Origin of the sequence: Nonomuraea sp. NPDC049129 (assembly GCF_040648495.1) — a bacterium.
Classification (GTDB): Bacteria; Actinomycetota; Actinomycetes; order Streptosporangiales; family Streptosporangiaceae; genus Nonomuraea.
Map to the genome: position 1 here is coordinate 225983 of NZ_JBEZDU010000007.1, position 227539 is coordinate 453521.

Below are 227539 nucleotides of genomic sequence, written 5' to 3' on the forward strand. Positions count from 1 at the left end.
CCTCGACGACGTGTCGTTCGAGATCCACAAGGGCGAGATCCTGGGCATCGCCGGGGTCGAGGGCAACGGCCAGTCCGAGCTGATCGAGGCCATCATGGGCATGCGGCCCGTGCACGGCGACATCTCGCTCGACGGCGCCGACATCAGCACGTGGTCCACCCTCAAACGCCGCGAGTCGGGCATCGGCTACATCCCCGAGGATCGCCACCGCCAGGGTCTGCTGCTGGAGGCCTCGCTCTGGGAGAACCGGGTGCTCGGCCACCAGACCAGGCCGCCCGCGCGCAAGGGCATCTGGGTCAACCGGCGCTCCTCCAGGGCCGACACAGAACGCATCGTCAAGGACTACGACGTCCGCACACCGAGCGTCGACACGCTGGCGCTGGCCCTGTCGGGCGGCAACCAGCAGAAGCTGATCGTCGGGCGGGAGATGAGCGGCGAGCCGAAGTTCCTCATCGCCGCCCACCCCACCCGCGGCGTCGACGTGGGCGCGCAGGCCGCGATCTGGGACCACCTGCGTAACGCCAGGGCGGCGGGCCTGGCCGTACTCCTGATCTCGGCCGACCTCGACGAGCTCATCGGCCTGTCCGACACGCTGCGGGTGATCTACGGCGGGCGGCTCGTCGCCCGCCTCGACCCGTCCGACGTCACACCCGAGCGGTTGGGCGGCTATATGACCGGCGCCATCACCAGCACTGAGGAGACGTGATGCCCGCCGGGCTCTACCGGGCGCTACTGACCGTCGCCGGCGCCGTCGCCGCCATCATCCTGGCGATCCTGATCTCCAGCGTCGCGATCATCGCGGCGGGGGCCAGCCCCGAGGCCGCGTTCGCCGCCTTCTTCGACTTCGGCGAGACCGAGCGGGCGGTGGTCAACGGCATCACGACCATGCTCAACCGGGCCGTGCCGCTGTACATCGCGGGCCTGGCCGTGGCCGTCGGCTTCCGCATGAACCTCTTCAACATCGGCGTCGAGGGCCAATATCGCATCGCGGCCATCTGCGCCGCGTACGTCGGCTCCACGTTCGTGGCGCCCGCCTGGATCCAGATCCCGGTGATCATCGTGGTGGCGATGGTCGTGGGCGGCTTCTACGCGCTGATCCCCGCCGTGATGAAGGTGACGAGGGGGGTGAACGAGGTCATCTCCACGATCATGCTCAACTACATCGCGATCAACCTGGCCGCCTTCCTCGTCCGCGGTCCCTTCACGGGGGAGCGCGCCAAGGGCGTGCTCACCACCACGACACCCGCGTTGCCCGAGTCGGCCTGGTTCCCCAACCTCAACGTCCTGTTCGAGATGTTCGGGCTGCCGGCGCCCCGTGGTGGCGGTCTGTGGGGCTTCCTCCTGGTGGCCGTCCTGCTGGGCATCGGGCTCTGGGTGCTGCTGGAGCGGACCCGGTTCGGCTTCGAGGTCAAGGCCAGCGGCCTCAACGCCTCGGCGGCGCTGGCCTCCGGCGTCAGCCCGAAGAAGATGGTCATCTCCGCGATGGTGCTCTCCGGCGCGATCGCCGGGCTGATCGGCATGCCGGAGATCCTCGGCGACAAGCACTCCTTCGGCTCCAACTTCACCCCGGGGCTGGGCTTCCTGGGCATCGCCGTGGCGCTGCTCGGCCGGAACCAACCCGGTGGCATCGCGATCGCGGCGCTGCTGTTCGGCTTCCTGGACCACGCGCAGGGCCCGCTGCAGTTCGCCAACGTGCCGCCGTCGGTCATCATGATCATGCAGGGCACGATCGTGCTGCTGGTGGTCATCGCCAACGAGATCACCAGCAGGATCGCGCTGCGGCGCGAGGAACGGCGGGCCGCTCAGCAGCTCGGCAGGAACACTCCCGTTGAGGTGACAGCATGACAAAGGTCAGCCGGTACCACTTGGCGCTCATCGGCGTGGCCGTGCTCATCCTGGTCATGTCGGTGGTCCGCGTCGTCTCCGGGCAGGACGACATCACCTCGTCCGGCACGTTCAACGCCGCCCTGATGCTGTCGGTGCCGATCGGCCTGGCCGGGCTCGGCGGCCTGTGGGCCGAGCGGGCGGGCGTGGTCAACATCGGCCTCGAAGGCATGATGGTGCTCGGCACCTGGTTCGCCGGCTGGGCCGGATACCAGTGGGGCTTCATGGCCGCGCTGGTCGCCGGGCTGATCGCGGGCGCGCTCGGCGGGCTGATCCACGCGGTCGCGACCGTGACGTTCGGCGTCGACCACATCATCAGCGGCGTCGCCATCAACCTGCTCGGCCCCGGCATCACCCGCTTCCTGTCCGAGGTCCTCTACGGCGAGGGCACCCGCGCGGCCGCGGCGGGCGCGGGCATCACCACCTCGCCGGCCATGTCGTCGGAGGCGCCCGAGCCCAGCCTGCCGCTGTTCTCGGCGGGCCCCGACTGGCTCGGCAGCCTGGAGCGCACCCACTGGTTCCTGATCTCCGACGTCGCGGGCATCCTGCGCGGGCTCACCCACGAGGTGAACGTACTGGTCATCCTGGCCGTGCTGCTGCTCCCGCTGACGTTCTTCGTGCTCTGGCGTACGGCGTTCGGCGTGCGGCTGCGCTCGGCGGGCGAGAACCCGTGGGCGGCCGAGTCGCTGGGCGTGAACGTCTATCTGATCAAGTACGTGGCCGTCGTCATCTCCGGCGCGTTCGCCGGGCTCGGCGGCGTGTTCCTGGTCTTCATCTCCACCAAGTACGTCGAGGGCCAGACAGCCGGCCGCGGGTTCATCGGCCTGGCCGCCATGATCTTCGGCAACTGGCGGCCCGGCGGGCTGGCCGCGGGCGCCTCGCTGTTCGGCTACGCCAGCGGCCTGCAACTGCGCAGCTCCGGGGCCGTCACGGCGTTCTTCCTGTTCGGTGCCATCCTGCTGCTCATCTACATCGGCACCAAGGTGCGCGCGCTGCTGTCGTCCGACCAGCCGGCGGAGATGGTCACCAGGGGCGCCAGGGAGTACAACCTGATCGCGGCGGCCGCCGCGGGCACGATCGTGCTGATCTGGCTGTGGCTGACCGTCGACAAGTTGCCGAACGAATTCGTCTTCATCACACCACACGTGCTCACGCTGCTCGTGCTCCTGGTGGCTTCGCAGCGACTGCGGATGCCCAAGGCCGACGGCGTGCGCTATCGCCGGGGGGAACAGCATTGAACGTCGACTGGGACGGCCTGCGCACGGAGGCCATCGAGGCCATGCACAACGCGTACGCGCCCTACTCCAAGTTTCCCGTCGGCGCGGCGGCGCTCGTTGACGACGGCCGCGTCATCACCGGCTGCAACGTCGAGAACGCCTCCTACGGCCTGGGCCTGTGCGCCGAGTGCGGCCTGGTCTCGGCGCTGCACTCCTCGGGCGGCGGCCGGCTGGTGGCCTTCACCTGCGTGGACGGCCACGGGGAGCTGCTGATGCCGTGCGGGCGCTGCCGGCAGCTGCTCTTCGAGTTCGGCGGCGAGGAGCTGCTGGTCGAGACCGTGGACGGGCCGAAGCGGATGGCCGAGATCCTGCCCTACGCCTTCGGCCCGGACGATCTGTCCAGGTCCGCCTGATGTCCATGGACGTCATCGAAGTCATCGTCGCCAAGCGGGACGGTGGCGAGCTGACGGCCGCCCAGATCGACTGGGTGATCGACGCCTACACGCGCGGCGAGGTGGCCGACGAGCAGATGTCCGCGCTGGCCATGGCCATCCTGCTGAACGGCATGAACCGGCGCGAGATCGCCGGCTGGACGCAGGCGATGATCCGCTCGGGCGAGCGGATGGACTGGTCCGCGCTGGACCGGCCCACCGCCGACAAGCACTCCACCGGCGGCGTCGGCGACAAGATCACGCTGCCGCTCGCCCCGCTGGTGGCCGCCTGCGGCGCCTATGTCCCGCAGCTCTCGGGCCGCGGCCTCGGCCACACGGGCGGCACGCTGGACAAACTGGAGTCGATCCCCGGCTGGCGGGCCTCGCTGTCCAACGACGAGATGCTCTCGGTGCTCCGTTCGGCGGGCGCGGTCGTCTGCGCCGCCGGCTCGGGCCTCGCCCCGGCCGACAAGAAGCTGTACGCCCTGCGCGACGTCACGGGCACCGTCGAGTCGATCCCGCTCATCGCGTCGTCGATCATGTCGAAGAAGATCGCCGAGGGCACCGGGTCGCTGGTGCTCGACGTCAAGGTGGGCTCGGGCGCGTTCATGAAGACGCCGGAGCGGGCCCGCGAGCTGGCCGAGACGATGGTCGCGCTGGGCACCGACGCGGGCGTGCGCACGGTCGCCCTGCTCACCGCCATGGACCGCCCCCTGGGCCGCGCCGTGGGCAACGCCCTGGAGGTCGAGGAGTCGGTCGAGGTCCTCGCGGGCGGGGGGCCGCCGGACGTCGTGGAGCTGACCGTACGGCTGGCGCGGGAGATGCTGGAGGCGGCCGGGATCTCCGGTCCTGACCCGGCGCGGGCGCTGGCGGACGGCTCGGCCATGGACGCCTGGCGCCGGATGATCACCGCCCAGGGCGGCGACCCGGACGCGATCCTGCCCAGGGCGGCGGAGACCATGGTGGTCGAGGCGCCTGCCTCGGGGGTCCTATCACGCCTGGACGCCTATGCCGTCGGGCTGGCGGCCTGGCGGTTGGGGGCGGGGCGGGCTCGTAAGGAGGATCCGGTGTCGTTCGGGGCGGGCATCGTGCTGCATGCCAAGCCGGGCGACCTCGTACGTGAGGGGCAGCCTCTGATGACGCTGCACGCGGACGAGACGGGTCGCTTCGAGCGGGCCTTGGCGGCACTGCAGGGCGGCTACGAGGTCGGGACGGGGAGCGCCGAGGTGCTGCCTCTGGTGCTGGACCGGATCACGGCCTAGTACACGGGCGCCGGCGGCTTCGGGCGTCGGTGCTTTGTGCCGCAGCTTCAGCGTACGAGGACGGGCGCGTCGGCGAAGATGTCGGCGAGGACGGCGCGCTGCGTCGGCAGGGCCTCCTTGTGGCGCGCTCTCCCCGCCTCGGTGATGCAGACGAAGACGCCACGGCGGTCCTGGTCGCATACCCCGCGCGAGACCAGCTGAGCCTTCTCCAGCCGCGCCACGACCCTGGACAGCGCGCTCTGGCTCAGGTGAACCTCGTCACAGAGCTCCTGGATCCGCAGCTTCTTGTCGTGATGGACGATCCGGTCCAGCACCTCGAACTCGCTCGGCCCCAGGCCGTGCTTGTCACCCAGCTCGCGTTCCAGCGAGCACATCGCCTTGGCGTGCTTCGCCAGGACGTAGTGCCAGGTCCCGACCACGAACTCCTCGTCCATGTCGCGGAGGTTACCACTTCGCTAAAACTGATGCAACGGAATTAAATGCGTTTGCATTAGATGCGGATGCATGTAGTGTACTGACCCATGTCCTCTCACTCATCCCGTTGGGGCGCGCTCGCCGTGCTCTGTGCAGTGATCTTCCTTGACGCCCTTGACGTGTCGATGGTCGGCGTGGCGCTGCCCGCCATCCAGCACGACCTGGGCCTTTCTACCTCTTCTCTGCAGTGGGTTGTCAGCGGCTACGTGCTCGGTTATGGCGGTCTTCTGTTGCTGGGCGGCAGGACCGCCGACTTGCTCGGGCGACGCAGGGTGTTCCTGGTCGCGCTGGGTGTCTTCGCCGTCGCGTCGTTGCTCGGTGGTCTGGTGGACGACGGCGCTCTGCTGATCGCGGCCAGGTTCATCAAGGGAGTGGGCGCCGCCTTCACCGCGCCGGCCGCCCTTTCGATCATCACCACCACGTTTCCCGAGGGGCCTGAGCGCAACAAGGCGCTCAGCATCTTCACCGCGTGTGGCGCCAGTGGTTACTCACTCGGGCTGGTGCTGTCCGGCCTGCTGACGGAGATCGGCTGGCGGTGGACGCTGCTGATGCCGGTGCCGGTCGCGATCATCGCGCTGATCGCCGCGCTCAGGGTGCTGCCGCGCGGCGAAGAGGAGCGGGCCGAAGGCGGCCACGACCTGATCGGCGCCGTGCTGATCACCGCCTCGATGCTGCTGCTCGTCTTCACCGTCGTCCAGGCGCCCGAGGCCGGCTGGACCTCGCTGCGCACGATCGGCTCGCTGGTCGCCGTCGCCGCGCTGCTCGGCCTGTTCGTCCTCGCCGAACTGCGGATGAGGCACCCGCTGGTCCGGCTGGGCATCCTGCGCTCCGGCTCGCTCGTCCGGGCGAACCTGGGGCTGCTCATCCTGATGGGCTCCTACGTGGCCTTCCAGTTCGTGGCCATGCAGTACTTCCAGAACCTGCTCGGCTGGTCGGCCCTCGGCACCGCGCTGGCGTTCCTGCCCGCCGGGGTGCTCGTCGCGATCACCTCGACCAAGATGGGCGACTTCGCCGACAGGTTCGGCACTACCAAGCTGACCATCATCGGCGCGGCGGCGCTGGCCGGTGGCTACGCGATGTTCCTGGGCATCGACGAGCACCCCAGCCTGGGCGGTCTGGTCATTCCCGGCATGCTGCTGCTGGGAATCGCGTTCGCGCTGTCCTTCGCGCCGCTGAACATCCAGGCCACGAACGGCGTGCACGACGACGAGCAGGGGCTGGCCTCCGGGCTGCTCAACACCTCCGGCCAGGTGGGCGGCGCGATCGTGCTCGCCGTGGTCTCGGCGGTGCTCACCTCCAACGGCACCACTCTGTCGATCGAGTCGCTCCGCTCGGCGATCGTGGTGTCGCTGGTGCTGGCGCTGGTCGGGGTGGCGATCTCGGCCACCGGGCTGCGCGTGCGCAAGCCGGTGGCGGCCCCGCAGGAAGAGGCGAAGGTGTACGAGACGGTCTGACTTAGGCGTCCGATTCGTTGAGAAGGCCCCGCGTACCGCGCGGGGCCTTCTCGCTCTTTGTGCTCCCCACGCGTCGGCTATGGGTGGCCCATGTTCGTGCCACTCGCGCGCCGCGCCGCTTGTGATCCTCTGAACTGGGGAATCAATCTGCTATGCGCCCGCCACCCGCGCTCGGGCATCCGTCGCGACGCCGCCCGGCCCACGCCGCCGCTCTGGCCTGTCTCCTCGTACTGACCGCGTGCGGTACGGCCTCGCCAGGCGGCACTGGGAGCGGCGCGACCACGAGCGCGTCAGCCGAGCCCACCGCCCCACCGAGGGTCGCTACCCCATCGACGTCACGCGGTCGGACGTCCACGTCCACGTCCACCTCCTCGTCCTCCATCTCTGTCGACACGGGCACGCGGAAGGCGGCGCCGACGAGCACGGTCGAGGTGGATGTACAGCACAACATCGGCGACCCGGCGGTCGTGCAGAACGTCCGCTACGCCGCCCACGACACCTACGACCGCGTGGTGATCGACATCAAGGGCTCCATGCCCGGCTACAACGTCAAATGGGTAGACAAACTGCTGCAGGACGGCTCGGGCGAGGAGTTCGACCTGCCCGGTGGCGCGTACCTCCAGCTGATCCTCGCGCCCGCCGACGCCCACGACGCCAAGGGCAGGCCCACCTGGAAGGGCGGGCCCATCTTCCCGGCCAACCTCGGCAACGTGACGCATGTGGTCAAGACCGGCGACTTCGAGGGCCGCGTCGGTGTCGGCCTCGTGCTCAACCATCAGGCGGCGTTCGAGCTGAAGGAGCAGTCCGATCCCGACCGGCTGGTCATCGACGTGGCACACTGACCTGGTGGTTAGAAAGATCGAAGCGGCTACCCGCATCCCGGTGCCCGGCGGCAAGCTCATCGACGAGCACGTAGGCCGCGTCAACAGCGGCGACGAGGCGATCTCCATCGCCCACATGGTCGCCCCGCCCGGCTGGGACGAGCCCGCACAAACGCCCTCGTTCACCGAATACACCGTCGTCCTGCGCGGCACGCTCCTGGTGGAACATGCCGACGGCACGACCGAGGTCACGGCGGGCCAGTCCATCGTCACGGACCCGGGCGAGAAGATCCGCTACAGCACCGGCCCGGACGGCGCCGAGTACATCGCCGTCTGCCTGCCCGCCTTCTCCCCGGACGGGGCCAACCGCGCCGAGGATTGACGGTTTCCGTATTCCCAGGCACTGGAAGTCGTCCTCCACGCCATATCTGACCGCCTCCCAGAGGAGCGCGTGGCAAGCGTTGATCAAGAGGGATGTAAGCCGATGCCTCTATTAATGGGCTGAAAGAACGCAATACGGGAGGCACCGGCCGCCGGGGCGCCCAAGTGATCTGGAGGCTCCGCCATGACACGTCCGACCGCCGCTCGCGCGTACGTGCTCGGCTTAGCCATCGCCGCTGTGCTGCTCGCCGGATGTAGACCCCAGGCGGAAACGGCCAGAAGCGGCGGAACCAAGACGGCGAGCGGCTGCTCGCTCACCGTGGAAGAGCTCTCCAAAGCCACGGGGCTGAGCTGGGAGCTGAAGGAGAAGAGGGACGACCACCCGCTGGAGACCCTCGAATCGGTCAAGGCGAGCGTGTGTCTCTACACGGCGGCGGACGCTCCGCAGGCGGGGTCGGATCCGCTGGTGCTGAGGACCGACACCGTCGGCGGGAAGGACGTCGCCGCCGTTCGCCAGGAATTCACCGAGTCGTGCACCGGGTACGACGGCAAGGTGCGCGAATCGTCGGCCGCTGACGGCGCGATCGTGTGCGACCGTGACGGCGCCGTGGCGGAGGGACTGGTGGAGAGCGTTGACCGGCTGGTGAGCGTCTATTTCGTGAACGCCGACAAGACCACCGCCATCAAGCTCACCAAGAAGTTCGACGCGATCCTCAAAGCCGTGGGGTGAGCGGCGACACGGGCCGATGTCGGCCCAGTTGGAGCCGGGAGTTCGTCGGCGGAAGACGCATATCATGGGCGGATGAGGCCCACGCTTGACGAGATCCAACGGGCGCCCAAGGTGCTGCTGCATGACCACCTCGACGGCGGCCTGCGGGCCGAGACCATCGTCGGGCTGGCTCGCGACTCCGGCTACGGCGAACTGCCCACGACCGACGCCGACAACCTTCGCGAGTGGTTCGAGGAGGCGGCCGATTCAGGCTCGCTCGAACGCTACCTGGAGACCTTCCAGCACACCGTCGGCGTCATGCAGACGCGCGAGGCACTGACCCGCGTCGCCGCCGAGTGCGCGGAGGATCTGGCGGCCGACGGGGTCGTCTACGCCGAGGTGCGCTTCGCGCCCGAGCAGCACACCACCACGGGGCTCAGCCTCGATCAGGTGGTCGAGGCGGTGCTGGACGGGTTCCGGCAGGGCTCCGAGGGGCGCGGGATCAAGGTCGGCACGCTGCTGACCGCGATGCGGCATCAGGCGCGGTCGATGGAGATCGCCGAGCTGGCCGTACGTTATCGGGACGGCGGGGTGGTGGGGTTCGACATCGCCGGGGCCGAGGCCGGCTACCCGCCCACCAGGCACCTCGACGCGTTCGAATACCTGCAGCGGGAGAACGCGCACTTCACCATCCACGCGGGCGAGGGCTTCGGGCTGCCGTCGATCTGGCAGGCCATCCAGTGGTGCGGCGCCGATCGGCTCGGCCACGGGGTGCGGATCATCGACGACATCTCGGTGTCGGAGGACGGCTCGGCCAAGCTGGGCCGACTGGCCGCCTACGTCCGCGACAAGCGCATCCCCCTGGAGATGTGCCCCACCTCCAACCTGCAGACCGGAGCCGCCGACTCCATCGCCGACCACCCGATCGGGCTGCTGCGCCGCCTGCATTTCAGGGTGACGGTCAACACCGACAACCGGCTGATGAGCCGCACCAACGTGTCGCTGGAGTTCGACAAGCTGGTGGAGGCGTTCGGCTACGGCTGGGATGATCTGCAGTGGTTCACGGTCAATGCGATGAAGTCGGCGTTCATCCCGTTCGATGAGCGGCTGGCCCTGATCAACGGTGTGATCAAGCCCGGATTCGCGCGGATGAAGTGGCAGCCGTGAAAGAGACCTACCGGTCCAAGACCGCCTTCGTGCTCGGCTGGGTGTGGCTGGCGTTCGTCGCCTTCAACATCTGGGATCTGACCGCCCGCTACAACGGCAAGCCCTCGCTGGTGGCGGGCGCCGTGCTGGGAGCGCTCACCGCCGTGGTCTACCTGGTCGCGCTCCGCCCCGCGACCGTGGTGACCGAGGAGGGGCTGGTGGGGCGCAACCCGCTCCGCTCGACGTTCGTGCCGTGGGCGTCGGTGAACGACGTGGTGGTCTCCCACACCATCAACGTCCGCTACGGCGCCGAGCAGGTGTTGCGGCTGTGGACGCCGATGAGCACGGCGCGCGAGCGGGCCAGGGCGCAGCGCCGGGCCACGCCGAGGCAGGAACGCGGTCGCTTCAAGACCGAGCCCACGCTGAGCAAGGCGGAGCAGGCGGCCGCGGAGGCGTTCGCCGGGAAGACGCACGCCGACTGGGTGGGGCAGCAGATCACCGAACGGGCGGAGTCGGCCAGGCGCCGCGATGCGGAGGCCCCGCCCGCGCGCGCCAGCTGGGCGATCGACTCGTTCGCGGTGCTGGCCGCGGCGATCGCGCTCGTGGTGATGGCGGTCGTGATCGGCTAACGGTGGTGATCGGCTGTCCCGCCGAGCCATGGTCGTGATGGGCTGACTGGCCGAGGTTGTTGACCCTGACACCGTGTCAGGCCCTACACCTGGAGGGGTCATGTTCAGTATCGGAGACTTCGCCAGGCTCGGGCTCGTGTCCGTGCGCATGCTGCGCCACTACGACGCGATCGGGCTGCTGCGCCCCGCGCACGTGGACCCGGCCACCGGCTATCGCTCATACCAGGCGGCGCAGCTGTCCAGGCTCAACCGCATCGTCGCGATCAAGGACCTCGGCTTCACGCTGGAGCAGGTCAGGGCGATCCTCGACGACAAGGTCAGCACGGAAGAGCTGCACGGCATGGTACGCCTGCGCCGCGCCCAGCTGGAGGCGCGGATCAGCGCCGACCTGGCCAGGCTGCGCGGCGTCGAGGCGAGGCTCCGGACCATCGAGACGGAGGGGCACATGCAGACGGACGAGGTCGTGCTCAAGGAGGTCGCCGCGACCAGGGTCGCCGAACTCAGCGCGCGGGCCGCCAGCTACGAGGGCGAGGACATCGGGCCGGTCATCAAGCCGCTGTTCGTCGAGCTCTGCGGGCGGCTGGAGTCGGCGCGGGTGACCATAGCGGGGCCCGGCATCGCGTACTACATCCCCGAAGACGACGGCGCCGTGATGGTGCACGTCGCGTTCCCCTTCACGGCGGAAGAGAAGGACGAGTACGACGTCCAGTTCGTCACTCTGCCGCGCATCGAGACGGCGGCGACGATCATCCATCATGGCCCGATGGAGGAGGTGGGCCCGACGTTCCAGGCGCTGGCGCACTGGATCGAGGCGAACGGCTACCGGTCCAGCGGCCTGGCCAGGGAGATCTCCCTGCACTGCCCGGACGACCTGGCCGAATGGGTGACGGAGCTCCAGATCGAGGTGACCCCGGTCTAGTGGAGGAGCTGGAGCGGCACCGTGCCGAGCTGACCGGTTACTGCTACCGGATGCTGGGCTCCGGGTTCGAGGCCGAGGACGCGGTGCAGGAGACGCTGGTCAAGGCATGGCGCGGCCTCGACCGCTACGACCCTGACCGGGCGCCGCTCCGCTCGTGGCTGTTCCACATCGCCACCAACGTCTGCCTCGACATGCTGCGGGGCGCTCAGCGGCGGGCGCGGGCCATGGACCTCGGCCCCGCCGGGTCACCGGGCCCCGACCTCGGCCCGCCGCTGCCCGGCCAGGCCTGGATCACGCCGATTCCCGACCGCCGGGTGCTCCCCTCCGATCCGGCCGAGCTCGCCGTCGAGAGGGAGACGGTACGCCTGGCGTTCGTGGCCGCGCTGCAGCACCTCCCACCACGGCAGCGGGCGGTGCTGATCCTGCGCGACGTGCTGCGCTGGAGCGCGGCCGAGGTGGCGGAGCTGCTGGAGGGCAGCGTCGCCTCGGTCAACAGCGCTCTGCAGCGGGCCAGGGCGACGCTTTCCGAGGTGCCCGCCCGCGATGGTCTTTCCGAGGTGCCCGCCCGCGATGGTCTTTCCGGGGTGCCCGGCCACGGTGGCGAGGTGGACCGGCGGTTGCTGGAGCGGTATGTGGACGCGTTCGAGTGGTATGACGTGTCGGGGCTGGTCGCGCTGTTGCACGAGGACGCGACGATGTCGATGCCGCCGTTCGCGTGGTGGCTGCGGGGCAGAGAGGATATCCGCAAGGCCATGCTCGCGGCGGACGCGCCCTGCGGCGGCTCCCGCCTGGTCCCGGCGGGCACGGCCAACGGCTCCCCGGCGTTCGGGCAGTACCTGGGGGGCGAGCCGTTCGCGCTGCTGGTCGTCGAGGTCTCGGGAGACCGGGTCAGCGGGACGACCACGTATCTGGACCCGCGGTTGTTCCCGCTCTTCGGCCTGCCGATGAGTTTCGCGGGCCCGCCTCGTATAGGTGAGTGAAGGAGGGCAAACAATGCCGAACATCATTGACCATCCCGACCGCCCCTACGTGGGGGTCCGCGGGACCATCAGCATGACCACCTTCGGCCTGGTGGCCGACCGCATCGGTGAGCTGATCGGCTGGCTGGCCGAGCGAGGGGTGGCACCCGCAGGGGCGCCGTTCCTCAGGTACCTCGCCATCGACATGCCGGCCGACCGGCTGGAAGTCGAGGCGGGCGTGCCGGTCGCGGCCCCGGTGACCGTCGAAAGGGACATCTTCGCCGCCCACCTGCCGGCCGGGCGCTACGCGACGGTACGCCACCACGGCCACCCCGACCAGCTCAGGGGGGTCATCGAGAACCTCCTGACCTGGGGCACCGAGCAGGGCCTCAAGTGGGACATGACGCGCGACGGCGACACCGAGCTGTGGGGCTGCCGCCTGGAGCTCTACCAGACGGATCCCCGCGTCGAGCCCGACCTCAACAACTGGGACACCGACCTGGAGTTCCGCCTGGCCTGACCCTTCGGCGCCCGCCCCCCTGCGGCGCCCGAGGGGGCGGGCGCCGGATAGGGCGGTGCCTGGAGGGGGCGGTGCCTAGAGGCCGAGTGCGGTGCCGACGTCCGCTTTCAGGGCGTCGAGCTCCCGTACGGCCAGCGCTCGGGCATCCGCCACCGGACCGGTCACCGGAACGACCACCTCCAGGTAGCACTTGAGCTTGGGCTCGGTCCCCGAAGGCCGGACCACCACCCGGGCGTCTCCGGACAGCGCGTACCGCAGCCCGTCGGTCGGCGGTAGCCCGCCGTCACCCAGGCTCAGGTCGTCAGCCCGTTCGACCGCCCGGCCGCCCAGCGCGGCCGGGGGGTCGGCGCGCAGCCGGGCCATCGCGCCGGCGATGAGCGACAGGTCCTCGACCCGGACGGACAGCTGCGCGGTGGCGTGCAGCCCGTAGCGCCGGGCCTGGTCGTCGAGCAGGTCGAGCAGCGTCCGGCCGGCACGCTTGGCCGCCGCGGCCATGCCGGCCACGGTCAGGGCGGCGCCGATGCCGTCCTTGTCGTGTACGGGCAGCCCGGCGTCGGAGCCGACGCTGTAGCCGATCGCCTCCTCGTAGCCGAAGACCAGCCCGGGACCCGCCTTGATGATCCACTTGAAGCCGGTCAGCGTCTCCCCGTAGCGGACGCTATGAGCGGCGGCGATCTTGCTCACCAGCGTCGAGGAGACGATCGTGGTGGCCACCAGGCGATCGCCGGACGTGTGCGTGATCACGTGCTCGGCCAGCAGGCCGCCCACCTCGTCGCCGGTCAGCATGCGCCAGGAGCCGTCGCCCAGCGGCACGGCCACGGCGCATCGGTCGGCGTCGGGGTCGTTCGCCAGGACGAGATCGGCGTTGATCTTCTTGGCCAGCGCCACAGCCAGGTCGATCGCGCCGGGTTCCTCCGGGTTGGGGAACGCCACCGTCGGGAAGGCGGGGTCGGGGTTGCGCTGCTCCTCGACCGCCATCGGGGTCTCGAACCCGGCGGCCAGGAACGCCCCGGTCAGCGTGCCCGACCCGACGCCGTGCAGCGGCGTGTAGGCGATCCGCAGCTCGCGGGCGTCGCCGAGCGGCAGCGCGGTCACCGCGTCGATGTAGTCGTCGATGATGCTCTCGCCCAGCTCGGTCAGCGTGCCGGGCGCGTCGATCGGCAACTGGTCGACGCGGCCCACCGCCTCGATGGCGGCGGAGATCTCGGCGTCGATCGGCGGCACGATCTGGGAGCCGTCGCCCCAGTAGACCTTGTAGCCGTTGTCGCGGGGCGGGTTGTGGCTGGCGGTGACCATCACACCGGCGTCGGCGCCGAGGTGGCGTACGGCGAAGGCGAGGATGGGAGTCGGCAGCGGGCAGGGCAGCAGTGAGGCGTGCAGTCCGGCGCCGGTCAGCACGGCCGCGGTGTCGCGGGCGAACACGTCGGACTTGTGGCGGGCGTCGTAGCCGATGACGACGTGCCTGCCGGGGCCGAGCACCTGGGCCAGACCGGCCGCGGCCCGCATGACGGTCACCCGGTTCATCCGGTTGGGGCCCGCGCCCAGCTCACCGCGCAGACCGGCCGTACCGAACTCGAGCCCGGCACCGAAGCGGTCGCGCAGCGCCTCGATATCGCCGGAGTCGAGCAGGGCGGACAGCTCGGCCCGGGTCTCAGGATCAGGATCCTGCGCCAGCCAGAGACGCGCCGCCGGGACCAGGTCGGCGGCTGCGCGAGCGTCGGCGGACACGGGGGCGTCTGCGGTCGGTTCGGCGGTCGCGGAGGCGTCGCCGGCAGGCTCGCCGGCCGCGGGGGACGAGGGTGCCGGGTCGTCGGTCACAGACGGTCCACGATCTTGGCCAGCAGGGTGCCCATGCGGGCGGCCGTCGCGCGGCCGACCTGGAGGACCTCCTCGTGGTTGAGCGGCTCGTCCGCCAGCCCCGCCCCCGGGTTGGTGACCAGGGAGACGCCCAGCACCTCGAGACCGGCCTCGCGGGCCGCGATGGCCTCCAGGACGGTGGACATGCCGATCATGTCGCCGCCCAGCGTGCGCAGCATGCGGATCTCGGCGGGCGTCTCGTAGGTGGGGCCGCGGAAGGCCACATAGACGCCCTCGGCGATGGTCGGGTCCACCTCCTGCACGAGCGCGCGCAGCCGCCGCGAGTAGACCTCGGTGAGGTCGATGAACGTGGTGCCGGTGATCGGGTTGGCCCCGGTCATGTTGATGTGGTCGCTGATCAGCACCGGGTCGCCGACCTGCTGCGTCTCGGGGCGCAGCCCGCCGGCCGCGTTGGTCAGCACGATCGTGCCGACCCCCGCGGCGGCCGCGGTGCGTACGCCGTGAACGACGGAGTCGACGCCCCGCCCCTCGTAGAGGTGGCTCCGACCGAGGAAGACGAGCGCGTGCCGCCCACCGGGGGTGCGCAGGACGCGGATCTTGCCGCCGTGCCCGGCCACGGCCGGAGCGGAGAAGCCGGGCAGGTCGGTGAAGGGGATCTCCGTGACCGTCTCGCCGATCGCGTCCGCGGCCGGCACCCAGCCGGACCCCATGACGAGGGCGACGTCGAAGGTGTCGAGGCCGCAGGCGCTCTTCAGCGCCTCGGCGGCGGCTCTGGCCAGGGAGTAGGGGTCGTTGCTCACGTCAGTAGTTTAGGAGGAGCCTGTCGAGCACCCGTACCCCGAACTGGAGCGCGTCCACCGGCACCCGCTCGTCCACGCCGTGGAACATCGACGCGAAGTCCATGTCCCCGGGCAGTCGCAGCGGCACGAACCCGAACCCGCGTACGCCCAGGTCGGCGAAGAAGGTCTTGTTGTCGGTGCCGCCGGACATGCAGTACGGCACGGCCCGCGCCGTGGGGTCCTCGGCCTTCAGCGCCGCGATCATCGACTCGACCAGGGCGCCGTCGAACGTGGTCTCCAGCGCGATGTCGTGGTGCACGAACTCGCGGCGGACGTTCGACCCGATCAGCGAGTCGATCGTCTTGAAGAACTCGTCCTCGTGGCCGGGCAGGAAGCGGCCGTCGATCACGGCGGTGGCCTGGCCGGGGATGACGTTCGACTTGTAGCCGGCGTTGAGCTGGGTCGGGTTGGCGGTGTGGCTCAGCGTCGCGCCGACGAAGCGGACCAGCGGCCCGATCTTGTCCAGGATGGGCGCCGGGTCGTCCTCGTCGAAGGGCAGGCCGAACGCGTCCGCGACCTCGGTGAGGAACTGGCGGACCGTCGGGGTGAGGGTGATCGGCCACTCGTGGGCGCCGACCCTGGCCACGGCCTTGGCCACCTCGGTGACCGCGTTGTCGGTGTTGAGCATCGAGCCGTGCCCGGCGGTGCCGTCGGCGATGAGCTTCATCCAGCCGAGACCCTTCTGCGCGGTCTCGATCAGGTAGAGCCGCAGGGACGGGTCCACCTCCAGGGAGTAGCCGCCGACCTCGCTGATCGCCTCGGTGACGCCCTCGAACAGCTCCGGGTGGTGCGCGGTGAGGTGCTTGGCGCCGTAGTTGCCGCCCGCCTCCTCGTCGGCGACCCAGGCGAAGACGAGGTCGCGGCGCGGCTTGCGGCCCTCGCGGGTGAGCTGGCGGAGTACGGCCAGCATCATCGCGTCCATGTCCTTCATGTCGACCGCGCCCCGGCCCCAGATGTAGCCGTCGCGTACCTCGCCGCCGAACGGGTCGACGGACCAGTCGGCCGCGTTGGCGGGCACCACGTCCAGGTGGCCGTGGACCAGGAGCGCGGGCAGCGACGGGTCGGTGCCTTCGACGCGGGTGATGACGTTGCCCCGGCCCGGCTCGCTCTCGATGTAGGTGGCCTCGATGCCGACCTCGTCCAGCCTGGCCATGACGGCCTCGGCGGCGGCCCGCTCGCCGGGGCCGGTGCCGTCCCCGTAGTTGCTGCTGTCGACGCGGATGAGTTCGGCGCAGAGTTCGGCGACTTCGTTCTCGGCGGGCGTCATGGTGTCCTCTCCAGGGTGAGCAGGCCGGACTTGTGGAGGTGACCGCGTTTGTAGGCGCGGGTGATGAGGGTGACGTCCATGTCGGTGACCTCGTCGAGCGGGCCGACGACACCCGTCAGGAAACGGTAGAGATCGGCCTCATGGGCCACCGCGACCTGGACGATCAGGGAATGGGTGCCCGAGGTGGCCGCGCAGTAACGCACGCTGGGGTGCGCGGCGAGCCGCTGGCCGACCAGGTCGAGCCCGTGCGGCCGTACCTTGAGCCAGAGCTTGCCCTCCACCTCCAGGCCGAGCAGCGCGGGCTCGACCTCGGCCCGCAGCAGCAGGAGCCGCCGTTCGAGCAGCGAGGACACCCGCCTGCGGGCGGTCGGCACCGAGATGTCGAGCCGCTCGGCGATCGCCGTGAACGCGATCCTGCCGTCACCGGCCAGCAGTTCGGCGATCTCCTGCTCCAGAGGCGAAAGACCGTCCTCGTCGGGAAGGACTTCGAGGACCGGGGGCGGACGCAGCTGGGCTGCCTCCTGCTCGCTGAGGTAGGGCGCGTGCCACTCGGCGACCGTCCTGAAGGTGTGCAGGACGACCTGCGTCTGCGTCTGCAGCACCCCGTCGATCTCACTGATCTCCGCGGTGAGGATGTCGTGCAGCTCCTCCCGTGACCGGGCGACCAGCTCGCAGGCGAGGTCGGCCGCCCCGGTCAGCGAGTAGACCGAGCGCGTGTCGGGCCGGTCGGCCAGCGCCTTGGCGACCTGCGCCGCCGTACCCGGACGGACCTGGACATGCAGGTGCACGGGCCGGCCGTGGCCCGAACGCAGGTCGTCATAGATCGCGGTGACGCGCACCATGCCGTCGGCGATCAGCCGCTGTAACCGGCGCGCGACCGTGCGTTCGTGCTCGCCGACGGCCCTGCCGATCTCGCCCCACGACGCGCGGGGGCCGATCTGGAGAGCGGCGACCAGGCGCCGGTCGAGAACATCCACGGGGAGCCGTCTCTATGTCGGGTTTGTAAATATGTTGCCAGGCATTTGACTGTTTCGGTCGCCCGAATGCACAGTAGGCCATCATCGCAGTTGTCAGCAAAGGAGCCCCCCGTGGCGACCTCCCCCGTGGCGCCATCGCCACTCGGCATCCCCAAAAGCCGTGTCCGACAGCTCATGGCGGCCAGCATCGGCAACGTCGTCGAGTGGTTCGACTGGTACACCTACAGCTTCCTGACCGTCTACTTCGCCGAGCAGATCTTCCCCAAGTCCGGCACGAACAGTCTGGTCCCGGTGCTGAGCGCCTTCGCGGTGTTCGCGGTCGGCTTCTTCATGCGCCCGCTGGGCGGCCTGCTGGTGGGCGCGTTCGCCGACCGGTTCGGCCGCAAGTCTGCGATGACCTTCACGATCATCCTGATGGGTGGCGGCTCGCTGCTGCTGGCGATCACGCCGACGTACGAGGCGGCGGGTGTGCTCGCGCCGATCATCCTGACGCTGGCGCGGCTGATCCAGGGCCTCTCGGTCGGCGGTGAGTTCGCCGCGGCGACCACGTTCCTGGTCGAGTCGGCCCCTCCCGGGCGTCGCGGGCTGTTCTCGAGCTTCCAGTACGTCAGCACCACCATCGGCCAGCTCTTCGCCTCCGGCCTGGCCGCCCTGCTGGCCGCCAACCTCGCCGAAGCCGACATGAGCTCGTACGGCTGGCGCATCCCGTTCGTGGTGGGCGCGGTGATCAGCCTCGTGGGCCTGTGGATCCGCAAGGGCGCCGAGGAGACCAGCGCGGTCGTCAGCGAGATCCAGGAGGGCAAGACCGAGCGTCCGGGCCTGTTCGAGTTCCTGGTCCGCTACCCGACCAAGGCCGCCTTGATCGTCGGCATCACCGTGGCGGGCACGGTCGCCTACTACACCTGGACGACCTTCCTGCCGACCTACGCCCAGCAGAACGTGGGCTTCGACAAGGGTCAGTCGCTCACGGTCAGCACGATCGCGCTGGTCTTCTTCATGGTCCTGCAGCCGCTGCTCGGCATGCTGTCGGACCGGGTCGGGCGCCGGCCCATGCTGATCACCTTCGGCCTGGCGTTCACGATCCTGCCGGTGCCGCTGCTCGGCATGCTGACGAACTCCTTCTCCAGCCTGCTGTTCATCCAGTGCCTCGGCATGATCTTCCTCGGCTGCTTCACCTCGGTCTCGGCCGCGGTCAACTCCGAGTTGTTCCCGACCCGGGTGCGGGCGGCGGGGGCGGGCTTCCCGTACTCGCTGACCGTCGCCATCTTCGGCGGCACCGCGCCACTCATCGGCACGGCGCTGAAGGACGCGGGCAACGCGGGACTCTTCCCGTGGTACATGTCGGCGCTCGCCCTGGTCTCCACACTGGTGTACGTCTTCGCGTTGAAGGAGACCAAGGACCAGCCGCTCAGCTAGTCGCCGATCGATTTGCAGGGGCGTCCCCGCAGCTCCTTGACGTAGTCGTCGGGGGCGCCCGCCCGCTCGGCGGCGTCGGCCAGGATGCCCAGGTAGCGGGCGGAGGGCAGGCCGCCCTCATAGCCGTCGAGCACGTAGAACCAGGCCACCTGCTCGCCGTCGAGCGTCTGCACCCGCAGCCGCACCTTGTGGTAGAGGCCGCGGACCGCGCCCTCCCACTGGTCGAGGGAGTTGGCGTCCAACTCGGGCACGTCGTAGAGGACCACGAAGACGTGCTCGTCGGGGTCTTCGACGATGGTGGAGAGCGCGCCCTCCCAGCCGAAGTATTCGCCGCCGAACGTCAGGCGCCAACCCTGCAGCCAGCCCACGCCCCGGATCGGGGAATGAGGGGCACGCATGGCCATCTGCTCGGGGTCCATGTTGCTGCCGTAGGCCGCGTATACAGGCACAGCTGATAAGAGTAGCGCGCGACCGGCCGCCCCGTTCGTCGTCAGCGCGCGCCATGCGGGACAATAGGCACGTGACGAGGATCGTGATCATCGGTGGCGGACCAGGCGGCTACGAGGCGGCTCTGGTGGCGGCGCAGCTAGGCGCGCAGGTCACCATGGTCGAACAGGACGGGCCTGGCGGCGCCTGCGTGCTGACCGACTGCGTGCCGTCCAAGACGCTCATCGCCACCTCCGTGCGTAAACAGGCCCTCCTCGACGCGCCCTCGCTGGGCGTCGGATTCACCGGCGGGCTCGATGGCGACGTCGGCGTGGCGAGCGTCGATCTGCCGCTGGTCAACAAGCGGGTCAAGGAGCTGGCGCAGGCCCAGTCGGCCGACATCGAGACCCGGGTCGCCGCAGAGGGCGTCGAGATCATCAAGGCCCGCGGGCGGCTGGTCGACCCGCAACTGGTCAAGGCGGGCGACCGCGCGATCAAGGCCGATGTGGTCATCGTGGCGACCGGCGCGACGCCGCGCATCCTGCCGGGGGCCGAGCCCGACGGCGAGCGCGTCCTTACCTGGCGTCAGCTCTATGACCTCGACGCGCTTCCCGAGCACCTGATCGTGGTGGGCTCCGGGGTGACGGGCGCCGAGTTCGCGGGCGCCTACCGCTCGCTGGGCGCCGAGGTCACGCTGGTCTCCAGCCGCGACCGGATGATGCCCAATGAGGACGCCGACGGCGCCGAGGTGCTCGAAGAGGTCTACCGGCGTCGCGGCATGAACGTCATGGGCCGCTCCCGCGCCGCCTCCGTCAAGCGGACCGCCGACGGCGTCGTGGTCACGCTCGAAGACGGCCGCACGGCCGAGGGCTCCCACGCGCTGATGACGGTCGGCATGGTGCCCAACACGAGCGGCATCGGCCTGGAGGAGGCCGGGGTCCAGCTCGACAGGAACGGCTTCATCAAGGTCGACAAGGTCTCGCGCACCTCCGCGCCGGGCGTCTACGCGGCGGGTGACTGCACCGGCGTGCTCATGCTCGCCTCGGTCGCCGCCATGCAGGGCCGCATCGGGGTCTGGCACGCGCTGGGCGAGGCCGTCCAGCCGCTCCGGTTGGCCACGGTGGCCTCCAACATCTTCACCGATCCGGAGATCGCCGCGGTCGGCGTGGCACAGCGCTCGATCGAGGCCGGCGAGATCGAGGCCAACGTGGTCAAGCTGCCGCTGGCCACCAACGCTCGCGCCAAGATGCAGGGGTTCAACGACGGCTTCGTCAAGCTGTTCTGCCGTCCGCACACCGGCATCGTGCTGGGCGGGGTCGTGGTGGCGCCGCGCGCCTCGGAGCTGATCCTGGCGCTCTCGGTGGCGGTGCAACAGCGGCTCACGGTGGATCAGCTGGCCCACACTTTCGCGGTATATCCGTCTTTGTCAGGATCCATCACCGAGGCAGCCCGGCGGTTGATGCAGCCTGAGGCGCAGATCGGGATCTGACCCGGCTTCCACGAAACCGGGCGCGCCCCGAAAGGGATCGCGCCCGGTGAGACAACGGGCGCCCCCAGAGGGACGCCGCCGGTAAAAAACGGGCGCGCCCCCCGAAGGGAACGCGCCCGGTCACTCGCTGGTCGCTTTACCAGTCGCCGCCGCCGAAGTCGCCACCACCGAAGTCGCCGCCGCCGCCGCCGAAGTCGCCCCAGCCGCCGCCACCTCCGCCGCCGAAGTCGCCGCCGCCGCCGAAGTCGCCGCCACCGCCACCGCCGTCGGAGAAGCCCTCGGCGTAACCGGCGCCGTAGCCGCCGAAACCGCCGCCGAGCATGCTGCCCATCATCGTGCCGATGAACATGCCGGTCATGATGTCGCCGAAGCCGCCGTAGTAGCCGTAGGCGTAGGGCTGGTAGGCCGGGCCCGCGTCGTAGTAGGGACGCCGCTGGCCGTCGACCATGACCTCCCGCATCTGCGGGTCGAAGCCGCGCTCCACGGCCTCGGCGTCGCTCGCGCAGGCGGGTACGTCGCGCACCGCGCCGCCGGGCGGAGCCCAGCGCACGTCACGTACGGACGGGCCGTGCTGCGGGTTGAAGAAGCAAGGCGCTCGCCGCTCGGGGACCGGCTGGTTGTTGACCTTGGCCTTCACCACGGCCAGCGCGTAGCGGCCGTCCTCCAGCGTCTGGGTCACCTCGCGGACCTGGTCGGCCCGCTGCACCGCCGCGAGCTGCGTCTTGGCCTTCTCGTAGGAGTCGAGCGCCTGCTGCCACTCGGTGATGTGCTGCCCGCTCTGGCCGGAGAGCGCCACGTCGGTGTCCAGCGCGGTGATCTCCTCGCCGAGCTTGGTGACGTCCTCCTCCACGGTCTGCTTGACCGCGGCCAGGTCCTTGGCGTCCTGGATGGCCTGCTTCTTCTTCTTGTTCTTGGAGTAGACGAAGTAGCCGCCGCCGCCGACCACGACGAGCGCGCCCAGGGCGATCAGCGCGCCGCTGCCGCCGCCGCTGCCGCCCACCGGGCCGGAGTCGAGCGCGGCCTTCTTGCCCGCGGCGGCGAGATTGACGCGTTCCACGAAGTCGTTCATGCCGGACACGACGTCGTCGTGGTTACGCACCGCGAGCTGGGACAGCCGGTTGGTGAGACCGGGCTTGCCGAAGTTGGACTCCGCGAACAGGGAGTTGCCGTCGAGCACCGCCACGGTGACCTGGCCCCCACCCTTGGCGGCCGCGGTGGCCTCACCAAGGGAGGTGACGTACTGCTTGGCGTTGGCCGTCGTCAACGTGCCGTCGGGCAGAGCCGCGACGTAGATGTCACTCTTGGAACCCTTCAACGTGTCGCGGATCTCGGACTGCTGGTCCGAGGTCAGCGGCGATCCCGACTGCACGAATAGCGGATCCTTCTTGTCCTTCCAATAGGACACAACGCTCGATGCGTCAGGGGGTGCGGCCGCCGCGTTGGCGGCAGGGGACAGCGCAAGGACGACGAAAAGACCGGCGATCAGAGCCGCGATCGCGGCCCCTGCTCGGCGCAGCGAATGGGTCATTGGCAGCAAGCCTCCTTCGCCCAGGATGACGAACGGGCACTCGACAAAGTTCCTCTACAGCGCACGTTACCCGTACGGAGTCGGTCGAGCGCGGGGCGTGGTCAAGTCTCTTCGAGACTCCGGCACGATCAAGCGAGAGGTCGAGCGACGTCAAGCGAGGTCGAGCGAGGTCAGGCGAGGTCGAGCGGCGTCGAGCGACGTAAAACGTCGTCAGGCGTCCTTGATCTCGCAGATCGTAGCGCCCGACGTGACGGTCTGCCCGACCGCTGCGGTCAGGCCCGTGACGGTGCCCGCCTTGTGCGCGGTCAGTGGCTGCTCCATCTTCATGGCCTCCAGCACCACGATCGCGTCGCCCTCGGCCACCGTGTCGCCGTCGGCCGCGACGATCTTGACGATGGTGCCCTGCATCGGGCTGACCAGCGCGTCGCCGCCCGCCGCGGGCTTGTTCGCGCCGCCGCGTCTGGGCTTCCTGGCCGCGGGCGGCGCGGAGCCTCTGGCGGTCGTAGCGAGGCCGGAGGGGAGGACCACTTCGAGGCGCTTGCCGCCGACCTCGACCGTCACCGACTCCCGGGCGGCGGGCTCGTCGGCGGAGCCGTCGCCCGAGTAAGGCGGGATCGTGTTGTCGAACTCGGTCTCGATCCACCGGGTGTGGACGGCGAACGGTTCGGCGGTGAAGGCCGGGTCCGACACGACCGCGCGGTGGAAGGGCAGCACGGTCGGCATGCCGCCGATCTCGAACTCGGCCAGTGCGCGGCGCGAGCGCTCCAGCGCCTCCGTACGCGTACGGCCGGTCACGATCAGCTTGGCCACCAGCGAGTCGAACGTCTGCGGCACGGTCATCCCGGCCTCGAACCCCGAGTCGAGCCGCACCCCGGGACCCGACGGCGGTCGCATGACGGTGAGGGTGCCCGGAGCGGGCAGGAAGTTTCGGCCGGCGTCCTCGGCGTTGACGCGGAACTCGATCGAGTGGCCGCGCGGCCGCGGGTCGGCGTAGCCGAGTGTCCCGCCGTCGGCGATGCGGAACATCTCACGGACCAGGTCGAGGCCCGACACCTCCTCGCTGACCGGATGCTCGACCTGCAGACGGGTGTTGACCTCCAGGAAGGAGATCGTGCCGTCCTGGCCGACGAGGAACTCGCAGGTGCCCGCGCCGACGTAACCGGCCTCGCGCAGGATCGCCTTGGAGCTGGTGTAGAGGATCTCGACCTGCGACTCGGACAGGAACGGCGCGGGCGCCTCCTCCACCAGCTTCTGGTGGCGGCGCTGGAGTGAGCAGTCTCGGGTGCCGACCACGACCACGTTGCCGTCGCGGTCGGCCAGGCACTGGGTCTCGACGTGCCGCGGGCGGTCGAGGTAGCGCTCCACGAAGCACTCGCCGCGGCCGAACGCGGCGGTCGCCTCGCGTACGGCCGATTCGTAGAGCTCGGCGACCTCCTCCAGCCGGCGGGCGACCTTGATGCCCCGGCCGCCGCCGCCATAGGCGGCCTTGATCGCGATGGGCAGCCCGTGCTCCTCGGCGAAGGCGACCACCTCCGCCGCCCCCGACACCGGGTCCTTGGTGCCGGCGACCAGCGGCGCGCCGACCTTCTGCGCGATGTGCCTGGCCTGGACCTTGTCGCCGAGCGCGGCGATGGCGGCGGGCGGCGGGCCGATCCAGATCAGGCCCGCGTCGATGACGGCCTGGGCGAAGCCGGCGTTCTCGGCCAGGAAACCGTAACCGGGGTGGACGGCGTCGGCGCCGGAGCGCCGGGCGATCTCCAGCAGCTTGCCGATGTCGAGGTAGGTCTCGGCGGGGGATTGGCCGCCCAGCGCGTACGCCTCATCGGCGATCTTCGCGTGCAGGGAGTCGAGGTCCTGGTCGGCGTAGACGGCCACGCTGCCGATCCCGGCGTCCTTGCATGCCCGCGCGATCCGGACGGCGATCTCACCCCGATTGGCGATCAGAACCTTCTGCACTGTGACCTAAGTCCTTCCGACGCCCTTCCTCGACAGGCACTGAACGGAGTGTAAGTGCTCGTTGTCGGCCGACCCTCAGCGACCCAAGTACGCCCCGCCGTTCACATGGAGCACCTGCCCCGTCAGGTGCCGCGCACCCGGAGTGGCGAGGAACAGAACAGTGTCGGCCACGTCAGATGGGGTGCCGGGGCGGCCGTTGCGGGTGTTCTCGACGCGAGCCCTGATGCCCTCCTCGGTCAGGCGGCCGCGGAAGAACTCGGTGTCGACCACCAGGCCGGGGGAGACCACGTTGGCGGTCACGCCCCGGGGGCCGAGCTGGGCGGCCAGGTCGGCGGTCCACGCCTCGACGGCCGCCTTGGCCGCGCCGTACGAGCCGGAGCCCGTACCGCGGGCGGCGATCGAGCCGATCGTGATGATCCGCCCGCCCTTGGCGAAGCGCGGCAGCAGCGCGGTCGTGACGAGCACGGCGGAGAGCAGGTTGGCGTTGAGGTTGGCCAGCCACCCCTCGGCCACGTCCAGCAGGTCGTCGGACTGCCGCCGGTCGAGGTTGGTGTTGCCGCCCGCGTTGTTGACCAGGACGTCGACCCGCTCGGGCAGACGGCCGGCCGCCTCCTTCACGGCGGCGGGGTTCGCGGCGTCGAAGGGCAGGAAGTCGGCGCCGAGCCGGGACGCGGCCTCCTTCAGCACATGCTCGCGCCGCCCGGTGATCGTGACCCGGTCGCCCGCGGAGACGAACGCCGCCGCGACCGCGTAGCCGATCCCGGTGCCACCGCCGGTGACCACAACCTCGCGCATGGCCGGATGCTCCTTAGATCCGAATATTCCTCTGGAAGACCATAGCCGCTCGGCATAACAGGAGCGAGGTGTGAGTGACGCGTCTATGTTGAGGGCGCTTTCAGTCGATCCAGGAGGTATGCATGAGCCAGAGCCTGCTCGGTGGCGACCCCGCGGAAATGCAGCAGATGGCCACCCAATTCACCCAGCAGTCCGAGGCGGTGCGCACCACGATGACCGCGCTGGACCGCGAGGCCGCCAAGGTCGGCACCGCTTGGACGGGCCCGGGAGCCGAGCGCTTCCAAGGGGCCTGGCAGAACTACCGGACGGCCTTCCAGCGCATGACGGAAGAGCTCCAGGAGGCCTCCCGGGTGATCAACACCTACCGGGGCAACATCGAGTCCGCGACCCGCTGAGTCTCGCGGAGGGGCCCCGGCCTGAGCGCCGGGGCTTCCTTTCGTTCACGACAACGTTCAGGTTGGCAGGCTACGCTCTTCCGCCATGATCGGACGGACTCTCGCGGCGGGCGTGCTCGCCCTGCAGCTCACCTCGGCCCCCGCCCTCGCCGCGGTGCCGGCGGAGAGGTCAGCGCCCGTCGAGTGCAAGCCGCGCAAGGGGACGACGCAGCTGCCCGGCACCGAGCCGTGGGCACAGCGAAGGCTCGACATCAAGAACGTGTGGCGCCTCACCCGGGGCGCGGGCGTGAAGGTCGCCGTCGTCGACAGCGGCGTCGACTACCAGCACCCGCAGATACAGATCTCCAAGTTCATCGACATCACCCACACCGGCTACCGCGACTGCGTGGGGCACGGCACCGCCGTCGCGGGCATCATCGCCGGCCGCTACCTCGCGGGGGTCCCCTTCCACGGCGTCGCCCCCGAAGCCCAGCTCATCTCGGTGAAGCAGAGCAACAGCGAGGAGGGCGAGGTCGCCGACCTGGTCAAGGGGATCAAGGAGGCGGTGGACCGCAAGGCGGACGTGATCAACGTCTCGGTTCGGGCCGCCGACCATCCCGACCTGAGGGCGGTCATCCAGTACGCGCTGTCCAGGGACATCGTGGTCGTGGCCGCCGCCGGCAACATCACCAAGGAGGACGGGCCGCCCGAGCCCGCCTACCCCGCGGCCTACGACGGCGTGCTCGCCGTCGGCTCCGCCAACAGCAACGGCCAACGGGCCGACTCCTCCAACACCGCCACGCCGGTCGGCGTGCTCGGGCCGGGTGTGGACATCACCGCCCCGTGGACGGGCAAGAGCTACATGCGCGGCCTGGAGGGCACCAGCTTCGCCGCGCCGTATGTGGCCGGGGTCGCCGCGCTCGTCCGCGCCCGCTTCCCCAAGCTCGACCAGGAGCAGGTACGCCAGCGCATCACCGCCACGGCCGACGGCTCGGTGGGCACGGGCACCGGAGCCGGGATGGTCAACCCGCTGCTGGCCGTCACCGCGACGCTGTCCTTCGACCCGGCCGGCGCCCCGGTGGTCGCCGCGCCACCGCCCTCGCCGCTGCCCGCCGACGTGGTGGCCAAGGTCCCGGCGCCCGACGAGCACGCGACGAACATCTCTCTCCTGGTGACGGTCGGCGCGCTGGCCATCGCCGCCGTCGGGGCGGCCTGCGCGCTGCTCGTCCCGCTGGGTCGACGGCGCGGATGGCGTCCCGGTCGTCCGGCGGCTTGATGTCCTGACGGTTAAATGTCAGGTTGCGTCCGAAACTACTGATGCAAAAGTGACAGGTTTGGTTGAATGTACTGTAGATCGCGTTTTGAGGTGAAGGGAAAGAGATGCACCCTCTGCAGCCGGGTGATCCAGAGCGTTTAGGAGCTCACACCCTCTTTGGACGGCTGGACGAGGGCCCGCGCGGAGTCGCGTACCTCGGCAAGGAGTCCGAGGACGGACCCACCCGAGTGATCAAGCTGCTCCCGGCCGTTCCGGACGCGGGGCCGCAGGACGCCGAGCGGTACAAGGGCGTCCAGCGCATTTCGAGTGTGTACGTCGCCAGGACCCTGGACGCCGGCATGCACGGCGAGCAGCCGTACATCGTGCGCGAGCACATCGAGGGCCGCAGCCTGGCCGAAACGGTGGCGGCCGAAGGGCCGCTCGACGGCGACACCCTGGAGCGGGTGGCCGTGGGCGTGCTGACCGCCCTGACCGCCGTCCACCTCGCCGGGGTCACGCACCGCGGGCTCACCCCGCACAACGTACTTCTCGCCGCGGACGGCCCGCGTGTGACGGACATCGACCTCGGCGAGGCCGTCGGCGAGCTGGGTTACCGCTCACCCGAGCAGCTCAGCGGACTGGGTTACGGCCCTTACGCCGACGTGTTCGCCTGGGCCGCGACGATCGTCTTCGCCGCGACCGGGCAGCCGCCCTTCGGGCACGACGCCCAGGCGGTGCTCAACGAGGAGCCCGAGGTCGGTGCGCTCGCCGAGCCGCTGCGCCGGGTGGTCCTCTCCGCGCTGTCCAAGGACGTCACCCAGCGGCCGACCACGTACACGGCGTTGCTGCAGCTCCTTGGGGACAAGAGCGGGGCCGCCGCGCCGCGCGTGGGCGTCGTGGCCACCGTGACGCCGCCGGAGCCGATCCCGGCGCCGCAGGACGAGCTCTTCCCGCCGCAGACCATCCAGCTCCCGCCGTTGCAGGTGCCGGTCGAGCACCAGCAGCCGCTCGAAGGGGTGCCGGTCCCGCAGCAGACGTGGGGTCCGCCGCCCGTACCGCAGCAGCAGGGAGCCACGTGGGAAGGGCCGCCCGGCGGGCAGCCGCCCGCGCAGGTGTGGCAGGTACCGGCCCAGGGCGGCGCCGCAGCCCCCCGGCGCAAGTCGTTCCCCATCGGGCTCGCCGCGGCCGTCACGGCCGTCATGCTGCTGTCCGGTGTGGGGCTGTGGGGCGCCGGTCACTACGCCAAGCTGGAGCCCGTCTCCAACTCCGCGTCGGAGGCCACGAAGAGCGGTGGCACCCTCGCGATCGGCGGTGGCGGCGGTGACTCCTCCACGCAGCAACAGCAGCAGCAGCCCGGCCAGCCCGATCCGCAGCAGTCGCAGCCGGACGTGACGGTGCCCTGGGCGTCGGCCAGCCCCGACCCGACGGACGTGGTCCCGCTGGTGTTGCCGACCGACTATCCCTCGCAGGCGCCCACGGCTCCGGAGTTCAGCACGGTCCCGACGCCGCAGCCGATCCTCACGCAGCCGGTGACCCAGCCGACGGTGACGCAGCCCGCCACCCAGCCGACGGCGACGCAGCCCGCCGCCACCGAGCGCAAGAGCAGGAAACGCCACACGCCGACGCCGACCCCGACCGAGTCGAAGCAGGAGCCGACGCCGACGCCGACGAAGACCAAGGAGCCGGAGCCGACGCCGGAGCCGAGCAAGACCAAGGAGCCGGAGCCGGAGCCGACGAGGACGACTGAGGCGCCGAAGCCGACGCCGACGAAGACCACTCAGAAGCCGACGCCGAAGCCGACCACTCAGTCGCCCAAGCCGACGCCGACGAAGACCACGGCCAAGCCGACACCCACCAAGACCACCGCCAAGCCGACGCCGACGAAGACCACGGCCAAGCCGACGCCGACGCCGCCCAAGACGAACCCCTACACGCCGACGCAGGTGTGCGGATCCGGGTTCAGCGTGCAGCGCAGCGGTTCGTTCGCGGGCGGGGTGACCTACCAGCTCTACAACAGCGGCAGCGGTGAGAACTGCGTGGTCACCATGAAGACCACGAACGTGGGTGTGAAGAGCCAGGTCAGCGCCACCCTCGACGTGCAGGGCGGGGGGAGCAAGACCGACTCCGGCATGTTCGACTACTACGCCGGTCCGGTCAAGCTTCCCGCCAAGGGCAAGTGCGTGAAGTACTCGGGCAGCACCGCCTCGGGCAGCACCAGCGCCCCGTACGGCAACTGCGGCTGAGACAGCGCGAAAAGCGGGGCCGGTGAGGATCACTCCTCACCGGCCCCGCTGCTGTCCGGGGGTCAGTCCTCCCAGGCGCGCTGGGTGCGGCGCATCCCTTCGAGCCGTTCGCCGGTCTCGCGGGCGTAGGCGTCCTGCAGCTCGTCCAGGTCGCGCTTGAAGGTGCCCAGCAAATCCTGCTCGCCGGGCACTGTCCCGAGCCCGAGCAGGTCGCGGGCCTGCCGCTCGTGGTCCTCCTGAGCCGCGCGTACGGCCTCGACCACGTCACGGCCGAGCTCCTCCGGATCCAGCCGCATGGCCCGGTGGGTGATCTGCACGTCGACCAGCCGGCTGTCGGCGTCCACGCGGGCGGATACCGTTCCGCCACGGCTCTCACCCGAGCCGCTCAGCTGACGTAGCTCCCGCGTGGCCTGTTCGAGCTCGCGCATCGTCCGTTCGCTGGCCTGTACGAGCCGGTCGAGCTCCACGAGGCGGGGGTCACTGGAATCCATGCGCCCCACGCCACCGGCAGCAGGTTAACGAACGCCAATCGGGAGCCGTCCAGTCGTCTAACTGATCATGAAGAGTGCCATGAGAGCGGGGAGACGAGACCCGACATCAGGAAGAATTCGTACATATGACGATGAAAGCGGCTGCGCCGGGACAGGAGATCTACGTCACCTCCACGGCCATCGGTCACCTGCGCGATCGGGTGGATGACGAGCTGAAGGTGGCCATGTCCTTCGTCAGGAGCCTGGTCGGTACGGTCGGGGTCGAGTCCCCGGGCTTCGGCGTACTCGGGGAGATGGTGCTGGGCGGCACCTACGACGGCATGTGCCGGTGGGCCGACAGCACGCTGGGCGAGGCGGAGAAGACGATCGACAGCTGGTCGGGGGCGCTCGCGCAGGGCGAGCGCAACTGGCGCGCCGCCGAGAAGGCCAGCGCCGTGAGGTACCGCAAATGAGCGAATACGGGAACCTGCGCAACTTCCCGCACCCCGCCTACAACCCGCCCTCCACCGCGAACTCCGGCTACTCGCCCTACAGGTACACCGGCTACAACCCGCCCAACGCCCCGGGCTACAACCCCTACAAGCCGCCCACCTTCGGCCCGCCTCCGCAGATGCCGGAGCCGATCGGGCCCAAGGTGCTGGAGTCGATCAAGCGGCTGGGCCGGATGTCGGCTTGGCTGGTCCCCGCCGTGATCGTCGCGGGTACGGCCATCGCCAACGAGCCGGGCATGGCACAGGCGGCCGCGAACTGGAAGAACGGCATCTCCAATCGGCTCGACGACGGGGTCAAGCAACTGCTGCCCCAGCTCGTCGCCACGTCGCGGAGCGGCTGGATCGCCCTCGACCAGCAGGAGTTCGAGCGGGTCGTGTGGATCTTCCACCGGGAGATCGGCGCGCTGCGCGGTGTGCTCGGCGACGTCGGCGGCATGGTCGACGAGGTGGCCGCGGGGTACCGGAGCTACTGGGTCAAGCTGGCCACGCTGGGCGTGACGACGGCCACTCTGCTGCTGTTCGCCAAGCAACTGCAGGCCTTCCCCCACACCAAGCTGTACGGCGGGCTGCTGGAGAAGTTCATCGCCTCCGGAACCAACGGCGCGGTGGCCGTGCTGACCTTGACGCTGGTGTCGGGCCTGCGCGGGGCGGGCGACGTCATGTCCACGGTGATCAAGAAGGAGCACCAGTTCGGCTACATCACGCCGGGCAACGGCGCCGAGATCGACTTCAAGCAGGCGACCATCAACGCCGCGAAGTTCCCGTCGTTCCAGGCGCCGGCGAAGCCCGGTCAGCTGCCTCCGGGCTCCGACAAGTTCGACTGGGTGGAGCCCGAGCAGACCACTCAGTAGGGCCGGTACGGGCCGCCCTGCTCCATCGACTCGATGCCCGGGTGGTTCGCGAGCGATCCGTACCGGTCGTAGGTGTACAGGACCCCGGCGATGATGTTGTCCACCGGCTCCAGGATCTGCTTGTATCCCGGCAGGCTGTTGTGGTCGAACGTGGGCGGGATGGTCTGCATCAGTCCCTGCGACGGCACGCCGTTCTTGGCGTTGATGTCCCAGTTGTTGATGGCGCTCGGGTTGCCCCCGGACTCGTGGTAGATGATGGTCCAGATCCGCTCGATGGCTTTGGGGTCGTTCGGGTCGAGGTCCTGGAGCTTGTCCAGCAGCCCCCTTTTCCGCAGCTCGTCGGCCATCTCCGGTGACTTGATGACCCGGAGGGCCTCCTTGATCCAGTCCACGACCTCGGCCTTGGGCGCGGGGGTGTTGCCGGCCGAGGAGACGCCGCCGCTGTAGGCGTAGCCGGCGCCGCCGCTCGCTCCGCCGCCGTCGCTGCCACCGGCGGCGGCCGCCGACTCCAGCGAGGTGCGCTTGTCCTCGAACGGCGTCCTGACCCACTCGACCTTGCGGTCGCCCGGCTCGAAGTCGGCCCCGTCCGGCTGGGGGACCTTGGTGAAGAAGCCGAACTCGCCGTCCGCGCCGAGCTGCTTGGCCAGCGCCTTCTTGGCGTCCTCCAGGTCGCCTTCGGCCTTCTCCACCAGCGCCTCGGCCTTCGTGACGTTGCCGCTGACGATCGTCGTCTTGGCCAGAGCGTCCTCGGCGTCCTGGGCGGTGGCCTTCGGGTTCAGCTTCGCGTACTGGGTCTTGTACTCCGCCGCGCGTTGGACCGCGTCCTGGCAGAGGGCGTTCACCTTGCCGTGGGCGTCCTCCAGCGAGGTGGCCGCCTTGTCGAGAGCGTCGGCGCAGGCCGACAGCGCGTCATTGAGACCGGTGCTCGCCCGCGGGTAGGCGGCCATGTGCTTGGTGAAGGCGTCGGCCGAGCCGCCCTGCCAGGCCTTGTCCACCTCGCCGACGGACTTGGTCAGGGAGTTGGTCGACCTGGCGACGTGACCGGCGGCCGTCCGCCACGCGTTCGCGGTGCTCCTGATCGCCTGCGGATTGCCGGTCACCTTGGCGAGCAGCGCGGCCAGCCGGTCACCACCAGGCAGGTCGCCGACGCCGCTCATCCGCCGGAGGCCTTCGATGCCTTGCGCAGATTGGTCTCCACCTGGTCGATGGCCTTCTCGACGTTGCTCAGGCGGCTCTTGCCCGCCTGCAGTTCGTCCTTGAGCGCCCGCCAGACCTTGTCGACGTCCGTGGCCAGGCCACCGGAGTCCTTGAGGTCGCCGAAGGTCTTCGACGAGGTCCCCCCGGTCGGCGCGGCGGACTTGGTGCCCTCGAACGCGTCGTCCAGGTCGAACATGTTCGCCACTTTGCGGGCCCGTCTCCCACATTCTTCGAGCGCCTGGTAGTGCACATCGACCCAGCCGCTCATCGGACCCCCAGACGTATTGCTGCGAAGTGCACGAAACATGAGCATAGTGGACAGTTATCGGGGATGTCCCTGAGGAAGGAGAAACTATTGGGGCAGCAAGACGGCTACTCCGCGCAGTGGACAAAAATCCGGCGCGGGGCCGAAATGGCACGGGAGGAGGCCGATCACGTGCGTGAGGTGCGTGAGGAGCTGCGCCAGGTGTTCGTCGCCGAGGGCCGGCCCATGGGTGACGACCAGTACGGCGCGGAGTTCGAGAAGACCTTCCCCAACCGGACTAAGGCCATCTTCAAGGGCTTCGACGACTACATCGACGAGTTGGAAGGTGTACGGGACGGGATGCACGTCAACGCCAACACGTACGAGGCTGCTGAGATCGACACTCAGGGCTGACGTTCGTGCTGCTCGATGGGATACCCGTGCCCGCTTGGGTCCGTCCGTGGGCGGGCTGGGTGCTGGGGACGGACTGGCCCAAAGGCGATGAGGGTGGTCTGTTCCGGCTCGCCGACGCGCTGGTGAAGGCGGCCAGGGGCGTGGCCCTCGGGGCCGACGGGGACGGCATCCGGCTGTACGCCGACGGGTGGGACGGGCCCGCGCTGCGGGCGTTCACCCGCAAGGTGTCCAAGGAGGTGGGCGGTCGCCAGGCGGCTCTGGTGCAGTCCCTGGTGGACCTGGCGTTCGCGTGCAACGAGCTGGGCGTGCAGCTCCAGTTCACCAAGCGGATGATGCGGCTGGCCGTACTGCTGCTGGTGGTGCAGCTGGCGTGGCTGACGTGGGCGCTGGTGTCGCCCGTGGGCGGCCTGGCGGTGCGGCTGATCGGCGTACGCGCGCAGGCGGCCCGCTGGACGGTACGCCAGTTCGCCCGCCGGCTGATGATCAACATCGCGCTGTTCGGCGGGTTGCTCGGCGGGATGGACCTCCTGGTCCAGCTGACGCAGTCGCGCCGCGAGGGGGTGGACTGGCGGCAGGTGGGCTCGTCGGCGGCCACCGGAGCGCTGACCGGCGGGTTGCTGACCGGGCTGGCGTGGGCGTTCCCGACGCGCTCGCTGTGGATGCTGATGGGCCAGTCAGGGGTGGCGAACGCGGGCGCCGTGCTGGGCACGGAGCTGTGGAGCGGTGACGGGTCGGTCGATTGGACGCTGGTGCTGAAGGGCCTGTCGTCAGGCGTGGTGGGCGGCGCCGACGCGCATTGGGCGAGCTGGAGCCCGGGCGGCGGCCACCCCGGGCCCAGGGGGCTGGACGAGCACGCGCGCTTCGACGATCCAGGCGACCACGGCCCACGGAACGGCACGGGGCCGGACGACGCGGACGCGAACGGGCGGACGAGGCTGGCTGACGCGGGCGATACCCGTGCCCTGGCCGACGGTGAGCAAGCCCGGCCGCACCCGTACGAGGAGCGGAACATCTTCCGCCGCAGCATCGACCACCTGATCAACTGGGCGCGCCCGGCCGAGACCGGACCCGTCCGGCTCAGGGACCACGCGACGTTCGCCGAGAGCGCCCGTCGCGGGGTGGTCGCGCGCGAACCGCTGGCCGGCGCCGGCGGCGAGACGGTGAAGGTGGAGAAGGTCAGGCTGGCCGACGGCAGCCACGCCGTCGACAAGGAGTTCTCCGGGACGGATCGGCGAGACCGCGACCATCTCAGCTCGCGGCTCGGCCGCGCGGTCGGCGCCGACGTCGCCGCGACCCACATCATCGGCGAGCGACGGCTGCTGATCGACTGGGTCGACGGCAAGCAGGTGCCGGTCCAGCGCGGTCCCGACGGCAAGTGGCATCTGTCGCGGCTGCACAACACCCGCGAGGGGATCCTCCTCGGCCTGCTCGACGCGCTGACCGGCAACCACGATCGTTTCTCCCCGAAGCGCGTCCAGCAGGACTTCCTGGAGGGCACCGACGGCAGGGTCAAGGGTTACGACGGGGACAAGACCTTCTCCGGGCGGTTACCCGACACGAACAACCCCTTCAGCCGCCACTTCTTCCGCGACAAGGGCGAGATGGCCGACTGGGCGCCCAACCCGCTCAGCAAGGCCGACATCGAGGCGCTCCGGCCACGCGTGGAGGCGCTGCGGCAGGAGTTCCGGGCGCTCGGGCACACGGACTGGTACAGCAGCGTCGAGTTCGCCTTCGAGAAGATCGCGAGGAACGCCAGCGGCACGGTCTCGGTGCTGGACGCGCCCCCCGGCTCCGTGATCGTGGAGCCACGGGCGGCGGCCCCGGCGTTCGGTGAGCGGCCTCGGACGTTCGAGGGAGCCGTCCCGCCGCGGGCCGTGGAGCCCTCGCCGCAGAACGCTTCCGGCGAGATGAAGGCGCACCCGGCACGCAGCCAGGAGCTCAACCCGGACTATCGGACGCCGCTCCTGCCCGTCCACGGCGACAGCGTCAACAGCGGTGTGATGGCCAACGTCATCGACCCGAGGCAGGCGGCCAGGGCGAGCGAGTGGGCCCACCTCAGGAGCAGAGCGACTGTCCACCGGATCGAGAACCGCGTGGGGTACCCGGATCTCGACGCCAGTGCCCGCGTGGAAGCGCGCCGCTTCGCGATCCTGGGTGACGGTGGCGAGGTCCGGCGGGTCACCGAGTTCACGATCAAGATTCGGTACGTCGCCAAGGAAGGCATGACGGCCGAGCAGGTGATGCGGCTCAAGTCCAACGCCCTCGACGGCATGGACCTGTACTACAACCACCAGCACCGGCTTTCCGACGGCAGCCAGTTGCACGTCCGGCTCGAATTCGAGGAGGTGCGCCACGCACGGCCCACCGACACCAACGTGGTGGGCTTCCGCGCCGCCGGCCATCCCGACATCGTTAACTGGTGCGCCAACACCGACCCGCACCTCCACGCCCACGAGATCGGACACCATCTCGGGCTTCCGGACGAGTATCGCGAATACCAGACTCACGGCCGCAGGACGCTCACCGACCGGGGCCTCGAACCAGGCGCCAACCTGATGGGTGACGCGTCCCGCGTGCGCACGGCCGGAAACATCCTGTTAGATCACGCGGGCCACGAGGTCCCGCCACGGGCGACGCTGCTTGACCACCACCTGGCGCACTTCTCCGACCTGCTGCCCCGCTCCGACCGCTTCGCCGAGGGCGACGCGGGGTTCCGGCAGCCGGCCGACGAATGGACCCGGCCGGTCCACACCTCAGAGACGCTGCAGCTTCCCCGCTACCTGCGCGAACTGCTCGTCGAGTTCCCCCATAGAGGCGGTGACCTGCTCGACCACGTGCAGGTGCTGGATCGCGCCCACTCCCTGTTCGGCGATCGGGTCACCCAGCGCCACGTCGACTACACCGCCAAACTCTTCGACGCCGCCCACTCGCTCTACGGTGCCGTCGTGGACACCCCGACCGTACGAGACCTGCGCCGCCTGCACGGCCTGGTCAAGTTCCTCGGCAGGGGCCCGGACTCAGGGTTGCCCGACGCGGCGTGGCTCAAGGCGGAGACCGAGGCGGTCCTGGGCCGCGGCCATTCCGACCCGAGGAGCGTCGAGGGCCTGTCGAGGCTCGCTGAATGGTTCGCCTACACCGGCGGACAGCCGCATCCCGGCGAGGCAGGAGCGCCGGCCCTGCGCAGGGCGGCCGGAGAGTTCCTCGGCGAGCCCCCGAGCGAGGCCGCCGTCCGCCGCGCCTCGGCCGTGTTCAGCTACGCGGCGGAGCACTCGCCCGTACTGGCCGAGGGAGCCGTGGACTTCGGCCGCGTCACCACCGAACTGCGGGCCAAGCAGGCGGGGGAATGGCACGGCCGGGCGTTCGATGGTGCGGACTTCGCCCAGCTCGTGGAACGGCTGTACGACGACCCGGGATCCGGGCAGCCCGCCGGGCCGCCCAAGGCTCTTGGAGAGTCCCCGCACACGGGCTCGCACAACACGGGGCCGGCATGGGACGCGCGAAGGGTGGGCGAGGCGGTCACCGACTGGGGGGCCAGGCCGCACGGGGGGAAACCGCACACCTTCCAACCGGCCGATCTGGTGGCCGCGCGCAAGCGGGCCCAGCCGGTGAACATAGGGGCACGTGACCCGGGGGTCGCGGCCATCGAGCGTCGCGACATGACCGTCAAGGCACGTGACGGAGTGATGCGGCCCGTCACGGAGTACACCGTCAGGTTCGCCTACCGTTCCGATACGTCGCCGCTGGGCCACCTTGGCACGCGCGTGCGGGCAGGTCTCGACCGGTTCGTCAACGGCAGATACGTGCTGCCGGACGGCTCGGCGCTGCTCGTCCGGGCGGAGTTCGTGCCTGCGGAACACCGCGGTGTGACGATCGGACACCGCGACGAGGCACCTGGCAGCAGGCCGTTCGACTTCCCCTACGAGGCGTCACACGTCGAGCTGGCGCTCAAGGTCCTCGATCAGCTGGGCGTGGACGACACGCTCGGCCCACCGCGGACGGCCGAGGCCGCCTCGGCCGAAGCGGCTCCCAAGCCGGACGCCGTAGCCGCCCGCAAGCAGGCGGCATGGGACGCGCGAAGGGTGGGCGAGGCGGTCACCGACTGGGGGGCCACGCCGCACGGGGAGAAACCGCACACCTTCCGTCCGGCCGAGCTGGTGGCCGCGCGCAGGGAGGTTCAGCCGGTGAACATGGGGGCACGCGACCCGGGGGTCGCGTCCATCGAGCGTCGCGACCTGACCCTCAAACCAAAAGACGGAGTGGTGCGACGCGTTACCGAGTACACCGTCAAGTTCGCCTACCGTTCCGATATGTCGCGGGCGGACATGGGCTACTTCGGCAGGCGCGTGCGGGCGGCTCTCAGCCGGTTCGTCGACGGCAGGTACGTGCTGCCGGACGGCTCGGCGCTGCTCGTCCGGGCGGAGTTCGTGCCTTTAGGACACCGCGGTGTGACGATCGGACACCTCGACGAGGCACCTGGCAGTAGGCCGTTCGACTTCCACTATGAGGCGTCATACGTCGAGCTGGCGCTCAAGGTCCTCGATCAGCTGGGCGTGGACGACGTTCTCGGCCCGCCGTAGACGTGGGGCGGTTCGGCCCGTTATGGGTCACTGCGATTCTGGGGGCGTTAGGCGGCTTAGCCCGTTATGGGTGACCGCGTACAGATCGCTGGACAGGGCGAGCGGGACGTCCCCCAGCCGGGTCTCGCCGACCCGCTCGCCGTCCGGCAGGCGCCACAGCCGTACGGTGCCGTCGTCGCAGCCCACGGCCAGCACATCGGGCTCGTGGAAGCGCAGGCACCGGACCGTGCCCGGGTTGCCGCCGAGCACGACGACGTCCTCGCCCGTCTCGGCGTCGCGGACCGGCACCTGCCCGTCATAGCTTCCGGCGGCGAGTACGACCCGGCCGCCGACCGTGCCGAACGCCAGCGCGTACACCGGCAGCGGATGCCCGTGCACCACGGACAGCGGCCGGCCCGTCGCCGCGTCCCAGGTTCTGACCGCCCGGTCGTACCCGCTGGACGCGATCACGACCCGGCCGCCGACCCGGCCCGTGGCCAGGCACGTGACGCCCGCCGTATGGCCGGTCAGGCGGCGCAGCGGCCGGCCCGAGACCGCGTCCCAGGTCCTGACCGTGCCGTCCATGCCACCCGAGACCAGCAGATCGCCGTCTAGGGCGAGGGCAAGCACCTGACCGGTGTGCGGGGTCGGCACCGCGACCACGCCGTCCACCGGATGATGCACGCGGACGGTGCCGCTGTCGGTGCCGCAGACCAGGTTGCCGCCGTCGAAGGCCAGGCTTGTGACACCGCCGTCCCCGGAGGCTGTGGGCGTTTCGGGCAGGAAACTGCCATCGGCCGGCCGCCAGAACCACGGCGTGCCGCCAGGGGACCCGGCGGCCACGAGCGCCCCGTCGCTGGCGACCGCGGTCGCGACGGCGCCGGTGAGCTCCCGCGACAGGGTGCCATCGACCGCCCAGACACGCACCCCATCACCCGCGGTAACCAGCCACTCCGACATGGCACCGGTCGCGGTGGCGGCCCGCCCTTCGGGTGTGGAGGCGGATGGGGTGGTGGGCCGCCCTTCCGGAGTGATGGCCGGTCCTCCCGATGCGACGTCGGCTCCGGTGGTGGCCCGCCCTTCGGGGGTGGTGGTGATGGCGGTGGCCCATTGGCCTGAGTGCCAGGTGGCCAGGAGTGTTCCGGTGTGCGGGTCGTGGACGGTGACCCGGCCGTCCAGCGCGCAGGACGCCAGCGCCGGGCGCGCCGCCACGCTGAGGAAGGCCAGCCCGGTCACGCTCGCCTCGTGTCCCTCCAGTACGCGCAGCTCCTGCCTGGTGCTCGCGTCCCAGAGCCGGATCAACCGGTCGGAGCCCGCCGACGCGACGAGTCCGTCAGCTGCGGCGACCGCGTTCACCCAGCCCGGGTGGCCGGGCAGCGAGTGCAGGGTGCGGCCGTCCGAGAGGTCGGTGAGCCGCACAGCCCCGTCGTCGGAGCCGGTGACCAGCAGCGTGCCATCGACGCACACCGCGTTGATCGAGCCCTCGTGCCGGTCCGCCAGCGCGCCCAGCGACCCTGCGGCGTCCCAGACGCGCAGCACGCCGTCGGCGCCGCCGGTGTAGATCAGCCCACCGGACGCGGCCAGCGCCAGGACCGGGCCGTCGTGGCCGGCCGTGGCGTGGAGCTGCTGCCCGGTGCCGGTGTCCCAGACCCTGATGACCAGGTCGTCGCCGCCGGTCGCGACGATCTCCCGGCCACCGGCCGTGCCGAGCGCGACCGCCCGGGTGGGCGCGTCGGTGACGGTGGCACTGCCCAGGTCCTCGCCGTACGGCAGGCCGTACAGGCTGAAAGTGCGCCCGGGACGGGACAGCGCGTACGCCGGCCGCCCGCCGACGGTCCCGAAGGCGGCGGCGGCCGGTGCGCCGGGATCCGGCGGCGGCAGCGCGCGGTCCGGAGTGGAGCGGTGGGCCAGCCTCGGCAACTCGTTCGCCGTCTCCCGGACGGCACCGTCGCCGACCTGGAACACCAGCGCGTCGAGTATCCGCAGGACCGGCTCCAGCCCCACCTCGCCACCATCACGCCACCCGAACAGCAACGACCCGCCCAGCGCCCCGTCCTCACCGTCCACGGTCAGTTCGCGCAGCGTGGAGCCCGGTAGCGGTGTGGGCGCCGCCACGTGCGGAAAGCCCGCCGAGCGCAGGCCGTCCACGAGCCACGGCCACACGGCCTGGTCCAGTTCGGCGGTCCAGGCCCGGACCCCGCCCGCTCGCGCGTGCTCCAGCCGGGCCCGCCCGTCAGCCCAGACCGTCAGCTCCACGGTGCCCGGGAAGGACGTGCCGGTCAGCCGGTAGCGCACATGTGACACGGGTGACAACCTACGGCGTGTCCAGGAAGGCCGTCTGGATCAGGCGCGCGCCCGACCTCCGGTCCACGTAGAAGCCGCGCCCCTGCGGAAGCGGCTGCGGCCGCACATTGCCGAACAGCGCGCCCTCGTCCTTGTTGCCCGACATGATCAGCGCCGGGCTGGCCATCTCCTTGAGCCGCTGGACGGCCGGGTCGAACATGGACCGGCTCGCGCCACCCATCTGGCGGGAGATGATCAGGTGCAGACCGATGTCGCGGGCCTGCGGCAGCAGCTCGGCCAGGGGCGCCAGCGGGTTGTTCGAGGTGGCGACGAGGTCGTAGTCGTCCACGATGATGTACAGGTCGGAGCCCTGCCACCAGCTGCGCTCCCTGAGCTGCTCCGGCGTGAGGTCCGCCGGGGGCAGCCGCTTGAGCAGCGCGCTGCGGGCGTCCTGGATCAGCTCGGCCGCCGCGGTGCTGGAGGCCGCGTACCCGATGCGGTGGTCGGTGACCGCGGTGTCGAGCAGGGCGCGCCGGTAGTCGAGCACGATCATCATGCATTCCTTGGGCGTCTTCCTGGCGACCAGGCCCTCCATGATGAGCTTGAGCACGTTCGACTTGCCGCACTCGGTGTCGCCGAACACGATGAAGTGCGGGTCCGCCTCGAAGTCGATCGCGACCGGCGCCAGGGCGGCCTCGTCGATGCCGATGGCGATCCGGTTCGGCCCGGTAAGGGCGGGTTCGGGGAGCGCCGTGGCGGGCAGCAGCGACGGCAGCAGCCGCACGGGGCGGGCGGTGGGACCCTGCCAGGAGGCCCGTACGACCTCCACCAGCGACCGCACGCCGGCGGACAGGTCGTCGGCGCCGCGCACCCCGTCGATGCGCGGCAGCGCGGACAGGAAGTGCATGCCCTCCTTGGTCAGCCCGCGTCCGGGCACGCCTTCCGGTACGGCCAGCGCCGCCTTGCGGCTGACCTCCGACTCGTAGGCGTCACCGAGCTTGAACTCCAGCCGGGTCCCGAACAGGTCCCTGATCCCCGCGCGGAACTCCGACCACTTGTTGGTGGAGGCGACGATGTGGATGCCGTAGCCGAGCCCTCGGGCCGCGAGGTCGGTGATGACCCCTTCCAGTGCCTCGAACTCCTGGCGGATGGTCAGCCAGCCGTCGATCAGCAGGAAGATGTCCCCCCAACCGTCGCCCTCGTACTCTCCGGCGGCCACGAGACGGCGGTAGGTGGCGATCGAGTCGATGCCGCTCGCGGCGAAGTCGCGCTCGCGCTGCTGCAGGACGGTGGCGATTTCGGCGACGGTCCGGCGTACCCGGTCGGCGTCCATGCGGGTGGCCACGCCGCCGACGTGCGGCAGGCCGTCCAGGGCGGCCAGCGCGCCACCGCCGAAGTCCAGGCAGTAGAACTGCACCTCGCGCGGCGTGTGCGTGAGCGCCATGCTGGTCACCAGCGTACGCAGCACGTTGCTCTTGCCGCTCTGGGTGCCGCCCGCGACGCCGACGTGGCCGGCCGCGCCCGACAGGTCCAGCCAGTACGGGTCGCGACGCTGCTCGAACGGCTTGTCGATGATGCCCACGACTCCGGCGAGGCGGCCCCTGCCGTCCCAGCCGGGCGTGGACAGGCCGAGCTCCGGGGTCACCGACAGCGGAGGCAGCAGGTGCGCGAGGGTCGGCGGCTCGCCGAGCGGCGGCAGCCAGATCCGGTGCGCGGCGGGGCCCTGACCGGCCAGACGCTGTACGACGATGTCCAGCAGGCTGCTCCGCGGCCCCCGCTCGTCGTCCGGCTTGGCGACCTCCTTGGCCGGCTCCTCCACGATCGGGAGCGGCGCGTAGGCCGGGCCGTACTCGACGACCTGGCGGATCGTCTTGTCGTCGCCTTCGGCGGTCGCGCTGCGGGGGTCGCTCTGGTAGGGACCGGAGACGTACGCGGCCTTGAACCGGGTCATCCCGGTGGTGTCGAACTTGAGGAAGCCGTTGCCCGGCGCGGACGGCAGCTCGTAGGCGTCGGCCACACCGAGCACGACGCGGCTCTCCATGGCGGAGAACGTACGCAGGCCGATCCGGTAGGACAGGTGCGTGTCCAGGCCGCGCAGCCGGCCCTCCTCCAGCCGCTGGGAGGCCAGCAGCAGGTGCACGCCGAGCGAGCGGCCGAGCCGGCCGATCATCACGAACAGCTCGATGAACTCCGGCTTGGCCGACAGCAGCTCGCTGAACTCGTCCAGCACCACGAAGAGCGTCGGCATCGGCGCCAGCGCGGCGCCCTGCTCGCGGGCCCGCTCGTAGTCCCGCAGCGAGGCGTAGTTGCCGGCCGAGCGCAGCAGTTCCTGGCGGCGCACCATCTCGCCGTGCAGCGCGTCGTACATGCGGTCGACCAGCGGGAGCTCGTCCTCCAGGTTGGTGATGACCGCCGAGACGTGGGTGAGCGTGTCGAGCCCGAGGAAGGTGGCGCCGCCCTTGAAGTCGACCAGGACGAAGTTCAGAATCTCCGACGAATGGGTGACGGCCAGGCCGAGCACCAGCGTACGCAGCAGCTCGCTCTTGCCGGAGCCGGTCGCGCCGATGACCAGGCCGTGCGGGCCCATGCCGCCCTGCGCCGACTCCTTGATGTCCAGTTCGACCATCCGGCCGTCGGCGCCCAGGCCGATCGGCACCCGCAGCCGGTTGCGGCCCGCCCGTGGCCGCCAGGTCAGCGCCGGGTCCAGCCGCATCGGGTCGCCGATACCGAGCAGGTCGGTCAGCGTGGTGTTGACCGCCAGCACGTCCTCGACCTCGCCGCCGCTGGTGGCCGAGGCGCGCAGCGGCGCGAGCTGCCTGGCCAGCCCCTCCGCCCGCAGGTAGTCGAGCTTGTCGGGGTTGCCGAGCCGGGTCTTGTTCTCCTTGCCGGCGTGGTCCAGCTTGATCATGTGGAAGCCGTCGGGCTGGATCTCCAGCCGCAGCATGGCCTTCTCCTCCACCGGTCCCGTGGCCCCGGACAGGTCGATCACCGTGACGCCCTGGATGGCGTCCGTGCCGAGCTGCGAGTCGTGGGGCACGTGCCCGCCGTCGACGATGAGCACGTGGTACGGCAGAGCGTCCGCGGGCGAGCCCGGCCGGAACCTGGCCCGCTCCTTGAGCTCGGCGCCCACCAGGCGGTCCAGCTCGCTCATGTTCTCGGCCATCAGCCGCACCGGTCCGGCGGCGTCGACCTCGTCGGGGTGCAGCGCATGGGGCAGCCACTTGACCCAGTCCCAGTGGCCCATCCACTCCTGACCGGCGCACACCATGATCCGCAGGTCGTCCGGCGAGTGGAACACCGCCATCTGGCCGATCATGGCCCGCACCAGCTCCCGCATGGCCGCCGGGTCGCCGCTGAGCTTGATGCGCGCGAACGAGCCCAGCGCCACGGCCACGGGCAGCTCCGACACGGTCGCGTGCGCCCTGACGAACCTGCGCAGCGCGCCGGCCGACAGCGCGTCCAGGTCCTCCACCGGCTTGGAGTCCGGGGGTATGAGCTGGATGGCCAGCTTCTGTACGCCGGTGCCGAGCCGTACCGTGCTGAAGTCGTCGTCGCGCGGCCGGCGTTCCCACAGGCGGGGGCCCATCGCGATCCACCAGAGCGCGTCGGGCTCGGGGCCGCTCCACTCCAGCGCCTCGCGCTGCTGCTTGGCCGCCCGCCTGACCTTCTTGCGCACCTGCGACAGGTAGCGGAAGTAGTCGCGGCGGGCCCCGTTGAGTTTGTGCTTGCGCTCGCCCGACTGGCGGCCCATCTGTCCCAACGTCATGCCGAGCATGGACACCGCGAACATGCCGCTCGCCACGTACATGATCGGGTTGGCGTTGCCGCCCGCGGTGAACATCAGGGCCATCGCCGCGGCGCCCGCCACCATGGGCAGGTACGTGAGCACCAGCATGAAGCCCTGCCCCTGGACCTCGGGGATCTCAGGCGGCGATTCGAGCAGGATCTCCCCGCGTGGCGGCTTGGGGCTGGGACGGCGTTCGGGCCGCCGGACAACGACAATGCTCACCGTGGGATGGTCCTCCGTATCGGTTGCTGACCTTCTTACCAGAAGCGACCCGATATGTTCTCTCTTGTCCATGATGCTCGTGGGACGGAGACCAGCCATGGGATCGATGGTCCACGGACCGGCCGTTCAAGGGCCGTATCCGCAGGGTCCCCCGCGCCTGCCAGGCCCGCCGCACCCGCAGGGACCCCCGCATCCGCAGGGGCCGATGCAGGTGAGCTCGCTCGCCCAGGTGCACGTGCCGCTGCCCGCGCTGTGCCACGTGACGATCGTGGGACCGCGGCGCAAGGCCGACCTGGCGCTGCCCGCCGACATCCCGCTGCCGCACGTACTGCCCGGCCTGCTGCGCGCCCTGGACGAGCTGGGCGGCGAGTCCGCCGCCGCGCCCGGCTGGACGCTGCAGCGGCTCGGCGGCTCCCCGCTCGACCTGGGCCAGAGCCTCGGCGCGCTGGGCATTCTCGACGGCGAGGTGCTCTATCTGAGGCCGCGCGAGGCGATCCTGCCGCCCGCGCTGTACGACGACGTGGCCGACGTGGTCGCGACCGGCGTCAAGAATTCGTCGGGCACCTGGGAGACCAGGCACACCCGGATGATGGGCGCGAGCGGCGCGCTCGGGTTGCTGGTCCTCGGCGCGATCGCCCTGGCCCTGTCCGGAGCGCCCGCGCTGGTCGTCACGGTGGTGGCCGGGCTGATGGCGCTCGTGGTCGTGGCCACCGGCGCGGCCCTGTCGAGAGCGGTGGGCGACTCCCTGGCGGGCGCCCTGATCGGGCACGGGGCGCTGCCGTACGGCTTCATCGCGGGCCTTTTCGCGCCGGCCAGCGGCGGCACCCTGGCCGGTGTCGGCGCTCCCCACCTGCTGGCCGCGCTCGCCTGCACCGCGCTGGTGGCCACCATCGCGGGCGCGCTGATCTCCGACGGCGTACCGGGATTCCTCGGTACGGCCATCGCCACGACGTTCGGGGCGATAGGCGCGGCCGTGGTCATGGTGTGGGGACCGCCACCCGCCGGAGTGGCCGCGGTGACGGTGTCGATCCTGCTGGCGTTGAGCCCGCTGGTCCCCACGCTGTCGTTCCGCCTGGCCAAGGTGCCGCTCCCGGCCATGCCCACCACCGCGGAGGAGTTGCGGGCCGACAACCAGCGCCTGAACAGCGCGGCCATCCAGGAGCGGACCGTCATCGCCCAGCGCTACGCCACCGGGATGATCATCGCGGTCGGTCTGGTGGCGCTGGTCTCCGAGGTGCTGCTGGCCACGTACGGCGGCTGGATCGCCTCCCTCATGACCGGGACGCTCGGGTTGACGCTGATGATGCGGGCCCGGGTCTTCCGTGGGGTGCGCCAGCGGCTGTGGCTGATCACCGTCGGTCTTGCCGCGTTCGGCCTGCTCGCGGTGACACTCGGCCCGAAATCCGGCGTCATCGGCGCCGTGGCCGTGGCGATCGGCATGCTGTGGCTGGCACTGACCGCCGTCGGCATCGGCCTCTGGCTGCCCACGGGAAAGCCGTCGCCGTTCTGGGGCCGCGCGGCGGACATCGTGGACGTCATCCTGATCGTCGAGCTCTTCCCGCTCGCGCTGGGCGTTCTCGAGGTCTATTCCTGGGTGCGGGGTTTGTCCGGGTGATAGGTTGCTGCGCGATTTAACAGTGTTGTGAGAGTGGAGTGAAGATGCAGGAGTTTGGGGACTTCGCGAACATCGACATCGAGAAGCTTCTCAAGGGCGCGGACGAGCAGTTCGCGCGCATCGAAGAGCTCCAGAAGAACATGACCGACCTCGTCGGGCGGGCCCAGGACGACGACGGCCTGGTCACGATCGAGTACGGCAGCGAGGGGCTGCGCGAGCTCCAGCTGCATCCCAAGGCGATGCGGCTGAGCTCGGGCGAGCTCGCCGAGCTCATCAAGGAGCAGCTCCAGGCCGCGACCGCGGACCTGCAGCACCAGGTCACCGAGGCCATGGGCCAGGCGTTCGGCGACGAGGACAACCCGATGAAGTACGTCGAGGACCCCGACGCCGCCCTGAGCAAGATCAAGGAGGCCGAGTCCGCCTACAACCGGACGTTCGAGGACGTCATGGGCGAGCTCGACCGCATCCGCCGCCGCCTGGACCTCTGACCTTTAGGCGTCCTTCTTCATGCCGAGGGGCTGGCCGTCCTTGCCGAAGGTCGGCAGGTTGGGGATGTAGACCTGCTCGAACGCCGGCACCGACTTGGGATCCGTGGGCGTGACGGCCTTGCTCATGTTCTGCGAGGCGCTCTGGCCCAGGTACATGGCCGCCGCTCCGGCGACGCTCGCGGCCGCCACGAAGACCTTCATGGCGTTGCCCGCGATCGTCCTCAGCGTGGCGAGCGCCGCCCCGCCAGAGGCGGTGGTGGCGAGCTCCGTCGCCGCGGTGGCGGGAGGGAAGAGCTTGCCCGCGGCGCTGGCATGGGAGAGGGCGACCAGAACTGTGGCTACGGACACGCTGGCCACGGACATCTGGAAGGAATGCTTGGCGAGCTGGTCGAGCGCTCCCGCGAGCCCTTCGTAGGACTGCGAGCTGTTCTCGGCCTCGGCGGTGAACTTCTTCACCGCGCTGTCGACGTCCGGACGCGCCATCTTCTCCCAGTCGTCATGGTCGATGGTGTCCAGGGCCGATTTGATGGACGCCGCCGCGTTGTTGACCGTCGTGGTCATGCCGCGGGTGTTCCTGGCCGCTTCGCGGATGTCGCTGGGGCTGGAGTACATCGTGCCGATTATCGTCCCGGTGTACTTGCAGATCATTTTCAGTGCGGGATTGGACGGCAGGACCGCGCCATAGAGGCACAAACCCATCGCCATGGAGTAGTAGGTCGACCCGTTCGAGTAGAGATCCATGTCGCCCCTGAGATCAATTCTTCGCGGTGCTCTTGTCGTTGGCCTGACGGACGACGTCGGCTCCCAGGTGGAGCTGCTCGTCCCAGACACCCAGTTGGTTCTTGGCGCTCTTGAGATAGTCGGCGGCCGACGTGCGGGCCGAATGGTACGCGGGGGTGAACGCCATCGCGCCCATCAGGCCGAAGCCCGGGAAGCCGATGTCGATGTTCCGGGCGGTGTTCTCCGCGGCGCCCATGTGGTCCCCCGGGGTGTCGCCGTCGCCGTCTTTGCTGGGGCCGATCTGCTTGCCGAGCTTCTCCATGACCTCGGGGCGGGCCTTGCGCCAGCCGCCGCCGAGCTCGCTTCCGGCGAACTTGTCGTCCTTCGCGGTGCCGCCGGTGTCCTTGTCGCCTGTCTTACCGTCCTTGCCGTCTGTCTTGCCGTCTGTCTTGCCGTCTGTTTTGCCGTCGCCCTGGTCGCCTCCGCCACCGCCGCCTCCGGAGGAGCCGGGAGAGGGGATGGACGGTGTGTCGGCGCCTCCGGTGCCGGGGGTCTCAGCGCTGGGCGTTTCCGGGGTCGGGGTAGCCGGCATGTCAGTGCTCGGCGTTTCGGGGGTGGGCGTTTCGGTGCTCGGCGTCTCGGGAGTGGGTGTTTCCGGTGTTTCCGGGAGGCTGGAGCTGGGGTCTTCGGCGCCGCCGTCGGCCGGCGGGTCCGTCGAGGGAGTCTCGGGGACGGTCGTGTCGTCCTGGCCGCCGGGCTGGCTGGGGTCGGTCTGGCCGGGATCGGTCTGGCTCGGGTCGGTCTGTGGGTCTGCGGGGTCTTGCTGGCCGTTCGGGTCCGTCTGGTCTTGGGGGTCGGTCTCGGAGCCGGAGGGGTCCTGCTGGCCGTCGGAGGTGCCGGGGTCGGTCTGCTGCGGGTCCGAGGTGTCGCCCTGATCGCCGGTGTCCGTGCCGTCCTGGTCGCTCGGGTTGTCCGGGTTCCCGGTGTCGTCCTGGCTCTGCGGCGCATCTGGGTCCTCGGTCGCGTCGTCCGACGCGTCGGGATCGTTCGGGTCTCCGCTCTCGTCGGCGTCCGAGGGCTCCCACGCCGGGTCACCTTCGGCGGCCTGCGGATCGACCGAGCCGGGCTCGCCGTCGGTCACGTCGTCGACCGACTCGGGCCCGAAGCTCAGCTGGTCGGACTGGATCTCGGCCACCGTCGGATCGCCCTGACCGTCGGCCGGCCCCACCTGATCCGGCGGGATCTGGTCGTTGGCCGGCCCTACCTGGTCAGGCGGGATCTGGTCGTTGGCGGGCCCTAGCTGATCGGACGGGATCTGGTCGTTCGCCGGCCCTACCTGGTCGGGCGGGATCGACGGATCGTCGACGGGACCCGCCTGATCCGGCCGCGGAGAGTCGCCGCCACCCGCGATAAGGACGGTCGTATTGCCGTCGACGGAGCCTGGGGGCGCGCCGCCCACCTCAACCTCACCCGGCCCGTCCTGCGGCGGGGGAGAGCTCCAGTTGAGCAGACTGTCGATGCTCGGCCGCCCCATACTCCCGAAATCGGCCACCCTGTCGCCCTCCCAGCAATCAACACAGAAGCGACAAAAGCGTAGCCGTGAGGCTGCTGAGCCGTACAGGTTGTGAGGTTTACGACCAGCCGCGACCGCAGGCCAGCGGCCGGAGTCAGAAATCGCCGAGCTGCCTACCTGCGCGTTTACCTAAAAGTCGCCTAACAGTGATCTAGCCGTTATGTTAAGTATCTGTTATTTCTGGGGCAGATGGGGGCTAGCATGCCATTTGATGTTGTTTGCGGGGGTACCCGGGTTGACCGGACCTACGGCGCCGCCGTACAGAACCAGACCTTGTTGACCTGGAGGTCCAATGGCAACACTTATGGGTACCGCTCCGTCGAAGCTCACCAAAGCCGCCGGCCAGTGTGAGGTCACTGCCCAGTACATCGAGGGCATGCGCCAGCGGGTGCAGACCATCAAGGGCGACCTGATGGCCGCGGGCTGGAAGGGTGGCGCCGCCGGGCAGTTCGGCAAGGCTCTCGACGCCTGGGACGTCGACTTCCGCCAGGTGATCAAGATCCTCGAGGACATCTACGACAAGCTGAACATCAACGCGGGCGTGTACTCCAACGCCGCGCAGCAGAACATGGACATCTCCAGCGGGCTCAACTCCGCCGGCGTCGGCGGTCGTATCGACTCGCTGATCAACGCGTCGCGCTAAGCCCCCAGTACGTAGGTAGGACGGAGACACTCATGGCCGACACGTTCACCCCAGAGGACTACACCTACGCCCACTTCCCCAACATGGAAGCGGCGTACGAGCAGCTGAAGTCGATCGTCACCGAGTTGGACAAGGCGACGGACGACCTCTACAACGACGTCAGGACCACCCTCGGCACCGACTGGGAGGGTGAGGCGAAGACGTTCTTCGACGGCAAGAAGGCCCAGTGGGACGCCCTTGAGGTGGAGATGGGCAAGCAGCTGTTCGAAGCCGCCAAGGCCGTCAGCATCGCCAAGGGTAACTACGAGACCGCTGAGCGGCGCAACATCAACATCTGGACCGACTAGCAGTTCGTCGCGGCGATCGTGCCTCCCTCGGCCGGTGCCTCGAAGCGCCGGCCGGGTTCCTTTTTCTAAGGGGGATGGGGATGACCCAGAAGGACGCAATGGAGGGCCAAGACCCTCTGTACATCGATCCTGATCTGTTCGACTCGGGAGCGGGGCGGGAGCATTCCCCCACCCAGATGCGGGCGATCGCCGAAGAGCTCAAGTCGTACCTCGGCGGCATGACGGGACCCGGCTCGGCGGAGGGCTACACCAACGGCTCCGTGAACGGCCTGCTGGACCACTGCCAGTTGTCCGAGGCGCAGATCGGCACGTGGCACGACGCCAGTGCCTTCAGCCAGACCGTCGGCGCCAACAGCGGCGGCAAGAAGTTCGCACAGGTTTATAAGGAATTCGTCGACGCCTACAAGGACGTGATCGCCGCCGTCGAGGCGAGCGCCGCCAACCATGGCGCCGGCGACAAGGCCAACGAGGGCAAGGGCTGATGGCCGAGGGCAAGGGCGGCCGGCAGGTCGTCGTCATCCTGTCGTTCGACAAGATGCCAGAGGGCGGGACGGTCAACGCATCCAGGGACGAGATCCTGACGATGCTGAACAACACCCAGCCCACCCAGATCGAGGATGCCGGGTTCGCGTACGACAAGGCGTCGAGCGCGATCGAGTCGGCCGTCAACGCGCTGGAAGAGCACGCGGGCAAGATCCTCACTGTGTGGAAGGGCCCCGACGCCAGCAAGGCGCGCCACGCGCTGCAGATGCTGCACGCTTCCGGCGGCGAGCTGTCCACCAAGCTGGAGATGATGGGCTCCGCCCTGCGCCAGTACGCGAGCTACCTCCCCGAGACGATCGCGAAGGTCGAGGGCATCTCGGCGAACAAGAGCTCCGGGAACGACGTTCCCAGCTCCGAGATCATGGTGGACGAGGCCGCCAACGCGAAGGCCGCGAAGGCCGCCGCGGACCGCGAAGCCCAGAAGGCGATGCAGGAGCTCAACAAGAAGATCGTTGATCTCTACAACGTGCAGGTCCCGCACGACGTGTCCTATGAGCTGCCCGCCGTCTCGATTCCGGGTGGTACGGGTACGTACCGCGACCCCGGATACCCGACCGGCGCGGGCATCAACGCCGGCGGAACCGGGAGCGGCGGGAACGGGTCGTCGGACGGCTACGGCGGTTCTTCCGGAGGTACGGGCTCCACGGGCAGCGGTGGTACGGGCTCCGACGGCTCGCGCGGCGGCAGCACGGGCGGCTCGAGCTCCGGTGACCACAGCGGCTCCGACTCGGGCGGCAAGCCTGGCTCGGACACCGGCAACGGTCAGAACGGTACCGGCCAGCCCGGCAGCGACCAGAACGGTGGCGACCAGAGCGGTAACGGCACCGGCGACCAGAGCGGCACCACGCCGGGCGACGGCACCGGCAGCCAGGACCCCTCGCAGACCGGTGACTCCGGCAAGCAGGACCAGACGGTCCCGCCGGTGCTCGGCCAGGACGACAAGACCAGCAGCGACAACCCCAAGGGCGGCCTGGACCCGAACGGGACGGAAGTGTCGTCCTACTCGCCGACCACGCCGGTCATCACCCCGACCGGCATCACCCCGACCGGCAATCCGGTGAGCACCATCGCCCCCAACCCGGTGGGTGTCCTCTCACCCACTGGCACGCCGCCCAGCGTCCCCTCGGTGCTCGGCTCGCCGAACGGCGCCATGGGCGCCCCGGGCCAAGGGCTCACGGCGGCCATGCGGACCTCGGGCAACGGCATGTCCGGCATGCCGTTCATGCCGATGTCCGGCGCCGGCGCGGGCCAGGACCAGGGGGACTTCGAGCGGATGACCTGGCTCCCCGCGGACAAGGACGACTGGAACTCAGCGCACGACGTGACCGACCCGGTCATCTGCTGACCAGGCTAGAGGGAGTGGGATGGGCGACTCGACGCAGAACTCCAGCCAGGCGGCCGCGCTGGCGCAGCTGCAGAACGGTGGGCAACTGCCGTCGATGACGTCCGGCGTCTCGTTCAAGGCCAGTGCGCTCGATAGAAACAGCGAGTCGATAGACGAACACGCTGGGTTCTTCTCCCAGCTAGAGGGCAAGACAGAAAACCTTCGCGTCCAGTGGCCGCACTTCGGGGTGATCGGCATCGGCGCCAGCAGCGTCCACGAAAAGGCGATCGAACGGCAGGCGGACGCGCTGGCCAAGGGGCGTAAGGCGCTGCAGAGCTGGAAGACCGCGCTCAAGCAGGCCGCCAGGAACTACCAGACGGCCGATGATGCCAACGGCGACGGGGTCAAGAACATCGGCTTTGACCCGAACAGCCTCGGCGGCGGGCCCAACGGCCTCGGCAATCTCGGGAACCTCGGCAACTCCGGCCTGCCGAACACCGGCGCCGGGCTGCCTGACATGTCCGGCGGAGGCAAGCCGCCGGGGATCGATACCGGTCTGCCCAAGACGGACCTTCCCTCGACCGACCTTCCGAAGACCGACCTTCCGAAGACCGACCTGCCGAAGACTGATTTGCCGTCGAGCGACCTCCCCTCGACGAACCTGCCCAAGACGGACCTGCCGTCGGCTTCCCTGGGGAACCAGCCCGACATGAAGGTCCCGAGTATCGACTCGGCGCTCAACGGCCAGCCGCAAATCCCCGACCCGAAGCTGCCCGACGTCGACAGCAAGCTCCCCGACGGGACGCAGCTGTCCCAGTTCGACCCCAACTCGCTGAACACCCCGCAGGTCAAGAACCCGGACCTCAGCACCCTGTCCCCGGACCTGAACGGTTCCGCCACCAGGACCGGCCCCGGCTCGGGCGTCGGCAGTGGCACCGGCACTGGTACCGGGTTCGGCACGGGCATCGGCGGAGGCGTGGGTGCGGGTGCGGGTGCCGTACCGGCCGGTCTGCGGGGTGTGAACGGTACGAGCGGGATGCCCATGATGCCGATGATGCCCATGAGCGGCGCCGGGACCGGGGGCGACAAGGAGAACGAGCGCCAGAACGCGCTGCTCGGCGAGGACGAGGGCGTCTGGGGCGGCGACGATGAGATCGCACCTGAAGTGATTGGGCGGGATTCCAGATGAGTGAGCTAGGCGCGGGGCTCTACCTGGCGGCGGCGGCCATGGCGTCCTCCGCCGCCTTCGTGATCCAGCAGCCATGGGCCTTCTACGCCGCCGCCGGCATCGGCACGCTGGTGTCGAACCCCGGGGCGATGGCGGACGCCGCCAAGGCTTGGCAGAGTGTCGACCACGCTGGCCTGATGTCCGAGCTGGACGAGCTGGACGACGGGCTGGACCAGCTCAAGAAGCAGCTGAAGACCTCGGGCAAGTGGGAAGGCGGGGCCTTCGACACCTTCGAGGGCATCCACACGGCCTTCAAGAATGGGGTCAAGTCCCTCAAGGAGACGCGTAACGACACTGGGGAGGCCGTCCACTCGGCGTCCAAGGCTTACTACGTCGGCTCCGCGGTAGTCATGCTGGCGGCCGTCGGCATGATGGGCTTTGCTGTGTACAAGCTGCTCTCGTCCGCCACCCCGTTTACCAAGGCCGTGGGCGAGGCGCTGGTAGCCGTGCGGGGCTCCCTCACCCTGCAGTCCATCAGGAAGCTGATCGCCAAGCAGGGCTTGATCGTCGCAGGCCTCGGCATGGTCCTCTACATGTCCATGCAGCAGACCGAGATGACCGGGAAGCTCTTCCCCATGCTGGAGGCTTCCATCCCCACCGAGATGACCGCGATGAAGTCAGGTGGCATGCCGCCCTTCTCCGACGCCGGCATGGCGTACGACGAGAAGATGGGCGGCCTCACCGTGAAGATGGACGACTCCCTGACCGGGAAGCTGCCCGGCGGTTCCGGCAGCCCCGGCAAGACGGCCGAGGTCTGACTCTCACTCGTCCAGCGGGATCCGCAGCACCTGGCCGGGCCTCAGCTTGCGCGGGTCGTCACCGATGATGTCCCTGTTGGCGTTGTAGATCTCCGGCCACCGGTTCGGGTCCCCGTACACCTTCTTGGCGATGTCGGCCAGCGAGCCGTTGTCGACCGGCCAATAGCCGACCTTCGCCGTGCCGACCCGCGCGGGCGGAGTCGCGTGGCCGTTGGCGACGGGCACATCCGACTTGGGCAGGTCGCCGTAGTCCGGGTTGGTGGCCAGGGACCGCCACACGCGGAAAGCGGAGGTGGGGATAGCGCCCCAGAGCTGCTTGTGGAAGTTGCCCGGCTTCCCCGCGATCTTGGCTCCGGGCAGCTTGTGCTTGACCTGCTCGTACGCCCAGTTCCGCATCGCGACGAAACCGCCGAAGGCCATGCCGGACTCTCCGACGGCGGCGCCGGACTTGGTCAGGGTCGCCGCCCAACTCGCCGCCGATTCGCCCTGAACGAATCCCTTGCCGAAGAAACCGGACATGGGGGCGAAGGTGCCCGCCAGCGTGGCGCCCGCGCTGATGCGGGCCGCCTGGGTGAAGGTCATGGGGCTGAGGTTGAAGATGCTGTGGCCGCTGATGCCCTGGCCCGCCATCTGCGTGCCGATGACTCCGCCGTACACGCTGCCGGAGGTCTTGGCGTACGTCTTGAAGCTCGCCGCGCCGAACTTCTCGGCGTAGGCCGAGTACTTCTTGAACTTCGCGACCGTCAACTCCGTCTTCGTCATGGCCGTGGCGGTACGCGTCGCGCTGCCGAGCTTGGCCACCCACTTCAGCCGGCCGACCACGGGCAGGACTCTCAGGGCGCCGGCGCAGACCCTGAGGACGGACGCGAACCTGGTGAGGACCTGGGCCGCCAGCAGCACGATCTTCGTCGTCCGCATGTAGGCGGCCCCCGCGGCCAGCCAGCCGCCCCACATGCCGGCCGCCCACCGAAGGGCATAGAAGGCGACGTACCAGATGATCGCCGTCTTGAGCAGCTCGATGATGGCCTTCCTGGTGTGGGCGGCCGATTCGGCGACCATTCTCAGGATGTTGGCGATCTCCGTGCAGCTCTTTGTGAGCGCGACGCGGTTGTCGTGCCTGAGTACGAGGCCCCAGACCTCCCTGAAGTCGTCGGCGGCCTTGCCCTTCCACTCCTTCACGATCTTGTCGACGTAGCCGTCGTGCTGGCCATGGGCGCGCGCGTCGAGGACCTCGAACACCTTGTTCAGGTTGGTGGCGAGGTTGTCGTGCGCCGCGGCGGCGGCCTTGAGGCGTCCTTCGGTCTCATCACCGCCGATGAGCGTGGGGAGCGCGCGCCACATGGACCTGATGGTGTCGAGCAGTGGGGCGGGGTTGAGCAGCGAGCCCCAGTTGATCTCGAAGTGCCAGGCCGTCCAGTCCCATTCGAGCGGGTTGATGCTGCCGTGTTGGCTCATCTGGTGCCTCCGACGTCGCTGGCCTGGTGAGCGGCCTTGTAGTTGTACGCCGAGACCTCAAGGGCCGTGGCGATGAACTCCAGGGCATCGGCCAGGTCGCCGAGGTAGCCGTAGACGGACTCGTACCGCTTGTCCTTGTGCTCGTTCTCCGCGGTGCCGTCGACGTACGCGGCGCCCAGCTCGTCGGCGCCGGGCGCGAGGCCGAAGTCGCTCTTGTGCAGCTTCGCGGGCCCGAAGGCGATCATGGCGTTGCGGACGATCGGGGCCTGCTGGGCGCAGGTCTCCATGGCCTTCTTCAGGTCCGGCGGTATGACCTCATATCCATCGGCCTTGTCCCCCATGAGCCCCCCAGGTATCACAAAGTACTAACTGCACCTTTGATACTAATGTTTACAAGTATTTGCGTCCAGGAAACCCCCTGTTTACGAGCCGGTTGGGCTCCTGTTCAGGAGCCCGTCGGGCGGATGGCCGGGGTGTCCGAGACCGGCGTCCTGGCGGCCGCCGGGTCGAGCGTCGGTCCTTCGGGGATCAGGCGCAGGAGGTGGGCGGGCAGCGGGGCCACGTTCGAGGCGTCGTAGCCCAGCTTGGTCAGCACGTCGGGCGTGGCCAGCCGGTACTTCTTCCCCTGGTCGGTGACCAGGTAGAACTGCTGCACGTTGGAGAGCTGGTTCTCGCCGGGCAGCAGCCCCGCCAGGGCCGCCGCGCCCGGGGGCAGCATCACCTGGTCGAACCGCTCCGGGTTGCCGCTCGACCCCGGCGTCGGGATGTCGATCCGGCTCCCGACCGTGAGCGTGCCCTTCACGGATCCCTTCACGGTGTTGGCGTAGACCATGCACAGCGGTGCCGAGCCGGCGGGCACCTGGAAACGCGGCATCGTCGCCGGCATGCCGCCGCCGGTGATCCGCTGGGCCGAGACTTTCGCCGCGTTGGCGTTCGCCGCGTCGATCAGGATCTCCCGTACGTGCTGCTTGCCGTACGCCGTCTGGCTGGCCGGATCCTGGATCAGCAGCGTGGCCTGCGTCTGGGTGATCGGCGCGAGGCCGTCCGCGAGCATGACGTACCAGCGCGCGGGCGCCCCCGCGACCGCCGCGACCTTGAAGACCTGCCCGACCTTGAACGTCGTGCCGCCGGGGCCGTGGATGTTGCGGCCGCGCTGGGGGATCGGCGGCGCGGCGAAGTCCGATCCCTCGGCGATGGCGTTGATCCACGAGATCGGCACCCGCCGGGGCGTCTGGTCGGTGAGCCGGTCCACGTTCCGCACGGCCATGCGCTGGTTGCCCCAGAGCGCCCAGTTCTGCCGTCCGTCGCTGACGATTAGCGCGTCGTTCCCGGCGGGTCTGCCGCCGACGTCGGTCCCGCCCACCAGCGTCACGTACGACCTGCGCCCCCCTGAGGGGTCCGTCGCCTCCACCACGCAGGCGGACCAGGGCGACTTGATGAGCCGCTCGGGCTTGGGCAGCGAGTCGGGAGCACCCACGATGCCCACCTGCCCGCCGCGCGCGAACCCGGCCAGCGACTCCGCGGACACCGTCTTGACCTTGATGGCGTCGCTGTCCAGCAGGAGTCGGGCCGAGACATAGTTGGCCACGGGCAGCAGCCGGCCGGTCTGCTGGCTGTAGACGTAGGCGGCGCCGGTCTCCTCCTCGACGATGAGCTGACCGGCGTCCCTCAGGTTGGTCGCCCCGCCCGGTTTGAGCATGCCCCAGATGCCGAAACCCGCGATGATGAGAACGCCGACCATGATCCCGGCGAACGTCGCCACGTTGTGCCGCCGCATCGGCGACTCGGGCAGGTCTGGCTCGCCCTGCAACAGGGCCATACCCAGGCGCTGGGTCATGAGCCGATGTGCCTGGTAGAGATCCTTGCGGGTCTGCATGCCACTCCGTTTCGGTCCGGCCTGAGGACAGCATAGGAGCATGAAAGCGGCGGGGGGTTATGTCCCAAATGGGGCATGAGATCGTGATATACGAGTAAAGTTTGTGGCCAGTGGTGTTCGGGGAGGTTGCTGTGTCAGATCCCGATAAGTTGAGTCCGCCGCCGGCCCAGGGCTGGCGTCTGGAGTCGGATTGGGCCGGGCTCGATCCCGAGCGCGAGGGCGTCACGTACAGCGCCAGCAAGCTCAAGAAGCTCGCCGAGCAGCTCACCGAGGAATTCGCCAAGTTCGCCGGGGACAAGCCCGGGTCCGTCAACGACCTGGACATGAAGGCCAACCTCGTCGGCATGAAGGTGGCCGTCGAGCAGATCAAGCGCTGGGAAGGCGGCCAGACCTTCGTCGCCACGCTCCAGAACGGTCACAAGGAATTCACCGAGGCATACCGCGAGGTCGCTGAGAAGACGCGGATCGCCATCGAGCTGATCAACGCGGGCGCGGGCAACTATGAGCGCGTCGACATCGCGCACATCGGCTCGAAGGACGTGTAGGAGCCCCCATGGCCGAGGACAAGCAGCTCAAGGTCCAGAAGAAGACGCACATGATCAAGACGTCGTGCCCGCCTCTTGAGGTGGACGACGACGGCAGGAGCGTCGCCGAGGTCAAGAACTTCGTCAAGTCCCTGGACGCGACGGCCGTCAAGCAGGCGGGCAACGCCTACCTCGACGCCTGCTCGACCCTGGCCGGCGCTCAGAAGGTCATCGAGCAGATCAACGTCGAGATGGCCAAGTGCTGGGACGGCAAGGCGTCGGTCGAGGCGCAGGAGGCCCTCCGGGTGTTGCACGCGACGGTCCGCGAGCTGTCGGACAAGCTCAACTGGATGGGCCGCCCGCTGCAGTCCCTCGGTGACAGGCTCGTCGAGCACCAGGAGTTCATGGACAAGTCGGGCTTGGCCTGGAGCGACAACACCTTCACCTTCGACGACTCCAGCCCCGGCTGGTATCGCACCATGGACAAAGGCGTCGAGTGGGGTTCCCAGGACGAACTCGCCGGCAAGCACCTGCGCCTCCTGAACGACGACCTCACGCTGACCTACCAGCAACTGCCGGACTCCTTCCACAAAGAGGTCCCCGACATCAAGGACCCCGCCGGCGTACCCCCTCCCGTCACGCCCCTGAACACGGACTTCTCCAACCCCGGGGGCCCGGGCAGCGGATCGGGAAACGGCTACAACGGCACCGGCGGCTACAACGGCACGGGTGACAACGGCAGCCTGGGCGACAACGGCGGCATCGGCTCTGACGGCTCGAACCGCAACGGCGTCGACACCCCCACCACACCCAGGCTGCCGACCGACACGCAGACCCCCGACCCGAACGGCAACGGCACCACGGACCCGACCAAGGGCGCCACGGACCCAGGGGCGACAGATCCGACAAATGGTGCCAATGTCCCCACGGGCGGCGTCACGGACCCCACCAAGGGCATGACAGACCCGACGAAGGGCATGACAGACCCCACCAAGGGGCTGACCGATCCCACCAAGGGCCTGAACACCCCCACCTCCACCCAACTGGAGGACTTCCAGCGCCCCTCGGACTGGAACCCGACCAACACCCCCACCCCCACTTCCAACCCCACGAGCACCAGCCCCAACGCCAACTTCCCGAGCTCCCCGAACTCCTCCTCTCCTTCATCGGGTGGTCCCCTCACGAGCACCGGGGGCAGCGGCGGCATGGCCTCTGCCGTGCCGAACGCCCAGGCCGGGCTCAAGGCAGGCGCCGGGAACGGGATGGGCATGCCGTTCATGCCCATGGGCGGCGCCGGCGCCGGTGCCCAGGAGAGCACCAGTGAGGGCGGCACCTGGTTGACCGAGGACGACGACGTGTGGGGCGGCGAAACCGACGGCGTAGTCACCGACCGCATCGGCTGACGGCTTCGGGGGCGGCCGGGGCGCTCATACGCATCAGCCTCTTGTCCAGTACAGCGGACAACCCCACGGTCCCGAGCGCGGCGACCCCAAGCCCGGCCCCGATCCAAGCCACCACCGAATACCCGAACCCCGCTCCGATCGCCAGGCCGCCCACCCACGGCCCCACGGTGATCCCGACGTTGAACGCCGAGAAGTTGGTGGCGGCGGCCAGCGTCGGAGCATCCTTGCCCACGGTGAACACCCGCGTGTTCAAGGCCGGATTCGTGGAAAACCCGAACGCCCCCAGCAGGAAGATCAGCCCGATGGCCACCCCCGGCGTCCCGGCGAACACTCCCAAACCTGCCGAGATAACAACAACTCCCGCTACACCCACGTACAGCGTCGTAAAAGGCCGCGCGTCAGCATGACGACCACCCAGGCCGATGCCGATCAGCGACCCCACCCCGTACAACGCCAGCACCGCGGGAACCCACCCCGCCGCCAGTCCGGTGGTGTCGACGAGCATCGCGCCGAGATAGCTGAACGTGACCAGCACCGCGCCGGTCGCCAGCGCCGTCGTCCCATATGAGAGCCAGAGTCGCGAGTTAAGCATGTTCCGCAGCTCCTGCCCCAGTTGCGGCACGCTCCCCGGCTCGGGCCGCCCGCCGGGAATGGTGGCCACCACTCCTACCGCCGCGAGGCCCGACAGCACCGTGACCGCCCAGAACGCCGCCCGCCACCCGAATTGCTGCCCGATGACCGTCCCCGCGGGCAGCCCCACGATGGTGGCCACGGTAAGTCCGCCCGCCACGATGCTCATGGCCTTGCCCCGCGCGCCCTCCGGGACGAGCCCCACGGCTGTCACCGCCGCCACCGCCCAGAAGCCCGCGTACACGAACGCTCCGACCACCCGCGTCCCGAACAGCACCCCATAGCTCGGCGTCACCGCCCCCACGACATGTGTAAGGGCGAAGATCGCCAGAAACGTCAGCAACGCCGTACGACGCGGCCACCGCAAGGTCACCACGGCCAGCACCGGCGACCCCACGAGCATCCCGAGCGCGAACCCGGAGATCAGCAGCCCCGCTTGAGGAACGGATACCCCCAGGTCGGCCGCCATTTCGGGCAACAGCCCGGCGAGCAAGAGCTCGGAAGTGCCCTGGGCGAATATCGACAATCCCAGGATGTACACGGCCAACGGCATTGGAACTCCTCCTAGTTTTGGATAGAACAGTGCAAAATCAAGAGACGCGAAACGACGCATGCTCGTCTGGAGCGGTGAACCCCTGTCCGGTCTGCTCACGTTCAGCCGCGCCAGCTTGCTCGCGTGGGCGCCGCGTAGAGCCGTCGGCGTGGGGCCACCCGCGTGGGCCGTCCCAGCCTGCCCGCCTGGGCCTGCCCCTGCCAGCCCCGGCCTGCCCGCCTGAGGCTGCCCGGCCTGGGGTCGCACCAGGCTGCCCGCGTTGGGCCGCCCCGGGCTACATCGGGCCGCGTCAGGCTGCTCGCGCGCAGCTGCGTCAAGCTGCTCGCGTGGGGCGTGTCCCGGGGCGTCAGCTGCGCGGGTGGAGCGATCCGGGCGTCAGAAAAGCGCGTCGAGCGTGGTCTTCGCGACCGACTCCAGCGCTCCCCGATCCGACCCCCCGCGCGCCATCACCCGCATGCCACTGATCGCCGCGACCACGAAATGCGCCAGCGCGACCGGATCCTTACCGGCTTGCAACTCGCCACGGCTCTGTCCGAGCTCAAACGCCGCCCGGAGCGCCGCCAGCCGCCGCTCACCGTCCCGCCGAAGCTGCTCGGCCACCGCCGGATCTCGCGGCGCCAACTCCACCAGCGAGTTGACCACCAAACACCCGACCGGATCGCCAGTCTCAACATCGACGGCCTGCCACAACAGAGTCCGCACCTTCTCCCGAACCGGAAGATCGCCTTCGAGCAACTCCATCAGCCAGGCGGTCTTGCTGTCCATGTAGCGCCGCAGGGCCTGGTCGAACAGATCATGCTTGCTCTTGAACGTGTTGTAGATGCTGCTCCGCCCCAGCCCGGTGGCCTCACAGAGGTCCTGGGTCGAGGTCCCTTCGTAGCCCGCGCTCCAGAACGCCCGCATGGCCGCCTCGATCGCCCGCTCCTCCTCAAACTCCCTCGGCCGCGCCATACCGCGACGGTAGCACGTTTTGGACAGATCAGTGCAATATGGTCTCTGTACCCGTCCCCTCGCAGGTCCCCGAAGCGACTTGTCGTAAAGGAGGCTGTCGCCAAGTGCACGCGAGCGGTGTCAGCCCAGGTAGAAGGCGCTTGAAGGAGGGCCGGGCAGAGTGTGCGAGTAACGGGTTGTGTGGGGAGGGGCACCCTTGATGGCTATGGTGGGTTCGCCGTTCGGATCGTCGCGGCCGTACGCGACGTAACTCTGCGGACCCTCCTGGACTTCGCGTGAGCGGGGGCGGCGTTCCGTCGGGGGTTGGGGAGCGGCGGCGCCGGAGAGGATCAGCTTCGGCGGCGATGCGGGCGGTGGGCTCCTGGTCGTTTGTGGAGGCGGTGCCCTGCCGGATCGCCGAGGTCCGGTCCGCCTGGCTCTACGGCAGGTCGAGGTCCGGTTCGTTTGGTTCTATGGCGGGTCGAGGTCCGGTTTGTTTGGTTCTATGGCGGGTCGAGGTCCGGTCCGCCTGGCTCTACGGCAGGTCGAGGTCCAATCCGCCTGGCTCTACGGCGGGCCGGTGTCCGAGATGGCCGCTTGGATGGGGGTCGTGTTGCCCATGGTGATCAGCAGGCCGCGTCCCGGTGGGCCTCCGACGGCACCGCGCGGCAGGCGGACCGTGAACAGGTCGCCGTCGGCCGGGCTCTGCACCGAAAGGAGTACGCCGGTGCGCGACTTGCGGGTTTCGGCGACGAAGCCCCGGTAGGCCGTCGCCAGGTCGCCTGTCGCGCCCGCGATGATGAGGCCGTGGTCTCCGTCTCGGCCTGATCGGAGGACCTCTTCCAGGACCGTCCCGAGAGGGGAGTCCGGGTTGATCAGCTCGGCGTCGTCCACGATCACCACGTAGCGTTCGCGGTCGGCGAGCAACTCCTGTAGGCCCGCTCCGTCGCCGCCGAGGATGGCGAGGGCGCCCTCCAGCGTACGTAGGGGGCTACGCCGGGGAGCGATGGCGATGACCGGCGTGCCGTACGAGATGAGCGACCTGGCGGCCGTGACCAGCACCGAGGAGCGACCGGAGCGGGCCGGTCCGGCGACGACGGCGCCGGGGCCGTGGGCGAGGAGGTCCAGGCCCATCGGAGCCAGGGCGTCGCCGCCTGCGCCGATCAGGGCCCACAGCGGCGAGGGATGGGTGAAGTTCGGCTCCAGGTCCATGGCCTGGCCGGCGGTGATGCGCATGGGAAGCGCGTCGACCCGAAGCGGGGGCTCGCCCTCCCAGAGCCACGCGCCGCGTCCCAGCCGAGTCGACCGACCTCTTCCGGCCGAACCCTCTGGCAGGTCGCCCCGGAAGCCGCCACCCGACGTGCCGCCTGAGGTGCCGTTTGCCATGCCGCCAGGGATGCTGTCGCCCGAGGTGCCACCTGACGTGCCACCCGAGGTGCCACCCGATGTGCCGCTTGATGCGCCGTCTGGCGCGCCCATCAGGGCTCTGCGGTGGTTTGTCGCAGATGTCGCAGAGGAGGTCGCAGTGGGCTGGGGGGTGGCTCTCCCGGGTGCCGACGTGGACGCGTACGTCGGGACGCTGCGGAGCGGGGCCGCGGCCCGGGCGAGGGACTGGAGGGCGGCTACCTGGGCTGGGCCCGACGGGTCGTGGGTCAGGAGGGCGATCTGGCTCTCGATGATGCCGTGTTCGCCGATCGAGAGGGCGCGGCCGGCGGGCATCGAGGCGGGCAGGCCCTTCATCGGCAGGCCGGCCAGCCCGTAGTCGGCCGGGTCCGCCAGGCGGAGAAGGAGGCGGTCATCGAAGACCGTGGAGACCTGGCCGAGCAGGCACGAACGGTCACCCGTCACCACCGCCCGCAGCCCCACCGCCGGACCCTCTCTGAGGAGCTGCAGGAGCGACTCCGTGAGGCGGCCGTAGTCGTAGCCCTCGAAGGCCGCCACGTAGCCCTCCCAGCGGTCGACCATGAGCACCAGCCAGGGGAGGCGGTGGCCCGCCTGGCGGTATTCGGCCAGTGAGGCGTGTCCGGCCTCGGCGAGCAGTTGCTGGCGGCGGCCCACCTCGGCGCGGAGGCGGGACAGCAGACGTTCGACGCGGTCGAGCTGGTCGCGGGTGACGACCGCGCCACAGTGCGGCATGGCCATCAGCGGGAGCAGCGCGCCCGATCCGCAGTCGATGGCGTGCAGGTGGACGTCGGCAGGGGAGGCTTGTGCGGCGATGGCGCCCGCGATCGTCCGTAGCGCGGTGGATCTGCCGCTGCGGGCCGCTCCCGCGATGAGCAGATGGCCGCCTTGGGCCAGGTCCAGCGCGAGCGGACGCCGATCCTGCGCCCAGGGCCGATCGATCATCCCGAAGGCCAGCGGACCGACTTCGGCGAATGTCCCCGATCCAGTGTTCGTCGCCGATCCGGAGAAGGTCGGCGACCCGGCAAGTGGCCCAGTCATCAAGGCAGTGGTGACCTCGTCGAGGGTCACGGCCGAGGGCAGCGGCTCCAGCCAAGGGCTTGGTTGCTCTGGTACGCCGGTCAGGCGCGCGGCCTCGATGAGCGCGTCGGCGAGGACGGTGAGGTCGGTGATCGTCGACCCCTCCGGAGGCTCCGGGAGTGGCGGCAGCGCCCTGCCCAAGGACCGCCAGTCCACGTCGACCACCCGCAGTTGGCCGCCCGCACCCGCCAAGCCGCCTGGGCCGAGCATCGCACTCGGACCGAGTGTCGCCCCCGCGCCCGTCGGGTCGGCTCTGAGCGAGGTGCTTGCCACCGGGCTCCTGCCTCCCACCCTGGCCGTCTGTACGGCCGCCGCCGCCCCCACCCCTGACTTCACGTAGCACCGGCCAGGCGTCGACTTGGAGATGTGCGCCGCGTCCGGCAGGTCGATGACGTCGGAGGACTCGGCGGGCTCGGTGACCCGCAGCGCGATCCGCAGCGAGGTGTTGGCCTGGATGTCGGCCGTGACCACGCCCGCCGGCCGCTGGGTGGCCAGGATCAGGTGGATGCCCAGCGAACGGCCCCTGCGGGCGATGTCGACCAGACCGTTGACGAAGTCGGGCAGCTCGGCCACCAAGGCGGCGAACTCGTCGATGATCAGCACCAGCCGGGGCAGCGGCTCGCCGGTGTAGTCGTCGATGTCCTTGGCGCCCGCGGCCAGCAGCAGGCGTTCGCGGCGCCGGATCTCGGCGGCCAGGGAGTCGAGGGCCCGCTGTGTCAGGTGGCCGTCCAGGTCGCTGACCATGCCGACCGTGTGCGGCAGCCGTACACACTCCTTGAACGCGGCCCCGCCCTTGTAGTCGACCAGCACGAACGTCAGCTGGTCCGGCCGGTTGGCCACCGCCAGCGAGCAGATGAGCGTCTGCAGCAGCTCCGACTTGCCCGCGCCCGTGGTGCCGGCGATCAGGCCGTGCGGACCGTCCACCCGCAGGTCGACGGAGAACGGGCCGTCGGGGCCGATGCCGATGACCGCCTTCGTGGAGCCGTGGCCGTGCCAGCGGGTGGCGAGGTCGTGGCCGGAGGGGGCGGGCAGGCGCAGGAGGTCGAGGAGGCGGACCGCCTCGGGGAGGTGGCCGGCCGGGTCGTCCCTGCTCACGTCGCGGATCGGGCCGAGCGCCCTGGCCACGCGGTCGCACCACGACGGTGAGACCAGGTCGGCCAGAACCGGGCCGATGACCTCCAGACCGCCGCCGAGTAGGCGCACCTGACCGTCGGCGGCGCACGCGGCGACGGTGGCGCACTCCTCGGGGAGCAGGCGCTGGTCGTCGTCGATGGCGAGGGTGAAGACGCCCGACCGGGGGCCCTGGCGCAGGATCTGCGGCATGCCGGGCAGGCCGCGCAGGACCTGGGCACCGTCGAGCACGACCAGGACGTCGTAGGGGCGTACGTCATAGGAGGTCAGAGCCGGTGTCTCCGGGCCGCCCAGGTCGTCCCAGCCGGTGGGGATCTTGCCGAGTTCGGGGATGGCGGTGTTCTGGCGTTCGTCGATGAGGGCGGCCAGCTCGGCGACGCGGTGGGCGGCGGACTCCGGGTCGGTGCCGACCAGGGCCACGCAGTCCTCGCCGCCGCGCGGGGCACAGTGCGGCAGCCAGCGGACCCAGCCCCAGCGGTGCTCGCCGTCGGCGTGCGCGGACAGGACCACGATGGCCAGGTCACGGGGGCTGTGCAGGGTCGCCGCCTGGCCGATCAGCCAGCCGGCCAGGCCGGTCGCGGTGTCGCGCGGACCGGTGACGCCGGCCACGCCGAGCCTGCGCATGGCCAGGGCCACCGGCACGGACCGGCAGATCGGCGGGGAGATCGCGCCGCCCTTCTCCTCGGACAGCTCCAGGTTGGCCGGCAGGTCGGCCAGCCCGACCCTGAGCCGCAGCGCGTCGGGATCGTGGATGCGGCGCTCCCACAGCCGTCGGCGCGGGCCGGTGGCGGTGAGCAGCACCTGCGCCGGGTCGGGCGCGTCGGATCGGCGGATCAGCTCGTCCTCCGCCCTGGCCTGCTCGACCGCCAGTTCGTACGCCTCCAGCCGCTCCTTGTATTTCTTGGCGGCCTTCCTGTGCTGCTTCTTGCCGTGGCGGCGGTCGCTCCACCACTGCCCGATCATGATGAGGGGGGTCATCAGGGCGATGAGCAGGTAGTACGGCTGGCGCATGACGTAGGCCAGCGTGACGCCCATCACCGCGGGCAGGAGCGCGGCCAGCAACTGCAGGCGCATCCCCTCGGCGCGGGTGGGCTCCAGGGGGCGTTCGAAGGTGCGCTCGGGCTCCGGCCTGCGCAGCCGCGGCGGCCGGTTGTAGGCGACGCCGCCCTCCGGGAGGGGCGCCAGGTGCGCGTCCTGCGGCTCGATCGCGGTCAGTGTGAACACCGAGGAGCCGCAGGTCAGAAGCGTGTGCTCGGCCCAGTCGGTAGCTTCGGTGAGTGGCTGGGCAGCCAGCTCGGGCGGCTCGTAGTGGACGGGCTCCGCCTCCGCCGCCTCGCGTTCGGCGACCCGGGCGGTGAGCTCGGCGACCTCGTCGGCCCACCGGCCCTTGAGCTTGAGTCGCTGCGCCTGCTGGGGCGCGCGGTGCCGGGCCGGCTCGACCGTGATCGCGTCGGGGGTCACGCGCAGGATGGCGGCCTCGGGGGCGAGGGACGGGTCGGCGACGGTCATCGCGCACATCGGGTCGGATCCGATGACGTGCACACCGAGGCCCAGGCGGTGTACGGCGCCCGCGGCCGGACCGCCCACCACCCGCACCTCGGCCACACCGCCGGGCTCCTGGATGATCGTGGCGCGGGCGAGATGGGCGTCGAGGGTGACCTTGTCGCCGTCGCGCAGCACCGCCCCGGCCAGGGAGCGCGGGTCGAGCGGCCGCCCGTTGCGCCAGAGCACGGCACCCGCCCGGCCGAACCCATCGCCCGACCTGCCAAGCCCATCGCCCGACCTGCCAAGCCCGTCACCCGACCTGCCAAGCCCGTCGCCCCGATCCCGGATGGACGCGCCGCCGATGTCACGCCGAGCGCCCGGGACGTCAAATGGGTGGGGGGCGTCGAACCGGCTGGACTCGGACGAGCCGCCGGACTGGGTGTGCCGCGCCGAGGGGCGGGCGCCGGGCTCGGTTGCCGACATGCCGTAGGGGGCTCGCGCCCTGGGCAGACGGACGACCTCGGCCAGCGGCGCCTGACCGCTGAGGGCTTCACTCACCCTCGCCACCGTGGCGCCGTTGTCACCCTCGATCACAACGTCACGATCGCCTTGCTCGCCGAGCACGGTGAGCATGATCCGCATGTGCCGTCTCCTCGATCGGGCCTGGGCGCAAAGGTAACGCCAGAACAAAGGGTAGGTCCCGCGGTTGTCGGCAATGGCATGGATGGGCTGACCTGTGGATAACCGCGGACGGTAATTACGGCCTGTGGAAAGTGACTGATTTGGATGCCCATTTATGGCATGGTCGCCCATCGCGTGTTAAGGGAGGGAATGCTGTGAGAAAAGGGACGCAAGGGATCGCCCCACGTCAGCAACCTTCAGCTGCGAAAAAACCCCGCTCTGTCCCGCCATCGCCGCGCTTATCCCGAAAAACCACCCAGGTCAACTAACTGTAAACAATAGGCATTGATTATTTCTTGTTGACACCACGCCACCTGCGAAACGAGCATGGTTCCTCGCATTCCAGCCCCGCCCCCACCGGCGGGTGCACATAATGGCGTGAATTCGACAATTCACAATGGGAGCCCCCCACCCATGAGGACCAGTGAAAAGCCTGCCGTCAACACGGCGGGGTTGTCCGGCCCTGCCTCGCGCAAGCTCCCCGTGCCACCCCGCGAACGCAAACCCGCCCTGGCCGCTCTCGCCGTGCTCCTGATCCTCGGCGGCGCGCTCGCCACGACGCTGCTCGTGCTGCGCAGCGGCGACCGCGTCTCGGCGATCAGGGTCACCCAGCAGATCGGCGCCGGCCAGCAGTTCACCGCGGCCGCACTCGAAGAGGTGCAGATCGCCAACACCGGTCTCGACTACGTCTCCTGGTCACAGCGGTTCGAGGTGGTGAAGAGCTTCGCGGCCGTCACGATCGTGCCCGGCACCCTGCTGACCCACAACATGGGCGTCAGGGCCAGCAGCGAGCTGGTGCCCGGCAAGGCCAAGGTGGGCCTCTCCCTGAAACCGGGGCAGTTCCCGGCGGGCCTGGAAAGAAGCCATCGGGTCCAGGTCGTGTACGTCCCCGGCCGCACCGACCAGGCGGAAAGCCGCGTACTCGCACAGAGCGCCCTCGTTGAGAGCGTCAGCGACGGAGGCAGAGCCGGTGGATCCATCCTGATCACCGTGATCGTCGACGCCCCGGCGGCGAAGACCATCGTCCAATACGCCTCCAGCGGTGAGATCGCCGTGGCCGACCTGCCCGGAGTAAGTTGACGTGGCGCTGATCGTACTGGCCGCCGACAAGGGCGCGCCTGGTGTGACCACTGCCGCGACGGCCCTCGCGGCGGTGTGGCCGCGTCCCGTACTCCTCGCCGAATGCGACCCCGCGGGCGGCGATCTCGCCTACCGGCTGCCCGCGGCCGAGGGCGGCGTGCTCAACCCCGGCAAGGGCCTGCTCACGCTGGCCGCGACCGCCCGGCGCGGCCTGGAACCCGCGCAGATCCATCAGCACACCCAGAAGATCGTCGGCGGCCTCGACGTGCTGGCCGGGCTCACCCACGGCGAGCAGGCGGCCGGGCTCACCTGGCTGTGGGGTCCGCTGGGCAGGGCGCTGGCCGCCATCCCCAACGCCGACGTGATCGCCGACTGCGGCCGGCTCGGCGGCCATCCGCAGCTCGGCGACCTGATGGCGCAGGCCGAGCAGGTCGTGCTGCTCACCCGGGCGACTCTCGACCACGTCGCCCACCTGCGCGAACGCCTGTCCATCACCAAGGCCCACGGCGTCGCCGTGATCGCCGACCCGCGCAACTACCGTTCCTCGATCGACGACGTACGCAGGATCGTCGGTCCGAGCGTCAAGTTCGTCCACGGCCTCGCGCACGACCCCAAGGGCGCTGAGCTGCTGCGCGGCCAGTGGGGCGGGCGCCTCGACCGCTGTCTGCTCATCCGTACGGCGCGCGATCTCGCGGGACGGCTGGTGAGCAACCTATGAATTTCGGCATGGCATTCAACCTCGCGAGAGGTCCGCTACGTACAACCGGGAGTACGACACGCGTCCTCGCGAAAGTGAGCAGCCCGTGATCGATCACTCCCTGGTCAAGCGCTTCCGCCAAGAAGTCGGCGACCGCCTTGCCCACCAGCGCCGCCTCGACCAGGTCAACGGCCTGGTCTCGATGACCGGCGAAGACGAGCGCCAGTTCGCCAGGGCGCTGATCTCCCAGGTCCTGGAGGAGCACGCGCGCAGCGAGATCGGCCTGGGCCGCACTCCTCCCACGGTCGAGGAAGAGGAGGCGCTGGCGGCCGGGATCCACGCCGCGCTGTTCGGGGTGGGCCGCCTCCAGCCGCTGCTCGACGACACCGAGGTCGAGAACATCGACATCAACGGCTGCGACCGCGTCTTCGTCAGCTACGCCGACGGCCAGGAGCTCATGCAGGAGCCGGTCGCCGAGTCCGATGACGAGCTCATCGAGCTGATCCAGATCCTGGCGGCCTACTCGGGGCTGTCGAGCAGGCCGTTCGACACCGCCAACCCGCAGCTCGACCTGCGCCTGCCCGACGGATCGCGGCTGAGTGCCGTCATGGACGTCACGCTCAGGCCGGCCGTCTCGATCCGCCGCGCCCGTCTGGGCAAGGTGTTCATGTCGGATCTGGTGGGCAACGGCACGTTGAGCCCGGAGGTGGGCAGGTTCCTCAGCGCGGTGGTCGGCGCCCGCAAGAACATCATGATCGCCGGTTCCACGAACGCCGGTAAGACGACCCTGCTCAGGGCCCTGGCCAACGAGATCCAGCCGCACGAGCGCCTGATCACCGTCGAACGCGCCCTGGAGCTCGGCCTCGACCAGTTCCCCGAGCTCCACCCCAACGTCGTCGCCTTCGAGCAGCGCCTGCCCAACTCCGAGGGCCAAGGCGAGATCACCATGGCCGAGCTGGTCAGGAGGTCGCTCCGGATGAACCCCAGCCGGGTGATCGTCGGCGAGGTGCTCGGCGACGAGATCGTCACGATGCTCAACGCGATGACCCAGGGCAACGACGGCTCCCTGTCCACCATCCACGCCAACTCCAGCATGGAGGTGTTCAACCGCATCTCCACCTACGCCCTGCAGGCCCGCGAGCGGCTGCCGATCGACGCCACCCACATGCTCATCGCGGGCGCGATCGACTTCGTGGTCTTCGTCGAGAAGCGCAACGACTACAGCCGCGGCGGCACGTTGCGGCGCTACGTCTCCAGCATCCGCGAGGTCAACGGCTGCGACGGCCGCGTCCTGTCGAGCGAGGTGTTCATCCCGGGCCCCGACGGCACCGCCCTGCCCCACGCCCCCGTCTCCTGCCTGGAGGAGCTCGCCGCCCACGGATACAACCCCGGAGGCTGGCTGTGATCGACCTCGATCCCCTCGCCCTGCTCGCCGGCGCGCTCGTCGGCGGCGGACTGTTCCTGTTCTTCCTCTCCCTGTACGGCATGCGCGTCCGGCCCGCCCGCCCCAAGCGCGAGCTGCTCAAGACGCTCACCACCCGCACCGCGATCGCCGCGGTGGCCGCCACCCTGGTGCTGGTCGTGACCGGCTGGGCGGTCGCGGCGGTGGGCACGGTGCTGCTGGTGTTCGCCTGGCGCGGCCTGTCGGGCGGCGCCGCCGAGGAGCGAGCCGCCATGCGCCGCCTCGAAGGGCTGGCCGCCTGGACGGAGTCGCTGCGTGACACGATCGCCGGCGCGGCCGGGCTCGAACAGGCCATCCCGTCGTCGATCAGGGCCGCCGCGCCCACGCTCAAACCGCACCTGCGCGCCCTGGTCGACCGCCTCCACACCCGCATGGCGCTGCCGGAGGCGCTCGCGCTCTTCGCCGACGAGCTCGACGACCCCTCGGCCGACCTGGTGGTGGCCGCGCTGATACTCAACTCCAAGCTGCGCGGCCCCGGCCTGCGCGACGTGCTCGGGGCGCTGGCGGTGTCCGCCCGCGAGGAGCTCGACATGCGGCGCCGCGTCGAGGCCGAACGCCGGGCCACCAGGCGCAGCGTCCAGATCGTGGTGATCACCGCGCTGGTCTTCGCCGGGCTGCTCGTCGTCTTCAACCCCTCCTACGTCAGCGAATACCGCGGCCTCCTCGGCCAGGCCGTGCTGGCGGTCGTGGCGGGGCTGTTCGGCGCCGGATTCGCCTGGATGCGGCGCCTCGCCCGGTTCGACAAGCCCACCCGCCTGCTCGTAGGAGGCGGTCATGGATAGCAAGCCCACCCGCCTGCTCGTCGGAGACGGTCATGGATAGGGCGGCAACGGAGAGAGGGGGCGGTCATGGTTGAGGGTGTGCTGGCCGGCTGCGTGCTGGGCCTCGGCCTGTTCCTGCTGCTCCGGGCGCTGTTCCCGGCCCGCCCCGGCCTCGTGTCGCGGCTGCTGGCGATCGAGGCCGTTCGCGAGGACGCCGACGCGCCGCGCATCCAGCTCGCCCTGCCCGATGAGGAGGTCTCCGCCTTCCGCCGCGGCCTGGGCGTCCGGCTGGCCCGCCTCTACCAGGCGCGAGGGTGGGAGGTCCGGTCGGTCAAGGCCGACCTGGCGCTGGTCGGGCGGTCGTTCGAGGGCTACCTGGCCACGAAGGCGCTGCTCGCGTCGGCCGGGCTGCTGGCGTTCCCGGTGCTGCTCGGCTGGCTGGTGCTGATGGAGTGGGGTACGTCCCTGACCATCCCGTTCTGGTCGGCCGTACTCGTGTCGCTGGTCTTCTTCTTCCTGCCCGACGTTCAGGTACGGCGTGACGCGGCGGCGAAGCGGCGCGACTTCCGGCACGTCGTCGGCGCCTTCCTCGACCTGGTCTCGATGAACCTCGCGGGCGGCCGCGGCGTGCCCGAGGCGCTGATGATGGCGGTCTCGGTCAGCGGTGACCAGCCCAACTGGGCGATGTCGCGCATCCGCGAGGCGCTGGCCGGCGCCAGGATCGTCGGCATCACCCCCTGGCAGGCGCTCGGCCAGCTCGGCGAGGAGATCAACGTCGACGAGTTGCGCGACCTGTCCGCCGCGCTCGGCCTGGTCGCCGACGACGGCGCCAAGGTACGTGCCTCCCTGACCGCGAGGGCCGCCACGCTGCGCCGCCGCGAGCTGGCCGAGATCGAGGGCCGCGCCGGTGAGCGCTCCCAGTCGATGCTCGTCGCCCAGCTGCTGCTCTGCGCGGGCTTCGTGATCTTTCTCAGTTATCCCGCCGCTATGAAGATGTTGGGGTCCTAATGAATCATCCCTGGGTCATCTACCTGCAGGCATGCCTCAGCGTGCGTATCCAGCGCGCCCGCACCGCCCCCAGCCGGGGCGCCTCGGCGGTCGAGTGGGTGATCATCTCCGCGATCATCGCCGGCGTCGCCCTCGGCCTGGCCACGCTGATCAAGCAGCTGGTCGAGGGGAAGCAGAGCGAGCTCCAAACCAGCTTCGGCCAGACCGGCGGGCGCACGTGACAGGTGCCCGGCGCCCGCGCGGGCAACCTCGGCGACCAAGCCGACCTCCGGGGCGGCGCCGCCGGGCACGACGCGACCGCGGCGCCTCCGTGATCGAGCTCGCCCTGCTGATGCCGGTCATCCTGGCGGCCGTGCTGCTCATCGTGCAGGTGGCGCTCTGGTTTCACGGCCGTCAGGTGGCCGAGGCGGCCGCCAAGGAAGGCGCCAGGGTGGCCAGGTCGGCCCCCTTCGACTCGGGCGACTGGGAGGGTGCGGCCTCGACCAAGGCCACCGACATCGTCCGGGCCATCGGACCCCGCCTGCTCTCGAACGCCGCGGTCACGACCGCGGAGAAGGAGCCCGACGAGCGCTTCGTCACCGTGACCGGCAGCGCCGTACAGGTCATCCCGCTCCTGCCGGAGCTCACGTTCACGATCACGGCCACCTCGGGCGGTCCCGTCGAGTGCTTCCGCCCGGACGACGGGGGTGACGACTGCGGATGAACCAGAACCGGCTGCGGACGAGCCAGAACCGGTGGCGTGAGCGCGGCTCGATGGCCGTGGAGACGGTCATGCTGGCGCCCATCTTCCTGCTGTTCCTGATGTTCCTGGCGGGGGCGGGCCGGCTGGTCGAGGCGCAGGGCGAGGTCAACGGCGCGGCACGGGACGCGGCGCGGGCCGCCTCGGTGCGGCGGTCCTTCGGCGACGCGGGCGACGCCGCCGACAGGAGCGTCAAGGCCGCGCTCGACGGGCGATGCCAGAGCCCGGCGGTGTCCCTCGCCGGCTCCAAGTGGGAGGAGGGCGGCCAGGTGCAGGCCGAGGTCACCTGCGAGCTGGACCTGAGCTTCCTGGGGTTCTCCGGCACCAAGCGGATGACCGGCACCTCGGTGGTGCCCCTGGAACAGTTCAGGAGGACCGAATGAGCCGCGGTGTTTCTGGAGCGATGCAAGAGGGCCGAACGAGCCGCCGCGACCGCGGGACGATGTCGGTCTTCACCGTGCTGTTCTCCGTGGCGGTGTTCCTGCTGGCGGGGCTGCTCGTCGACGGCGGCGGGGCGATCAACGCGCGGCTGCGGGCCGCCGACGTAGCCGAGCAGGCCGCGCGGGCGGGCGCCGACCAGATCGACGCCGACCACCTCCACGAGACGGGCGAGATCCGGCTGCTCGGCGACGGCCAGGTGTGCGACCGGGCCGACGAGGTGATCGCGGCGGCGGGCAGCGCCGACGTGACCAGGGGAACGTGCACCGTCGCGCAGGGACAGGACGGCGTGACCGTCTCCGTGAAGGTGCGGTGGACGGCCTTCTTCCTGCAGGCCATCGGCTTCCCCGGCACCGAGATGGAGGGCGAGGCCACGGCCGGGCCACAGGCCAGGTGAGCCAGACCGATTCCGCTCACTCGATGGATCAGAACACCACCACGCAGGACCCTGAACACGGAGAAGGGAGAGGCGATGCCGACGCGAGACCCAGCGCGTCCAGCGGGCCGGCCGCACGGGCCCGGGCAGGCGCCCGTGCGCATCCCGGCCAGGCGGAGCGTGGGCGACGTGCTGGCCGGCCTCGGCGCGCTCGCGGTGCTCGTGGCGATCGTCGGCGGTGTGCCGTACGCGCTGCTCACGTTCGTCGGGCCGCCGATCTCTCCCGAACTGCTCGATCTCGACGTGCTCAGCAGCCGCGTGGGGCCGAGCACGATCATGGCCGTCCTGGTGCTGTTCGTGTGGCTGGCCTGGCTGCAGTTCTTCTCGTGCGTGATCGTCGAGGTCTACGCGGGCGTACGCAGGGTGGGCATGCCCGCCAGGGTGCCGCTTTCGGGCGGGTCCCAGGCGCTGGCCAACAAGCTCGTCTCGGCCGTACTGGTGCTGTTCACCGCCGGGGCCATGGTCGTGCCCATCATCAAGCTGGCGGCGCCGCCGCCCACCGCGCCGCCCATGACGACGGTCGCCTACTCCGCGCCGATCGTGGAGCAGCCGGTGCAGGCGCAGGCCACCAAGAAGGTGTACGTGGTCCAGCCGCCCCACGGCCGGCACCACGAGAGCCTGTGGGAGATCGCCGAGAAGTGCCTGGGCGACGGGCGCCGATATCCGGAGATCTACCGGCTCAACCAGCACAAGGAGCAGCCCGACGGCTCCCGCCTGCGGATGGCCGACCTGATCAGGCCGGGCTGGGTGCTCGACATGCCCGACGACGCGCGCCACGCGCACGTCGTACCCGTGAACCAGGCGCGGGCCCAGACGCTGAAGCAGCACCCGGCGGGGTCGCACGGCGAACACCGGCGAGTCGCCGACGAGGCGCGCCAGACCTCCAGCGTCAAGCAGGGCCCGGCGCACGCGCGACACGAGACCGGAGCCGAGCAGCCCGTGGTGCAGAGCCCAGGAGTCGACCTGACCGACTACCTGGCCGCCGCGTCGCTGGCCGCGGCCGGTCTGCTGGTCGTGCTGGCCAGGCGGCGGCGTGAGCAGCTGTGGCGGCGCGCGTTCGGCCGCCGCATCGTCCGGCCGCGCGACGACGCGGCCAAGGCCGAGGTCGCGCTGAGGCTGGGCGCCGACGCGCCGGGCACGCGCATCCTCGACATCGGGCTCAGGCTGCTCGGCGCGGAGCTGGCCACGCAGGGCCGCACGCCGCCGACCGTCTACGCAGCTCACCTGTCGCCACGCAACCTCGACCTGTGGATCCACCCGCCTGACGGCGACGCGCCCGCGCCGTGGATCGCCCAGGACGGCGGCCAGGTGTGGCGGCTGGCCGCGCACGAGGGCCGCCTGCTGGAGGAGCAGCCCGGCGGCGCTCCGTACCCCGGGCTGGTCTCGCTCGGCGCCGACGAGAGCGGCCGGGTGCTGATCGACCTGGAGGCGGCGCAGGGCCTGATCAACATCCGCGGCCCGCAGACCACCGCGGCGCTCGCGGCGCTGGCCGTGGAACTGGCGACCAACCGCTGGTCCGACCGGATGCGCATCACGCTCGTCGGCTTCGGCGACGAGCTGACGGCGATCGCGCCCGACCGGATCAGGGCCGTGGGCAGCCTGGCCGAGGTGCTGCCCGAGCTGGAGGCCACCGCCGCCCCGCGCCAGGAGGTGCTCACCGGGCGCGTTACCGGCAGCCCGCGCGACGCCCACTACCTGCTGTCCGCCGTGGCCCCCACCCATGAGGAGGCGCGCCGCCTGGCGCTGCTCGCCCGCAAGGACACCGCCGGATACGTGGTGACGGGCGACGTGCCGCACGCCACCTGGACCCTGGAGATCACCGAGGACGGCAAGGCGAAGATCGCAGAGCTGGGCTTCGAGGTGACCGCGCAACTGCTGCCGCGCCGCCACTACCAGGCGCTGATCGATCTCTTCCGTACGGCGGAGCAGCTCGACGGCGAGGCGGTGCCAGAGGCGGAGCCGCTGGAGGAGCTGGCGCCACCCGCGGTGGAGATCAGGATGCTCGGCCCCATCGAGATCGTCGGCCGCGACCCGCTCGAAGAGGGGCGGATGGCGCTGGCCACCGAGCTGCTGGTCTACCTGGCCACGCATCCCGGTGGCGTGCACCCCGTCGTGCTGGGCGGCGTCCTGTGGCCGCGTGGCGTACAGCCCATGGTCAGGGACGCCACGATCGCCAGGGTCGTCGACTGGCTGGGCCGCGAGCACCTGCACGTCGACGAGGCGGGCAGGCTGCGACTGGGACCCGCGGTACGCACCGACTGGGCGCTCTTCCGCGAGCTGGTCCGCCGCTCGCACGGCGATCCCACGGCGCGGACCGTACTCCTGGAGAAGGCGCTCGCCCTGGTCAGAGGCCCGCTGCTGAGCGGGCGGCCGCCCGGGAGATACGCGTGGCTGGCGGGTGACGACCTTGAGTACGACGTCGCCGCCGGGGTCGCCGACGCCGCCCACCGGCTGTGCGAGCTGCGGCTGGCGCACGGCGAGCCGGACGCCGCGGTCGCGGCCGTACGCGCGGCCCTGCTGCTGGCCACCGACGACGAGGGGCTCTGGCGCGACCTGCTGCGGGCCACGCACGCCACCGGGGACGTGCTGCGGCTCCGGACGGTCGTCGAGGGGCTGACCAGGCGCTCGTCCTCCCACCCCTATGGCGGCGGGATGGCGCCCGAGACCGAGGCGCTGATCGACGAGCTGCTGCCGTCGTGGCGCATCCACATCGTGAGGGAGTCGACGGCATGAGGCGGATGGCGGTAATGCTGGCGCTCCTGCTCGCGGCGGGCTGCGGCCCGCCCGAGCGGCCGTACACCCCCGGCGGCGTGGCGGCCCCCGTCACCGGCGAGACCACCGCGGCGCCCGCTCCCACGTCCACCCAGGGCAAGACGGTCGACGTCGGCGACGAGCTGAAGGTCAAGGTGGAGAAGGGGCCGTCGGCCAGTGCGCTGCAACGGCTCTTCGCCGACTACTACGTGGAGCGGTGGAAGGCGGTCGTCACCGGCGACACCGGCTACCTGCGTCATGTCGAGCCGTCTGTGATTCCGCAGGCCGGCGAATGGGTACGCGGGTTCGCCGACCGGCAGGAGTCGGCGCGCGGCGTCGCGCGTCTCTCCAGACTGCGGATCACGTCGGTCATGGGCAAGGGCGCCCAGGTCGACACCTGCGTGGACGAGCGGGGCGTACGCCTCGTCTCCACGCCCACCGGCAAGGCGGTCGCGCCCCAGCCCGACTGGGTGCGCGCTCCTTACCTCCAAACCGTGCTCGCGCATCGCGGCGACGACGGTGTGTGGCGGATCAGGGAATTCCGCCAGGACAAAGAAGGGTGCAGCTGATGAATCCCCTGATCCCGGTGCTCATGGCAGGGTCGCTCCTGCTGGCCACGCCCACGCCCGGCCCCCAATCCACCACGGACGTCAGGACCGGCCAGCAGGGCAGAACCGCGTCCGTCAAGCTCACGCACTCCGGCATCGTGGTCAGCGGCGACGTGGGCAAGGGTGGCAAGAGCGACGGCTATCGGATCAAACGGCCCTGCTGGTATGAGCCGGGGCTCAGCGCCGACGAGATGCTCAAGTTCCAGACGGACTCGAAGACCCAGTTCGCCAGGGTGAAGGCCGACGAGGACAGTTTCAATAAGTTCGTCCAGCAGTTCAAGGACAAGAAGGGGCAACCGGGGAACTGGTGGACGCCCGCCTACGACGCGTCCGACCCCAACGGCGCCACCTGCTGGGCCGGGCTGGAACTGTTCGTCTTCGTACCGCCGAACCAGACGCCGCCCTCCGGCATCACCATCGCGCAGCTGGCCGAGATCGCGCGGGCGGCGATCACCGTGCCCCAGCCGACGGTCAAGCTGAGCCCGGATGCCAAGAGCTTCGTCAACCTGCCGACGTTCGTGTGGCTCGAAGGCATCGGTCAGCCTCGGCGTACGGCGACCGCGACGCTGCCCGGCGTCATGAGCGCGACCGTGGTCGCCACGCTCCAGGACATCAAGATCGACGCGGGCACCGGCAAGGACCGGGCCGAGGTGCGTGAGCAGTGCGGGGCCACCGGCAAGCCGTACGCCAAGGGCGCCCCGTTCACCTGCGGCGTGCAGTATCTGCGCTCGTCGATCGACCAGCCGCGCCAGGTCTACCAGCTGACCGTGACGACCGTGTGGCCGGTGACGGTGGCGGGCCAGGCGGTGCCGGTCCAGTTCGCGCCGGTCGAGGTGGGAGTGACCCGCGACGTGCCGGTGGGTGAGGTGCAGAGCAACGTCAAACCGTAGACGGTGCCTCAGGCGATGACGGCGGCGAGCGGGGCGAGCTCCGGCAGCTCCGCCGCCTCCGCCAGCACCTCCTTGAGCACGGTGTCGTGGGTGGGGCTCGCCTGGGCGAGCAGCTCGCGGCCGGCCGGGGTGACCTCGGTGTAGATGCCCCTGCGATCGTCATCGCACAGGTAGCGGGACAGCAGCCCACGGTTCTCCAGCCGCGTCACCAGGCGGGTGGTGGCGCTCTGGCTCAGCACGACCGCGCGGGCGAGCTGCTGCATGCGCATGTGCCAGCCGTCCTGGCGGCCCAGCACGTCGAGCACGGTGTACTCGCTCACGCTCAGCTCGTGCTCCTTCTGCAGGGCCCGCTCCAGCCGGTCCTCGATTCTGGCGTGCAGCGCGGCGAGCGTGCGCCAGCCCTGGGCGCGCGCCTCGACGGCGTCATCGGCTAGCGGCATGTGACACCTTCCCGGACAAGGTTGTATGGTCAGTTAGTCGGCGTGTGCAAATAATGTCTACGCTGACTAACGTCGTCTGAGGAGTATTCTATGCCACTCGCCCTGTTCGCCCTCGCGATCAGCGCCTTCGGCATCGGCACCACCGAGTTCATCATCAACGGGCTGCTGCCGGAGCTGGCCGCGGACTTCGCCGTCACGATCCCCGCCGCCGGCCTGCTCGTGTCCGGCTACGCCCTGGGCGTGGCCATCGGCGGGCCGCCGCTGACCATGCTCGGCGGCCGGTTGTCCCGCAAGACCATGCTGCTGTCGCTGATGGTGCTGTTCATCGTGGGCAACCTGCTCTCCGCGCTCGCGCCTTCGTACGGTGTGCTCATGGTCGGCCGGTTCCTGTCGGCGTTCGCGCACGGTGCCTACTTCGGCGTCGGATCCGTGGTGGCCGCCGACCTGGTCGCTCCGCAGAAGCGGGCCAGCGCCATCGCGCTCATGTTCACCGGTTTGACCCTGGCGAACGTGCTCGGGGTGCCGCTCGGCACCTGGATCGGGCAGGCGTTCGGCTGGCGGGCGACGTTCTGGGTCGTGGTGGCCATCGGCGTCGCCGGGCTGATCGGCGTGCTCGCCCTGGTGCCCGCCCAGCCGCGGCCCGAAGGCGGTGGGATGCTGCGCGAGCTGGCGACCTTCCGCAAGGGCGGTGTATGGCTGGCGCTGGCGATGACCGTGTTCGGGTTCGCGCCGGTGTTCGCGGTGATCACCTTCATCTCGCCGATCATGACGAGTGTGGGCGGATTCTCTCCCGGCGCCGTGCCGGTCGTCATGGCCCTGTTCGGGGTGGGGCTCGTCGTCGGCAACCTGATCGGCGGCCGGCTCGCCGACCGCGCCGTCATGCCGAGCATCTACGGCTCGGTGGCCCTGCTCACGCTGCTGGGCGTGGTCCTCGCGCTGGTGGCGGGGAACCAGGTCGCGTTCATCGTGACGATCACCCTGTTCGGGGTGGCTGCCTTCGCGACCGTGCCGCCGCTGCAGACCCGGGTCCTGGACGCCGCCGCGGGCGCCCCGACGCTGGCCTCCGCGGCCAACATCGGGGCCTTCAACCTGGGTAACGCGATCGGGTCGTTCGCGGCGGGGCTGACCATCGACGCGGGCTTCGGCTACACGGCTCCGGCCTGGACCGCCGCGCTGCTCGGGCTGACCGGGCTGGCGGTGGCGGGACTCGCCGGCGTGCAGGCCCGCCGCCAACTCGCCCCGGCCACCTGATGACAACGCCACAGGGCCGCTGAGAGCGGGGGCTCAGCTGAACAGCTCGTCCACGCTCAGCGCGGTCACGGCCCTGACGGTCCAGCGGTCGAGGAGGCTCTGATCCGTGCATGTGCGGATGCGGGCCCGAGCCTCCTCGGGCACCGAGATGTCGCGTGCGTCCAGAAATCCCAGGATCAACTGAGCCGGCGTCCGTTCCGGCTCGCCCCTGTATTCGTGTGCTCCGGCCATCCACCCAATCGTACAGAGCGCTGCCGCACCATGACGGGGAGTTGCTAGAGCCGGCCGGACTCGTGGGCGAGCAGCCACTCCTTGACCGGTACGCCGTAGTAGTAGCCGCCATAGCCACCCGAGCCGGGCAGCACCCGGTGGCAGGGGACGAAGGGGGCGATGAGGTTCTGGGCGCAGGCCGACCCGGCCGCGCGGGCCGCCGTCCTGGGCATGCCGGCGCGTTCGGCCAGCTCGGCGTACGTCACCGTGGTGCCCGGCTTGACCTCGCGGAGCGCCTGGTGGAGGCGCTTGCGGGTGGCCGTGCCCGGCTGCTCGACCGGGATGGCGTCCAGGGCCAGGAGGTCGCCGTCCAGATAGTCGCGTACGGCCTGCGCGGCGGGGCCGAGATCGTCGACCACGTCCAGGCCCTCGGCCTGCAGCGCGGGCGACAGCCGGACGAACATGTCCGAGGGGTCGGCGGTGAAGCCGGCCGCGACCAGCACGCCATCACGGCACAGCAGGGACAGCGGGCCGATCGGGGTCGGCATGACTTGGGCGTCGATCATGAGGAGCTCCAGAGATGCAGGGCGGCGTAGGCCCGCCAGGGCCGCCACCGTTCGATGTGGTCGTCGGGAATGCCCAGGCAGGCCATGCGCTTCTTGAGCACCAGGTCGCCGATGGGCCAGGCGTCGGGGTCGCGCAGCGCGCGCAGCGCGACATAGCTGGCGGTCCAGGGGCCGATGCCGGGAACGTCGAGCAGCTCGGCCACGGCCTCGCCCGGATCCTGGCCGCCGTCGAGGTCGATCCGGCCCTCGGAGACGGCGATGGCCAGCTCCTTGAGCGTCGCGACGCGGCGGTTGGTGAGCCCCAGCCCCGTGAGGTCCGCCTCGAGCAGCTCCGCGGCGGTGGGGAACAGGTGAGTCAGCCCGGGGCGCTCGGTGAGCCGCCCGGCTCGCTCGACGATCCGGCCGAGCAGGGTGCGGGCGCCCGCGACGGAGATCTGCTGGCCCACGACGGCGCGTACGGCCAGCTCGAAGCCGTCGAACGTGCCCGGCACCCGCAGGCCGGGCCGGGACTCGATGAGCGGGCGCAGTGAGGTCTCGCCCAGCGCGGCCGCGATGGCGTCGGGGTCGGCGTCGAGGTCGAGCAGGCGGCGGCAGCGGGCCACGATGCGGGCCAGCTGCCGGGTGTCGTCCACGGCGACGTCGAGCGCGATGTGGCCGGGCTCGGGGGTGAGTGTGATCGTCCCGCCTGGGACGGCCCGGCTGTAGGACGTCGGGCTGGCCACCTCCAGGCCGGGGATCGCGCGCGAGGTCAGGAAGGAGAGCACGCCCGCGATGTCGTACGGCTCCCGCCGGTGCAGGCGCAACCGGAGCGTCGCGGGTCCGGCCACCACCTCGACCGTCGGCGGCGCGGAAACGGAGGGGACTGAAGGGCCACCCGCGGTCGCGCGGAGCTCGCTCGGTGTGAACCCGTATGTCTCCCGCATCGTGGCGTTGAACTGCCGCACACTCCCGAACCCGGCCGCGAACGCCACCTCGGTGACCGGCAGCCGCGTCTCGGTCAGCAGTTGCTTGGCCAGCAGCAGCCGCTTGGTCCTGGCCACCGCCAGCGGCCCCACGCCCAGCTCGGCCACGAACAGCCGGTGCAGGTGCCGCTCGGTGATGTGCAGCCGCGTGGCCAGCCCCGCCACGCCACGCTCGTCGGCGGCTCCGTCATCGATCAGCCGCAGCGCCCGCCCGATGAGGTCACCGCGCAGGTCCCACCCCGGATCGCCGGGGGAGAGCTCCGGGCGGCAGCGCTTGCACGGGCGGAAGCCCGCCGCCTCCGCCGACGCCGCGTGCCGGTAGAACCGCACGTTGCGCGAGGCCGGCGTGCGAGCCGGGCAGATCGGACGGCAGTAGATCCGCGTCGAGGTCACCGCCGTGTAGAAGCGCCCGTCGAATCGGGCGTCCCGGGCGGCTACCGCCCGGTAGCAGGAGTCGAAGTCGAGCTCAAGTGGTGACATGACACCGAGCGTATGCGTTCGCCCGGCCTGTCGACTGGCGGGAATCGGACCTGATCGTTAAATCGCTGGTCAGCAGGTCAAACCCGCCGACCAGCGGAAATCAGACGTCACTTGGACGAGACGCCCACACCTAGGTCGAACTCCCGGTAGACGCGCGCCCAGAACCCGTCGCGCAGCCACACCCGCGCCTCGGGGAACGGCCGCAACGAGTGGCCGAGCTCCTTCTCCGCCTCGATGAGCAGTTCGGTGTCGATGACCGTCGGCAGGATCGGCCCCGGCAGCAGGTCGCGGATGTTGTCGCGGCCACGGGTGAGGATCCACTTCTGTGCCACGTGCTCGCCCACGTCCTCGACGCGTGGCCGGCTGGGCCCGAGCTTGGCCACCTGGCCGGGCTTGACGTGCGGTTTGACGGGCGCGCGCCCGGCGAACACCTGCGCGGGCGACGGAGCGGTCACCGGCGGGGCGACCGGAACGGGTTGCGGAGCACGACTGAAAAAGGGCCTCAGGAATTCAGCAGTGATCACTTCCACGGTGTCCGACTCCCAAACCAGCCGTTCGGCCTGGTTGGTGCCGTACGGCGGCTCGACGCCCCACAAGTGGATGCGCACCCCGTACGCCTGCGCCGCCTCCACCGCGGGGACCATGTCCTCGTCTCCGGCGAGCAAGATCGTGTCAGTCACCGCATGATGCCGGGCCAGGGCCTCCAGATCGCTCCTGATCTGCGCGTCCACGCCCTTCTGCTGGCCACGGGCGTTCAGGTTGCCAAGCCGTACCTTGACCCAGGGCAACTGGGCGATGACCCGCTGATCGACGGTCGGCACACGGTCGCGAGCGGCGTCATACCAATAGATCCGCAGAAGTTCGCCAGATATACGTTCCAGCGCATGTTTCTGTAGACTCTGGATCAGCTCATCGGCGGCCACTCGATATTCTTTGCGCTCCTTGGCGCCCAGCAGCACTTCGCCTGCGGCAGCATAGAGATAACCGACGTCCACCAGGACGGCGTACTTCGCTGCCACAGCATGCGGCATGAGGTCTGGGATGGCCATGTGTCCTCCAGGCCGCGGTTAGTTGATCGGCTGACTATATACGCCTACTTTCTCTAGATAGTCCCAACTCCTCGAGAACTTGACACCCGATTCCCAGGATCTATCTAAGGCAGGGCGCTCATCCGCCAACCCGACTTCCCCGGTGCGGGTGCCTTACGCATCGCTCTCGCCGGGTTTCGCCATGTTTGACTTCGCGGCATGACCGCCGGCTCCGGCACGGCCTGCCGTGTCGCGAGAACGGTCACGAGGGCGGCGATCTCCTCCGGCGTGGCGTCCCCACGAACGATCCGCAGATAGGCGCTCATAGCGGGATGTTCCCATGCTTCTTCGGCGGCAGCGAGGCCCGCTTGTTCCGTAGCGCCCGCAGCGCCCTGACGACCTGAGCCCGCGTCTCGGCGGGTCGGATCACCGCGTCGACGTAGCCGCGCTCGGCCGCGATGTACGGGTTGGCCAGCGTGTCCTCATATTCGGTCACCAGCCTGGCCCGCTCGGCGTCGGCATCGTCGCCCGCCGCGGTGAGCTCGCGCCGGTAGAGGATGTTGACGGCGCCCTGCGCGCCCATGACCGCGATCTGCGCCGTGGGCCACGCCAGGTTGACGTCGGCGCCCAGGTGCTTGGACCCCATGACGTCGTACGCCCCACCGTACGCCTTGCGGGTGATGACCGTCACCAGTGGCACGGTCGCCTCGGCGTAGGCGTAGAGGAGCTTGGCCCCGCGGCGGATGATTCCGTTCCATTCCTGATCGGTCCCTGGGAGGAATCCCGGGACATCTACAAAAGTCAGGATCGGGATATTAAAAGCATCACATGTTCGAATAAAACGGGCTGCCTTCTCGGAGGCGTTGATATCCAGGCACCCGGCGAAATGCATGGGCTGGTTGGCCACCACGCCCACCGCCTGACCGTCGACCCGGCCGTACCCGACCACCACGTTGGGCGCGAACAGCGCGTGGACCTCCAGGAACTCACCGTCGTCGAGCACGTGCTCGATCACCCGGTGCATGTCGTAGGGCTGGTTCGCCGAGTCGGGGATCAGCAGGTCCAGCTCGGGATCCGGCTCCAGGTCACCGGCGCCCTCGAAGACCGGCGCCTCGTCCAGGTTGTTGGAGGGCAGGTAGGACAGCAGCGCCTTGACGTAGTCGAGCGCGTCGCTCTCGTCGGTGGCCTGGTAGTGGGCCACGCCCGACTTGGTGTTGTGCGTGTGCGCGCCGCCGAGCTCCTCGAACGTGACCTCCTCGCCGGTCACGGTCTTGATCACGTCGGGCCCGGTGATGAACATCTGCGACGTCTGGTCGACCATCACCACGAAGTCGGTCAGCGCGGGGGAGTAGACGTGCCCGCCGGCCGCGGCGCCCATGATGAGCGAGATCTGCGGGATCACGCCCGAGGCGTGCACGTTGCGCTTGAAGATCTCGGCGTAGAGGCCGAGCGCGACCACGCCCTCCTGGATGCGGGCGCCACCGCCCTCGTTGATGCCGATGATCGGGCAGCCGGTCTTCAGGGCCAGGTCGAGCACCTTGACGATCTTCTCGCCGTAGACCTCGCCGAGCGAGCCGCCGAACACGGTCACGTCCTGCGAGAACACACATACCTGGCGCCCGTCGATCGTGCCGTGACCGGTGATCACGCCGTCGCCGTACGGTCGCCTGCTCTCCAGCCCGAACATCGTGGACCGGTGCCTGGCGAACTCGTCGAACTCCACGAACGAGTCCTCGTCGAGCAGCGCCAGCACCCGCTCCCGCGCGGTCATCTTGCCCTTGTCGCGCTGCTTGGTCACGGCCGCCGCCGACCCGGCGTGGACCGCCTCGTCGAGCCGGCGCTCGAGGTCGGCGATTTTCCCGGCGGTGGTGTGAATGTCCGGCGGGTCCGGTACGGCCTCGGCAGCAGTCATGCGCGCAACATTAACCCGGCTCCTACAGTGGATCCATGACGGAGGCGGTTCACACGCATGGCCTGTTCAAGCGATACGGCCCGCAGATCGCGGTGGCCGGCATCGACCTCGTGGTCCCGGCGGGCAGCTTCGCCGGGCTCGTCGGCCCCAACGGCGCCGGCAAGACGACTTCCCTGAGCATGATCACCGGACTGCTCCGCCCCGACGGCGGCCAGGCCGAGATCGACGGCTTCGACGTGTGGCGCGATCCCGTCGAGGTCAAGGCCCGCATCGGCGTGCTGCCCGAGGGGCTGCGGCTGTTCGAACGCCTGTCGGGCCGCGAGTTACTCCTCTACAACGGCAGGCTGCGCGGCATCGCCAAGGCCGACGTCGAGCAGCGCGCCGAGGAACTGCTGCAGGTGATGGACCTGGCCGACGCCGCCGACAAGCTCGTCGTCGACTACTCCACCGGCATGCGCAAGAAGATCGGCCTGGCGGCGGCGCTGCTGCACAACCCCTCCGTGCTCTTCCTCGACGAGCCGTTCGAGGGCGTCGATCCGGTCAGCGCCAACACGCTCACTGAAGTGCTCCGGCGCTTCACCGCCTCGGGCTCGACCGTCATCTTCTCCAGCCACGTGATGGACCTCGTCGAGCGGCTCTGCGACTGGGTGTCGGTGATGAGCGCCGGGCACATCGTGGCCCAGGGCCCGCTGGAGAAGGTACGCGCCGGACGCAGCCTCAACCAGGCGTTCCTGGAGCTCGTCGGCGGTCCGCGCGACAACGGCGACTCGGGTCTGACCTGGCTCGGCCGGGGCAAGCAGGAGCCGGCGTGAACACTGTCGCGCTCTTCGCCCAGCTCAAGCTCCGGCTGCTGGCCGGCAACCTCCGCGGCGACATACAACGCAAGCTCGGCTTCATCTTCACCCTCATCATGTCCGTGTTCGTGAGCGTCATCGGCTTCCTGCTCATGAGCCTGCTCCGGCTGGCGCCGCACGATGTCGCGGCGTCGATCGTCGTCGTGGTGTTCTCGATCATGCTCATCGGCTGGATGGTCGTGCCGCTGCTGGCGTTCGGCCTGGACGACACGCTCGACCCGGCGCGGCTGTCGCTGTTCCCGCTGCCCACCCACCGGCTCGCGGTCGGCATGTTCACCGCCTCCGCCACCGGCGTCTGGCCGCTGGCCACCCTGATCATCACGGCGGGCGCCCTGGCCGGGCTCGCCACCGGCGTCGGCGGCGTGCTGCTCGGGATCGTCGCGGTGCTCCTGCAGTTCGCGCTCTGCCTGGTCGCCTCCCGGCTGGTCACCACGGCGCTGTCCAGCGCCCTGCGCACCAGGCGCGGCCGGGACCTGCTGGCCGTGGCCGCGATCTTCGTCGTGCTGCTCGCGCAACTGCCGAACCTGCTGCTCAACAGCAACATCGGCGACCCGGCGGGGATGCTGCGCCAAGTCGCGGCCCTGCTCAGGTGGACGCCCTCGGGCATGGCCGCGCACGCGATGGCCGACGGCGGCCTGACCGGCCTGGCCGAGCTCGTCGTCGTGGCCCTCGTGGTCGTGGTGGTCGGCTGGCTGTGGATCAAGGCGCTGAGCCGGGCCCTGGTCACACCCGACTCCTCCACGCGCGCGGCCTCCGTACGCAGGGGGAGCGGCCTGGTCGACCGGTTCGTGCCGAGCGGGCCGCTGGCCGCCGTGGTCACCAAGGAGCTCAAGTACATCATGCGCGAGCCCCGCTACCGGGTCGGCTGGTTCTCCTCCGTCCTGGTGGCCATCGTGCTGGGCTTCTCGGTCACCCGCTCCGGAGACGCCGGGGCGTCGACGCCGATTCTGCTCACCGCGTCGGCCGGGATGATGATCGCCCTGCAGTCGGCCAACTCGTTCGGCATCGACGGCCGCTCGCTCTGGATGAACGCCGTGACCATCGGCTCCGAACGCGGCCTCAGCACCGATCTGGCCGGCCGCCACCTGGCCGGCGCACTGGTCGCGACGCCGCTGCTCACGCTGATCGCCGTCGCCGCCGGGCTGTTCGCCGGCCACCCGGAGGGGATCGTCCCGGCGGTGCTCATCGGCCTGGGCGCGCTCGGGACCGGATTCGGCGTCGGCTCCGTGACCAGCGTCGTCATCCCCTACACCATGCCCGAGCGGATGAACGCCTTCAGCGGGGCCGCGCCCGGTCAGGGCGGCCAGGCGTTCGTCTCCGGCGTGGGCGCGCTGCTGGGCATCTCCCTCCTGTCGGTGCCGTTCGTGGTGCCGCTGCTCTTCGGGCTGCTCTGGGTGTCCGTGCTGGCGCCGTTCTACGGGTTGCTGGCCGAGGTGCTGGGCCGGCGGCTCGGCGCGAAGATCGGCTTCCCCCGCCTCCCCGAGCTGCTCGCCGCGGTGTCCCGGCCCACCTGAGCATTGGTCTAGTCCAATACGTGAGACCGCCTTACGGACATTCCACGCTTGTGGATACCTTTGAAGCATGATTGACCAGGGGATTGAGCGTCGCAGTGCCGCGGTCACCGAGATGCCCGATGAGCTGCGCAAGGACGTGCGATTGCTCGGCAAGCTGCTCGGGCAGGTGATCGCCGAGCAGGGCGGCGAGGATCTGCTGGCCGACGTCGAACGCCTGCGCAAGGCCGTGATCGCCGCCCGCAGGGGCGAGGTCACCGGTGACGAGATCACGGCCATGGTCGCGCAGTGGGAGATCGACCGGGCCGTGCAGATCGCCCGCGCGTTCACCTGTTACTTCCATCTGGCCAACCTGGCCGAGGAGCACTACCGCATCCGCATCCTGCGCGAACGTGACACCGAGGACCGGGTGGAGCGGGAGTCGCTGGCGCAGGCCGTACACGAGCTGGGCCACGAACGCGTCGCCGAGCTGGTCGAGGGGCTGGAGCTGCACCCGGTCCTGACCGCGCACCCGACGGAGGCGCGCCGGCGCGCGGTCGTCACCGCGATCCAGCGGGTCAGCGGCCAGCTGAGCGAGTACAACGCCGCCGGGCGCGGCGCCTCCGAGCGCGCCGAGAGCCGCCGGCGGCTGCTGGAGGAGATCGACCTGCTGTGGCGTACGGCCCAGCTGCGCTCCACCAAGCTCGACCCGCTCGACGAGGTACGCACCGCCATGGCCGCCTTCGACGAGACGCTGTTCCGCATGGTGCCGCAGGTCTACCGCTCGCTCGACGCGGCGCTCGGCGAGGGCACCGGCACCCGCCCGCCGCTGGCCAGGCCCTTCATCCGCTACGGCAGCTGGATCGGCGGGGACCGCGACGGCAACCCCAACGTGACCGCCAAGGTCACCCGCGAGACCGTCCAGATCCAGTCCGACCACGTGCTGACCGCCCTCGAGACGGCCTGCACGCGCATCGCCCGCACACTCACCGCGGCCGAGCAGTTCGCGCCCCCGTCGCCGGAGCTCAGGGCGGCCCTGGCCGCGGCCGTCGACGCCCATCCCGAGGTGGTCTCGGAGATGGCCACCCGCTCGCCGAGCGAGCCGCACCGGCAGTGGCTGATGTTCGTGGCCGCCCGCATCGCCGCCACCCTCCGCCGCGACCTCGACCTCGCCTACCGCGCCCCGGCCGAACTGCTCGCCGACCTGCGCCTGGCCCAGGACTCGCTCTCCGGCCACGCCGCGCGTCAGGCGTACGGGGAACTGCAGCAGCTCATCTGGCAGGTCGAGACGTTCGGCTTCCATCTGGCCGAGCTGGAGGTACGCCAGCACTCCCAGGTGCACGCGGCCGCGCTGGAGGAGATCAGGGCGGGCGGCGAGCTGTCGGAGCGCACCGAGGAGGTGCTGGCCACGATCCGGGTGATCGCCTGGATCCAGGAGCGGTTCGGCGTCACGGCCTGCTCCCGCTATGTCGTCTCCTTCACCCGCTCCGCCGACGACATCGCCGCCGTATACGAGCTGGCCGAGCACGCGCTAGGCAAGCGCGCGCCCGTGCTCGACGTGGTGCCGCTGTTCGAGTCGGGCCAGGACCTGGCCAACTCCCCGGACGTGCTGTCCGGCATGCTGGAGCTGCCGCCGATGCGCGAGCGGCTGGCCGCCAACGGCAGGCGCATGGAGATCATGCTCGGCTACTCCGACTCGGCCAAGGAGCTCGGCCCGGCCGCCGCGACGCTGCGCCTGTACGAGGCGCAGGAGCAGCTGACCGCCTGGGCGCTGAAGCACGATGTGAAGCTGCGCATGTTCCACGGCCGCGGCGGCGCGCTCGGCCGTGGCGGCGGCCCCGCCAACCGCGCGGTGCTCGCCCAGGCGCCCGGCTCGGTCGCCGGCCGCTTCAAGGTCACCGAGCAGGGCGAGGTCATCTTCGCCCGCTACGGCCACATCGCCATCGCCCGCCGCCACCTGGAGCAGGTCACGAACGCGGTGCTGATGGCCTCCTCGCCCTCGGTCGGCTCCCGCACCGCCGCCGCGGCCGACCGCTTCCGCTCGCTCGCCGAGCAGGTGGCCACGGCCTCGGAGCAGGCCTACCGCTCGCTCACCGAAGCCCCCGGCTTCCCGGAGTGGTTCGCCCTGGTCAGCCCGCTGGAGGAGATCGGCTCCCTGCGCCTCGGCTCCCGCCCCGCCCGCCGCGGCCTCGGCGCCCCCCGCTCGCTCGACGACCTGCGCGCCATCCCCTGGGTCTTCGCCTGGGCCCAGACCCGGGTCAACCTGCCCGGCTGGTACGGCCTGGGCACCGGCCTGGCCGCGGTCGCCTCACTCGACGAGCTGAAGGCGGCCTACGCCGAGTGGCCGCTGTTCAACGCGCTGCTCGACAACGCGGAGATGTCGCTGGCCAAGACCGACAGATCGATCGCCGAACGCTACCTGGCACTCGGCGGCCGCCACGACTTCGCCCGCCAGGTCATGGAGGAGTATGACCGGACCCGCAGCCTGGTGCTGCAGGTCACCGGCCACACCCGGTTGCTGGAGAACCGCAAAGTCCTGTCCCGCGCCGTCCAGCTCCGCGACCCGTACGTGGACGCGCTGTCCCACCTGCAGCTACGCGCGCTGACGGCCATGCGCACCGGCACCCTGTCGGACCACGAACGCGAACGCCTGTCGACCCTGCTCCTGCTGTCGGTCAACGGGGTGGCGGCGGGCCTGCAGAACACCGGCTGACGTCAGCCAAGGCCGTCGAAGAAGGCTCTGATGTCGGTGGTGATGGCTTCTGTGGCGGTGTGGGCCGTGTAGTGGCCGTGGGCCGGGGCTTCCAGGGTCTTCCAGGAGACGATGCCGGTGTGGTCGCGCTCGGCGAAGGCGCGGATGGATTTGAAGTCGCCCTCCGCCATGGCCAGCGCCGTCGGCACGGTCGTGGGCTCCTTCGGCGTCTCCATGCGGGCGTTCTCCCAGTACAGGCGCAGGGCCGAGCCGGCGGTGCCGGTGAACCAGTGGATCGCCGCGTTGGTCAGCACGAAGTCGTCGTCCAGGTCCTCGTCGAAGAGCTGGGCGAGCCAGCCGAGCAGCCCGGCGGGTGAGTCGGTGATGGCGTGGGCGAGCGTCTGCGGCTGCTGCGACTGCAGGACGTTGAAGGCGCCCTTCTCCTTCCAGAACCAGTCGAGTACGGCCAGCCCGGCCTGGTCCTCCTCGCTCAGGTTCGCGAACTCGGCCGGGTCGCCGGAGGGGAAGGAGAACAGCTGCGTCACATGGACGCCGACGACGTGCTCGGGGGCGAGCCGGCCGAGTTCGGGGGAGATCATCGAGCCCGCGTCGTTGCCCACCGCGCCATAACGGTCGTAGCCCAGGCGGGACATCAGCTCGGCCCAGGCCCGGGCGATGCGCTGGTTGTTCCAGCCCAGCTCGGTGGTCGGGCCGGAGAAGCCGTAGCCGGGGAGCGAGGGCACGACGAGGTGGAAGTGCCGCGACAGAGGTTCGATGGCGTCGAGGTATTCGGCGATCGAGCCCGGCCAGCCGTGGGTCAGGATCAGGGGGAGGGCGTCGGGGTTGGCAGAGCGGACGTGGATGAAGTGGATGTTCTGCCCGTCGATCTCCGTGGTGAACTGCGGGTAGGCGTTGAGCCTGGCCTCCTGGGCCCGCCAGTCGAAGCCGTCGAGCCAGCGGCCGACCAGGCGGCGGACCCGCGCCACGCCCACACCCTGGTCGGCGTCCGCGATCTCGTCGGTGAAGCGGGTCATGGCGAGGCGGGTCCGCAGGTCGTCGAGGTCGGCCTGGGGGATCTCGACGCGGAAGGGGTGAACGCTCATCTCAGGCTCCTTGTCGGAACGAGTTGTTCTGTTCCAACAATAGCAGAACGGAACGCTTCATTCCACTGGGACGCGCTCCTGACCCGCGTACACGTTGCACCGCTGCCCGCGCAGGAACCCGACGAGCGTCATGCCGAACTCCCTGGCCAGGTCCACGGCCAGCGACGAGGGGGCCGAGACCGCGCACACCGCCGGTATGCCCGCGGCCAGCGCCTTCTGCATGATCTCGTAGCTGGCCCGGCCGCTTACCATCAGCACATGCTCGGTCAGGGGGAGCCGCTGGCCGAGTGCTGCCCAGCCGACCAGTTTGTCCACCGCGTTGTGCCGGCCCACGTCCTCCCTGAGCGCCACCAGCGTCCCGTCGGGCCGGAACAGCCCGGCCGCGTGCAGGCCCCCCGTCTTGCCGAAGACGCCCTGGCCCGCCCGCAGCGCGTCCGGCAGGCCGTACAGGATCTCGGGGGTGAGGGCGAGGGTGCCGCGGGGGAGCGGCGCGCAGCGGTCGTGCAGGTCGTCGAGGCTGGCCGAGCCGCACACGCCGCAGGCGCTGGACGTGAGGAAGTGGCGGTCCAGCGACGGCAGGTCGGGGATAGGGCCGTGCAGGCGTACGGTGACCGTGTTGTAGCGGGCCTCCGGCGGGAGGTCCTCGTCGGTGCAGTACGCGATGGCCGCGATGCCGCCGGGCTTGACCAGGCCCTCGCCGTGCAGGAACCCGGCGGCCAGCTCGAAGTCGTGGCCGGGGGTGCGCATGGTGATGGCGACGGTCTTGCGCGTCCCGTCCAGCGCGGTGAGGCGGATCTCCAGCGGCTCCTCGGTGGCGAGGTCGTCGCGCCGGTCGCGGACCGTGGAGCCGGACAGTTCGCGGACGCGGATGCGGGTGGTGGGACCCACGCGGGTCAGCCGGTCGGTCATAGCCGCCGCACGGTGACGAGCGCGTTGTAGTCGGGGATCCTGGCCTGGGGCGAGCGCCTGGTCTCGTCGAGGAGTACGTTGCCCTCCGGCCAGTGGATCTGCAGGTTGCCCGGCATCAGGGGCGCGCGGAGGACTTTGCCCCCGTACGTACGCTCGCCCGAACGCAGCTCGACCGGAGTGCCGTCGGGCAGGCCGAGGCGGTCGGCGTCATAGGGGCTCATCAGCACGGCCTCGCGCATCGCGCCGTTGAAGCCGTCGAGGCGCTCGTGGACCATGCTGTTGAACTGCTTGCCGCGCCGCGTGGCCACCATGAACGTGCCGTCGGGGCGCACCAGCGTGGGCGGCTCGACGGCGGAGAACACGCCGCGCCCGTCAGGGGTGTTGAAACGGCCGTCGGCGAACAGGTGGCGCCCGCCGTACTGGACGTTGTCCCCGAAAGCCTTGAGGTCGGAAATGCCCTGGTAGAACGGCACCGCCTGCTCGATCTCCGCACGTATCTGCGGCGTCCCGGCGAAACGGACTTTTGCCGAAATTTCGGGGTTCGTGTGGGCGGCCAGTTCGCCGAAGATCTTCCACTCCGGCCACGCCTCGCCGATCCGGGGACCCTCGATCTCGGGCGAGAAGATGATCCGGCGCTCGGTGGACGTCTCGGTCACCCCGCCGGTCATCTCGTAGCGGGTCTGGGCGGGCAGCAGTAGCACGTCGCCCTCGGACGGCACGAGCATCTGCGAGGACAGCACGATGTCGATGTGCACCCGGAGCTTGAGCCGGGACAGCGCCTCCCGGCAGTAGCCGGGATCGGGCAGTACCTCCAGGAAGTTGCCTCCCGAGGAGATGAGCGCGTCGAGGTCGCCCGAGTGGGCCGCGTCGATCATGTCGGTCGCCGTCAGACCCGGCGCCGTCGGCACCTCAAATCCCCAAATATCGGTAAATCTTGCGGCGTTTTCTGGGGTGATCGGCAGGCCGCCCGGCAGGCCGGTGGCGTACGCGCCCATCTCGGCCCCGCCCTGCACCCCACTGTGCCCGCGGATCGGCATCAGCCCGCAGTTGTCGCGCCCCAGGAACCCGCGCGCCAGGGCCAGGTTCACAATCGACCGGACGTTGTCCTCGCCGAAGGCGTGCTGCGTGATGCCCATCGACCAGACCAGCACCGCCGACTTCGCCTCGCCGAGCAGCCGGGCCAGCCGGAGCATCTCGTCGCGGGTCGCCCCGGACAGCGCCTCCAGGGCCTCCCACGACTGCTTCGCCAGCGCCTGGCGTACCTCCTCGAAGCCGGAGGTCCGCTGGTCGACGAACGCCTTGTCCACCCAGTCGTTCTCGATCAGGTGCTTGAGCACGCCGTTGAGGAAGCCGATGTCGCCGCCCACGTTCACGCCGAAGAACTCGTCAGTGATCTTCGTCCCGAACACCGCCGACTCGGCGTTCGACGGCACCCAGTAGCGGTCCATGCCGGGCTCGCGATAGGCGTTGACCATGGCCACACGGGTGCCGGCCTTCTTGGCGTGATAGAGGTACTTCATCGCCACAGGCTGGTTGTTGGACGGGTTCGACCCGATGAAGACGATCAGGTCGGAGCCGATCCAGTCGGTGTAGGAGCAGGTGGTGGCCGCCGCGCCGATCGTCTGCTTGAGCGCGACGGTCGAGGGGGAGTGGCAGATGCGCGCCGCGTTGTCCACGCTGTTGGTGCCCAGCGCGCGGACCGCCTTCTGCGCCACGTAGTAGTTCTCGTTCGGCATGCCGCGGCTGGTCAGGTAGGCGCCGAAGCGCGCGTCCCGCAGCCCGCCGGCGGCCACCCCCAACGCCTCGTCCCACGAGATCCGCCGAAAGCCCGGCTCTCCCGCCCGCCGAAGCATGGGGTAGGGAAGCCGCCCCAGCTCCCGCAGCTCCGCGCTCTTCTTACCGGCCAGCCCGGAGACGTCGCCCAGCAGCGAGACGTCGAGCGCCGGCATCGTGTTCAGTGGCAGCAGCCGCAGCCGGATGTTGCACAGGTGGATCTCGTCCATGGTCCAGTCGCGCATGCCCCGCGTGCCCAGCGCGCACCCGTCGCACGTGCCCTGCTGGAGAATCCGCCAGGCGTAACGCCTGTTGCCCTTGACCGATCGAAACGCCTTCAGCAGTTCCAGATAGTTGTTCGGCTTGCGCAGCCCGAGGCCGAACGGCCGCCACGAGGCCCAGTTGCGCGGATCCAGACGTCTGCTCATCTCCCCATCTTCACCCGCGTGGGGCGCCAGAGGACAGTCGAGCTTGGGCGAAGATGGAGGAATGCCGGACTCGCGCTACTCCGACCTCGACCGCCCGCCCCTGTCCGAGGTGGCGCTCAACCGCGCCCTCGTACGCCCCGGCGGCCTGTGGACCGGCGTGAGCGTCGTCGAGAGCACCGGCTCGACCAACGCCGATCTCGCCGAGGCCGCGAGACAGGGCGCCGAGGAGGGCCGGATCCTGGTCGCCGAGTCGCAGGTGGCCGGCCGGGGCAGGCTGGGCCGCACCTGGATCGCGCCGCCGCGCTCAGGCCTGACCGTGTCCGTCCTGCTCCGCCCGCGGGTGCCCATCGCCGCGCAGGGGTGGCTGGCGCTGCTGTACGGCGTGGCGGCGGCCTCGGCCGTGCGCCGGCTGGCCGAGGTGGACGTACGGCTCAAGTGGCCGAACGACCTGCTGATCGGCGAGCGCAAGCTGGCCGGGATCCTGGCCGAGCGGGCAGAGGACGCCGTGGTCATCGGAATGGGCCTGAACGTCTCGCTCAAGCCCGAGGAGCTCCCCGTGGAGACGGCCACCTCGCTGGCCATCGAGCAGGCCGCGTGCGTGGACCGGGATCCGCTGCTCAGGGCCGTGCTCAGGGAGGTCGAGCGGCACTACCGCGACTGGTCCGAGGCGGGCGGCGACGCCGACGCGTGCGGCCTGCGCGCCGCCTACCAGGCGTCGAGCGCCACCATCGGGCGGCAGGTACGGATCGAGCTGCCCGGCGACCAGGTGCTGACCGGCCAGGCGACCGGCATCGACCAGGCCGGACACCTCCAGGTGACCGCCAACGGCCAGCGGCACACATTGAGCGCGGGCGACGTCGTCCACGTTCGCGCGTCCTCGTAGCCCCGAGGGCGCGGAGGTGGCACCATTTGCCCATGACCCTCCCCGACCACCACTTGACGCAGGGTGAGCGACGCATCAGGTCGTTCCACCCGCACTGGAAGCGGCTCGTGGTGCCTTTCATCGCGCTCGTGCTGATCGTCGCCGCCTCGGGCGTGGCGCTCTTCCTCATTCCCGGCAGCTTCGAGTACGCCAACTACGCCAGGATCGCCGTCGGCGTCGTCGCCGTGCTGCTGCTGACGGTCTGGTCGTTCGTGCCGTACCTGCAGTGGAAGAACACCGGCTACGTGCTCACCACCCACCGCTTCACGATCAGCATGGGCGTGCTCAACAAGTCGACGGACGAGATCCCGATGGCCAAGGTCAACACGGTCAGCTCCGACCAGACCTTCTTCGAGCGCATCCTCGGCTGCGGCACGCTCACCGTCGAGTCGGCGGGTGACCGGGGGCAGATCGCCCTGCGCGACATCCCCCACATCCAGGACGTCAGGACCGACCTGTTCCGCCTCCTGGAGGACGCCTCCGACGGAGATATCGACGGCCATTGAACAGGCCCACCGCTGAGGAGATCGACCGGCTGCTGGTCGGCATGCCCGCCCGTCACACCAAGGCGGAGGTGTCGGCCGAGGCCGGCGTGTCGCCGGCGCTGGCGGAGCGCATCTGGCGGGCGCTGGGCTTCGCCTCGCTCGCCGACGACGCGGTGGCCTTCTCCGACGGCGACGTCGACGCGCTGCGTCGGGTGAGCGGGATGCTCGGCAACGGCCTGCTCGACGAGCCGACCGTCATCCGGATGGCCCGCGCGCTCGGCCAGACCACGGCCAGGCTGGCCCAGTGGCAGGCCGAGATCATGATCGGCGCGATGCTGCCGCCCGGCGAGCGGCCGTCCGACGACGACCTCGGCCGGGTGCTCGACACGGCCCGGCTACTGCTGCCCGACTTCGAGCAGGTGCTGATCCACGTCTGGCGGGCGCAGCTGGCCGCCGCGGGCACCCGGCTGCTGTCCGTCGCCGACCTCGACGAGGAGAACATCCCCGCCCGCGTGTCGATCGCCGTGGGCTTCGCCGACCTCGTCTCCTTCACCCGGCGCGCCCGCGAGCTCGATGAGCGGGAGCTGGCCGCGCTGGTCGAGGGGTTCGAGACGCGGGCCTCCGACGTGGTGGCCGCGCATGGCGGCCGGCTGGTCAAGACGCTCGGCGACGAGGTTCTGTTCACCGCCCACACCCCGGCCGACGCGGCGGCGATCGCGCTCGACCTGGTGGAGCCGGGCGACCTGCGCATCGGCCTGGCCTACGGGCCGGTCCTGCCCATGATGGGCGACGTCTTCGGCACGACGGTAAATCTTGCCGCCCGGCTCACCGCCATCGCCCGGCCGGGCACCATCGTCGTGGACGCCGAATTGGCCGAGGGTCTCGACGGCGACACGGGCTTCGAGCTCCGCAGGATCCGGCGCAGGCCGGCGCGGGGGATCGGGATGGTGCAGCCCTACGCCTTGCGGAGATCATCCCCTTGACACAAGATGGCTGCCATGCCGTACGAAGTGCAGGGAGTCATCGCCCGAGGTAAGGGCCAGGAAGTATCGGTCGAGACGGTGCTCGTGCCCGACCCCGGACCGGGGGAGGCGGTGGTGACCGTCAAGGCCTGTGGGGTGTGCCATACCGACCTGCACTATCGGGAGGGCGGCATCAACGACGACTTCCCGTTCCTGCTCGGGCACGAGGCCGCGGGCGTGGTCGAGGCGGTGGGCGAGGGCGTCACCGGGGTCGCGCCCGGCGATTTCGTGATCCTCAACTGGCGGGCCGTGTGCGGCCAGTGCCGGGCCTGCCTGCGCGGGCGCCCGTGGTACTGCTTCAACACCCACAACGCCACCCAGAAGATGACGCTGGCCGACGGCACCGAGCTCTCGCCCGCGCTGGGCATCGGCGCGTTCCTGGGCAAGACGCTGGTCGCCGCGGGGCAGTGCACCAAGGTCTCCGCCGACGCGCCCGCCGAGGTGGCCGGGCTGCTCGGCTGCGGGGTCATGGCCGGGCTCGGGGCCGCGCTCAACACGGGCAACGTCTCCAGGGGCGACACGGTCGCCGTCATCGGCTGCGGCGGCGTGGGCGACGCCGCGGTCCTGGGCGCGTCGCTGGCCGGCGCCGCGAAGATCATCGCGGTCGACGTGGACGACAACAAGCTCGAATGGGCCCGCGGCTTCGGCGCCACCGACACGGTCAACTCGCGGGCGAACGACCCGGTTGAGGCGATCCGCGACCTCACCGGCGGCTTCGGCGCCGACGTGGTCATCGAGGCCGTCGGCCGGCCCGAGACGTACAAGCAGGCGTTCTACGCCCGCGACCTGGCCGGCACCGTCGTGCTCGTCGGCGTGCCGACGCCCGAGATGGCGCTGGAGCTGCCGCTGCTGGATGTGTTCGGGCGCGGCGGCTCGCTCAAGTCCTCGTGGTACGGCGACTGCCTGCCCTCGCGCGACTTCCCCATGCTGATCGACCTGTTCCTGCAGGGGCGGCTCCCGCTCGACAAGTTCGTGACGGAGACCATCGCGCTGGACGAGGTCGAGGAGGCCTTCGCCAAGATGCACCGCGGCGAGGTGCTGCGCTCGGTGGTGGTCCTCTAGATGATCGACAGGGTCATCACCTCGGGGACGTTCTCGCTCGACGGCGGCACGTGGGACGTCGACAACAACGTCTGGCTGGTCGGCGACGCCCGCGAGGTGGTCGTCATCGACGCGGCGCACGACGCGCGCGCCATCGCCGACCGCGTCGGTGAGCGGACGGTCAAGGCCGTCGTCTGCACGCACGCGCACAACGACCACATCAACGCCGCTCAGGAGCTCGCCGAGCTGACCGGGGCACCGATCCGGCTGCACCCCGCCGACCAGGTCCTCTGGGACCAGGTGTACGGCCAGGAGGTGCCGTACGAGCCCCTGGCCGACGGCGAGAAGGTCGAGGTCGGCGGGATCGCGCTGGAGGTGCTCCACACCCCCGGCCACGCGCCGGGCGCGGTCTGCCTGTACGCCCCCGACCTCGGCGTCCTGTTCAGCGGCGACACGCTGTTCAAGGGCGGGCCCGGCGCGACCGGCCGGTCCTACTCGTCGTTCGACACCATCGTCGACTCGATCGCCCGGCGGCTGCTGGGGTTGCCCGGCGAGACGGTCGTGCACACCGGCCACGGTGACTCGACGTCGATCGGAGCCGAGGCGCCGCACCTGGAGGAGTGGATCGCCCGGGGTCACTGATCTGTGTCGTACCTAACATAGGCAAGCCTTACCGAAGTGGGTTACCTTAGGTGTGCCTAACCTTTGGTGTCCCCTTCGACGTGAGAGGCTTTTCCCCGCATGTACGTGTGTGTCTGTCGTGCCGTGACCGAGAACGAGGTGCACGACTGCATTGCCGCGGGCGCGAGGAGTGCCAAGCAGATCCGCGACACCACGGGCGCCGGGGGCGACTGTGCGACTTGTGTCAGGAAGATATGTGCGATCCTGAAGCGGTCTGAGGAACTCACAACCGCATAGCACGAGGAGCCCGTTCATGCAGGGCGACATCCAGATCATCGAGCTGCTCAACGAGCAGCTCACCGCGGAGTTGACCGCGATCAACCAGTACTTCCTGCACGCCAAAATGCAGGAGAACTGGGGCTACACCAAACTCGCCGAGCACACCCGAGCCGAATCCATCGATGAGATGCGCCACGCCGAGCGCCTCACCGATCGCATCCTTTTCCTTGAGGGCCTGCCCAACTACCAGCGCCTAGGCACCCTGCACATCGGCCAGACGGTCGAGGAGCAGCTGCGGGCCGACCTGGAGGTGGAGCTGTCGGTCGTGTCCCGGCTACGGCCGGGCATCCAGCTCATGCGGGAGAAGGGCGACGCGACCTCCGCGCGGATCTTCGAGGACATCCTCGCGGACGAGGAGCTCCACATCGACTACCTGGAGACCGAGCTGTCCCTGATCAGGGCGCTGGGCGAGCAGCTCTACCTCGCCCGCTACGCCGAGCCGCCCTCCTCGGATGAGTGAATCTCCATCGAGCCCGTCCCACGCGCCCGCCGGTACTCCCGGCGGGCGCGCGCGTTTTCGCGACACGCCGGGCGCTACAGAAGGTTTTGCGATTCTGCAAGATCGGGAATCGCCTTTGTCTTCGACGAGTGCGGTAATTTAAGCGGGACTAACTGACATTTATCTGTGTTTGCCCAGGTCAATGGATAGGTCAACGACGAGTCAAACCGCGCGCTGTGACCGGGAAACGATCGCCTAAGGTCCTACGATCGCTTTATGACCTGCGTACTTCTCGCCGAGGATGACACCTCGATTTCCGAGCCGCTCGCGCGTGCGCTGCGCCGAGAGGGCTATCAGGTTGAGGTGAGCCCCGACGGCCCGCAGGCCCTGGAAAGGGCCCTGTCGGGTGGGATCGACCTCATCGTTCTCGACCTCGGCCTGCCAGAAATGGACGGGCTGGAGGTCGCGCGCCGGATCCGCGCCGAAGGGCACGGCACCCCGGTCCTGATACTCACCGCCCGCGTCGACGAGGTCGACACCGTCGTCGGCCTCGACGCCGGCGCCGACGACTACGTCACCAAGCCGTTCCGGCTCGCCGAGCTGCTCGCCAGAGTGCGTGCGCTGCTGCGCCGGGGCACCTCGGAGACGCCGGTGGTGCAGGGCGTCCGCATCGACGCCGACTCCCGCCGAGCCTGGATGGGAGAGAAGGAGCTGCATCTTACGACCAAGGAATTCGACCTGCTGCGCGTGCTCGTCCGCGACGCCGGCAAGGTCGTCACCCGTGAGCAGATCATGCGGGAGGTGTGGGACACCAACTGGTGGGGGTCCACCAAGACCCTGGACATGCACATTTCCTGGCTGCGCCGCAAGCTGGGCGACGACGCGGCCAAGCCTCGCTACATCACCACCGTCCGAGGAGTCGGCTTCCGCTTCGAACGCGAGTAGGAGATGCGCCGACGCCTGCTCACATCCACCCTGCTCGTCGCGGTCATCGCGGTCCTGCTGCTGGGGGTCCCCCTGGGCATCGTGGTCAGCCGTCTGATCGTCGACGAGGCGGCCCAGGAGCTCAGGGCGGAGGCGACGCGCCTGGTGGGGGAGGTCGAGTACGCCCGCATCCAGGACACACCTCTCGATCCTCAGCAACTCAAACAGAAGTACCCCGACCGCTACATCCAGATCTACGAGCGCGCCACCCAGCCCAAGGCGACCATCGTCGGCACCCCACCGCCGCCCGGCCACGAGATGACCGCGGACGCCCAGTCCGAGAACGGGATCTATGTCCGGGTGAGCCGCGACCGGGACCAGGTGGAGCAGGATGTTCGAGCACGCCTGCTCCTGATCGTGGCCCTGGCCGTCGCGGCTCTGGCGGTGGCGGTGGGCCTCGCCATCGTGCAGTCACGCCGTTTGACGCTGCCCTTGCAGGACCTGGCGAAGATCGCCGACCGGCTCGGGTCCGGGGACGCCCGGCCCAGCAAACATCGCTACGGCATACCCGAGCTCGACCGGGTGGCTCAGGTGCTCGACCGCAGCGCCACCCGCATCTCCGACCTGCTCACCAGAGAACGCGAGTTCGCCACCGACGCCTCCCACCAGCTCCGCACCCCATTGACCGGCCTCACCATGCGCCTGGAGGAGATCGTCGCCGCCAGCGAGGAGCCGGAGGTGGTCCGTGAGGAGGGGGAGGCGGCCATCGTGCAGGCCGAGCGGCTCACCGCCGTGATCGACGAGCTGCTGGCCGCCGCCCGCCGCCAGCGGCACGCCCAGGCCAAGCCCGTCGGCATCGACGAGGTCCTGGTCCAGCAGGTCACCGAGTGGGAGCCGGTCTTCCGCGGCGAGGGCCGCTCGCTGCTGCTCGAAGGCTCACGCGGGCTCAGGGCGCTGGCCACCACCGGTGGATTCGGCCAGGTCATCGCCTCACTGCTGGAGAACTCCCTGCGCCACGGCGGCGGCACCGTCACCGTCACCACGACCAGTGGCGACAACTACGTGGTGACCGAGGTCTCCGACGAGGGCCCCGGCATCGCCGACGACATCGCTCCCAAGGTCTTCGAACGCAACGTCAGCGGGGCCGGGGGCACCGGCCTGGGGCTGACCCTGGCCCGCGCGCTGGCCGCCGCCGACGGGGGTCGTCTGGAGCTCGTACGGCGCCGTCCGGCGACGTTCGCCATCTTCCTGCGCCACGCAGAGGAGAACGACAGGACCCGCGTGGTCAGCGGTCCTGCTTGACCCCGGGCAGCTCCGTGGGGATGGGCTCGGTGGCCTCCAGGAACACCCACTTCTTGTACGACCAGTAGCGGAACAGCGTGCCGAGGCCGACGCCGACGAAGTTGGCGATGTTGAGGCTGAGCAGGTCGTGCAGGTGCAGGGTGTACTTGGTGAACCCGATGGTCAGCAGCCCGAACAGCAGGGCGATGCCGTTGAGCAGGAAGAACAGGAAGTATTCGCGGCCCAGGCCGCTCTGCTCGCGATGCCGGAAGGTCCAGAAGCGGTTGCCCAGGTAGGCGAACGTCGCCGAGATGACCGTGGCCGCCACCTTGGAGGTCAGCGGACCCATGCCGAGCGCCAGGAACACGTTGTACAGGCCGGTGTCGACCACGAACGCGATGGCACCGATGGTCCCGAACTTCGTCAGCTCATGCAGGAGAGACGAGAACCGCTGGTAGAGCCCCTTGGCGAAGTTCACGTCTGCTACTCGGCCCTTCCCGGTCGTGGCGCAAATCAGGTCATGACCACTTCAGCGTACCGGCCGTCAGGCTGGTGGTGGGCCACGGCGGATGACATCCCACCCCTATCAACACGCTTACAAATATCGCCTTATGCCCGACAATTACGAATCTGGAGCGTTACGCTGCGGTGGCAGATCGCCGGTACGTACCGGCGATGGGCTCAGACGGACCGCCGTCGCAGACGGCCACGACCCTCGGGGTTCACCTGTGCCGCTTCGACTGCTCGTCCTGCTCGCCGGCCTGACCGTCATGGCGGCCGGTTGCGGCACCACAGGCGTCGCCACGGTGGCGCCCCCCGAGGATCCGACCTCCGCTCCGGCGGCCGCCCACAGCGTCGACACGGCGACGGCCGAACAGGCGTTCCAGCTGCTCGGCCAGCTCGACCAGGCATGGAAGCGGCGGGACTGCGCCGCCGTCGCCGAGCTGACCACGTGGGTGGAGAGGACGCTGGGCGGTCGTGCCTGTGAGGCGACCCGGAACGGCCGCCCGGCTCTCTACAGCGAGCCCAGCTTCTTCCTGCCCGGCGAGGGCGACTGGTTCGCCGCCCTGGCGAGCAAGCCGTCGCCGGCGTACTTCGTGTTCCTGCGCGAGGGCGGACGCTGGCGGCTCGGCGCGGGACCCATCCCCGCGCGCGGCGCGGCGCCGGAGACGCCGACCACCATCACCCCCGACGCGGGGTTGATCAGCCAGGCCCGCGTGGTGGCGCAGCGTCACCTCACCTACCTCACCGACCCGGCCGGGGTGGCGGGCGTGCGCTTCCCGGCCGGGGATCCCGTACGCGGCCTGCGGGACGAGCTGGCCGCGCTTCCCGGGCGGGTACGGCCGGACCGGCTCGACATCGACGTCGAGCTGCCCGAACAGCCCACGATGGCGCTCCCCCTGTCGGCCGACACCATGCTCGCCTTCGACGCGCTGCGCGTCGTCTACCGGCAGCGCCCGAAGGCGGGCGCGTCGGCCCTGGCCCACCCGCTGAAGAAGGACGCCGAGATCGTCGTCCTGGCCAGCGTCATCAAGGCGGCGGAGGGCCTGACCACGGTCGGCGTGCGGCGCGGCCCCGCCTGAGCGGGTTGGGTAAGCTCAGCTGGCGTGAGTGCAAACAGTCCAATCGGGCCGGTCGTCGGCATGGTCGGCGCCGGCCAGCTGGCCAGGATGACGCAGCAGTCCGCCATCGCGCTGGGCGTCGAACTGCGGGTGCTGGCCAACACCTCTGACGAGAGCGCCGCCAGGGTCATCGTCGACACGCGACTCGGCGACTACCGCGAGCTGGCCGACCTGCGCGAGTTCGCCACGGGCTGTCACGCGATCACGTTCGACCACGAGCACGTGCCGACCGAGCACATCAGGGCGCTGGCCGCCGAGGGCTACGCGGTGCGGCCCGGGGCCGACGCGCTGGTGCACGCCCAGGACAAGGCCGTGATGCGCGAGCGGCTGACCTCGTTCGGCGCGCCCTGTCCGGCCTGGGCCCGCGTGTCGGGCCTCGAAGATGTCTCGGCCTTCGCCGCCGAGCACGGGTGGCCGGTCGTGCTGAAGGCGATCAGGGGCGGCTACGACGGGCGCGGGGTGTGGGTCTGCCGGACTCCCGCCGAGGTCGCGGAGGCCCTGAGCAGTGGTGTGCCGATGATGGTCGAGGCGTTCGTGCCGTTCGAGCGGGAGCTGGCCGTACTCGTCGCCCGCTCGCCCCACGGACAGGGCGTCAGCTACCCGGTCGTGGAGACCGTGCAGCAGGACGGGATCTGCGTCGAGGTGCTCGCGCCCGCCCCCGGCCTGGACCCGGAGGAGGCCGCCGAGGCCCAGCGGATCGCGCTGCAGATCGCGCACGAGCTGGGCGTGACCGGGCTGCTGGCCGTGGAGATGTTCCAGACGGCCGACGGGCTGCTGGTCAACGAGCTGGCCATGCGGCCGCACAACAGCGGCCACTGGACGATCGACGGCTCCCGCACTTCGCAGTTCGAGCAGCACCTGCGGGCCGTCCTCGACCTGCCGCTCGGCTCGCCGTCGATGAGCGCGCCCGTCGTCGTCATGGCCAACCTGCTCGGTGGCGACGACCCCGACCTGTTCAAGCGGTACGAGCACGTGATGGCTCACGACCCCGGCATCAAACTGCACTTCTACGGCAAAGAGGTCCGTCCCGGTCGCAAGATCGGCCATGTGACCGCTGTGGGCGACGATCTCGAGACCGTACGCGCTCGTGCCAGGCACGCCGCCGTCTACCTGACCACGGGGGAGTACACGTGAGATCTCTGCGGGTGTCGTCATGATCGGCATTGTGATGGGCAGTGACTCCGACTGGCCGGTGATGAAAGCCGCGGCCGAGGCGGTGGCGGAGTTCGGCGTACCGTTCGAGGCCGACGTGGTCTCCGCGCACCGGATGCCGACGGAGATGATCGAGTACGGCCGTCAGGCCGCGGCGCGCGGCGTCAAGGTGATCATCGCCGGCGCGGGGGGCGCGGCCCACCTGCCGGGGATGCTGGCCTCGGTGACGCCGCTGCCGGTGATCGGGGTGCCGGTGCCCCTGAAGTACCTGGACGGGATGGACTCGCTGCTGTCGATCGTCCAGATGCCGGCCGGGGTGCCGGTGGCCACTGTGGCGGTGGGCGGGGCGCGTAACGCGGGGCTGCTGGCCGTACGCATCTTGGGGGTGTCGGACCCTGAGCTGCGGGAACGCATGGAGGAGTTCCAGGGCGAGCTGAAGGAACAGGCCCATGCCAAGGGCGAACGCCTGCGCGCCGAAGCGGCTCGGCTGGGCGGTTAGCACCTCGCCGGCCGGCCGTTGGGCGGCTGCCTTTCGGCCGGCAAGCGTGGACTTGGTGCTTTATGGCGCTTTGGGGTTCTTGGGGTGCTTTAGGGGCGGCCCAGGGCGCGGTAGTGCCAGCCCGCCGAGCGCCAGGTTTCGGTGTTCAGGGCGTTGCGGCCGTCGACGATGCGGCGGGCCGCGACCACCTGGCCGAGCTCCTCCGGGTCCAGGTCGACGAATTCCGGCCACTCCGTGAGCAGGAGCACCACGTGTGCCCCTCGGACGGCCTCCAGGGCCGATTCGCCGTAGTGCAGCTCGGGGTGTGCCTTTCGGGCGTTGTCCAGGGCGATCGGGTCGTACACGGTCACCTGGCCGCCCTGCTGGCCGATCGTCACGGCCACGTCGAGCGCGGGGGAGTCGCGGATGTCGTCGGAGTTCGGCTTGAAGGCGGCACCGAGCACGCCGACCGTACAGCCGTGGAAGGAACCGCCCGCCAGCTCACGCGCCAGGTCCACCATGCGGGCGCGGCGGCGCAGGTTGATCGCGTCGACCTCGCGCAGGAACGTCAGCGCCTGGTCCGCGCCCAGCTCGCCCGCCCGCGCCATGAACGCGCGGATGTCCTTGGGCAGGCAGCCGCCGCCGAACCCGAGCCCGGCGTTGAGGTATCGGCCGCCGATGCGGTCGTCGTACGACAGTGCCTCCGACAGCTTTGTGACGTCGGCGTGGGCGGCCTCGCAGACCTCGGCCATCGCGTTGATGAAGGAGATCTTGGTGGCGAGGAACGCGTTGGCGGCCGTCTTGACCAGCTCGGACGTCGCGAAGTCGGTGACCACCATCGGGATCTCCCCGAGCGGCTGGTAGACGTCGCGCAGCACCTTCTCCGCCCGCTCGGAACGCACGCCGATCACGATGCGGTCGGGCTTGAGCGTGTCCTCCACGGCATAGCCCTCACGCAGGAACTCGGGGTTCCAGGCGAGCTCGACCTCGGCACCGGCCGGGGCGAGCCGGGCCAGCTTGTCGGCGAGCCGCTCCGCGGTGCCCACCGGCACCGTCGACTTGCCCACCACCAGGCACTCACGGTTGAGGTGCGGGGCCAGCGACTCGATGGCGCTGTCCATGTAGGAGACGTCGGCGGCGTACTCGCCGCGCTTCTGCGGCGTGCCCACACAGACGAAGTGCACGTCGCCGAAGGCCGCCGCCTCCTCATAGGACGTGGTGAAGCGCAGGCGGCCGGAGTCGAGTCCACGGCGGAGAACGGGTTCGAGCCCCGGTTCGTGGATCGGGAGCTCACCGCTGTTGAGCCGGCGAACCTTGTCGGCGTCTATATCGAGGCCCAGGACGTCGAATCCTAGATCCGCCATGCAGGACGCATGCGTGATGCCCAGGTATCCGGTCCCGATCACCGTGAGGCGATATGGCACGAGAGAGCTCCTTTCGAGTGCCAGGCATGTTACCGGCCCGCGCTACCTCGTTCTGTGCCACCTGGGCATTTCCGCAAACTGTACCGCCTAGTAACAAGATGGTCGGACGTCCTAGTATTTCGCCATGGACTTCCCTTTGTACGCGCCCGCCGAAGAGCACGACATGCTCCGGGAGACGATTCGAGCCCTCGCCGACGAGAAGATCGCCCCGCGCGCCGCGGAGACGGACGAGACCGAGGAGTTCCCTTGGGACGTCTACAAGGCGCTTGTGACGGCTGACCTGCACGCCGTTCACGTCCCGGAAGAATACGGGGGCGCCGGGGCGGACGCGCTGGCCACGGTGATCGTGATCGAGGAGGTGGCCCGCGCCTGCGCGTCGTCCTCGCTCATCCCGGCGGTGAACAAACTCGGCACGGTGCCCCTGCTGCTGTCGGCCTCGGCCGACCTCAAGGCCCGCTACCTGGCGCCGGTGGCCCGTGGGGACGCGATGTTCTCGTACGCGCTCTCTGAGGGGGAGGCCGGCTCGGACGCCGCGGCCATGCGCACCCGGGCGGTGCTGGACGGCGACCACTATGTGCTCAACGGCACAAAAATGTGGATCACGAACGCGGGCGTCTCGGAGTACTACACGCTGATGGCGGTCACGGACCCGACGGCCGGCCCTCGCGGCATTTCCGCTTTTATCGTGGAAAAATCCGACGAAGGCGTCTCTTTCGGGCCAAAGGAGAAGAAGCTGGGGATCAAGGGCTCACCCACCCGCCAGGTGATCCTGGAGAACGTCCGCATCCCCGCCTCCCGCATGATCGGCGACCCGGGCACCGGCTTCAAGACCGCCCTGGCGACCCTCGACCACACCCGCATCACCATCGCCGCCCAGGCCCTGGGAATCGCCCAGGGAGCACTCGACTACGCCATCGGGTACATCAAGGAACGCAAGCAGTTCGGCCGGCCGATCGCGGACTTCCAGGGACTGCAGTTCATGGTCGCGGACATGGCGATGAAACTGGAGGCGGCTCGGCAGCTGACGTACCACGCGGCGGCCAAGTCCGAACTGGCCATGCACGGCCAGCCACAGAAGGACCTCACGTTCCTGTCGAGCGCCGCGAAGTGCGCGGCATCGGACGCGGCAATGGAGATCACCACTGATGCGGTGCAGTTGCTGGGCGGGTACGGGTACACACGGGACTTCCCGGTGGAACGGATGATGCGCGACGCCAAGATCACCCAGATCTACGAGGGCACCAACCAGATCCAGCGCATGGTGATGGCCCGGCAACTCCTCAAATAGCCCTACAAGCATCGTCTTCGCCGGGGCTCAGGCCGTGACATTGGGGGGCGCGGCCCCCCAAACCCCCAGCCAAAAAGCCGCTTCGCCGTATCCTCAGCCAGACGAAACCCGGAGACTGCGGCCACCCGAGGACTGCGAGTTGGTCGGCAAGCCGCTCAACCTCAAAGATGACCGTCGGAGGAAGCCCTGCGATGACATGCTCGGCGTCGGGGTTGTCCGCCCAGGTCCAGGCGTCACTCACCAGCGGCCTATCGGCGCGCGGATGTCGTGATCTCCTGGATTTCAATGACCTTCTGCCGGAGGACGAGCCCGTGCCGTCGTGGTGACGGACAGTGCCACGGGTGCCGCGTGTCGCTTACCTCGCCTCGCCGCTCATGATGCGCATCCATAGGTCTTGGGCGCGACGGTCGATCATGCGTTCGCTCTCCATGATCGAGGTGGGGTAGGTGGACCAGTCGCAGCGCCGTATGTAGGTGTGTCCGCCCGCGGCGCACAGTTCGTAGACGACTGGTGCGCAGTCGCAGGTGTAGGCGCGTACGCGAGTGACTGTGCTGCTCGGATACCACGGATACCAGTCCACGAGGGTGACGTCCGCTCGGGGAGCTGCTGGGTGGAGGCCTGGGAGGTCTCGAGGTCGGTCACGCGCTCTCCGTATCTCTTGGTCTCTTGTCACTGTCGTGAGGGGATCGTCACGCTGCCCGCGATGGCTCGCGCCGCATGATCGGGGACGGCGTTGGTGACTGACTGGTGCCGCTCGGGCTGCCCCCGCGACACCCCCCGGGGCGCACACGGCGGGAAGCTCCACCCGGAGGAGCTCTCGACCACCAGTTACCGACGCCATACCGCCAGAGTATGGCAGCCTGTAAGTGCCTGTCTATTCCATTAAGCTCCATGGAGCTTCATGATCCGCTTGGGAGGGCCGTGAAGCTCCCCTCTAGCCTTGTAATGTGGCCAGATATGTCGAGCACACCCGTATGTGGGAGTTTGATGAGGATCGTTCCCGCTGGGAGCAGATCCTCGAAGTTCTCCAGGCGCGGATCGACTCAGGGGAGTGGGGGCCCAAGTTCAAGATCTCCGAGGTCAAGCTGATGGAGGAGTTTGGCGTTGCCCGCCCTACCATCCGCAAGGCCATGGAACGCCTCAGAAACGCAGGCAGGGTCTACACCGTCCCCAACCTCGGCAGCTTCGTCACCGCTGAGCACGCGGACGAGTAATCGCCGGCCCATAGCGGCGTGGTAGACGAGGCGCGAACCTGTCCGTCGAGGGCTACGAGGGCACCAACCAGATCCAGCGCATGGTGATCGCCCGGCAGTTGTTGAAGTAAGCGTTGACGTGCGGAGACCCGCTGCTTCTTGTGGGGCGGGCCGGGTTCGCCGGAACACTGGCTGATCTTCAATCTCAGCCTGATCCGTGATCTTTACAAGGTGGCCGAGGGGTGTCAGCATCACGCGGCATGGATGTCGATGAGTTCTGGGACCTGATCGAGCGTTCCGGACGTGAGACCGACACGAGGAAAACGCGTGTCGCGTGGTTGGAAGACGAGCTCTCTCGCCGCCCGGTCGAAGAGATCATCGACTATGACAGTTGGTGGACGATCACACACAACCGCGGCTGCACCATCGATCTTTATGCAACGTACTGGTTCGTGTTCGGCATGGGTTCGCTCGACGGCTTCGAGTACTTCGTGAGCTGGCTCATCAGCTTGGGGCGTAAGACGTTCGACACCATCACTGACTGCCCTGATCGGCTGATCGAGCAGCCCCAGGTGCTGCACCTGTTGGAGCTGGAGAAGTCATATGGCAGCTCAACCAAGCGCCAGCGCCAAGATCCGGAGCAGATGAGGGAAGAGCGACCTGAGTTCGAGCAGCTGGCCCACGTGGCGTATCACGCCTACGAACAGGTGACCGGAAAGGATCCGGACGGGCTCGGCGAAGCTGTGAGTGCACGCGGCGTTTCAAGCGGTTTCCCGTTGATTCCGGCGCTCGGCGGCATCCCCCACGGAGAGCAGTGGGACTTCGACGACGAGCAGGAATTGGCTCGCAGGCTGCCGAGGATAGCCCGCTACCGGGACCAGTGACGATCTCGCAGCCGCAGGTGTAGGCGCGTACAGCTGCGGCTCCACTGCGTGGCGGGGGCGCCGATGAGTGGGTGCCGATTGGTGCGCACCCGCGACACCACAAGCCGGGGTGCACACGACGAGAGGCTCCACCCGCTGGAGCTCCCGACCGCCACTCGCCGACGCCATACCGCCAGCGTCGGTCCCCGGAGCCATGCCATCGCTAGGCCTGCCTGTTCTATGCATCAGGTCCAGGGATATCTAAGGTCGTCCTGTGATCGAATGGGACCCGCGGCTCTACAAGTGGGAGCAGATAGCCAACGTCGTGGCGGAGCGCATCGAGGACGGGACCTACCCGACCCTGACGCTCATCTCCGAGGTGAAGCTACAAGAAGAGTTCGACGTCGCCCGCGTCACTGTCCGCAAGGCGATGGAGGCCCTCAGGAAACGAGGGCTCATCACCACCAAGCCGGGCAAGGGATCCATCGTGGACCCGCACTAGCTAGGTCCAGTCGCCGATCAAGATGTGATTTCGACGAGATCTGTCGCTGCGAAGATCCCTACGTGATGAGGCGACGAATGGCCGTGGTGGTTCTCCTGGTGACCGCATCCACGGTCACTGCAGGGCCGGCCGTACGGGCCAAAGCCGTGATGGATCCAGCCGGCGCTATTCAGCGCCAGCTCGTCCCGGGTCATGGGGTGAAGATCGTCCAGCGTACCCGGGCGAACTGGTACGGCAGTTGGTCCGCCTTCAAGCCTGTGCGCGGCGTCGTGGGGTTCGGCAAGGGCAAGATCGTGGCCACAGACCTGACGAACTTCAACCTGGGACGCGACGGTACCCGTAACGTCTGCATCGGAAAGCGCGGCTACCAGTTGTACGCCAAGCCCGACCCTGACCGGCCGCTGCCGCCGGGCAAGAGCTGGGTCACGTACGAGTGGCCATGCCAGCTTGTTCTGAAGTCCGGCCACCATGTCAGCCTCAGCGACCCTGCCACGCTAAGAGCGGTGTTGGCCACCACCGCGCGCAAGCGGGCCACCGGGGTCTACGACGGTGTGCGCACCACCCTCTACGAGGGCACCATCACCTTCGCGCAACTCCACAAGGTGAACCCGGGCATGCGCATCGGCTTCCGCAGCAAGCCCACGGGCAAGTACGCCAGCTGGAAGGTGTCCTGGCGGTTGTGGATCGGCCGTGACCAGCTCGTCCGCAGGGCATGGAGTGCGTGGCACGACCCGAACGACAGCCTCGACAAGTCCGCCGGAGAAAAGCCGTACTACGCCTTCGAGGAGGATCTCCGGTTATCGGACTGGGGGATGAAGGCGGAGATCCAGCCCCCGCCCGCGGATGAGACGGTGGCGTCGGAGGAATTGGACGACTGACCAACCGGTGCGGGAAGTTGTTCCGTCAGGGGCCCGTACCCGGTCGACGCGACTGGAGCGGCTCGCCAGAGACCTCGAAGTTCCGTCTCGAACGCAGGATCCTCTGTAGCGGCCTGCGCCAACTCCTGGCGAAGGGCCCCGACCCTGGCGTCACTTTCCGGATCGGCTTCGGCATCGGTGAGCGCGGACTGCACGGAACCGCGACCTTCGAATTTGCGCCGCACCAACCCGACCAGCGCCTCGAACGCCGCCTTGCGACCCTCGGCAAGTCCTTCGGCTGCCTTGGTCGCCAAGGTTGCCGCGGTCACGGCTGCCATTTGCTGGTCTGTCGCCATAACTCCCGTCTTGGGTACTTGTGATGCAATTCTGCTTGCATGCTAAGGGAATCCCAGGTAGCTATAGATGTAGACCCACGATGAGAACGTTTGCCTGTCGCACATCGATTACGCTACTCTCGCTACGAGTAATGCGGTCACGATCTCTCAGGGGAAATGTCATGGCCGAAAAATGGGAAGCGGATTCAGCCGCATCTTTCCTTCGACGCATAGGAAAGTCATCCCACGAGCTCGGGCAGACGTCCGGCAATTCGAGCTGCCCAGATATCTGGGAGCTTGACAATGGTGACATCGCGGTCATCGGGTCGGACCTTACGGAGTCGTACAACGGTCGCCTCCCTCATGGAGTGAGCGTCGACCCCGGCGAACGACTGGTTATCATCCCACGGAAGACGATCCTGGCGGCGAAAGCGGACATTCCCGATGATTAATCTGCTCGACGGCGCCGTCGGCGAGCGAATGGAGCTGGACGCCTACTACGCTGACTTTGAGCAGAACTTCTGGGTGATCGCCGACCTGGGCTTTTGGAAACTAGAGCGGCGGCAATGCTTCAAAGAGCCCGGATATGATAGTTGGGAAGCGTTCGCAAAAGGCGACTGGGAAGAATCACTGCGCATTCTCGAAGCCGGACGTGCCGATATGGCTGACTATCACCGCCGTATCGAGGAATACGGTTTCGTTGCCTGCCGTGTCCGGGTCGTCGAAGAACCGATCACCCCGTACCTGCAATGGGAGCTGCACGCGCTAAGGGTCCGCGATCAATGCGGAGGCAGCGTGCGAGTTGTGACTCCGGACCAGGTCGCGGACTTCGAGAATGACGCCCCGCTCCCAGAGATATACACCCTTGGTGACGCCGTGATGTACGAGGCTATTTACGACAACGATGGAGTGCTGGAGTCGGTACGCCGATTCGTCGACCGCGACCTCATCGTGCGCTGCCAGCGGTTTATCCAAGACCTGTACGAGGTGGGTCAGCCCTTGGAGTCGTTCTTCGCCAGCCACGTCGCGGCGCTCCCAGCACCCCGTCAACCGTAGCTGTCGCAGAGTCTGACCAGGGATACCGTGATGCCAGATAAGGAGTTCGACAGCCAGGATGATGTGGCACGCCATGTCAACCGGCTGGAGGCGTCCGGCTCGGCGATATTGTCCAGGCCCGGGACGTACATGGCGGGGTGCACTTCCACCAGACCGCGCCTTCCTTCGCGGTGACGCCCTCGCAGCTTCCCGGGGATGTACGAGGGTTCGTCAATCGACATGCCGATCTGGAAACGCTCAGCAGGGGGATAACCGAAAACCAGGAGGACCCGCTCGCTCCGGCCGTCACTGTCATCACCGGCACCGCCGGAGTGGGCAAGACATCCTTGGCGCTGCATTGGGCGCATAGCGTCCGCGCCCACTTTCCCGATGGCCAGTTGTATGTGAACCTGCGCGGCTACGACCCTGGCCAGCCCGCAATACCGGAACAGGTCCTCGACCGATTCCTCCGTGACCTGGGCGTTCCCGCGACATCGATACCGGTTCATCTGGAGGACCGAGCTTCGCTCTACCGGTCACTGCTGGCCACCCGCAGGATGCTGGTGATCCTGGACAACGCCGCGACCGCCGGTCAGGTTCGGCCGTTGCTGCCGGGCGCGGCCACGTGCTTGGTCGTGGTGACCAGCCGGAGCCGGCTGTCTGGCCTGGTCGCCCGCGATGGTGCCTTCCGCCTCAGCCTGGACATTCTGCCGGAAGAAGACGCCGTCGCTTTACTGTCGACCCTGATCGCTCGATACCGAAAGCTCGACCAACGCCACGAGTTGGTCGAGTTGGCCAGGCTTTGCGCCCGACTCCCGCTCGCGCTACGTATCGCCGCCGAACGTGCGGCGAGCCGGCCGATGATGCGGCTCGTCGAGCTGATCGCCGATCTGCGAGACGAGTCAGCCCTGTGGGACGCTCTCACCGCCGAGGGCGACGACGATGCCGACGCGGTCCGAACCGTGTTCGCCTGGTCCTACCGGGCGCTGCCGGAACCGGCGGCTCGGCTGTTCCGTCTCCTCGGCCTGCATCCAGGAAGCGAGTTCGGGCTACCAGCAGCCGCAGCAATTGCCGGAATCAGCGCCCTGCAAGCCCGTCAGCAACTCGAGGTTCTAGTCGGTGCGCACCTGTTGGAACAGCCGGCGCCGGGGCGGTACGAGTTCCACGATTTGCTGCGCGCCTATGCTGTCGACCAGGTCCGCCATCTCGAATCGCCTGAGACTCGGGCCGAGTCATCGCAACGTGTTCTCGGCTGGTACCTGCACACCGCCGACGCCGCGCAGACGCGCATCGCTCCATTCGACCGGTACAAGCTGAGAGAGCCGGTCCCGACCGACGTGGCACCGCTCGCTTTCGACAGCTACGACACCGCAATGCGGTGGTATCAGATCGAAAGGGCGAACCTCGTCGCGGCGACCCAGACCGCCGCCGAGGCGAACTTGCACAAGAGCGCGTGGCAGCTTGCTGCCGTCCTCGGCGCCATCTTCATGCACCAGAACGCCTTCGACGACTGGCTCACCACCAGCAGCATCGGAGTCGATTCCGCTGAGCGAGACGGCGATCGCAGTGGCCAGGCCAATGCGCTGGAAAGCCTTGGTAGGGCGTACTTCCAATCTCGTCGGCTCGAGGAAGCGGAGACCAACCATTTGGCGGCGCTGGCCATCCGCCGAAGCATAGGCGACCGGTTCGGTGAAGCGGTGTCTCTCAACACGCTTGGCTTGCTCGGGCTGCGCCGCCGGCAACTGGACGATGCCCGATCGTTCTTTGAGCAGGCTGGTGAGATCTTCTCCAGCCTCGGCGAACGCCGCTGGGAAGCGCTGATGCGGAGCAACCTCGCCGAGGCTCTTTGCGAGATACAACAACCACAGGCAGCGATCGACATCCTGGTCGAGGTGCTTTCCGTGTTCCGTGACCTCGCGGACCGAGCCAGCGAGGGCAATGCGCTGTACCACCTGAGCTGGGCGCAGCGAGAACTCGGCGACATCGCAAACGCCCGCGATTCCATCGATCAGGCGCTCCGCATCGCGGAAGATGAAGACAACCAGGTGTGGCGGGCTCACTGGTTGGTCGAGTTGGGGAATGTGCAGCGCGCCGCCGGACAGCCCGAGGCGGCGCTGGTGGCCTATCAGCAGGCCGCCTCAATCCAGCGGCGACTCGGCGACCGCAGCCGGGAAGCCTTCGCGCTCGATGGTGCTGGGCAGGCCTATCAGCAAATGGGTCGTTTTGAAGAGGCCGCCGACTTCTATCGCACGGCCGCCAGCACCCACCAGCACCTGGACGACCGGTGGAACCTGGCCCAGACGCTGCACCGCCTTGCAGATGCGTTGGACCATATTGGTTCCGCGGAGGAGGCACAGACGCTCCGGGGACGGGCTCTCGACCTGCTCGCTAGTTTCACCGATCCCCGAGCGGCCGCGCTGCGTCAGCGCCTTAGCTAGGCATTGCGGGAGTCGAGTCCACAATCCAGATCGGGGCGTCTGCGCATTCGACCCGCAAACCCTCCGCTGGTTCCAAGCATGTGCGGAATACCCGCAAATCTCGGCCGCCCACTCGGGCCACCGGTGCATGATCACGACCTATGAACGCGTACATCCGCACCTGGTTGTGCACTTCTCGCGCTGACCGAGACCAGTCCACTACAGAGAACTCCGGCTCGATGAATCCGGCGGTGGATTTGCCGGCCTCATTCTGCGGCACCCCGGGAACACGCCGTACCACCTGATCCATGGCGCTGGCGAGCAGGTTGGCGAGCACAGGATGGATCCGCGGCCACAGCGACTGGGGCGTGACATCCTCATCGAGCGGGATACCGCCGCGCTGAGCCAGGATCGGACCACTGTCGAATCGCTCGTCCATTCGATGGATCGTTAGCCCGATCTCGGAATCGCCATTGCGGATGGCCCACAGCACCGGCGCCGGACCCCGGTACTTGGGCAACAGCGAGGTGTGAATATTGATCACGCCCAGCCGAGGCGTTTTAAGAACGGCAGCGGGAAGCTTCCAGTTGAAGCCATAGACCACCAGCAGGTCCAGGTTGTATCCGGCCAGTTCGTACGCCAGTCCCTCCGGATTACCTGGTAGCAGGAAATCCATCCCAGGCGGCAACGCAGTAACGATCTGACCGATCGCCGCAGCGGCATAAGCATCCGTGCTGCTGTTGGGCTTCATGGAACGGCAGTAGACATACGCAGCGGGAATGTGGCCAGCGTCGACGCATGCCGCGTGCAGGACAGCGAACTCTTCAACACCAAACGTTGCAAGCGCAACGCGCATTGGGTTCGGCACGTTCGCGATGGTACCGGACGGCGTCGTCTGCTCCCCCGCGGCATCGACGACCCGAAGGCCGTTCCACGATCACCGCGTATTGATCCGGCGGTCATTGAGCACAACTGTCAGGCGCGTTCGCATGCTGGGCATCCCGGTCCCGCTGTGATTGTCGACCGCAATGCACATAGGCGTTATGGGCTCAGGCGAAACTTCTCTTCCGGATATTCACTTATCGGCCAGGGCATGACCGGTTCGATGGTTTCCCGCTCGGCGTCGCTCATGTCGATGGGGGTAGCGGCGTGCCTGGGCCACGCCGAAAAGATCTCCAGGGGTGGGCGGGCGGAAATTCATCCGAAGCGGGCGAGGTCCTCGACATGTATGAGGATCCGCTCCGCGACGAACCACACGGTCACAGCCGCCGAGAAGGCCAGAGCTTGGGCCATGAGCAGCCTGCCGACGATCCCCGCTCTGGAGAACGAGCAGTAATAAGCGAAGAGCAGGGCGGCGATGGGAGGCAGGACGAGTGCCGCCTCCAGGAGGTTGACGTGCCACCCCTTGGCACAGGTGTTACCACCGCACACCCCGGCCCAGGCGATCTCGACGAGACCGAGGAACGCGATCACCAACATGACGATCGCACCGACGCTGGCCACGATGATCAGCACAAGGCGCTGCTGCGACGAGATCGGCAGTTGGTCGTTGGGAGCGCTGTGCGGTGTCAATCGTCGCCCTCCGATGAGCTCGTGATCGCTACTGTCCTCATCCTGACATCGATCATGCTCCTGCTTGAAACCCGACGCCCAGACTGCAGCGGCGATAAGCAGCGCGGCCGGGATCACCTCCACCACAACGAGCTTGGCGGCGGCAGCTCGGGCAGGCGAGCAGATGTCTTGGGGGAACGTGATTTGTGCGGATTCTGCCTACTGACTGGTGCAGTCACTGGATAGAGGGCGTTGGGGCTGACCGCGGAGCTATATACAGCAGCGGGATACGACGACGTCGCTAACATGATCACAGCCCTCCATCCGCGGATCGTGGTCGAGGCGATGATGCTGGGCTGCGTATCTGAACCCCTGATCGTCAAGCGAGGAGTGCGGTGAAGCGCTGGTTATGGCGCCTGACGGTCTCGGCCGTCGTGGCGCTCTCAGGAATGACCGGGCCGGTCGTGGCCGCCGAGGCGGTCCCGACCCCGGAGATCAACATCAGCGACGACGGGGAGATCGCGGTCTTCCTGTGTACGCCGTCTGCGGACGGATGCCACAAGCGGTACGCCACGGCGAAGCAGAGGCGGGACGTCGAGACGTTCCTGAATGGCAGGCCTGAGGTGACCGAGGTGCGCTTCGTGAGCCGGGCCACGGCGTACGCGAGCTTTCGCCAGGAGTTCGCCAGGCAGAAGAAGGTGCTGGCGAGTGTGCGTGCCAAAGACATGCCGGAGTCGTTCCGCGTGCGGGTCAGGGGAGCGGCCGACCGAACCCGGATCGTGCTCTTGGCGAACCGACGGCCAGGGGTGGGGCTCGCCGTCGACCAGGCAAAGAATCACGTCGATGCTCCGTTGGTGCCGGAAATATCCGTATTTCTATGTATGAAGGGCTCGGATTGGCCTGCCTGCGCGCATGGACGGGGCAAGGCGAACAAGTCGGCGGTCACGGTCAAAGAGAGGAAGGCGATCGTCGCCGTCATCGAGCGGGTCCCCGGGCTCGAATCGTACGTGTACGAAGACCAGAGGGCGGCCTACCGGAACTTCGTCAAGACGTACGCGGACAACAAGGCGCTCGTCGCGGCCACCAGGGTGTCGGACATGCCCGAGTCGTACCGGCTGTCGATGCGGCCCAAGGCCGACTTGGACTCGCCGAGCCGTCGGCTGGCGCGGATGCCGGGGGTGGCCCAGGCGTACGACTTGGGGTGCCTGTCCCGGAAGGCGCGACTGTGGTCGGAATATGGGCTCCAGAAACGCGGATCCCAGGGCTGCGGGTAAGAGCAATGGCACAAGTCCCCGGGCGGTGTCCACGGTGGCCTGCCGCCCGTCGCGGGCGCAATACACCCCCAACGGGGTGCCCGCCGCTACCTGCGGCTCGGTGGCTGCTCCCGTCAAGCACCACAGCCACTGTCGCTAACTAGCTGGCACGGCGGTAGACAGCGGCGGCGATTTGCCGGAATGAGCGGATGAGCGGGCTGGTGTCGGTGCTGTTCCAAGCGACCACCAAACGGCTGGGCGGCATGTCGAGCAGCGGAACCGCGACGAGACCCTCCGGAAGGGCGTGGGCGAGCGTGGTCAGCCCGACTGTGCCGTTCCACAGGACCGCCTGAAGACACTCGTGGACGGTTCGTACCACCGGACCGTCCTGGCCCAGGCCCATGGGGTGGCTCCAGAACGCCCGCCAGACGGGGTCGATACCTTCCGGTAGCTGGAACCAGCGGCGGTCGGCGAGGTCGTCCAGGCGCAGGCGGTCACGGCCGGCCAGTGGGTCGTCGGCGCGCAGGACCACTCCGACGGGGTCGGAGCGCAGGACATGGGTGGTGATGCCGGTTTCGTCGAACGGTGCCCGGGTGAGGGCCACATCGACGAGGCCGGAGCGCAGTCCGGTGGTCGGATCGGTGAAGTCGGCTTCGCGAATGCGGACGTTCAAGCCTGGATGGCGCTGCCGAAAGGCGGCGGCGAGTTGGGTGCCGGCCTGTTCGGCGCTGTCGGCCAGGGTTCCGATCGTCATGGTGGCCGTGCCTGCCGCGGCGGCGACCCTGATGCGGGCCTGATCTGCCTGCTCCAGCAGGGTGCGCGCCTCGTCGTAGAGTGCTGCTCCGGCCGGCGTGAGCGAGACTCCGGTGGGTGATCGGTGCAGCAGGACGGCGCCGAGGTCGGTCTCCAGCTGCTTGATGGCCCTGCTCAGTGGCGGCTGTGTCATGTGCAGGCGTACGGCGGCGCGGCCGAAGTGGAGCTCTTCGGCGACGGCCACGAAGTAGCGCAGCGTGCGTAGGTCCATCAGCGGCGACGATACCCGTACGGCATCGGGCGTGCGGAATCGGTGTTGGACGCCTCCGAGCGTCTCGCGATGGAGTGGTTAGACCGAAATCTGCCACTTCTGAGGAGTCCGTATGGCCGAGTTTGTGGTGGCCGACCCCGTTGTTCAGGTCACTGACGTACAGGAGCTCGCCCGCGATCTGGTGGTGATTCCGAACCGGCGGGTGCCGCTGGTGCCGAACATCGGTCTCATCGGCGGTACGCATTCGGTCCTTGTCGTAGATACCGGTATGGGTACGGCGAACGCCGAAACCGTGTTGAAGTTCGCGGCCGACTTCGCCAACGGGCGCAAGCTGTACCTGACCACGACGCATTTTCATCCCGAGCACGCGTTCGGCGCTCAGGTGTTCGCGGGGGAGGCGACGTTCCTGATCAACCGGGCGCAGGCCGAGGACCTGAAGGTGAAGGGGCCCGGCTATATCGAGATGTTCAAGGGGCTTGGGGAGTCGGTCGCGCGTCGGCTTGAGGGGGTCCGATTGGCGACTCCCGATGTCGTCTACGACCATGAGCATGACCTGGACCTCGGCGGTCGGGTGGTCGAGTTGCGGGCCACCGGCCGGGCTCACAGCAAAGGTGATCAGGTGATCACTGTCCCGGACGCGGGGGTGATGTTCACCGGCGATCTGGTGGAGGCCGGGCAGTTCGCCATTTTCCCCTGGTTCCCGCCGCATGACACCGATGTGTCGGGCACCCGCTGGCTGGCGGTGATGGATCGGCTGGCCGCCGAAAGCCCGCGGGTGGTGGTGCCCGGCCATGGCGATGTGGGCGGTCCTCAGCTCCTGGCCGACGTACGGGACTATCTTCAGTTGCTGCGTGACGAGACCTGGGTACGCCGCGACTCCGCCATGAGCGAGGAGACGATCGCCGCAGAGGTGGCGGCCCTGATGATCGCGCGGCATCCTGAGTGGGACGGCCAGGAGTGGATCGAGAAGGGGGTCGGCTGCCTGTGTTCGGAGCACACCGCCTAGGCGGCGCGCTTGGGCAGCAGCGCCTCGGCTAGCCGGCGCCACTGCGGCATGGCCGATTGGCCGGGTTCGATGCCGAGGACCTGGATGCCGATGTGATCGGCGCCGGCGTCCAGGTGGTGGTGCAGCTTGCCGACGACCGTGTCGAGGTCGCCCCAGTACACGAGGTCGTCGACGAGCCGGTCGCTGCCACGGCCGCCATCGATGTCGGCTTCGGTGTAGCCCAGGCGGAGGAACTTGGCGATGTTGTACTTCGTCGTGAAGTACACGTGCAGGTGCTCGCGCGCGATCGCCCGCGCCTTGTCCGGGTCGCTCTCCAGGAGCACCGCCTGCTCGACGCCGAGGAACGGGCTGCCGCCCAGCACCTCCCGCGCCTGTGCCGTGTGCCGCACCGTCACGTGGTAGGTATGAGCGCCTTCGGACCGATCACGGGCCATTTCCAGCATCTTTGGTCCGTACGCCGCCAGCAGGCGTCGCATCGGCGCCCGAGGCGCGGGATTGGCGCTCGTTGTGGCGTCCATTTCGTCCAGGTATTCGCTCATCGCCTGCAAGGGCTTGGTCCCGGGCCGCTCGCCTCCGAAACCGAGGCCGAGCAGGTGGCGATCCGGGTAGGCGTCGGCCAGGAGCAATGCCGCCCCCTGGGTCCACCGCGGCTCGCGGGACCAGATCCGCGCGATGCCGTTGATGACACTGATGCGTTCGGTGCACGACAGCAGGAATCCGGCGTGCGTCATCGCCTCACGTCCGTCCCGCTCCGGGATCCAGAACGCCGGCCAGCCGAGCTCTTCGAGCTCCTGGATGGACTCTCGCATCATGCTCGCGGGCTGGTCTTCGAAGTCGAACGTCCAGACCCCGAAGCGCCCCAGATCCATCCCATTGATCGCGCCCATGTCTTCTCCTGCCTATCCGACGGTACGGAACCGCCTCAACCATGACCAGGAACGCAGCGAAGTATCGCATATTGTCGATATGAGGCAAAACGTCGCAGCGCAGGGAGCATTGGGTGAGGTTGTTAGAGCGAGCGTCCGAGCACGTCGACGAGCCGGGCGATGCGCTCCTCGTCACGCCGGTAGTGCGTCCACTTCCCGACGCGGGTGGCGCGGACCAGCCCGGCACGCTGCAACGATGCCATGTAGGCGGAGACGGTCGACTGCGCGAGCCCGGTCTTGGCCTGGATGTGGCTCACGCACACACCGACCTCGTACGGGTCGGCGATCGCCTGCTCCATCGGGAAATGGTGCTCGGGATCGCGCAACCACTGGAGCACCTGGAGCCGTACGGGGTTGGCGAGCGCCTTGAACACGTCAACCAGCTGCGCGGAGGCGTCTTGTGAGGGTTCGGCGTGTGTCGTCATAGGTCGTCGAGCCGATTATAGGGTCAAATCATGAGGAAGTGCCGGGCGCGGTCCTCCCTCGGACCTCGCCCGGCCGCAGCGTCTCGGGTGCGTTCTTAGATCTCTTCTGGGTGCTCGGTCTCGGGTTCCGCGACCCAGCCGGCGGTCAGGATGAGCCGGCTTCGACGGTCGACGGCGAGGAAACCAAAAGGACGCGTGAAGTCGACGTCGACTCTTCTGGCTCGGTAAGGAGGCCGTGGCGCGATGCCAGCTGCGACGGCACCCATCGCAGTCACTGCGGCGGCTTCGAAGCCGTGCGCTTGGAACGTGGCGGTGGCGTTCTGGCGAGCCTGGGCGATGGCAAGTGGCTCAGTACTGATCCCGGGGAAGTGCCCCCGGGCGGGGTTGAGCACGTCGGCGACCTTCCGGAAATCGTGGCCGAGCAGGAGGTGCACGTCGATCCCGCCTGTGCCCATGATGCGGAACATGGTCAGCGGACCGGCCGGTGTATCGGCCACCTGGACACGGTTGAGGACTCGCGTGCTGCGCCGCAAAACGACGATCTTCCGGTCGGCCCACGGGCCTGCCTCGACGAGAGTGGCACCTTCGGTGAATGGGCGGAGCCAGGTGGTACGGACGGTGAGCGCGCTGGCCAGGACGAGTAGCGTCTCCTCGGTCACGGAGACGGGCATGGTGGGGATTGCTCCATCGGTCTGGCGAGCCGCCCACGCGTCGAGCTGGAGCTGATCTGCGGACGTGTCTCCTGTCAGCTCGCCGCGCATGCCCGCGGGCAGCGCCGCGGCCCAGGTCGGCCGTAGCGGCAGGTCGTGCCTGGTCCACAATCCCAATGCCGCCTTGATCGCTGGCGAGGCGTTCAGAGCCGCCAGGACGGCCCGCGCTGCTGGGGCGGCTGCGGTGGCGTCCATTCCGATGGCGTCTTGCAGTTCGACCCGTCCCGGACCGTCGGCCGCTGTCGCGAGATATGCCAGCAGCGGCCAGGCGCCCACTCCGGACATGACGGCCGACTCGCCGGAGCAGGTCGTTGCCCAGCGGGCGGTCAGCACGTTCACCGCGGCCGCCAGATCCTTTTGCGATCTACCGTTGAGCGACATGGCCTGTGATCGTCCCACCAGCGCGACGACGAGGCAACGCCAATACAACGCCGGCACCGGAGCACTGCCGCTACTGATCAGAAGGCAGCTGGTCGGTTCGGCTCCAGATCTGAGTGCATCGGGGGAGGTCTTCGATGCCGCCACCTTCCGGGATCATGCCCCAGAGGAAGGGGATCAGGTATTGCGGCGGCTCGCCCAGGAGGCCGGGTAGTTCGTCCTCGGTAACGGTGAGGGTGAACGGCGTGCCCCGTTGGCCGGAGTTCCAGCCCTGTTCGAGGGCTCTCTGGACGCATCCGGCGACGAGGACCGGGCGGATGGCGATTGTTCGCTCTCCTTGCCAGTTGTCCGGCCGGGCGCAGGGGAGAGACACCACAAGAACGTTCCCCGGCTCCTCGGCTCGCTCAACGGTGAAGGTGAGTGGAGACCAGTTGTCGCCCTGGCGTTGGGTGGACTTGTGTCGGACTCGCCAGCGGAAGGCGGTGTCGCCGACGGTGATGAGCCGTGATCCTTTCTTGGGCATCGCCACAGCGGCCTCCAAGCTCCGTTCCTGGTCCGTCGCCGTTCCGTGGAAGTGCCGGAATCGGCTTGATGCGAGCGTACGAGAAGTGATGCGAGACGTCGGGAAGCATAACCGCCGCTCATTCACGCTTATGTCGATCTTGAATGCGGACAGACGGTGTGACCAGCGGGTCCGCGTTCTGGACATGTCCAACCAGCGGCTGACTCCTCTTGCCTCTGTTGAGGGCCGTTCTTGAGACGGCTGGGGCGATGTCGGCTCCGGGCTGGGTGTGGCGACACACCGCATTGACCATACTACGTTGAATGTAGTACGGTCGCCGGCTAAACCCATGGGGCTTGCGAGAGACAGTGACAGGCCCGGAAGGACAAGGATGCTGATGCGCACGAAACTTGCTGCCCTGGTAAGCGCGGCCACAGTCGCTTCCTCGCTGATGGTGGGAGCCACGCCGGCCGGTGCGGCCGGTCCCTGCGGCAGCGGGTACACCAGGGTCGGCGTCTACGCCATCCCGAAGACCGGTACGAGGGTGGGCACTCTGGAGGTCCACTACAACTCCAGCTCGAACAAGAACTGCGCCCTCACTTACGGCTACGGCTCCACGGCGGGAACCACCACCTGGAAGTCGGTGAAGATCATGGTTGCTGGTGGTGGGTGGTGGGCCGACGTCGACGCGGGGAATTATGCGCAGTACGCAGGGCCGGTGTACGTCTCAGCTCCCGGCAAATGCCTCGATGTTGAGGCGGGCGTCAAGGATGAATCCCGCCTCTTGTCTGGTGTGCACTGCGGCTGATGATGCTCTGGGCGGGACCGCTGACGATCGCAAGCGGTCTCGCCCGCATGTCCGCCCCGGGCCGATCGACACCCCCATGCTGCGCGATCCCGGACGTGCCGCCACCCCGCCACGGGGTCCGCGGCACCCTGAGCCATTGCCGCCTCCAGCACCCGCTCCTCCTCGCGGCTCTCCGTCGTGAACGCCATCGCCCGGTCCGCTGATGACCTGGCCGCTTACTCGGCCAGCTTGTCCTTGCTGCGGTGGTGCGTGGTGCACGGCGGTCCCGGACCAGGCCCGCCGCGCCCAGCAGCAGCGCGCCGGTACACACCGACGCCATGGTCAGCCCCGGTCGGCGGGGCCTCCCGTAACGCGGCCGGGATCACATTCGCTTGATCTCCGCGTACACGCCGGGTCCGCCGCACACCGACGCCGCCCGGCGGGCGTGAGTGCCGATGCTGTGCAGCAGGTTCAGGTACGCCACGCCGGGGCGGTCGCCGTCCGGCGGCGCGTATCCCGGCACCAGCAGCGTGCCGATCGGCCCTGAGAGCAGGGCGACCACCAGATCTTTCACGGCGTCAAGCCTGGCGGCCCCGGTGAGAGGTCCACAATGACCGCTATCCCACAGATCCGGACATGCGCACGTGGGGCGATTTCTACGATCAGCGACCCCAGGTCACCATCGCGAGGAACCTGTGAGACCCGTCAGGGCAGGGGCGGTGGCCGGTTGAGGCGCCGGCGGCGCGTGGCACATACTCCTCGTCATGACCGTGATCGAAACCGAGCGGCTGGTGATGCGGCCGCTGACCGGCGACGACTTCGACGACTACGCCAGGATGCTCGCCGACCCCGAGGTGACCGGCGGGCTGGCGGAGACTGTGGGGACCTCGCCGGCTGATGCCTGGCGGAGTCTGGCCACGTTCATCGGACATCGGGAGATCCGCGGCTACTCGCACTGGGCGCTCGTCGAGAAGGCCACGGGCCGGTTCGTCGGTCGTGCCGGGCCGTGGCGACCGCACGGCTTCCCCGGGCTGGGCGTCGGGTGGTGCCTGGCTCGCGAGCACTGGGGCAAGGGCTACGCCACCGAGGCGGCTCGTGCATCCCTCGGTTACTGTTTCGGCGCGCTGGGCGCCGATGAGGTGATCTCCCTCATCCTGCCCGGCAACGTGCGCTCCCTTTCGGTGGCCGAACGCATCGGTCACCGTCACCTGCGCGACACCGGCTACCGTGGGCAGACGGTCCACGTCTACGGCCAGCGCGCCGCCGCGCGAGCGTAGCTGCCGCCGTCGGCTCAGTGCTCCTCCACGGGTACGCCGGCGCTGCCGAAGAAGTCGACCATGGCGCGCGGCGAGTCCGGGGCGAAGCACATGTCCAGACCTTGGGCGGACCCTTCGGCCGAGGCGGTCGCGCGGGGGAACATGGCCGTCTCGTACTGGGTCAGCGCGGCCTCCACGTCGTCCCCATGGGCGACGATGGCCAGCGCCAGTTCGGCGCCGTCGAGCAGGGCGAGGTTGGCGCCCTCGCCGGCGTACGGCGACATCACATGCGCGGCGTCGCCCACCAGCGTCACGCCGGGGGTCCGGGGCCAGGAGTGGCCGGTCGGCAGGGCGTAGATCAGTCGCGGGACGATCGTGTCGTCACAGTTGCGGATGAGGTCGGTCAGTTCGGTGCTCCAGCCGGCGAACTCCTTGAGCAGGGCTTCGCGGGCCGCGGACGCGTCGGACCAGTCGACGCCGGAGGTGGTCGTCCAGTCCTGCGGCACCCGTAGTGAGGCGCCAAGGTGGATGTCGGTGCCGCCGTGGCCCATCAGGGCCTTGCCGTCGGACAGGGCGAACATGCTGCCGGGACCGACGACGGTGGCCGATTCAGGGTGGCGTGTCGCGACATCAGTGAGTTGCAGCTCCAGGTAGGAGATTCCGCAGTATCGCGGGGTGGCAGGCGAGACCAAGGGGCGTACCTTGGACCAGGTGCCGTCCGCGCCGATCAGCAGGTCGACGGTGGTGCTCCTGCCGTTGGCGAAGGTCAGCTCGTGCCGGCCGTCGGCGAGCCGGCGGGCCGTGGTAACCCTGTGGTCCCAGGCGATACGGCCGGGGTCGAGGGACTCGATGAGCAGGTTGCGCAGTGCGGCCCGGTCGATTTCGGGGCGCCCGCCATAGCCGCCCTCGGGCTCGTGGTGGATGAAGACCGTGCCCGCTTTGTCGAGGACGCGCAGGGTCTCGCCCTGTGGTTGGGTGAGCCGGCGGAACCGCTCGTAGAGGCCGGCTTCGCGCAGCGCGTACTGGCCGGACTCCTCGTGCATGTCTAGGAAGCCGCCCTGGCTGCGGGCATCGGCGGCGGACTCGCCCTCGTACACGGTGGACTCGATGCCGTGCATCTGCAGGACGCGTGCCAGGACCAGGCCACTGAGGCCGGCGCCGACGATCGCGATGGAACGTGCGGACATGCTGGCTCCTATGCGTGAGGGGTACGGGGGATGGCGGCGAGGATGCCGTCGACCAGGACGTGGAACGCCCAGTCGGAGCGGCTGGCCCCGTCGCCCGAGATGAGCTCGTCGCCGAGTCCGGCGATGTGCGGGTAGCGAGCTGGATCCGCGGCGGCGATCTGCTCGCCCAGCGCGGAGAGGTCGGCGGCCTCCTGGGCCGCCGATCTTGGGCTGTGCTCGACGGCGGACGCGGTCGGATACAGCAGCAAGAGATCTAGGCCCCACGCCGCCGCCCGCCCGGTCACGCCGCCTTCGCCGAGCAGGGCGAGCACCGCCTCGACCAGTGCCATGTAGTTGGGGCCGCTGGGTTGGGTGGAGAGCGCCATCCTGGCGATATCCGGATATTGGAACAGCACGTCGCGGTAGCTGTTCAGCAGGGCCTTGAGGCGGTCGCGCCAGGTCCCGGCATCGGGGGCGGGCACCGTGATCGAGCCGAGCAGGGCGTCGAGGATCTGGGCGTGCAGGTCCTCGGTGTTGCGGACGTAGACGTAGAGCGAGGCGGGCCCGGTGTCGAGGGCGATGGCGATACGGCGCATCGTCACCTTGTGCAGACCCTCGTCACGCATGATCGTCAGCGCGGCGTCGATGATCCCCTGCCTGGTCAACGCGGGTTTGGCCGGGCGTTCGCGGCGGCTGCGGGATGGCTGCTGGGCGCTGTCGCTCGTGCTCATGAAGAGCACAGTACCACGAACGCGTTCGTAACGAACATGTTCGTGAACACATCATCCAGGCGGTGTGGCCGACTCGATGAGTTCCCATTCCTGTCCCGAACCTCGCCGGCGCCGCCGTCGATCATCCAGCGGGAGCTAGGGCCGGGAGGCAGCGGGCGGGACAGTAAGGCGCGATTGGTGCTCTGCGGGTCGGCGATGTCCGTGATGGGCGGTCTGCTTGCGGGGCAGGCGCCGTTGCGCGGAAGGGCCGGTCTCGAACTCGTCATCCACCCCTTTCGCTATAGGGACGCCGCCGAGTTTTGGGGAATCACGGACCCGCGGCTGGCCGTACTCGTGCACACGATTCTCGGTGGGACGCCGGCTTATGGTACGAGTTCACGCGGGGAGATGTGCCGGCGGGCCTGGCGGATTTCGATGATTGGGTCATCAGGACGGTTCTGAATCCGCAGACTCCGCTCTTCCGCGAGGCGAGATACCTGCTGGCGGAGGAATCGGATATCCGGGATCCCGCTTTGTATCACTCGGTGCTGGCCGCCATCGCCAGTGGCAACACCACCAACGGCGGGATCGCCAATTACGTCGGACGCAGGTCCGATCAGATCACTCACCCTCTGAAAGTTCTTGAGGATTGTGCGTTGGTCGCGCGCGAGCCCGACCTGTTCAGGTCCGGGCGGTTCCGTTATCGCATTGTGGAGCCGCTGATCACGTTCTATGAGGCCATCATGCGGCGGCGCTGGCCGGAACTGGAGATTCACCGGGCGGAGAGGGTGTGGGGGTCCGTGCGGCAGACATTCCTCGCTCAGGTCGTGGGTCCGCACTTTAAATCCCTGTGCCGGGACTTCGCGCTGGGCGCGGGGGAAACGCTGTACGGCGGCTTTCCGGCTGAGGTGGGGTCAGGAGTGGTGGGTGATCCCGCGAAGCGGACCCAGATCGAGATCGACGTCGCGGTTCTCGCCGGGCAAGAGCCCGGGCTGCCGCGGAAAATCCTGTCGCTCGGTGAGGTCAAATGGGGTGAGGTGATAAGCCACCATCACCTGGAACGCCTGGCCAGGGCTCGTACACTGCTCGATAAGAAGGGTTATGACACGCGTGACACTGTCCTGGCCTGTTACGGGGGATGTGGTTTCACGGGAGAGTTGACGACGGCTGCCGATGCCGACTCCCGGATCATGCTTGTCGGGCTTGACCGCCTCTACCAAGGCTGATGTCTGCGCTTTGTTCAAGCTTCGGACGCCTATTTCGCGAGGCGGCCCCGATCGTGGCCGACGCGAAATCAGGTCAGCTCAGCCCGTACAGCCGCTTCAGATCCACGAGCACCGTGTCGGGGCGAGAGCCCGCTGCCTCAACGAGGTCGGGAGTGAATCCGGTGGCGGAGAACAGGGCGATGCGAGGGACGCTGTCCAGCAGGAAGCGTTCCATGGTCCGCCACTGGCGGTCCCTGCCCACGATGGCGGCTGGTTTACGCATGTGTGACTCTCTTGCTGGGCGTGATCCAGAGGGTTAGCGTAAACCAGTTTACGGAGAACAACGTAGATCAACTTACTGAAATAAGTGTAAATCAATTTACGCCTCTGGCGCGCGCACAGCCCCGCCGGTCGGAGGGGGCCCTACTTGGCGAGGATCCGTACGTCTCCCGTGCCGCTTCTCGCGACGATGGTCCGGTCGCTCTCCGTGCTCTTGATCTCCGACCGCTCGCGTCCGTCCTGGCTCTTCGTTGTGACCCGGTAGGCCCCGTCGGGTACGGTCGCCGTCACCCAGCCGTCCTTGGACAGGAGGTCCAGGTTGGTCGGGGGTGTGACGAAGGACAGGTCGATGGCGCCGGTGTTCGAGCGGACGCGGACGTTGGGGGATTTGAGGCGTTCGCCGGAGATGGTGGCGTCGTCGCTCAGGAGGCGGAGCTTGCCGGAGGTGTCGTACGCCTTGATCGAGCCGCCGTTCGAGACGTCCACGTCCTGGGTGAGGTTCTGGAGGATGATGCCGTCGTCGTCCCCCTCTACGACGAGGCGCATACCGGGCGGCACCTTGACGTGGTAGCGGGCGCCGCAGTCGCCGAAGACCACCGTGCAGTTGGCGCTCAGGCGGAGGGTGCCGTCCCTCAGAGACCACGACGCGTTGCCCTCGTTGGTCGCCTTGCCGCGGAGCCAGCGTTCCACCTGCACGGTCGCGCCGGTGCCGGGCATGATGCGGAGGCCGCCGAGCGAGGACTTGATGGTGAGCTGGGGGCCGCTGTAGGGGAAGGACTGGGCGGTGTGTACCTCTTTGGCGTCCAGTTCTATTGAGCATCCAGTCAGTGCGATTAGTCCGGTCAGCCCTGCCAGCGCTAAGGCGGTCAGGGGGGCCTTGGGTATTGCCGTGATTCGCCTCATGTAGCGATCGTGGCTTGGCGGCCGGGCGTCGCCATCGGCCATTCGACTGATTGGGCATCCGCCGTTCGGCCGCCTTCTGCACATGCTTCGTTAAACGGTGTATCCTTCCATGTCATGATCAAGAGATGCACTCTGGCTCTCGTGGGGCTCGGCCTCGCCGCGGGCTGCGCCGCCGCCCCGCCGGTGGCCCCGGTCGTCGTGAGCGGCGGTAGGACCGACCAGCCCCGGCGGATCCAGACAGTCGTGGCGGACTGCATGAAGCAGCGCGGCTTCAAGTACGTCGCCTGGGTCCCGGAGGTGAAGATCTCCGAGGATGCCGACAGGGCAAATCTGGGCGACTACGAGGCGATGAAGAAGGAGCGTACGGAGCAGGGCTTCGGGGTCTTTGTCGACTTCGTCCACCCCGAGCAGAGGGAGAAGCGTGTTCTTTGGCGCGAGTCGGACAGCCCCAACTTCGCCATCAAAAATCAGCTGTCGCCCGCCCAGCGGGCCGCCTACGGCAAGGCGCTGACCGCGTGCAGATCACAGGGGCTCAAGCAGGTCACCGGCAAGGTCATCACGTCCGACGAGGATTGGGCCAAGCAGGAGAACGAGCTGATCGCCCAGCGGCTGGACCGCGACCTCAACGTGGACCCCAAGCTCGTCGGGCTGGCCTCGGCCATGGGCGACTGCCTCAAGAGCAAGGGACACCAGGTGGCCTCCCTCAGGCCGGTGGACATGAGCCGGCGGGGCGGCCAGGAGTTCGAGGCCCAGAAGCAGCAGCTCGCCCTGAACGATGACATTCCCGATAAGGGGCTGCCCGCCGGGCAGTACTACGAGCCGCGCATTCCGGTGGGCACCGCCCGGCAATACCTGAGCAGGGAGATCAAGGCCGCGCTCGACGACCTGGAGTGCGGCAAGGACTTCTACGCCGCCTACCTGCCCAGGAGCATGGAGATCGTGCGGCGGGTGGAGGGGGAGTTCGGCAGCGGCGGCGACAACAGCTGACGTACCCAAGCCTCCAGGCCCCAAGATCCTGACGGTATAGGCGCTACAAGGCCGCCAAGAGCTTCGTCACATGTGACAGCGGATCCGCGCCGAACGGTCGTACCGCCACCGTCTGGGCGCCCGCCGCCCACATCTGCCGCACCATGTCGGCGGCCTCCGAAGCGGAGCCCCTGGCCATGACGACCTCCTCCGGCCGTACCTTGAGGAACCCGGCCTGTCCCACGGCGACGTCCCAGGTCGCCTCCCGCGCGTCGGGGCCGATGTACAGGTGGATGAAGGTCACCACCTCGTGGTCGGCCGGGGCGTCGATGTGGCTCACGAGGGTGGGGAGCTGTTCGGGGCTGAAGCCCTCCGGGAGGATCGTGCCCTGCGCCACCCGGCCGGACAGGGCGAGGGAGCGGGGGCCGAGGACGCCGGCCAGGACCGGAGGCGGTTCGGCGGGCGGATGGACCAGGGAGACGCCGTCCAGGTGTACGGAGCGGCCGTGCAGGGTCACCGTCTCGCCCCGGAGGAGGCCGCGGACCGAGGTGATCGTCTCCTCCAGGAGCGCCAGAGGTGACGGGGGTGCGACGCCCACCTGGCGCATCCAGTCACGTACGCCGTGACCGATCCCGGCGGCCAGGCGGCCGGGGTGGAGCCGGGCCAGGTTGGCCAGCTCCATGGCCAGGAGCATCGGGTTGCGCAGGGGAGCGGGGGTGATGCCGATGCCCACGCGCAGGCGGGACGTGGCCGCCAGGGCGGTGGCGGCCGAGGAGATGGCGCCGGTCCAGCCCAGGTCCTCCACTACCCACAGGTCGTCGACCGCCGTGCCGTCCAGCTCCTTGGCGAAGGGGATCAGCTCCTCCGGCGGCAGGGCGCGGTCGAACATGACACCAAGTTTCAAGATCTCCTCCAGTAATAGCGGAAAAGCCGGCCGACCTCCGCATAGCCCGCGCGCCGGAACGCGTTGGCCGTGGGGGTGTTGCCCACGTCCGTGGCCGCCACGATGCGTTCGACGCCCGTCTCGGCCAGCGTCGCGGTGCCCTTGGCCAGCAGGTCGTTGACGTAGCCGTGGCCCCGGTGCTCGGGCACCACGCCGATGTAGGCGATGGAATGATCGTCCGGCGCCACCAGTCCCACCGGGTCATCGCCCAGGTAGCCGACGACGAACCAGTCGGGCTTGCCCTTGCGGTTGACCAGGTCGTCGTACATCCACCGGGCCTCGTGCTCGGCACCGGCCGTGGCCAGCTCCACCTGCGTGTCGTAGTCGAGCGACCCTTCCGAGATGCGTACCAGCAGGTCGAGTATGGAGGCGGCGCCAAGGCCGCGGGCGGGGCGGTAGGTCAGCCGGCCCGGATCGACCGGTACGTCACTCCCGGCCGCCCATTCGAGCATGAGCCGCTCGACCTCCATCACGAACCCGGCGCTGAGGAGCGCCTGGTGTTCGACGGCCCGGTCGACGAGCGGGGTGAGGCCGGGTTTGAGGGAGATGTCGTGGATGATCTTGTCCAGGCCCATCTCCGACAGGCCGCGGCGCAGCAGGCCGGCGGCGCGGTCGGGGTCGGGGCCGGGCTCGAACTGCCAGGTGATCACCGGGTCCGCGCCGCGGTAGGGCGCCCAGAACGCCAGCCGCGCCGGGCCCTCCGTGAAACACCACTCCGGCCGCGTCTTGCCCTCGTCGAAGGCCGTGGCCAGTTGACTGCGGGCAGGCTCGGGGAACTGATCGAACAACGTGACTGGCTCCCTACGAGACCGCTGGAAGATGCGCGCCGAATTTCATGAACCCGAATGTCATGAACATCGTTTAGCACACCTTCCACAAATGCTCGATCTCAGGCCGCCGCCCCGAGCGCCGCCCGTGCCTCCAGCAGCGACGAGCAGGTCTCGAAGTGCCGGTCGAGGTTCGTGATCGTCAGCAGATGACTGATCATGCCGGGCGCGAGGACCAGGATGAGCCTGCCGTGCGCGTGCTGCACGTGGTTGTGGGTGGCCACCAGCACACCCAGCCCCACGGAGTCGCAGAAGGGCACGTCGGTCAGATCCAGCACCAGTTTCGGGGGGTCGGCGGAGGCCAGCACCTGGTCGAGCGCGGCTTGGAGGCGCGGGGCGCCGGCCACGTCGAGGTCTCCGACGGCATGCAAGACAGTGAGCGGTTCCTCTCGCCACGACCTGACCACCATGGCTGTCACGTGCCCGAACGGCTGGCGGATATGCCTATTTCTTACATATGTTCTGGGTCGCCGTTTTAGTTACAGGCGTAGTTGTGGGCTTGGCGCTTGGCGTGGTCGAGGTCTTCACTTTACCGATCTTCGGCTGGTCGCTGCCGACGATCACCTCGATGCCGTCCTCGTCCATCTGGACGAGATCGGCGCCGGGGATGGCCGCGGCGACCGTGCGGGCCGAGTCCTCGCGACCGGGCCCATAACGTACGACCGTCTTCTTGTAGTCCTTGCGCTTGGTGTTGCCCGGCGTGCCGGAGACGTTGAACCCGGCGGCGACCAGCGCCGTCTTGGTGCGGGCGCCGAGACCGGTGATGAGCGTGCCGTTGAGCACCTTGAGCGCGATCCGATCCGGCGGAATGGTGGGCTTGGCAGAGGACGAAGCGGACGAACTGGGAGTGGGGCTGGGCTTGGACAGGTCCTCGTCGGCCTTGATCTTGGCGAACAGGTCACGGGAAGCCTGCTTGTCCCAGAGCACCGCCGACTCCCCGGTCGGCGCCTTGAAGTCCACGTTGGCCAGCGGCACGTCGGCGAACTTCACGTTGTCCAGCGAGACATCCCTGAGCTGGGTGGCCAGCCCGATCAGGTCGTCGTCGGGATCGACCTTGATCGTGCTCAGCGTGGAGTTGACGAACGAGTTGAGCCGGGCCGGGTTCGCCAGTGTGCTGGCGCTGAGCGCGCGGTTCAGCAGCGCCGAGATGACCTGCTGCTGCCGGTCGATGCGGTCGAGGTCGGAGCGGGCGGTGGCGCGGGTGCGGGCGTAGCCGAGCGCCTGGACGCCCTTCAACTCGTGGGTGCCGGCCGCGAGGTCGAGCCCGGCCTTGGGGTCCTTGATGGGCACGGGCGTGCAGACGGTGACGCCGCCGAGGGAGTCGACCACGTTGATGAAGCCGAGGACGTTGACCTCGATGTAGCGGTTGATCCGCAACCCGGTGGCCTGCTCGACGGTCTGGCGGGCGAGCTTGGGGCCGCCGAACTGGTAGGCCGAGTTGATCTTGTGATCGCCCTTGCCGGGGATGGTCAGCCAGGTGTCGCGCGGCAGGCTCACCACGGTGACCCTGCTGTGGTCCTCCGACAGGTGGATCACCATCATGGTGTCGGTGCGCTGGCCCGACTCGCGGCCCAGCTTGAGCTCGTTCTGCTGCTTGCGGGTGAGGTCGTCGCGCTTGTCGACGCCGACGAGCAGGATGTTCATGGCGCCGCGGGGGGCCGCCTCGGTCACGCCCGCGTCGACCGTGCCGATCCGCGTCGGCGCCGCCCACACCACGCCGGTGCCGGCCAGGACGCCCACGGACAGCACACCCGAGAGGATCAGATTCCGGCGCCGGGCCTTGGCGCTCTTGAGCGGCCTGCGCGTGCGCCTGCCCACGAGCTTGACGCCACCGTAGGCGTCGCCGCCCACGTGTACTCCAGCGTCCTCCTCGCCCGGGTCGCGCATGCCCTGCCCCCCTCGTGCCACCGCGGGATTGCCGTCCTCCCCTGCTCGTACAGTAGCGTGAGCCCCGCCATGAAGCAGTTCCCCGACTCGCCGCACGCGCCAGCGGAGACGCACGGCTGGCCGCCCATCTCCGTCGTCATGCCGGTCCTCAATGAGGAGCGGCATCTACGCGAGGCCGTAGACATGGTCCTCGCCCAGAGCTACCCAGGTGAGATCGAAGTCGTTCTCGCCGTGGGGCCCTCACATGACCGTACCCAAGAGGTCGCCGACGCCATCGCGGCGGCCGACCGGCGGGTGACCGTGGTGCCCAACCCCACAGGTCGCACGCCCAACGCGCTCAACGCCGCCATCGGCGCCTCCCGCAACGGCATCATCGCCAGGGTCGACGGGCACGCCATGCTGCCCTCCGACTACCTGCGCGTCGCCGTGGAGACGCTGAGGGAGACCGGCGCCGACAACGTCGGCGGCGTCATGGCGGCCGAGGGCATCACGCCGTTCGAGAAGGCCGTCGCGTGCGCGATGACCTCCAAGATCGGCGTGGGCGCGGCCGCCTTCCATGTGGGCGGCACGGCGGGCCCCGCCGACACCGTCTACCTGGGGGTGTTCAGGCGCGCGGCGCTCGACCGGGTCGGCGGCTACGACGAGCACTTCCAGCGGGCCCAGGACTGGGAGATGAACCACCGCATCCGCCAGACCGGCGGGCTGGTCTGGTTCCAGCCGCGCATGCGGGTCTCCTACCGCCCCCGTCCCAATGTGAAGGCGCTGGCCAAGCAGTACTTCCACTACGGGCGCTGGCGCCGGGTGGTTTCGCGCACCCACGAGGGCACGATCAACCTGCGCTACCTGGCGCCCCCCGCCGCGGTGCTGGCGATCCTGCTCGGGCTGCTCGTCTCGCCGTTCTTCCCCCTCGCGCTGATCGCGCCCGGCGGCTACGCCGTCGCGATCGTGGCCGGGTCCGTCCTGACCGGCAGCGGGCTGCCGGGGGCGGTGAAGGCCAGACTGCCGATCGTGTACGCCGCCATGCACATGTCCTGGGGCTGGGGCTTCCTCACGAGCCCGCGCAGACTCGCTCGACCGCCGCGCTGAACCTGGTCATCCCCTCCGGAAACTCCGGCCTGAGCGGGTCAAGCGTCGTTCAGGCGCACGTCTATCACTTGCCCGGTCAGGTCGGAGATGAGCACGTCCAGCGAGGTCTGGGCGACCGCGCGCGGTGAGAGCAGGGTGTGCGGAGGCTCTTCGCCGAACGCGCGCTCGCGCGTGGGTGTGCCGGTGCGCTCGGGGTTGATGCAGTTGACCCGGATGCCGTCGGGGGCCCATTCGTCGGCGAGCGCCTGCGTGAGGTTGACGACGGCGGCCTTCGTCGAGGAGTAGAGACTGTAGTCGGCCCGGCCCCTGGTGTAACTGGAAGAGGTGTAGAGCAGCAGGCGGCCCGCGCTCTCGCGCAGGTACGGGTAGGCGGCGCGGGCCACGTTGACCGGGCCCAGGTAGTTGACGCCCACCGCCTCGGCGATGGTCTCGTCGGTGACCTCGGCGAGTTTGCCCATGTGCAGCACGTCCGCGGTGTTGACCACGTAGTCGATCCGGCCCACCTGTGCCAGCGCCTTGGCCACCTGGTCGTAGTCCTCCACCCGCACGCCGTTCTGGGTACGCGAGAAGGAGTGCACGCGGGCGCCGTGGCCGGTGGCCAGCTCGACGACGTCGGCGCCGATGCCGTAGCCGCCGCCGAAGACCACCATGGTCCGGCCGTCGAGCGCCTCCCGGTAGTCCCTCGGGTCGGGAACGGGCGCGCTGGTGGCGGCCAGCTGGAGGAGCTTGTCGGCGATGTACACGTCGACCGGATGGGTGATCTTCATGTTGCTCTCGTTGCCCGGCACGATGTGGATCGGGATGTCGGGCAGGTAGCGCAGCAGCACGCCGCAGTCGTCGGTGGCCGGCCGCCGGTCGAAGTCGGGGTCGGCGAAGGCCCGCTCGTACGCCTCGCGGATCAGCGACAGGCGGAAGCACTGCGGCGTCTGGACGCGCCGCAGCCGGGATCGGTCGGGAATGTCGTGGATGGTCTCGCCATGAGGCCCAGGGGCGGCCACCACGACGGTGTCGGAGCTCGGGATCGCCACGCCCACGGCCGAATGCGTCTGCAGGGCCCTGACACACTCCGTGATGATCCGGGGCTCCAGGAGGGGCCGTACAGCGTCGTGCAGAAGCACGTTGCACTCCCTCGGGCCCAGGGCCTTGAGCGCGCGCCACGTGCTCTCAGGGCGGCTCGCACCGCCCTCGACGATCTGACTGACCTTGTCGAAACCGCCCCTTTCCACGATCTCCTTGACCGTGTCGGCGAAGCCTGGAGCCATCAGCACCACGACCTCGTCGATGTCGGGCGAGCCGTTGAACAGGGCGAGCGTGTGCTCCAGGATCGTCCTACCGGCGATCTTGATGAGCTGCTTGGGGGTGTTGAGGCCGACACGCTGACCCACGCCACCTGCCAGGACCACCCCTACGGAGCGCAGCCGAGATTCCATAGGGGGAGCGTAACGGTCCGGTTCCGTGATATCGCGTTGCCCTGTCGCTACGCTGTGTCCACGCACTCCCTCGCGACCGGGAGGAGACCTGCGCCGTGACCGATTCACTGACCCGCGAGAGCGCGACCACCTCGGTGGTGCTGCTCGCCACGACGCCCGCTTGCAGACTGTCCTGTGCCGACGGCACGCTGCTCGACCGGCTCAACGGCCAGCTGGCCGAGCTGTCCGTCCTCGACGTCCAGGTGGTGTCGCCGAATGACGGGCTCGGCGGCCTCAGCACCGACCTGCGCGGCGTGGCCAAGCTCGCGCGCGCCGCGCCGGGGACGCTGGCCGTGCTGCCCGCCGACCTCGTCACCCACACCGAGGCACTCTCGCTGCTCCTGGAGCATCCCAAGCGCGACACGAGCGCCCTGGTCTCCTACGACGCCACGGCCGCGCCGATGCGGCCGCCGGTGCGGGTCGAGGGCGGCAAGATCGTCGCGGCCGGCAGCTCCTTCCACCTCGTGCCCGAGGCCAACGCCACCTTCCGCGGCGTGCTCCAGGCCGGTCAGGCCGACCTGATCGCGCTGGCCGACGTCGCCGAGGAGCTGGCCGACCTGGCCGAGACCGGCAAGCTCGGCCCGGTCACCACCGTCGAGGCGGTCGACCTGCTGCTGGTGGGCCTGGTCAGATCGGGGGTGAAGGTACGCGCCGCCGGGATCGGGCAGCTGCACTGCGACCGGGTGACCGGCCAGGTCTCGGCGGACACCGCGGTCAGCAGGCTCGCCGACGTCGACGAGTCCCAGGTACGCCTCGACACCTCGGTCAAGGCGGACGACGGCTTCGTCAGCACCTACCTCGTCTCGTCCTGGACCCGCCATCTCATCCGCCCCGCCGCCCGGCTGAAGCTCACGCCGAACGCCGTCACCGGCATCTCGATCGGCCTGGCCGTGCTGTCGGCGGTCTGGTTCGGGGCGGGCAACCGCGGGGCGCAGCTCGCCGGGGCCGGGCTGCTCTACCTGTCGTTCGCCTGCGACTGCCTCGACGGCCAGCTGGCCCGCTACACCCGCGCCTTCACGCCGCTGGGCGCGTGGCTCGACAGCATGGCCGACCGGCTGAAGGAGTATGTCGTCTATGTGGGGCTCGCCTTCGGCTACGCCGCCGGGCTGCCGCTGAGCGAGGGCGGCCCTGACGGCATCTGGTATCTCGCCGTCGCCGCGATGATCCTGCAGACGGTACGGCATTCGATCAACTACTCCTTCGCGGGCGGGGTGGCCGACGCGAACCGGGCCGGCGCCCTGGGTGCCAAGCCGGTGAGCTCGCTGCTCAACTCGGCCGAGGGAGAGCATCACGGCGTACCCAAGCCGGGAGTCCTCCGCCTGGCACACCGCATGGAGCGAGAGAAGGTCCTCCGGTGGATGAAGAAAGCGATCGTGTTGCCGATCGGGGAGCGGATGGCGCTGATCGCGATCACCGCCGGCGTGTACAACGCCCGGGTCACCTTCGTCGCGCTCCTCGGCTGGGGCGGCGTGGCGACCGTCTACCTGCTCCTCGGCCGGATCGCGAGGTCCGCGCGATGACCTCGGTGCAGATGACGCCCGTGCCGAGCAGCAACGTCGTGGCCTACCGCGACGACGGGCCGCTGTCGCGCGGCATGGGCGCGCTCGTGTCCGGGCAGCTTCCGCCGCTGCCCCCGCTGATCGCCGGGGCGTTCGTGATCGGCGTGCTGCTGCTGATCGGCGTGGCGGGGTCCGACGGGCTGGCGGTCTTCGCGCCGGCCGTGACGCTGCTGCTGGCCGGGCCGGGCAGCTCCCATCCGCATGACGGCCGCATCGACTGGCTGGTGCCGCCGATCCTGCGGTTGATCGAATACACCTTCATCGCGGCCTGCGGCTTCGCCCACGACGTGCCACCGGTGCTGATCTTCGTGCTGCTCGGCGCGCTGGCCTTCCACCACTACGACCTGATCTATCGCCTGCGCCAGCGCGCCTATCCGCCGCCGTGGCTGAGCACGTACGGGCTGGGCTGGGAGGGGCGGATGATCGTGATCTCACTGGCGGCGATCGTGGGCGTGGTGACCGGCGGGTTCGTGCTGCTCGCCGCGTATCTGTGGGTTCTGTTCGGGTGGGAGAGCCTCACCTGCTGGCTCGCCACCTCTCCCTCGGGGGTGGCCGCGACCGCTACGGAAACGCGAGACTAACGGTCGATTACCCGGTGAGGGCCAAAAGCCAACTAACCTTTGGGTCCTACGGAGTAGATGCTCGACTGAGGAGTGCACGTTGCTGGGAATGGTGCTGGCCGCTGGAGCCGGACGACGCCTGCGACCGTACACCGACACGCTGCCGAAGGCATTGGTGCCGGTCGACGGTGAGACCACGATCATGGACATCTCGCTGCGCAACCTCGCCGAGGTGGACCTGCGCGAGGTCGTGATCGTCGTCGGTTACGCGGCGCAGGCCGTACACGAGCGGAAGGATGAGCTGGAGAAGCGGCACGGCGTCAAGCTCACCCTTGTGCACAACGACAAGGCCGAGGAGTGGAACAACGCCTACTCCCTGTGGTGCGCGCGCGATTACTTCGCGCAGGGCGCGCTGCTGGTCAACGGCGACACCGTGCACCCCGTCTCGGTCGAGAAGACGCTGCTGTCGGCGCCCGAGACCAGCGACATCCTGCTCGCGGTCGACAACGTGAAGCGGCTGGCCGACGAGGAGATGAAGGTCACCCTCGACGGCGACGACCTCAAGCGGATCACCAAGCTGATGGACCCGGCCACCGCCTACGGCGAGTACATCGGCGCCACGCTCATCCGCCCCGGCGCCGCCGAGCGCCTGGCCGACGCGCTGCAGGCCACCTTCGAGCGCGATCCGCAGCTCTACTACGAGGACGGCTACCAGGAGATGGTGGCGCGCGGCGAGCGGATCCACGTCGCGCCCATCGGAGAGGTCGACTGGGTCGAGGTGGACAACCACGACGACCTGGCCAAGGCTCGTACCATAGCCGTTCGCTACTGAGGAGGCGGGCATGCCGCTTCTAGCGCGGATGCTGCCCGCGCCCCTGGCCATCATGGTCAGGCGGGGCGCGGTGGCGGAGCTCGGCGCATTACTGGCCGACACCCGGGTGGCGACCTCCGGCCGGGTCGCTGTCGCCGTGGGCCCCGGGCAGGGCGACCACATCGAGGGCCTGATCGCGCCCACGCTCGGCGAGGCCGAGGTGTTCAGGGTGTCCGACGGCTCGGTCGACGCGGCCGTCTCGCTCGGCGCCGACCTGCGCAAGGGCGCCTACGAGGTGGTCGTCGGCGTCGGCGGCGGCAGGACCATCGACGCGACCAAATACGCCGCCTCGCTGGCGGGCATCCCGATGGTCGCCGTGGCCACGAACCTCTCCCACGACGGCATCTGCTCGCCCACGGCCTCGCTGGTGTACGAGGGCGGCAAGGGCACGTTCGGCGTGCCGATGCCGCTGGCGGTCCTGGTCGACCTCGACTTCGTGCACAGCGCTCCCGAGTCGCTGGTCCGCTCGGGGGTCGGCGACGTGGTCAGCAACCTGTCGGCCATCGACGACTGGCAGCTCGGCAACGTGGAGCGCGGCGAGCCCATCGACGGGCTGGCCTGCTCGATGGCCCGCATGGCGGCCGAGGCGCTGGTCGGCCGGACCGACTCCATCGAGTCCGATGCCTTCCTGACGGTTCTGGCCGAATCGCTGATTCTGTCGGGCATGTCGATGGTCATCGCCGGGTCGTCTCGGCCCGCGAGTGGTGGAGACCATGAGATCCTTCATGCCGTGGATCAGCTCTTCCCCGGCACCTCCAATCACGGCGAGCTCGCCGGGATCGGTGCCGCCTTCTGCTTCTTCCTCAGGGAGGACGCCGCCCGGCTCAAGCAGGTCACTGACTGCCTGCGACAGCATGAGCTGCCCGTCGTCCCGGCCGACATCGGCCTGAGCGGCGAGCAGTTCGCCGAGGCCGTCACGCTGGCACCTGCCACCCGTCCCGGCCGCTACACGATCCTGGAGCACCTGCGCATGTCGGAGTCCGAGGTCCGCGATCGGGTGGGGGACTATGTCCGGGCCTTCGGTCGCTGAGATCCGGCGGGTCGCCCAGCCCGCCGGACACCTCGAGCGCAGAAACGGTGAGCATTGGGCCGGCGTGCTCTACATGCGCCGGCTGTCCATCTACGTCACCTGGCTGACGGCCAAGACCTCCATCACGCCCAACCAGCTCACCTGGGTGATGACGCTGGCCGGGATCGTGGCCGGGGTCGTACTGGCTCTGCCGGGGCTGTGGGCCGCCGTGGGCGCCGCTCTGCTCGTACAGGTCTATCTGCTGCTGGACTGCTCCGACGGTGAGCTGGCCCGCTGGACGGGCCGTACCTCGCTGGTCGGCGTCTACCTCGACCGCGTCGGCGCCTACTTCACCGAGGCCGCGCTGCTGATCGGGCTGGGCTGGCGGACGTCGGCCGTGCTGCCCGACTGGTACACCGTGCTCGGCGTCGCCGCCGCGCTCGGCGCGATCCTCATCAAGGCCGAGACCGACCTCGTGGACGTGGCCAGAGCCAAGGGGGGTCTGCCGACCGCCACCGAGGCGTCCGCGGGGGAGTTGCGGTCCGGGCTGCTGGGCCTGGCCCGGCGGGTGGTGGGGGCGACGAAGTTCCACCGGATCGTGCAGCCGATCGAGCTGTCCATGCTCGCGGTCGTAGCCGCGGTGATCGACGCCGTCGCGGGCGATCTACTCGCCTCGCGCGTTTTGCTCATCGCCTGTTTCGTGGCCGCGGTCCTGCAGACCGTCCTGCACCTGGTCAGCATCCTGGCATCGAGGCGGCTTGCGTGAGCACACATCGGAACCGGCGAGGCCCCTCGCTCGTCGTATTGATCGGACGTCCGCAGTTTGGCGGGGGTTCACCTTCGGTTCCGATACGCTTGGCTCCACCAATATCAGGAAATATGCATACCAGCAGACTCGGTGATCATGAAAGAATGCTCCGCCCGTGTTCTCGACGCGTCAGGACGATGACCCGTTGAAGATATCGTGCGTCATCCTCACCATGGGCAACCGGGTCGCGGAGCTGAACCGGGCGGTCGAGTCCGCGCTGCACCAGATCGACGGCGACGTCGAGGTGGTGATCGTGGGCAACGGCGCCGACGTGCCCGAGGTGTCGGCGACGCCACCCGTGGGCTCGTCCGCGACCGTGAAGACGGTCCGGCTCGAACGCAACACCGGCATCCCGGCCGGCCGCAACCGCGGCGTCGAGGAGTGCTCCGGTGATGTCGTGCTGTTCCTCGACGACGACGGCTGGTACGCCAACCAGAAGGTCGTCTCCCACGTCCGTGACCGCTTCGCCACCGAGCCCGACCTCGCGGTCATCTCCTTCCGGGTGATGGACCCCGAAGGCGGCATCGGCCAGCGGCGCCACGTCCCGCGCCTGCGCGCGGGCGACCCCGAACGATCCTCGCCGGTCACCACCTTCCTCGGGGGCGCCTCGGCGATCCGCCGCTCGGCCTTCCTCCAGGTGGGCGGCCTGCCGGAGCAGTTCTTCTACGCTCACGAGGAGACCGACCTGGCCTGGCGGCTGCTGGGTGAGGGCTACCGGATCGAGTACGACGCCGAGACGGTCATGTACCACCCGCAGGTCCCGCCGACGCGCCACGCCGAGTTCTACCGGCTCAACGCGCGCAACCGGGTCTGGCTGGCGCGGCGCAACCTGCCGTGGCCGCTGGCGGCGCTCTACCTGCTCGACTGGGTGGTGCTGACGCTGATCAGGGAGCGCCGATCCGGGGTGGCGATCAAGGCGTGGTTCACCGGGTTCTTCGAGGGACTGCGGACACCGGCCGGCGAGCGCCGCCCGATGGCCTGGCGTACCGCGTGGCGCATGGTGAAGCTGGGCCGCCCGCCGATCGTCTGAGGACCGGTCAGTCCTCAGACATCTGATGACTGTTGATAGCCTGCGTAGATGGATCCTGTTGCCGGTGGGCCCGTTCTGCGTGCCGTCGAGGTTGATGTGGTGCGTGATGGCACCTCCCTGTTGCGCTCGATCTCTCTGACGGTCGGGCCGGGCGAGCATTGGGCCCTGCTGGGGCCCAATGGGGCCGGGAAGAGCACGCTGCTCGACCTCCTGGGGGCGGTGAAGCACCCCACGCGAGGTGTTGTCGAGGTCCTGGGGCATCGGCTCGGCCGGGTCGACATGCGCGAGCTCCGCTCCTTCCTGGGACACGTCAATCCACGCCATTCGCTGGAGTCCAATCTCAGGGTGCGCGACCTCGTGCTGACCGGGGCCACCAACACCATCGAGCTCGTCCCTCGCTGGCAGCCCACCGCCGAGCAGGAGGAGCAGGCCCTGCGGCTGATCGGGATGATGGGGATGGCGCGCAAGGCCGAGGCACACTGGCCGTACCTGTCCCAGGGCGAGCGGGGCCGGGCGCTGATCGCGCGCGCTCTCATGCCCAGGCCGCGGCTGCTGCTGCTCGACGAGCCCGCCACGGGGCTGGACCTGGCCGCCCGAGAGCAACTGCTCGCCAGCCTTGACGTGCTGCGCCGGGAGCACCCGGCGCTGGCCACCGTACTGGTGACCCACCATCTGGAGGAGCTGCCCGCCAGCACCACCCACGCGCTGCTGCTGCGGGAGGGCGAGTGCATGGCGTCGGGGCCGGTGGACGAGGTGCTGACCACCGACCTGGTGAGCAAGTGCTTCGACCACCCGGTGCGGATCAGCCGCGTCGACGGACGGTGGAGCGCCCGGGCCTAGATGGCCATCGCGTCGCCGAAGGTCATGGCGGCGTGGGCGACCGTGGTGGTGAGCAGGGGGCGCTTCGGCAGGCCGAGCTCGCTCAGCTCCTTGGCGATCGGGTGGTTGCCCAGGCGGATCAGCGCGCCGCCGGGCCGTACGCGGACGCCCCGGGCCGTCACCGACCACGGGACGCGCCGCGTCACGCCCTCCCGATGCGTGAAGGCGTCCAGCGGCACCAGCGCGCCCGCGCCCGGCGCGGGCAGGCCCGGTCTGAGCAGCAGGTCGAGCACCAGCCGCCCGTCCCTGCGCAGGACGCAGCGTTTGTACGCCGAGTCGAGCCGCAGGTCGATGTCGGCCAGCTCCTTCGGAAAGCCCCAGATGCGGCGGCCCGCGTCCAAGGTGAACTCCTGATCGACCGGTAGCCAGTGGATGAACACCCCGGCCCGCCGCAGATCGCCCAGCCCGACCGATTGCGCCACGCCCGGCGGACGCACCAGGAACGCCACGCCTACCTCGTGGTAGGCGTCCAGATCGCTCTCCCGGTAATCGACGAACACCAGCACGCAGATGGCCTTGCCCGGGAACACCTCGGCCACGTCCAGCCCCGAGTAGGCGATCACCGCCCTGGCGGCGTCGGCCCGTACGGGATACATGACGCTGCAGACCGTGGCGTCTCTCACCTGGACGGGCATGCTCACCGTGCGGCCCTGGATCAGATGCGAAGACATGAGTCCAGTACATCAACCGGAAAGCCGTGTGACCATTCCTGCCCCGATCGCGTCTGCTCTGTTGTGACAATCGCAAGAACGCGGAGGGCATCATCATCGAGGAGCTGTACCGAGAGCACTGGGCGCTCGTGTGCGGGTTCCTGTTACGCCGCACCCGTGACCCCCACCTCGCGGAAGACCTGGCCCAGGAGACATTCGTCAAGGCGACCCGGGCGCTGCTCGGCTGGCGCGGCGAGAACGCGGCCGCCTGGCTGCTCACCATCGCCCGCAACGTCCTGGTCGACCATGTCCGGCGCCACCGCCGCGAGCTGGCCCTGCCCGACCCCGACGAGCTCGGCGTGCCCGCGCTGCACGCCGAGTCGCTGGCCGTGCGCGACGCCCTGGAGAGGCTGCCCGAGCAGCACCGCAGGCTCCTCGCCCTGGTCTACTTCGAGGGCTTCTCGCTGGTCGAGGTGGCCGCGATGACCGGCAAGAAGCACGCCACGATCAAGACCGCCGTGTGGCGGGCCAGAGCCGCCTTCGCCGATATCTACGGAGTTCCCCATGACTGACGAAGATCTGCTGCCCATGCCCGACTTCGACCGGAAGGCGACCCGCCGGGCCGTGCGGCGGGGCCTCACGCGTACGGCCACGATGGTCCTGGCGGCGCTGGTCGTGCTCGTCCTGGTGGCGACGGTCGGCTCCAGCCTGATCCAGCGGCGCGGCGACCGGGAAATGCGCATGACGGACGTGCTCGGCACCGCCTTCAAGATCTACAACCCCGGCTATGACATCGAGGTCCGGGAAACGGGCGCCACCACGCCGCTGTCGATGTCGTTCACCGTTTCCGTCAACCCGGTGCGGGCCACCGGCGGGTTCGTCGCCGGCTACGGAGGCGCGGAGCACATCATCACCCAGGACTTCTTCGGCCACGTGGGCAGGCTGCCGCTCGGCAACGGCGCCAACACCACCCTCAGCAGAGCCCTGGCCAACGTGAGCACCGGTAGCCAGCGCAAGGACGACAGCCGCAAGGTCCTCGCCAGGCTGCCCGAGCGGCTCAATGCGCTGGCCGTGATCGAATTCGCCAAGCCACTTACCGCCGATGAACTCAGCGCCTTCACCGCCAGATACCGGGGCTCCGTCGACAAGGTGGTGTATGAGCGGCGCCCCAGTTCGATTCCCATCACGTGGGGCGGGATGACGACGTGGGACAGAGCCCCGATGCCCGAACTGACGACCAAGAAGGATCACCAGATCCTGCCCGACGAGGCGATCAAGATGGACCTCGCGAATTTCCGCCGCTGGGTGGGCATCCTCAAGGACTACGACGACGACAACCTGCACGACTTCGACCTGAGCCTGGCCCGCCTCCGCAAAGCCGCGAACGACGGTCTGGCCTACGCCTATGTGGACTCGCTGGCCACGATCGGCGAGCTGCGGAAGATCATCGAGGACCCGCTGGTCCAGACGATCCGCCTGGCGGACGTCACCTACGACCTCGAACGGCCCTAGACGGAGGCAGCGCGTTCCAGCCGGATGTCTTCGCCACACCCCAATGTATGCAGTGATAACAATGTGAACGCCGCTCACTCAGGGCTAGGCTGAAGAGCATGAAGACCCGGCCTTACCACCACGGAGACCTCCGCGCCGCACTGCTGACCCGCGCCGAGCAGACGCTGGCTGCGAAGGGGCCGGGGGCGCTGTCACTACGCGAGCTGGCCCGTGAGGCCGGGGTCAGTCCGGCCGCGCCGAGCCGCCATTTCACCAGCAAGCAGGCCCTGCTGGACGCGCTGGCGCTGGAGGGGCACGAGCGGCTGGCGACCGCGATGAGCGGGGCACTGGAACGGGCCGACGACTCCTTCGCCGACCGGCTGGCCGCCATCGCGGGCGCCTACGTGGGCTTCGCCACCGCCAACGCGGCCCTCCTCGACCTGATGTACTCCGTCAAGCACGACACCGCCGCCTCCGAGCAGCTGATCGCGGCCAAGCAGCGCCTGGAGACCCTGACCATGGAGTTGATCGAGCACGGACAGCGCCGGGGCGAGGTCCGCGCGGGGCCGGTGGATCGCGTCAGCCTGCCGGTCACCGCCACGCTGCAGGGCTTCGGCACGGTGGCGGTGAGCGGCGCGATTCCGGCCGAGCAGATCGAGCGGAGCCTGGGCGACACGATCGCGTTCATCCTGCGCGGCAACGCGCCATCAGCAGTCGACGCGCCGAGTGGTTCCACCGCAGAGTGATCAGACAGCAGACCGGTCTCGGCCGGGGTCAGACGGTCAGGAGCACCTTGATGGCGCGTCGCTCGTCCATCGCCTTGTAGGCGTCGGCGGCCTCTTCCAAGGGCAGCTGGAGGTCGAAGACCTTGCCGGGGTCGATCTTCCGGTCCCAGATCAGCTGGATCAGCTCGGGCAGGAACCGGTGCACCGGGGCCGGCCCGCCGAGCAGGTGCACTTGGGCGAAGAAGAGGTCCTCACCGCTGAGGTTGACGTCGTGGTTGACGCCCACGAAGCAGACGTGACCACCCGGGCGGGCGGAGCCGATGGCCTGCCGCATCGATTCCTGGGTGCCGACCGCCTCGACGACCGAGTGCGCGCCCAGCCCGCCGGTCAGTTCCTTGATCTTCGCCACGCCCTCGTCACCGCGCTCGGTGACGAGGTCAGTGGCGCCGAACTCGATGGCCAGCTTCTGGCGCGCCTCGTGGCGGCTCATGGCGATGATCCGCTCGGCGCCCAGCTGCTTGGCCGCCAGCACGGCCAGCAGGCCGACCGCGCCGTCGCCGACGACCGCGACCGTCTTGCCGGGGCCGGCCTCGGCTCCCACCGCCCCGAACCAGCCGGTGCCCAGGACGTCGGAGGCGGCCAGCAGGCTGGGGATCAGGTCGGGTCCGGGGGCGCCGGGAGTGGCCACCAGGGTGCCGTCGGCCCAGGGGATCCTGGCGCGCTCGGACTGAGTGCCGACCTGGCCGACGAACACCCGGTGGACGCAGGAAGAGGGGTAGCCCGAGCGGCAGATCTCGCAGGTGCCGTCGGCGGCGACGAACGTGCCCACGACGAACTGGCCGGGCTTGACGGTCTTGACCTCGCTGCCGACCTGTTCGACCACGCCGACGTACTCGTGGCCCATGGGCTGCTCGTGGACCTCCTCGACGCCGCGATAGGGCCACAGGTCCGACCCGCACACGCAGGTCGCCGTGACGCGGATGATCGCGTCGGTCGGTTCGATGATCCGCGGGTCGTCCAGGTCCTGCACTCGAACGTCGCCGGGAGCGTGCATCACCACACCACGCATAACCTTCACTCCTTCAGATTCTCTTTTCGCAGATGCTCTGTCCGCACGGCCAACCCGCCCCAGGGGCGGGCGGTTCCGAAACGGCCGCCCCCCCCGCAGGTGGGGGCGGCTCGAAACGGCCGGCCCCCTGCGCGCGGGCGCGGCTCGAAGCCGTCGCGAGCCTGGCAGGGCCCTCCGTTTCAGGCATCAGCCACTACCCATCAAAAGCGCTGGTCAGGCGGGGTGGAAGGCACTGGCTAAAGGTGTAATGACAGGGCACCCCTCCCTGGGGGAAGGCCGCCTAACCTGGAAAAGTGGACAACCGCAGCGAGATCCGTGAGTTCCTGACCTCCCGCCGGGCCAGGATCAGCCCGCAGCAGGCAGGGCTGCCGTCCTCCGGCAGGCGGCGGGTGCCCGGCCTGCGCCGCGCCGAGGTCGCCCAGCTGGCCGGGGTGAGCGTGGAGTACTACTCCCGCCTGGAACGCGGCGATCTGTCCGGGGTCTCCGGCAGTGTCCTGGACGCCCTGGCCCGCGCCCTGCGATTCAACGACGAAGAACGCACCCACCTGGAGGACCTGGCCCGCACCGCCGGACCCGGCCCGCGCCGCCGGCGCCGCCCCGCCCCGCACACCGTGCGGCCCAATGTGCAGCGGCTGCTGGACGCCATGACCGAGGCACCGGCCTTCGTCATGAACGGCCGTGGCGACGTCCTGGCCACCAACCTGCTCGGCCGCGCCCTGTACGCCCCCATGATCGAAGCCGCCCGCGGCGCCACCCCCAACCACGCCCGGTTCATCTTCCTCGACGCCCGATCCCACCAGTTCTGGGGTGACTGGGAACGCGCCGCCAACGACACCGTCGCCCTCCTGCACACCCAGGCCGGCCGCGACCCCTACGACAAGACCCTCACCGATCTCATCGGCGAGCTGTCCACCCGCAGCGACGACTTCCGCGCCCGCTGGGCCCACCACGACGTCCGCCAGCACCACAAGGGCGCCAAACCCTTCCACCACCCCGTCGTGGGCGACCTCCATCTCACCTACGAATCTCTCGCGCTGGCCGCCGACGACCTCACCCTGGTGGCCTACGGCACCGAACCCGGCAGCGACTCCGAGGACAAGCTCCGCCTGCTGGCCAGCTGGGCCGCAACCCACATGTTCGTGCCCGGCGTCGCGGCGCCACCGGTCTGACCGTCACCCCCGGTTTGCCCCCAAGCCTGGCGTGACGCGGCGGTTGAAGAGCTCACGGGCCGGGGCCCGACCAGCCGGGAACTGTCATCCCGGCCTGCCTCCTAGACGGCCAGGGAGTGGGCGGGCACGCTGACCCCGGCCCACCTCTCCATCCTGGTCACGAACTCCGCCGCGTGATCGGGCCAGTGGTGCCGTAGGCGGGCCTCCGCGTGGCCGCGCGCCCCCAGCGCCGCCCGCCGCGCGGGGTCCTCCTTGAGATCGAGTACGGCGTGTACGAGCGCGTCCACGTCGAGCGGCACCACGAGCCCGCACCCGACGCGCTCGGCCATCGAGCCATGCGGCGTGGTGATCACCGGGAGCCCCCGGCCCATGTAGTCGAGGATCTTGGTCGGCGTCCTCGGACCGGTTTCCTCCGACAGGGCCAGGCCGGCCAGGGCGCCCTCGGCCATGCGCAGGGCATGGCGGTTCGGGACGTACCCGAACCAGTCGAGCAGCCCGACCCGCTGCGCGTCCCGCAGCAGCGGCCGGATCTCACGGTCACTGGCGCCGATCAGGTCCATCCGGATGCCGTGCGGGACGAGTCGCTCGGCCAGCCCGATGAGCTCGGAGACGCCGCGCTCGGCGGACAGGCGCCCGATGTGCACCACCCTGGTGTCACCGGGAGGTGGAGGCTCCGCCGACACCAGGGTGGCTTCCGGCACCACGGCGGAGGTGATCACGTGGTGACGCCTCTCGGCCCGGGCCATCTGCCTGGCGGTGACCTGCTCCCGTACATCCCAGACAATGGGCGGGTGGTGGAAGGGCAGGGCGTGCAGCAGCCGGTGGTCGTGCACCATCAGCAGGTCGGCGCGCTTGAGGCCGCGCCGGAGCGCTGCCCGCGCCCGGCCGTAGCCGGCATTGCGCGGCACGTCGATCGCGGTGACGCCCATCGCGGGCGTCACGTTGTAATAGGTGAAGGGCGCGACGTAGGTCACCTCGTGGCCCGCGTCGAGCAGCGCCCGGATCTGCCTGTGCATGATCCGGGCGTCCTCGGGATGGTGGACGGTGGTGGCGACGCAAACCCGCATGCGGACGATGCTGCGCGGTCACCCGGTCAACGGCGTAAATGCAGGGGGAATTGCCGCTTAACTTCCTGAAGGGCGGCGGTATAGCCAGGTTAGGCGGGGTTCGAGAACCCACTTGAACACGGTGCGCGTCTCGGGGAGGCACAGCACGATGGCCAGGGCGAAACAGCTCGCACTGATCGCCAGCACCCCGAGCGGGCCGTGCAGCCAGGGCAGCTCCAGCCATCCCTGGTCCTTGGCGATGAGGACGGGGATGCCGTGGAGCAGGTAGCAGTAGAGGGTGCGGGTGCCGAGATCGGTGAACCACGTCTCACGCCTGGGCACCAGCGACAGGACGGCATAGCTCATGGCCAGTCCGCAGATCAGCAGCCCGGCGCGTACGCCGAGGCCCATCCACCAGGACAGGTCCATGTCCTGGAAGCTGTGCTTGTAGTAGAAGGGCTTGAGCGGCGCCTTGGGCGCGATGAAGATCGACACCGCGGCGGCGCCGAGCACCACGAACACCGAGACGATCTTGATCCACCGGCGGTCGAGCAATTCGAAGTGCTCGGGCTGCATCACGAGCCCGATGACGAAGAACGGCATCAGGCCGAAGAACCGGTCCATGCTGAAGTCACCGGAGATCTGCGAGAACCCGGCGAACAGGTAGATCGCGATCGCCACCGGGATCGGGTGCTTCATCCGCTTCCACACGGGTGTGGACAGTCGCCAGAACAGCAGCGCCAGCAGATACCAGTTGATCCACGCGGGGTCGATGATCGTGAGGCTCCACTTCTGCCCCAGACCAAGCCGGACCAGCGCGTAGCCGACCTCCACGATCACGTACGGCACGACGAACGTGTCGACCAGTTTGTTGGTCTTCGCGTTGGAGTTCCAGAAATTTCTGGACAGGTAGCCACTGATGAGCACGAACAGCGGCATGTGGAAGGTGTAGATGAAGATGTAGAGCGACCTGGCGGAGTCGGTGTTGAGCGTCGGCACCAGCGAGTGGCCGACGATCACGAACGCGATCAGGACGAACTTGACGTTGTCCAGATAAGGGTCGCGCTTCCGTCTGGGTGCCTCGGGCTCGGGTGACGGCTCCGGCTCGGGCTCCTTTTGCCCCGCCTCGGGCGGGGTGGTGCCGTGCGGATCCGTCTTCTCACTCCAGAAAGCCTCCTCCGGCAGCGGCCACTGAGCTCCTGTGCTCGCGGGACCGGTGGCCTCATCGGCGTCACCGGGGCCCTGGGGAGTCGTGGTCGGTGGGGAGTGCTTCGTGTCAGACACTACGGAGTCGCTCAGCTTCACTCGGGGTCGGGGGAACGCGACAGGCAGCACGCGGCACGCGTCCTTGATCGCGTGGGGCGAACCCGCGTCGCCGACCGCAACACATTATCCCGGCCGCGAGGCTCCTGTCTCACTAGCGGTGCGAGAACACCCGGTTACACAGGGAACTTGGAGGTCAGGTACAGACGTTCTTCTGCTTGTCCGCGGAGATCGTGCTGTTGGTGACGCTGTCGGGGAGTTTGGTGACCTTGACCGACTTGAAGTCCTCGCCGATGATCAGCTGGATCACGGGCGGGTTCGCCGTGGCCGGGGTCGACGAGGGCACGGGCACCGGAGGGGTGTAGACGTCGGTGGTGGTCGGCTTGAGCTTGCCCGCCGTCGGGGCCGGCTTGGGCTGCATCGCCTTGATCAGCACGTCGCTGTACGCGGTGCCGTCGGCCGCCTTCTTGGCGTAGCGGACCTGGGTGTTGGCCTGACTCTTGCCGTCGGCGGCCAGGTAGTTGCCCACACCCGTGACCTTGAAGCCCTCCTTGCTCAGCAGGTCGGCGACCTCGCGGGCCTTGCCCTGCGTCGTCGTGCCGTTGAGCACCTGGACCTGGACCTGCTCCGGCTTGACGTTGATCTTGGGCTTGGTGGTGCTGGTCGTCGCCGCGGCCTCGGGCAGCTCGACGTCGCTCTTGATCGCGTTGAACAGGTCGTTGGCGTCGGGCTGCTTCCAGACCACCCGGTTCTTGTCCTCGGGGTCCGGCTGCCATGGGATCGTGGTGAACTTGACCCCGCCCGCCGTCATCTTCTGCGCGCTCTTGGCGATGTCGATGAGCTGAGCGGTGTCGTTGGCCAGCTCCGGGTCCATCGTCACCGACTTGGCCGTGGCCTTGATGAAGCTCGTGAGCTTGCCGATGTCGGTGAGGAGCTGGCTGCTGGTGGCCTTCTGCACGACCTTGCTCAGGAAGATCTGCTGACGCTTGATCCGCTGGATGTCGCTGCCGTCACCGTAGTGGCGCAGCCGGACGTAGCCCAGCGCCTGCTCGCCGTTCAGCAGGCTCTTGCCCGGGGGCAGCTTCAGGTGGGAGTTCTTGTCGTCGACGCCGTTCTGGAGGCAGATCTCGATGCCGTCGAGGGCGTCGACGATGGCCTTGAAGCCGCTGAAATCGACCTCGACGTAGTGGTCGATGCGGATGCCGGTGAGGGTCTCCAGCGTGGACATCGTGCAGGCGACCCCGCCCGAGCTGTACGCCGAGTTGATCATGTCGCGGCGGGACGGCATCTCCTGCTTCGTGGTGTCGTTCTTGCACCTGGGGATCTGCACCATCGAGTCACGCGGGAAGCTGATGAGCCGCGCCTGGTCCCGGTTGGGCGAGATGTGCATCAGGATGATCGTGTCCGTGCGCTTGCCGCCGGCGTCGGCCGTCCTGGCGAGCTTCTGGCCGTATTTCGCGTTGCCCTTGCCCGCACGGGTGTCGGAGCCGACCAGCAGCACGTTGAGCGCGCCGGTGTCCGGAGGCCGGGGGGTGAGGATGTCTTCCTTGAAGCCCTTCTGGTTGATGTTGCTGAAGGCGTCGCGGTAGAGCGTGTATCCGGTCAGCGCGCCGGCGACCATGAGCGAAGTGGTCGCGATGCTGATCCAGGCCAGCACGCGCATCTTGTTGCCGCCGCCGTTACCGCCGCCGCGGTGGCCGCGGGGCGGCAAATCCTCGGGTGGCGGCGGAGGAGGGTTCGACGCCGCCGCCCGGCGCGACATCCGGCTGCCGGGCTGTGTAGAGGCGACCCTGCGGTCCTCCACGGACACGCTCCAATGGTCACTCATGCGCCCCCTCGCCCAGTCCGGTCGGCTCGGTCGTTCTGCGCCACGAGACTAGGTCACGGACGGCGTGCCCGCAGCCATGACCAAGAGAATCGACCGTGACTCAGGCGTGATGTTACCGGGCAAAAGCATACTCAGAGCTGGACATATCGTGGAATATCCTGGGCAAACTCTTAGGATTTGCCCAGGTCGAGGCGGGTGGTCAGGGCCGCCGCCAGGCAGGCCAGGGGTACGGCCGGCAGGACGTACCGGTAGTCGAACTCGGCCACCGCGGCGGGCATCACCAGCAGAAGTACCGACGTCGACCAGGGCAGCAGCCACGCGGGCGGCTGATAAATCCCTCTCACGGACCTGGAGCGTCGCCGCCTGATCGCCAGGGCGGGCGGGACGAGCAGGACGGCCAGCAACACGGTCCCCGGCAGCCGGGCCACGTCCTGGTAGGCGCGCATCCAGCCCGCGTACGGCTCGACGACCTCGGTGCCGATCGGCCCCTGCTCGTAGCGCTTGCCCAGGTCGACGCCCAGCTGCGCGGCCCACCGGCCGGGCGGCGGCGGCGAGGTGGCGGGGAACTCGTAGTAGTCGTAGATCTCGTGGTCGGGGTAGACCGGGCGGCCCCAGACGAACGAACGGCCCAGCTCCGACAGCACGGAGGCGGCGTAGTCGAGCGGCTGCTTGCGGATGGCCAGCGAGGCGAACCTGGCCGCCAGCTCGTCGGTCTGCTGGGTGAAGGTGATGTCGGGCAGCGCGACGAGCGGGGAGTCCTTGGCCCAGATGTACTCCTGCGAGGGCGGCCGCTGATCGGGCGGCCGGGGATCGCAGAGCACCTTGAGATCCGGTGGAGGGTCCATCTTCGCGCAGTCGGCGAACGACATCGTCCGGGCGTACAGGAACGCGCCGTTCGCCCCGACGATGCCGACGCGGTGGTAGGTGGCGTAGAACCAGCCCCCGTACGCGAGGATCGGCGCCAGCGCGGCCACGACCACCACCCCGGCCGGCCCCACCCGCCTGCGCAGCAGGAACCAGGCCGCCACGACGACGATCAGCGGCTGGCCGACGGTCCTGGTGAGCGTGGCGGCGGCCAGCAGCAGCCCGACGGCGACCACCACGGACCGGTCGGCCAGGGTGAGCGCGACCGCGGCGACGATCAGGAACATGAAGAGCGTGTCGGAGACGAGCAGGTGCTCCAGCTCGATCTGGTAGGCGTCCAGCAGCACCGGCACCGTGGCCAGCGTCGCCGCCCACCTGGGCGCCCGGCGCGCGCACCAGTAGACCAGCACGCCGGTCGCCAGGCCGAGCAGGTGCTGCGCGGCGGTGACCGCGCCGAACGAGTGGAACGGTTCGAGCGCCTTCATGAAGGCCGAGTAACCGGCCGGACGCACCAGGTCGGGGCGCGGATGGAAGACGGTGACGATGTAGGTGTAGGAGTCGGGGAACCACAGGGCCGGGCGGTAGCCCAGCATCGTGATCACCCGAAGCGCGGTGCCCAGGGTCAGGATCGCCAGGAACCAGCCGTGCCGCCGCACCAGCGAGGCCGTCCGGGCGGGGGCGCCGACGGGCGTCGCCTCCTCCACCTGTACGTTCTCCCGCTCCCGCTTCACCGGCACGTCGCGTACGCTACCCGCGTTTCTGGCGATCTCGCGTAACCGGCGCCCACACCGGACGTGCCGCGGAGTCCCACCGCGCTCACCAGACACACCTGACGCGCCGAAGGCCCGTGGCTGCGTCGCGGGGCCCGCGCGTTGGATACGCTCGCGATCACCGATGAGAATCGCCTGGCCGGACCGGACGCGCAGGCCCTCGGCGGGCCGGGTGCTCGCCGTGGTCTCGATCCTGCCTGCCCTGATCGTGGCCGGCTGGCTGCTCGCCGCGCTGCCGCTGCTGCTGGCAGGCTGGTACCAGCCGGTGCCCGCGCTGGTGCTCGGCGTGGTGGTGATCGGGCTGCTGTGCCGCTTCGCCGTTCGCGGGCCGCTGAAGGTCGTCGAGGCGACCGGGCGGCAGGTCGGCGCGGTCGTCGCCGTCGCGGTGGGGTCGGGTGTGTTCAACGCGATCACGCACACCGAGCAGTTGATCGTCAGGCGTGACCCCGCCACGTACGCGCAGTACGCCATCTGGCTGGCCCGGCACGGCTCGCTGCCGATCACCCCGCAGGTGGAGGCGTTCGGCGGGCTCGATCCGGCGCTCAAGTTCGACAGCATCGGGTTCTACCCCGCGGACGGGGCGGTGGTGCCGCAGTTCATGCCGGGACCGCCGCTGCTGTTCGCCGCGGGTGACTGGCTCGGCGGGCTCGGCGCCATGCTGCTGACACCGGCCGTGCTGGGGGCGCTGGCCGTGCTCACGCTGGCGGGGGTGGTGGGCCGGCTCGCCGGTGGACGCTGGGCGCCGGTGGCGGCGCTGGCCTTCGCGGTGAGTCTGCCGATCCTCTACACCTCGCGGACCACCTTCAGCGAGATCCCCTCGCTGGTGCTGCTGTTCGGCGGCCTGGCGCTGGTCCACGACGCTCTGTCGCGGGAGGACAGGTCGCGGGGCTGGGCGGCGGGGCTGGGCGGGCTGGTGTTCGGGCTGGCCGTGCTGGTCAGGATCGACGGGCTGCGTGACGTGCTGCCGGTCCTGGCGTTCGCCGGGGCGCTGATCGCCTGGCGGCGCCTCGGCAGGCCCCAGGGGGCGCTCGGGTTGCCGCTCCTGGCCGGGCTCGCGACCGGTGCGGGGTTGGGGCTGCTGGCGGCGTACGTGCTGGCGCGGCCGTATATGTCCCATCTGTCCAAGTCGGTCAATCCGCTGCTGGCCATCTGCGCCGCCGTTCTCCTGCTCACCCTGGCGGGCGCGCTCGCCGCGCCCCGGCTGGCCCGCATCCGGCTGCCCAGGTGGCTTCCGAACGTGGGAGCCGCGCTGGTCGTCCTGGTCATGGTGGGACTGGCCGTGAGGCCGTGGCTGCAGACCGTGCGACGGGTGGCCACGACGCAGGAAGACCGGCTCACCTCCGAGTTCATCAGACAGACGCAGAAGGCCAACGGCCTGCCCGTCGACGGCACCCGGCTGTACTCGGAGCTGTCCCTGCACTGGGTGAGCTGGTACGTCGGCATCCCCGTGATCGTCCTGGCCACGCTCGCCGCGGCGGTGCTGGTGCGGCGGCTGCTCAGGAACGGCACCCCGGCCGAGTGGCTGCTGCCGCTGGCCGTCATCGGCTGGACCACGGTGACCACGCTGCTGCGCCCGGAGATCACCCCCGACCATCCGTGGGCCGCGCGCCGGCTGGTCCCGGTGGTGATCCCCGGGATGATCCTGCTGGCGGTGTGGGGGCTGGAGTGGGTGCGCACCCGGGCGCCCATGCGTGGGTACGGCCGGTGGATCGCCGTCGTGGGCGCCCTGCTCATCCTGGTGCCACCGGCCATCACCTCGATCGGGACCGCGTTCACCCCGGTGGAGCGGGGCGAGCGAGCGGCCGTCGAGGCGATGTGCGCCAAGATCCCGCCGAACGCCTCGGTGCTGATCATCGAGCGGGTGACGGCCAACCGGTTCACCCAGGTCGTCCGGGGCATGTGCGACCGCCCGACGGCCCAGGTTCTGGTGGAGGCCGGGAAGAATACGGCAAAGGAAGAAGACGTGCGCCGCCTGATCGAGCGCGTCCGCGCCGTCGGACGCGTCCCGGTCCTGCTGGCCGCCGAAGCGGGCCAGGTCGCCCCGTACGGTCCGAAGACGCAGGTCATGGCCTTGGTGTCCCGGCAGGACGAGCGCTCGCTCATCGACGCGCCGAACGGCACCTGGGGGTTCGGGATCAGCGTGTGGATGGCCGTTGCCTGACCCGTGTGTGGACTTTTCTCCCTGCTGGGCAGAGTACCCTCGACGCACGTGAGCACGTCTGAGACCCCCCAGAGTGGAAACGCCGTGGAAGAAGCGCCATACGTCACGATCGTCTTGCCCTGCTACAACGAGCAGGATCACGTCATCGACGAGGTCGAGCGCATCACCAAGGCGATGGACTCCAGCGGCTACACCTATGAGCTGGTGGCGGTCGACGACTGCTCCACCGACGAGACGCTGGCCAGGCTGCAGGAGGCCGCGCCCCGGTTCGAGCACCTGCGGATCCGCGCCTTCCACCGCAACGGCGGGTCGGGCACCGTGCGCCGCATCGGCACGCAGGAGGCCAGGGGCGAGATCGTCGTCTGGACCGACGCGGACATGACCTACCCCAACGAGCGCATCCCCGAGCTGGTCCAGATCCTGGAGAAGGACACGACCGTCGACCAGGTGGTCGGCGCCCGCACCAGCGAGGAGGGGTCGCACAAGCTGCTGCGTGTCCCGGCCAAGTGGGTGATCCGCAAGGTGGCCGAGCAGCTCGCCGGGCAGAAGATCCCCGACCTCAACTCCGGGCTGCGCGCGTTCCGCAAGTCGGTGGCCAAGCCCTATCTGCGGCTGCTGCCGCCCGGGTTCTCCTGCGTCACGACGATCACGCTGTCGTTCCTGTCGAACCAGCACGACGTCTACTACATGCCGATCGGCTACGCCAAGCGGGCGGGCAAGTCGAAGTTCAGCTTCGTATCCGACGCCTACCGCTACATCCTGCAGGTGCTGCGGATGATCATGTACTTCAACCCGCTCAAGGTGCTCATGCCGCCCGCGTTGTGGCTGGTGGCGATCGGGTTCGTCAAGGGGATCTGGGACATGATCCAGCATCCGTTCTACTTCCCGGCCAACACCGTCATGATCTTCCTGTCGGGACTGCTCATCGGGTCCGTGGCGCTGCTGGCCGACCTGATCGTGCGCTCGCGGGGCGAATAGCGTGCGCATCGCCATCGTCGGCCCCACCTATCCCTACAAAGGGGGCGGGGCGCAGCACACCACCGAGCTGGCGCACCGGCTGACGGCACTCGGCCACGACGTGGTGATCGAGTCATGGCGGGCGCAATACCCGGCCTTCCTCTATCCGGGGCAGCAGACGATCTCGGCGCCCGAGGGCACCCCCTTCCCCAAGACGCTGCGCCGGCTCGACTGGCGCAATCCCGGCGGCTGGGTGGCGTGCGGGCGCCGGCTGCGCTCGGCCGACCTGGTGATCCTGGCCGTCCTGAGCCCGGTGCAGGTCCCGGCCTACCTCGGCATCCTGTACGGCCTGGGCGGCAAGGCCAGGACCGTCGCCCTGTGCCACAACGTGCTGCCGCACGAGCGCAAGCCCTACGACCGGCCGCTGATGAAGGCGCTGCTCAACCGGGTCGACGCCGTGCTCACCCACTCCGACCAGCAGGCGGAGCTGGCGGCGTCCCTGACCGGCAAGCCTGTCAGCGTGGCCGGGCTGCCGCCGCATCTGCCGTCCACGACCGGGGAGCGTTCCGCCGAGGTGCACGGGCGGCTGCTGTTCTTCGGCATCGTCCGGCCGTACAAGGGGCTCGACCTGCTGCTGCGCGCCCTGCCGGAGGGGGTCGGGCTGACCGTGGCGGGTGAGTTCTGGGGCGGGCTCGACGGGACCCAGGCGTTGATCGGTGAGCTGGGCATCGGCGACCGGGTGGAGCTCCGGCCCGGTTACGTGGCCGCCGAGGACGTGCCGAAGCTGTTCGCCGCGGCGGACGCGCTCGTCCTGCCCTACCGCAACGCGACCGCCAGCCAGAACGTCTGGCTCGGGCACGAGCACGGCGTGCCGGTGATCGCCACCCGTGTCGGCGCGCTCGCCGACCACATCACGGACGGCGTCGACGGGCTGCTGGTCGAGCCGGACGACGTCGAGGCGCTCAACGGGGCGATCAAGCGGTTCTACGCCCCGGGCGAGCCCGAGCGGTTGCGGTCGGGCGTCAAGGCGGTCGACCCGGAGCCGTTCTGGTCGTCGTACTCCGCGGTGCTCCTCGACGCCTGACGGCCCAGCAGGAAGGCGATGCCCGCGGCGACGGCGTCGCCCAGGGTGAACGCCACCCGCGACACCACCGCCACCGCGTAGGCCGGGCCGGTGCCGAGCAGCGGCGAGAGCACGAGGATCATGGCGCCCTCGCGCACCCCGACCCCGGCGGGCACGACGAACGTCAGCAGCCCGGTGGCCCAGGCGAACGCGTAGGCCCCGGTCGCCACCACGTAGAGGTCCCACCTGCCCGACAGCAGCCAGGTGTGCAGGCCGTACACGAACCAGCCCAAAGCGGTCCAGCCCACCGCGACCAGCACGGTACGGCCGGGCAGCACGCTTTCGAGCGGCTCCTTGCGCGCCAGACGCAGGGCCAGGTTGAGACCCCAGGTGAGCACCTTGGGATGCAGGCACACGATGATCACGGGGACCAGCAGCAGGAGGTACCACGCCTGGCGCACGGCCTGTTGCGTCGCCAGCGTCGCGGCGGCGATCGACAGCGCGACCCCCAGGTTGATCACCAGGGACAGCGAGATGCAGGCGAACGTCCGGCGCGGCGGGCTGCCGTGGTCGCGGCCGAGCTCCATCATCGCCGCGTACGCCCACACAGAGCCGGGGATGTACTTGCCGAGCTGGCCCACGAACATGATCCGCCCGGCCACCGGCAACGGCAGCGGCGACCCGAGCCCGGCCAGCACCCCGCGCCAGGCGAGCAGCATGCAGAACTGCCCGGCCAGCACCGCGGCGAAGGCCCCGAGCACCGCCCACGGCGACAACGCGGTCACGGCCGCGGTGGTCTCACCCCAGTTCCTGGCCAGTCCGTAGCCGAGGAAACCGAGCGCGACCAGCGCCAGGACGACGCGCAGCAGGCGGCGGAGCATTGGCCAAGGCTAACCGGGGGCGGTCACGGATAGCCAGACGATCGGGTCTTCGATCGTTCGGCGCCTCTCGTACGCGGGTACTGTTGGGCGGCGTGGGTAAGGAACGGGTCGCGCAGTTGGAGTACTCCGAGTTCCAGTCGGCGATGCTTGACGAGGAGAAACGCCGGCGCAAGGCCGCCAAGATCATCGCGGTGGTGGAGCACTTCCACGGCCCGCTCGGCGGGCTGACCGTCGGCGACGTCGGCTGCTCGGCCGGGTTCATCGCCGACGAGCTGGCCGGCGCCGGGGCCGAGCACACGCTGGGCATCGACATCGACGTGCCCGGGCTGCGCAAGGCGGCCGACCGGTTCGGTGAGCGGGTGGCGTTCGTCTGCGGCGACGGCACCGCGCTGCCCTTCCCCGACGGCTCGCTCGACGTGCTGGTGTTCAACCACATCTACGAGCACGTGGTCGACCCCGACGCCGTGATCGCCGAGATGCACCGGGTGCTGTCCGACGACGGCGTGCTCTACCTGGGGCTGGGCAACCGGCTCGGCGTCATGGAGCCGCACTACAAGCTGCCCTTCCTGTCCTACCTGCCGCCCGCGCTCGCCGACCGCTACGTGCGCGCCTTCGGTCGCGCCGACCACTACTACGAGCGCTACCGCACCCGGCGCGGGCTGCGCCGGATGCTGCGGGCCTTCCACGTGTGGGACTACACCTTCCCGGTGCTGGCCACGCCGACGCGGTTCGCCGGGTCCGAGCTGTTCCCTGGCGCGCTGGGCCGCGTGGTGCGAACCGTGCTGGCGCGCACCCCGCGCGCGGTGCTGCGCCTGCTCCTGCCGATCGTGCCCACCTACCTGTGGGTGGCGACGAAGACGCCCCGGCGCCCGGCGGGCGCCGACCTCCCGCAGCCGCCCGAGCGGGTCCGCCCGCTGTGAGCACCATCAAGCCCGGCACATCCGGCAAGGCGCCCGGCTTGCGGAAGGCCGTGCGGTTCGGGTTCCTGCTGGTCGCCCTCGGGTTCGGCGGGTGGGCCGTGGCGTCGCAGTGGGACGCCGTGGTCGCCGGGTTCGCCCGGCTGAGCTGGCCGCTGCTCGCCGCCTCCCTGGTCGGGGTGGTGGCCGCGCTGTTGTGCGCCATGATGACCTGGCGCACCCTGCTGGCCGACCTCGGCTCGCCGCTGCCCCTGCGCCCCGCCGCCAAGGTGTTCTTCGTCGGCCAGCTCGGCAAGTACATCCCCGGCGCGGTCTGGCCGGTCCTGGCCCAGATGGAGATGGGCCGCGACCTCGGCGTGCCCCGCCCGCGCAGCGCGGCGGCGTTCTTCCTGATGATGCCGATCCAGCTGGCCAGCGGCCTGCTCGTCACGCTGGCCACGCTCGGCTGGGACCGGTTCGGCTGGCTGCTGCTCCTCGTCCCCGTGCTGCTGGTGCTGCTGGAGCCCAAGGTGATCAACGGGCTGATCGGGTTCGGGCTGCGTAAGCTCAAGCGCGAGCCCCTCGAACGCCGGCTGACCCGGCGCGGCATGCTCACCGCGCTCGGCTGGGCCCTGGCCGGCTGGATCTCCTACGGCGTGCACCTCTACTTCATCGTGCCGCAGAGCGGCCTGCTCTTCGCCATCGGCGCCTTCGCCCTGTCGTGGTCCCTGGGCATCATGTCGTTCGTCGTTCCCGCCGGTGCCGGTGTGCGGGAAGTGGTCATGGTGGGCGTGCTGTCGCCGGTGATGCCCGCCGGGCCGGCCATCGCCGTGGCTCTTTCATCGCGGATCGTCATCATCATTGGCGACCTGATCTGCGCGGGTATGGCGGGAATCGCAGCTCGGCGCGACTCGGTGTGATTTGGACCACGATTTGGGGCTCAGTGGTCATAAGCTGAACCGTAGAGGGGGGCGAAAGGTCCCACGTTGATCTTGAGGGGAGAAGATCTTCGTAATGCCTCGAGTGCTCGTCGACGCCGCGGCGGTCCCCGCGGACCGTGGGGCGTTGATCAGATACGTGGACGGGCTCGTCGCCGGTCTCGACCGGGCGGGTGCCGACCTCGCGGTGGTCTGCCAGCGCGCCGACGCCGACCGCTATGGGCGGCTCGCGCCCTCGGCCCGGATCATGCCGGGCCCCGTCGCCATCACCAACCGGGCGGCCAGGCTCGCCTGGGAGCAGACCGGAGTGCCGCTGCTCGCCCGCCAGGCGGGGGCGCAGGTCATCCACGCCCCCTACTACTCGATGCCGATCCGCGCGGGCCTGCCCACGGTGGTGACCGTGCACGACGTCACCTGGTTCACCGAGCCCGACCAGCACAGCCCGGTCCGGGCCTCGTTCTTCAGGTCCGCCACCCGCACCTCCGTACGTCACGCCACCCGCGTCATCGTGCCGTCCAAGGCGACCAGGGACGAGCTGATCCGCGTGCTCGCCGCCGATCCGACCCGCATCGACGTCGCCTACCACGGCGTGGACCAGCGGGTCTTCCACCCGCCGAGCGACGCCGAGATGCTCCGCGCGGTCACCAGGTGCGGCCTGCACGGCCAGCCGTACGTGGCCTTCCTCGGCGCGCTCGACCCGCGCAAGAACGTGCCCAACCTGATCCGCGGCTTCGCCATGGCCGTCAAGAGCCTGGACCACCCGCCCGCGCTGGTGCTCGGCGGCGGGGTCCACGAGGACGACGTCGACGAGGCCTGCCGGGAGGTCGAGGCCACCGTCAAGGTGGTGCGGCCGGGCTACCTGAGCATCCCGGACCTGCCGGGGTTCCTCGGCGGGGCGGTCGTGGTGGCGTTCCCGTCGCGCGGCGAGGGGTTCGGGCTGCCCGTGCTGGAGGCGATGGCCTGCGGCGCGCCGGTGCTCACCACCCACCGCACCTCGCTGCCCGAGGTGGGCGGCGACGCGGTCGCCTACACCGAGCCCGACGCCGACAGCATCGCCAGAGAGCTGGGCCAGCTGCTCGCCTCCACCGAGCGGCGGCTGCAGCTACGCGAGGCGGGTCTGGCCAGAGCCCGCGAGTTCACCTGGGAGGCGTCCGTGGAGGCGCATCTCAGCTCCTACCAGCGCGCGATCGAATAGTTGGATAACCTCACCGAGTGATGGAGAGCTCTTTGCCAGACCTTGAGGCGATCCTCCTGGTCGGAGGGCAGGGCACGCGCCTGCGTCCGCTGACACTGGGCACGCCCAAGCCGCTGCTTCCCACCGCCGGAGTGCCGTTCCTGGCACATCAACTGGCCCGTGCCCGATCCTTCGGGGTGCGCCGGATCGTCTTCGCGACCTCCTACAAAGCCTCGATGTTCGAGCCCGTCTTCGGTGACGGGGAGGCGTTCGGGCTCTCGCTCGAATACATGACCGAGGAGACGCCGCTCGGCACCGGCGGCGCGATCCGCAACGCCGCCGAGGCGCTCACCTCGGGTCCTGGCGATCCCGTGCTCATACTCAACGGCGACATCCTGTCCGGCCACGACATAGGCGACCAGGTTCGCACCCATGTGGACCGTTCCGCTGCTGTAACGCTCCATCTGACGGAGGTCGACGATCCGACCCGGTTCGGCTGCGTGCCCACCGACGACGACGGGCGGGTGACCGACTTCCTGGAGAAGACGCCCAACCCGGTGACCAACCGCATCAACGCGGGCTGCTACGTGTTCACCCGCTCGGTCATCGACCAGATCCCCAGGGGCGAGGTCGTGTCCGTCGAGCGACAGACCTTCCCGGGGCTCATCGAGTCGGGCGAGCTCGTGCTGGGCTACGCCGACCGCACCTACTGGCTCGACGTCGGCACGCCCGCCGCGTTCGTCCGCGGCTCGCGCGACCTGGTGCTCGGCCGGCTGGCCTCGCCCGCGCTGCCCGGCCCGACCGGCGAATACCTGGCGCTCGACGGGGCCGTGGTCTCGCCGGAGGCCAAGGTGCAGGGCGGCTCGACGGTGGGGGCGCGCGTCGTGGTCGAGGCGGGCGCCTCGGTGCTGGGCAGCGTGCTGGCCGACGACTGCGTGATCCACGCGGGCGCGTCCGTGACGGACTCGGTGGTGGGCCGGGGGGCGCGGGTGTGCGCGGGCGCGGTGGTGTGCGACGCGGTGATCGGCGACGGCGCGGTGGTGGGCCCGGGCAACGAACTCCAGGCAGGTGTACGCATTTGGCCTGGCATCGAGCTTCCTGAGCGCGCTGTTCGCTATTCAAGCGACGTCTAAACCCTTTTTTCTTCCTGTACGGCAAGCGGTGGGCACCCGCCACCCGCCATACAGGGCAGGGGGGCAGACCGTTAGGGCCACCGGCACTCGGAGGCCGACAGGGGCGGCAGACTGTAGGAGTGATGGAGCGTTGGTGGGTGCCCGAGGGTGCGCTGGACCTGGGCCTTGTGCTGGGCCCGCACCGGCGCGGCACCGGCGATCCCACCTGGCGCACCACGCACGACGGTGCCGTGTGGCGCACCTCCCGCACCCCCGATGGGCCCGGCACGCTGCGGGTGAGCATCCGGGCGGGGAGCGTGTGCGGACAGGCCTGGGGGCCGGGCGCCGCGTGGCTGCTTGAGGCGTTGCCCGCGCTGCTCGGGGCCGATGACGACGCCTCGGGGTTCAGCGTGCGACACGCCGTGCTGGAGGACGTGGCCAGGAAGCACGCGGGGTTGCGCATCGGCAGGACGGGCCGGGTCATGGAGGCCCTGGTGCCTGCCGTACTTGAGCAGAAGGTCGTCGGGCGTGAGGCGTGGCGGGCCTGGCGGTGGTTGCTGAACCGCTATGGGGAGCCCGCTCCGGGACCCGCGCCCGACGGGATGCGGGTCGTGCCCGAGACGGGCGTGTGGCGGGAGGTGCCGTCCTGGCACTGGCATCGGGCCGGTGCCGAGGCCGTGCGGGCCAGGACGATCGCCACGGCGGCCTGGCACGCCGCCAAGCTGGAGGCCGCCGCCACCAGCGAGGAGCTCGACCGGTTGCTGCGGGCTCTGCCGGGCATCGGGGTGTGGACGTCGGCGGAGGTGCGTCAGCGGGCCTTCGGCGATCCCGACGCTGTGAGCGTGGGCGACTTCCACCTGGCCACGCTGGTGGGCTACACGCTGACCGGCGAGAAGACCGACGATCCTGGCATGATGCGGCTGCTGGAGCCCTACATGGGCCACCGGCACCGGGCGACGGTCCTGATCTACCTCACCGGGCTGCGGCCGCCCGCGCGCGGGCCGAGAATGCCGGTGCGCGACTACCGCGCCTTTTGACCCTCCCCTAGGTGCGGGTCGTGAACCCAGCCCGTCGTAGTGTGCCGGTATGAGTCTCGTAAGTGATTCCGCACTCCGCCGTGCTCTCGCCCGGGCCCGCGACGGCAAGACCCTCGACGTCACCGAGGCGGCCGTGCTGCTCCACGCCCGCGATGAGCACCTTGACGCGTTGCTCGAACACGCCTCCCGGATCCGGGATGCCGGATTGACGGCGGTCGGGAGGGAGGGCGTCATCACGTACAGCAGGAAAGTGTTCATCCCGTTGACCAGGCTCTGCCGGGACCGTTGCGGTTACTGCACGTTCGCGACGGCGCCGAACAAACTGCCCGCGCCGTTCCTGAGTCCTGACGAGGTGCTGGAGATCGCCGCCCAGGGGGCGGCGATGGGGTGCAAGGAGGCGCTGTTCACGCTGGGGGACCGGCCCGAGGACCGCTGGCACCAGGCCCGCGAGTGGCTCGACGCGCACGGCTATGACGACACGCTGTCGTACGTGCGCGCGATGGCGATCAGGGTGCTGGAGGAGACCGGGCTGCTGCCGCACCTGAACCCCGGCGTGCTGAGCTGGCGCGACCTGCAGCGGCTCAAGCCGGTCGCGCCGTCGATGGGCATGATGCTGGAGACGACCTCGCGGCGGCTGTTCGAGGAGAAGGGGGCGGCCCACTACGGGTCTCCGGACAAGGATCCGGCGGTACGGCTACGCGTGCTGGAGGACGCGGGCCGCTCGAACGTGCCGTTCACCACCGGGATCCTGATCGGCATCGGCGAGACCATCGAGGACCGAGCCGAGTCGATCTTCGCGATCCGGCGGGTGGCGCGCGAGTACGGCGGTGTCCAGGAGGTCATCGTCCAGAACTTCCGCGCCAAGCCCGACACCGCCATGCGCGGCCTGCCGGACGCCGACCTGCAGGAGCTGGCCGCCACGATCGCGGTGGCCCGGCTCGTCCTGGGGCCCCGGGTACGGCTGCAGGCGCCGCCGAACCTGGTCGACGCCGAGTACGAGCTGATGATCCGGGCCGGGATCGACGACTGGGGCGGGGTGTCGCCGCTGACGCCCGACCACGTCAACCCCGAGCGGCCGTGGCCGCAGATCGACGACCTGGCGGCACGGACCGGGGAGGCGGGGTTCCAGCTGCGGGAGCGGCTGACGATCTATCCGGAGTATGTGCTGGCGGGGGAGCCGTGGCTGGACCCTCGGCTGTTCGCGCACGTGGCGGCACTGGCGGATCCGGTCACGGGGCTGGCGCGGGAGGACGCGGTGCTCCAGGGGCGGCCGTGGCAGGAGCCGGATGGGGGATTCGCGGCTTCTGGACGGGTGGATCTGCACGTCGAGGTGGACACGACGGGCCGGACCAACGACCGGCGCGACGACTTCGACAACGTCTACGGAGACTGGGAGGCCCTGCGCGAGCGCCTGGACTCCGGCGCGGCTGGGGGGCATACGCCGTCCGAGGTGCGGGCGGCGTTGCGGCGGGCGGAGGCGGATCCGGCGGGGTTGAGTGAGGCCGAGGCCGTGGCGTTGCTGTCGGCCGACGGCGGGGCGCTCGACGAGCTGGCCCGCATCGCCGACGACCTGCGCGCGCAGGCGGTCGGCGACGAGGTGACGTACGTCGTCAACAGGAACATCAACTTCACCAACGTCTGCTACACCGGCTGCCGCTTCTGCGCGTTCGCCCAGCGCAGGACCGATGCCGACGCCTACACGCTCAGCCTGGACCAGGTGGCCGACCGTGCGGAGGAGGCGTGGCGGGCCGGGGCGACCGAGGTGTGCATGCAGGGCGGCATTCACCCCGACCTGCCGGGCACCGCCTACTTCGACCTCGCCAAGGCGGTCAAGGCCAGGACGCCGGGCATGCATGTGCACGCCTTCTCCCCGATGGAGGTCATCAACGGCGCCAGCCGGACGAACCTGTCCATCGAGGACTGGCTGCACGCGGCCAAGGAGGCGGGCGTCGACTCGCTGCCGGGCACCGCGGCGGAGATCCTCGACGACGACGTCCGCTGGGTGCTCACCAAGGGCAAGCTGCCCACCAAGGAGTGGATCGACGTCATCACCACCGCGCACCGGGTGGGCATCCCGACGACGTCCACGATGATGTACGGCCACGTGGACACCCACGTGCACTGGGTCAGGCACATCAAGCTGATCAGGCGGCTGCAGGAGGAGACCGGCGGGTTCTCGGAGTTCGTGCTGCTGCCGTTCGTGCACACAAGCTCGCCGATCTACCTGGCGGGCGTCGCCCGGCCGGGCCCGACCGCGCAGGAGAACCGGGCCGTGCACGCGCTGGCCAGGATCCTGCTGCACGGCGCGATCTCCAACATCCAGTGCTCCTGGGTCAAGCTCCAGGACGACCTGTGCCACCAGGTGCTCCAGGGCGGGGTGAACGACCTCGGCGGCACGCTGATGGAGGAGACCATCAGCCGGATGGCCGGGTCGGAGAACGGCTCGTACAAGACGATCAGCGAGCTGCGCGCGATGGTCGAGGTCACCGGCCGGCCGGTGCGGCAGCGGACGACGGAGTACGGCCGGCCCGACGACGAGCGGCTGGCCGCGTCGGCGGCGAGCGACGGTGTCTGCCAGAGCGTCAGGCGGGTACTCCCGATGGCGTAGTTATAACAAGTTCTACCGAGTCTTGCGCCAGTCGTGGGCGGCGCTGGAAGAATCGGCAGTCCCCGAAGAGAGGTGCACCGTGCGGCTGGGTCGACACCGGGCGGCGCTGCCCGCCGAGCAGCGCCGCAGGAAGGCACTGCAACGCGGCCTGCTGGCGGGGGCGGGGGCGCTGGCCATCGTCACCGCCACCGTGGTCGTGCTCTTCGGCGGAGCCGGCGCGCTGTGCACGACACGAGAGCCTGTTCTGGTCAGCGTGGCCGCCGCGGTGGACATCGCTCCGGCGGCCATGGAGGCGGCCGGGAAGTTCAACGACGCCAAGAACTCGATCGGCGGCCGGTGCGTGCTCGTCCAGGTCACCGAGCAGCCTCCGGCCACCGTGCTGCGTACGCTGATCGGCGACCGGGCCGGCGTGCTGCGCGAGCGGCCCGACGGCTGGATCGCCGACTCCTCCGCCTGGATCCGGTTAGCCCGCAAGCAGGGCGCGAGCGCGCTGCCCACGGGGGAGAGCGTGGTGGCGACGTCGCCGCTGGTGTTCGCCACGCGGTCGTCGCTGGCGCAGCGCTTCTCCGTCGGCAAGACCGAGATGAACTGGCGGATGGTCTTCCCCTCCACCGTGCGGGGCCGGCTCACGCCCAACGCCAACGAGCCCGACATCGTACGCGTGCCCGACCCGTCGCTGGTCGGCGCGGGCATCGCCACGGTCGCCGCCGCCAGGGACGTCGTGGGCAACGGGCCCGAGGCCGACAAGGCGCTGACCGCGTTCGTCCGCTGGGCGCAGGCGGGCTCGGCGCCCGACTATCGCTCGATGCTGGCCGCTGTGGACGACCACACGTTCTGGCAGCGGCCGGTGGTCATCGTGCCCGAGCAGTCGGTGTGGACGCACAACCAGCAGCCGTCGGCCGATCCGGTCGTCGCGCTGCGCCCGCGTGAGGGCACGATCAATCTCGACTACCCGTACGTCGTCACCGCCACCGACCCCACGGTCGCCGAAGCCTCGACGCTCTTCGCCGACTGGCTACGCGGCGCCGAGGCCCAGGATCTGGTACGGCGGGCCGGCTTCCACTCGGGCGACGGCGCGCAGGGCCCGATCTCGCCGGGGCCGGAGATCCCGACGGGCGCCCCGAAGACCCGGCCCTCGGTGTCGCCCGAGGACATCGACGAGGCACTGCAGGCGTGGAGCAGGCTGGCGCCGCCGACGAACATCCTGGTGCTCGCCGACACCTCCAAGCACATGGCCGAGAAGCTGAAGGACACCACCCGGCTGGGCGTCTCGCTGGCCGCGGCCAAGATCGGGCTGCGGCTCTTCCCCGACACCACGTACATGGGGCTGTGGGAGTTCGCCGTCGGGCTCGGCCAGGCCAAGGGCTACCAGCAGCGCGTCAGCATGGGACCGATCAACCGCCCCGAGAGCGGCCAGCTGGTCCGCAGGAGCGTACTCGACCAGCTCACCACCACGATCACCGCGCATCCCGACCGTGACAGCTCGCTCTACGACGCGATACTCGGCGGCTTCCACGAGGTCGCGGGCAAGTATCGCGCGGAGATGAACAACACGCTCCTGGTGATCACCGCGGGCAAGGACGACGGTCGCGGCATCAAGCTGCCGCAGCTGATCAGCAAGCTCCGCGAGGAGTGGGACCCGAACAAGCCCATCCAGATCGTCATCATCGCCTTCGGCAACGCGGACCGGGCGAGCCTGTCCGACATCACGTCGGTCACGAACGGCTCCCTGCACATCGCCCAGCAGCCGGACGAGATCATCGACGTCTTCCTCGCCGCGCTCGCCCGCCGCCTGTGCCACCCCACCTGCAAGCCGACCACGTAATGAGGGGGCGCCGGGAAGCCCCGGCACCCCCTCGCTCGCTCGTGAACTCCGCGCTAGACGCGCTGCCATAGCGCCGGTACGTTCGGCGGCTCCCATCCGGGGAGTGAGGTGTGCGCCTGGATGCACTTGTACGACAGCCCGGCGTACGTGACCATCGCGCCCACCGCGTACGCGACATTCGGCGCCCAGGTGCCACCCGGCGAGGTCACCGTCGGGGTCGGCGTGGGCGTCGGGGTGGGGGTCGGAGTGGGTGTGGGGGTCGGGTTCCCGCCGCCGCCGCCGAACCTCAGGTCGACGCAGGAGTAGAAGGCGTTGGACGTGTCGGCGATGTTCCAGATCGCCAGGACCTTCTGCCGGCCGCTGTAGCCGGCGAAGTTCACGGTGTGGGTGACCGTCGCCGGTGGCTGGGCTCCTCCGTCGTTGAACGAGGCGACCCGGGTGTTGCCGATGAAGTACTCCCAGGTGCTGGTGGAGTGCCTGGCGGTGAGCGTCCACCTGAAGGTCACCGAGTTGCCGACCGAGGTGACCGGCCAGGGCTTGGACTCGTCGCTGAGCTGGGCGAAGCGGGCGTTGTTGGCGTGGCAGTTACGCAGCCCCTTCGGCCCTTCCACGCTCTGCGGCTCGTAGATGATGTCGCCGCAGTTGGGCACCTGACCCTGCGCGCAGAACGCCTGACGGCTGGGCGGGGAGTTGATGTAGCCGTGCGCAAGGGCCGGCTCGGCGACGTAGACCATGGCGGCGATCGAGACCACCGCCACGGTGAGTAACGTGAGCATCCTTCTCATGGAGTGCTCCTTTACATGGGGGGATGCTCCGAATGTAAAGGAAACCTTATTAACGGTAAATGGCCCCTTGACTGCCTTTGACTGGCTGTCAGCGCGTCAGGATGAAGTCCTGGGGATCGCGGGGCGGACGGTCCCGGGGCGGGGCCGCCGCGTGGCCCACCGCGACGCAGCCCATCGGGTCCCACGACTCCGGCAGGTCGAGCACCTCGCGCACCACCGGGCGGCAGAACATCGTGGACGACACCCACGCCGAGCCGAGTCCCTCGACGGCCAGCTGGATGAGGAAGTTCTCGACGCCCGCGCCCGTCGCCACGATGAACATCTCGCGTTCGGAGGCGTTGCGCCGCTCGTCACGGTAGGTGTGTGAGCCCTCCATCACCAGGCACGGCACGACCAGGTAGGGGGCGTTGCGCAGCACGTCACCGCGCCTGACCCGCTTGGTGATCGACTCCTCGGTGAACCCGTCGGCCCGCAGGTCGGCGATCCAGGCATCACGCATGGCGTCGAGCAGCTTCACCTTCGTCTGCGCCGACTCCACGAGCACGAACCGCCACGGGGTCGTATGGTGCGGCGCCGGCGCGGCGATGCCCGCCGCCACCGCCCGGCGTACGGCATCGGAGTCGACCGGCTCGGCGGAGAACTCCCTGATCGTCCGGCGGGCGAACACCACGTCACGCGAGCCATAGCGGAACATGTCCTCGTCGGCCGGCCGGACCAGCGCCCGGACGCCCGGCCCGTCCTCCTCGGTCACCAGGTGGGACAGGCCGCGTACGACGGCCATGGGCACGCCCGCGAGCTTGCCCTTGACCAGCTCGGCGGCGGCGGCGATCTCGTCGATCAGGGCGGTCACGGTGGCGTTGAGCGGGTTGCCGTGGGTGTCGGCGCCGCCGCGCAGGTCTTCGAGCGGGGTCACGCCGGCGGCGCCGATCGCCACGTCGGTCAGCCCGTGGCGCCACGGGCGGCCGAAGGTGTCGGAGATGATCACGCCCACCCGTGCGCGGGTCGCCAGGGCCGCGCGGATGCGCTGGGCGGAGGCGTCGGAGTCCTCGGGGAGCAGCAGGACCGTGCCGGGGGCGGTGTTGGAGGCGTCGACCCCGGCGGCGGCCATGACGAAGCCGTGGCGGGTCTGCGAGATGACGGTGTCGCCGCGCCTGGCCACCACGCGCTCGGTCTCTTCGGCGATGGCGGCCAGGCGGTCGGGGGCCTGGCGGACCCGGCCCTCGGCCTTGCTCACGATCTTGGAGGTGATGACGAGAATGTCGCCGTCACGCAGGTCGGCGTCGCCGAGCAGGGCCGCGATGTCGTCACCTGGCCGCACCTCACCGATGCCCGGGACTCCGAACACCTCGACACGACCGGCCGGACTCATGGGGGTCATCGGGCGAGCTCCAGGGCCAGGTCGAGGGTGGCGCGGGCGATGTCGGCCGCCGCGTCGGCGTCGTGCATGATCAGCGGGCGTGACTCCACCCTGACCCCGTCGAGAGCGACGCTGGAATCCTCCTCGGCGACCAGCCAGCCGTCGATCAGCTCCGCGCCGTAGAGGTCCAGCACCGCCTGGGCGCTGGTCTCGACGCCGATCGCGGTCAGGCAGGCGTCGGCCATGCCGCGCACCGGCGCCCCGCCGATGATGGGGGAGACGCCCACCACGGTCTTGGCCAGCAGCGCCTCGCGGATGCCCGGCACCTGAAGGATCGTGCCGATGCTCACCACCGGGTTGGACGGCGGCAGGATCACCACGTCGGCTTCCGCGATGGCCTCCAGCACGCCGGGCGCCGGCTTGGCGGTCTCGACCCCGACCAGCGCGATCGACTCGGCGGGGATGGCGGCGCGCAGGCGTACCCACCACTCCTGGAAGTGGATCGCCCGCCGCCCGCGCTCGTCGGAGACCACGACGTGCGTCTCGCAGCGGTCGTCGCTCATCGGCAGCAGGCGCACGCCCGGCTGCCAGCGCGCGCACAGCGCCTCGGTGATCTGGGAGAGCGGGTAGCCGGCCTCCAGCATCTGCGACCGGACGATGTGCGTGGCGAAGTCGCGGTCGCCCAGCCCGAACCACTGCGGTTCGACCCCGTAGGCGGCCAGCTCCTCCTTGACGGCATGGGACTCCTTGGCGCGGCCCCAGCCCTGTTCCTCGTCGATGCCGCCGCCCAGGGTGTACATGACAGTGTCGAGGTCAGGGCAGACGCGCAGGCCGAACAGGGTGATGTCGTCGCCCGTGTTGCCGATGACGGTGATCTGGGCGTCGGGGGCCGTCGCCCGCAGGCCACGCAGGAAGCGGGCGCCGCCGATGCCGCCGGCGAGGGACACGATGTGCATGCGGACCAGTCTCGCACCGGCCACCGACACGCCTGTCTCGGGAGGCGGCTTTACAACGCTTCGGTCTCCGAAAAACCCAGCAAACCATGCTTTATGTGGACGTCTAGCACGTAAGAGGTTGCTCGGACATCCGCCGCCAAAGTCATCGATGTGGCAAACTCCCTTCGGGCCAAAGGGTCCGATGGGGGTACTTGTGAGCAAACTTGACGTCGCCCGGCTGAGGGAGCCGGCCGCCTGGCTCATGCTCGCCGGCGGCGGACTGAACATCCTCGTGGCCATCGGCAAGGTCCTGGTCAGCTCTTCGGGCTCCGTGGTCGCCGACCTCTCCTTCGCGGACCGTGCCTTCAGCAACTTCGCGAACTTCACCAGCCCCGTCACCACGGCGCTGCTCCTCGGCTCGGTAGTGCTGCTCACCAAGGTCGGCACACCGTCGTCCCAGGCCAAGCCGGTCGCGTTCGGCGCGGCGGCCATGCTCGGCATCGCCACCCTGTTCGGCGCGATCACGCTGATCCTCGGGCTCTTCGCGGGCAGCGGTGCGCGGCTGACGGCGGAGTTCGTGATCAGGGGCGTGCCGGTGCTCGCGCTGACGGCCATCGCGCTGGTCTACCTGCTCCCACAGGTCCTGCCCGACCGCCCCGCCGTCCAGCCCCAGCAGGGGTACGGCCAGCAGTTCCCCAACGCCCCTTACGGTCAGCAGCCCCCCAGCCAGCAGCAGCCGTACGGTCAGCAACTCCCCGATCAGCAGTCTTACGGTCAGCAACCCCCCAGCTATGGCGGCCAGCCCGAGCAGCCCGGCTACGCCCAGCAGCCTGCGGGCCCTGGCGGCCAGCCTGAGCAACCTGCTTATGGCCAGCAGCCGCCGAGCTACGGCGGTGAGCAGCCGGGTTATGGACAGCAGCCACCCAGTTACGGCGGTCCGGCTGTGGCGGAGCAGGCCGGTCAGGCCGGTTATGCCCAGCAGCCGCCCAGCTTCGGTGGCCAGCCGGACGGCTTCGGAGCTCCGGCGGAGCAGCCGGGCTACGGCCAGCAGCCTCCGGGCCCTGGCGGCCAGCCTGAGCAGCCCGCCTATGGTCAGCAGCCGCCGAGTTATGGTGGCGCGCCCGAGCAGCCCGCTTACGGCCAGCAGCCGCCCAGCTTCGGCGGCCAGCCCGAGCAGCCCCCCTACACTCCTGAGCCGGCCTCGACCCCCCAGCCGGTCACCGTCGCATTCCCCGCCACGACCGACCGAGACCAGCCAGACCAGGGCTTCCCCCAGCCCCAGCCCCAGCCTGGCTTTGGCCAGACGGACCCGAGCTTCCCGACGCCCGACGGCGGCCACCAGCCGAAGCCCGAGTACCAGCCCGCCCCCTACGTCCCCGCGGACAGCCAGCCGAGCGCCTTCTCCCAGCCGTTCAACACACCGGCCAACCAGGCGATCACCTACAACACCCCGGATAGCCAGGCGATCCCGTACAACACGCCGGACAACCAGCTGATCCCGTTCAGCACACCGGACAGCCAGGCGGCTTCGTACGTCCCCGCGGACAGCAAGCCCAACGCCTACGCCCCCATGGACAGCCAGGCGAACGCCTACCAGACGGTCGACAGCCAGCCGAACCCGTGGGCGCCCGCCGACCCAGCCCAACCCCCGGCGCAGAACCAAGCCCCGCCGCAGCCCCTGTTCGGCCAGCAGCCTTTCGGCCACAACGCCTTCGACCAGCCGCAGAGCCAGCCCCAGAGCCAACCGCAGGGCCAGCCCTTCACCGGCTTCTCGGGTCACGAGTACGCCACCCCGGCCGCCTACCAGGAGCCCGACCCGCCGGTGGACCCGCGTTCCCAGCAGCTCCTGGACGCCTACCAGCAGGCCGAGACCTACCAGCACTCGGCGGCCGGCGCCCCCTCCGACCTGCGCGTTCCCGACTACGCGAGCCAGCAGCAGGCCAGGCCGTACGACGACCCCTTCGGGCACCCGCAGCAACAGCAGCCGGGCTACCCGACGCAGCCTCCGGCCCACCAGGCGCCCGCCCATCAGGTCCCTTACGAGCCTCAGCCGGCTCAGTACGAGCCGCAGCCCTACCAGCCGCACCACCAGTCGCAGCCCCAGGCGGCCGGATGGGGCGACCACCCGGCGGAGTCCACTGTCCGGCTCGACCAGTCGATGTTCCGTGGTGACGCGCTGGGTGGCGACGCGCCCCGGCAGGGAGACGACCCGATCGACCCCACGGCCATATACAGCCCCAACGAGCCACGCAGGTAAGAGACCGTTAAAGCACGGCTAGAGAGAAGGTGGGCCACGGGCGGAAGTCTCTCCCGCCCTGGTACGGTTCGGACCACTGCCAGACGTTGCAACACCCCAGGCCAACGCCATGGAAACAGGGACGAGGCCGGGGTGCGAACATCACATGCCATGCACACCGGGGCGAGATCTGGTCTTTCCCCGGATACCGGCATGCCGCTTGACTCCACGTACGGCACACGCGTGTAATTACAACCATGTTGTTACGCCTTCCTGTGGGTGGGTAGTAAGGAAGGCGTTCCATGGGGGGCTCCATTGCGGGCGGGCGGCAGGGAGGTGTGCAGTGACCGATCTGGTCATCGCACAGGATGAGCTTGACGCTGAAGAACTCGGCTGGCAGGAGCGTGCGCTGTGCGCTCAGACGGATCCGGAGGCGTTCTTCCCGGAGAAGGGCGGCTCCACCCGAGAGGCCAAGAAGGTCTGCCGATCATGCGAAGTACGTGCGGAGTGCCTTGAGTACGCACTCGAACACGATGAGCGGTTCGGCATCTGGGGTGGGCTGTCCGAGCGGGAGCGCAGAAGGATCAAGCGAGAGGCCGTTTAGGGATATAAGGGTTAGCGATATATGGGATATATGAGAAGGGGTCGCACGGGCTGCCGTGGGACCCCTTTTCGCATGCGTGGTGGGCGGGTCGCCGATCACCGAACAGCCGCTGGCACCCGCCCGAACCTGGACCCCGCTCCCGAAGCCGACGGCCACGTCATCCGTGCTTCCCCGATGGGCGTGGCGTCCAGCCAGATCTGCTGGCCGTGGGGAGTGACGGTCATGCCGAACCGGTCGCGGCCGGGCTTGCCCCAGCTCACCCAGCGGAAGTAGGCATCGGTGACCTCCTCCCACAGAGGCCGCCGGCCTACCTGGTAGACCTCGTACTCCTCTGTGTTGGGTCGCCACGCCACGGTCGCCCAGGAGTACGCCTCGTCGGGGTCGGACACCCACATCCGGTACAGCTCTCCGTCTTCGTCCGGTTCCGCACTGCCGCTCGAGGTCAGGCCCGTCAGCGACGAGATGGCGAGGTCTGCTCCGGACGGAGCGTAGGCGATCGTGCGGGGGTCCACGCGCGTGGTGAAGCGGTGTTTGTCCTCTGGGCCACGGGCCGGGCGGTCCGCGACGGGACGCTGGGAGCGCATCATCATGTACGAGGCGAAGCCGAGGAAGCGGCCGTACGCGGTGCCGTCCGGGGCGACGACGAGCCGCAGGGCGTGGTTGTCGCCGAACCCGGGACAGTAGGGCAGCACGATCTCCCCGCCAGGACGGCACTGCTCCACCCACGTGTACGGCACGGTGCGGATGCCGCAGGTGACGTGAACCCGATCGAACGGCGCCCGCTCCGGGCAGCCGGCCGCGCCGTCGCCGACGATCAGATGCGGGTGCACGCCGGCCGCGCTCAGGTTCTTGGCGGCCTGGTCCGCCACCATGGGGTCGACCTCGATCGAGGTCACGTTCTCCGCGCCGACGAGATGGGACAGCAGGGCGGCGGTCCAGCCGGTGCCCGTGCCGATCTCCAGCACCCGGCGGCCTGGCACGGTGTCCAGGATCTGGAGCAGGTCCGCGACGGTGCTCGGCGCCGAGGCCGAAGAGGAGTAGCCGCCCACCTTGTCCCTGATGTCGGTGGCCCCGTCGTCGAGCTGGGTGACGATGGAGTGGGGCGAGTAGACCGCGTCCCACCAGGCGTCCGGGTCGGCGTCGCGGTCGATGATGTACGCGCTGTCGGGGGTGGTCGGCACGGGGAGCGCGACCGAAGGGATGAACAGATGGCGGGGCACCGCGCGGATCGCCCCTTTGACGCGTGGCCCGATGTCGTCGAACTCGTCGAGGTGCTCGATCAGGCGTTCAACCCCCTGCGCCGTGTCGTTCACTACTTCTTTCCGTCCTTCGAGTCGGCGCTGTGTGCGCCGTTGGAGGTCTTGTTCTGGTCCTTGTTGGAGCTGGCTTCTCGGCTCGCGGCGGATTTCGGATCGAGGGCCTCGGCCTTCGGGCTGTCGGGCTTCTCGTGCCTGCCCACAGATGCTCTCCTTCGCATGGAACGAATGAACACGCACGGTAATCGTATGGCTACTCTCTGCAACTAGGCAAGGGTTGCCAAACCTTCGACCGCCGCGCTGGTCCAGGCGGTCAGCGGCGGTCGTCGTAGCCCGGGTCGACGGTCTCGGGTGACAGGCCGAGGAGGGTGGCCACCTGCTCGACCACGGTGTCGTGCACCAGCGCCCCCAGCGTGTCGCGGTCACGGGCGCGGGCCTCCAGCGGCCGCCGGTAGATGACGACGGCGGCCGGATCCTGGCCGCGCGCGACGTCGGCGCGGCCGAACGGGATCGGTTCGGAGCCGAGCCGGGGCCCGTCGCCGAGCTCGCTCAGCGGCGGCACCTCCTCGACCGCGAACTCCACCGCCGCCAGCTGCTTGCCCCACTGCGGCCGGAGCCGGTCGACGGCGTCGAGCACGAGATCGTCGAACCGCTCGCTGCGTGATCTGGCGATCGGCACATGGGAGGGCGCGAGGGGGCCGCGCATGCCGCGACCGTGCCGGTCACGCCGTCTGGGGCCACGCCGTTGGTTCACACGGCAAGTGTACGGGGAGGCGGCTTCGGGGCAGTTGGGGAGAAAGGCTGCGACAGGTGTCCGAATTGTGGCGACACGCTCGTTAAGAGCGCCCAGATAGTGGCGCCTCGCACTCTTACCAGATACGGTCCCTCCGTGAGCCCCGTCCGCCGCTGTTCCCGCACCGCCTGCAGTCAGCCTGCAGTCTTCACGCTCACGTACGTATACGCCGACTCGACCGCTGTTCTCGGCCCTCTGGCGACGTACGCCGAGCCACACTGTTACGACCTGTGCGCCGAACACGCCGAGCGACTGACCGCTCCCCGCGGCTGGGAAGTGGTGCGGCTGCCCACGGACGGCACATCGCCCAGCTCCGACGACCTCGAGGCGCTGGCCAACGCCGTCAGGGAGGCCGCCAGGCCCGCGCCGTCAGGTGGCGGCGAGCCGGTCGGCCAAGGGGTCGAGGTCGGGCGGAGGGGGCACCTGCGCGTTCTTCGGTCCGCCCAGCAACATCGCGACCGGTAGGCTCGGTCGTACACGTGACGACCTAGGGGCGGAGCTGGAGAGTGGGCGACCTCGCCAAGATCTTCAAGGCGTACGACGTTCGCGGCGTGGTGCCTGACGAGCTGGACGAGCCGACCGCCGAGGCCGTGGGGGCGGCCTTCGTCGAGGTGACAGGGGCGCGATCGGTCGTGGTCGCGCATGACATGCGGGAGTCATCCGGGCCGCTGTCCGCGGCATTCGTGCGCGGGGCGCGCTCGCGCGGCGCCGACGTGGTGCACGCCGGGTTGGGCTCCACCGATCTGCTCTACTACGCCAGCGGCAGCCTGGGGCTGCCCGGTGTGATGTTCACCGCCAGCCACAACCCGGCCCGATACAACGGCATGAAGATGTGCCGCGCGGGCGCGGTGCCGATCGGCGGCGACAGCGGCCTCACCGAGATCCGCGACCGCGCGGCCGAGCTGCTTGGCAGAGCCGCCGAGCCGACCGGTTCGCTGATCGAGAAGGACCTGCTCCAGGGCTACGCCGACCACCTGCGCAAGCTGGTCGACCTGTCGAGCATCCGGCCGCTGAAGGTCGTCGCCGACGCGGGCAACGGCATGGGCGGTCACACCGTTCCGGCCGTCTTCGAGGGCCTGCCGATCGAGCTGATCCCGCTCTACTTCGAGCTCGACGGCTCCTTCCCCAACCACGAGGCCAACCCGCTGGAGCCGGCCAACCTGCGCGATCTGCAGCGAGCCGTCCGCGAGACGGGCGCCGACCTCGGGCTGGCCTTCGACGGCGACGCCGACCGGTGCTGGGTGATCGACGAGCGCGGCGAGTCGGTCTCGCCGTCCGCCGTCACGGCGCTGGTAGCCGTACGCGAGCTGGGCAAATACCCGGGCGCGACGATCATCCACAACCTGATCACGTCGGCGGGGGTGCCGGAGATCGTCCGCGAGCACGGCGGCGAGCCGGTGCGCACCCGCGTCGGGCATTCGTTCATCAAGGCCGAGATGGCCCGCACGGGCGCGGTCTTCGGCGGCGAGCACTCCGCCCACTACTACTTCCGCGATTTCTGGTTCGCCGACTCCGGCATGCTCGCGGCGATGCACGTGCTGGCCGCGCTCGGCGAGCAGGACCGCCCGCTGTCGGAGCTGATCGGCGCCTATGCGCGCTACCACGCCTCGGGCGAGATCAACAGCACGGTCGCCGACCAGGACGCGGCCCTCCAGTCCGTACGAGAGGCGTTCGGCTCCAGGGGGGCTGTCGACGAGCTCGACGGGCTCACCGTGACCGGCGCCGACTGGTGGTTCAACCTGCGCGCCTCCAACACCGAGCCGCTGCTGCGGCTCAACGCCGAGGCGGCTGACGAGAGCAAGATGACGGCGATACGGGACGAGGTCCTCGCCATGGTTAGAGGGGTGTCAGTGTGAAGATCGACGACTGGCTGCTGGAGATTCTGGCCTGCCCGGCGTGCAAGTCACCGCTGCGCGCGGAGAGCGAGACCGAGGAGCTGGTCTGCACGGGATGTGGCCTGATCTACCCGGTCAGGGATGACATTCCCGTCCTGCTCGTCGACGAGGCCAGGAAGCCGTGACCTGGGAGCCCGAGCGGCTCGATGACCAGCACCATCTCACTGAGGCCGATCCGGGCGGCATGCTGGTGGCGGTGGCGGCCTCGGCCGCCCAGGTCCGCATCGCCTACCGCGCCGCGGTCGAGGCGGGCGTCGACCGGCTGATCTCCCGAGTACGCCCGCGCGCGATCGTGGTCCTGGGCATGGGCGGCTCCGCGATCGCGGGCGACGTCCTGGCCGCGGTCTGCGGCAACGGCGCCCCGATGCCCATCATGACCCTGCGCTCCCACCAGCTGCCCGGCTGGGTGGGCGCCACCGATCTGGTCATCGCGGTGTCGTGCTCGGGCCGCACCGAGGAGACGCTGTCGGCGGCCATGGAGGCCGTGCGGCGCGGTTGCTCCCTGCTCGCGGTCGGCAGCGCGGACTCACCCCTGGAGGCGATCGCCAGACAGGCCTCCGCCGTCTACGTGGCGGTGCCCGCGACCGGGCAGGCCCGCGCCAACCTCTGGCTGCTGACGATCCCGCTGATCGTGTCCGCCGCCTCGCTCGGCCTGGTCAAGGCCGACGAGGAGCTCTACGAGCGGGTGGCCGGGACGATGGAGGACATGGCGCACCGGTGCCGCCCGTCCAGCGAGTCGTTCGTCAACCCGGGCAAGGCGCTGGCCATGGAGCTGGCCGAGAGCGTGCCGATGATCTGGGGCTCGTCCTCCGTCGCCGCGGTCGCCGGCTACCGGCTGGCCTGCCAGCTCAACACCAACGCCAAATACCCGGCGATCTACGGCGAGCTGCCCGAGACCGGCCACAACCAGGTGGCCGCCTTCGACGGGCCGATGGCCGAGCGCGACATCTTCGCCGACGCCGCCAGCCGCACGCTCAGGCTGGTGATGCTGCGCGACGTCGAGGAGGACCCACGGGTGTCGCGGCGCCGCGAGGCGACCGTACGACTGGCGAACGACCGCGACGTGCCCGTCACCGAGCTGTCCGCCGAAGGCACGCATCCGCTGGAGCGGATCGCCTCGCTGATCGGCCTGGGCGACTACGCGGCCACCTATCTGGCTCTCGGATATGGCGTCGATCCGACCCCTGTGCCGGCGATCACGGAGCTCAAGGCCAGAATTTCGCAATAGGATCCCTTTTCGGGCCTATAACGACATGATCATGATGAGTGGAGTTTTTCGGTGAGCGCGAGTGGCGGTAGCAAAGCGATCATTGCGGCGTTGACCGCCAACCTGGCGATCGCCGTATCGAAGTTCGTGGCCGCGTTCTTCACCGGGTCGTCCTCGATGCTCGCCGAAGGCATCCACTCCGTCGCCGACTCGGGCAACCAGCTGCTGTTGCTGCTCGGCGGCAAGCGGGCGCAGCGGGAGCGGGACAAGGCGCATCCCTTCGGATATGGGCGCGAGCGCTATTTCTACGCGTTCGTGGTGGCCGTGGTGCTGTTCACGATCGGTGCGGCGTTCTCGCTCTATGAGGGCGTCACCAAGATCCTGCATCCGCACGATGTGGAGTCGCCGATCTGGGCGTTCGCGGTGCTGATCTTCGCGATCATCGCGGAGGGTTTCTCCTTCCGTACGGCGATCAGGGAGTCCAACCCGCTGCGCGGCAGTCAGTCGTGGGTGACGTTCATCCGCCGGTCCAAGTCGCCCGAGCTGCCGGTCATCCTGCTGGAGGACCTTGGCGCGCTGCTCGGCCTGATCTTCGCGCTGTTCGGCGTGGCGATGGCGGTCATCACGGGCGACGGCGTGTGGGACGGGGTCGGCACGCTGATGATCGGCCTGCTGCTGGCCGTGATCGCGGTCGTGCTGGCCATCGAGACCAAGTCGCTGCTGGTCGGTGAGGGGGCCTCGGCGGAGATGGAGGCCCAGATCCGGACCGCGCTGGAGAGCACGCCGGCGGTCGACCGGGTGATCCACATGCGCACGATGCACCTCGGGCCGGAGGAGCTGCTGGTGGCGGCCAAGATCGCGGTTTCGCACGACGACTCGGCCTCCGAGGTCGCCAGGGGCATCGACGAGGCCGAGCGGCGGATCCGTGAGGCCGTACCGATCGCCCGGGTCATCTACCTGGAGCCGGACCTCGACCGCTCGCACACACCGACCGCCTGACGCGCTCCTCCCCGGGTGTGCGCGGCTACGAGGTGAGTGGGGCCGTGTTGCGTCTGATGAGGCGGGTGGCGCGGCGCCAGCCGCGGCTGGGCAGGCCCAGCGTGATGAACGCCTCGGCCTGCAACGCCGACACCCCGATCCGCGGCAGATCCCGGGCATTGGGGTAGACCACGAACCGCGGCTCCCAGATCGGCCGGAACTTGGCGTTGAACCGGTACAGCGACTCGATCTGGAACCAGTGCGACAGGAACACCAGCAACCCGCGCCACGCCCGCAGCACCGGCCCGGCGCCGAGCCGCTCGCCCCTGGCCAGCACCGCCCGGAACATCGCGAAGTTCAGCGACACCTGCTTGATCGCCATCTCGGGTGCGGCCTGGAGGGTCTTGACGATCAGCAGCTCGTTCAGTCCGGGATCGGCGTCGCGGTCCCTGCGCATCAGGTCGAGGGAGATGCCGTGCGGCCCCCACGGCACGAAGTGCAGCACGGCGCTGATCTCGCCGTCCTTGTGCGCGGTGGCCACCACGCAGTCGGCGTCGGCGGGGTCGCCGAAGCGGCCGAGCGCCATGGAGAAGCCGCGTTCGGTGTCGGTGCCGCGCCAGGAGACGGCGGCCTGCTTGATCCGTTCCTTCTCGTCCCCGGTCAGGTCGGCGACCCGTCGTACGCGGCAGGTGTAGCCCCCGCGCTCGACCCTGTTGGCCATCTGGCGGACGTTGCGCATGGCCCGGCCCTCCAGCGTGAAGTCGGCGACCTCGACCACCGCCTCGTCGCCGAGCTCCAGCGCCGACATTCCGGTCCTGCGGGTCCACACCTCGCCGCCGACCTCGCCGCAGCCGATCACCGCGGGCACCCAGGCGTGCCGTCTGGCCTTGGCCATGAACCCGTCGATCGCCGCCGGCCACGCCTCGCGGTCGCCGATCGGATCGCCGCTGGCCAGCATGACGCCCGAGACGACCCGGTAGGCGATCGCGGCCTTGCCCGAGGGGGAGAAGAGCACGCTCTTGTCGCGGCGGAGCGCGAAGTAGCCGAGCGAGTCGCGCTGCCCGTGTCTGCCGAGCAGGTCGCGCAGCCGCCGCTCGTCGTCCTCGGTGAGCTCGGAGATCGGGCGTTCGGGGCGCAGCAGCAGGTAGAGGGAGGTGACCGCGGTCAGCGTGCCGAGCGCGATCAGCGAGAGGTAGACCAGGTCAGAGACGCGGTCGTCGGTGTAGGTGACCGGGCCCTCGACGCCCACCAGGCCGTACACGACATGCTGGAACCGGTCCAGCACGCTCGGGTCGCCGACGATGACCCTCGGGTGGGCGCTGACCAGCAGGTAGCCGAGGCCGAGGTCGAGGGCGCCGAGTCCGAGGAAGTTCCACAGCGCCCGCCAGCGGGTGCGGGGGTCGGACAGCGCGACGAACTCATGCCTGTTCAGCAGCAGCACCAGGCAGACGACCAGGCTGAGCACGGCCGTGACCAGGTGACGCAGGTGGACGAGCTCTACGGCCGCGCTCACCGGCAGCAGCACCACCATCGCCCGCCAGGCCCGCGCCTTCCTGCGGCGCAGCCCGTGCGCCAGCATCACCAGCAGGATGCCGACGATCAGGGCCGTCGCCCGCGCGAGCGTGGTGACGATGCCGGGCAGCAGATCGGACCACTGGCCCATCCTCGTGCGACCGAATCCCGGGGCCACGGCCCTGATGATGTCGAGCAGACCGATCATCAGTGAGGCGTAGCCGGTGACAGTCGGCACCCATGGGCGCGCGAGCCTCTTCACAGCTCCATATTAGATTCGAGGCTCTATAACGGCCGTGTTAGCTCGCCGCTGGTGATCAGGTGATTCCGGTCCGAGACCGGGCCAACCGGCGATCAGGTCGAAGAGCCGAACCGGGGTCCGTGCCGACAGATTTGCCGCAAGGGCTTAACCCGATGCTTACGCCGCGCGGAGTATGCCTATCGTGGAGGGCGATATGGGACTGACCTCGGTGAAACTTCAATTTCTCGTGCTGGTGCTCGCGGTAGGGGCGCTGGTCGCGACCGTGTGGCTGTGGCCCCGGCTGAGCGGCCGCGGCTGGCCGGCCGTACTGGGCAGGGTGGGTGTGCTCGCGGGAGACCAGCTGTTAACGCTGGTGGCGCTCGCCCTGATCGGGAACTCCTACTTCGGCTTCTACGGCTCGTGGGACGACGTGCTCGGCACCGACACGGGATCGGCGCCCATCACGGTCGCGGGCGTCGGCGCGGGCATCAAGGTGCTGTCCCAGCGGGCCGTACGGGGCGGGCGGATCGAGCAGGTGATGATGCCGGGGCCGACCACGCACCTCAGCGAGGAGGCGTACATCTTCCTGCCCTCGGCCTATTTCACCGACAAGCAGGCGCGCTTTCCCGCGATCCTGTCGCTGACCGGCTACCCGGGCGACCCGCGCAACCTCATGACCCGGCTCGACCTGCCTGGGCGGATGGCGAGCGCGATCGCCAAGCACCAGGTCAAGCCGACGATCCTGGTGATGATGCGGCCGAGTGTGGTGCTGCCGCGCGACACCGAGTGCGTCGACGTGCCGAACGGGCCGCAGGTGCAGACGTACTTCGCCACTGATGTGCGGCGGGACATGATCGCCTCGTACCGGGTGGGGAGCGGCCGGGACTACTGGGGCGTGCTGGGTGGCTCGACCGGCGGCTACTGTGCGCTGAAGCTCACCATGACCCATCCGGACGCGTTCTCGGCGGCCGTGTCGCTCTCGGGCTACTACAAGACGATCATCGACGGCACCACCGGTGACCTGTTCGGCGGGGACAAGGCGGTCGAACAGCGCAATGACCTCATGTGGCGGCTGTCCAGCCTGCCCGCGCCGCCGGTCACCGTGCTGGTCACCAGCAGCAAGAAGGGCGAAAGCGACTACCGGTCGACGCAGCAGTTCCTGGCCGCGGTGAAGCCGCCGATGCAGGCGTCGTCGCTGATCCTGCCCAGCGGCGGGCACAACTTCAACACCTGGAACAGGGAGCTGCCGCAGGCCCTGCCGTGGCTCGCCCAGCAGCTCCACGCCCCTGCCTCCGCCGCTTAGCGGCCCTTACTCGTGGCCGGTTATGCAGGACGTGCCCGCGTCCGACTGGTCGAACAGGCAGCGGCCGTCCTTGTCCAGCGTGATCACTTTCTTGACCGACTTGAACTGCTTCAACGTGGCGGCGATCGTGTGCAGGGCACGCGCGTCGCCGCCCACCCCGCTGCCCCACACCGTCCGGCAGAAGCGCAGCGTGGCCTTGCCGTCCTTGATCTTCAGCTTGAAGTCGGCGCCGCAGTCGGACGGCCCGCGCAGCCGTCCGGTCAGTTCGGAGTGCAGGCCCCTCCCGCGCTCCGCCTTGGTCGGGCCCGCGATCAGTTGCTCGATCGCGAACTCGGCGACGCCGCGATCGGGCGCCTTCCTGGTCACCGCGACCACCTTGCCGGGAATGCCGTCTCCCTTGGCGAAGTAGACCTTGACCTCGCCGGTCAGCTGCGCCGGGGAGAGGGAGAGCACGGTGGCCATCAGCAGTTCCATCATGACCGTTTGGACGCGTGGCCGGGAGCGGAGGTTCGCAGGAGGCGCAACGCCTTCTCCTGCTCGAAGTCCAGGGCGCGGCGCGGCGCCTGGATGCGCCCGATTCGCACCCCGAGATCGCGTACGGCGCCCGCCACGGCGGGCTCGCTCAGCACGCGCAACGCGAACGCCAATTCGGCGGGCGAGATGTCGAACCGCTTCTCCAGCTCGATCCCCTGAGCCACGGCCGCGAGCTCGTCCGTGCCGAACCGCCGATGCGCACCCTGCTCCCGGACCGGCGGCAGAAGGCCCAGAGCTTCCCGGTATCGGAGCATTCGCGGGGACATGCCGAGCCGCCTGGCCGCTTCAGTGATGCGCATCCTTACATTCTTACGTCAGTTTTCGGGTGGTAGAGATGCGACCTTGCTCGGACGGCACCTAAACTCATCGCGACAACTCCGTGATGCGAGGGGAAAACCCGATGGACTTCAAGGTCGCCGACCTTTCACTTGCCGACTTCGGCCGCAAGGAGATCCGGCTCGCCGAGCATGAGATGCCCGGCCTCATGGCCATCCGCCGTGAGTACGCAAGTGCGCGACCCCTGTCCGGCGCGCGGATCATGGGCTCCCTGCACATGACGATCCAGACCGCCGTCCTCATCGAGACGCTGGTCGCGCTCGGCGCCGAGGTCCGCTGGGTCAGCTGCAACATCTTCTCCACCCAGGACCACGCCGCCGCCGCGGTCGTCGTCGGCCCCACGGGCACCGTCGAGGACCCCAAGGGCGTACCGGTCTTCGCCTGGAAGGGCGAGACGCTGGAGGAATACTGGTGGTGCACCGAGCAGGCGCTCACCTGGCCGGGCGGCCAGACCCCCAACATGATCCTTGACGACGGCGGCGACGCCACGCTCCTCGTCCACAAGGGCGCCGAGTATGAGAAGGCCGGGGCCGTCCCGTCCGCCACGGACGACGACCCGGAGGAGTGGCACGTCATCATCGACCTGCTCCAGCGCACGGTCGGCGACGACAAGCGGTGGACCGCGATCGCCGAGAGCATCAAGGGCGTGACCGAGGAGACCACGACCGGCGTGCACCGCCTCTACGAGATGCACAAGACCGGCTCGCTGCTGTTCCCGGCGATCAACGTCAACGACTCGGTGACCAAGTCCAAGTTCGACAACAAGTACGGCTGCCGCCACTCGGTGATCGACGGCCTCAACCGCGCCACCGACGTGCTGATCGGCGGCAAGGTGGCCGTGGTCTGCGGCTACGGCGACGTGGGCAAGGGCTGTGCCGACGCGCTGCGCGGCCAGGGCGCCCGCGTCATCGTGACCGAGATCGACCCGATCTGCGCGCTCCAGGCGGCCATGGACGGCTTCCAGGTCACCACGCTGGACGAGGTCGTCGGCCTGGCCGACATCTTCGTCACCGCGACGGGCAACTTCGACATCATCACCGCCGCGCACATGGCGAAGATGAAGCACCAGGCGATCGTCTCCAACATCGGTCACTTCGACAACGAGATCGACATGGCCGGCCTGGCCAAGCTGCCCGGCGTCGAGAAGCGCAACATCAAGCCGCAGGTCGACGAGTGGGTGTTCGCCGACGGCCACTCGATCATCGTCCTGGCCGAGGGCCGGCTGATGAACCTGGGCTGCGCCACCGGGCACCCGAGCTTCGTCATGTCCAACTCGTTCACCAACCAGGTGATCGCGCAGATCGAGCTGTTCACGAAGACGGACGAATACCCGATCGGCGTCTACGTGCTGCCCAAGCACCTGGACGAGAAGGTCGCCCGCCTGCACCTGGACGCCCTGGGCGTGAAGCTCACCGAGCTGACCAAGGTCCAGGCCGAGTACATCGGCGTCCCCGTCGAGGGCCCGTTCAAGTCCGACCACTACCGGTACTGATTTCTATTTTTTACGGCAGAGCACGGTGAGCGCCAACCCCGCACGGGGTTGGCGTCTGTCCAGGGGAACGCTCCTCCGGTGATGCGGGGCGGGGCGCCGTTACGTGCGTCTTCTTGACCGTCTTCTTCGGGGAAGTGTGGGGTGGAGCGGTGGATCTTACGGAGAGTGGAGAGCGGCATATCAGTTGGGCCGCTCGGTCCATGCCTGTGTTGACCGCTGTGGGGGCGCGGTTCGCTGTGTCCCGGCCGCTCGACGGGTTGAAGATCGCCGCTTGCCTGCATGTCACCGCTGAGACCGCGGTGCTCATGGGGGCGTTGAAGGCCGGAGGCGCTGAGATCGCTCTTGCCGCCTCCAACCCCCTGTCCACGCAGGATGACGTCGCCCAGGCGTTGCGCGGCTATGGGATAGCCGTTCACGCCCGGGCAGGGGTGGATCGGGCCACCTACTACCGGCATATTCATCAGGCGCTCGATCTGGGGCCTGATCTGGTGCTGGATGACGGGTGTGATCTGGTCAACATCCTGCATACCGAGCGGACCGATCTCCTGGACGGGGTCTCCGGAGGTTGCGAGGAGACCACTACCGGGATCATCCGGTTGCGGCAGATGGCCGCCGAGAGCGCCTTGCGGTTTCCGGTCGTGGCCGTGAACGACACCCGGACCAAGCGGATGTTCGACAACCGCTACGGGACCGGGCAGTCCACGCTCGACGGGATCATGCGGGCCACCAACATGATGCTGGCCGGGCGGACCGTCGTGGTGGCCGGGTTCGGCTACTGCGGCCGGGGGGTCGCCGAGCGGGCCAAGGGGCTGGGGGCGCGGGTGCTCGTCACCGAGATCGACGCCGTCAAGGCGCTGGACGCCACCCTCCAGGGATACGAGGTGCGGCCCATGGCGGAGGCCGCCGTGGCCGGGGATCTGTTCATCACCGTCACCGGGAACCGGGACGTCATCCGGGGCGAGCATCTGGCCCTCATGAAGGATGGCGCCATTCTCGCCAACGCCGGGCATTTCGACATCGAGATCGACGTGCGGGCCCTGGACGAGCTGGCCGAGGAGGTCCACCGCGGGGTCCGGCCCAACACCGACGAGTACGTGCTGGCGGACGGGCGGCGGCTGCTGTTGCTGGCCGAAGGGCGGCTGGTCAATCTGACCGCGGCCGAGGGGCATCCGGCGGCCGTGATGGACATGTCGTTCTCGGCGCAGGCGCTGGCCGTCGCCTGGCTGGCCGAGGAGCGGGCGCGGCTGATGCCGGGCGTCTACGACGTACCCGAGGAGATCGACCACGAGGTGGCCAGGCTCAAGCTGGCCGCCGCCGGGATCGGGATCGACACGCTCACCGGCGAGCAGGAGGAATATCTGCATTCCTGGCGGGTCGGTTCCTAGGCCAATATTCCTGGTTTCCAGGGCACATTCCTGGGGGCGGCTTCTAGAGCGCCCTCCTGGTGGGTCCGGCTGCTAGAGCAGTTGGCCCATCCGCCGGATTTCCGCCGCCTGGCTCACCGAGATGTCCTCGGCGATCTCCTGGACGCGCAGGTGCGAGCCTTGGGTGATGACCTCGGTCGACATGGTGATCGCGCCCTGGTGGTGAGCGGTCATCAGCTGGACGAACAGCTGGTCGAACGCCGGGCCCTTGGCCGCCTTGAGGCTCTCCATCTGCTCCGGCGTGGCCATGCCCGGCATGCCCTCGTGGGCGGCGTGGTGGTCGGGCACCTGCTGGCCCTGGGCCTTCAGCCAGTCCGTCATCATGGCGATCTCCGGGCCCTGCACCTGGTTGATCCGCGACGCCAGGCGCTTCACCCCGTCGTTCGCCGACCGCGAGGCGGCCAGCAGGGCCATGTCGAGGGCCTGGCGGTGGTGGATGATCATGTTCTGCATGTAGCGGACGTCGGCCGCGTTGGCCTTCTGGGGCGGTACGGCGGTGGCGGCCTCGCTCGGGCTCAGCGTCCTGGCCTCCTCGCCGGGTCGTCCGGGAGCGATGACGGGCGCCGTGGCGTCGGCGGTCGGGGCGGGCGGGGCCGCGGAGGTGCCCCCCGAACAGCCGGTGACGAGCAGGATGGCGCAGGTGCCGACGGTTAGTGCGTAGCGCACCTGACCTCCTTGACCGCGGGGAGTCGCGACGTCGCACTATAGACGCCTCTCCGACTCCAAGGAAATAGGGCAAGTCAGCAAATTTATTGACACAGTGCTTGCTAGGCGAGAGCTGACAGTCCGGGTCAGAATCTTGTCATTTATGTGTGCCTTATGACCCGGAAGGAGCCCGAGGGTGCTGACCCTTCGCAGGACCCTGGTCGCGGCCGGAGCCGCCGTCGCGTTAGGACTGACGGCGCTGCCCGCGTTGGCCGCCGACATCCCGCCGGCCGACACCGTGGTGACCAGCCCGAACGTGACCCACGTGCTGAACATCCCCAAGCCGGCGCCGATCGCCGCCACCATCAACACCGACATCGCCTTCCAGGGTGACTACGCCTACGTGGGCAACTACGGCGGCTTCTCCATCTACGACATCCGGAACCCGAAGAAGGCCACGCCGGTCAGTTCGGTCGTGTGTCCTGGAAGCCAGATGGATGTCACCGTCTACGGCAATCTGCTCTTCACCGCCGTCGACTCCTCGCGCAGCGACGACTCCTGCAACAGCACGGCTCTGTCGGCGGATCACAAGGAGGCCTGGGAGGGCATCCGGATCTTCGACATCAGCGACAAGACCGCGCCCAAGTACATCAAGTCCGTCGAGACGAACTGCGGCTCGCACACGCTGACGCTGGTGCCGGGCAAGGGCTGGGACAAGAAGAAGAACGTCTACATCTACGTGCAGTCGTACAACCCGAACGCGACCTTCCCCGACTGCCTGCCGCCGCACGACAAGATCTCGATCGTCAAGGTGCCGCTGAAGAACCCGACCGCGGCGGCCGTCGCGGCCACCCCGGTCGTCTTCCCCGACGGCGGCAACGAGACCCAGCCGGGGCTGCTCATCCCGACCAGCGGCTGCCACGACATCACCGTGTACGCGGAGAAGGACATCGCGGCGGGCGCCTGCATGGGCGACGGCGTGCTGTTCGACATCTCCGACCGGCTGAACCCGAAGGTCACGGCCAGGACCACCGACCCGAACTTCGCTTTCTGGCACTCGGCGACGTTCAGCAACGACGCCAAGAAGGTCGTCTTCACCGACGAGCTCGGCGGCGGCGGCGCGGCCACCTGCAACGAGGCCACCGGGCCGAACCGCGGCGCCGACGCGATCTATGACATCTCGCACGGCCGGCTCGTCTTCAAGAGCTACTTCAAGATCCCGCGCTACCAGGCCGACAGCGAGAACTGCGTGGCGCACAACGGCTCGTTGATCCCGGTCAAGGGCAAGGACATCATGGTCCAGGCGTGGTACATGGGCGGGGTCTCGATCTGGGATTTCACCAACTCGGCCGCGCCGAAGGAGATCGGCTACTTCGAGCGCGGCCCCCGCGCCGACAACAGCGGCGGTGGCGTGTGGTCGGCGTACTACTACAACGGCTACATCTACGCCGCCGACTTCCACGAGGGCCTGGACGTCATCAAGATCAATGACCGGCTGACCGACGGCGCCGCACGGGTGCACGCCGATCAGCTGAACGTCCAGACCCAGCAGTCCTACCGCGAGTGGGGCTGGGGCTACGACGACTGAGCCGGCCACCCGGCGCTGATCCCGCCATCTGGCACTAAATTCGGCCACCTGGCACTGATCCGGCCACCTGGTACGGCGGAGCCCCCCCGGCTCCGCCGTACTGGCGGAAGTCCTGAGGCCTCCGTTGTACCGGCGGAGCCTCAGGACTTGCGGCAGAGGCTGATGGCGTCCGCGACGGCCGCCACGTCGGACCGGTCGTTGTAGTAGTGGAACGACATGCGCAGCAGGTCGCCGCGCGGCGCGGTCACGATGCGCCGCTCGGCCAGCCGGGCGGCCAGCCCCTGGGGGTCGTCGTCCGCTATCGCCACCTGCGGCCCGCGCGCGCCGGCCGGGCTCGCCACCCGCTCGCCCGCCGCTGCCAGCCGCTCGGCCAGCTCCTCGACGAGCTCCGACACATGATCCTGTACGGCCCGCGGGTCCACCCGCTCGATGAGATCGAACCCGGCGTTGGCCGCGTAGGCCGACGGCACGGGCGGCGTGCCGGTCTCGAAGCGCCGCGCGTCCCCGGGGAAGTCCAGCAGCCGGGTGTCGAACGCGAACGGGTTCACCCGGCCGAACCAGCCCGTCAGCTCCGGGTCGCGCTGATGCTCCAGGCCGTCGCGCACGTAGAGGAACGCGATGCCGGGCAGGCCGAGCAGGTACTTCAGTGAGCCCGAGGCCAGATAGTCGCAGCCGAGCGCGCGAACGTCGATCGGGGTGACCCCGGTGGCCTGGTAGGCGTCCACGAACACCCGCGCCCCCTGCTCGTGCGCCAGCCGTACGACGTCCTGGGCGGGCAGGCGGGCGCCGTTGCGGTAGGTGATCAGCGGGACCGACACCAGGTTGACGCGTTCGTCCACCACCCGCGCGTACGCTCCGGCCTCGACGTACTCGCCCATGTCCGCGGCCACTCGCACCTGGGCGCCGCGTCCGCCCTGGGCCAGCCAGACGTGCGCGATCGACGGGAACTCCAGGTCGTTGGTCACGATGCCGGGGCGGCTCGACCAGTCGAGCGACGAGGCGACCTGGAAGGCGGCCTCCGACGCGCACGAGAGCACCGCGATCTCGCCGGGGGAGGCCCCGATGAGCCGGGCGAACCGCTCGCGGGCCCACTCGACCTCGGCCATCCACACCTCCCAGGGAGCGCCCTTGTCGCGGAGCGAGTAGCCGATCTCCTGCAGCGAGTACGCCAGCTGGGCGGACAGGGCGCCCTGGCTGCAAGTCGCCAGATGCACGGTGTCGGCCAGCGACGGAAACTCCGCCCGGAATTGGGCAGCGTTTAACATATGTAACATTCCGGGCCGCCTGTCAGCTGATTTCCTTGAATTCAATAAACCTTCAATCACGCTACATCGATAGGATCGCCGGATGATTGGCACCAGAATTCGCGAGCTCCGGTCCGAACGTAATCTCACCGTGGCGCAGCTCGCGACTGCCTCGGGGGTGCCGAGCGCGTTGCTCAGCCAGGTCGAGCGCAATCGGGACGACCCCAGTCTGGAGACCCTGCGGAAGATCGCCAAGGCGTTGGGGCTGCCGCTGTTCAGCCTGTTCCAGGAGTCGGATCCGGCCCTTGTGGCGGTGATTCGCGCCGACGCCAGGGTGCGGGTCAAGTCGCCGGCCGACGGGATCACCTACACGCGCGTGTCGCCGGGTCGCGGACTGCTGGAGGTCCTGGAGGGGCACCTGCTGCCCGGTGGCTCGTCGGCCGCCGAGCCGTGGACGCATCCGTCGGAGGAGTGCGTGATGGTGCTGCGGGGGCGGCTCGTCGTCGAGGTCTCAGGCATCAACCATGAACTCGAGGCGGGCGACAGCTGCTATTTCGACTCCTCGCTGCCGCACCGCTATCTGAACACGGGCACCGAACCCACCGACTTCATCATTGCCGCGACGCCCCCTAGTTACTGATTTTTCCTGTCATAGTGATGCGGCTAGTGCCAACCCAAACCAGGAGGTCCTTCGTGGTGTCCAGATTCGGCCGCGCCTTGATCGTGGCGGGAGCGGCGTTGCTGGTGCTGCCGGTGCTACCGGCCCAGGCGTCGGACGGCGTCAAGGCCAGCGCCAACGTCAAGCTCGTCGCCAACGTCCCGAAACAGGGGCCGTTCAAGGACTCCGAAGCCTACGACACCGACCTGGCCTTCCAGGGTGACTACGCCTTCCAGGGCAACTATCACGGCTTCACGATCTACGACATCAAGAACCCGGCCAAGCCGGCGGTCGTCAGCCGCGTCACCTGCCCCGCCGCCCAGAACGACGTCTCGGTCCAGGGCGACCTGCTCTTCCTGTCGGTGGACGAGTCGATGACCAATGACTCCTGCAAGGCCGACGCCGAGACGCCCAGCGTGAAGTCGGCGTGGGAGGGCATCCGGATCTTCGACATCAGCGACAAGAAGCGGCCCAAGTACATCAAGTCCATCGAGACCGCCTGCGGCTCGCACACGCACACGCTCGTGCCCGACAAGACGCGGCCGGGCAAGAAGAGCACGGCCGTCTACCTGTACGTCTCGTCGTACGGGCCCGCCAAGTCGTACCCCGACTGCAAGCCGCCGCACGACCGGATCTCGATCGTCAAGGTGCCGCTCGGCAAGCCCACCTCTGCCAAGGTCGTCGCGCGCCCGGTGCTCTTCCCCGACGGCGGCAACGAGAAGCAGGAGGACCTGCTCGCCCCCACGACCGGCTGCCACGACATCACCGTGTTCCCGGCCAAGGACCTGGCCGCGGGCGCCTGCATGGGCGACGGCGTGCTCATGGACATCTCCGACAGGGAGCACCCGAAGGTCACGGCCAGGGTCACCGACGAGAACTTCGCGTTCTGGCACTCGGCGACGTTCAACAACACCGGCACCAAGGTCGTCTTCACCGACGAACTGGGCGGGGGCGTCATGGCCGCCTGCAACGCGGCGGTCGGTCCCCAGCGGGGCGCGGACGCGGTCTATGACATCACCGACGGCCAGCTCGCGTTCAAGAGCTACTACAAGATCCCGCGCAACCAGACCGGGGACGAGAACTGCGTGGCGCACAACGGCTCGCTGATCCCGGTCGCGGGCCGCGACATCATGGTCCAGGCGTGGTACCAGGGCGGCGTGTCGATCTGGGACTTCACCGACTCGTCGGCGCCCGCGGAGATCGGCTACTTCGACCGCGGCCCGCTGAAGCCCCAGAACCTCGGCGGCTCCTGGTCGGCCTACTACTACAACGGCCACATCTACAGCAGCGACATCCAGAAGGGCCTGGACGTGCTGACCATCACCGACCAGCGGACCGACCCGGCCGCTGCGAAGCGGCTGAAGGTCCTCAACACCCAGACCCAGTACGCCTACTGACCCGCCGGGTTACTGGGGCGGCACGAACCCACCCGGAGTCGCCTGCGGCGGCGACTCCGGCGCACTCGGCGCCTGCGGCTGGTACGGCTGGGCGGCCTGAGGTTGGTACGGCTGAGCGGGCGGCGTCGTCGGCGGATAGGGCGCTTGGTACCCCGGCTGAGGCGCCTGGTACGCCCCCGGTTGCGCAAAGGGCCCCGGCTGGGGGAAAGGTCCAGGTTGGGCCGGGGGCGTCATGCCGTTGCGCTGGGCCAGCCGTACCTGGTCGCGCCTGCGACGCTCGGCCAGGACGGCGCTCAGGTACGCGTGCGGCGGCACCCCGGACGGCGCGGCCGGCGAGACGAACGCCGCCACCTGAGCCGCGATGCGCATCCCCACCTCGTGCTGGATCTGCGGCGACAGGTCGTGCCAGCGGGAGACGTACTGCCGGGCGGCCGTCGCCACCTCCTCAGGCAGCTGGGAGAGCTCCAGCGTCGCGGCCCAGGCGGCCAGCGGCGGCGGCATCATGATCAGATGCCCGTCGGATCGCGGCCCGCGCTCCGAGATCACGATCGTGCCCGCGAAGATGTCGCCCAGCCGCTTGCCCCGCTGGGAGACCAGCGAGGAGATCAACGCCGGCGCCCCGGAGAACATCCAGAACTCCACCAGCCCGGCCAGCCCCCGGAACAGCGCCTGCCTGAACCGTTCGGGGCTCCCGTCGTCGCTGACCACCCGCAGCCCGAGCGCCAGCTTGCCGAGGCTCCGCCCTCTGCTCACCGTCTCGAAGATGACCGGGTAGCCCACGATCACCAGCACGAGCAGCACGATCGACACGGCCGCGAACAGCGCCGTGTCGGTGACCAGGAAGAACGCTTGCAATGCTACGTACGTGGCGATCAGGACGGTCATCTGGACCGCCATGTCGATGATGAGCGCCAGGGCGCGGGACGGCATCTGGGCCACCCGTACCTCGACGACGACGGCGTCACCGGTCACAACCTCTGACATACGTGGAGCCTAACGGCATTGACCCGATGGATGACCGGCCACAATGGTCGGGTGGACATCGATGCGTTCGTCACCGCACACCGCCCGGTATGGGACAGATTGGAGCACTTGATCAAACGCCGCTCCTCCCTGACCGGTCCCGAGGTCGACGAGCTGGTCGACCTCTACCAGCGGGTGTCCACGCATCTGTCGATCGTCCGCTCGTCCTCCGCGGACGCGATGCTGACCGGCCGCCTGTCCGCGCTGGTGGCCAGGGCGCGGTCGGCGGTGACGGGCGCGCACACGCCCGCCTGGCGGGAGTTCGTCAGGTTCGTCACCGTGTCGTTCCCGGTGGTGGCCTACCGGGCCAGGTGGTGGTGGCTGGCCACGTCGCTGGCGTTCATCGCCGTCTCGTGGGTGCTCGGCGCGTGGGTGGCGAGCAATCCCCAGGTGCAGACCTCCATCGCCTCGCCCGACGAGATCACGCAGCTCGTCGAGCACGACTTCGCCGACTACTACTCGGAGAACCCGGCCGCCTCCTTCGCCGGACACGTGTGGATCAACAACGCGTGGGTCTCGGCGCAGGTCATCATCTACGCGATCCTCCTGGGCCTGCCGATTCCCGTGCTGCTCTGGTCGAACGCCGCCAACCTCGGCGTCTCCGCCGGGCTGATGGCCTCCCGCGGCAAGCTGGACATCTTCTTCGGGCTGATCACCCCGCACGGCCTGCTGGAGCTGACCGCGGTCTTCCTGGCGGCGGCCGTCGGCATGCGGCTGGGCTGGACGGTCATCGACCCCGGGCCGCGCAGGCGGGTCGAGGCGCTGGCGGAGCAGGGCCGGGCGGTGGTCAGCGTGGCGCTCGGGCTGGTCGGGGTGCTGTTCGTGTCAGGGCTCATCGAGGCGTTCGTCACGCCGTCCGGGCTGCCGACCCCGGTGCGGGTGGGCATCGGGGTGCTCGCCGAAGGGGCCTTCCTCGCGTACGTGATCGTCTTCGGCAGGCGGGCCCTGCGCCAGAACGAGACCGGCGACCTCGAACGCGCCCCGGACGTGGCCCCCAGCGCCTGAGCTCGACCACAGGCCGGCTACAGGCGGCCGGCGGCCTTCAGCGCCAGGTACGCGTCCGCGAGGGCCGGGGCGATGTCCTCCGGGGGCGCGTCCACCACCTCGACGCCGTGGCGGCGCAGCCGGGCGGTGATGCGCCGCCGCCCCAGCTGTGTGTGCTCGGCCGCCGCGGCGTCGTACACCTGCTCGGCCGTGTCCTTCTGGGCCGCCATCGCCGCCACGCGCGGATCGGAGACGCCCGCGACCAGCACCAGGTGGCGCGCGGACAGCTGCGGCAGCACCGGCATCAGCCCCTCTTCGAGCGCGGCCGAGTTGAGGTCGGTGAGCAGTACGACCAGGCAGCGCCGCTTGGCCCGGGACAGGACCGCCGCGACCATGCCCTGCGAGTCGGCCTCGATCAGCTCCGCCTCGATCGGCGCCATCGCGTTGACCAGCGAGGACAGCAGCTCGGTGCGCGAGGCGCCGGCCACCCAGGCGCGTACGGCCCGGTCGTAGGCGAGGAAGTCCACCTGGTCGCCCGCCTTGGCGGCGAGCGCGGCCAGCAGCAGCGCGGCGTCCATCGACCAGTCGAGCCGGGGCCAGCCCGGCACCGGCCGGGGATCCGGCTTGACCAGCAGCCCACCGGCGCCGGCTTGAGCACCGGCCATCGGCGTCGGGGCGTCGCCCACCCGGCCGGCGGAGGTGCGGCCGGTGTCGAGCACGATCAGCACCCGCCGGTCGCGTTCCGGACGCCAGGTGCGCACGACCACGTCGTGGCGGCGCGCGGTGGCCCGCCAGTCGATCGAGCGTACGTCGTCGCCCACCACGTACTCGCGCAGCGAGTCGAACTCGGTGCCCTGCCCGCGTACCAGGGCCGGGTGCTGGCCGTCGAGCTCACGCAACCTGGCCAGCCGGGAGGGCAGGTGCTTGCGCGACAGGAACGGCGGCAGCACGCGCACCGACCACGGCGCCCGGTGGGTGCCCTGACGGGCGGCCAGGCCGAGCGGCCCGAGCGAGCGCACGGTGAGCGCCACGGACTCGCGGTCGCCGCGCCTGGTCGGGGTGAGCGTCACGACGAGCTTGCGGCGCTCTCCGGCGGGCACGTCGAGCCGCTGGGAGCGCGGTGAGGCGCCCGCGGAGGGCGGCCAGGCGTCGCGCAGCAGACCGCGTACGCGCCTGCCGCCCGGGTTCTCCACCACCAGCTCGACCGTCGCCTGGCCGCCGAGCCGGACCAGCCGGTCGCCCGAGCGGTGGAAGCGCAGCGGGCGGACCGCGCCCGCGAACACCAGGTCCACGATGATCGCGGCGGCCAGCAGCAGGCAGACGCCCGCGACCGCGGGTCCCGGATCGGGCGCCAGCAGCACGACCACGATGCCGATCGCCGCCACCAGCCCGGCGCGTCCCGTCAGAGCCATCAGCGCGGGACCGGGACCGAGGCCAGGATGCCGTCGAGCAGGCCGTCGGAGGTCGCGCCCTCCAGCTCGGCCTCGGGCCGCAACTGGATCCGGTGCCGCAGGGCGGGCCTGGCCAGCGCCTTGACGTCGTCGGGCGTGACGTAGGCGCGGCCCGACAGCCACGCCCATGCCCGAGAGGCGGCCAGGAGCGCGGTCGCGCCACGCGGTGAGACGCCGAGCTGGAGCGACGGAGAGTTCCTGGTGGCCCGGGAGACGTCCACGATGTAGCCGAGCACCTCGGGCGCCACGTGCACCTTCGACACCGCCTCGCGGCCCGCTTCGAGGTCCTGGGCGGTGGCGACGGGCTTGATCTCGGACAGGTCGCGCGGGTCGAAGCCGCGCGCGTGCCGTTCGAGGACCATGATCTCCTGGTCGCGCGGTGGCAGCGGCACGGTCAGCTTGAGCTGGAACCGGTCGAGTTGCGCCTCCGGCAGCTGGTAGGTGCCCTCGTACTCGATCGGGTTCTGCGTCGCGCACACCACGAACGGGTCGGGCAGCTTGCGCGCGTCGCCCTCCACGCTGACCTGCCGCTCCTCCATCGCCTCCAGCAGCGCGGCCTGGGTCTTCGGCGGGGTGCGGTTGATCTCGTCGGCCAGCAGCAGGTTGGTGAACACCGGCCCCTCGCGGAACTCGAACCGCGCCGTCTTCGCGTCGTAGATCAACGAGCCGGTCACGTCGCCCGGCATCAGGTCGGGCGTGAACTGCACCCGCTTGAAGTCCAGCGAGAGCGCGGCGGACAGCGTGCGGACCATGAGCGTCTTGGCCACGCCCGGCACGCCTTCGAGCAGCACGTGCCCCCTGCACAGCAACGCGATGACCAGCCCGGTCACCACGGCGTCCTGGCCCACCACGGCCTTGGACACCTCGGCGCGCAGCGCGCTGAGCGCGTCCCTGGCCGCGTCACCGCCGGGCACGTGGGCGGTCTCCTCAATGTTCACTGACGGTCCTCTCGATGACGTCCAAGTAGCGTGCCAGGCCGACGAGCCCGGCGTCGTCGGCGGGGGGCGGGCCGTACAACGCGGCGCCGATCTCCTGCGGGTCCTGGCCGGTCCGTACGGCGATGGCGGCCACCAGCTCGTGCCGCCCCGAGCCGGAGCCGAGGCCGAGCCGGGGCGTGAGCCGGTCGATCGTGCCGGCCCTGAGCGAGTCGGCCGCCCTGCCCCTGGCCCGTCTGGCCCGGTAGAGCCGCCCGCGTCCCTCGACCGTCTCCGCGGCCCGCACGACGACGGGCAACCGCTCGGTCACGACCGGCCCCAGCCGCCGGCCCCGCCAGAACGCCACCAGCGCCACCGTGATGACCGACATCAGCACGGCCCAGGGGATGCCCGCGGGCATCAGTTCGTAGATGGACTGACCGGCCTCGCCGGGCAGCTCGCCCACCGGCGGCGTCTCGGGCGCCACCAGCCAGGTCACGGCCTTGGCCGAGCCCAGCAGGTTGAGGGCGAGCGCGGCGTTGCCGTCCTCGGCCAGGCGCTGGTTGGTCATGAACTCGCCGCTGCCCAGGACCGTCGTGGTGCCGCCCGCGTTGGGGTAGCTGACCAGCGTCGATCCGTCGCCCGCCGGGTAGCAGCCGATGGCGCCGGACGGTCCGGCGAACGCGCTGCCGCCGATGAACGCGCTGCCCGCGGCCTTGGCGGCGGGCAATGAGCACTCCGGCTCGCGGGAGCGCTCGCGGGCGCTGCCCCGCTCCGGCCGTACGCCGGGGGCCAGCTCGTCGAGGTCGAAGACGTTGCCGACGATCACCCGGTCGCCCTGGATCGCGGCCAGCTCGCGGGTGTTGGCGTAGGTCGCGTCGGTGATCAGCAGCAGCCGGTCGCCCGGTGTGGCACCGTTCGCCTTCGCGGCGGCCGCCCCCGACGAGTCGACCCGGTCGACGGTGACACCGCGGTCGCGCAGCAGCGCGGCCAGCGCCATCGAGCCCGACAGCGAGGAGTCGGCGGGATCCAGGTGGCGGGCCGGGCGGGAGTCCGGTTTGAGCAGCACGCTGAGGACCGCGGCGAGCACGATGAGCGCGCCGAGCAGGACGATCATCCGGCTCGCCCGCCAGGTCGAGCGCACGGTCGGGGCGGTGGAGTAGGACTCGCCGGTCTCCTGGGGGCGCATGTCGAGGCTCATGAGGTTCCCCCGGTCGGCGGGACCGGTCTGGCGCTCATGGGGTCCTCCCGCTCGGCGGGACCGGCCTGACGCTCATGGGGTCCTCCCGGCCAGCGGGACCGGTCTGGCCTGGCGGAGCCGCTCGTCGAGCTCGCTCATGGCGGTGTACGCCTCCCGGGTGCCCGGCACGTCGCCGTAGGTCACGTCGTCGAACGAGCGGGCGGCGGCCGTCAGTTCCGCGGCGAAGGCGGGCAGCGCCTGGCCCGCCTCGGCGGCCAGTTCGTCGGCCGTGCGTCCGGGCAGCCCGTCGACCAGGGCCCGCTCCTCCAGGTCGCGGGCGATGGCGCGCAGCCGTTCCTGGATCGCCTCGGTCCAGCGGCCCTGGGTGGCCAGCCGTTCGGCCGCCTGGCGGTGCTCGGCGGCGGTCATCCTCCGCTCGCCGAACAGGCCGTCCGCCGCCGTCGCGTTCGCCCGCGAGGTCTTGCGGAGCTGCCATACGACCAGCGCGATGACCCCGCCGATGATCAGTACGATCACGACGGCGGAGATGATGCCGCCGGTCGTGCCGCCGCCCGTGGCCGCGTCCATGAGATCGCCGACGAACTGCGTGAAGCGCCGGTACGCCTGGTCCAGCAGTGATTCCTTCTCGTATCCGGGCTTGAGGAGCTCATCCGCGGCCCTGCGCGCGGCCTCCCCCCTGTCGATCGGCGTCACGGCCTGGCGGAGTTGGACGGGTGCCAGAGCTCGTCGGCCGAGGCGTGCACCCAGCCCTGACGCTGCTGCTCGATCGCCGCCGTCTGCAGCACCAGGTCGAACGCCTCGCTGCGCATCCGCCGGTCGGCGTAGAGCAGGCCCGAGACGCCCGCCTCGAACGGATAGGTGATCATCGCGCCGAGCGTGCCGCCGATGGTGATCAGCACCGTGGACAGCACGGTGGCGCCCGCCGACTCGCCGAGCAGGCCGAAGAGGGTGCCGGCGATGGTGAAGGGCACCTCCAGGATGCCCGCGACGAGCCCGACCAGCAGCGAGGTGAGCAGCAGGATGCCGAGCACCCGCCAGAAGTCGCCGGTCACGAGGTTCCAGGAGCGCCGCAGGGCATCGATGGGGCCCCTTCCCTCCAGCACCACGGCCGGCGCCGCGAGCGCGAAGCGGGTCCTGAAGTACAGCACGTAGGCGAGGTACAGGATGAGCAGCAGCCCGGTGATCACGAGCACGCCGCCGGCCGCGGCGGGCGAGTCGTCGCCCGCGCCGGTCGCGATGACCGCGACGATGATCAGCGCGATGACGACCAGCGGGACCAGCATGATGACGGCCATCAGCCCCACCACGCCGAACAGCGCCGGGACGCGGCTCTTGGTCAGCTGCCACGCCTCTCCGGCGGAGATCTTGCCGCCGAACACGGCGCGGCCGAGTATCCGCATCAGCACGCCGGTCAGCAGTGTCACCACGACGAAGCTGACCGCGTAGGAGACGAGCGCGCCGCCGTACTGGGCGATGAAGCCGCCGTACAGGCCGGTCACGTCCGCCTGCTCCGCCGAGGCCGGATCGTTCAGCACGCCGCGCATGGTGTCGAAGGCGAACACCTGCCCGATCGCGATCGGGACGGCCCCGAGCAGGGCGGCGACCGCCGAGAGGCCCAGCACGGCCTTGGGGTTGGACCGGATGAGTTTGATCGTTCCGTCGAGGATGTCGCCCAGCCCCAGCGGCCGTAGGGGTATGATCCCCGGGCGCAGTGCGGGCGGGTGCGGCATGTAGCCGTAGCCGGGCGGCGGCTGCTGATAGGGCGGTTGCGGACCGGAGCCGGGTGGCGGTTGCTGCGGCTGTTGGTGCTCGAAGCCGGGGGCGGTCCACGGCGAGGTCTGCGGGGCGCCGTAGGGAGGGGGCTGTTCTGGAGCCCAGCCTGGTGGCGTCTCGGGCGAGGGACCGTGACCGTCTGACATATCCCAATCCTGGCATGGTGGGCGGGGCATTGGTGTCGTGCGTACGATTCGCCGGCGCAACTCGCCCGCATTCCAGGGCGTTCCGGCGCAAGGATCTCATCGAAGGATGGCCGAAAGTCGTTCCGTTACCGCAGACTGAGATTGCGGTCGCGGATGCAAGTCTAAAACTCGTCTTTTGCGGGTCTCATGTCCCACGCATGGGCCAACTAAGGGTAACCTTCAGCGATCGTGCGGGTATGTCCCAGAATGCGTAGAACGAATGAGGGGCCATGAAAGGTCGCGTGCTGGTCGTCGATGACGACGCCGCTCTCGCCGAGATGCTGGGCATCGTGTTGCGCGGCGAAGGCTTCGAGCCATCCTTTGTCTCAGACGGGGACAAAGCCCTCGACGCTTTCCGGGACACGCGCCCGGACCTGGTGTTGCTCGACCTGATGCTGCCGGGGGCCGACGGCATCGACGTGGCGCGCAGGATCCGGGCGGAGTCGGGGGTGCCCATCGTCATGCTCACCGCCAAGAGCGACACGATCGACGTCGTGCTCGGTCTGGAGTCGGGGGCCGACGACTACATCGTCAAGCCGTTCAAGCCGAAGGAGCTCGTGGCCAGGGTGCGGGCGCGGCTGCGCCGTACCGACGAGCCCACTCCGGAGATCCTGCAGATCGGCGACATCACCATCGACGTGGCCGGCCACTCGGTCAAGCGCGGCGAGGAGACCATCAACCTGACGCCGCTCGAGTTCGACCTGCTCGTCGCGTTGGCCCGCAAGCCGCGCCAGGTCTTCACCCGTGAGGTCCTGCTGGAGCAGGTCTGGGGCTACCGGCACGCGGCCGACACGCGCCTGGTCAACGTGCACGTTCAGCGGCTCCGGGCGAAGATCGAGAAGGACCCCGAGCACCCCGAGATCGTGGTCACGGTCCGTGGTGTGGGCTACAAAGCCGGGCCGGCCTGACCGGCGCCCGACCCTGCCATGCCCCCGACTAGCCAGAAACGACTCCGTCGCCGTACTCTCCGCCAGATTCTCGGCGGGGTCCGGCGGCGGACGCGGCGTGCGGCGGGCAGGGCACGGAGCGTATGGCGGCGCTCGCTCCAGCTCCAGGTGGTCACCAGCACGCTGGTGATCTCCGTGACCGTGGTGGTCGTGCTCGGCGTCTTCCTGTCCGACCAGATCAACCGGTCGGTCATCGAGAGCCGCCAGCAGTCGTCGGCCACCGAGGCGCTCGCCGACCGCGTGCAGATCGCCGACGCGCTCAGCCAGAAGCCCGACGACCAGGCCAAGTCGACCTCCGACGCGAGCGGCAACGCGCCCGCCGACCCGCTCGACGAGGTGATGGACACCATCACCGGCTCCGGCGAGAACGGCTCCAAGAAGCGCTACGAGGTGCTGGTGCTCAACACCTCCAACCCCGGCAGATCGCGCGCCTCGGGCAACGTCACGCCGGAGGACGTGCCGCTGGCACTGCAGCAGGCCCTGCGGCGCGACGAGCGGAAGTTCATCTTCGACAAGCCGTACCGCTTCACCGCGCCCATCACGTTCACCGGTGAGAGCCAGCCCACGCCCACGCTGGTCATCGCCGGCGTGGTCAGCCTCCTCAACGGCGAGAACTACGAGGTCTACCACTTCTTCCCGATCAGCGAGGAAGAGCGGATGCTGTCCAACGTCCGGCTCGCCATCGCCGTGGTGGGCCTGGGCCTCGTGGTGCTGCTGGCCGCCATCGCCTACCTGGTCGCCCGGCAGGTGGTCAGCCCGGTCCGGCTGGCCCGCGAGGCGGCCGAGCGCCTGGCGGCGGGCAAGCTCGACGAGCGGCTCAAGGTACGCGGTGAGGACGACCTGGCCCGCCTGGCCACCTCGTTCAACGAGATGGCCGTCAACCTGGCACTGAAGATCCACCAGCTGGAGGAGCTGTCCCAGGTCCAGCGGCAGTTCGTGTCCGACGTCTCCCACGAGCTGCGTACCCCGCTGACCACGGTCCGGATGGCCGCCGACCTGCTCTACGACGCCCGCGAGGACTTCGACCCGATGGCCGCCCGCTCGGCCGAGCTCATGCAGGCCCAGCTGGAGCGGTTCGAGTCGATGCTGGCCGACCTGCTGGAGATCAGCCGCTACGACGCCGGCGCCGCCACGCTCGACCTCGACCCGGTCGACGTACGTGACGTGGTGCTGCGCGCGATCGGCGACTCCGAGGCGCTGGCCGAGCGCCACTCCACCCGCTTCGAGCTGCGGCTGCCCAACGAGCCGTGCATGGCGGAGATCGACAACCGGCGGGTCGAGCGCATCCTGCGCAACCTGCTGTTCAACGCCATCGAGCACGGCGAGGGCAGGGACGTCGTGGTGACGGTGGGCGCCGACCGGGACGCGGTGGCGGTCGCCGTACGAGATCACGGGATCGGCCTGAAGGCGGGCGAGGAAACCATGGTGTTCGACCGGTTCTGGCGCGCCGACCCGTCACGGGCGCGGACGATCGGCGGCACCGGGCTGGGCCTGGCCATCTCGCGTGAGGACGCCTCCCTGCACGGCGGCTGGCTGCAGGCGTGGGGGCAGCAGGGGGAGGGCTCGCAGTTCCGGCTGACGCTGCCCCGGGTGGCCGGGACCGACCTGAAGGGGTCGCCGCTGTCGCTGGTGCCACCGGAGATCGAGATGCGGCGTACGTGGCGCGGGCAGATGACGCCGGTGCTGCTGCCCGCCTCGGCGGACGGGGCTGGTTATGACGAGGACTAGTCCTTCGGTTTTGTTGCGGATCAGGCGGCTCGGCGTTGCCGCCGCCGTCGTCGCGGCTCTCCTCTGGAGCTCGGCCTGCGCGGTGATCCCCGTGGGCGGTCCGTTCCCGGTCGGCGAGGCCGATGGCGGCGACCCGATGAACAAGCCGTTCCAGCGCATGGTCGCCATCCCGCCGCAGGCCGGCTGGTCGCCGGAGCAGGTGGTGACGGGCCTGCAGGCCGCCATGGCCGCTTACGCCGACGATCCGGAGATCCTGGCGAAGTACCTGACTCCTGAGGCGCGGCAGGCGTGGAAGCCCGGCGGTCCGGTGACGGTCCTCGACAACCTGGTGAAGTACGACGTGGAGGGGAAGATCGGTGACAAGGAGATCACCGTCACCCTCTCCGGCACCCAGGTCGCCCGCATCGAGAACGACGACACCTACGTGCCCACCTCCGGGGGGGTCGACAAACCGTTCACGCTGGTCAAGGACCAGCAGGGCGACTATCGGGTCAAGTCGCTGGTCGGCGGCCTCCTGCTCACCGAGGCGGACGTCACCCGCGCGTACCGGCCGACGAACCTCTACTACCTGAACGGCACCCCCGGCAGCGGCGGCGCCAACTCGGACATGCTCGTCGTCGACCGGGTCCGGCTGCGGCTCAAGCCCACCGAGAGCTTCGCCAAGACGATCATCGAACGGCTGCTCAAGGGCCCGAGCAAGGCGCTGCAGGGCGCCGTGGAGAACGTCTTCCCGCACGGCACGCGGGTCGAGTCCGTACGGGCCGGGGACGACCGCGTGGTGATCAACCTCAGCGGTCCCATCGACCCGGGCGGCATCTTCACCAGGGGACTCCAGGCCCAGCTCAGATGGAGCCTGACCAGCAACAACGTGGCCAACGGCCGGTACATCGAGGTGCAGCTGGACGGCGAGCCGTTCTACTCCTCAGAGGCCATGACCATCCCGCCCAACATCAGCGACCCCTGGCTGGGCACCTCCTCGAACGCCGCCTACTACACCAGCAAGGGCGCCGTCTACGCGATGGCCACCGAGGGCCCCGGCCGGCCCGTGGCCGGACCCGCCGGCCAGGCGAACAACCAGTACTCGGGCTTCGCCGTGGCGGTCGGCGGCTTCTCCGTCGGCCAGGGCGCCGACCTCATCGCCGCCAAGTCGAGCGCGGGCGGCATCTGGGTGACCACGGCGGCGGCGGACGGCCGCTGGCAGCAGTGGATTCAGGGCGCGAGCGCGGATCTCACGCCGCCTTCCTGGCATCGGGATGGCACCCTATGGACGTACGACCGCCGGAACGGCGCCGTGCTGCGGTGCAATCCGGGCGCTGGGCGCGGGCCTGAACGCATCGCCGCGCCCAGCCTCGACGGGTTCGACGTCACGCGGCTGCGGATCGCCAGGGACGGGGTGCGGGTGGCGGTGACGATCGGCGAGCACGAGATCCGGGTCGGCGCCATCACGGGAAGCGGCGCCGCCGTCATGCTCGGAAATTTCCAGACATTGAGCACGGTCGACGACGAGAAGATCCGGGACCTGGCCTGGCGCGACGGCGAGCACCTGGTGGTGCTGTCGCAGAGCAAGGCCGGGCCGGTGGTCAAGGAGATCAACGTGGGCGATGGCACGATCACCAAGCTGCCGTCGGACACGCGACTGCGGACGCTGGCCGCGCAGGGTGAGCGGATCCTGGCGGGGACCCAGAAGAAGAACGAGATCCTGGAGTCCAACCTGGACAAGCAGAACTGGACCTCCAAGATCGCCGCAGACGCCGACACCCCGCTGTTCCCCCTGGGCTGACCGGACGCTTCCGCCTGGGCTGATCGGACGCTTCCCGTGGTCGGCTGGAAGCTCCCCCCAGAGTCGGCCGGGCTGCGACTGGCCGCCATGCCGGTGCTGACCGGACGGCGATCCGCCATTCGTGTGGGGGTCATTCCTGGGTTGATAGGGCGGTAGCTGCCCGCCCGCCAGGGGCGCCCCTTCTCCTGACAGGGGACATCTGGACCACCGGGTTCCGGGGGGACGGATCCGCCGCTCAGGCGGGGCCGTCCTTGGGCTGATGGGGACGGTGACTGGCCGTCCGTGCGGGGGCCGTTCGTGGGCGGAAATTGTCGGGGTCGGCGGGCATGCTGGTCCTCGTGTTCGCCGCTCTCGCCGACCTTGCTGACCTGGCCCTTCCCCAGCGCTGCCTGGGCTGTGGCACCAAGGGCCCGCGCCTGTGCGGGACCTGTCTGGACCCCGTCCCGGCCCGCCGCATGCCGAGACCCGCCCCCGACGGCCTCCCCGAGTGCTGGTCGGCCGCCGACTACACGGGGGCCGTGCGCGAGGCGATCGTCGCCTACAAGGAGCGTGGCCAGACCACGCTGGCCCATCCCCTGGCGACGGCCCTGGCCTTCACCGCCTGCCACGCCCTGGCCTTCACCGCCGGTCACGCTGCGGCGGACCGCCCTGCCACACCCCTCGGGGACCGCCTCGCCACACCCCTCGGGGACCGGCCCGCCACACCTGTGGCTGTGGCGGTCGTCCCCGTGCCCAGCGCCCGTCGAGCTCTCCGGTCGAGGGGTCACGACCCGGTCGGCAGGCTGGCCGCGCTGGCTGTGCGGCAGCTGGCGGCGTTCGGTCACCGGGCGGAGCTGTGGCCCGCGCTCGGACAGGCGCGTCAGGTTGGCGACCAGGCGGGCCTGAGCGCCACGCAGCGGGCCGCCAACCTCGCCGCCTCACTTCGGGTCACCCCCGCCGCGAAGGCCCGCCCAGCGGCCCCTGTGCTACTCGTGGACGACATTGTGACCACGGGCTCCACACTGGCCGAAGCCGCCAGGACACTCCGGGTGCACGGCGTTGACGTCCTGCTGGCGGTGACCGTGGCCGCGACACGCCGAAGATCTTGCAATCCATTACGGTCACACTGAGTAAAGAGAGATCATTTTTCTGCTCTCACTTGGACGTCACATGTGCCTACCCGCTGGGCAGCGGTGGGGCAGCTCAGGCCTCCGTGAGGGAGGGGGATATGTGGCCCGGCGTACGCAAAAAGGGGCATCCGTCACGTGAGTCACATCGGAGGAAAATCACAGAAAGTGATCGTTTGACCGATCCCTAGGCTGACATTCGTCTCCGATGCGGATAGCGTTCTGACATGGCACCCGTTCGGGTCCGTGGTTGCGCAGGGCCGGGAGTCCCGGCTCTGCTAGCCGATGCCAGCCGCAGGCAAAACGGTCCACGTAAGGCGACTCTTTGTCGACCGATCACGGTGCGGCTTAGGGGTAAGTCCTGCCTTCCCGGGGGTCCAGATGTCCCCCGTCAGGAGAGAAGGGCAGTAGTGGCATCAGAGCCGCGAAATCCTCAGCAGGCGGATGTGGGGTCGAAGACCAGGTCGGCCGGGCGGGTGCCACCCGAGAACCCGGTGACGGAACGTCGGAAGAGGGTAACGGTGACAGCAGAGAGGCAGACGGAAGACCCCGCCCGGCAAGCACGTCGTCGGGCGCTCTTTCTCAGTCGTTAGACGAAGGGGGGCTGTTGCATGGACATCATCGTCAAGGGCCGGCACACAGGAGTGAGTGATCGGTTCCGAGACCAGGTGGAGACCAAGCTGGCCAGGATCGAGCGTCTGGACAACAAGCTCATTCGAGTTGATGTGGAGGTGTCGAAGGAGCGCAATCCGCGCATCGCCAGCCAGCGAGAGCGCGTCGAGCTGACCATTCACTCTCGAGGACCCGCCATTCGCGCGGAGGCTTCCGCCGACGATCGATTCGCCGCCCTGGACATGGCGCTGGACAAACTGGAAGGCCGGCTCAGGCGCCTGTCCGACCGGCGCAAGGTGCACCACGGCAACCACGCCCCGCCCTCCGTCGCGGAGATCACCGCGACGCTGCCCGAAGCCGCCGACCTGGCGCCACCGCGCAAGGCCGAGGTCGTACCGGAGTTCGACGAAGAAGAAGAGCTCCCCGACGACAAGCAGTATGACGACATCGTCCCCATCGAGATGGACGGCGACGGGCCGCTCATCGTACGAGAGAAGCACCACAAAGCGGAACCCATGACCATCGACCAGGCCCTCCTCGAGATGGAGCTGGTCGGCCACGACTTCTATCTGTTCCGTGACAAGGAGAGTGGCCAGCCGTGTGTCGTTTACAACCGGCGCGGCTACAACTATGGCGTACTTCGGCTCGTAGAGCCGTGACGCAGCGCTAAAAGATCTTCTCGACCACCCTAGGACCGCGTGAGACATGCCATCATTGGCGGTCCAACGGCTCTGGCCCCCCGACGAGGAGGAGACGTGAGCGAGCTCAGTCAGGTCATGAGCGAGCGAAGCGCGGAGATGGCGGTCTCCAGGCTGATCGAGGAGGCCTGGTGACGGAGTCCGGCGAGGCGCGCCCGTCAGGAGGCGAGCCGATCCGCGTCCTGATCGTGGACGATCACGAGCTGATCAGGCGGAGCCTGGCTCTGGCGCTGGCCGCCGAGCCAGACATCGAGGTGGTCGGTGAGGCGAGCGACGGGCATGAGGCGGTCGAACTGGCCGACCGCCTCATGCCCGACGTGGTGCTCATGGACGTACGCATGCCGCGGCGCGACGGCATCGAGGCGGCCAAAGGCATCAAGGCCTCGGTGCCGAGCACCCGCATCATCATGCTGACGGTCAGCGACGAGGAAGAAGACCTCTTCGAGGCCATCAAGGCGGGCGCGACCGGCTATCTGCTCAAGGACGTGCAGATCAACGACGTCCCCGCCGCCGTGCGCGGAGTTCACGAGGGCCAGTCGCTCATCAATCCGGCCATGGCCGCAAAACTCATCAACGAGTTCGCGAACATGAGCAAGAAGGAGAGCGAACGCCCACCCCAGCTCCCCGTGCCGCGGCTGACCGAGCGGGAGATGGAGGTGCTGCGCCTGGTGGCCAAGGGGATGAACAACCGCGAGATCGCCAAGCAGCTCTTCATCTCCGAGAACACGGTCAAGAACCACGTCCGCAACATCCTCGACAAGCTGCAGCTCCACTCGCGCATGGAGGCTGTGGTCTACGCGGTACGCGAGCGCATGCTGGAGATCACCTGACATCGCCCTCGGGCGGGCGCGGCGGCTACGGATCGCCCGCCCCCTCGGTGGGCGTGCCGGGTGACGAGCGTCTACGCCCGCGGTGAGCGTGACGGCTATCGGCCACCTACGCGCCCCTCGGTGGGCGTAACGGCTGTGCCCACCAGTCCCTGCGGTGGGACATGGCGGGTGCAGATTGCCTGCGTCCTCGACGAGTGTGGCGGCTGCCGACCGTCTGCACCTGCGGTGAGCGTGGCGCGTCCGGCCGCATGCCCTGCGGTGATCGTGGTGGCTGCCGACGACCTACCCGTCCTCTCGGCGGGCGTGGCGGTGATTCGTCGGCAACGGACGCAAGTAGGCGATGAGGCTTTGTCGCCACTCGCCGCCCATTAGGCGACGGAGTGGCGGTCAGTCCTGCCCCGGCTTCAGACGGCGATTACCCGAGGTCCGCCCCCCGGTCCGTCCGACCGGGGGCTACCTGGCTTTCGGTCCGAGGTGTGCCCGGTCCGAAGTGTGCCCGGTCCGAGGTCCGACCGGCCCGAGGTCGGACTGGGGGTCGGGCACACCTGGTGTCCGACCCGAGGTCCGGCTGGAGCACTCCCGGGGTCTGGTCCGAGGTCCTATCTGGGGTCTGTCTCCAAGTGGGCGATGAGGGCGGGGTCGGCGCGTTCGACTCGTACGGTGTCGCAGCCCACCCACTCGGCGGCCGACCACAGCGCGTCGCTGAGGGCGTCGGCCCACTTGGCGCCGGTGAGGCCCGGCTCCAGGCTGAGCTGTCTGGCCACCAGCGTGGTGCCGTCGCGGGCCGGGTCCACTCGGCCGATCAGCCGGCCACCGGCCAGCACCGGCATCGTGAAGTAGCCGTGCACCCGCTTGTGCTTGGGTACATAGAGCTCGAGCGTGTAGTTGAAGCCGAAGACCCGCTCGGTCCGGCCGCGATGCCAGATGAGCGAGTCGAACGGCGACACCAGCGTCGTCCGGTGCCGCCCGCGCGGCGCCGACTCCAGAGCCGCCGGATCGGCCCACGCGTTGGTCTGCCCCCTGGTCGAGGGCCAGCCGGTCACGCGTACGGGCACCAGCCCCGTGGCCCCGCTGAGCAGCGTCTCGTCGAGGATGGCGGCGAACCTCCCCTTGAGCCGCAGGAAGTCGATCAGGTCGCCCCGGGTCGCCACGCCCAGCGAGGCACCGGCGATGGCCGCCAGCCGTACGATGCACTCCTCGTCGGAAAGGTCCTCGGCCTGGAGTTCGGCGGGGACCACGCGCTCGGAGAGGTCATAGACCCGGCGCCAGCCGACGCGGCGGCTGCAGACGAGCTCGCCGATGTCCAGCAGCCATTCCAGGCCGATCTTCGAGTCGGACCAGTCCCACCAGGGGCCGCCGTTCTTGGCGCCGCCGACGTCGGAGGTGGTGAGCGGGCCCGAGGCGCGTACCTGCTCCAGCAGCTTGTCCACGTGGTCGGGCACCTCGTGCCAGCGGTAGCGACGATTGCGGTAGGCGCGCCGCCTGAAGGAGTAGAGGGGCCAGTGCTCGATCGGCAGGATGCAGGCGGCGTGGCACCAGTATTCGAAGCTCTGGGCGGGATTGTGCCAGTAGGCCCGCTCGACCTTGGGCCTGCCCACCGCGCCCAGGCGCGCGTAGGCGACGAGCTCGTGGGAGCGGGCCAGGACCGAGATCGTGTCGAGCTGGATCGCGCCGAGCCTGCGGAGCATGCCGTGCACGCCGCCTCGGCGGGCGTCGGCGCCGAGCAGGCCCTGGGCGCGCAGGATCAGCCGCCGCGCCTCGTCGGCCGTCAGATCCGTCATATCAGCACATTGGTACGGCTATGCATGCCGCGATGCTAGCGGCGGCCACCGACAGAAACCGACGGGAGGAAAAGAGGAGACGATGGCCCGCCGCCTGATGCCTGGCATGGGCGGGCGTCCGCTGTGACGCCTGGACGAGCGATGGCCCGCCGTGTGACGCCCGTATGAGACGCATGAGAGAGGTCCGCCGCGTGGCGCCCGAATGAGAGGGGTCGCTGCGATGCCCGGATGGGCGATGGTCCGTCCGCCCGCGTGACGCGCACGTGAGCCGGGACGCGTACGTCAGCGGGGTCCTGCGACGCGTGGCGCACGGGAGCGGGGTCCGCCGCGTAGCGCGCGTACGCGAGCGGCGGCCTTCCGCTTCTGTGTCGGAGGCTCAGGCGGCCTGGAGGGGTAGGGTGCCGGAGGTTCGGGCGTCCCCGAGGTTCGCCGGAGGCTCAGCGGTGGTCTTCCGCGTGGAGTCCCGCCCTGGGCGCGTCGATCACGACGTCGGTGAAGATGTCGAAGACGAGGGCGAGGATTCCGCCCACGACGAACACTCCGGCGCCGATCCAGATGAGCGTCCAGTTGGCGGCGGTCATCCCATAGCCGGCGACGACGGTGCCGAGCAGCATCACGGTCACCGCGAGCCATGAGGACGCGCGGCCGCCATGGTTACCGAGATTCTCCGTGTGCTCTGACTTGCGCCCCTCAACCATCACAAATCCTTCCCTTTGCCGGATATCCCGCTAACGGTGCAAACCACGGGCTTACCGGCATACGCTCTGCCTGAACCCCATTCTCCCAGACATGCCCGACGCTCTCGTCGTCGCGGTGGCTGTGTCTGGTTGCTGAACCGCCTACGATGGCAACGGGGAAGTTTGTCTCAGCCTCTCCTCCTGGCGGCGCCGCCGGGGTAGACCTGCGAGGAGCTTTACATAAAGTGGCAGCCATTCTCGACAAGATCCTACGTGCCGGCGAAGGCAAGACCCTGCGCAAGCTCAAGCGGATCGCCGATCAGGTCAACTCCATCGAGGACGACTTCACGAGCCTGTCCGACGCGGAGTTGCGCGCTCTGACGGACGAATTCAAGCAGCGGCTCGCGGACGGCGAAACCCTCGACGATCTGCTTCCCGAAGCGTTCGCGACCGTGCGCGAGGCGGCCCGCCGCGTGCTCGGTCAGCGTCACTTCGACGTGCAGATCATGGGCGGCGCGAGCCTTCACATGGGCAACATCTCGGAGATGAAGACCGGCGAGGGCAAGACCCTCACCTGTACTCTCCCTGCCTACCTCAACGCGCTCGCCGGCAACGGCGTCCACGTCATCACGGTCAACGACTACCTGGTCAAGGTCGGCGCCGAGAACATGGGCCGCATCTACCGATTCCTCGGTCTCGAGGTCGGCATGATCCTGGCCGGGCAGGCCCCGGAAGAGCGGCGCAAGCAGTACGAGGCGGACATCACCTACGGCACCAACAACGAGTTCGGCTTCGACTACCTGCGCGACAACATGGCGTGGTCGCTGGACGAGTGCGTGCAGCGCGGCCACCACTTCGCGATCGTCGACGAGGTCGACTCCATCCTCATCGACGAGGCGCGCACCCCGCTGATCATCTCCGGCCCGGGGGAGCAGTCGGGTAAGTGGTACACCGAGTTCGCCAAGATCGTGCCGCGGCTGCGTAGGGGCGTCGAGGCCAAGTCGCCCGACGAGGAGAGCACCGGCGACTACATCGTCGACGAGAAGAAGCGCACGGTCGGCGTGCTGGAGTCCGGTGTCGCCAAGGTCGAGGACTGGCTGGGCATCGACAACCTCTACAAGGCCGAGCACACCCACCTGGTCGGCTTCCTGAACAACGCTCTGAAGGCCAAGGAGCTGTTCAAGAAGGACAAGGACTACATCGTCGCCGAGGGTGAGGTGCTCATCGTCGACGAGTTCACCGGCCGCATCCTGCACGGCCGCCGCTACAACGAGGGCATGCACCAGGCCATCGAGGCCAAAGAGGGCGTGAAGATCAAGGACGAGAACCAGACTCTCGCCACGGTCACCCTGCAGAACTACTTCCGCCTCTACAAGAAGCTGTCCGGCATGACCGGCACCGCCGTCACCGAGGCGAACGAGTTCCACCAGACGTACAAGCTCGGCGTGGTCCCGATCCCGACGAACCGTCCGATGATCCGCAAGGACCAGGCCGACGTCGTCTACAAGACCGAGGACGCCAAGTTCGCCGCGGTCGTGGAGGACATCAAGGAGCGCTACGACGTCGGCCAGCCGGTGCTGGTCGGCACCACCTCGGTCGAGAAGTCCGAGCGGCTGTCCAAGGCGCTCAAGCGCCGCGGCGTCCAGCACGAGGTGCTCAACGCGAAGAACCACGCGCGTGAGGCCGCGATCGTCGCCGAGGCGGGCCGCAAGGGCGCCGTCACCGTCGCCACCAACATGGCCGGTCGAGGCACCGACATCATGCTCGGCGGCAACTCCGAGTTCCGCGCCGACCTTGAGCTGCGCCAGCGCGGCCTCGACCCGCTCGAAACGCCAGAAGAATACGAGAAGGCGTGGCCCGAGGCGCTCGAGAAGGCCAAGGCGGCCGTCAAGGCCGAGCACGACGAGGTCACCGAGCTCGGCGGCCTCTACGTCCTCGGCACCGAGCGGCACGAGTCGCGCCGCATCGACAACCAGCTCCGCGGTCGTTCCGGCCGCCAGGGCGACCCGGGCGAGTCGCGTTTCTACCTCTCGCTCGGCGACGACCTGATGCGCCTGTTCAACTCGGCCAGGGTCGAGATGATCATGACCAGGCTCAACATCCCCGACGAGCAGCCGATCGAGTCCGGCATCGTCTCCAAGGCCATCGCCTCCGCCCAGCACCAGGTCGAGCAGCAGAACTTCGAGATCCGCAAGGAAGTTCTCAAGTACGACGAGGTCATGAACCGGCAGCGCAAGGTGATCTACGCCGAGCGCCACCGCGTGCTGGAGGGCGCCGACCTGCACGAGCAGGTGCAGGGCTTCATCGGCGAGGTGATCGACGGCTACGTCGCGGGCGCCACGGCCGAGGGCTTCGCCGAGGAGTGGGACCTCGACAAGCTGTGGAAGGCGTTCGGCGAGCTCTACCCCGTCACGGTCACCATCGACAACGTGGTCGAGGAGGCCGGCGGCCGCGAGGAGCTCAGCGCCGAGTTCATCAGCACGAAGATCAAGAAGGACGCGCTGGAGGCCTACGCCAGGCGTGAGGAGGAGCTCGGCGCCGACGCCACCCGCGAGTTCGAGCGGCGCGTCATCCTGTCGGTCCTGGACCGCAAGTGGCGCGAGCACCTCTATGAGATGGACTACCTGCGCGAGGGCATCGGCATGCGGGCCTACGCGCAGAAGGACCCGCAGATCGAATACCAGCGCGAGGGCTTCGAGATGTTCGCCGCGATGCTCGAGGGCATCAAGGAGGACTCGGTCGGCTTCCTGTTCAACATCGAGGTCGAGGTTCAGGAGAACCCGATCGTCGAGGAAGAGGACGCGATGATGGCGGAGACCCGCTCGATCATCGCGCGCGGCCTGCGTGGGCCCGAGCGGCCCGCCGAGCTCGAATACTCCGCGCCGGGTGAGGCGGGCGAGGTCGAGCACACCCGGGTCCGCAGCACGTCGGCCGAGCGCGCCGCCTACGGCAACGTCGAGCGCAACGCGCCCTGCCCCTGCGGCTCGGGCAAGAAGTACAAGCGCTGCCACGGCGATCCCAAGAACGCCCAGGCATAACGCACCGGTCCGGTTCTGGGAGAAGGCCCTCGCCTGTCGGCGGGGGCCTTCTTCCGGTTGTCAGGCGGTTTCGAAGTCTTGTCAGGCGGTTTCGAAGTCCGTGCACAGCCATTGGACGCCGCGCCGCTCAAGCCGTACGGCGAGTACGTGGCTGCGTTCGCCGCAGTGGACGAGGAGGCACATCTCGACCGCGCCGTCCTTGGGCTCCTTCACGTGCGGGCTCCCCACGAACGGCGCTCGTTTCGTCTCGATCATCCGCCCCGCCTTGACGAGGTCGCGGTAGGCCCGGTCGGTGAGCCGGTCGGCGACGCTCTCGGGCGGCCGCCGCCCCGAGAGCACCTCGGCCAGTGCCTGCCCGAGCAGTCGCAGCTTGCGCTCGTCGGGACCGACTCCCGGCGGTCCCCACACGAGCGGGTCGGAAATGGCGGCGTGCGGAAGGGATGACATGGGGCCTCCGATGTCATAGGGAGAGAGGGACAGTACAAGGAGTTTCCGGCCCGGCCCCCGAATACATCGCCCACCAACTTTCCCGCTCAGCCCACCGATTCGAGGTGATTGGCGAGAAAGATCACCGGAAGTTGGAGTGGTGCTGAGAGGTGCTATCTGGGATTTCGGTCCTGTGCCAGTCGCCTATGGGCTGTCTCCAACGAATTCGGGCGGCCTCTATCGTCGGAGCCACTGATGTCGATTCGGGTGTCGCGGTCCGTAATCCATCTGCGGCGCTGTGTGGCAATCAATGGCTAAGCGCACAGGGACATACCACCAAACGTGCGGAGATGATCAGTATGTCGGGGACGGCTGCTAGGTTGCGGCGGCATGGCGAAGTCCTCCCGGCAGAAGCCGCCGTGCCTTTATGTGATCGATGAAGATTTCGTCCTGCCCGATCGGGGTGACGAGCAGGAAGGGGCGCCTGAGTCCGCGGTTCCCGCTGGTGATCCGGACGAGGCGGTGTGGCTCTTCCACTCCTACCGGCGGCTGATGGCGCAGATCCTCGGGTACGAGGAGGACCTTGCCGAGGTGGAGAAGAGTCTCGGCGTCGTGCCACCTCCGGACCTCCGCGCGCTGTACGGCATCGCCGACGGTGACGGCGAGAATCTGTGGGTCGACGCGGACCTGCCGCAGTTGCCCGTCGAGCATGCCACGCACAGCGACGACCGGCCCTCCCGGGCGCGGGCCATGCAGGCGGGTCCACGGGTGCAGGAGAGCCGGGTGGTCGACGTAGAGGATTGCGCGTTCCTCGCCGCGGTGCCCGAGGTGTGTTCGCTGGCGCTGTCGAGCAAGGGTTCGCCCGGCGCCGAAGCTGTGGGCGCTGGACATCGCTATTCACCCCCACCGCCCCGAACGCGACTGGCCGAGCTCAACGGACTGGGTCACCAGTTATGACGGCCCGCCCAGGAGCTACGAGGGCGGCTCGCCCGAATCGACGTCTGGTTCGGGCTCTCGGCCAGGGGTCATGATGTTCAGTTTGCGGATGAGGAAGCTGAACACCACGTAATAGACCACCCCATAGATCACCCCGAGCAGGAGGATGCCCGGCAGGTTGTGGGTGTTCGACTTGCTGGCGTTCAGCAGCATGTCCAGCAATCCCGCCGAGAAGCCGAAGCCGAGTTGCCCGCCGATGAGTGTGGTCAGCGCCATCGCCAGCCCGGTCAGCACAGCGTGTACGGCCAGCAGCACCGGCGCCACGAAAATGAACGCGAACTCGATCGGCTCGGTGATCCCGGTGACGAACGAGGCCAGCCCGGCCGACAGCATGATGCCGCCCACGGCCGCCCGCCGGTGCGGGGGCGCGGCCCGCCACATGGCCAGCGCGGCGGCCGGCAGCGCGAACATCATGATCGGGAAGAACCCGGCCATGAACTGGCCGGAGTGCGGGGCGCCGCCGAAGTAGCAGTTCCAGTCGCCGCCGAGGACCTGGCCGCCGACCTCGCACTGCGGCACCACGTACCAGACGATCGAGTTGACGAAGTGGTGCAGGCCGAGCGGGATCAGCAGCCGGTTGATCAGGCCGTAGATGCCGGTGCCCAGCGGTCCGAGCGTGGTCAGAGCCTCGCCCGCGTGGCCGATCCACTCGCCGAGAATCGGCCACACCCAGCCGATGAGCACGCCGAGGAGCAGCGCCACGATCGAGGTGATGATGGGTACGAACCGGCGCCCGCCGAAGAAGGCCAGCCAGGACGGCAGCTTGATCCGGTGGAAGCGCTGCCACAGCACGGCGGTGACCAGCCCGATCATGATGCCGCCGAGCACCTGGGTGGGGTTCTGCATGCCGTAGTTGATGATCTCTTTGATGCCCTGGGGCTGGACCGCCTTGATCAGGACCGTGTCCCTGATCGCCGAGCCGAAGAACATCACCTTGGTCACGCGGTCGAACACCAGGTAACCGACCACCGCGGCGAGCGCGGTCGAGCCGTCGGACTTGCGGGCGAACCCGATCGCCACCCCCACCGCGAACAGCAGCGGCAGGTTCTCGAACAGCGCCGCACCGGCGGCGGCCAGCACCTCGGCGACCTGGTTCATCCAGCCGAAGCCGGCCACATCGGCCAGGCCGCCCGGCTCGGCGCCGTTGGAGCCGAGCATGTCGGGCTGGCCGAAGCGGAGCAGCAGCGCGGCCGCGGGCAGGGCGGCGATGGGCAGCATGAGCGAGCGGCCCAGGCGCTGGAGCACGTTCATCACGCGTGAGAACGGCGAAGGCCTGGCGGCGGTGGTCTCGTTCACCGGGCGTTCCTCCGGGTCGGGCCCTCAGCCCCGTCTGGTGGGCATTTCCAGAATGGTGCGCAGCTGGTAGCGGTCCGCGCGATAGGTGGACACGCCCAGCTCCGCGCAGATGCCGCCGGAGAAGGATCTGCGCTGCAACAGTAGTACGGCCCCGCCCCGGGGGAGTTTGAGCAGATCGGCGTCGCTCGGATCGGCGATGCCCCCGTCGATGGTCAGCTCGCCGGCGTCCATGACCAGCCCGTAGCGGCTCTCCAGCAGCTCGTAGAGCGACCTGCCCGACAGGTCGTGCTCGGCCAGGTCGGGCGCGAGCTTGACCGGGATGTGCGCGCGCTCGATGGACAGCGGCTCGCCGTCGGCGGTGCGCAGCCGCTCGATGAAGTGCACTTCCTCGCCCGGCTGGATGCCCAGCTCCTTGGCCAGGTGGGCGCTGGCGCGTACGACCCGCCGGTCGAGGTCGCGCGAGCCCGGCTCCATGCCGCGCGCCCGCATGTCGTCGCTGAACGACGTGAGCTGCAGCGCGAGCTCGATCTTTGGCCTGGCCACGAACGTGCCCTTGCCCGGCACCCGGTGCAGGCGGCCCTCGGACACCAGGTGGTCGACCGCCTGCCGGACTGTCATCCTGGAAAGGCCGAAGCGCTGGCAGAGCTCGCGCTCAGACGGGATGGCGGCGCCGATGCTCAGCTCGTCGCTGTCGATCAGGTCCAGCAGGATCTCGCGCAGCTGGAAGTACTTGGGCACCGGGCTGTCCGGATCGATGTGCGCCACGGATCCTCCCCTCGATCTGACCTGGGCGATGGGCTATGGTTCGTACTGGTCTAGTCCGGACTAGACCACATGTCGCAAAACAGGGTCAAGTCTGCCCGGTAACGATTTGAGGGATGATGACCACCAAGATGCGCAGCGAGATCGCCGAGCAGCCTGAGGCGCTGCGGGCCACGCTCGATTCCCTGCTCCCCAGGGTCGACGAGGTGAGAGCACTGGGCGAGCGGACCCGCCAGCTCCTGTTCATCGCGCGTGGCACCTCCGACAATGCCGCAGTCTACGGCCGCTACCTGGTCGAAGCCCACGCCGGGCGGCTGGCCGCGCTCGCCGCCCCGTCCGTCGCGACGACGTACAAGCGCAAGCTGGACCTCGACGGCGTGCTGGCCGTCGCCATCTCGCAGTCCGGCCGGACCGAGGAGATCGTCGAGACGCTGACCTGGGCCAAGGACTGCGGCGCCAGTACGGTCGGCGTGACCAACGGCGGCCCGGACAGCCCGCTCGCCCAGGCCGCCGACCTGGCGCTGTGCACGCTGGCGGGTGAGGAGAAGGCGGTCCCGGCCACGAAGACCTACACCACCCAGCTCGCCGCGCTGGCCGTGCTCGCGCTCGGCCTCGGCGCCGACGTGGACGCGACCGACCTCCAGCAGGTCCCGGACGCGGTCGAGAAGCTGATCGCCGAGCCGGGCGACCTCGACGCGGTCGTCGAGGGCCTGGCCGACAAGCAGGGGGCCGTGGTCTCCGCGCGCGGGCTGGCCTTCTCCACCGCGCTGGAGACCGCGCTCAAGCTCAAGGAGGCGTGCTACCTGCACGCCATGGGCCTGTCGTACGCCGACCTGCTGCACGGGCCGATCGCCGTGGTCGACGCCGACACCCCCGCCCTGCTGGTCGCCGCCGAGAACAGCCCGACGCTGTCCGGTACGGTCGCACTCGCCGAACGGGTCGTCGCCGCGGGCGCCGCGGCCTTCACCATCGGCGGCGGCCCGGCGCTGGCCCGGGCGGGTACGGCGGCGCTCAACGGCCCCGACCTGCCCGAGTGGGTCGCGCCCATGGGCCTCATCGTGCCGGGGCAGTTGCTCACCGAGGCGCTGGCCCGGAGGCTGGGCATCGACCCCGACGCGCCGCGCGGGCTCAACAAGGTGACCCAGACCGACTGACGTTTAGCCTGGTCGTAACGTTACGAGGAGGACGGATGGCGGCTGATGCCAGCGCGATCATCGCGGGGCTCGGCGGTGCGGGCAACATCATCGACATCGAACCCTGCATCACCCGGTTGCGTACGGAGGTGCGTGACGTCTCCAAGGTCGACCAGGCCGCGCTCAAGGCGGCGGGGGCGCACGGCGTCATGGCCGCGGGCAACGTGGTGCAGGTCGTCGTCGGGCCCGAGGCGGACACGATCGCCAGCGACATCGAGGACATCATCGGCTAGAGGGCGAGACCATGACGACTGTTCTCGCCCCGGTCGAGGGGGTGGCCGTGGGGCTGTCGGCGGTGCCCGACCCGGTGTTCTCCGCGGGCATGGTGGGGCCGGGAACGGCGATCGATCCGGCGCGGGAACCCGGCAAGGCCGTAGCCCCAATATCCGGGAAAATCATGAAATTGCATCCGCATGCCTATGTCATCGTCGGGGATGACGGCAAAGGCGTGCTGGTGCATCTGGGCATCGACACGGTCCAGCTGAAGGGGAAGGGCTTCGAGTTGCTCGCGGCCGAGGGCGACAGAGTTCGTGCGGGCCAGCCCGTGGTGGCCTGGGACCCGGCCGCGATCGAGGCCGGTGGCCGCTCGCCGGTCTGCCCGGTGGTCGCGCTCGACGCGCCCGCCGGTTCGGTGACGGCCGTGACCGGCGGGCGCGTACACGCCGGCGACGAGCTCTTCCTGTGGGACTGAAAGAGCTATGGGGCAAGTGCCGGGGCCGGGTGGTCCGGACCGGTTGGACAAGGAGGAGTACATGGCCGAGCGCAAGGTCACCGTGGCGGCGGAAGTGGGCCTGCACGCCCGTCCGGCGGCGACATTCGTGCAGACCGCCGTCAAGGCCCCGATGGACATCACCGTGAGCAAGGGGGTGACCGGCCAGCCCGTCAACGGCAAGAGCATCCTGCAGATCCTGGGGCTGGACGTCCGGCAGGGCGAGGACATCGTGATCAAGGCCGAGGGTGAGGGCGCCGACGAGGTGCTGGACGCACTGGCGGCGATCGCCGGGACACCATGAACCTGCGGGGGGCCGGGGTCAGCCCGGGGATCGGGACCGGGCCCGCGTACGTGCTGACCGGGGCCGTCCCCGAACCCCCCGCAGGCTCCACCTACGAGGGCCCGCCGGAGCCGGAGCGCGAACGCGCGGTGGCGGCGCTCGGACAGGTCGCGGGGGAGCTGGAGGCCCGGGGCAACCGGGCCGGCGGCGAGGCCAAGGAGATCCTCAAGGCCCAGGCGCTGATCGCCGAGGACCCCGGGCTGGTGGTGGGGGTCAAGGCCCTGATCGACCAGGGCGTCGCGGCTCCTCGGGCCGTTTACCAAGCTTTCGCGAAATATCGGGACATGCTGCTGAGTGCGGGTGGGTACCTCGGCGAGCGGGTCGCCGACCTGGACGACATCAGGGACCGCGTGATCGCCCGCCTCACGGGCCACCCCCTGCCGGCCCCGCCACCCGTTCCGGGTACGGGTGAGCCGTATGTGCTGATCGCCGGCGATCTGGCGCCTGCCGACACCGCGTTGCTGTCGAAGGACGCCGTGGCCGCGTTCGTGACCGAGGCGGGCGGGCCGACCAGCCACACCGCGATCCTGTCCAGGGCGATGGGCGTGCCCGCCGTCGTGGCCTGTCCGGGCGCGACGGAGATCCCGGCCGGCACCCGGGTGCTGGTCGACGGCAACACCGGGGAAGTACGGCTGGAGCCCACCGAGTCCGACATCGCCCGGCACGTCAGCGCGCACGAGGCCAGGCGGCGACGCATGACGACCGGCGGCCCCGGCCGGACCCGGGACGACTTCCGGGTGCAACTGCTGGCCAACATCGGCGGCCCGGACGATCTCGACGCGGCGCTGGTCGCCGGAGCCGAGGGTGTGGGGCTGTACCGGACCGAGTTCCTGTTCCTCGGGCGGACCGAGGCGCCGTCCGTGGCGGAGCAGGAGGCGGCCTACCGGGCGGCGCTGGCCGCGTTTCCCGGCGGAAAGGTGGTGGTGCGGACGCTGGACGCCGGCGCCGACAAACCGCTGGCATTCCTGCCGTCCGCCGCGCCCGAGCCGAACCCGGCCCTGGGCGAGCGTGGCGTGCGCCTGTTCGAGAGATTCCCCGAGGTGATGGCCGCCCAGCTGGAAGCGCTGTCCGTGGCGGCGGCGGTGAACCGGTCGGGTGCGGTGCGAGCCAGTGCGGCGGCGGCCGAGCTTCACGTGATGGCGCCGATGGTCGCCACGGCCCAGGAGGCCCACTGGTTCGCCGACGCCTGCCACGCCAGGGGGCTCCCGCAGGCGGGCGTGATGATCGAGATCCCGGCGGCGGCGCTGCGGGCGGAGAGCCTGGTCACTGTGGTCGATTTCGTGTCGATCGGGACCAATGACCTGGCCCAGTACGCCTTCGCCGCCGATCGCCACTCCGCCGCGCTGGGTTCGCTGCAGGACCCGTGGCAGCCCGCGCTGCTCGACCTGATCGCCATGACCGCTACGGCCGCCTCCGACAACGGCAAGCCGTGCGGCGTCTGCGGGGAGTCGGCCGCCGATCCGGCCATGGCCTGCGTGCTCGTGGGCCTCGGGGTGTCCACGCTGTCCATGGGGGCCGCGGCGCTGCCCGCCGTACGGACCGGGCTGGGGGCGCACACACTCGACCAGTGCCAGCTGGCCGCCCAGGCCGCGCGGGGAGCGGCTACGGCGGCGCACGCCCGCGCGGCGGCCCGCTCCCACCTGCCGGGCCTGGTCGAGCTGGGGCTCTGACCGGACCGGGAGGGCGGGGGCTCCGACCGGACCGGGAGGAAGGGGACATTTGTCGGCTGTGTGGCTCAGGGGTCCCGCGGCATGGATACCTTTGAGAGCATGTTTCGACGGACAGGCACGGCCGGGCTCCTCGTGATGGCTCTCGCGGCATGCGCCGGGGGTGGTGGCGGCCCGGTGGGTGCGGCTCCGGCGACCCGGCCGGAGGTGGCGCCTCCGTCCACGGTTCAGCAGAGCTCGTCGTCGGCCGGCCAGGGCAGCGGGTTGCCGGGCGTCCTGTCGAAGATGAGCGTGCAGGAGAAGGTCGGCCAGCTGTTCATGCCCGTCCTGTACGGCACGGGCCCCGGCAGTGTGTCGGGCGAGAACCAGGCGAGGTACGGCGCGCAGACCCCGGCCAAGGTGGTCGCCAAATACCACCTCGGCGGCGTGATCCTCTTCCCGGCGAACATCCAGGGTGTCGGCCAGGTCGTCGACCTGACCAACGGGCTGCAGCAGGCGTCGAAGGACGTGCCACTCCTGATCGGCACCGACCAGGAGAACGGCCTGGTGTCCAGGATGGGCGCGCTGATGACCGACTTCCCCGGCGCCTCGGTCATAGGCTCGACCAAGGACACCGCGAACGCGCGAGCCGTGGCCAGGGCCACCGGCGAGGAGTTGCGCGCGGTCGGCGTCAACCTGGACTTCGCCCCGGTCGCTGACGTGAACATCGACCCGAGGAACCCGGTCATCGGCAAGCGCGCCTTCGGCGACCAGCCCGGCGAGGTGGCCAAGATGGTGGCCGCGTCGGTCAAGGGCTTCAATGACGCCAAGGTCGCCGCCACCGCCAAGCACTTCCCCGGCCACGGCGACACCAATATCGACAGCCACACCGGGCTGCCGGTGATCAAGCACACGAAGGAGCAGTGGGAGCGGATCGACGCGCCGCCGTTCAAGGCCGCGATCGCCGCCGGCGTCGACGCCGTGATGAGCGCGCACATCGTCTTCCCCAAGCTCGACCCGTCACGCGACCCTGCGACGCTGTCCAAGCCCATCCTGACCGGGCTGCTCCGTAACAAGCTCGGCTTCCAGGGCGTGATCTCCACGGACGCCCTCAACATGGACGGGGTGCGCAAGAAATACAGCGACGCCGAGATCCCCGTACGGGCCATCCAGGCGGGTGCCGACCTGCTGCTCATGCCGAACAACCTGCCCGTGGCCTACAACGCGGTGCTGGCGGCGGTGAAGTCGGGCAAGATCTCGCAGGAGCGGCTCGACCAGTCGGTGACGCGGCTGCTCAAGCTCAAGCAGGCCCGCGGACTGCTGCCCAAGGCGCCCGTGGCGTCGGCCGCGCAGGCGGCCAAGGTGCTCCGCAGCACGGAACACCGCAAGGTGGCCGCCCGCGCCGCCCGCTAGTACCAGGCCGCCCGCGTGCGCTTCAGTGCGAGCCCTTCAGCCCGCTCGCGATGAACATCGCGGCGAGCAGGGCGAACAGGAACGCCTGCAGGAACTGGATGAACATCTCGAACGCGGTCATCAGTATCGTCATCGCCACGCCTAGGACGCCGATGCCCGCGCCGAGCACGGTGAGCCGCTCGAACAGGAACCAGAAGCCGACCGAGCTGAAGAAGGCCAGCAGGAGATGGCCGGCGAACATGTTCGCGAACAGCCGGATGAAGTGCGTGAACAGCGAGTTGATGAAGGTCTCGGCGAGGATCAGCGGGGCGTAGATGCCGTAGGCCCAGCCGGGTAGGCCCTCGAGGTACACCACGCCCTTCAGGTAGCCGCGCACGCCGTGGTGCTTGACGCCGAGGAAGACCTTGACGACGTACACGCTGAGCGCCAGCCCGAGAGGGAAGTCGATGTGCGCGGCGACCGGGAACTGGATGAACGGGACGACGCCCATCAGATTCCAGACCAGCACGGTCAGGAAGATCGTGAGGAGCAGGCCCATCCAGCGGTCGGCGTCCTTGCCGAGATTGGGCTTGGCCACCTGTTCGCGGACGAACACGTAGGCGTACTCGCCGAGGTTCTGCCAGCCTCGGGGGACCAGTTTCGGCTTGGCGAAGGCGCCCCAGCACAGGGCGATGACGATGATCGAGGAGAGCAGGGCGAGCAGCGTGGGCTTGGTCAGCCATTCCGGCCCGCCGGGGAGTATCGGGTCGAAGTCGAACAGCTCCGTACCAGGAGCTTTGAACTCATCCGAGGTGATCAGGATCGTCGTCCGCACGGCGGTCCCTCCATGGGGTCAGCTCAATGGAACCTCACCATAGCCAGGGAATTTGGCCGTCTTTTATCCGGGGTTTGTGTGGGTCTGCGGGTGATGTGCGACGCTCAACTACCCTAGAACGGGATTCCAAGGAGGAGCCTTGATCACAGGGGTACTGATCGACTGGGGTGGCGTGCTCACCACCAGTCTCTCTGTCTCCATCGGCAAGTGGATCGAGGCGGACCGCATCGACGACCGTCACTACCGAGCCGTCATGCGCGAGCTGATCGACCAGGCCTACGGCGGCGAGCAGGAGAGCGTCGTCAACGCGCTGGAGCGCGGGGAGATCGACGGGGCCGCGTTCGAGCGCGACCTGGCCGCCCGGCTGCTGACCGTCGACGGGGTCTCGCCCGAGGCCGAGGGGCTGCTGGAGCGGATGTTCGCGGGCTTCGAGCGGGTCGAGGTGATGTACGACATGCTGCGCGACGTCAAGCGCAACGGCGTCAAGACGTGCCTGCTGTCCAACTCCTGGTCCAACGTCTATCCCCGGGACGACTGGGACGAGCTCTTCGACGCGGTCGTGATCTCCGGAGAGGTCGGCATGCGCAAGCCGGAGCCGCGCATCTTCGAGCACGCGCTCGGCCGGGTCGGGCTGCCCGGCGAGGCGTGCGTGTTCATCGACGACATCGAGGTCAACATCCTGGCCGCTCGGGGCCTCGGCATGGCGGGCATCCACCACCGCGACGCCGATTCGACCATCGCGGAACTCGAGACTCTGCTCCAACTTCCGTTGCGACGGGCATGATAGAGCCCTTGCACGCTGTGAAAGGTTCGTGATGCGCGTCTATTTGCCGTGCACGCTCCCCGCGCTGGCCCGAGCGGTCGAGGCGGGGGAGCTAGGCCCGGCCCCGCTGACCGGCTACGCGGTGACCCCCGCGCTGACCGAGTGGTACGCCTCGGGTGACACCGAGGAGCTCGAATACGTGGCCCTCACCGAGGCCGCCCGCGCCTCGCTGCGCCGGCTGGCCGCCGACCGCGCCGACGGCGTCGAGGCGGCTTCCCGACGGGTGGTCGTCGTCGCCGAGGTGCCCGACGGCACCCTCTCCATCGGCGCCGACCTGGAAGAACGGGCCCGAGTACGCGTGACGGCGCCGGTTCCGCTGGGCAAGGTGGCCGCGGTCCACGTCGACGACCTCTACGCGATCCCGGACATCCAGGCCGCGGTCGCCGCCCTCCCCGCCGCTGACGGAGGCGACGACGACGCCCGCTTCACCGTGGACGGCGCCGAGGCGCACGAGCTCATGTGGTTCGCCACGCAGGAGATTCCCGATCTGCTGCAGACACGTTAGGTACGCGTTAAATAGCTCACAGTACCTTGACCATTTCTTGAAACTTCTCGCTAAGGTCCAGACGGACCCCATCCCGGACTCAAGGAGTCGGTTCCAGTGAAGTTTCGAGTGACGGCCATCGCGGTCGGCGCGGTGGCGGCGGCCCTGCTCACGATCTCTCCCGCCAGTGCGCAGGCGACCGCGAAGCCGTACGACCACAAGGACCCCTACAAGACCGGCTGCGGCAACTCAGCCAAGATCGTGAAGACCGGCTCGATCAACAGCCGGGCCAACGGCAAGGTCGGCACGATCCAGCTCTGGTGGTCGGGCAGGTGCAAGACCAACTGGATCGAGATCAAGACGGCCACGTCCGCGTCCGGCAGCATCAGCGTCTACACCGCGGACGGCAGGTACGACCGGTTCGCCTTCAAGAAGGGCAACGGCGGCCGTCACTGGGGCAACATGCTCTCGGCCAACAACATGTGCGCCTGGGGCGGCGCCAGCGTCCAGTGGAACGGCGGCCGGGGCGGCCAGAACGGCGCCGGCACCACCGCCAAGGCCTGCGGCTAGCCGCACCTCTGTAGTGCGGGTCTGACCCGCAGTCACGGGTGAAGCCGCGGCCAACAGGCTGCGGCTTCGCCGTTCACCGGGATGTCACACCCGCCCGTTAAACTGATCGTGACATGACAAAGCACATCATCTGGGACTGGAACGGCACGCTGTTCCACGACATCGACGCCGTGGTCGGGGCCACCAACGAGGTCTTCCGGTCGTACGATTTGCCGCCGCTGACCGCTGACGACTTCCGCGCGGTCTACACCCGGCCCATCTGGGTCGCCTACGAGCGGCTGCTCGGCCGCCCGCTCAACGAGGGCGAGTGGGAGCTGCTCGACAACGGCTTCCATGAGCACTACTTCCGTCTCAGCGTCGCCTGCGGGCTGGCCGCCGACGCCGAGCTGTCGCTCACCAGCTGGACGGGCACCCAGTCGCTCTGCTCGATGGCCCCGCACACCCACCTGGTGCCGCTGATCGAGTCCTTCGGCATCACCCGGCACTTCACCAGGGTCGACGGCCTGGTGGGGCTGACCGGGGGCGAGAAGGCCGCGCACCTGACCGCGCACATCGAGGCCATCGACGTCGAGGCCCGCGAGATCCTGGTGATCGGCGACAGCGTCGACGACGGGCTCGCCGCCAAGCACGTGGGCGCCAGGGCCGTCCTCTACACCGGCGGCATGACGACGCGCGCCGAGCTGGAGGCCACCGGCCTGCCGGTCGTCGACACCCTCGCGCAAGCCCTCACCTATGCCTGAATCCCCCAGCAGGCAGCCCTGGGCGGGCAGATAGCCGTACCCTGGCTGGATCCCCCACAGGAGGTCGCCATCAAACGCCTTGTGCTCTGGAACATCGACCTCACCTTGGTCGACGTCGCGATCGTGACCAGGGACGCCTACGCCGAGGCGTTCCGCGCCGTGACGGGGCGTCCGCTGCTCAAGCTGGCGCCGGCGCGCGGCCGGCCCGACTCCGAGATCGTCTTCGAGACCCTCGCGGTCAACGGCATCGTCACCGAGGACGACACCCTGCCGAGATTCCTGTCCGCGCTGGCGATGGCCTTCGCCGACCGGCGCAAGCGGCTGGCCACCGAGGGCCACGTGATGGCGGGGGCCAAGGAGGCGCTCAAGGCCGTCGCCGGGCTCGAGGGCGTGGTCCAGTCGGTGCTCACCGGCACGATCAAAAGCAACGCCGTGCACAAGCTCAAGGCGTTCGGGCTGGACAAGTACGTCGACTTCGAGCTCGGTGGCTACGGCGAGGAGGTCTATCCCAAGGCGACGCTGCTCCAGGTCGCCCAAGGGCGGGCCAAGGCGCGCTTCGGCATGCCGTTCACCGCGGCCAACACCGTGGTGATCGGCGACTCGACGCGTGACGTGCAGGCCGCCAAGATCGGCGGGGCGGCGATGATCGGGGTGGCCTCGGGCCGGTCGATGGCGAGCGAGTTGCGCGAGGCCGGGGCCGACCTCGTGCTGCCCGATCTGTCCAACGCCTCGGAGGTGGTGGCCGCGGTCGCGGGCCTCACCACGCCGGTCGACCGCAGACCGGTCAGCCCCTGACCTGACCACCAGGCCGCACATCAGCCAGGCCGCACATCAGCTCAGCCCGCACATCAGCTCAGCCCGCCGAGGAAGCGGGCCGCGATCGGGGCCGCCACCGCGGAGCCCGCGCCACCGCCCTCCACGATCACCGCGAACGCCAGGTCCCCCCGGTAGCCGATGAACCAGGAGTGCGCCGGCGGCTCCTTGCCCGAGCCGTACTCCGCCGTCCCGGTCTTGCCGGCCGTACCGGAGGGGAACCGCACCGCCTGGGCGGTTCCGTCCGTGACGACGGCGGGCATGAGCTCACGCAGGGCCCGCACCACGCCGTCCTCCAAGGGGCGCGGCCGGAGGGTGCGGTCCGGCACCAGCTCCTGGGCGACCAGCCGGGGCGGGCGCCAGGAGCCGTCGGCGATGGCGGCGGCCACCGATGCCATGTTGAGCGGGCTGGCCAGCACCCTGCCCTGCCCGATCGAGGCGGAGGCCAGGTCGGTGTCGTCCTTCGGCGCCGGGAACTCGGCCTTCACCGCCGGCACGCCCGGCGTGATCGCGGAGCCGAAGCCGAACGCGCCGGCCACCTCGGCGAGCCGGCCGTTCCCGAGCTTGGCCACCCCCATGGCGCCGAACGTGGTGTTGCACGAGTGGGCGAAGGCGTCGCGGAAGGAGAGCCTGCCGTAGTCGTGGAAGCCCGCGTTGTGGAAGGGGAAGCCGCCGATGTTCTGCTCGGGCGGGCACTCGACCTGCTCGTTCGCCTCCGCCCCGTCCGCGACCAGCGCGGAGGCCGTCACGACCTTGAACGTCGAGCCGGGCGGGTACTTGCCGAGCAGCGCCCGGTTGAACCCGCCCGGCTTGTTGACCACCGACAGGATCTCGCCGGTCGACGGCCGGACGGCGACCAGCGAGGCCGGCTTGCGCACGCCGTCGAGCGCGGCGGCGCCCGCCCGGTGCACCTTGAGGTCGATCGTGGTGTGGAACGGCGTCCGCGCCGCCGGCTTGACCATGGTCTGGAGGAACCGCTCGCCCTGGTAGAGGTCGATCCTGCGGGACTGCCCGTCGGCGAGCCGGTCCGGATAGGTCTGCTTGAGCCCTTCGACGAGCTGCAGCACCGAGCCGGGCGCGTCCGGGGTGTCCACGCGGCTGCCGTCGGCCGCCAGCACCGGGACCGTCGCGGCCTTCTCCGTGACCAGCCGCAGGGACCTGCCCTGCTTGAGCGAGGGGTTGATGGCGGCGGGGGTCCAGTCGACCTGCCATCCGCCGCCGCGTTCCACGAGCTTGAGCCTGCCGTCGTACGTCCAGCTCTTCGGGCCGGTGAGGCCGGCGCGGAAGGTGATCACACCGTCCGCGGCGGCCGTGTCGCGCGTGAAGGTCGCGCCGGTGAGCTTGAGGTCGGCGCGGAAGCGCTGGTGCCAGCGCTCGAAGTCGGCGGGCGGGTCGGCGACGAGCTCCCGCATCCGCGCATAGTTCTGGACGGACCAGGCGGACAGGTACGAGTCCGCCGTCTCCTCCGGAGTGCCCTTCGTACGCAGCACCCAGATGGTGCCGGCCGCCGCGACGGCGGGGACCAGCACGGCGGCGGTGATCCACGGCCAGCGGCGTTTTCGCCTGGGCGGCGATTCCGGCTGAAGATTCATGAACATTGTCCCCCTTGGTGACCCCATGGGGCCGAGCACACCAGAGCCCGCTGCGTGGTGTCCAATACCGATATGAGCGCCACATAGATATAAATGTGGATATAGTTGCTGGTCATGGACCTTGTCCGGCATCTGCGCTACTTCACCGTGGTGGCGGAGGAACTCCACTTCGGCAATGCCGCGATCCGGCTCGGCATGGCCCAGCCGCCGCTCAGCCAGCGGATCAAGCGCCTGGAGGAGGAGCTCGGCGTGCGGCTCTTCGACCGTTCCGCCCGGCAGGTCCGGCTGACCGAGGCGGGCCGCCTGCTGCTCGGCGAGGCCCGCGAGATCGTGACCAGGGCCGACCGGCTGCGCGAGCTCGTCCGCCACGGCGGGGGCGGGGCGCTCAAGCTCGGCGTCCCGCCCGACCTGGCCGCCGCGGTGATCGCCGCCCTGGTCGAGGGCTTCCGCGCGAGCAATCCGGACGTACGTCTGACGCCGGCGGAGATCTGGACGGCCGATCAGGTGGCCGCGCTGACCGAAGGCGCCATCGACGTCGGCATCGTGCGCCACCCGATCAACGCGCCGGGGCTGCGGTTCGGGCAGGTGCTGGTGCAGCCGCAGGGCGTGCTGCTGGCCGAGGGGGACCCCCTGGCCGTGGCCGGGGAGGTGCACCTGGCCGACCTGGCGGGCCGCGAGCTGCTGATGCCGCCCAAGGAGGGGGAGCCGGGGCTGCACGCCGTGACGCTGGCGGAGTGCCGCCGCCACGGCTACGTGCCCGCCCAGGTGCATCAGGGCGCCGGGCTCGGCCTGGTGCTCGCCGGGGCGGCGGTGGCGTTCGGGGCCAGGATGGACCACCCTGGGATCGTCTGGCGCCCGCTGCTAGGCTCGCCGATCAGTTCCCGGGTCTCCACGGCCTGGCGAGTGGAGACGGACGCGGTCGCCGGCTTCTCGGCGGTGGCCGTACGA

General features: G+C 69.4%; 213 protein-coding genes (2 of these 213 cut by a window edge). 130 read left to right on the top strand and 83 right to left on the bottom strand.

The features are described 5' to 3' along the window. The 5 genes in view from AB0B64_RS23775 to AB0B64_RS23795 are tightly spaced (at most 5 nt apart) and all read left to right on the top strand, a layout consistent with a single transcriptional unit that may run on beyond the window. Positions 1-706 carry the 3' portion of an ABC transporter ATP-binding protein gene (locus AB0B64_RS23775; RefSeq protein ID WP_357948636.1) on the top strand. 902 nt of this gene lie to the left of the window's left edge, so 706 of the gene's 1608 nt are visible here — the last part of the coding sequence; its start codon lies off the left edge, out of view; it ends in the stop codon at positions 704-706. Further along, positions 706-1845 carry an ABC transporter permease gene (locus AB0B64_RS23780; RefSeq protein WP_357948638.1) on the top strand — a complete coding sequence of 380 codons (1140 nt, stop codon included), beginning with the start codon at positions 706-708 and terminating at the stop codon, positions 1843-1845. Before AB0B64_RS23775 ends, AB0B64_RS23780 begins: the two co-directional genes overlap by 1 nt. Continuing rightward, entirely contained in the window at positions 1842-3122 is a 1281-nt protein-coding gene (locus AB0B64_RS23785; RefSeq protein ID WP_357948640.1) for an ABC transporter permease, read from the top strand. The genes AB0B64_RS23780 and AB0B64_RS23785 overlap by 4 nt, the downstream gene beginning before the upstream one ends. Further along, a complete protein-coding gene (locus AB0B64_RS23790) occupies positions 3119-3514 on the top strand; it encodes a cytidine deaminase (protein ID WP_357650981.1) in 396 nt (131 codons plus the stop codon). The genes AB0B64_RS23785 and AB0B64_RS23790 overlap by 4 nt, the downstream gene beginning before the upstream one ends. Positions 3515-3519: 5 nt before the next feature. Continuing rightward, complete coding sequence (locus tag AB0B64_RS23795) at positions 3520-4794, top strand: thymidine phosphorylase (protein WP_358179653.1); 1275 nt, start codon at positions 3520-3522, stop codon at positions 4792-4794. 47 nt (positions 4795-4841) lie between these two features. On the opposite strand, the gene AB0B64_RS23800 is transcribed toward AB0B64_RS23795, so the two are convergent. Next, complete coding sequence (locus AB0B64_RS23800; protein ID WP_357650985.1) at positions 4842-5228, bottom strand: MarR family transcriptional regulator; 387 nt, start codon at positions 5226-5228, stop codon at positions 4842-4844. 87 nt (positions 5229-5315) lie between these two features. On the opposite strand from AB0B64_RS23800, the gene AB0B64_RS23805 reads away from it, so the two are divergent. From AB0B64_RS23805 to AB0B64_RS23845, 9 genes are all read left to right on the top strand, one after another. After that, on the top strand, positions 5316-6722 hold the full coding sequence (locus AB0B64_RS23805; RefSeq protein WP_358179654.1) for an MFS transporter: 1407 nt from the start codon (positions 5316-5318) through the stop codon (positions 6720-6722). Positions 6723-7153: 431 nt separating this feature from the next. Next, positions 7154-7564: a hypothetical protein gene (locus AB0B64_RS23810; protein WP_357948652.1), complete on the top strand. Its 411-nt coding sequence runs from the start codon at positions 7154-7156 to the stop codon at positions 7562-7564. A gap of 4 nt (positions 7565-7568) precedes the next feature. Next, on the top strand, positions 7569-7925 hold the full coding sequence (locus AB0B64_RS23815) for a cupin domain-containing protein (RefSeq protein WP_357948654.1): 357 nt from the start codon (positions 7569-7571) through the stop codon (positions 7923-7925). Between the two features lie 183 nt (positions 7926-8108). After that, positions 8109-8654, top strand: coding sequence for a hypothetical protein (locus tag AB0B64_RS23820; RefSeq protein WP_358179656.1), 546 nt, complete (start codon positions 8109-8111; stop codon positions 8652-8654). Positions 8655-8726: 72 nt separating this feature from the next. Next, positions 8727-9800 carry an adenosine deaminase gene (locus AB0B64_RS23825; RefSeq protein WP_357948660.1) on the top strand — a complete coding sequence of 358 codons (1074 nt, stop codon included), beginning with the start codon at positions 8727-8729 and terminating at the stop codon, positions 9798-9800. Then, entirely contained in the window at positions 9797-10408 is a 612-nt protein-coding gene (locus tag AB0B64_RS23830; RefSeq protein ID WP_358179657.1) for a PH domain-containing protein, read from the top strand. Before AB0B64_RS23825 ends, AB0B64_RS23830 begins: the two co-directional genes overlap by 4 nt. Before the next feature lie 100 nt (positions 10409-10508). Beyond that, the gene (locus AB0B64_RS23835) at positions 10509-11327 is read left to right on the top strand and encodes a MerR family transcriptional regulator (RefSeq protein ID WP_357948664.1); all 819 of its coding nucleotides are present in this window, start codon (positions 10509-10511) and stop codon (positions 11325-11327) included. Then, the gene (locus tag AB0B64_RS23840) at positions 11327-12307 is read left to right on the top strand and encodes a sigma-70 family RNA polymerase sigma factor (protein ID WP_358179658.1); all 981 of its coding nucleotides are present in this window, start codon (positions 11327-11329) and stop codon (positions 12305-12307) included. The genes AB0B64_RS23835 and AB0B64_RS23840 overlap by 1 nt, the downstream gene beginning before the upstream one ends. A gap of 13 nt (positions 12308-12320) precedes the next feature. Then, positions 12321-12806 (top strand): GyrI-like domain-containing protein, encoded by a 486-nt coding sequence (locus tag AB0B64_RS23845; protein ID WP_358179660.1) that lies wholly within the window; start codon positions 12321-12323, stop codon positions 12804-12806. A 75-nt stretch (positions 12807-12881) separates the two neighbouring features. On the opposite strand, the gene AB0B64_RS23850 is transcribed toward AB0B64_RS23845, so the two are convergent. The 4 genes from AB0B64_RS23850 to AB0B64_RS23865 form a co-directional block, all read right to left on the bottom strand. After that, the gene (locus tag AB0B64_RS23850) at positions 12882-14534 is read right to left on the bottom strand and encodes a phospho-sugar mutase (protein WP_358180065.1); all 1653 of its coding nucleotides are present in this window, start codon (positions 14532-14534) and stop codon (positions 12882-12884) included. 86 nt (positions 14535-14620) lie between these two features. After that, positions 14621-15424 carry a purine-nucleoside phosphorylase gene (locus AB0B64_RS23855; protein ID WP_357948672.1) on the bottom strand — a complete coding sequence of 268 codons (804 nt, stop codon included), beginning with the start codon at positions 15422-15424 and terminating at the stop codon, positions 14621-14623. A 1-nt stretch (position 15425) separates the two neighbouring features. Further along, positions 15426-16730, bottom strand: a complete 1305-nt coding sequence (locus tag AB0B64_RS23860; RefSeq protein WP_357948674.1) for a M20/M25/M40 family metallo-hydrolase — start codon at positions 16728-16730, stop codon at positions 15426-15428. Continuing rightward, positions 16727-17707, bottom strand: coding sequence for an Lrp/AsnC family transcriptional regulator (locus AB0B64_RS23865; RefSeq protein WP_357948677.1), 981 nt, complete (start codon positions 17705-17707; stop codon positions 16727-16729). Before AB0B64_RS23865 ends, AB0B64_RS23860 begins: the two co-directional genes overlap by 4 nt. A gap of 111 nt (positions 17708-17818) precedes the next feature. Between AB0B64_RS23865 and AB0B64_RS23870 the strand changes: the two genes are divergently transcribed. Further along, positions 17819-19123, top strand: a complete 1305-nt coding sequence (locus tag AB0B64_RS23870) for an MFS transporter (protein ID WP_357948680.1) — start codon at positions 17819-17821, stop codon at positions 19121-19123. Here the strand turns inward: AB0B64_RS23870 and AB0B64_RS23875 are convergent. Then, complete coding sequence (locus AB0B64_RS23875) at positions 19120-19572, bottom strand: gamma-glutamylcyclotransferase (protein ID WP_225293571.1); 453 nt, start codon at positions 19570-19572, stop codon at positions 19120-19122. The two genes, AB0B64_RS23870 and AB0B64_RS23875, sit on opposite strands and share 4 nt — an antisense overlap. 71 nt (positions 19573-19643) lie before the next feature. Here AB0B64_RS23875 and AB0B64_RS23880 point away from each other — a divergent pair, with 71 nt between their 5' ends. Next, positions 19644-21038 carry an NAD(P)H-quinone dehydrogenase gene (locus AB0B64_RS23880; RefSeq protein ID WP_358179661.1) on the top strand — a complete coding sequence of 465 codons (1395 nt, stop codon included), beginning with the start codon at positions 19644-19646 and terminating at the stop codon, positions 21036-21038. A 136-nt stretch (positions 21039-21174) separates the two neighbouring features. Here the strand turns inward: AB0B64_RS23880 and AB0B64_RS23885 are convergent, their stop codons facing one another. From AB0B64_RS23885 to AB0B64_RS23895, 3 genes are all read right to left on the bottom strand, one after another. Then, entirely contained in the window at positions 21175-22566 is a 1392-nt protein-coding gene (locus AB0B64_RS23885; protein WP_358179662.1) for a hypothetical protein, read from the bottom strand. A 210-nt stretch (positions 22567-22776) separates the two neighbouring features. Beyond that, positions 22777-24522 carry a biotin carboxylase N-terminal domain-containing protein gene (locus AB0B64_RS23890; protein ID WP_358179663.1) on the bottom strand — a complete coding sequence of 582 codons (1746 nt, stop codon included), beginning with the start codon at positions 24520-24522 and terminating at the stop codon, positions 22777-22779. A 75-nt stretch (positions 24523-24597) separates the two neighbouring features. After that, positions 24598-25317, bottom strand: coding sequence for an SDR family oxidoreductase (locus AB0B64_RS23895; protein WP_357948690.1), 720 nt, complete (start codon positions 25315-25317; stop codon positions 24598-24600). 122 nt (positions 25318-25439) lie between these two features. On the opposite strand from AB0B64_RS23895, the gene AB0B64_RS23900 reads away from it, so the two are divergent. The 3 genes from AB0B64_RS23900 (at position 25440) to AB0B64_RS23910 (ending at position 29189) form a co-directional block, all read left to right on the top strand. After that, positions 25440-25712, top strand: a complete 273-nt coding sequence (locus AB0B64_RS23900) for a WXG100 family type VII secretion target (protein WP_214633406.1) — start codon at positions 25440-25442, stop codon at positions 25710-25712. Positions 25713-25797: 85 nt separating this feature from the next. After that, a complete protein-coding gene (locus AB0B64_RS23905; protein WP_357948693.1) occupies positions 25798-26967 on the top strand; it encodes a S8 family serine peptidase in 1170 nt (389 codons plus the stop codon). A gap of 104 nt (positions 26968-27071) precedes the next feature. Then, the gene (locus AB0B64_RS23910; protein ID WP_358179665.1) at positions 27072-29189 is read left to right on the top strand and encodes a serine/threonine protein kinase; all 2118 of its coding nucleotides are present in this window, start codon (positions 27072-27074) and stop codon (positions 29187-29189) included. Between the two features lie 62 nt (positions 29190-29251). On the opposite strand, the gene AB0B64_RS23915 is transcribed toward AB0B64_RS23910, so the two are convergent. Then, positions 29252-29680: a YbaB/EbfC family nucleoid-associated protein gene (locus AB0B64_RS23915; protein ID WP_357948698.1), complete on the bottom strand. Its 429-nt coding sequence runs from the start codon at positions 29678-29680 to the stop codon at positions 29252-29254. A gap of 125 nt (positions 29681-29805) precedes the next feature. Between AB0B64_RS23915 and AB0B64_RS23920 the strand changes: the two genes are divergently transcribed. Both AB0B64_RS23920 and AB0B64_RS23925 read left to right on the top strand, forming a co-directional pair. Further along, a complete protein-coding gene (locus AB0B64_RS23920; RefSeq protein ID WP_358179666.1) occupies positions 29806-30132 on the top strand; it encodes a hypothetical protein in 327 nt (108 codons plus the stop codon). Next, entirely contained in the window at positions 30129-31022 is an 894-nt protein-coding gene (locus AB0B64_RS23925) for a hypothetical protein (RefSeq protein ID WP_357948704.1), read from the top strand. Before AB0B64_RS23920 ends, AB0B64_RS23925 begins: the two co-directional genes overlap by 4 nt. On the opposite strand, the gene AB0B64_RS23930 is transcribed toward AB0B64_RS23925, so the two are convergent. Both AB0B64_RS23930 and AB0B64_RS23935 read right to left on the bottom strand, forming a co-directional pair. Next, entirely contained in the window at positions 31016-32179 is a 1164-nt protein-coding gene (locus tag AB0B64_RS23930) for a WXG100 family type VII secretion target (RefSeq protein ID WP_357948707.1), read from the bottom strand. The two genes, AB0B64_RS23925 and AB0B64_RS23930, sit on opposite strands and share 7 nt — an antisense overlap. Further along, positions 32176-32487, bottom strand: coding sequence for a hypothetical protein (locus tag AB0B64_RS23935; protein WP_358179668.1), 312 nt, complete (start codon positions 32485-32487; stop codon positions 32176-32178). Before AB0B64_RS23935 ends, AB0B64_RS23930 begins: the two co-directional genes overlap by 4 nt. Positions 32488-32574: 87 nt before the next feature. Here AB0B64_RS23935 and AB0B64_RS23940 point away from each other — a divergent pair, with 87 nt between their 5' ends. Both AB0B64_RS23940 and AB0B64_RS23945 read left to right on the top strand, forming a co-directional pair. Further along, on the top strand, positions 32575-32877 hold the full coding sequence (locus tag AB0B64_RS23940) for a hypothetical protein (protein WP_358179670.1): 303 nt from the start codon (positions 32575-32577) through the stop codon (positions 32875-32877). A gap of 26 nt (positions 32878-32903) precedes the next feature. Continuing rightward, positions 32904-37454 (top strand): hypothetical protein, encoded by a 4551-nt coding sequence (locus AB0B64_RS23945; RefSeq protein WP_358179671.1) that lies wholly within the window; start codon positions 32904-32906, stop codon positions 37452-37454. Between the two features lie 27 nt (positions 37455-37481). Here the strand turns inward: AB0B64_RS23945 and AB0B64_RS23950 are convergent, their stop codons facing one another. Together AB0B64_RS23950 and eccCa are read right to left on the bottom strand one after the other, a co-directional pair. Next, complete coding sequence (locus AB0B64_RS23950; protein ID WP_358179673.1) at positions 37482-39737, bottom strand: WD40 repeat domain-containing protein; 2256 nt, start codon at positions 39735-39737, stop codon at positions 37482-37484. Positions 39738-39747: 10 nt separating this feature from the next. Continuing rightward, a complete protein-coding gene (gene eccCa / locus AB0B64_RS23955) occupies positions 39748-43725 on the bottom strand; it encodes a type VII secretion protein EccCa (protein WP_358179675.1) in 3978 nt (1325 codons plus the stop codon). Between the two features lie 97 nt (positions 43726-43822). Between eccCa and eccD the strand changes: the two genes are divergently transcribed. Both eccD and AB0B64_RS23965 read left to right on the top strand, forming a co-directional pair. Next, on the top strand, positions 43823-45340 hold the full coding sequence (eccD, locus tag AB0B64_RS23960; protein WP_358179677.1) for a type VII secretion integral membrane protein EccD: 1518 nt from the start codon (positions 43823-43825) through the stop codon (positions 45338-45340). Between the two features lie 44 nt (positions 45341-45384). After that, a complete protein-coding gene (locus AB0B64_RS23965) occupies positions 45385-45828 on the top strand; it encodes a YbaB/EbfC family nucleoid-associated protein (RefSeq protein ID WP_357948728.1) in 444 nt (147 codons plus the stop codon). Between the two features lie 3 nt (positions 45829-45831). On the opposite strand, the gene AB0B64_RS23970 is transcribed toward AB0B64_RS23965, so the two are convergent. Further along, entirely contained in the window at positions 45832-46569 is a 738-nt protein-coding gene (locus tag AB0B64_RS23970) for a hypothetical protein (protein ID WP_357948730.1), read from the bottom strand. A 13-nt stretch (positions 46570-46582) separates the two neighbouring features. After that, positions 46583-48100: a hypothetical protein gene (locus tag AB0B64_RS23975; RefSeq protein ID WP_358179679.1), complete on the bottom strand. Its 1518-nt coding sequence runs from the start codon at positions 48098-48100 to the stop codon at positions 46583-46585. 313 nt (positions 48101-48413) lie between these two features. Between AB0B64_RS23975 and AB0B64_RS23980 the strand changes: the two genes are divergently transcribed. The 6 genes from AB0B64_RS23980 to AB0B64_RS24005 all read left to right on the top strand — a co-directional run bounded on the left by AB0B64_RS23980 (position 48414) and on the right by AB0B64_RS24005 (position 52964). Then, a complete protein-coding gene (locus AB0B64_RS23980; RefSeq protein ID WP_357948736.1) occupies positions 48414-48764 on the top strand; it encodes a WXG100 family type VII secretion target in 351 nt (116 codons plus the stop codon). A 32-nt stretch (positions 48765-48796) separates the two neighbouring features. Continuing rightward, entirely contained in the window at positions 48797-49111 is a 315-nt protein-coding gene (locus AB0B64_RS23985) for a WXG100 family type VII secretion target (RefSeq protein WP_357948739.1), read from the top strand. An 80-nt stretch (positions 49112-49191) separates the two neighbouring features. Then, positions 49192-49593 (top strand): hypothetical protein, encoded by a 402-nt coding sequence (locus AB0B64_RS23990; RefSeq protein WP_357948742.1) that lies wholly within the window; start codon positions 49192-49194, stop codon positions 49591-49593. Further along, entirely contained in the window at positions 49593-50999 is a 1407-nt protein-coding gene (locus tag AB0B64_RS23995; protein ID WP_358179680.1) for a hypothetical protein, read from the top strand. The genes AB0B64_RS23990 and AB0B64_RS23995 overlap by 1 nt, the downstream gene beginning before the upstream one ends. Positions 51000-51018: 19 nt before the next feature. Then, positions 51019-52167: a hypothetical protein gene (locus AB0B64_RS24000; RefSeq protein WP_358179683.1), complete on the top strand. Its 1149-nt coding sequence runs from the start codon at positions 51019-51021 to the stop codon at positions 52165-52167. Continuing rightward, positions 52164-52964, top strand: coding sequence for a WXG100 family type VII secretion target (locus tag AB0B64_RS24005; protein WP_358179686.1), 801 nt, complete (start codon positions 52164-52166; stop codon positions 52962-52964). Before AB0B64_RS24000 ends, AB0B64_RS24005 begins: the two co-directional genes overlap by 4 nt. A 3-nt stretch (positions 52965-52967) precedes the next feature. Here the strand turns inward: AB0B64_RS24005 and AB0B64_RS24010 are convergent, their stop codons facing one another. From AB0B64_RS24010 to eccB, 3 genes are all read right to left on the bottom strand, one after another. Continuing rightward, a complete protein-coding gene (locus AB0B64_RS24010; protein ID WP_358179689.1) occupies positions 52968-54419 on the bottom strand; it encodes a hypothetical protein in 1452 nt (483 codons plus the stop codon). Beyond that, on the bottom strand, positions 54416-54760 hold the full coding sequence (locus AB0B64_RS24015) for a hypothetical protein (RefSeq protein WP_357948756.1): 345 nt from the start codon (positions 54758-54760) through the stop codon (positions 54416-54418). The genes AB0B64_RS24010 and AB0B64_RS24015 overlap by 4 nt, the downstream gene beginning before the upstream one ends. 104 nt (positions 54761-54864) lie before the next feature. After that, positions 54865-56295, bottom strand: coding sequence for a type VII secretion protein EccB (gene eccB, locus AB0B64_RS24020; RefSeq protein ID WP_357948758.1), 1431 nt, complete (start codon positions 56293-56295; stop codon positions 54865-54867). A 131-nt stretch (positions 56296-56426) separates the two neighbouring features. On the opposite strand from eccB, the gene AB0B64_RS24025 reads away from it, so the two are divergent. Together AB0B64_RS24025 and AB0B64_RS24030 are read left to right on the top strand one after the other, a co-directional pair. Next, complete coding sequence (locus AB0B64_RS24025; RefSeq protein ID WP_357948761.1) at positions 56427-56840, top strand: hypothetical protein; 414 nt, start codon at positions 56427-56429, stop codon at positions 56838-56840. A gap of 8 nt (positions 56841-56848) precedes the next feature. Continuing rightward, positions 56849-58222, top strand: a complete 1374-nt coding sequence (locus tag AB0B64_RS24030; RefSeq protein ID WP_357948763.1) for a hypothetical protein — start codon at positions 56849-56851, stop codon at positions 58220-58222. On the opposite strand, the gene AB0B64_RS24035 is transcribed toward AB0B64_RS24030, so the two are convergent. From AB0B64_RS24035 to AB0B64_RS24045, 3 genes are all read right to left on the bottom strand, one after another. Beyond that, entirely contained in the window at positions 58203-59405 is a 1203-nt protein-coding gene (locus tag AB0B64_RS24035) for a Cmx/CmrA family chloramphenicol efflux MFS transporter (protein WP_358179692.1), read from the bottom strand. The two genes, AB0B64_RS24030 and AB0B64_RS24035, sit on opposite strands and share 20 nt — an antisense overlap. A gap of 375 nt (positions 59406-59780) precedes the next feature. Next, positions 59781-60356: a TetR/AcrR family transcriptional regulator gene (locus AB0B64_RS24040; RefSeq protein WP_357948769.1), complete on the bottom strand. Its 576-nt coding sequence runs from the start codon at positions 60354-60356 to the stop codon at positions 59781-59783. A 546-nt stretch (positions 60357-60902) separates the two neighbouring features. After that, complete coding sequence (locus AB0B64_RS24045) at positions 60903-66074, bottom strand: FtsK/SpoIIIE domain-containing protein (RefSeq protein WP_358179695.1); 5172 nt, start codon at positions 66072-66074, stop codon at positions 60903-60905. A 453-nt stretch (positions 66075-66527) separates the two neighbouring features. On the opposite strand from AB0B64_RS24045, the gene AB0B64_RS24050 reads away from it, so the two are divergent. The 12 genes from AB0B64_RS24050 to AB0B64_RS24105 all read left to right on the top strand — a co-directional run bounded on the left by AB0B64_RS24050 (position 66528) and on the right by AB0B64_RS24105 (position 76983). Further along, entirely contained in the window at positions 66528-67193 is a 666-nt protein-coding gene (locus AB0B64_RS24050) for a hypothetical protein (protein WP_357948774.1), read from the top strand. 1 nt (position 67194) lies between these two features. Beyond that, a complete protein-coding gene (locus AB0B64_RS24055) occupies positions 67195-67911 on the top strand; it encodes a hypothetical protein (protein WP_358179698.1) in 717 nt (238 codons plus the stop codon). Positions 67912-67996: 85 nt separating this feature from the next. Beyond that, entirely contained in the window at positions 67997-69295 is a 1299-nt protein-coding gene (locus AB0B64_RS24060) for an ATPase, T2SS/T4P/T4SS family (protein WP_358179701.1), read from the top strand. Then, positions 69292-70134 carry a type II secretion system F family protein gene (locus AB0B64_RS24065; RefSeq protein ID WP_357948783.1) on the top strand — a complete coding sequence of 281 codons (843 nt, stop codon included), beginning with the start codon at positions 69292-69294 and terminating at the stop codon, positions 70132-70134. Before AB0B64_RS24060 ends, AB0B64_RS24065 begins: the two co-directional genes overlap by 4 nt. 66 nt (positions 70135-70200) lie before the next feature. Beyond that, positions 70201-71121 carry a type II secretion system F family protein gene (locus AB0B64_RS24070; RefSeq protein ID WP_357948785.1) on the top strand — a complete coding sequence of 307 codons (921 nt, stop codon included), beginning with the start codon at positions 70201-70203 and terminating at the stop codon, positions 71119-71121. Next, positions 71121-71342 carry a hypothetical protein gene (locus AB0B64_RS24075; protein ID WP_357948787.1) on the top strand — a complete coding sequence of 74 codons (222 nt, stop codon included), beginning with the start codon at positions 71121-71123 and terminating at the stop codon, positions 71340-71342. The genes AB0B64_RS24070 and AB0B64_RS24075 overlap by 1 nt, the downstream gene beginning before the upstream one ends. Positions 71343-71431: 89 nt before the next feature. Beyond that, entirely contained in the window at positions 71432-71824 is a 393-nt protein-coding gene (locus tag AB0B64_RS24080) for a TadE/TadG family type IV pilus assembly protein (protein ID WP_357948790.1), read from the top strand. Continuing rightward, positions 71821-72243 carry a TadE family protein gene (locus AB0B64_RS24085; RefSeq protein ID WP_358179704.1) on the top strand — a complete coding sequence of 141 codons (423 nt, stop codon included), beginning with the start codon at positions 71821-71823 and terminating at the stop codon, positions 72241-72243. Before AB0B64_RS24080 ends, AB0B64_RS24085 begins: the two co-directional genes overlap by 4 nt. Before the next feature lie 20 nt (positions 72244-72263). Continuing rightward, positions 72264-72695: a flp pilus-assembly TadE/G-like family protein gene (locus AB0B64_RS24090; RefSeq protein ID WP_357948794.1), complete on the top strand. Its 432-nt coding sequence runs from the start codon at positions 72264-72266 to the stop codon at positions 72693-72695. 75 nt (positions 72696-72770) lie between these two features. Continuing rightward, positions 72771-75467 (top strand): BTAD domain-containing putative transcriptional regulator, encoded by a 2697-nt coding sequence (locus tag AB0B64_RS24095; protein WP_358179707.1) that lies wholly within the window; start codon positions 72771-72773, stop codon positions 75465-75467. Continuing rightward, positions 75464-76054: a hypothetical protein gene (locus AB0B64_RS24100; protein WP_358179710.1), complete on the top strand. Its 591-nt coding sequence runs from the start codon at positions 75464-75466 to the stop codon at positions 76052-76054. Before AB0B64_RS24095 ends, AB0B64_RS24100 begins: the two co-directional genes overlap by 4 nt. Continuing rightward, positions 76054-76983, top strand: coding sequence for a hypothetical protein (locus tag AB0B64_RS24105; protein ID WP_357948801.1), 930 nt, complete (start codon positions 76054-76056; stop codon positions 76981-76983). The genes AB0B64_RS24100 and AB0B64_RS24105 overlap by 1 nt, the downstream gene beginning before the upstream one ends. Before the next feature lie 8 nt (positions 76984-76991). Here AB0B64_RS24105 and AB0B64_RS24110 read toward each other — a convergent pair whose 3' ends face one another. After that, positions 76992-77423 (bottom strand): MarR family transcriptional regulator, encoded by a 432-nt coding sequence (locus AB0B64_RS24110; RefSeq protein ID WP_357948803.1) that lies wholly within the window; start codon positions 77421-77423, stop codon positions 76992-76994. 90 nt (positions 77424-77513) lie between these two features. Between AB0B64_RS24110 and AB0B64_RS24115 the strand changes: the two genes are divergently transcribed. Then, a complete protein-coding gene (locus tag AB0B64_RS24115) occupies positions 77514-78674 on the top strand; it encodes an MFS transporter (protein WP_357948805.1) in 1161 nt (386 codons plus the stop codon). 33 nt (positions 78675-78707) lie between these two features. Here AB0B64_RS24115 and AB0B64_RS24120 read toward each other — a convergent pair whose 3' ends face one another. From AB0B64_RS24120 to AB0B64_RS24145, 6 genes are all read right to left on the bottom strand, one after another. Next, positions 78708-78905 carry a hypothetical protein gene (locus AB0B64_RS24120; RefSeq protein ID WP_357948808.1) on the bottom strand — a complete coding sequence of 66 codons (198 nt, stop codon included), beginning with the start codon at positions 78903-78905 and terminating at the stop codon, positions 78708-78710. A gap of 44 nt (positions 78906-78949) precedes the next feature. Beyond that, complete coding sequence (locus AB0B64_RS24125; RefSeq protein ID WP_357948810.1) at positions 78950-79450, bottom strand: methylated-DNA--[protein]-cysteine S-methyltransferase; 501 nt, start codon at positions 79448-79450, stop codon at positions 78950-78952. Next, positions 79447-80892: an AlkA N-terminal domain-containing protein gene (locus AB0B64_RS24130; protein WP_358179713.1), complete on the bottom strand. Its 1446-nt coding sequence runs from the start codon at positions 80890-80892 to the stop codon at positions 79447-79449. Before AB0B64_RS24130 ends, AB0B64_RS24125 begins: the two co-directional genes overlap by 4 nt. A 107-nt stretch (positions 80893-80999) precedes the next feature. Then, a complete protein-coding gene (locus AB0B64_RS24135; RefSeq protein ID WP_225293467.1) occupies positions 81000-81941 on the bottom strand; it encodes an NYN domain-containing protein in 942 nt (313 codons plus the stop codon). 104 nt (positions 81942-82045) lie between these two features. Beyond that, complete coding sequence (locus AB0B64_RS24140) at positions 82046-82246, bottom strand: acyl-CoA carboxylase subunit epsilon (protein WP_357948815.1); 201 nt, start codon at positions 82244-82246, stop codon at positions 82046-82048. Next, entirely contained in the window at positions 82243-83832 is a 1590-nt protein-coding gene (locus tag AB0B64_RS24145) for an acyl-CoA carboxylase subunit beta (RefSeq protein ID WP_358179716.1), read from the bottom strand. The genes AB0B64_RS24140 and AB0B64_RS24145 overlap by 4 nt, the downstream gene beginning before the upstream one ends. 35 nt (positions 83833-83867) lie before the next feature. On the opposite strand from AB0B64_RS24145, the gene AB0B64_RS24150 reads away from it, so the two are divergent. The 3 genes from AB0B64_RS24150 to AB0B64_RS24160 all read left to right on the top strand — a co-directional run bounded on the left by AB0B64_RS24150 (position 83868) and on the right by AB0B64_RS24160 (position 88889). Next, on the top strand, positions 83868-84644 hold the full coding sequence (locus AB0B64_RS24150) for an ABC transporter ATP-binding protein (RefSeq protein WP_358179719.1): 777 nt from the start codon (positions 83868-83870) through the stop codon (positions 84642-84644). Continuing rightward, entirely contained in the window at positions 84641-86200 is a 1560-nt protein-coding gene (locus AB0B64_RS24155; RefSeq protein WP_357948824.1) for a hypothetical protein, read from the top strand. The genes AB0B64_RS24150 and AB0B64_RS24155 overlap by 4 nt, the downstream gene beginning before the upstream one ends. A 67-nt stretch (positions 86201-86267) precedes the next feature. Beyond that, the gene (locus tag AB0B64_RS24160; RefSeq protein ID WP_357948826.1) at positions 86268-88889 is read left to right on the top strand and encodes a phosphoenolpyruvate carboxylase; all 2622 of its coding nucleotides are present in this window, start codon (positions 86268-86270) and stop codon (positions 88887-88889) included. Positions 88890-88891: 2 nt separating this feature from the next. Here AB0B64_RS24160 and AB0B64_RS24165 read toward each other — a convergent pair whose 3' ends face one another. The 3 genes from AB0B64_RS24165 to AB0B64_RS24175 are packed head-to-tail and all read right to left on the bottom strand — an operon-like array spanning position 88892 to position 93081. Continuing rightward, positions 88892-89971: an epoxide hydrolase family protein gene (locus tag AB0B64_RS24165; protein ID WP_358179722.1), complete on the bottom strand. Its 1080-nt coding sequence runs from the start codon at positions 89969-89971 to the stop codon at positions 88892-88894. Between the two features lie 57 nt (positions 89972-90028). Further along, complete coding sequence (gene fdhD / locus AB0B64_RS24170) at positions 90029-90880, bottom strand: formate dehydrogenase accessory sulfurtransferase FdhD (RefSeq protein WP_357948831.1); 852 nt, start codon at positions 90878-90880, stop codon at positions 90029-90031. Beyond that, positions 90877-93081 carry an FdhF/YdeP family oxidoreductase gene (locus AB0B64_RS24175; protein WP_358179725.1) on the bottom strand — a complete coding sequence of 735 codons (2205 nt, stop codon included), beginning with the start codon at positions 93079-93081 and terminating at the stop codon, positions 90877-90879. The genes fdhD and AB0B64_RS24175 overlap by 4 nt, the downstream gene beginning before the upstream one ends. Positions 93082-93142: 61 nt before the next feature. Here AB0B64_RS24175 and AB0B64_RS24180 point away from each other — a divergent pair, with 61 nt between their 5' ends. The 9 genes from AB0B64_RS24180 (at position 93143) to AB0B64_RS24220 (ending at position 100176) form a co-directional block, all read left to right on the top strand. Further along, on the top strand, positions 93143-93964 hold the full coding sequence (locus AB0B64_RS24180) for a biotin--[acetyl-CoA-carboxylase] ligase (RefSeq protein WP_357948835.1): 822 nt from the start codon (positions 93143-93145) through the stop codon (positions 93962-93964). Positions 93965-93996: 32 nt separating this feature from the next. Beyond that, a complete protein-coding gene (locus tag AB0B64_RS24185; RefSeq protein WP_358179728.1) occupies positions 93997-94509 on the top strand; it encodes a PH domain-containing protein in 513 nt (170 codons plus the stop codon). 41 nt (positions 94510-94550) lie between these two features. Then, entirely contained in the window at positions 94551-95471 is a 921-nt protein-coding gene (locus AB0B64_RS24190; protein ID WP_358180068.1) for an adenylate/guanylate cyclase domain-containing protein, read from the top strand. A gap of 15 nt (positions 95472-95486) precedes the next feature. Further along, on the top strand, positions 95487-96572 hold the full coding sequence (locus AB0B64_RS24195; protein WP_358179731.1) for an S-(hydroxymethyl)mycothiol dehydrogenase: 1086 nt from the start codon (positions 95487-95489) through the stop codon (positions 96570-96572). Next, entirely contained in the window at positions 96573-97193 is a 621-nt protein-coding gene (locus AB0B64_RS24200) for an MBL fold metallo-hydrolase (protein WP_358179734.1), read from the top strand. A 99-nt stretch (positions 97194-97292) separates the two neighbouring features. Next, the gene (locus AB0B64_RS24205) at positions 97293-97469 is read left to right on the top strand and encodes a (2Fe-2S)-binding protein (RefSeq protein WP_214633455.1); all 177 of its coding nucleotides are present in this window, start codon (positions 97293-97295) and stop codon (positions 97467-97469) included. A gap of 16 nt (positions 97470-97485) precedes the next feature. Then, a complete protein-coding gene (gene bfr, locus AB0B64_RS24210) occupies positions 97486-97971 on the top strand; it encodes a bacterioferritin (protein WP_357948845.1) in 486 nt (161 codons plus the stop codon). A gap of 255 nt (positions 97972-98226) precedes the next feature. Beyond that, positions 98227-98895 (top strand): response regulator transcription factor, encoded by a 669-nt coding sequence (locus AB0B64_RS24215; protein ID WP_043620820.1) that lies wholly within the window; start codon positions 98227-98229, stop codon positions 98893-98895. A 3-nt stretch (positions 98896-98898) separates the two neighbouring features. After that, entirely contained in the window at positions 98899-100176 is a 1278-nt protein-coding gene (locus AB0B64_RS24220) for an ATP-binding protein (RefSeq protein ID WP_357948848.1), read from the top strand. On the opposite strand, the gene AB0B64_RS24225 is transcribed toward AB0B64_RS24220, so the two are convergent. Beyond that, positions 100160-100633: a GtrA family protein gene (locus AB0B64_RS24225; RefSeq protein WP_357948851.1), complete on the bottom strand. Its 474-nt coding sequence runs from the start codon at positions 100631-100633 to the stop codon at positions 100160-100162. The genes AB0B64_RS24220 and AB0B64_RS24225 overlap by 17 nt on opposite strands. Before the next feature lie 250 nt (positions 100634-100883). Here AB0B64_RS24225 and AB0B64_RS24230 point away from each other — a divergent pair, with 250 nt between their 5' ends. Genes AB0B64_RS24230 through purE form a run of 3 tightly spaced genes read left to right on the top strand, consistent with a single transcriptional unit; the run spans position 100884 to position 103428 of the window. Next, positions 100884-101738 carry a hypothetical protein gene (locus AB0B64_RS24230; protein ID WP_358179737.1) on the top strand — a complete coding sequence of 285 codons (855 nt, stop codon included), beginning with the start codon at positions 100884-100886 and terminating at the stop codon, positions 101736-101738. Between the two features lie 24 nt (positions 101739-101762). Next, a complete protein-coding gene (locus AB0B64_RS24235; RefSeq protein ID WP_358179739.1) occupies positions 101763-102911 on the top strand; it encodes a 5-(carboxyamino)imidazole ribonucleotide synthase in 1149 nt (382 codons plus the stop codon). 19 nt (positions 102912-102930) lie between these two features. Further along, positions 102931-103428 (top strand): 5-(carboxyamino)imidazole ribonucleotide mutase, encoded by a 498-nt coding sequence (purE, locus tag AB0B64_RS24240; RefSeq protein ID WP_357948859.1) that lies wholly within the window; start codon positions 102931-102933, stop codon positions 103426-103428. An 89-nt stretch (positions 103429-103517) separates the two neighbouring features. On the opposite strand, the gene AB0B64_RS24245 is transcribed toward purE, so the two are convergent. Further along, complete coding sequence (locus AB0B64_RS24245) at positions 103518-104831, bottom strand: UDP-glucose/GDP-mannose dehydrogenase family protein (RefSeq protein WP_358179742.1); 1314 nt, start codon at positions 104829-104831, stop codon at positions 103518-103520. Between the two features lie 124 nt (positions 104832-104955). Here AB0B64_RS24245 and AB0B64_RS24250 point away from each other — a divergent pair, with 124 nt between their 5' ends. Beyond that, positions 104956-106119, top strand: coding sequence for an acyl-CoA dehydrogenase family protein (locus tag AB0B64_RS24250; protein ID WP_358179744.1), 1164 nt, complete (start codon positions 104956-104958; stop codon positions 106117-106119). Positions 106120-106474: 355 nt separating this feature from the next. Here AB0B64_RS24250 and AB0B64_RS24255 read toward each other — a convergent pair whose 3' ends face one another. Beyond that, complete coding sequence (locus tag AB0B64_RS24255; RefSeq protein ID WP_357948867.1) at positions 106475-106699, bottom strand: hypothetical protein; 225 nt, start codon at positions 106697-106699, stop codon at positions 106475-106477. A gap of 367 nt (positions 106700-107066) precedes the next feature. Between AB0B64_RS24255 and AB0B64_RS24260 the strand changes: the two genes are divergently transcribed. From AB0B64_RS24260 to AB0B64_RS24285, 6 genes are all read left to right on the top strand, one after another. Continuing rightward, on the top strand, positions 107067-107333 hold the full coding sequence (locus tag AB0B64_RS24260) for a winged helix-turn-helix domain-containing protein (RefSeq protein ID WP_357948871.1): 267 nt from the start codon (positions 107067-107069) through the stop codon (positions 107331-107333). A 239-nt stretch (positions 107334-107572) separates the two neighbouring features. Beyond that, positions 107573-108196 carry a DUF4240 domain-containing protein gene (locus tag AB0B64_RS24265; RefSeq protein ID WP_357948874.1) on the top strand — a complete coding sequence of 208 codons (624 nt, stop codon included), beginning with the start codon at positions 107573-107575 and terminating at the stop codon, positions 108194-108196. Positions 108197-108449: 253 nt separating this feature from the next. Beyond that, positions 108450-108677, top strand: a complete 228-nt coding sequence (locus AB0B64_RS24270; RefSeq protein ID WP_357948877.1) for a winged helix-turn-helix domain-containing protein — start codon at positions 108450-108452, stop codon at positions 108675-108677. Between the two features lie 77 nt (positions 108678-108754). Further along, on the top strand, positions 108755-109555 hold the full coding sequence (locus tag AB0B64_RS24275) for a hypothetical protein (protein WP_358179746.1): 801 nt from the start codon (positions 108755-108757) through the stop codon (positions 109553-109555). 758 nt (positions 109556-110313) lie between these two features. Beyond that, on the top strand, positions 110314-110925 hold the full coding sequence (locus AB0B64_RS24280; RefSeq protein ID WP_358179749.1) for a DUF6879 family protein: 612 nt from the start codon (positions 110314-110316) through the stop codon (positions 110923-110925). Between the two features lie 137 nt (positions 110926-111062). Beyond that, complete coding sequence (locus AB0B64_RS24285) at positions 111063-113342, top strand: tetratricopeptide repeat protein (protein ID WP_358179752.1); 2280 nt, start codon at positions 111063-111065, stop codon at positions 113340-113342. Here the strand turns inward: AB0B64_RS24285 and AB0B64_RS24290 are convergent. Next, on the bottom strand, positions 113335-114189 hold the full coding sequence (locus AB0B64_RS24290; RefSeq protein WP_358179755.1) for a formyltransferase family protein: 855 nt from the start codon (positions 114187-114189) through the stop codon (positions 113335-113337). The genes AB0B64_RS24285 and AB0B64_RS24290 overlap by 8 nt on opposite strands. A 329-nt stretch (positions 114190-114518) precedes the next feature. Further along, the gene (locus AB0B64_RS24295) at positions 114519-115016 is read right to left on the bottom strand and encodes a hypothetical protein (RefSeq protein WP_358179758.1); all 498 of its coding nucleotides are present in this window, start codon (positions 115014-115016) and stop codon (positions 114519-114521) included. A gap of 251 nt (positions 115017-115267) precedes the next feature. On the opposite strand from AB0B64_RS24295, the gene AB0B64_RS24300 reads away from it, so the two are divergent. Then, positions 115268-116146: a permease-like cell division protein FtsX gene (locus tag AB0B64_RS24300; protein ID WP_358179761.1), complete on the top strand. Its 879-nt coding sequence runs from the start codon at positions 115268-115270 to the stop codon at positions 116144-116146. A gap of 139 nt (positions 116147-116285) precedes the next feature. Here AB0B64_RS24300 and AB0B64_RS24305 read toward each other — a convergent pair whose 3' ends face one another. Beyond that, the gene (locus AB0B64_RS24305) at positions 116286-117149 is read right to left on the bottom strand and encodes a LysR family transcriptional regulator (RefSeq protein ID WP_358179764.1); all 864 of its coding nucleotides are present in this window, start codon (positions 117147-117149) and stop codon (positions 116286-116288) included. A 112-nt stretch (positions 117150-117261) separates the two neighbouring features. Here AB0B64_RS24305 and AB0B64_RS24310 point away from each other — a divergent pair, with 112 nt between their 5' ends. Beyond that, positions 117262-118155, top strand: coding sequence for an MBL fold metallo-hydrolase (locus AB0B64_RS24310; protein ID WP_358179767.1), 894 nt, complete (start codon positions 117262-117264; stop codon positions 118153-118155). Here the strand turns inward: AB0B64_RS24310 and AB0B64_RS24315 are convergent. From AB0B64_RS24315 to AB0B64_RS24330, 4 genes are all read right to left on the bottom strand, one after another. Then, a complete protein-coding gene (locus AB0B64_RS24315; protein WP_358179771.1) occupies positions 118152-119042 on the bottom strand; it encodes a TIGR03620 family F420-dependent LLM class oxidoreductase in 891 nt (296 codons plus the stop codon). The genes AB0B64_RS24310 and AB0B64_RS24315 overlap by 4 nt on opposite strands. A gap of 122 nt (positions 119043-119164) precedes the next feature. After that, a complete protein-coding gene (locus AB0B64_RS24320) occupies positions 119165-119506 on the bottom strand; it encodes a metalloregulator ArsR/SmtB family transcription factor (RefSeq protein ID WP_357948904.1) in 342 nt (113 codons plus the stop codon). A gap of 95 nt (positions 119507-119601) precedes the next feature. Further along, positions 119602-120597, bottom strand: a complete 996-nt coding sequence (locus AB0B64_RS24325) for a serpin family protein (protein WP_358179774.1) — start codon at positions 120595-120597, stop codon at positions 119602-119604. A gap of 70 nt (positions 120598-120667) precedes the next feature. Beyond that, the gene (locus AB0B64_RS24330) at positions 120668-121123 is read right to left on the bottom strand and encodes a hypothetical protein (protein ID WP_358179777.1); all 456 of its coding nucleotides are present in this window, start codon (positions 121121-121123) and stop codon (positions 120668-120670) included. A gap of 364 nt (positions 121124-121487) precedes the next feature. Here AB0B64_RS24330 and AB0B64_RS24335 point away from each other — a divergent pair, with 364 nt between their 5' ends. Further along, complete coding sequence (locus AB0B64_RS24335; RefSeq protein WP_357948912.1) at positions 121488-121904, top strand: spore-associated protein; 417 nt, start codon at positions 121488-121490, stop codon at positions 121902-121904. A 361-nt stretch (positions 121905-122265) separates the two neighbouring features. Here the strand turns inward: AB0B64_RS24335 and AB0B64_RS24340 are convergent, their stop codons facing one another. Further along, positions 122266-122457 (bottom strand): hypothetical protein, encoded by a 192-nt coding sequence (locus tag AB0B64_RS24340; protein ID WP_358179780.1) that lies wholly within the window; start codon positions 122455-122457, stop codon positions 122266-122268. 190 nt (positions 122458-122647) lie between these two features. On the opposite strand from AB0B64_RS24340, the gene AB0B64_RS24345 reads away from it, so the two are divergent. Beyond that, on the top strand, positions 122648-123160 hold the full coding sequence (locus tag AB0B64_RS24345; protein ID WP_357948917.1) for a GNAT family N-acetyltransferase: 513 nt from the start codon (positions 122648-122650) through the stop codon (positions 123158-123160). Positions 123161-123174: 14 nt separating this feature from the next. Here the strand turns inward: AB0B64_RS24345 and AB0B64_RS24350 are convergent, their stop codons facing one another. Both AB0B64_RS24350 and AB0B64_RS24355 read right to left on the bottom strand, forming a co-directional pair. Continuing rightward, the gene (locus AB0B64_RS24350) at positions 123175-124326 is read right to left on the bottom strand and encodes an NAD(P)/FAD-dependent oxidoreductase (protein ID WP_357948919.1); all 1152 of its coding nucleotides are present in this window, start codon (positions 124324-124326) and stop codon (positions 123175-123177) included. 8 nt (positions 124327-124334) lie between these two features. Continuing rightward, the gene (locus tag AB0B64_RS24355) at positions 124335-125036 is read right to left on the bottom strand and encodes a TetR/AcrR family transcriptional regulator (protein WP_357948922.1); all 702 of its coding nucleotides are present in this window, start codon (positions 125034-125036) and stop codon (positions 124335-124337) included. A 389-nt stretch (positions 125037-125425) separates the two neighbouring features. Here AB0B64_RS24355 and AB0B64_RS24360 point away from each other — a divergent pair, with 389 nt between their 5' ends. Further along, the gene (locus AB0B64_RS24360; protein WP_358179783.1) at positions 125426-126241 is read left to right on the top strand and encodes a hypothetical protein; all 816 of its coding nucleotides are present in this window, start codon (positions 125426-125428) and stop codon (positions 126239-126241) included. A 73-nt stretch (positions 126242-126314) separates the two neighbouring features. Here the strand turns inward: AB0B64_RS24360 and AB0B64_RS24365 are convergent, their stop codons facing one another. Continuing rightward, positions 126315-126503, bottom strand: a complete 189-nt coding sequence (locus AB0B64_RS24365; RefSeq protein ID WP_357948928.1) for a hypothetical protein — start codon at positions 126501-126503, stop codon at positions 126315-126317. Between the two features lie 140 nt (positions 126504-126643). Then, a complete protein-coding gene (locus tag AB0B64_RS24370; protein WP_357948931.1) occupies positions 126644-127402 on the bottom strand; it encodes a hypothetical protein in 759 nt (252 codons plus the stop codon). 114 nt (positions 127403-127516) lie between these two features. Between AB0B64_RS24370 and AB0B64_RS24375 the strand changes: the two genes are divergently transcribed. Continuing rightward, the gene (locus AB0B64_RS24375) at positions 127517-128389 is read left to right on the top strand and encodes a hypothetical protein (RefSeq protein WP_358179785.1); all 873 of its coding nucleotides are present in this window, start codon (positions 127517-127519) and stop codon (positions 128387-128389) included. Positions 128390-128432: 43 nt separating this feature from the next. Here the strand turns inward: AB0B64_RS24375 and AB0B64_RS24380 are convergent, their stop codons facing one another. From AB0B64_RS24380 to AB0B64_RS24395, 4 genes are all read right to left on the bottom strand, one after another. Then, positions 128433-129272 (bottom strand): LLM class flavin-dependent oxidoreductase, encoded by an 840-nt coding sequence (locus tag AB0B64_RS24380; protein ID WP_358179788.1) that lies wholly within the window; start codon positions 129270-129272, stop codon positions 128433-128435. Then, positions 129269-130099, bottom strand: coding sequence for a GNAT family N-acetyltransferase (locus AB0B64_RS24385; protein ID WP_357948940.1), 831 nt, complete (start codon positions 130097-130099; stop codon positions 129269-129271). The genes AB0B64_RS24380 and AB0B64_RS24385 overlap by 4 nt, the downstream gene beginning before the upstream one ends. A gap of 101 nt (positions 130100-130200) precedes the next feature. Beyond that, complete coding sequence (locus AB0B64_RS24390; protein ID WP_357949488.1) at positions 130201-130548, bottom strand: STAS domain-containing protein; 348 nt, start codon at positions 130546-130548, stop codon at positions 130201-130203. Positions 130549-130582: 34 nt separating this feature from the next. Then, complete coding sequence (locus AB0B64_RS24395) at positions 130583-132025, bottom strand: LCP family protein (protein WP_357948943.1); 1443 nt, start codon at positions 132023-132025, stop codon at positions 130583-130585. A 69-nt stretch (positions 132026-132094) separates the two neighbouring features. Here AB0B64_RS24395 and AB0B64_RS24400 point away from each other — a divergent pair, with 69 nt between their 5' ends. Continuing rightward, complete coding sequence (locus AB0B64_RS24400) at positions 132095-133111, top strand: glycosyltransferase family 2 protein (protein WP_358179791.1); 1017 nt, start codon at positions 132095-132097, stop codon at positions 133109-133111. A 38-nt stretch (positions 133112-133149) separates the two neighbouring features. On the opposite strand, the gene AB0B64_RS24405 is transcribed toward AB0B64_RS24400, so the two are convergent. Next, the gene (locus AB0B64_RS24405; RefSeq protein WP_358179793.1) at positions 133150-134541 is read right to left on the bottom strand and encodes a bifunctional cytidylyltransferase/SDR family oxidoreductase; all 1392 of its coding nucleotides are present in this window, start codon (positions 134539-134541) and stop codon (positions 133150-133152) included. Positions 134542-134636: 95 nt separating this feature from the next. On the opposite strand from AB0B64_RS24405, the gene AB0B64_RS24410 reads away from it, so the two are divergent. From AB0B64_RS24410 to AB0B64_RS24440, 7 genes are all read left to right on the top strand, one after another. After that, the gene (locus AB0B64_RS24410) at positions 134637-136100 is read left to right on the top strand and encodes a CDP-alcohol phosphatidyltransferase family protein (RefSeq protein ID WP_358179796.1); all 1464 of its coding nucleotides are present in this window, start codon (positions 134637-134639) and stop codon (positions 136098-136100) included. Continuing rightward, complete coding sequence (locus AB0B64_RS24415) at positions 136097-136720, top strand: DUF5941 domain-containing protein (protein WP_357948956.1); 624 nt, start codon at positions 136097-136099, stop codon at positions 136718-136720. Before AB0B64_RS24410 ends, AB0B64_RS24415 begins: the two co-directional genes overlap by 4 nt. Positions 136721-136799: 79 nt before the next feature. After that, positions 136800-137531: a phosphocholine cytidylyltransferase family protein gene (locus AB0B64_RS24420; protein WP_357647960.1), complete on the top strand. Its 732-nt coding sequence runs from the start codon at positions 136800-136802 to the stop codon at positions 137529-137531. A 28-nt stretch (positions 137532-137559) separates the two neighbouring features. Next, positions 137560-138600, top strand: a complete 1041-nt coding sequence (locus tag AB0B64_RS24425) for an iron-containing alcohol dehydrogenase family protein (RefSeq protein ID WP_357949491.1) — start codon at positions 137560-137562, stop codon at positions 138598-138600. Beyond that, complete coding sequence (locus AB0B64_RS24430) at positions 138578-139345, top strand: CDP-alcohol phosphatidyltransferase family protein (RefSeq protein ID WP_357948958.1); 768 nt, start codon at positions 138578-138580, stop codon at positions 139343-139345. The genes AB0B64_RS24425 and AB0B64_RS24430 overlap by 23 nt, the downstream gene beginning before the upstream one ends. Before the next feature lie 187 nt (positions 139346-139532). Next, a complete protein-coding gene (locus tag AB0B64_RS24435) occupies positions 139533-140417 on the top strand; it encodes a glycosyltransferase (protein ID WP_357949492.1) in 885 nt (294 codons plus the stop codon). Positions 140418-140465: 48 nt separating this feature from the next. Then, positions 140466-141257: an ATP-binding cassette domain-containing protein gene (locus AB0B64_RS24440; protein ID WP_357948960.1), complete on the top strand. Its 792-nt coding sequence runs from the start codon at positions 140466-140468 to the stop codon at positions 141255-141257. Here the strand turns inward: AB0B64_RS24440 and AB0B64_RS24445 are convergent. Beyond that, positions 141254-141967 (bottom strand): acetoacetate decarboxylase family protein, encoded by a 714-nt coding sequence (locus AB0B64_RS24445; protein ID WP_357948963.1) that lies wholly within the window; start codon positions 141965-141967, stop codon positions 141254-141256. The genes AB0B64_RS24440 and AB0B64_RS24445 overlap by 4 nt on opposite strands. A 104-nt stretch (positions 141968-142071) precedes the next feature. Here AB0B64_RS24445 and AB0B64_RS24450 point away from each other — a divergent pair, with 104 nt between their 5' ends. The 3 genes from AB0B64_RS24450 (at position 142072) to AB0B64_RS24460 (ending at position 144183) form a co-directional block, all read left to right on the top strand. Then, positions 142072-142518 carry an RNA polymerase sigma factor gene (locus AB0B64_RS24450; protein ID WP_357949494.1) on the top strand — a complete coding sequence of 149 codons (447 nt, stop codon included), beginning with the start codon at positions 142072-142074 and terminating at the stop codon, positions 142516-142518. Beyond that, the gene (locus AB0B64_RS24455; protein ID WP_357948966.1) at positions 142511-143458 is read left to right on the top strand and encodes a hypothetical protein; all 948 of its coding nucleotides are present in this window, start codon (positions 142511-142513) and stop codon (positions 143456-143458) included. Before AB0B64_RS24450 ends, AB0B64_RS24455 begins: the two co-directional genes overlap by 8 nt. Positions 143459-143556: 98 nt before the next feature. After that, positions 143557-144183 (top strand): TetR/AcrR family transcriptional regulator, encoded by a 627-nt coding sequence (locus tag AB0B64_RS24460; RefSeq protein WP_358179799.1) that lies wholly within the window; start codon positions 143557-143559, stop codon positions 144181-144183. Between the two features lie 28 nt (positions 144184-144211). Here AB0B64_RS24460 and AB0B64_RS24465 read toward each other — a convergent pair whose 3' ends face one another. Continuing rightward, complete coding sequence (locus AB0B64_RS24465) at positions 144212-145231, bottom strand: zinc-dependent alcohol dehydrogenase family protein (protein ID WP_358179802.1); 1020 nt, start codon at positions 145229-145231, stop codon at positions 144212-144214. 293 nt (positions 145232-145524) lie between these two features. Here AB0B64_RS24465 and AB0B64_RS24470 point away from each other — a divergent pair, with 293 nt between their 5' ends. Then, positions 145525-146400: a helix-turn-helix transcriptional regulator gene (locus AB0B64_RS24470; protein WP_358179805.1), complete on the top strand. Its 876-nt coding sequence runs from the start codon at positions 145525-145527 to the stop codon at positions 146398-146400. A gap of 101 nt (positions 146401-146501) precedes the next feature. On the opposite strand, the gene AB0B64_RS24475 is transcribed toward AB0B64_RS24470, so the two are convergent. From AB0B64_RS24475 to AB0B64_RS24490, 4 genes are all read right to left on the bottom strand, one after another. Further along, on the bottom strand, positions 146502-147467 hold the full coding sequence (locus AB0B64_RS24475; protein ID WP_358179808.1) for a glycosyltransferase: 966 nt from the start codon (positions 147465-147467) through the stop codon (positions 146502-146504). A gap of 57 nt (positions 147468-147524) precedes the next feature. Then, positions 147525-148730, bottom strand: coding sequence for an acyltransferase family protein (locus AB0B64_RS24480; RefSeq protein WP_357948981.1), 1206 nt, complete (start codon positions 148728-148730; stop codon positions 147525-147527). A 175-nt stretch (positions 148731-148905) separates the two neighbouring features. Then, positions 148906-150537, bottom strand: coding sequence for an LCP family protein (locus tag AB0B64_RS24485; RefSeq protein WP_357948984.1), 1632 nt, complete (start codon positions 150535-150537; stop codon positions 148906-148908). A 170-nt stretch (positions 150538-150707) separates the two neighbouring features. Beyond that, positions 150708-152138: a hypothetical protein gene (locus tag AB0B64_RS24490; protein WP_358179811.1), complete on the bottom strand. Its 1431-nt coding sequence runs from the start codon at positions 152136-152138 to the stop codon at positions 150708-150710. A gap of 157 nt (positions 152139-152295) precedes the next feature. Between AB0B64_RS24490 and AB0B64_RS24495 the strand changes: the two genes are divergently transcribed. The 3 genes from AB0B64_RS24495 (at position 152296) to AB0B64_RS24505 (ending at position 156373) form a co-directional block, all read left to right on the top strand. Then, entirely contained in the window at positions 152296-154332 is a 2037-nt protein-coding gene (locus AB0B64_RS24495) for a hypothetical protein (RefSeq protein ID WP_358179814.1), read from the top strand. An 84-nt stretch (positions 154333-154416) separates the two neighbouring features. Continuing rightward, positions 154417-155310: a glycosyltransferase family 2 protein gene (locus AB0B64_RS24500; protein WP_357948993.1), complete on the top strand. Its 894-nt coding sequence runs from the start codon at positions 154417-154419 to the stop codon at positions 155308-155310. Between the two features lies 1 nt (position 155311). Next, positions 155312-156373, top strand: a complete 1062-nt coding sequence (locus tag AB0B64_RS24505; protein WP_358179817.1) for a glycosyltransferase family 4 protein — start codon at positions 155312-155314, stop codon at positions 156371-156373. Here the strand turns inward: AB0B64_RS24505 and AB0B64_RS24510 are convergent. Continuing rightward, positions 156274-157233 (bottom strand): lysylphosphatidylglycerol synthase transmembrane domain-containing protein, encoded by a 960-nt coding sequence (locus AB0B64_RS24510; protein ID WP_357948997.1) that lies wholly within the window; start codon positions 157231-157233, stop codon positions 156274-156276. The two genes, AB0B64_RS24505 and AB0B64_RS24510, sit on opposite strands and share 100 nt — an antisense overlap. A 92-nt stretch (positions 157234-157325) precedes the next feature. Here AB0B64_RS24510 and AB0B64_RS24515 point away from each other — a divergent pair, with 92 nt between their 5' ends. From AB0B64_RS24515 to AB0B64_RS24545, 7 genes are all read left to right on the top strand, one after another. Next, positions 157326-158153, top strand: a complete 828-nt coding sequence (locus AB0B64_RS24515; RefSeq protein WP_358179820.1) for a class I SAM-dependent methyltransferase — start codon at positions 157326-157328, stop codon at positions 158151-158153. Further along, positions 158150-159049 (top strand): lysylphosphatidylglycerol synthase transmembrane domain-containing protein, encoded by a 900-nt coding sequence (locus AB0B64_RS24520; RefSeq protein ID WP_358179823.1) that lies wholly within the window; start codon positions 158150-158152, stop codon positions 159047-159049. The genes AB0B64_RS24515 and AB0B64_RS24520 overlap by 4 nt, the downstream gene beginning before the upstream one ends. Before the next feature lie 94 nt (positions 159050-159143). Beyond that, positions 159144-160262, top strand: coding sequence for a glycosyltransferase family 1 protein (locus tag AB0B64_RS24525; RefSeq protein WP_357949005.1), 1119 nt, complete (start codon positions 159144-159146; stop codon positions 160260-160262). A 20-nt stretch (positions 160263-160282) separates the two neighbouring features. Beyond that, on the top strand, positions 160283-161374 hold the full coding sequence (locus AB0B64_RS24530) for an NDP-sugar synthase (protein WP_357949007.1): 1092 nt from the start codon (positions 160283-160285) through the stop codon (positions 161372-161374). 122 nt (positions 161375-161496) lie between these two features. Then, positions 161497-162390 carry a DNA-3-methyladenine glycosylase 2 family protein gene (locus AB0B64_RS24535; RefSeq protein WP_358179826.1) on the top strand — a complete coding sequence of 298 codons (894 nt, stop codon included), beginning with the start codon at positions 161497-161499 and terminating at the stop codon, positions 162388-162390. Positions 162391-162439: 49 nt separating this feature from the next. Further along, positions 162440-164998 carry a bifunctional FO biosynthesis protein CofGH gene (locus AB0B64_RS24540; RefSeq protein ID WP_357949013.1) on the top strand — a complete coding sequence of 853 codons (2559 nt, stop codon included), beginning with the start codon at positions 162440-162442 and terminating at the stop codon, positions 164996-164998. Positions 164999-165077: 79 nt separating this feature from the next. Then, entirely contained in the window at positions 165078-166823 is a 1746-nt protein-coding gene (locus tag AB0B64_RS24545) for a substrate-binding domain-containing protein (RefSeq protein WP_358179829.1), read from the top strand. Positions 166824-166876: 53 nt separating this feature from the next. On the opposite strand, the gene AB0B64_RS24550 is transcribed toward AB0B64_RS24545, so the two are convergent. The 3 genes from AB0B64_RS24550 to cofD all read right to left on the bottom strand — a co-directional run bounded on the left by AB0B64_RS24550 (position 166877) and on the right by cofD (position 169921). After that, positions 166877-167608, bottom strand: coding sequence for a lytic polysaccharide monooxygenase (locus tag AB0B64_RS24550; protein WP_358179832.1), 732 nt, complete (start codon positions 167606-167608; stop codon positions 166877-166879). An 88-nt stretch (positions 167609-167696) separates the two neighbouring features. Continuing rightward, positions 167697-168977, bottom strand: a complete 1281-nt coding sequence (locus AB0B64_RS24555; RefSeq protein ID WP_358180071.1) for a coenzyme F420-0:L-glutamate ligase — start codon at positions 168975-168977, stop codon at positions 167697-167699. A gap of 5 nt (positions 168978-168982) precedes the next feature. Continuing rightward, on the bottom strand, positions 168983-169921 hold the full coding sequence (cofD, locus tag AB0B64_RS24560) for a 2-phospho-L-lactate transferase (RefSeq protein ID WP_358179835.1): 939 nt from the start codon (positions 169919-169921) through the stop codon (positions 168983-168985). A 193-nt stretch (positions 169922-170114) separates the two neighbouring features. Between cofD and AB0B64_RS24565 the strand changes: the two genes are divergently transcribed. Both AB0B64_RS24565 and AB0B64_RS24570 read left to right on the top strand, forming a co-directional pair. Next, complete coding sequence (locus AB0B64_RS24565) at positions 170115-172157, top strand: hypothetical protein (protein WP_357949024.1); 2043 nt, start codon at positions 170115-170117, stop codon at positions 172155-172157. Between the two features lie 322 nt (positions 172158-172479). Then, positions 172480-172740: a WhiB family transcriptional regulator gene (locus AB0B64_RS24570; RefSeq protein ID WP_214633495.1), complete on the top strand. Its 261-nt coding sequence runs from the start codon at positions 172480-172482 to the stop codon at positions 172738-172740. A gap of 95 nt (positions 172741-172835) precedes the next feature. Here AB0B64_RS24570 and AB0B64_RS24575 read toward each other — a convergent pair whose 3' ends face one another. The 3 genes from AB0B64_RS24575 to AB0B64_RS24585 all read right to left on the bottom strand — a co-directional run bounded on the left by AB0B64_RS24575 (position 172836) and on the right by AB0B64_RS24585 (position 174702). Continuing rightward, positions 172836-174053 (bottom strand): methyltransferase domain-containing protein, encoded by a 1218-nt coding sequence (locus AB0B64_RS24575; protein ID WP_357949026.1) that lies wholly within the window; start codon positions 174051-174053, stop codon positions 172836-172838. Continuing rightward, positions 174053-174199, bottom strand: coding sequence for a hypothetical protein (locus AB0B64_RS24580; protein WP_357949029.1), 147 nt, complete (start codon positions 174197-174199; stop codon positions 174053-174055). The genes AB0B64_RS24575 and AB0B64_RS24580 overlap by 1 nt, the downstream gene beginning before the upstream one ends. Before the next feature lie 110 nt (positions 174200-174309). Next, positions 174310-174702: a metallopeptidase family protein gene (locus tag AB0B64_RS24585; protein ID WP_357647905.1), complete on the bottom strand. Its 393-nt coding sequence runs from the start codon at positions 174700-174702 to the stop codon at positions 174310-174312. Between the two features lie 183 nt (positions 174703-174885). On the opposite strand from AB0B64_RS24585, the gene AB0B64_RS24590 reads away from it, so the two are divergent. Genes AB0B64_RS24590 through AB0B64_RS24610 form a run of 5 tightly spaced genes read left to right on the top strand, consistent with a single transcriptional unit; the run spans position 174886 to position 178890 of the window. Then, positions 174886-175254 (top strand): DUF3499 domain-containing protein, encoded by a 369-nt coding sequence (locus tag AB0B64_RS24590; RefSeq protein WP_214633499.1) that lies wholly within the window; start codon positions 174886-174888, stop codon positions 175252-175254. Positions 175255-175295: 41 nt separating this feature from the next. Then, a complete protein-coding gene (locus AB0B64_RS24595; RefSeq protein ID WP_357949032.1) occupies positions 175296-176645 on the top strand; it encodes a phosphomannomutase/phosphoglucomutase in 1350 nt (449 codons plus the stop codon). After that, positions 176642-176809: a Trm112 family protein gene (locus AB0B64_RS24600; RefSeq protein WP_214633501.1), complete on the top strand. Its 168-nt coding sequence runs from the start codon at positions 176642-176644 to the stop codon at positions 176807-176809. The genes AB0B64_RS24595 and AB0B64_RS24600 overlap by 4 nt, the downstream gene beginning before the upstream one ends. Continuing rightward, a complete protein-coding gene (locus tag AB0B64_RS24605; protein WP_357949036.1) occupies positions 176806-177912 on the top strand; it encodes an SIS domain-containing protein in 1107 nt (368 codons plus the stop codon). Before AB0B64_RS24600 ends, AB0B64_RS24605 begins: the two co-directional genes overlap by 4 nt. A 51-nt stretch (positions 177913-177963) precedes the next feature. Further along, on the top strand, positions 177964-178890 hold the full coding sequence (locus AB0B64_RS24610) for a cation diffusion facilitator family transporter (RefSeq protein WP_357949038.1): 927 nt from the start codon (positions 177964-177966) through the stop codon (positions 178888-178890). Positions 178891-178915: 25 nt separating this feature from the next. Here AB0B64_RS24610 and AB0B64_RS24615 read toward each other — a convergent pair whose 3' ends face one another. Further along, positions 178916-180643: a phosphatidylglycerol lysyltransferase domain-containing protein gene (locus tag AB0B64_RS24615; protein ID WP_357949042.1), complete on the bottom strand. Its 1728-nt coding sequence runs from the start codon at positions 180641-180643 to the stop codon at positions 178916-178918. Positions 180644-180836: 193 nt separating this feature from the next. Here AB0B64_RS24615 and AB0B64_RS24620 point away from each other — a divergent pair, with 193 nt between their 5' ends. Then, positions 180837-181925, top strand: coding sequence for an alpha/beta hydrolase-fold protein (locus tag AB0B64_RS24620; protein ID WP_358179837.1), 1089 nt, complete (start codon positions 180837-180839; stop codon positions 181923-181925). 6 nt (positions 181926-181931) lie between these two features. Here AB0B64_RS24620 and AB0B64_RS24625 read toward each other — a convergent pair whose 3' ends face one another. Both AB0B64_RS24625 and AB0B64_RS24630 read right to left on the bottom strand, forming a co-directional pair. Further along, entirely contained in the window at positions 181932-182402 is a 471-nt protein-coding gene (locus AB0B64_RS24625; protein WP_358179839.1) for a GerMN domain-containing protein, read from the bottom strand. After that, a complete protein-coding gene (locus AB0B64_RS24630) occupies positions 182399-182758 on the bottom strand; it encodes a MerR family DNA-binding transcriptional regulator (protein WP_357647890.1) in 360 nt (119 codons plus the stop codon). The genes AB0B64_RS24625 and AB0B64_RS24630 overlap by 4 nt, the downstream gene beginning before the upstream one ends. Before the next feature lie 101 nt (positions 182759-182859). Here AB0B64_RS24630 and ahcY point away from each other — a divergent pair, with 101 nt between their 5' ends. Both ahcY and AB0B64_RS24640 read left to right on the top strand, forming a co-directional pair. Next, entirely contained in the window at positions 182860-184287 is a 1428-nt protein-coding gene (ahcY, locus tag AB0B64_RS24635) for an adenosylhomocysteinase (RefSeq protein ID WP_357949053.1), read from the top strand. 149 nt (positions 184288-184436) lie between these two features. Then, positions 184437-185672 (top strand): adenosylhomocysteinase, encoded by a 1236-nt coding sequence (locus AB0B64_RS24640; protein WP_357949056.1) that lies wholly within the window; start codon positions 184437-184439, stop codon positions 185670-185672. 72 nt (positions 185673-185744) lie between these two features. On the opposite strand, the gene AB0B64_RS24645 is transcribed toward AB0B64_RS24640, so the two are convergent. Further along, positions 185745-186377 (bottom strand): DUF305 domain-containing protein, encoded by a 633-nt coding sequence (locus AB0B64_RS24645; protein WP_357949059.1) that lies wholly within the window; start codon positions 186375-186377, stop codon positions 185745-185747. 175 nt (positions 186378-186552) lie between these two features. Between AB0B64_RS24645 and AB0B64_RS24650 the strand changes: the two genes are divergently transcribed. After that, entirely contained in the window at positions 186553-187944 is a 1392-nt protein-coding gene (locus AB0B64_RS24650) for a hypothetical protein (protein WP_358179842.1), read from the top strand. 140 nt (positions 187945-188084) lie between these two features. Here the strand turns inward: AB0B64_RS24650 and AB0B64_RS24655 are convergent, their stop codons facing one another. Beyond that, positions 188085-189209, bottom strand: coding sequence for an aminotransferase class V-fold PLP-dependent enzyme (locus tag AB0B64_RS24655; RefSeq protein ID WP_357949065.1), 1125 nt, complete (start codon positions 189207-189209; stop codon positions 188085-188087). Positions 189210-189291: 82 nt separating this feature from the next. Between AB0B64_RS24655 and AB0B64_RS24660 the strand changes: the two genes are divergently transcribed. Next, on the top strand, positions 189292-189828 hold the full coding sequence (locus tag AB0B64_RS24660) for an XRE family transcriptional regulator (RefSeq protein ID WP_357949068.1): 537 nt from the start codon (positions 189292-189294) through the stop codon (positions 189826-189828). Positions 189829-189881: 53 nt separating this feature from the next. After that, positions 189882-191243, top strand: a complete 1362-nt coding sequence (locus AB0B64_RS24665; RefSeq protein ID WP_358179845.1) for a hypothetical protein — start codon at positions 189882-189884, stop codon at positions 191241-191243. A 9-nt stretch (positions 191244-191252) separates the two neighbouring features. Here AB0B64_RS24665 and AB0B64_RS24670 read toward each other — a convergent pair whose 3' ends face one another. Beyond that, complete coding sequence (locus tag AB0B64_RS24670; RefSeq protein ID WP_358179848.1) at positions 191253-192227, bottom strand: RDD family protein; 975 nt, start codon at positions 192225-192227, stop codon at positions 191253-191255. Positions 192228-192278: 51 nt separating this feature from the next. Here AB0B64_RS24670 and AB0B64_RS24675 point away from each other — a divergent pair, with 51 nt between their 5' ends. Further along, complete coding sequence (locus AB0B64_RS24675; RefSeq protein ID WP_358179851.1) at positions 192279-193271, top strand: stage II sporulation protein M; 993 nt, start codon at positions 192279-192281, stop codon at positions 193269-193271. Positions 193272-193288: 17 nt separating this feature from the next. Here AB0B64_RS24675 and AB0B64_RS24680 read toward each other — a convergent pair whose 3' ends face one another. The 5 genes from AB0B64_RS24680 to AB0B64_RS24700 form a co-directional block, all read right to left on the bottom strand. After that, on the bottom strand, positions 193289-194662 hold the full coding sequence (locus AB0B64_RS24680) for a DUF58 domain-containing protein (protein ID WP_357949079.1): 1374 nt from the start codon (positions 194660-194662) through the stop codon (positions 193289-193291). Further along, the gene (locus AB0B64_RS24685; protein WP_357949082.1) at positions 194662-195639 is read right to left on the bottom strand and encodes a MoxR family ATPase; all 978 of its coding nucleotides are present in this window, start codon (positions 195637-195639) and stop codon (positions 194662-194664) included. Before AB0B64_RS24685 ends, AB0B64_RS24680 begins: the two co-directional genes overlap by 1 nt. Then, a complete protein-coding gene (locus AB0B64_RS24690) occupies positions 195629-196816 on the bottom strand; it encodes a DUF4350 domain-containing protein (RefSeq protein ID WP_358179854.1) in 1188 nt (395 codons plus the stop codon). Before AB0B64_RS24690 ends, AB0B64_RS24685 begins: the two co-directional genes overlap by 11 nt. Positions 196817-196888: 72 nt before the next feature. Next, positions 196889-197509 (bottom strand): DUF4129 domain-containing protein, encoded by a 621-nt coding sequence (locus tag AB0B64_RS24695; protein WP_357949088.1) that lies wholly within the window; start codon positions 197507-197509, stop codon positions 196889-196891. Beyond that, the gene (locus AB0B64_RS24700; protein WP_358179857.1) at positions 197506-198735 is read right to left on the bottom strand and encodes a glycerophosphoryl diester phosphodiesterase membrane domain-containing protein; all 1230 of its coding nucleotides are present in this window, start codon (positions 198733-198735) and stop codon (positions 197506-197508) included. The genes AB0B64_RS24695 and AB0B64_RS24700 overlap by 4 nt, the downstream gene beginning before the upstream one ends. Positions 198736-199004: 269 nt before the next feature. On the opposite strand from AB0B64_RS24700, the gene mtrA reads away from it, so the two are divergent. From mtrA to AB0B64_RS24730, 6 genes are all read left to right on the top strand, one after another. Continuing rightward, entirely contained in the window at positions 199005-199682 is a 678-nt protein-coding gene (mtrA, locus tag AB0B64_RS24705) for an MtrAB system response regulator MtrA (RefSeq protein ID WP_043620615.1), read from the top strand. Between the two features lie 18 nt (positions 199683-199700). After that, entirely contained in the window at positions 199701-201449 is a 1749-nt protein-coding gene (gene mtrB, locus AB0B64_RS24710; RefSeq protein ID WP_357949094.1) for an MtrAB system histidine kinase MtrB, read from the top strand. 10 nt (positions 201450-201459) lie between these two features. After that, entirely contained in the window at positions 201460-203229 is a 1770-nt protein-coding gene (locus AB0B64_RS24715) for an LpqB family beta-propeller domain-containing protein (RefSeq protein ID WP_358179860.1), read from the top strand. 326 nt (positions 203230-203555) lie between these two features. Next, positions 203556-204338, top strand: a complete 783-nt coding sequence (locus tag AB0B64_RS24720) for a phosphoribosyltransferase family protein (RefSeq protein WP_358179863.1) — start codon at positions 203556-203558, stop codon at positions 204336-204338. 608 nt (positions 204339-204946) lie between these two features. Further along, positions 204947-205606 carry a ribosome-associated translation inhibitor RaiA gene (gene raiA / locus AB0B64_RS24725; RefSeq protein ID WP_357949102.1) on the top strand — a complete coding sequence of 220 codons (660 nt, stop codon included), beginning with the start codon at positions 204947-204949 and terminating at the stop codon, positions 205604-205606. Between the two features lie 170 nt (positions 205607-205776). Further along, the gene (locus tag AB0B64_RS24730) at positions 205777-206475 is read left to right on the top strand and encodes a response regulator transcription factor (protein ID WP_357647853.1); all 699 of its coding nucleotides are present in this window, start codon (positions 205777-205779) and stop codon (positions 206473-206475) included. 599 nt (positions 206476-207074) lie between these two features. Here the strand turns inward: AB0B64_RS24730 and AB0B64_RS24735 are convergent. Next, positions 207075-208256, bottom strand: a complete 1182-nt coding sequence (locus AB0B64_RS24735; RefSeq protein ID WP_357949105.1) for a crosslink repair DNA glycosylase YcaQ family protein — start codon at positions 208254-208256, stop codon at positions 207075-207077. Positions 208257-208693: 437 nt separating this feature from the next. Continuing rightward, positions 208694-208954, bottom strand: coding sequence for an HGxxPAAW family protein (locus tag AB0B64_RS24740; protein WP_357647849.1), 261 nt, complete (start codon positions 208952-208954; stop codon positions 208694-208696). A 224-nt stretch (positions 208955-209178) separates the two neighbouring features. On the opposite strand from AB0B64_RS24740, the gene secA reads away from it, so the two are divergent. Continuing rightward, a complete protein-coding gene (gene secA / locus AB0B64_RS24745; RefSeq protein WP_357949107.1) occupies positions 209179-211971 on the top strand; it encodes a preprotein translocase subunit SecA in 2793 nt (930 codons plus the stop codon). 81 nt (positions 211972-212052) lie between these two features. Here secA and AB0B64_RS24750 read toward each other — a convergent pair whose 3' ends face one another. Continuing rightward, positions 212053-212418, bottom strand: coding sequence for an Rv3235 family protein (locus tag AB0B64_RS24750; protein ID WP_357949110.1), 366 nt, complete (start codon positions 212416-212418; stop codon positions 212053-212055). A gap of 369 nt (positions 212419-212787) precedes the next feature. Between AB0B64_RS24750 and AB0B64_RS24755 the strand changes: the two genes are divergently transcribed. Further along, positions 212788-213354 (top strand): hypothetical protein, encoded by a 567-nt coding sequence (locus AB0B64_RS24755; RefSeq protein WP_358179866.1) that lies wholly within the window; start codon positions 212788-212790, stop codon positions 213352-213354. Between the two features lie 15 nt (positions 213355-213369). Here AB0B64_RS24755 and AB0B64_RS24760 read toward each other — a convergent pair whose 3' ends face one another. Both AB0B64_RS24760 and AB0B64_RS24765 read right to left on the bottom strand, forming a co-directional pair. Then, positions 213370-214689 (bottom strand): PTS transporter subunit EIIC, encoded by a 1320-nt coding sequence (locus tag AB0B64_RS24760; RefSeq protein WP_357949117.1) that lies wholly within the window; start codon positions 214687-214689, stop codon positions 213370-213372. Between the two features lie 24 nt (positions 214690-214713). Next, complete coding sequence (locus AB0B64_RS24765) at positions 214714-215454, bottom strand: GntR family transcriptional regulator (RefSeq protein WP_225295901.1); 741 nt, start codon at positions 215452-215454, stop codon at positions 214714-214716. Between the two features lie 113 nt (positions 215455-215567). Between AB0B64_RS24765 and AB0B64_RS24770 the strand changes: the two genes are divergently transcribed. The 6 genes from AB0B64_RS24770 to nagZ all read left to right on the top strand — a co-directional run bounded on the left by AB0B64_RS24770 (position 215568) and on the right by nagZ (position 220755). Next, entirely contained in the window at positions 215568-216605 is a 1038-nt protein-coding gene (locus AB0B64_RS24770; RefSeq protein ID WP_357949120.1) for an SIS domain-containing protein, read from the top strand. An 8-nt stretch (positions 216606-216613) separates the two neighbouring features. Beyond that, positions 216614-216877 carry a PTS glucose/sucrose transporter subunit IIB gene (locus tag AB0B64_RS24775; protein WP_263655705.1) on the top strand — a complete coding sequence of 88 codons (264 nt, stop codon included), beginning with the start codon at positions 216614-216616 and terminating at the stop codon, positions 216875-216877. Positions 216878-216888: 11 nt separating this feature from the next. After that, positions 216889-217335, top strand: coding sequence for a PTS glucose transporter subunit IIA (locus tag AB0B64_RS24780; protein WP_357949122.1), 447 nt, complete (start codon positions 216889-216891; stop codon positions 217333-217335). 61 nt (positions 217336-217396) lie between these two features. Beyond that, the gene (locus AB0B64_RS24785; protein WP_357949124.1) at positions 217397-217657 is read left to right on the top strand and encodes an HPr family phosphocarrier protein; all 261 of its coding nucleotides are present in this window, start codon (positions 217397-217399) and stop codon (positions 217655-217657) included. After that, positions 217654-219366, top strand: coding sequence for a phosphoenolpyruvate--protein phosphotransferase (ptsP, locus tag AB0B64_RS24790; RefSeq protein WP_357949126.1), 1713 nt, complete (start codon positions 217654-217656; stop codon positions 219364-219366). Before AB0B64_RS24785 ends, ptsP begins: the two co-directional genes overlap by 4 nt. A gap of 99 nt (positions 219367-219465) precedes the next feature. Beyond that, positions 219466-220755: a beta-N-acetylhexosaminidase gene (gene nagZ / locus AB0B64_RS24795; RefSeq protein ID WP_357949128.1), complete on the top strand. Its 1290-nt coding sequence runs from the start codon at positions 219466-219468 to the stop codon at positions 220753-220755. A gap of 22 nt (positions 220756-220777) precedes the next feature. Here the strand turns inward: nagZ and atpB are convergent, their stop codons facing one another. Next, positions 220778-221569, bottom strand: coding sequence for a F0F1 ATP synthase subunit A (atpB, locus tag AB0B64_RS24800; RefSeq protein WP_357949131.1), 792 nt, complete (start codon positions 221567-221569; stop codon positions 220778-220780). A gap of 139 nt (positions 221570-221708) precedes the next feature. Between atpB and AB0B64_RS24805 the strand changes: the two genes are divergently transcribed. The 5 genes from AB0B64_RS24805 (at position 221709) to AB0B64_RS24825 (ending at position 224981) form a co-directional block, all read left to right on the top strand. Beyond that, a complete protein-coding gene (locus AB0B64_RS24805; protein ID WP_357949133.1) occupies positions 221709-222353 on the top strand; it encodes an HAD family phosphatase in 645 nt (214 codons plus the stop codon). Between the two features lie 31 nt (positions 222354-222384). Beyond that, complete coding sequence (locus tag AB0B64_RS24810; protein WP_358179869.1) at positions 222385-222897, top strand: hypothetical protein; 513 nt, start codon at positions 222385-222387, stop codon at positions 222895-222897. 96 nt (positions 222898-222993) lie between these two features. Next, positions 222994-223446: a DUF2690 domain-containing protein gene (locus tag AB0B64_RS24815; RefSeq protein WP_357949138.1), complete on the top strand. Its 453-nt coding sequence runs from the start codon at positions 222994-222996 to the stop codon at positions 223444-223446. Between the two features lie 113 nt (positions 223447-223559). Then, positions 223560-224186, top strand: a complete 627-nt coding sequence (locus tag AB0B64_RS24820) for an HAD family hydrolase (protein ID WP_357949140.1) — start codon at positions 223560-223562, stop codon at positions 224184-224186. A gap of 81 nt (positions 224187-224267) precedes the next feature. Then, complete coding sequence (locus AB0B64_RS24825; RefSeq protein ID WP_358179872.1) at positions 224268-224981, top strand: haloacid dehalogenase-like hydrolase; 714 nt, start codon at positions 224268-224270, stop codon at positions 224979-224981. Positions 224982-225034: 53 nt separating this feature from the next. Here the strand turns inward: AB0B64_RS24825 and AB0B64_RS24830 are convergent, their stop codons facing one another. Further along, on the bottom strand, positions 225035-226591 hold the full coding sequence (locus tag AB0B64_RS24830; protein ID WP_358179875.1) for a penicillin-binding transpeptidase domain-containing protein: 1557 nt from the start codon (positions 226589-226591) through the stop codon (positions 225035-225037). Between the two features lie 114 nt (positions 226592-226705). Here AB0B64_RS24830 and AB0B64_RS24835 point away from each other — a divergent pair, with 114 nt between their 5' ends. Continuing rightward, positions 226706-227539, top strand: the 5' portion of a protein-coding gene (locus AB0B64_RS24835) for a LysR substrate-binding domain-containing protein (RefSeq protein ID WP_358179878.1). Its footprint extends 84 nt past the window's final position; only the first 834 of its 918 coding nucleotides appear in the window; the start codon lies at positions 226706-226708; the stop codon falls past the right edge of the window.

Coding starts and splice junctions, on each gene's coding strand:
- AB0B64_RS23835 (WP_357948664.1), top strand. CDS start 10,509: ATGTTCAGTATCGGAGACTTCGCCAGGCTCGGGCTCGTGTCCGTGCGC.
- AB0B64_RS24455 (WP_357948966.1), top strand. CDS start 142,511: ATGACTGACGAAGATCTGCTGCCCATGCCCGACTTCGACCGGAAGGCG.
- AB0B64_RS23895 (WP_357948690.1), bottom strand. CDS start 25,317: ATGCGCGAGGTTGTGGTCACCGGCGGTGGCACCGGGATCGGCTACGCG.
- AB0B64_RS24195 (WP_358179731.1), top strand. CDS start 95,487: ATGCCGTACGAAGTGCAGGGAGTCATCGCCCGAGGTAAGGGCCAGGAA.
- AB0B64_RS24040 (WP_357948769.1), bottom strand. CDS start 60,356: ATGGCGCGGCCGAGGGAGTTTGAGGAGGAGCGGGCGATCGAGGCGGCC.
- AB0B64_RS23780 (WP_357948638.1), top strand. CDS start 706: ATGCCCGCCGGGCTCTACCGGGCGCTACTGACCGTCGCCGGCGCCGTC.
- AB0B64_RS24415 (WP_357948956.1), top strand. CDS start 136,097: ATGACCTCGGTGCAGATGACGCCCGTGCCGAGCAGCAACGTCGTGGCC.
- AB0B64_RS24215 (WP_043620820.1), top strand. CDS start 98,227: ATGACCTGCGTACTTCTCGCCGAGGATGACACCTCGATTTCCGAGCCG.
- AB0B64_RS24755 (WP_358179866.1), top strand. CDS start 212,788: ATGGCGAAGTCCTCCCGGCAGAAGCCGCCGTGCCTTTATGTGATCGAT.
- AB0B64_RS24525 (WP_357949005.1), top strand. CDS start 159,144: ATGCCTCGAGTGCTCGTCGACGCCGCGGCGGTCCCCGCGGACCGTGGG.
- AB0B64_RS24720 (WP_358179863.1), top strand. CDS start 203,556: ATGCTGGTCCTCGTGTTCGCCGCTCTCGCCGACCTTGCTGACCTGGCC.
- AB0B64_RS24655 (WP_357949065.1), bottom strand. CDS start 189,209: ATGTTAAACGCTGCCCAATTCCGGGCGGAGTTTCCGTCGCTGGCCGAC.
- AB0B64_RS24785 (WP_357949124.1), top strand. CDS start 217,397: ATGGCCGAGCGCAAGGTCACCGTGGCGGCGGAAGTGGGCCTGCACGCC.
- AB0B64_RS24165 (WP_358179722.1), bottom strand. CDS start 89,971: ATGAGCGTTCACCCCTTCCGCGTCGAGATCCCCCAGGCCGACCTCGAC.
- AB0B64_RS24175 (WP_358179725.1), bottom strand. CDS start 93,081: ATGAGCAGACGTCTGGATCCGCGCAACTGGGCCTCGTGGCGGCCGTTC.
- AB0B64_RS24070 (WP_357948785.1), top strand. CDS start 70,201: ATGGTTGAGGGTGTGCTGGCCGGCTGCGTGCTGGGCCTCGGCCTGTTC.
- AB0B64_RS23805 (WP_358179654.1), top strand. CDS start 5,316: ATGTCCTCTCACTCATCCCGTTGGGGCGCGCTCGCCGTGCTCTGTGCA.
- AB0B64_RS24355 (WP_357948922.1), bottom strand. CDS start 125,036: ATGAGCACGAGCGACAGCGCCCAGCAGCCATCCCGCAGCCGCCGCGAA.
- mtrB (WP_357949094.1), top strand. CDS start 199,701: ATGCCCCCGACTAGCCAGAAACGACTCCGTCGCCGTACTCTCCGCCAG.
- AB0B64_RS24365 (WP_357948928.1), bottom strand. CDS start 126,503: ATGCGTAAACCAGCCGCCATCGTGGGCAGGGACCGCCAGTGGCGGACC.
- AB0B64_RS24625 (WP_358179839.1), bottom strand. CDS start 182,402: ATGATGGAACTGCTGATGGCCACCGTGCTCTCCCTCTCCCCGGCGCAG.
- AB0B64_RS23925 (WP_357948704.1), top strand. CDS start 30,129: ATGAGCGAATACGGGAACCTGCGCAACTTCCCGCACCCCGCCTACAAC.
- AB0B64_RS24735 (WP_357949105.1), bottom strand. CDS start 208,256: ATGACGGATCTGACGGCCGACGAGGCGCGGCGGCTGATCCTGCGCGCC.
- AB0B64_RS24425 (WP_357949491.1), top strand. CDS start 137,560: ATGCTGCCCGCGCCCCTGGCCATCATGGTCAGGCGGGGCGCGGTGGCG.
- AB0B64_RS24115 (WP_357948805.1), top strand. CDS start 77,514: ATGCCACTCGCCCTGTTCGCCCTCGCGATCAGCGCCTTCGGCATCGGC.
- AB0B64_RS24460 (WP_358179799.1), top strand. CDS start 143,557: ATGAAGACCCGGCCTTACCACCACGGAGACCTCCGCGCCGCACTGCTG.
- AB0B64_RS24110 (WP_357948803.1), bottom strand. CDS start 77,423: ATGCCGCTAGCCGATGACGCCGTCGAGGCGCGCGCCCAGGGCTGGCGC.
- AB0B64_RS23985 (WP_357948739.1), top strand. CDS start 48,797: ATGGCCGACACGTTCACCCCAGAGGACTACACCTACGCCCACTTCCCC.
- AB0B64_RS23800 (WP_357650985.1), bottom strand. CDS start 5,228: ATGGACGAGGAGTTCGTGGTCGGGACCTGGCACTACGTCCTGGCGAAG.
- ptsP (WP_357949126.1), top strand. CDS start 217,654: ATGAACCTGCGGGGGGCCGGGGTCAGCCCGGGGATCGGGACCGGGCCC.
- AB0B64_RS24740 (WP_357647849.1), bottom strand. CDS start 208,954: ATGGTTGAGGGGCGCAAGTCAGAGCACACGGAGAATCTCGGTAACCAT.
- AB0B64_RS23970 (WP_357948730.1), bottom strand. CDS start 46,569: ATGGATCTCTACTCGAACGGGTCGACCTACTACTCCATGGCGATGGGT.
- AB0B64_RS24535 (WP_358179826.1), top strand. CDS start 161,497: ATGGAGCGTTGGTGGGTGCCCGAGGGTGCGCTGGACCTGGGCCTTGTG.
- AB0B64_RS23930 (WP_357948707.1), bottom strand. CDS start 32,179: ATGAGCGGCGTCGGCGACCTGCCTGGTGGTGACCGGCTGGCCGCGCTG.
- AB0B64_RS24265 (WP_357948874.1), top strand. CDS start 107,573: ATGGATGTCGATGAGTTCTGGGACCTGATCGAGCGTTCCGGACGTGAG.
- AB0B64_RS24700 (WP_358179857.1), bottom strand. CDS start 198,735: ATGTCAGACGGTCACGGTCCCTCGCCCGAGACGCCACCAGGCTGGGCT.
- AB0B64_RS24530 (WP_357949007.1), top strand. CDS start 160,283: ATGGAGAGCTCTTTGCCAGACCTTGAGGCGATCCTCCTGGTCGGAGGG.
- AB0B64_RS24090 (WP_357948794.1), top strand. CDS start 72,264: ATGCAAGAGGGCCGAACGAGCCGCCGCGACCGCGGGACGATGTCGGTC.
- AB0B64_RS23995 (WP_358179680.1), top strand. CDS start 49,593: ATGGCCGAGGGCAAGGGCGGCCGGCAGGTCGTCGTCATCCTGTCGTTC.
- AB0B64_RS24120 (WP_357948808.1), bottom strand. CDS start 78,905: ATGGCCGGAGCACACGAATACAGGGGCGAGCCGGAACGGACGCCGGCT.
- AB0B64_RS24750 (WP_357949110.1), bottom strand. CDS start 212,418: ATGTCATCCCTTCCGCACGCCGCCATTTCCGACCCGCTCGTGTGGGGA.
- AB0B64_RS24075 (WP_357948787.1), top strand. CDS start 71,121: ATGAATCATCCCTGGGTCATCTACCTGCAGGCATGCCTCAGCGTGCGT.
- AB0B64_RS24540 (WP_357949013.1), top strand. CDS start 162,440: ATGAGTCTCGTAAGTGATTCCGCACTCCGCCGTGCTCTCGCCCGGGCC.
- AB0B64_RS24280 (WP_358179749.1), top strand. CDS start 110,314: ATGATTAATCTGCTCGACGGCGCCGTCGGCGAGCGAATGGAGCTGGAC.
- AB0B64_RS24145 (WP_358179716.1), bottom strand. CDS start 83,832: ATGACTGCTGCCGAGGCCGTACCGGACCCGCCGGACATTCACACCACC.
- AB0B64_RS23845 (WP_358179660.1), top strand. CDS start 12,321: ATGCCGAACATCATTGACCATCCCGACCGCCCCTACGTGGGGGTCCGC.
- AB0B64_RS23920 (WP_358179666.1), top strand. CDS start 29,806: ATGACGATGAAAGCGGCTGCGCCGGGACAGGAGATCTACGTCACCTCC.
- AB0B64_RS24050 (WP_357948774.1), top strand. CDS start 66,528: ATGAGGACCAGTGAAAAGCCTGCCGTCAACACGGCGGGGTTGTCCGGC.
- raiA (WP_357949102.1), top strand. CDS start 204,947: ATGGACATCATCGTCAAGGGCCGGCACACAGGAGTGAGTGATCGGTTC.
- AB0B64_RS23905 (WP_357948693.1), top strand. CDS start 25,798: ATGATCGGACGGACTCTCGCGGCGGGCGTGCTCGCCCTGCAGCTCACC.
- AB0B64_RS24140 (WP_357948815.1), bottom strand. CDS start 82,246: ATGAGCGCCTATCTGCGGATCGTTCGTGGGGACGCCACGCCGGAGGAG.
- AB0B64_RS24465 (WP_358179802.1), bottom strand. CDS start 145,231: ATGCGTGGTGTGGTGATGCACGCTCCCGGCGACGTTCGAGTGCAGGAC.
- AB0B64_RS24000 (WP_358179683.1), top strand. CDS start 51,019: ATGGGCGACTCGACGCAGAACTCCAGCCAGGCGGCCGCGCTGGCGCAG.
- AB0B64_RS24345 (WP_357948917.1), top strand. CDS start 122,648: ATGACCGTGATCGAAACCGAGCGGCTGGTGATGCGGCCGCTGACCGGC.
- AB0B64_RS24375 (WP_358179785.1), top strand. CDS start 127,517: ATGATCAAGAGATGCACTCTGGCTCTCGTGGGGCTCGGCCTCGCCGCG.
- AB0B64_RS23860 (WP_357948674.1), bottom strand. CDS start 16,730: ATGACGCCCGCCGAGAACGAAGTCGCCGAACTCTGCGCCGAACTCATC.
- mtrA (WP_043620615.1), top strand. CDS start 199,005: ATGAAAGGTCGCGTGCTGGTCGTCGATGACGACGCCGCTCTCGCCGAG.
- AB0B64_RS24130 (WP_358179713.1), bottom strand. CDS start 80,892: ATGTCACCACTTGAGCTCGACTTCGACTCCTGCTACCGGGCGGTAGCC.
- AB0B64_RS24820 (WP_357949140.1), top strand. CDS start 223,560: ATGACAAAGCACATCATCTGGGACTGGAACGGCACGCTGTTCCACGAC.
- AB0B64_RS24160 (WP_357948826.1), top strand. CDS start 86,268: ATGATTGACCAGGGGATTGAGCGTCGCAGTGCCGCGGTCACCGAGATG.
- AB0B64_RS24555 (WP_358180071.1), bottom strand. CDS start 168,977: ATGAGTCCGGCCGGTCGTGTCGAGGTGTTCGGAGTCCCGGGCATCGGT.
- AB0B64_RS24810 (WP_358179869.1), top strand. CDS start 222,385: ATGCGCGTCTATTTGCCGTGCACGCTCCCCGCGCTGGCCCGAGCGGTC.
- AB0B64_RS24220 (WP_357948848.1), top strand. CDS start 98,899: ATGCGCCGACGCCTGCTCACATCCACCCTGCTCGTCGCGGTCATCGCG.
- AB0B64_RS23825 (WP_357948660.1), top strand. CDS start 8,727: ATGAGGCCCACGCTTGACGAGATCCAACGGGCGCCCAAGGTGCTGCTG.
- AB0B64_RS24440 (WP_357948960.1), top strand. CDS start 140,466: ATGGATCCTGTTGCCGGTGGGCCCGTTCTGCGTGCCGTCGAGGTTGAT.
- AB0B64_RS24445 (WP_357948963.1), bottom strand. CDS start 141,967: ATGTCTTCGCATCTGATCCAGGGCCGCACGGTGAGCATGCCCGTCCAG.
- AB0B64_RS23990 (WP_357948742.1), top strand. CDS start 49,192: ATGACCCAGAAGGACGCAATGGAGGGCCAAGACCCTCTGTACATCGAT.
- AB0B64_RS24185 (WP_358179728.1), top strand. CDS start 93,997: ATGACCCTCCCCGACCACCACTTGACGCAGGGTGAGCGACGCATCAGG.
- AB0B64_RS24275 (WP_358179746.1), top strand. CDS start 108,755: ATGGCCGTGGTGGTTCTCCTGGTGACCGCATCCACGGTCACTGCAGGG.
- AB0B64_RS24510 (WP_357948997.1), bottom strand. CDS start 157,233: ATGCTCCGCCGCCTGCTGCGCGTCGTCCTGGCGCTGGTCGCGCTCGGT.
- AB0B64_RS24390 (WP_357949488.1), bottom strand. CDS start 130,548: ATGGTGGTCAGGTCGTGGCGAGAGGAACCGCTCACTGTCTTGCATGCC.
- AB0B64_RS24095 (WP_358179707.1), top strand. CDS start 72,771: ATGCCGACGCGAGACCCAGCGCGTCCAGCGGGCCGGCCGCACGGGCCC.
- AB0B64_RS24310 (WP_358179767.1), top strand. CDS start 117,262: ATGGCCGAGTTTGTGGTGGCCGACCCCGTTGTTCAGGTCACTGACGTA.
- AB0B64_RS24370 (WP_357948931.1), bottom strand. CDS start 127,402: ATGAGGCGAATCACGGCAATACCCAAGGCCCCCCTGACCGCCTTAGCG.
- cofD (WP_358179835.1), bottom strand. CDS start 169,921: ATGCACATCGTGTCCCTCGCCGGCGGCATCGGCGGCGCCCGCTTCCTG.
- AB0B64_RS24205 (WP_214633455.1), top strand. CDS start 97,293: ATGTACGTGTGTGTCTGTCGTGCCGTGACCGAGAACGAGGTGCACGAC.
- AB0B64_RS24495 (WP_358179814.1), top strand. CDS start 152,296: ATGAGAATCGCCTGGCCGGACCGGACGCGCAGGCCCTCGGCGGGCCGG.
- AB0B64_RS23900 (WP_214633406.1), top strand. CDS start 25,440: ATGAGCCAGAGCCTGCTCGGTGGCGACCCCGCGGAAATGCAGCAGATG.
- AB0B64_RS23935 (WP_358179668.1), bottom strand. CDS start 32,487: ATGAGCGGCTGGGTCGATGTGCACTACCAGGCGCTCGAAGAATGTGGG.
- AB0B64_RS24150 (WP_358179719.1), top strand. CDS start 83,868: ATGACGGAGGCGGTTCACACGCATGGCCTGTTCAAGCGATACGGCCCG.
- AB0B64_RS24335 (WP_357948912.1), top strand. CDS start 121,488: ATGCTGATGCGCACGAAACTTGCTGCCCTGGTAAGCGCGGCCACAGTC.
- AB0B64_RS24350 (WP_357948919.1), bottom strand. CDS start 124,326: ATGTCCGCACGTTCCATCGCGATCGTCGGCGCCGGCCTCAGTGGCCTG.
- AB0B64_RS23795 (WP_358179653.1), top strand. CDS start 3,520: ATGGACGTCATCGAAGTCATCGTCGCCAAGCGGGACGGTGGCGAGCTG.
- purE (WP_357948859.1), top strand. CDS start 102,931: ATGATCGGCATTGTGATGGGCAGTGACTCCGACTGGCCGGTGATGAAA.
- AB0B64_RS24585 (WP_357647905.1), bottom strand. CDS start 174,702: ATGCGCGGCCCCCTCGCGCCCTCCCATGTGCCGATCGCCAGATCACGC.
- AB0B64_RS23885 (WP_358179662.1), bottom strand. CDS start 22,566: ATGACCCATTCGCTGCGCCGAGCAGGGGCCGCGATCGCGGCTCTGATC.
- AB0B64_RS23915 (WP_357948698.1), bottom strand. CDS start 29,680: ATGGATTCCAGTGACCCCCGCCTCGTGGAGCTCGACCGGCTCGTACAG.
- AB0B64_RS24030 (WP_357948763.1), top strand. CDS start 56,849: ATGGCCGAGGACAAGCAGCTCAAGGTCCAGAAGAAGACGCACATGATC.
- AB0B64_RS24620 (WP_358179837.1), top strand. CDS start 180,837: ATGGGACTGACCTCGGTGAAACTTCAATTTCTCGTGCTGGTGCTCGCG.
- AB0B64_RS24315 (WP_358179771.1), bottom strand. CDS start 119,042: ATGGGCGCGATCAATGGGATGGATCTGGGGCGCTTCGGGGTCTGGACG.
- AB0B64_RS24180 (WP_357948835.1), top strand. CDS start 93,143: ATGCCGGACTCGCGCTACTCCGACCTCGACCGCCCGCCCCTGTCCGAG.
- AB0B64_RS24320 (WP_357948904.1), bottom strand. CDS start 119,506: ATGACGACACACGCCGAACCCTCACAAGACGCCTCCGCGCAGCTGGTT.
- AB0B64_RS24045 (WP_358179695.1), bottom strand. CDS start 66,074: ATGCGGATCATGCTCACCGTGCTCGGCGAGCAAGGCGATCGTGACGTT.
- ahcY (WP_357949053.1), top strand. CDS start 182,860: ATGGACTTCAAGGTCGCCGACCTTTCACTTGCCGACTTCGGCCGCAAG.
- eccB (WP_357948758.1), bottom strand. CDS start 56,295: ATGCAGACCCGCAAGGATCTCTACCAGGCACATCGGCTCATGACCCAG.
- AB0B64_RS24010 (WP_358179689.1), bottom strand. CDS start 54,419: ATGAGCCAACACGGCAGCATCAACCCGCTCGAATGGGACTGGACGGCC.
- AB0B64_RS24190 (WP_358180068.1), top strand. CDS start 94,551: ATGCCCGCCCGTCACACCAAGGCGGAGGTGTCGGCCGAGGCCGGCGTG.
- AB0B64_RS24430 (WP_357948958.1), top strand. CDS start 138,578: ATGTCCGGGCCTTCGGTCGCTGAGATCCGGCGGGTCGCCCAGCCCGCC.
- AB0B64_RS23910 (WP_358179665.1), top strand. CDS start 27,072: ATGCACCCTCTGCAGCCGGGTGATCCAGAGCGTTTAGGAGCTCACACC.
- fdhD (WP_357948831.1), bottom strand. CDS start 90,880: ATGACCGACCGGCTGACCCGCGTGGGTCCCACCACCCGCATCCGCGTC.
- AB0B64_RS24770 (WP_357949120.1), top strand. CDS start 215,568: ATGATGACCACCAAGATGCGCAGCGAGATCGCCGAGCAGCCTGAGGCG.
- AB0B64_RS24125 (WP_357948810.1), bottom strand. CDS start 79,450: ATGATCGACGCCCAAGTCATGCCGACCCCGATCGGCCCGCTGTCCCTG.
- AB0B64_RS24105 (WP_357948801.1), top strand. CDS start 76,054: ATGAATCCCCTGATCCCGGTGCTCATGGCAGGGTCGCTCCTGCTGGCC.
- AB0B64_RS24305 (WP_358179764.1), bottom strand. CDS start 117,149: ATGGACCTACGCACGCTGCGCTACTTCGTGGCCGTCGCCGAAGAGCTC.
- AB0B64_RS24250 (WP_358179744.1), top strand. CDS start 104,956: ATGGACTTCCCTTTGTACGCGCCCGCCGAAGAGCACGACATGCTCCGG.
- AB0B64_RS24660 (WP_357949068.1), top strand. CDS start 189,292: ATGATTGGCACCAGAATTCGCGAGCTCCGGTCCGAACGTAATCTCACC.
- eccD (WP_358179677.1), top strand. CDS start 43,823: ATGGGATCGATGGTCCACGGACCGGCCGTTCAAGGGCCGTATCCGCAG.
- AB0B64_RS24005 (WP_358179686.1), top strand. CDS start 52,164: ATGAGTGAGCTAGGCGCGGGGCTCTACCTGGCGGCGGCGGCCATGGCG.
- AB0B64_RS24015 (WP_357948756.1), bottom strand. CDS start 54,760: ATGGGGGACAAGGCCGATGGATATGAGGTCATACCGCCGGACCTGAAG.
- AB0B64_RS24830 (WP_358179875.1), bottom strand. CDS start 226,591: ATGAATCTTCAGCCGGAATCGCCGCCCAGGCGAAAACGCCGCTGGCCG.
- AB0B64_RS23965 (WP_357948728.1), top strand. CDS start 45,385: ATGCAGGAGTTTGGGGACTTCGCGAACATCGACATCGAGAAGCTTCTC.
- AB0B64_RS24690 (WP_358179854.1), bottom strand. CDS start 196,816: ATGAGCCTCGACATGCGCCCCCAGGAGACCGGCGAGTCCTACTCCACC.
- AB0B64_RS24550 (WP_358179832.1), bottom strand. CDS start 167,608: ATGAGAAGGATGCTCACGTTACTCACCGTGGCGGTGGTCTCGATCGCC.
- AB0B64_RS24670 (WP_358179848.1), bottom strand. CDS start 192,227: ATGTCAGAGGTTGTGACCGGTGACGCCGTCGTCGTCGAGGTACGGGTG.
- AB0B64_RS24085 (WP_358179704.1), top strand. CDS start 71,821: ATGAACCAGAACCGGCTGCGGACGAGCCAGAACCGGTGGCGTGAGCGC.
- AB0B64_RS24485 (WP_357948984.1), bottom strand. CDS start 150,537: ATGAGTGACCATTGGAGCGTGTCCGTGGAGGACCGCAGGGTCGCCTCT.
- bfr (WP_357948845.1), top strand. CDS start 97,486: ATGCAGGGCGACATCCAGATCATCGAGCTGCTCAACGAGCAGCTCACC.
- AB0B64_RS23980 (WP_357948736.1), top strand. CDS start 48,414: ATGGCAACACTTATGGGTACCGCTCCGTCGAAGCTCACCAAAGCCGCC.
- AB0B64_RS24395 (WP_357948943.1), bottom strand. CDS start 132,025: ATGCGCGACCCGGGCGAGGAGGACGCTGGAGTACACGTGGGCGGCGAC.
- AB0B64_RS24400 (WP_358179791.1), top strand. CDS start 132,095: ATGAAGCAGTTCCCCGACTCGCCGCACGCGCCAGCGGAGACGCACGGC.
- AB0B64_RS23785 (WP_357948640.1), top strand. CDS start 1,842: ATGACAAAGGTCAGCCGGTACCACTTGGCGCTCATCGGCGTGGCCGTG.
- nagZ (WP_357949128.1), top strand. CDS start 219,466: ATGTTTCGACGGACAGGCACGGCCGGGCTCCTCGTGATGGCTCTCGCG.
- AB0B64_RS24780 (WP_357949122.1), top strand. CDS start 216,889: ATGACGACTGTTCTCGCCCCGGTCGAGGGGGTGGCCGTGGGGCTGTCG.
- AB0B64_RS24325 (WP_358179774.1), bottom strand. CDS start 120,597: ATGTCGCTCAACGGTAGATCGCAAAAGGATCTGGCGGCCGCGGTGAAC.
- AB0B64_RS24100 (WP_358179710.1), top strand. CDS start 75,464: ATGAGGCGGATGGCGGTAATGCTGGCGCTCCTGCTCGCGGCGGGCTGC.
- AB0B64_RS24035 (WP_358179692.1), bottom strand. CDS start 59,405: ATGCCGTTGGCCGTGTACATCCTGGGATTGTCGATATTCGCCCAGGGC.
- AB0B64_RS23820 (WP_358179656.1), top strand. CDS start 8,109: ATGACACGTCCGACCGCCGCTCGCGCGTACGTGCTCGGCTTAGCCATC.
- AB0B64_RS24475 (WP_358179808.1), bottom strand. CDS start 147,467: ATGCGGGTTTGCGTCGCCACCACCGTCCACCATCCCGAGGACGCCCGG.
- AB0B64_RS24405 (WP_358179793.1), bottom strand. CDS start 134,541: ATGGAATCTCGGCTGCGCTCCGTAGGGGTGGTCCTGGCAGGTGGCGTG.
- AB0B64_RS24200 (WP_358179734.1), top strand. CDS start 96,573: ATGATCGACAGGGTCATCACCTCGGGGACGTTCTCGCTCGACGGCGGC.
- AB0B64_RS24680 (WP_357949079.1), bottom strand. CDS start 194,662: ATGGCTCTGACGGGACGCGCCGGGCTGGTGGCGGCGATCGGCATCGTG.
- AB0B64_RS24630 (WP_357647890.1), bottom strand. CDS start 182,758: ATGCGCATCACTGAAGCGGCCAGGCGGCTCGGCATGTCCCCGCGAATG.
- AB0B64_RS24135 (WP_225293467.1), bottom strand. CDS start 81,941: ATGGCCATCCCAGACCTCATGCCGCATGCTGTGGCAGCGAAGTACGCC.